The 166,543-nt window shown below is 38.9% G+C and carries 153 protein-coding genes, 2 tRNA genes, 1 pseudogene and 1 riboswitch; of the genes and pseudogenes, 56 read left to right on the forward strand and 100 right to left on the reverse strand.

The genetic code is table 11. The features are described from left to right. The first annotated feature begins 207 nt into the window (after positions 1-207). The 8 genes from H5117_RS08190 to H5117_RS08225 all read left to right on the forward strand — a co-directional run bounded on the left by H5117_RS08190 (position 208) and on the right by H5117_RS08225 (position 7,201). Positions 208-855 (forward strand): HNH endonuclease, encoded by a 648-nt coding sequence (locus H5117_RS08190; protein ID WP_182737126.1) that lies wholly within the window; start codon positions 208-210, stop codon positions 853-855. Then, positions 815-1,171, forward strand: a complete 357-nt coding sequence (locus tag H5117_RS08195; protein WP_182737130.1) for a nucleotide pyrophosphohydrolase — start codon at positions 815-817, stop codon at positions 1,169-1,171. Before H5117_RS08190 ends, H5117_RS08195 begins: the two co-directional genes overlap by 41 nt. 56 nt (positions 1,172-1,227) lie before the next feature. Beyond that, entirely contained in the window at positions 1,228-2,184 is a 957-nt protein-coding gene (locus tag H5117_RS08200; RefSeq protein ID WP_182737133.1) for a hypothetical protein, read from the forward strand. A gap of 105 nt (positions 2,185-2,289) precedes the next feature. Continuing rightward, positions 2,290-2,535: an AlpA family transcriptional regulator gene (locus H5117_RS08205; protein ID WP_008170945.1), complete on the forward strand. Its 246-nt coding sequence runs from the start codon at positions 2,290-2,292 to the stop codon at positions 2,533-2,535. Beyond that, on the forward strand, positions 2,528-2,821 hold the full coding sequence (locus H5117_RS08210) for a hypothetical protein (protein ID WP_182737135.1): 294 nt from the start codon (positions 2,528-2,530) through the stop codon (positions 2,819-2,821). The genes H5117_RS08205 and H5117_RS08210 overlap by 8 nt, the downstream gene beginning before the upstream one ends. A 3-nt stretch (positions 2,822-2,824) precedes the next feature. Next, a complete protein-coding gene (locus tag H5117_RS08215) occupies positions 2,825-4,591 on the forward strand; it encodes a replication endonuclease (RefSeq protein ID WP_182737137.1) in 1,767 nt (588 codons plus the stop codon). A 451-nt stretch (positions 4,592-5,042) separates the two neighbouring features. Further along, a complete protein-coding gene (locus H5117_RS08220; RefSeq protein ID WP_182737139.1) occupies positions 5,043-6,320 on the forward strand; it encodes an AAA family ATPase in 1,278 nt (425 codons plus the stop codon). Positions 6,321-6,355: 35 nt separating this feature from the next. Next, positions 6,356-7,201, forward strand: a complete 846-nt coding sequence (locus H5117_RS08225) for a DUF4435 domain-containing protein (protein WP_182737142.1) — start codon at positions 6,356-6,358, stop codon at positions 7,199-7,201. Between the two features lie 271 nt (positions 7,202-7,472). On the opposite strand, the gene H5117_RS08230 is transcribed toward H5117_RS08225, so the two are convergent. From H5117_RS08230 to rppH, 12 genes are all read right to left on the reverse strand, one after another. Continuing rightward, a tRNA-Arg gene (locus H5117_RS08230) sits at positions 7,473-7,547 on the reverse strand. Positions 7,548-7,619: 72 nt separating this feature from the next. Then, complete coding sequence (locus H5117_RS08235; protein ID WP_182693886.1) at positions 7,620-8,288, reverse strand: FlgO family outer membrane protein; 669 nt, start codon at positions 8,286-8,288, stop codon at positions 7,620-7,622. 7 nt (positions 8,289-8,295) lie between these two features. Next, entirely contained in the window at positions 8,296-8,988 is a 693-nt protein-coding gene (locus H5117_RS08240; protein WP_024589981.1) for a FlgO family outer membrane protein, read from the reverse strand. A gap of 13 nt (positions 8,989-9,001) precedes the next feature. Then, a complete protein-coding gene (locus tag H5117_RS08245) occupies positions 9,002-9,595 on the reverse strand; it encodes a FlgO family outer membrane protein (protein WP_182716107.1) in 594 nt (197 codons plus the stop codon). 48 nt (positions 9,596-9,643) lie between these two features. Then, positions 9,644-10,234: an SPOR domain-containing protein gene (locus H5117_RS08250; RefSeq protein ID WP_138488674.1), complete on the reverse strand. Its 591-nt coding sequence runs from the start codon at positions 10,232-10,234 to the stop codon at positions 9,644-9,646. 107 nt (positions 10,235-10,341) lie between these two features. Further along, positions 10,342-11,025 carry an SPOR domain-containing protein gene (locus tag H5117_RS08255; RefSeq protein ID WP_024594911.1) on the reverse strand — a complete coding sequence of 228 codons (684 nt, stop codon included), beginning with the start codon at positions 11,023-11,025 and terminating at the stop codon, positions 10,342-10,344. 700 nt (positions 11,026-11,725) lie between these two features. Next, positions 11,726-12,604: a UTP--glucose-1-phosphate uridylyltransferase GalU gene (gene galU / locus H5117_RS08260; protein ID WP_002958699.1), complete on the reverse strand. Its 879-nt coding sequence runs from the start codon at positions 12,602-12,604 to the stop codon at positions 11,726-11,728. Between the two features lie 23 nt (positions 12,605-12,627). Beyond that, positions 12,628-13,479: a thymidylate synthase gene (locus H5117_RS08265; RefSeq protein ID WP_024594909.1), complete on the reverse strand. Its 852-nt coding sequence runs from the start codon at positions 13,477-13,479 to the stop codon at positions 12,628-12,630. 13 nt (positions 13,480-13,492) lie between these two features. Further along, positions 13,493-14,296, reverse strand: a complete 804-nt coding sequence (gene lgt / locus H5117_RS08270) for a prolipoprotein diacylglyceryl transferase (RefSeq protein ID WP_002958701.1) — start codon at positions 14,294-14,296, stop codon at positions 13,493-13,495. Between the two features lie 13 nt (positions 14,297-14,309). Beyond that, on the reverse strand, positions 14,310-15,119 hold the full coding sequence (locus H5117_RS08275; protein WP_002958702.1) for a sulfite exporter TauE/SafE family protein: 810 nt from the start codon (positions 15,117-15,119) through the stop codon (positions 14,310-14,312). A gap of 90 nt (positions 15,120-15,209) precedes the next feature. Further along, positions 15,210-17,474: a phosphoenolpyruvate--protein phosphotransferase gene (gene ptsP, locus H5117_RS08280; RefSeq protein ID WP_002958703.1), complete on the reverse strand. Its 2,265-nt coding sequence runs from the start codon at positions 17,472-17,474 to the stop codon at positions 15,210-15,212. Positions 17,475-17,504: 30 nt separating this feature from the next. Continuing rightward, positions 17,505-18,023, reverse strand: a complete 519-nt coding sequence (gene rppH / locus H5117_RS08285) for an RNA pyrophosphohydrolase (protein ID WP_002958704.1) — start codon at positions 18,021-18,023, stop codon at positions 17,505-17,507. A gap of 530 nt (positions 18,024-18,553) precedes the next feature. On the opposite strand from rppH, the gene mutH reads away from it, so the two are divergent. Next, the gene (gene mutH / locus H5117_RS08290) at positions 18,554-19,225 is read left to right on the forward strand and encodes a DNA mismatch repair endonuclease MutH (RefSeq protein WP_182737146.1); all 672 of its coding nucleotides are present in this window, start codon (positions 18,554-18,556) and stop codon (positions 19,223-19,225) included. A gap of 193 nt (positions 19,226-19,418) precedes the next feature. Here the strand turns inward: mutH and eno are convergent, their stop codons facing one another. The 5 genes from eno to rlmD all read right to left on the reverse strand — a co-directional run bounded on the left by eno (position 19,419) and on the right by rlmD (position 26,917). Beyond that, the gene (gene eno / locus H5117_RS08295; protein WP_002958706.1) at positions 19,419-20,717 is read right to left on the reverse strand and encodes a phosphopyruvate hydratase; all 1,299 of its coding nucleotides are present in this window, start codon (positions 20,715-20,717) and stop codon (positions 19,419-19,421) included. A 112-nt stretch (positions 20,718-20,829) separates the two neighbouring features. Beyond that, positions 20,830-22,464, reverse strand: a complete 1,635-nt coding sequence (locus tag H5117_RS08300; RefSeq protein WP_033020682.1) for a CTP synthase — start codon at positions 22,462-22,464, stop codon at positions 20,830-20,832. Positions 22,465-22,626: 162 nt separating this feature from the next. Continuing rightward, positions 22,627-23,424 carry a nucleoside triphosphate pyrophosphohydrolase gene (gene mazG / locus H5117_RS08305; RefSeq protein ID WP_182737162.1) on the reverse strand — a complete coding sequence of 266 codons (798 nt, stop codon included), beginning with the start codon at positions 23,422-23,424 and terminating at the stop codon, positions 22,627-22,629. Positions 23,425-23,426: 2 nt separating this feature from the next. Beyond that, a complete protein-coding gene (gene relA / locus H5117_RS08310; protein WP_024594977.1) occupies positions 23,427-25,583 on the reverse strand; it encodes a GTP diphosphokinase in 2,157 nt (718 codons plus the stop codon). A gap of 8 nt (positions 25,584-25,591) precedes the next feature. After that, positions 25,592-26,917, reverse strand: coding sequence for a 23S rRNA (uracil(1939)-C(5))-methyltransferase RlmD (gene rlmD / locus H5117_RS08315; RefSeq protein ID WP_182737182.1), 1,326 nt, complete (start codon positions 26,915-26,917; stop codon positions 25,592-25,594). A gap of 109 nt (positions 26,918-27,026) precedes the next feature. Between rlmD and barA the strand changes: the two genes are divergently transcribed. Then, positions 27,027-29,801, forward strand: a complete 2,775-nt coding sequence (barA, locus tag H5117_RS08320) for a two-component sensor histidine kinase BarA (RefSeq protein ID WP_182737195.1) — start codon at positions 27,027-27,029, stop codon at positions 29,799-29,801. A gap of 81 nt (positions 29,802-29,882) precedes the next feature. Here the strand turns inward: barA and pdxJ are convergent, their stop codons facing one another. The 10 genes from pdxJ to rpoE all read right to left on the reverse strand — a co-directional run bounded on the left by pdxJ (position 29,883) and on the right by rpoE (position 38,592). Further along, positions 29,883-30,614: a pyridoxine 5'-phosphate synthase gene (gene pdxJ, locus H5117_RS08325; protein WP_002958712.1), complete on the reverse strand. Its 732-nt coding sequence runs from the start codon at positions 30,612-30,614 to the stop codon at positions 29,883-29,885. 22 nt (positions 30,615-30,636) lie between these two features. Continuing rightward, positions 30,637-31,329, reverse strand: coding sequence for a DNA repair protein RecO (gene recO, locus H5117_RS08330; RefSeq protein ID WP_182737199.1), 693 nt, complete (start codon positions 31,327-31,329; stop codon positions 30,637-30,639). A gap of 20 nt (positions 31,330-31,349) precedes the next feature. Next, positions 31,350-32,282 (reverse strand): GTPase Era, encoded by a 933-nt coding sequence (gene era / locus H5117_RS08335; protein ID WP_182737210.1) that lies wholly within the window; start codon positions 32,280-32,282, stop codon positions 31,350-31,352. Further along, positions 32,272-32,949, reverse strand: coding sequence for a ribonuclease III (gene rnc / locus H5117_RS08340; RefSeq protein ID WP_002958715.1), 678 nt, complete (start codon positions 32,947-32,949; stop codon positions 32,272-32,274). Before rnc ends, era begins: the two co-directional genes overlap by 11 nt. 2 nt (positions 32,950-32,951) lie before the next feature. Continuing rightward, positions 32,952-33,887 (reverse strand): signal peptidase I, encoded by a 936-nt coding sequence (gene lepB / locus H5117_RS08345; RefSeq protein ID WP_002958716.1) that lies wholly within the window; start codon positions 33,885-33,887, stop codon positions 32,952-32,954. A 16-nt stretch (positions 33,888-33,903) separates the two neighbouring features. Next, entirely contained in the window at positions 33,904-35,691 is a 1,788-nt protein-coding gene (gene lepA / locus H5117_RS08350) for a translation elongation factor 4 (protein WP_002958717.1), read from the reverse strand. A 275-nt stretch (positions 35,692-35,966) separates the two neighbouring features. Beyond that, the gene (locus H5117_RS08355; RefSeq protein ID WP_182737214.1) at positions 35,967-36,416 is read right to left on the reverse strand and encodes a SoxR reducing system RseC family protein; all 450 of its coding nucleotides are present in this window, start codon (positions 36,414-36,416) and stop codon (positions 35,967-35,969) included. Between the two features lie 20 nt (positions 36,417-36,436). Beyond that, on the reverse strand, positions 36,437-37,387 hold the full coding sequence (locus H5117_RS08360) for a MucB/RseB C-terminal domain-containing protein (protein WP_024594972.1): 951 nt from the start codon (positions 37,385-37,387) through the stop codon (positions 36,437-36,439). Between the two features lie 4 nt (positions 37,388-37,391). After that, a complete protein-coding gene (locus tag H5117_RS08365; protein WP_002958720.1) occupies positions 37,392-38,009 on the reverse strand; it encodes a sigma-E factor negative regulatory protein in 618 nt (205 codons plus the stop codon). A 1-nt stretch (position 38,010) separates the two neighbouring features. Beyond that, the gene (gene rpoE, locus H5117_RS08370) at positions 38,011-38,592 is read right to left on the reverse strand and encodes an RNA polymerase sigma factor RpoE (protein ID WP_002958721.1); all 582 of its coding nucleotides are present in this window, start codon (positions 38,590-38,592) and stop codon (positions 38,011-38,013) included. A gap of 245 nt (positions 38,593-38,837) precedes the next feature. On the opposite strand from rpoE, the gene nadB reads away from it, so the two are divergent. Next, positions 38,838-40,448, forward strand: coding sequence for an L-aspartate oxidase (gene nadB / locus H5117_RS08375; protein ID WP_154903488.1), 1,611 nt, complete (start codon positions 38,838-38,840; stop codon positions 40,446-40,448). Here the strand turns inward: nadB and H5117_RS20665 are convergent. Both H5117_RS20665 and H5117_RS08380 read right to left on the reverse strand, forming a co-directional pair. After that, entirely contained in the window at positions 40,423-40,779 is a 357-nt protein-coding gene (locus H5117_RS20665) for a hypothetical protein (protein WP_223231626.1), read from the reverse strand. The two genes, nadB and H5117_RS20665, sit on opposite strands and share 26 nt — an antisense overlap. Positions 40,780-40,834: 55 nt before the next feature. Further along, positions 40,835-41,086, reverse strand: coding sequence for a succinate dehydrogenase assembly factor 2 (locus tag H5117_RS08380; RefSeq protein WP_002958724.1), 252 nt, complete (start codon positions 41,084-41,086; stop codon positions 40,835-40,837). A 164-nt stretch (positions 41,087-41,250) separates the two neighbouring features. Here H5117_RS08380 and H5117_RS08385 point away from each other — a divergent pair, with 164 nt between their 5' ends. Continuing rightward, positions 41,251-42,162: a folate-binding protein YgfZ gene (locus H5117_RS08385; RefSeq protein WP_002958725.1), complete on the forward strand. Its 912-nt coding sequence runs from the start codon at positions 41,251-41,253 to the stop codon at positions 42,160-42,162. 12 nt (positions 42,163-42,174) lie between these two features. Continuing rightward, positions 42,175-42,660, forward strand: a complete 486-nt coding sequence (locus H5117_RS08390) for a peptidylprolyl isomerase (RefSeq protein ID WP_002958726.1) — start codon at positions 42,175-42,177, stop codon at positions 42,658-42,660. A gap of 42 nt (positions 42,661-42,702) precedes the next feature. Here H5117_RS08390 and H5117_RS08395 read toward each other — a convergent pair whose 3' ends face one another. Genes H5117_RS08395 through H5117_RS08405 form a run of 3 tightly spaced genes read right to left on the reverse strand, consistent with a single transcriptional unit; the run spans position 42,703 to position 44,386 of the window. Then, positions 42,703-43,185 carry a hypothetical protein gene (locus H5117_RS08395; protein ID WP_002958727.1) on the reverse strand — a complete coding sequence of 161 codons (483 nt, stop codon included), beginning with the start codon at positions 43,183-43,185 and terminating at the stop codon, positions 42,703-42,705. A 25-nt stretch (positions 43,186-43,210) separates the two neighbouring features. After that, positions 43,211-44,023, reverse strand: a complete 813-nt coding sequence (locus H5117_RS08400) for a DUF481 domain-containing protein (protein WP_024597159.1) — start codon at positions 44,021-44,023, stop codon at positions 43,211-43,213. A gap of 42 nt (positions 44,024-44,065) precedes the next feature. Next, positions 44,066-44,386: an HI1450 family dsDNA-mimic protein gene (locus H5117_RS08405; RefSeq protein ID WP_002958729.1), complete on the reverse strand. Its 321-nt coding sequence runs from the start codon at positions 44,384-44,386 to the stop codon at positions 44,066-44,068. Between the two features lie 367 nt (positions 44,387-44,753). On the opposite strand from H5117_RS08405, the gene H5117_RS08410 reads away from it, so the two are divergent. The 7 genes from H5117_RS08410 (at position 44,754) to H5117_RS08440 (ending at position 52,579) form a co-directional block, all read left to right on the forward strand. Further along, complete coding sequence (locus H5117_RS08410; RefSeq protein WP_182737218.1) at positions 44,754-45,545, forward strand: crotonase/enoyl-CoA hydratase family protein; 792 nt, start codon at positions 44,754-44,756, stop codon at positions 45,543-45,545. A 71-nt stretch (positions 45,546-45,616) separates the two neighbouring features. After that, positions 45,617-45,970, forward strand: a complete 354-nt coding sequence (locus H5117_RS08415; protein WP_182723985.1) for a CidA/LrgA family protein — start codon at positions 45,617-45,619, stop codon at positions 45,968-45,970. Then, the gene (locus tag H5117_RS08420) at positions 45,963-46,706 is read left to right on the forward strand and encodes an LrgB family protein (protein WP_182693411.1); all 744 of its coding nucleotides are present in this window, start codon (positions 45,963-45,965) and stop codon (positions 46,704-46,706) included. Before H5117_RS08415 ends, H5117_RS08420 begins: the two co-directional genes overlap by 8 nt. A gap of 38 nt (positions 46,707-46,744) precedes the next feature. Continuing rightward, positions 46,745-47,581 (forward strand): mechanosensitive ion channel family protein, encoded by an 837-nt coding sequence (locus H5117_RS08425; RefSeq protein WP_002958733.1) that lies wholly within the window; start codon positions 46,745-46,747, stop codon positions 47,579-47,581. A 168-nt stretch (positions 47,582-47,749) separates the two neighbouring features. Then, positions 47,750-51,004: a winged helix-turn-helix domain-containing protein gene (locus tag H5117_RS08430; RefSeq protein WP_182737224.1), complete on the forward strand. Its 3,255-nt coding sequence runs from the start codon at positions 47,750-47,752 to the stop codon at positions 51,002-51,004. Between the two features lie 20 nt (positions 51,005-51,024). After that, positions 51,025-51,405 (forward strand): DP-EP family protein, encoded by a 381-nt coding sequence (locus H5117_RS08435; RefSeq protein ID WP_165723569.1) that lies wholly within the window; start codon positions 51,025-51,027, stop codon positions 51,403-51,405. A gap of 184 nt (positions 51,406-51,589) precedes the next feature. Continuing rightward, on the forward strand, positions 51,590-52,579 hold the full coding sequence (locus tag H5117_RS08440; RefSeq protein WP_182696568.1) for a sensor domain-containing diguanylate cyclase: 990 nt from the start codon (positions 51,590-51,592) through the stop codon (positions 52,577-52,579). A gap of 80 nt (positions 52,580-52,659) precedes the next feature. Here H5117_RS08440 and H5117_RS08445 read toward each other — a convergent pair whose 3' ends face one another. Next, positions 52,660-53,142, reverse strand: a complete 483-nt coding sequence (locus H5117_RS08445) for a winged helix-turn-helix transcriptional regulator (RefSeq protein ID WP_024596882.1) — start codon at positions 53,140-53,142, stop codon at positions 52,660-52,662. A 168-nt stretch (positions 53,143-53,310) separates the two neighbouring features. Here H5117_RS08445 and putA point away from each other — a divergent pair, with 168 nt between their 5' ends. Both putA and H5117_RS08455 read left to right on the forward strand, forming a co-directional pair. Then, positions 53,311-57,114, forward strand: coding sequence for a bifunctional proline dehydrogenase/L-glutamate gamma-semialdehyde dehydrogenase PutA (putA, locus tag H5117_RS08450; protein ID WP_024596881.1), 3,804 nt, complete (start codon positions 53,311-53,313; stop codon positions 57,112-57,114). A gap of 118 nt (positions 57,115-57,232) precedes the next feature. Continuing rightward, complete coding sequence (locus H5117_RS08455; RefSeq protein WP_165723571.1) at positions 57,233-58,426, forward strand: HD-GYP domain-containing protein; 1,194 nt, start codon at positions 57,233-57,235, stop codon at positions 58,424-58,426. Between the two features lie 53 nt (positions 58,427-58,479). Here H5117_RS08455 and H5117_RS08460 read toward each other — a convergent pair whose 3' ends face one another. The 6 genes from H5117_RS08460 to H5117_RS08485 form a co-directional block, all read right to left on the reverse strand. Beyond that, positions 58,480-59,523: a general secretion pathway protein GspB gene (locus H5117_RS08460; RefSeq protein ID WP_182737227.1), complete on the reverse strand. Its 1,044-nt coding sequence runs from the start codon at positions 59,521-59,523 to the stop codon at positions 58,480-58,482. Between the two features lie 11 nt (positions 59,524-59,534). Then, entirely contained in the window at positions 59,535-60,452 is a 918-nt protein-coding gene (locus H5117_RS08465; protein WP_024596878.1) for an ExeA family protein, read from the reverse strand. 165 nt (positions 60,453-60,617) lie between these two features. Beyond that, positions 60,618-61,136, reverse strand: coding sequence for a DUF1566 domain-containing protein (locus H5117_RS08470; protein WP_024604441.1), 519 nt, complete (start codon positions 61,134-61,136; stop codon positions 60,618-60,620). A 9-nt stretch (positions 61,137-61,145) separates the two neighbouring features. After that, complete coding sequence (locus H5117_RS08475) at positions 61,146-62,795, reverse strand: DUF1566 domain-containing protein (protein ID WP_182737229.1); 1,650 nt, start codon at positions 62,793-62,795, stop codon at positions 61,146-61,148. Positions 62,796-62,864: 69 nt separating this feature from the next. Further along, complete coding sequence (locus tag H5117_RS08480; protein WP_182196456.1) at positions 62,865-63,197, reverse strand: hypothetical protein; 333 nt, start codon at positions 63,195-63,197, stop codon at positions 62,865-62,867. Between the two features lie 22 nt (positions 63,198-63,219). Continuing rightward, positions 63,220-63,924 (reverse strand): DUF2982 domain-containing protein, encoded by a 705-nt coding sequence (locus tag H5117_RS08485; protein WP_024596874.1) that lies wholly within the window; start codon positions 63,922-63,924, stop codon positions 63,220-63,222. A gap of 246 nt (positions 63,925-64,170) precedes the next feature. On the opposite strand from H5117_RS08485, the gene H5117_RS08490 reads away from it, so the two are divergent. The 3 genes from H5117_RS08490 (at position 64,171) to msrA (ending at position 68,947) form a co-directional block, all read left to right on the forward strand. Continuing rightward, positions 64,171-65,223 (forward strand): efflux RND transporter periplasmic adaptor subunit, encoded by a 1,053-nt coding sequence (locus H5117_RS08490; protein ID WP_002958748.1) that lies wholly within the window; start codon positions 64,171-64,173, stop codon positions 65,221-65,223. Between the two features lie 3 nt (positions 65,224-65,226). Further along, positions 65,227-68,325: an efflux RND transporter permease subunit gene (locus H5117_RS08495; protein WP_024603401.1), complete on the forward strand. Its 3,099-nt coding sequence runs from the start codon at positions 65,227-65,229 to the stop codon at positions 68,323-68,325. Positions 68,326-68,410: 85 nt separating this feature from the next. Continuing rightward, on the forward strand, positions 68,411-68,947 hold the full coding sequence (msrA, locus tag H5117_RS08500) for a peptide-methionine (S)-S-oxide reductase MsrA (protein WP_182737231.1): 537 nt from the start codon (positions 68,411-68,413) through the stop codon (positions 68,945-68,947). Positions 68,948-69,024: 77 nt separating this feature from the next. Here the strand turns inward: msrA and H5117_RS08505 are convergent, their stop codons facing one another. The 3 genes from H5117_RS08505 to H5117_RS08515 all read right to left on the reverse strand — a co-directional run bounded on the left by H5117_RS08505 (position 69,025) and on the right by H5117_RS08515 (position 72,592). Then, positions 69,025-70,851, reverse strand: a complete 1,827-nt coding sequence (locus H5117_RS08505) for a TonB-dependent receptor domain-containing protein (protein ID WP_182737233.1) — start codon at positions 70,849-70,851, stop codon at positions 69,025-69,027. Between the two features lie 36 nt (positions 70,852-70,887). Beyond that, a riboswitch (cobalamin riboswitch) is annotated at positions 70,888-71,072 on the reverse strand. A 54-nt stretch (positions 71,073-71,126) separates the two neighbouring features. After that, positions 71,127-71,921, reverse strand: a complete 795-nt coding sequence (locus H5117_RS08510; protein WP_024595949.1) for a hypothetical protein — start codon at positions 71,919-71,921, stop codon at positions 71,127-71,129. A 188-nt stretch (positions 71,922-72,109) separates the two neighbouring features. Continuing rightward, entirely contained in the window at positions 72,110-72,592 is a 483-nt protein-coding gene (locus H5117_RS08515) for a YajQ family cyclic di-GMP-binding protein (RefSeq protein WP_002958753.1), read from the reverse strand. Positions 72,593-72,744: 152 nt separating this feature from the next. On the opposite strand from H5117_RS08515, the gene H5117_RS08520 reads away from it, so the two are divergent. Further along, on the forward strand, positions 72,745-73,098 hold the full coding sequence (locus H5117_RS08520) for a VanZ family protein (protein WP_002958754.1): 354 nt from the start codon (positions 72,745-72,747) through the stop codon (positions 73,096-73,098). Beyond that, positions 73,091-73,993 (forward strand): ketopantoate reductase family protein, encoded by a 903-nt coding sequence (locus tag H5117_RS08525; RefSeq protein WP_182737235.1) that lies wholly within the window; start codon positions 73,091-73,093, stop codon positions 73,991-73,993. The genes H5117_RS08520 and H5117_RS08525 overlap by 8 nt, the downstream gene beginning before the upstream one ends. 25 nt (positions 73,994-74,018) lie before the next feature. On the opposite strand, the gene thiI is transcribed toward H5117_RS08525, so the two are convergent. Beyond that, positions 74,019-75,476, reverse strand: a complete 1,458-nt coding sequence (gene thiI, locus H5117_RS08530; RefSeq protein ID WP_149602230.1) for a tRNA uracil 4-sulfurtransferase ThiI — start codon at positions 75,474-75,476, stop codon at positions 74,019-74,021. Positions 75,477-75,851: 375 nt separating this feature from the next. Further along, positions 75,852-76,517 (reverse strand): TetR/AcrR family transcriptional regulator, encoded by a 666-nt coding sequence (locus tag H5117_RS08535; RefSeq protein ID WP_165744837.1) that lies wholly within the window; start codon positions 76,515-76,517, stop codon positions 75,852-75,854. Between the two features lie 198 nt (positions 76,518-76,715). On the opposite strand from H5117_RS08535, the gene coaD reads away from it, so the two are divergent. Then, positions 76,716-77,207, forward strand: a complete 492-nt coding sequence (gene coaD / locus H5117_RS08540) for a pantetheine-phosphate adenylyltransferase (RefSeq protein WP_024595945.1) — start codon at positions 76,716-76,718, stop codon at positions 77,205-77,207. A 35-nt stretch (positions 77,208-77,242) separates the two neighbouring features. Here the strand turns inward: coaD and H5117_RS08545 are convergent, their stop codons facing one another. The 9 genes from H5117_RS08545 to argC all read right to left on the reverse strand — a co-directional run bounded on the left by H5117_RS08545 (position 77,243) and on the right by argC (position 86,220). Then, the gene (locus H5117_RS08545) at positions 77,243-77,749 is read right to left on the reverse strand and encodes a hypothetical protein (RefSeq protein ID WP_182737237.1); all 507 of its coding nucleotides are present in this window, start codon (positions 77,747-77,749) and stop codon (positions 77,243-77,245) included. Between the two features lie 103 nt (positions 77,750-77,852). Then, positions 77,853-78,365, reverse strand: coding sequence for a hypothetical protein (locus tag H5117_RS08550; RefSeq protein ID WP_182737238.1), 513 nt, complete (start codon positions 78,363-78,365; stop codon positions 77,853-77,855). 1,005 nt (positions 78,366-79,370) lie between these two features. Next, a complete protein-coding gene (locus tag H5117_RS08555; RefSeq protein ID WP_024604428.1) occupies positions 79,371-79,904 on the reverse strand; it encodes a hypothetical protein in 534 nt (177 codons plus the stop codon). A gap of 15 nt (positions 79,905-79,919) precedes the next feature. After that, positions 79,920-80,126, reverse strand: a complete 207-nt coding sequence (locus H5117_RS08560; protein WP_024604427.1) for a hypothetical protein — start codon at positions 80,124-80,126, stop codon at positions 79,920-79,922. 259 nt (positions 80,127-80,385) lie between these two features. Then, complete coding sequence (gene argH / locus H5117_RS08565; RefSeq protein ID WP_182737239.1) at positions 80,386-82,251, reverse strand: argininosuccinate lyase; 1,866 nt, start codon at positions 82,249-82,251, stop codon at positions 80,386-80,388. Between the two features lie 51 nt (positions 82,252-82,302). Next, positions 82,303-83,505 (reverse strand): argininosuccinate synthase, encoded by a 1,203-nt coding sequence (locus H5117_RS08570; protein ID WP_182737240.1) that lies wholly within the window; start codon positions 83,503-83,505, stop codon positions 82,303-82,305. Next, complete coding sequence (locus tag H5117_RS08575) at positions 83,502-84,434, reverse strand: ornithine carbamoyltransferase (RefSeq protein WP_002958764.1); 933 nt, start codon at positions 84,432-84,434, stop codon at positions 83,502-83,504. The genes H5117_RS08570 and H5117_RS08575 overlap by 4 nt, the downstream gene beginning before the upstream one ends. Before the next feature lie 7 nt (positions 84,435-84,441). Continuing rightward, positions 84,442-85,209, reverse strand: a complete 768-nt coding sequence (gene argB, locus H5117_RS08580; protein ID WP_002958765.1) for an acetylglutamate kinase — start codon at positions 85,207-85,209, stop codon at positions 84,442-84,444. Continuing rightward, positions 85,210-86,220: an N-acetyl-gamma-glutamyl-phosphate reductase gene (gene argC, locus H5117_RS08585; RefSeq protein WP_182695712.1), complete on the reverse strand. Its 1,011-nt coding sequence runs from the start codon at positions 86,218-86,220 to the stop codon at positions 85,210-85,212. Between the two features lie 224 nt (positions 86,221-86,444). Here argC and argE point away from each other — a divergent pair, with 224 nt between their 5' ends. Then, positions 86,445-87,593: an acetylornithine deacetylase gene (gene argE, locus H5117_RS08590; protein ID WP_149602219.1), complete on the forward strand. Its 1,149-nt coding sequence runs from the start codon at positions 86,445-86,447 to the stop codon at positions 87,591-87,593. A 53-nt stretch (positions 87,594-87,646) separates the two neighbouring features. On the opposite strand, the gene H5117_RS08595 is transcribed toward argE, so the two are convergent. Beyond that, on the reverse strand, positions 87,647-88,579 hold the full coding sequence (locus H5117_RS08595; RefSeq protein WP_002958768.1) for a hypothetical protein: 933 nt from the start codon (positions 88,577-88,579) through the stop codon (positions 87,647-87,649). A 75-nt stretch (positions 88,580-88,654) separates the two neighbouring features. Further along, on the reverse strand, positions 88,655-90,040 hold the full coding sequence (gene radA / locus H5117_RS08600; RefSeq protein WP_002958769.1) for a DNA repair protein RadA: 1,386 nt from the start codon (positions 90,038-90,040) through the stop codon (positions 88,655-88,657). A gap of 364 nt (positions 90,041-90,404) precedes the next feature. Here radA and H5117_RS08605 point away from each other — a divergent pair, with 364 nt between their 5' ends. Continuing rightward, positions 90,405-92,882, forward strand: a complete 2,478-nt coding sequence (locus H5117_RS08605) for a PilZ domain-containing protein (RefSeq protein ID WP_024596075.1) — start codon at positions 90,405-90,407, stop codon at positions 92,880-92,882. Between the two features lie 20 nt (positions 92,883-92,902). On the opposite strand, the gene serB is transcribed toward H5117_RS08605, so the two are convergent. Beyond that, on the reverse strand, positions 92,903-93,931 hold the full coding sequence (gene serB, locus H5117_RS08610) for a phosphoserine phosphatase SerB (RefSeq protein WP_182695714.1): 1,029 nt from the start codon (positions 93,929-93,931) through the stop codon (positions 92,903-92,905). Positions 93,932-94,083: 152 nt separating this feature from the next. On the opposite strand from serB, the gene H5117_RS08615 reads away from it, so the two are divergent. Further along, positions 94,084-94,704 (forward strand): AhpA/YtjB family protein, encoded by a 621-nt coding sequence (locus H5117_RS08615; RefSeq protein WP_002958772.1) that lies wholly within the window; start codon positions 94,084-94,086, stop codon positions 94,702-94,704. Here H5117_RS08615 and H5117_RS08620 read toward each other — a convergent pair. The 5 genes from H5117_RS08620 to H5117_RS08640 form a co-directional block, all read right to left on the reverse strand. Further along, positions 94,671-95,438, reverse strand: coding sequence for a TatD family hydrolase (locus H5117_RS08620; protein WP_182737241.1), 768 nt, complete (start codon positions 95,436-95,438; stop codon positions 94,671-94,673). The two genes, H5117_RS08615 and H5117_RS08620, sit on opposite strands and share 34 nt — an antisense overlap. A gap of 21 nt (positions 95,439-95,459) precedes the next feature. Then, entirely contained in the window at positions 95,460-96,098 is a 639-nt protein-coding gene (gene pdxH / locus H5117_RS08625; RefSeq protein WP_002958774.1) for a pyridoxamine 5'-phosphate oxidase, read from the reverse strand. A 346-nt stretch (positions 96,099-96,444) separates the two neighbouring features. Beyond that, positions 96,445-98,187, reverse strand: coding sequence for an arginine--tRNA ligase (argS, locus tag H5117_RS08630; protein ID WP_002958775.1), 1,743 nt, complete (start codon positions 98,185-98,187; stop codon positions 96,445-96,447). 60 nt (positions 98,188-98,247) lie between these two features. Further along, complete coding sequence (gene prfC, locus H5117_RS08635) at positions 98,248-99,837, reverse strand: peptide chain release factor 3 (RefSeq protein WP_002958776.1); 1,590 nt, start codon at positions 99,835-99,837, stop codon at positions 98,248-98,250. 292 nt (positions 99,838-100,129) lie between these two features. Next, positions 100,130-100,333 carry a hypothetical protein gene (locus H5117_RS08640; protein ID WP_033020690.1) on the reverse strand — a complete coding sequence of 68 codons (204 nt, stop codon included), beginning with the start codon at positions 100,331-100,333 and terminating at the stop codon, positions 100,130-100,132. Between the two features lie 245 nt (positions 100,334-100,578). Between H5117_RS08640 and H5117_RS08645 the strand changes: the two genes are divergently transcribed. Then, positions 100,579-103,245: an ATP-binding protein gene (locus H5117_RS08645; protein WP_024596082.1), complete on the forward strand. Its 2,667-nt coding sequence runs from the start codon at positions 100,579-100,581 to the stop codon at positions 103,243-103,245. A gap of 73 nt (positions 103,246-103,318) precedes the next feature. On the opposite strand, the gene rimI is transcribed toward H5117_RS08645, so the two are convergent. The 5 genes from rimI to guaB all read right to left on the reverse strand — a co-directional run bounded on the left by rimI (position 103,319) and on the right by guaB (position 107,524). After that, the gene (gene rimI, locus H5117_RS08650) at positions 103,319-103,786 is read right to left on the reverse strand and encodes a ribosomal protein S18-alanine N-acetyltransferase (protein WP_182694287.1); all 468 of its coding nucleotides are present in this window, start codon (positions 103,784-103,786) and stop codon (positions 103,319-103,321) included. Continuing rightward, positions 103,773-104,078 (reverse strand): hypothetical protein, encoded by a 306-nt coding sequence (locus H5117_RS08655; protein WP_182694285.1) that lies wholly within the window; start codon positions 104,076-104,078, stop codon positions 103,773-103,775. Before H5117_RS08655 ends, rimI begins: the two co-directional genes overlap by 14 nt. 64 nt (positions 104,079-104,142) lie before the next feature. After that, positions 104,143-104,219 (reverse strand) — tRNA-Trp (locus H5117_RS08660). Between the two features lie 155 nt (positions 104,220-104,374). Continuing rightward, a complete protein-coding gene (guaA, locus tag H5117_RS08665) occupies positions 104,375-105,952 on the reverse strand; it encodes a glutamine-hydrolyzing GMP synthase (protein ID WP_002958782.1) in 1,578 nt (525 codons plus the stop codon). Positions 105,953-106,054: 102 nt separating this feature from the next. Further along, complete coding sequence (gene guaB, locus H5117_RS08670; RefSeq protein ID WP_002958783.1) at positions 106,055-107,524, reverse strand: IMP dehydrogenase; 1,470 nt, start codon at positions 107,522-107,524, stop codon at positions 106,055-106,057. A 401-nt stretch (positions 107,525-107,925) separates the two neighbouring features. On the opposite strand from guaB, the gene xseA reads away from it, so the two are divergent. Beyond that, positions 107,926-109,257: an exodeoxyribonuclease VII large subunit gene (gene xseA / locus H5117_RS08675; RefSeq protein WP_182737242.1), complete on the forward strand. Its 1,332-nt coding sequence runs from the start codon at positions 107,926-107,928 to the stop codon at positions 109,255-109,257. Here the strand turns inward: xseA and H5117_RS08680 are convergent. The 3 genes from H5117_RS08680 to H5117_RS08690 all read right to left on the reverse strand — a co-directional run bounded on the left by H5117_RS08680 (position 109,254) and on the right by H5117_RS08690 (position 113,868). Beyond that, positions 109,254-109,934: a hypothetical protein gene (locus H5117_RS08680; protein ID WP_182695720.1), complete on the reverse strand. Its 681-nt coding sequence runs from the start codon at positions 109,932-109,934 to the stop codon at positions 109,254-109,256. The genes xseA and H5117_RS08680 overlap by 4 nt on opposite strands. Before the next feature lie 35 nt (positions 109,935-109,969). Continuing rightward, complete coding sequence (cysE, locus tag H5117_RS08685) at positions 109,970-110,788, reverse strand: serine O-acetyltransferase (RefSeq protein ID WP_002958786.1); 819 nt, start codon at positions 110,786-110,788, stop codon at positions 109,970-109,972. 197 nt (positions 110,789-110,985) lie between these two features. Continuing rightward, positions 110,986-113,868, reverse strand: a complete 2,883-nt coding sequence (locus H5117_RS08690; protein ID WP_182737244.1) for a pitrilysin family protein — start codon at positions 113,866-113,868, stop codon at positions 110,986-110,988. Positions 113,869-114,118: 250 nt separating this feature from the next. Here H5117_RS08690 and H5117_RS08695 point away from each other — a divergent pair, with 250 nt between their 5' ends. After that, on the forward strand, positions 114,119-115,075 hold the full coding sequence (locus H5117_RS08695; protein ID WP_182737246.1) for a methylenetetrahydrofolate reductase: 957 nt from the start codon (positions 114,119-114,121) through the stop codon (positions 115,073-115,075). 126 nt (positions 115,076-115,201) lie between these two features. On the opposite strand, the gene H5117_RS08700 is transcribed toward H5117_RS08695, so the two are convergent. From H5117_RS08700 to H5117_RS08715, 4 genes are all read right to left on the reverse strand, one after another. Continuing rightward, the gene (locus H5117_RS08700; RefSeq protein WP_039484956.1) at positions 115,202-115,390 is read right to left on the reverse strand and encodes a hypothetical protein; all 189 of its coding nucleotides are present in this window, start codon (positions 115,388-115,390) and stop codon (positions 115,202-115,204) included. Positions 115,391-115,406: 16 nt separating this feature from the next. Beyond that, positions 115,407-116,387 carry a sensor domain-containing diguanylate cyclase gene (locus tag H5117_RS08705; protein ID WP_182737248.1) on the reverse strand — a complete coding sequence of 327 codons (981 nt, stop codon included), beginning with the start codon at positions 116,385-116,387 and terminating at the stop codon, positions 115,407-115,409. Between the two features lie 59 nt (positions 116,388-116,446). Next, a complete protein-coding gene (locus H5117_RS08710) occupies positions 116,447-117,694 on the reverse strand; it encodes a DEAD/DEAH box helicase (RefSeq protein ID WP_007581604.1) in 1,248 nt (415 codons plus the stop codon). 177 nt (positions 117,695-117,871) lie between these two features. After that, positions 117,872-118,573 carry a DUF3581 domain-containing protein gene (locus tag H5117_RS08715; protein ID WP_024597321.1) on the reverse strand — a complete coding sequence of 234 codons (702 nt, stop codon included), beginning with the start codon at positions 118,571-118,573 and terminating at the stop codon, positions 117,872-117,874. A gap of 112 nt (positions 118,574-118,685) precedes the next feature. Here H5117_RS08715 and H5117_RS08720 point away from each other — a divergent pair, with 112 nt between their 5' ends. Both H5117_RS08720 and H5117_RS08725 read left to right on the forward strand, forming a co-directional pair. Beyond that, complete coding sequence (locus tag H5117_RS08720) at positions 118,686-119,555, forward strand: CPBP family intramembrane glutamic endopeptidase (protein ID WP_182737250.1); 870 nt, start codon at positions 118,686-118,688, stop codon at positions 119,553-119,555. Positions 119,556-119,663: 108 nt separating this feature from the next. Next, positions 119,664-120,056, forward strand: coding sequence for a hypothetical protein (locus H5117_RS08725; protein WP_182737252.1), 393 nt, complete (start codon positions 119,664-119,666; stop codon positions 120,054-120,056). 16 nt (positions 120,057-120,072) lie between these two features. On the opposite strand, the gene H5117_RS08730 is transcribed toward H5117_RS08725, so the two are convergent. From H5117_RS08730 to proB, 5 genes are all read right to left on the reverse strand, one after another. Further along, positions 120,073-120,372 carry a hypothetical protein gene (locus H5117_RS08730; protein WP_002958795.1) on the reverse strand — a complete coding sequence of 100 codons (300 nt, stop codon included), beginning with the start codon at positions 120,370-120,372 and terminating at the stop codon, positions 120,073-120,075. 428 nt (positions 120,373-120,800) lie between these two features. Beyond that, positions 120,801-122,285: a glutamate--tRNA ligase gene (gltX, locus tag H5117_RS08735; protein WP_002961608.1), complete on the reverse strand. Its 1,485-nt coding sequence runs from the start codon at positions 122,283-122,285 to the stop codon at positions 120,801-120,803. Positions 122,286-122,324: 39 nt separating this feature from the next. Further along, positions 122,325-122,684, reverse strand: a complete 360-nt coding sequence (locus H5117_RS08740) for a glutaredoxin domain-containing protein (protein ID WP_002961611.1) — start codon at positions 122,682-122,684, stop codon at positions 122,325-122,327. Between the two features lie 56 nt (positions 122,685-122,740). Continuing rightward, on the reverse strand, positions 122,741-123,715 hold the full coding sequence (locus H5117_RS08745; RefSeq protein WP_182737254.1) for a GGDEF domain-containing protein: 975 nt from the start codon (positions 123,713-123,715) through the stop codon (positions 122,741-122,743). Between the two features lie 101 nt (positions 123,716-123,816). Further along, positions 123,817-124,920, reverse strand: a complete 1,104-nt coding sequence (gene proB, locus H5117_RS08750) for a glutamate 5-kinase (protein WP_182681788.1) — start codon at positions 124,918-124,920, stop codon at positions 123,817-123,819. A 119-nt stretch (positions 124,921-125,039) separates the two neighbouring features. Between proB and H5117_RS08755 the strand changes: the two genes are divergently transcribed. Beyond that, a complete protein-coding gene (locus H5117_RS08755; protein ID WP_024597327.1) occupies positions 125,040-125,999 on the forward strand; it encodes a DMT family transporter in 960 nt (319 codons plus the stop codon). On the opposite strand, the gene H5117_RS08760 is transcribed toward H5117_RS08755, so the two are convergent. The 3 genes from H5117_RS08760 to pdsO are packed head-to-tail and all read right to left on the reverse strand — an operon-like array spanning position 125,894 to position 129,292. Then, positions 125,894-126,499 (reverse strand): class GN sortase, encoded by a 606-nt coding sequence (locus H5117_RS08760; protein WP_182692556.1) that lies wholly within the window; start codon positions 126,497-126,499, stop codon positions 125,894-125,896. The genes H5117_RS08755 and H5117_RS08760 overlap by 106 nt on opposite strands. Continuing rightward, positions 126,496-128,514, reverse strand: coding sequence for a marine proteobacterial sortase target protein (locus tag H5117_RS08765; protein WP_182737256.1), 2,019 nt, complete (start codon positions 128,512-128,514; stop codon positions 126,496-126,498). Before H5117_RS08765 ends, H5117_RS08760 begins: the two co-directional genes overlap by 4 nt. A gap of 46 nt (positions 128,515-128,560) precedes the next feature. Then, positions 128,561-129,292: a sortase-associated OmpA-like protein PdsO gene (gene pdsO, locus H5117_RS08770; protein WP_182737258.1), complete on the reverse strand. Its 732-nt coding sequence runs from the start codon at positions 129,290-129,292 to the stop codon at positions 128,561-128,563. 204 nt (positions 129,293-129,496) lie between these two features. Here pdsO and pdsR point away from each other — a divergent pair, with 204 nt between their 5' ends. The 3 genes from pdsR to H5117_RS08785 all read left to right on the forward strand — a co-directional run bounded on the left by pdsR (position 129,497) and on the right by H5117_RS08785 (position 132,764). After that, positions 129,497-130,186, forward strand: coding sequence for a proteobacterial dedicated sortase system response regulator (gene pdsR, locus H5117_RS08775; protein WP_182716796.1), 690 nt, complete (start codon positions 129,497-129,499; stop codon positions 130,184-130,186). After that, positions 130,186-132,324 (forward strand): proteobacterial dedicated sortase system histidine kinase, encoded by a 2,139-nt coding sequence (gene pdsS / locus H5117_RS08780; protein WP_182737262.1) that lies wholly within the window; start codon positions 130,186-130,188, stop codon positions 132,322-132,324. The genes pdsR and pdsS overlap by 1 nt, the downstream gene beginning before the upstream one ends. A 275-nt stretch (positions 132,325-132,599) precedes the next feature. After that, on the forward strand, positions 132,600-132,764 hold the full coding sequence (locus H5117_RS08785) for a hypothetical protein (protein ID WP_182196201.1): 165 nt from the start codon (positions 132,600-132,602) through the stop codon (positions 132,762-132,764). Between the two features lie 5 nt (positions 132,765-132,769). Here H5117_RS08785 and H5117_RS08790 read toward each other — a convergent pair whose 3' ends face one another. Beyond that, positions 132,770-134,020: a multifunctional CCA addition/repair protein gene (locus H5117_RS08790; protein WP_024597602.1), complete on the reverse strand. Its 1,251-nt coding sequence runs from the start codon at positions 134,018-134,020 to the stop codon at positions 132,770-132,772. A 132-nt stretch (positions 134,021-134,152) separates the two neighbouring features. On the opposite strand from H5117_RS08790, the gene H5117_RS08795 reads away from it, so the two are divergent. Beyond that, a complete protein-coding gene (locus H5117_RS08795) occupies positions 134,153-134,380 on the forward strand; it encodes a hypothetical protein (protein WP_007581571.1) in 228 nt (75 codons plus the stop codon). A gap of 30 nt (positions 134,381-134,410) precedes the next feature. Here H5117_RS08795 and H5117_RS08800 read toward each other — a convergent pair whose 3' ends face one another. Genes H5117_RS08800 through H5117_RS08815 form a run of 4 tightly spaced genes read right to left on the reverse strand, consistent with a single transcriptional unit; the run spans position 134,411 to position 138,276 of the window. Beyond that, complete coding sequence (locus tag H5117_RS08800; RefSeq protein WP_002961636.1) at positions 134,411-134,911, reverse strand: DUF1543 domain-containing protein; 501 nt, start codon at positions 134,909-134,911, stop codon at positions 134,411-134,413. Positions 134,912-134,919: 8 nt separating this feature from the next. Then, positions 134,920-136,269: a sigma 54-interacting transcriptional regulator gene (locus tag H5117_RS08805; protein ID WP_182692549.1), complete on the reverse strand. Its 1,350-nt coding sequence runs from the start codon at positions 136,267-136,269 to the stop codon at positions 134,920-134,922. A 2-nt stretch (positions 136,270-136,271) separates the two neighbouring features. Continuing rightward, entirely contained in the window at positions 136,272-136,817 is a 546-nt protein-coding gene (locus H5117_RS08810; RefSeq protein ID WP_182737266.1) for a hypothetical protein, read from the reverse strand. Position 136,818: 1 nt separating this feature from the next. After that, complete coding sequence (locus tag H5117_RS08815) at positions 136,819-138,276, reverse strand: sensor histidine kinase KdpD (protein ID WP_182716792.1); 1,458 nt, start codon at positions 138,274-138,276, stop codon at positions 136,819-136,821. 330 nt (positions 138,277-138,606) lie between these two features. On the opposite strand from H5117_RS08815, the gene H5117_RS08820 reads away from it, so the two are divergent. From H5117_RS08820 to H5117_RS08835, 4 genes are all read left to right on the forward strand, one after another. Continuing rightward, positions 138,607-138,840 (forward strand): EF-hand domain-containing protein, encoded by a 234-nt coding sequence (locus H5117_RS08820; RefSeq protein ID WP_002961641.1) that lies wholly within the window; start codon positions 138,607-138,609, stop codon positions 138,838-138,840. Positions 138,841-138,864: 24 nt separating this feature from the next. After that, entirely contained in the window at positions 138,865-139,092 is a 228-nt protein-coding gene (locus H5117_RS08825) for a hypothetical protein (RefSeq protein WP_024597597.1), read from the forward strand. Between the two features lie 186 nt (positions 139,093-139,278). After that, positions 139,279-139,515 (forward strand): calcium dependent protein, encoded by a 237-nt coding sequence (locus tag H5117_RS08830; RefSeq protein ID WP_033021630.1) that lies wholly within the window; start codon positions 139,279-139,281, stop codon positions 139,513-139,515. 9 nt (positions 139,516-139,524) lie between these two features. Further along, positions 139,525-139,761, forward strand: a complete 237-nt coding sequence (locus H5117_RS08835) for a calcium-binding protein (protein ID WP_002961647.1) — start codon at positions 139,525-139,527, stop codon at positions 139,759-139,761. Positions 139,762-139,817: 56 nt separating this feature from the next. On the opposite strand, the gene H5117_RS20670 is transcribed toward H5117_RS08835, so the two are convergent. From H5117_RS20670 to H5117_RS08845, 3 genes are all read right to left on the reverse strand, one after another. Next, a complete protein-coding gene (locus H5117_RS20670) occupies positions 139,818-140,048 on the reverse strand; it encodes an energy transducer TonB (RefSeq protein ID WP_240915857.1) in 231 nt (76 codons plus the stop codon). Positions 140,049-140,066: 18 nt separating this feature from the next. Beyond that, positions 140,067-140,234 (reverse strand): hypothetical protein, encoded by a 168-nt coding sequence (locus H5117_RS20675; protein WP_259404298.1) that lies wholly within the window; start codon positions 140,232-140,234, stop codon positions 140,067-140,069. Positions 140,235-140,378: 144 nt separating this feature from the next. Beyond that, complete coding sequence (locus H5117_RS08845) at positions 140,379-140,861, reverse strand: energy transducer TonB (protein WP_024597594.1); 483 nt, start codon at positions 140,859-140,861, stop codon at positions 140,379-140,381. A 172-nt stretch (positions 140,862-141,033) separates the two neighbouring features. Between H5117_RS08845 and H5117_RS08850 the strand changes: the two genes are divergently transcribed. Next, a complete protein-coding gene (locus H5117_RS08850) occupies positions 141,034-142,716 on the forward strand; it encodes an amidohydrolase (RefSeq protein ID WP_024597593.1) in 1,683 nt (560 codons plus the stop codon). 55 nt (positions 142,717-142,771) lie between these two features. On the opposite strand, the gene H5117_RS08855 is transcribed toward H5117_RS08850, so the two are convergent. Beyond that, positions 142,772-143,611 (reverse strand): HDOD domain-containing protein, encoded by an 840-nt coding sequence (locus H5117_RS08855; RefSeq protein ID WP_039485043.1) that lies wholly within the window; start codon positions 143,609-143,611, stop codon positions 142,772-142,774. Between the two features lie 296 nt (positions 143,612-143,907). Between H5117_RS08855 and H5117_RS08860 the strand changes: the two genes are divergently transcribed. After that, positions 143,908-145,608 carry a dipeptidyl-peptidase 3 family protein gene (locus tag H5117_RS08860; RefSeq protein ID WP_039485046.1) on the forward strand — a complete coding sequence of 567 codons (1,701 nt, stop codon included), beginning with the start codon at positions 143,908-143,910 and terminating at the stop codon, positions 145,606-145,608. A 41-nt stretch (positions 145,609-145,649) separates the two neighbouring features. On the opposite strand, the gene H5117_RS08865 is transcribed toward H5117_RS08860, so the two are convergent. Continuing rightward, positions 145,650-146,054 carry an HIT domain-containing protein gene (locus H5117_RS08865; protein ID WP_024597591.1) on the reverse strand — a complete coding sequence of 135 codons (405 nt, stop codon included), beginning with the start codon at positions 146,052-146,054 and terminating at the stop codon, positions 145,650-145,652. A gap of 111 nt (positions 146,055-146,165) precedes the next feature. Between H5117_RS08865 and H5117_RS08870 the strand changes: the two genes are divergently transcribed. Then, complete coding sequence (locus H5117_RS08870) at positions 146,166-148,391, forward strand: S9 family peptidase (protein ID WP_182737277.1); 2,226 nt, start codon at positions 146,166-146,168, stop codon at positions 148,389-148,391. Between the two features lie 142 nt (positions 148,392-148,533). Continuing rightward, positions 148,534-150,171, forward strand: coding sequence for a methyl-accepting chemotaxis protein (locus H5117_RS08875; protein ID WP_182737280.1), 1,638 nt, complete (start codon positions 148,534-148,536; stop codon positions 150,169-150,171). Between the two features lie 71 nt (positions 150,172-150,242). On the opposite strand, the gene H5117_RS08880 is transcribed toward H5117_RS08875, so the two are convergent. Next, positions 150,243-151,763 carry a leucyl aminopeptidase family protein gene (locus tag H5117_RS08880; protein WP_182737281.1) on the reverse strand — a complete coding sequence of 507 codons (1,521 nt, stop codon included), beginning with the start codon at positions 151,761-151,763 and terminating at the stop codon, positions 150,243-150,245. Between the two features lie 129 nt (positions 151,764-151,892). After that, on the reverse strand, positions 151,893-152,945 hold the full coding sequence (gene dinB / locus H5117_RS08885; protein WP_182695735.1) for a DNA polymerase IV: 1,053 nt from the start codon (positions 152,943-152,945) through the stop codon (positions 151,893-151,895). A 681-nt stretch (positions 152,946-153,626) separates the two neighbouring features. On the opposite strand from dinB, the gene H5117_RS08890 reads away from it, so the two are divergent. The 3 genes from H5117_RS08890 to H5117_RS08900 all read left to right on the forward strand — a co-directional run bounded on the left by H5117_RS08890 (position 153,627) and on the right by H5117_RS08900 (position 156,167). After that, on the forward strand, positions 153,627-154,055 hold the full coding sequence (locus H5117_RS08890; protein WP_002958095.1) for a thioesterase family protein: 429 nt from the start codon (positions 153,627-153,629) through the stop codon (positions 154,053-154,055). An 18-nt stretch (positions 154,056-154,073) separates the two neighbouring features. After that, complete coding sequence (locus H5117_RS08895; protein ID WP_154903473.1) at positions 154,074-155,126, forward strand: aldo/keto reductase; 1,053 nt, start codon at positions 154,074-154,076, stop codon at positions 155,124-155,126. A 117-nt stretch (positions 155,127-155,243) separates the two neighbouring features. Continuing rightward, positions 155,244-156,167, forward strand: a complete 924-nt coding sequence (locus H5117_RS08900) for an ABC transporter substrate-binding protein (RefSeq protein WP_182737282.1) — start codon at positions 155,244-155,246, stop codon at positions 156,165-156,167. Here the strand turns inward: H5117_RS08900 and H5117_RS08905 are convergent. The 6 genes from H5117_RS08905 to H5117_RS08930 form a co-directional block, all read right to left on the reverse strand. Further along, complete coding sequence (locus tag H5117_RS08905) at positions 156,118-156,738, reverse strand: fumarylacetoacetate hydrolase family protein (RefSeq protein WP_149602190.1); 621 nt, start codon at positions 156,736-156,738, stop codon at positions 156,118-156,120. The two genes, H5117_RS08900 and H5117_RS08905, sit on opposite strands and share 50 nt — an antisense overlap. Before the next feature lie 332 nt (positions 156,739-157,070). Further along, positions 157,071-159,038, reverse strand: a complete 1,968-nt coding sequence (locus H5117_RS08910) for a hybrid sensor histidine kinase/response regulator (RefSeq protein WP_182737289.1) — start codon at positions 159,036-159,038, stop codon at positions 157,071-157,073. Positions 159,039-159,048: 10 nt separating this feature from the next. Continuing rightward, positions 159,049-159,510, reverse strand: a complete 462-nt coding sequence (locus H5117_RS08915) for a response regulator (RefSeq protein WP_039485075.1) — start codon at positions 159,508-159,510, stop codon at positions 159,049-159,051. Next, positions 159,511-160,995, reverse strand: coding sequence for an ATP-binding protein (locus H5117_RS08920; protein ID WP_154903470.1), 1,485 nt, complete (start codon positions 160,993-160,995; stop codon positions 159,511-159,513). A 38-nt stretch (positions 160,996-161,033) separates the two neighbouring features. After that, positions 161,034-161,243, reverse strand: a complete 210-nt coding sequence (locus H5117_RS08925; protein WP_039485081.1) for a histidine kinase — start codon at positions 161,241-161,243, stop codon at positions 161,034-161,036. A 14-nt stretch (positions 161,244-161,257) separates the two neighbouring features. Then, positions 161,258-162,598, reverse strand: a complete 1,341-nt coding sequence (locus H5117_RS08930) for a sigma-54 dependent transcriptional regulator (RefSeq protein ID WP_039485084.1) — start codon at positions 162,596-162,598, stop codon at positions 161,258-161,260. Between the two features lie 234 nt (positions 162,599-162,832). On the opposite strand from H5117_RS08930, the gene H5117_RS08935 reads away from it, so the two are divergent. Together H5117_RS08935 and H5117_RS08940 are read left to right on the forward strand one after the other, a co-directional pair. After that, entirely contained in the window at positions 162,833-163,348 is a 516-nt protein-coding gene (locus H5117_RS08935) for an NUDIX hydrolase (RefSeq protein WP_182737291.1), read from the forward strand. A gap of 216 nt (positions 163,349-163,564) precedes the next feature. Then, the gene (locus H5117_RS08940) at positions 163,565-164,941 is read left to right on the forward strand and encodes an NAD-dependent succinate-semialdehyde dehydrogenase (RefSeq protein WP_182732771.1); all 1,377 of its coding nucleotides are present in this window, start codon (positions 163,565-163,567) and stop codon (positions 164,939-164,941) included. Between the two features lie 158 nt (positions 164,942-165,099). Here the strand turns inward: H5117_RS08940 and H5117_RS08945 are convergent, their stop codons facing one another. Next, a complete protein-coding gene (locus tag H5117_RS08945; RefSeq protein ID WP_182737293.1) occupies positions 165,100-165,447 on the reverse strand; it encodes a hypothetical protein in 348 nt (115 codons plus the stop codon). A gap of 574 nt (positions 165,448-166,021) precedes the next feature. Here H5117_RS08945 and H5117_RS20840 point away from each other — a divergent pair. Together H5117_RS20840 and H5117_RS08950 are read left to right on the forward strand one after the other, a co-directional pair. Beyond that, a pseudogene (locus H5117_RS20840) lies at positions 166,022-166,090 on the forward strand (hypothetical protein); the annotation flags it as partial. Between the two features lie 27 nt (positions 166,091-166,117). Beyond that, the coding region (locus tag H5117_RS08950; protein ID WP_259404299.1) for a tyrosine-type recombinase/integrase at positions 166,118-166,543 on the forward strand (426 nt) is incomplete at its 3' end.

The following is a 166,543-nucleotide window of genomic DNA, read 5'->3' on the forward strand; positions in this document are numbered from 1 at the left end:
TTCTAATTTGATTGCTGCAGAATACGTTGCACGTTTTAATTTCGTCATTTTTTCACCCAAATTTGTATGCTTATCAGCATAACATTTCTTTCTTAATGGGTGGCCAAAATTAATTTACCACTACAAATGTCTTGGCCTAAAGATGGAGGTGAGAGACCGGGTTGGTTCCCAAAATTCTGCTCCGATGTTAACCAATTTAAATGTAACTTGGATGAGTTAGTTGTTACAGAAGTAACGAAAGAACCATATGAAGCAACTACCTATCACTGGCAAGATAAGCTATATCCCCACAGATTTAATTTTAAAATAATAGATAAACAAGAGAACATTAAAATCCGACCTGACACATTTGATGTTGGCTATTCTAATGCAATTATCCTTTCTATAGGTGCAAGTGGCAAAGTGGTACCTCTTGATACTAAATTAAAAGAGCCTAAAGATAAGGTAAAAATTAAAACAGAAAAAAACACCTTAAAAGAACAAGAAGAGCCTTATAGCACTGAAGGAAAAGTTTATTACAGTTTACACAAAAAAAGAGAGCGAGATTCGTTAGCCCCTCAAGAAAAGAAACGATTAACTTTTGAAAAAACAGGCGATTTATGCTGTGAAGTATGTGACTTTTCCTTTTCTGAAGCTTATGGTGAAAGAGGTTTTATGTATGCTGAATGTCATCATAAAAACCCTTTAGCTGATTTATCCAAAGACAGTGTAGTAAACACAAGCTTAGATGACCTTGCGATTGTATGTGCAAACTGCCACAGAATGATTCATAGAAACAGACCTTGGTTAACACTTAATGCTGTTAGAGAACTATATGAAAAGCAACGAAATAGAAAAGTTGATAAACAGGCTTAGAGATTTTTCACGAGAAAGAGATTGGGAGCAATTTCACTCTCCGAAAAATTTAGTTATGGCACTTTCTAGTGAAGCTGGGGAGTTAATTGAGCATTTCCAATGGCTATCTGAAAGTGAGTCATACCTAGAGAATAATGAAGAAACTTTAACATCTGTGAAAGAAGAGCTAGCTGATGTATTCCTTTACTTAATACAAATTAGTGACAAGTTGGGGATTGATATTCTTGAATGTGCAACTAAAAAAATTGACTTAAACGCTCAAAAATACCCTGTTTCCTTGAGTAAAGGTAAAGCCACAAAATACAATAAGCTATAGTTGTTTTAACTTGCCTTATATTTGAGTCAACGCAAAAGATTAAACGGAATTCATTAATGATTGAAAAAGAATATTACCGATTAGATGAACTAGAAAAACGGTTCGATTTATCTTTTAGTGATGTGCTTTATTTAGTTGAAAACTCAAAACTCGATTTAGCTTTTAGACTCACCGATAATAAATTCATTATCGGTGGTTGGATGAAGGGTAATGGCTTTATTGGATATGCCTCTGTCAAATATAGTGGTTTTGCAAGTATCACTCAGAAGGATCAGCTAACACTCCTCTCAAAGCATAAAACTAACTGTAAATACTTTTGGTTACTGAACAAAGATAAGATAGTTAGCGCAAATTATGACTATCCTTTTGAATCAAAAACACCTAATGCCTTTTTACATACATGGCAACCAAAGCAGCCTAGCGATATTAGTTGGGACAGAATTCCTGCAAAGCTGTTCCCAAAAGAGCAAGAACACACGCTCCATTCGTTTAAAAATGCGATGACTAATACTTTTAAAGCATTAGGTGCAGAACAATCTAAACCAAACGAATATGAAAAAGAATTTGATGCCAGAATACCGAAAGTACAATTTTATTCAGAGGGAATTAATTTTGAGTTAGCCGATATTTGTATTTTACATAGAGACTTATTAAAAGCTGGTATTGGTAAAACACAAGAAATTACACAAGCCGAAGTAACTAAAGCTATTTCACCAATCACAAAAGGTATGCAAACCACTGAAACCCGTACTGATGACTTTCATGAGTTGCTAGTTAGGCTAATAAGCGCAGAGCCAGCACTTACAGCTAAACTTTATTGGCGCAACCTTGAATATGAGCTTGATGATAATAAAGACTATAGAGTATTTGATAAATATAACTTACTAACAGAAATCACTGTTAGTCATATCAAATGGAAAGACAGAAGTGGAAAACCAAGATTGCCGATTAGCTATGATGCTTTTGCTAATAGAGTGTCAAAAGTAAAAAAGAAACTATTTATCAAAAAATAGTAACTAAAAATCATCGATAAGCTCATCCAACTCATCGATAAGCTCATTTAAAAAAATCTGCATTGTAAAACACCTCCTGAAACGTTAATAACTCAGGAGGCACTTATGCCAACCACCACAAACAAACGCGCACTATCAGAAATTGAAACAGCCGAGTATATCGGTATGAGTCGCTCTTTTTTACGTCAATCACGTATGGAAGGGAACCGCACTAATAGAACTCCTGCCCCGCCATTTATTAAAATTGGCCGCACTGTTCGGTATTTAAAAGATGATTTAGATAACTGGCTAAATAACTTTTGTCGCTTGGAGCATTTAGGCCAAAACCCTAATGGGGGTGATCATGCCTAAGTTAACTAAAGAGCAAACTCGACTACTAATTTGGTTATCGTTAGAAAATACTTATTTCGAAATTTGCCGTGAGATTGGTTATTCATATCGACAAATGAACGGACTACATACCTATGTTAGTAAGCATGGGCAACCGTTTAAATTTGATACGCGTACACTTGGTAAGTTGGTTAATGAAGAACTTGTAACAAGTAAAATAATTTATAACTTTGGCGTTAAATATGAACATTACTTTTTGACCAAAAAAGGTCGTGGTTTTGTGTTTGCTTACGCTAACCCCAAATAGCCAATGAGTACTTTTAGAGAAACATTAATTGCAAAAGCGATTAATGAACAAGACGATATTTTAACGCCGTATTTAGCATTAGTTGATAGGTATGATGCGGCGTTTTTAACTAAAAAATTAGCGCCATTCTCTAATAAGATTAAAAGCACAATTTTAACTGATGCTTTTAACAAACCGAACAGCTTTGAGCGCAATCGCCATGTTTTAGATACAACAAATAAGCTTTATAAACTCTTACCAAAAAAACTCGCTCACCTATTTTTTTGCTTTGATGATGACATTAACAACATAGCGAAAGAGTGTGCAAACTATTGCCGCCAGATTGCCATTAACCCCGAAAAAGTTAACTACCTTTACTACCAAGCTAAAAACAAACAGCGAAATGATAACGAACTAGAGCGAACCGTTTCGCATGAGTTTCGTAGTAGTAAAATCACTCACAGCGAAGTCAGTAGCGAAAATTCCGCTGTGTTTCGCTCGACCAGTACCGAAATTAATAGCGAATTCGCTAATGCCAAGCAAAAAGCCCTTTTTGATTTTTTATCAAACTACGCCATTAAGTTTGGTATTTCGCCTATAGAGCCTAAAAACAACATTAAAATATCAGGCTGTATAAAACGCTATATCGATAACCGTTGGTGGCTACGAAAGTTTCGTAAACTCATTACTCAAGCAAACGAAAAAGCTGCACTGCATTTAAATTTCGTAAACAGAAAAAGAGAAATTTATGCGAGTAATATAACAACTCAAAACCGCATTACTCAGCGCCAACGAAGTGACGAATTACTTAGCTCGACTTTTATAATTAACGAGCAAGGCCAGCGCTACTCGTTAAAAGAAATATCCGACCTAAATGTATCAAACCCTAAGATACGAAAAGATGAACTACTATGTAGAGCAAGAGGTTTTGAAGACCTAGCGAAAGAGCTAGGTCATGAAGCACTTTTTATTACGGTTACATGCCCTTCTAAATACCATCGTGCTTTTTCTAAATCAGGCGCTGCTAACCCTAAGTGGGAAGGTTTTATGCCTGATGAAGCCAATAGCTATTTAAACCACCAATGGCAAAAAGCCCGTGCAGAGTTTAAACGTCAAAATATTGCGCCTTATGGCTTTCGTGTAGCAGAACCACAACATGACGGCACACCGCATTGGCATATGCTGTTTTTTATTGAGAGCGAAAAGCTAGACGCATTAAAAGCAATTATTCGCCATTACGCGCTAGAAGTTGATGGTGACGAAAAAGGCGCAGCCGAAAACCGTTGTGACTTTAAACAAATAGACCCAAATAAAGGTTCCGCCACTGGTTATATTTTAAAATACATAGCAAAAAACATTGATGGTGAAGGTGTAGGCGAAGATAAGTTCGGTAACGATTCGCTGCTTGTAGCGCAACGTATTGACGCGTGGGCATCGTGTTGGTGTATTCGCCAGTTTCAACAAATTGGCGGTGCTAGCGTGTCTGTATGGCGCGAATTAAGACGTTTACGCTCAATGTTTAAGGATAAAAAAGATAGCCTATTAGAACAAGCTCGCTTTGCTGCTGATAATAGCGATTGGAAAGGCTACATACTCGCTATGGGCGGTTTACACATAAAGCTAAAAGATAGACCTATCAGATTACATTACGATTTAAACATCGCTGAAGAAACTGGCGAGTGCTTACAAAGCTATTATGATGGTGAACTCATACTCAAAGTAAAAGGCTTGTGGTTCGCTGGTAAAGCCATAATCACAAGGCACTACTCATGGAAGGTCGAAAAAGCATAACCTAAAGCTATAACTTATTAGCTAAAGCTCCCTATTATCTAAAAAGAGCTAAAGCTATCACTTTTATAGAAAATTGCAGTTAAATACAATCTTTCAAATAGCTAAAGCTCTTAACTAAGCTTTAGGCCATATCAAACACCAGTACAAAGCCAGAAATTACCTTTAACTTATCATTTGCCAGAATGGCAAAAAGGCTCTTACTTGGAGTTCTGTAAATAACTGTACTATATGATTTAGCATAAGTGGTAGTTAACATTTTGAATTTTTCCCTAGCTATATCATGAGGAAAGCAACTCGATTCATACCCTAGTTAATATAAATTTTGTAATACGTTTATAGGTAGTAATAAGTGAAATAGTTTGTTATTAATGTATTTCACTTGTGCATTTTTGAGTTTAATGAAATGTACATTTAAATAGTTATCGAAATTATCAAGGACACCGTACTTAAGATGAACTTTATTCAAAAGGTCACAATAAATGGATTTTGGGGAGACAGAGATCTTACTTTTAATTTTAATGAGGATGTTAATTTCCTTATTGGGATAAATGGCTCTGGTAAAACTACCGCAATTAATTTAATTGTAGCAGCCTTGAAAGCTGACTTTTCAGTCCTTGATAAAATTGACTTTGATTCGATATCAATAATTTTAAAAGAATCCAACGGTAGAAAAAAACCTGAAGTCATTGTTTTAAAAAAAGAGAATAATGGTGTTCCATTTCGAGAGATTGAGTACAGAATAAAAAATAGCGCTAGCGAAAAAGCAGAAATATACTCACTAGACGAGTACGAGGAACACATAAGATTTCGTGATTTCCCGAGACATGTTTTATCTAGAGAAATGCGAAATGTTTACGGCAAAACAATTATAGATCACCTAAATAGAATCACTTCCGTCAGCTGGTTATCAGTTCACAGGGCATCTCCCAGTGAAGAGCGTGATAGAAAATCTTTCGAGTCGACCGTTGATAGAAAGCTTGATGAATTATCCAACCGACTAGTGAGGTACTTTTCAATATTAGGAAGGCAGGGTTCTGGTTTATTAGAAAAGTTTCAAGAAGCAATTTTTCTTTCTATGCTCGTAGGAAAAACCCATCAGCGAAGTTTATTTAGAAGAGATACAGAATTAAATATTGAAAGTGAGAAAGAGGCTTTAAATGCTATCTTTTCTCAGTTCAAATTAGACGAGAAAAAATATACATCAAGAGTAGATAACCACTTTACAACTTTAACTAAGGCCTCTAAAAAAGTAAGTGAAGGTGATGGTTTATCTAATATAGATGTAGCTGCAATTATATTAAATGATAGAATTGATAGTATTATTGAAGACTGGAATATACTTGTTGAAAAACGAAAAGAAATATTTAAACCAAAAGAAACCTTCTTAAGTATAGTCAACGATTTAATGCAAAGAAAAGTATTTTCTATTGATGAAAGGAACGAACTAAAAATAACAACTCAATCAGGAAAAGACTTACCATTAAAACTACTTTCATCTGGTGAAAAGCAATTATTAATTGTTTTAGGAGAAGCGCTTCTACAACAAAATGAAGCTTGTGTATACATAGCCGATGAACCTGAATTATCTTTACATGTAAAATGGCAGGAAAGCCTTGTTGATAACCTATTGAATTTAAATCCTAAAGCCCAAATTATATTTGCTACGCACTCGCCAGATGTTGTTAGTAGGTTTGGTGATAGAGTATTTGATATGGAGAAATTATTTTAATGTCATTTACCAGAACTAACTCAGGGTTGTCCAACATGGCTCTCTTTCACGGAGTTGATATAATAGTTTTTACTGAAGGTGGAGAAATTTCATACCCGTTTATCGATATATTAAAAGGTAAGTTTAATGAAACGTCTGTAGATATAAAGTTTTGGTCAGGTATATTTAATGCTTATGGCTTCGACAAAGAAGTGGAGTTCAGAGCATTAGGTTCTAAAACAGCTACAAATAAAATTTGCGAACTACTCTCTGAAGGTAAGATTAGTAATATTGCTGTTGCTAGAGACTCTGATTTAGACGACTTTATTGGCAATAAGGTTCAATGCCCTCACATTTTATATACTAAAGGGTATAGCTGGGAAAATGACGTATATCAGAAAGAGTTGGTAGAAGAACAAATCAAATCAATGCTATTTACAAATAAAATAAAAAATGAGTACGTTGAAGCTATAGAAAAGTCATATGCCGAATTTTATAAACAAGCCTTCAGATTGTTAAAATTAGAAGTACTATTTAGATCTAGCGGAATAAAGTTGATAACCGATTGTAAAGGCGAAAGGTTTATAAGCGGAAAGTCATTACCTCTTATAAATATGGCGCAAATTCAGACAGTCTTGAATAAGAAGAAGCCATCATTACCAAGACCCGTTAGCTTACAAGGTATAGCTTTGGATAAGTGTCCAATTACTTTCTCTTATGGGAAATTAAAGGAAGCTTTAGCTCTCGCTAATGTAAATTATATTATTGGAAAATTGGAGGGAGTTAAATCTTTACCGAAGGATTTGATTGTATCCTCTATGATTGATAGGTATTTCAGGAAATCCGAACAAGTTAAAGACGATTATTATTCTGAAATAATTGGTAACCTAATAGCTGCGTAATCCGGCAATTTTCTTGGGAGTTTAATCAAATAGGCTTCCTTTGATTGAGCTCCGATAGTTGTGCTTTTTAGATGAATATTAAAAAACGAAGTAATATCAGTCTTAAAAAGTTACTTAGTTCTTTAATTGGTTGATGAATGAAGTATGAAAATAAGTTTTAAAATATTTTTCATTAACAAATTAACTGTCGTGAATTTAGTTTACAGCGCTACACATGTGCTACACAGAAAGTAAAAGGATAGACACAAAAAACGTAACCCATTGATTTAATTGGTAGCCCCTGCAGGAATCGAACCTACAACTGCCCCTTAGGAGGGGGCCGTTATATCCATTTAACTAAGAGGCCACAAATAAGCTGTGTGCTTAGAGGTCTGAATTATAACGGCATCTGGTTTTTTATATCAAGCGACAACTGAACTTAATTGCTTGATAAGTATATATCTTCTTTATTTAGTACATAAATTGGGATTAGTTTTCGACTACTCGCGACGATTTTTTTTGTATGCGCATTAATTACACGTGTATTTACAACAACAGCATCATGTCGATAAATTAATGTACCCGCTAATACATGGCTCGCCATTTGCTCTTCGCTAAGCTTTTCAATATCCCGCGAGAAAGCAAAATCACCACGGCTATTTACATCTATTGTTTGGGTTGTTTTAAAATCAACCACGCCATAACCAAACTTTTGTAACTGATGAATTAATGTTTCAGAAATTTGATTACCCAATTGATTACTTTTAGTAAGCGATGAATCAAGATCGACCAAAGTAGTAACGGCAATATTAATATTGGTGTCGGTATCACTTTCAAATTCAAGCGTATCAACCAAATCAAGTGCCATTTGCTCTACATAGTTAGCAAGTGTTTTATGGTGCTGAAGTGGTGTAAATTGATTGCCGTTAGCATCGTCTTGAGTTGATTTTTGCTCGGCTGTTTTAAGCATGCTTGCTAGGTCATAATTTACTTGTGTGGTTGAAGATGCATTCATTTCAGCACTTTCATTATTTTGAGTAAAGGCACAACCAGTTAAATTAGCTAAAGCAAAAAAAACGATAAAGCGGTTTAATAATTTACTATACATAATTATCTCACTTGCTTGCTTGTTTTAACATTATGCCATCAGTGCGATAGCTACTATTAAGTGCATCAACAACCGACTGTGGAATAAACCCTTGTGCAGAACCGACTACGGCCTTACTTTCTAGCCCAACAATACGTGCATTTACAAGTACACCACCTTGATGGTTTACAAGCGTACCGGCTAGTACGTACTTAAAGTTTTGATCTTGATTTAGCTCTAAATAGTCGCGACTAAATACAAAGTCGCCTGTTGAGGTAACACGCATATAATCAGTTGTTTTAAAATCAATAACGGGTACACCAAAGCTGTGTAATTCATGCATGAAGCTTTCTGCAATTTGGTTTCCTAGTAAGCTACCATCGTTGTAGTCTTCATCTAAAAAAATAAAACTCGAAACAGCTAATGGTGTTTGTTCACTTACGTACTGTAAGTTTTCAACCATGTCTTGCATTATGCCGCGCACATAATGGTTAATATTTTTACGCATTGGCGGTGTTGCTTTTGTGTAGTTATCTTGTGGAGCCATTCCTGACTGAAATAAGTTATCGTCAGAAACAGGCGCTGCAACGTCGCGTTGGTTACTCACCAGTTGATTGCTTTGCTCACTTTGTGGTGTTGCGGTGTCTGTATTCATTGTGCCTAGTATTTGAGAGCAACCAAAGCCCAGTGGTAAGCATAATGTAATTAATAGGTTTTTCATTTTGTGCTCCAAATTAGTATTCGCTTCGGTATAAAAGTCCGTCACGCTGCTGAATTTTCTCATTGCCCCACATTACATTAATTGGGATCTCGGTACTTCCCGCAGAGAGCACCTGTTTATTTTCTATATTCACAAGCCGTGCATTAACTATGTATGCATGCTGCTGGCGAGTCACTGTTCCTGTGATAACTAAGTCAATATTTTGGCGATTACGTAATTTACTTAAATCGCGACTTAAAATACTGTCTGAGTTTTCTAATAAAGAGAGGTTATTCCCAAGTCTGTACTCAACGGTGTGATAACCTAGTTGAGTAAATTGCGTAAGCAGACTTTCTTGGATCTGCTGACTTAAGCCTGAGGCCTGCCCTGTCACTAATTTTGTATCTAGTGCATCTGCATAAAAGAAGCTACTAACGCCAACACGTGCATTAGCATTTAACGCTCCATTTAGGTGGTTAAGTTGCGACGTTAAATTAACTACATAGTCATTAACCGTAAAAGGAGCCATGGCCGCTTTAGGTGCATTTGTAGGCACACTTGGTTCTGGTGGTGGCACCAAGTTACAAGCAGCTAAATTTAAAAATAATAAAGGCAGTAAAAGGCGCATAATTGCCATCCTCTTCAAAACATACTGAGGATAAAGCAATTTGTATGCCTATATCGTACTTCTGTAAGGTTGTTGAACATAATAGCTAACAAAACATGTTACTTGTTGCTTTATAAGGGCTAAACAATCACTTTTTGCGTCCGCTGAATTACTATAAGCACCTAACTTCAATCGATAAAAAGTTGTGTTATTAACACTTACGGTTTCTACATTTATCTCAGTGGGTGAGATAATATTTTGTGGTATTTTTTCTTGGAATTCGCTGAGCTTCTTATGCAATGCATTTTTATTTTTAAAAGCGGCAATTTGTAAAGCAAACAATGCCGAGTGGGTTTTTAATATACTTTCGTTATTGACTTCATCATTTACAAGACTATTTAGAGAATCAGAATCATTCAGTTGTTTTAGATTAGTAGCAAGCTGCGTTAATTTATTTTCTAACTTGAGTAGCTCCTCTACTTTTGGTTGAGAGCTTTCCCATTGTGCCGCAGAGATTTTGAGCTGCTCTAAATCAGACTTTTCAATAAGAATCGGTTGCGGGGTTGCTTGAGTCATTTTAACTTGTTGAGATGAGTTACATGCAGATAAAACAAGTACACCCATTAGCATCATGCATTCTAAACTCCATTTTAATAACATTTAACTTCCCTAAAATGACGTTGTTTAGGGGGTTATTTATCCCCTAAACGTATTTAATTATGAAGGGTGTATTTTATGGATAAACAATTTTTAAGCAAGTTTCTTAACTACAGCCTTACTGGCTTATCGGTGTAGTTACTTACTATGCAATCGAGTTTATACAGCTTGAATACGTCACAGTCTGCTTTTGCATTTTTAAAGTTTTGGTAAGAGCCAAGTTTTAGCCTGTAAAACATTTTGTCGTTTATTTTGGCGGTTTCTACGTTAGTCAATATTTTGTCTCTAAATAACGGTGCTGCTTTAGTATTTAGCTCTTGCCATGCTTTAGCCACACCTTGCTCTGAGTCAACCGAAGCTACCTGTAAAGCAAATACATGTTTTGGTTTATTTAATTTTACAGCTTGTTTTTTATTACTGTAGTTTTGTTTAACTTGTTGGCGTGACTTAACATTGCGTGTGTTTCGTGGTGAACGTACAGACTTGCTGCTATACCCTTGATTAGACTGCGCAATTGCTTTGCTGTTTATAATATCAATATGATTTACGAGATAAGTTATTTCTTTTTCTAACCTTAAAATTCGCTCTATGCCTTCACGAGCTTGTTGCCACTGCATTGCAGCATCTTTTAGCTGAGCAAGCTCCAAGGCTGTAATTGATACGTAGTCAGGCGAGTTACTTTGAGGCTGTTCATCAATAGTTTTTATTTCAGGCGTAACGCTGCATGCTGTGCCAAATAAAAGCATTAGCAAGCTAAGTAAAAGCCCAATGTTATTTTTTTTATATATAAACATGTATTTGCTGTCCTGAAAGCAGTGTTCTTACACTACATTTCAGTTAAACATTCTCACAAGAAAGCGTTTAACTTTATTTAAGCTGTAAGCTATAAAACTTAGCTCTTCGCATGCTTGTCAGTGTTTTGTAAAACACAACGTTGCATACTCCCACCCTTCCTTGAGAGCATTATTTAATACAAATTCAATGCCAGTTAACACAAACTTTACAACATAAATAACAATATGTCTGTAATGACCTAAAAATTTTATTTTTAGAGAGGCTCCTTTCCTATTTTATTCTAGGGCCTGTTGACCTTTCAGGATTAAAACTTGTTCAATCTAGGGGCTATTTAATCGCGGCGCGAAGTTTGTAACCTAGTGGGCTCGATAACTGCTCCTGCGTTATTCTACTGACTTACATCCCTGTAAGAATAAGTAAAAACCGAGTAAAGCTTCCGCGTCCTGCTCACGCCCCTTACCTACATCCATGTAGGCAACAAAGAGTAAATTGCCCCGAGGCAGAACCCTTCGGGCAGCGCATGTTTGGCATCTATACTACGTTATCACCTATTTATGGGGAATAACCACACTACATAGGCTCTGCCTTGCCTAAATACCAAACAGCCTGCTGCAAATTTAGCCTCGAAAGATAAACAGGCCTGATAAAACTCATAAAAAAGGCGCCGATATAGGCGCCTTTCATGATTTACATTAACTGTTAAATCAGTTTTTTAATAAATGACTTTAATTCATCAGCAAATTCATCGCGACGAAGTGCAAATTCAATAGTCGCTTTTAAATAACCAATTTTACTTCCACAATCGTGGCTACGGCCTTTTATAGCGTATGCATCTACTTTTTCGTGTTCCATTAACATCGCAATTGCGTCAGTTAATTGAATTTCATTGCCTGCTCCTTGCGGAGTTTTTGCAAGTAACGGCCATATGTTTTCGCTTAATACGTATCGACCCACTACAGCTAAGTTAGATGGCGCTTCGTCTACTGGCGGTTTTTCTACCATGTTAAAAATTGGCGAGCTTTCACCTTGTTTTAAGTCAACATCGCCTAAATCAACCACACCAAACTTATCTACTTCATCCATTGGTACTGGCTCAACCATTATTTGGCTATGCTTGTTTTGCTCAAAATTAGCGATCATTTCTGCTAAGTTATCTTTTTTAAGATCGCTCTCTACATCATCAATAATTACATCAGGTAGAATAACTACAAACGGTTCGTTACCAATAATAGGCGCAGCACAACTAATAGCATGGCCTAAGCCTTTTGCTTCACCTTGGCGTACGTGAATAATGGTTACGTCTTTAGGGCAGATTGCTTGCACTTCGGCAAGTAGTTGCCGCTTTACACGCTTTTCTAAAGTAGCTTCTAGTTCAAAGCTCGTATCGAAGTGATTTTCGATTGAATTTTTACTTGAGTGCGTTACTAACACTATTTCTTTAATGCCTGCAGCAACGGCTTCGTTTACTACATATTGAATTAAAGGACGGTCTACCACTGGCAGCATTTCTTTAGGAATTGCTTTAGTGGCTGGTAACATACGAGTACCAAGGCCTGCTACTGGGATGACTGCTTTCATTTTATGTTTTCCTTAATCTTTTATTATACTGAAAATGGATATTGAATCGCTTCGTGGCATTGATAGCCTGTTACTTCAAAGTCGTCTCGTGTTACCCACGTTTCTATGTCTTCTAATGATTTAATTTTTGGATTAATTTTTAACTGAGGTGATGCAAATGGCTCACGCGTTAACTGCACATCACGCATCAGCTCAAGTTGGTTTTCGTAAATATGTGCATTAGCAATTTTATGATACGCCTTACCCGCTTTGTGGCCGGTAATTTGAGCCACTAGCGCAAGCAACACAAAACACTGAATTTGATTAAAATTAAGGCCAAGTGGCACATCACAGCTTCGCTGGTATGACGTTAAATATAGCGTATCACCAAGTAAGGAGAAAGTGTGTGTATGCATACACGGGCGCAGGCAACCAAGCTCAAACTCACCTGGATTATAAAACGTGATTATTTCACCACGGTCATCAATGCCATTTTTTAAGTTATTAATAACTTTGGAAAGCTGATCAAGCGTTGAGCCATCTGGTCGTTGCCAACCACGACCTTGTACGCCGTAAACACGCCCCATGTCATCCTCACCTTTACGGTTAGGATTATTAAGCCATGCATTGTTATCGTTTGCGTTAGCATCCCACGTTTTACAGCCAATTTCACGAAATTGCGCAGCGCTGTCGTACCCGCGTAAATAGCCTAGCAATTCAGCAATCGCTGCTTTGTAGTAACTTTTGCGTGTAGTGATCATCGGAAACTGATTATTAGCCACATCGTATTCTAAATCAGCATTGATAACGGTTAAACAACGCGTACCTGTACGTTTATTTTCGACCCACTGCCCTTCGTCAACAATACGCTGACATAATTCTAAATATTGTTTCATGCGTTACTTCTTATTATGCTTTAGCTGTGGTTATTTGTTTAGGTTGTTTATATGCCCAAATTAATAAGCCTAAACCACCTACAATCATAGGTAACGAAAGTATTTGTCCCATTGATATAAAGTCGGCAAATAAACCTAATTGTGCATCGGGTTGGCGGAAATATTCAATACAGAATCTAAACACGCCATAACCTAATAAAAATACACCGGCTACGCTGCCTGCTGGACGTGGTTTTTTAATAAACCATTGCAGGATTAAAAACAGCACTAAGCCTTCAAAAAATGCTTCGTATAATTGCGATGGGTGACGCGCAAGCGGACCGCCCGTTGGAAATACCATTGCCCATGGCACGTCGGTAACACGCCCCCATAATTCACCGTTTATAAAGTTACCAATACGTCCAGCTAAAAGCCCTACAGGAACCAGTGGTGCAACAAAGTCGCCCACTTGAAGAAGCGACTTTTTACGCGTCCACGAAAAAATTGCGACGGCAGTTATAACGCCAAGTGTTCCACCATGAAACGACATACCGCCCTGGTCTATTCTAAATAAATACAGTGGGTTTTCTATAAAGTAACTAAACTGGTAAAACAATACGTAGCCAATACGCCCACCTAGTATTACCCCTAACATGCCGTAAAACAGTAAATCGCTTACTTGCTCTTTAGTCCAACCCGAATTTGGCTTTGATGCTTGACGATTTGCAAACCACATCGCAAATGCAAAACCTATTAAATACATCAAGCCATACCAACGTACGCTTAGCGGTCCAACAGAAAAAATAATTGGATCAATTTGAGGAAACTCAAGTGCCATAAAAAATAAACCTTTAGCTAAAAACCATTTTAATTGCGATAACTACAAGCAGCACCGCGAAAACTTTCTTAATTGTATTAACAGGTAAATAGTGAGTTGCTTTGGCGCCAATAGGCGCAACAAACCACGAGGTAATAACAATTCCAAATAATGCAGGTAAATAAACAAACCCAGCAAAACCATGCTCTAAATCGGTAACATGCCAGCCTGCGCTGATGTAACCAATAGAGCCAAATAATGCTATAACAATTCCGCACGCGGCTGCGCAGCCAATTGCTTTTTTTATATCAACCGAAAAATAATTAAGCATAGGTACTATTAAAGCACCACCACCAATACCAATTAAACCTGATAATCCGCCCATTATCGCAGAAAATCCACCTAAAATAGGACCTGCTGGTAACGGTTTATCTGACATCGGTTTATTACGCGCGGATAGCACCATTCTTGCTGCAATAAATACAACACTTATAGCAAACACTGTACGCAATATTTGTTCAGGGATTAAACTTGCTGCAAAGCCACTAATAAGTGCACCTAAAGCCACACCCGACATAACCCATGGGGCAATATCCCAAGGCACGTTATCATTTTTATGATGAGCCAGCGCTGAAGACGTTGAAGTAAATAAAATAGAAGCGAGTGAGGTTGCAATAGCAATTACTAATACATGATCAGCCGACGTTACATTAAATGACAGTAGCAGAGTGCTTAGAACTGGAACGATAATTAAACCGCCACCAATGCCTAGTAACCCAGCTAAAAACCCAACAATACAGCCTAGTAGTGCGCAGCTTGCGACTAACAAACCTAAGTCATACATAGTAATCTCAAATACCCTTTTAAGGTTTATATATTAAAGGATTATAAAACTAATAGCATCTGTGTATTGCAATTAATTAGGCGTATAAGCTTATTTGGGAGTGTAAAACAAATCACCTAATTTATGCTCTAGCATAAAGCTTCGCGTTAAACGTAGTACTTGTTTGGCTGTGGATTGCGCTAAGCATTCACTTAATAGTTGTTCCATGTCACTGACATTTAAACGCCTAAGTACCCATTTAACTTTATTAAGCGATGATAAATTCATACTAAGGCGCCTGTAACCCATGGCAATAAGCAAAATAGCCCCTTCAGGATCGCCGCCTAGTTCACCACACAAACTAAACGGCAGTTCATATTGCTCACATTCACGCGCTACTTTATTTAGTACCCTGAGTACGCCCGGGTGATAAGGGTTAAAAAGTTCGGCAACTCGTGCATTAGCCCTGTCTACTGCTAATAAATACTGTGTTAAATCGTTACTACCTACTGAGCAAAAATCGACTTTTTTTGACCACTCTGGAAGCATAAATACACTTGAAGGTACCTCTAGCATTATCCCTATGTCGGGTCTTTCTATGGTTTGCTCTGGGTATTTTTCACTTAACTCAAAATAAGCCTGTTCAAATAATGCAAGTGACTCATCAACTTCTTCAGTGCCGCTGATCATAGGGAGCATTATTTTTAGATTGCCTAAACCAATATTGGCTTTAAGCATCGCTTTTAGTTGATCTAAAAATAACTCTGGGTGATCAAGGCTAATACGAATGCCACGCCAACCTAAAAATGGGTTTTCTTCGGTAATGTTAAAGTAATCGAGTACCTTATCGCCCCCAATATCCAATGTACGCATAACCACAGGATTAGGATGATAGCTAGTTAGTACTTCTCGGTACCAATTTTCTTGCTCTGATTGCGAAGGAAACTGACCCTTTTGCATAAACCACGCTTCGGTACGGTAAAGCCCCACACCGTCACAAATATGCGCGCTACTTTGCTCGGTATTAAGCTCAAGGCCTGCGTTTAATAATAAGCTAACATGCTCACCGTCAAGCGTAATTGATTCAGAGTCTTGCTCTGCTAAAAAGCGGTTATTAAGTAGGTTATCTTGATGCTGTAACTCTGTGTATTCATCCATCAACATTTGCGAAGGCGATATATATAAACGCCCAGCAAATGCATCTAAAATCATCGGTTTGCCATTAAACTGCAGTAGAGGTAAATCTTCTATACCCCAAATGGCAGGGATCCCCATCGCACGCGTTAATATAGAAGCATGGCTATTTGCAGAGCCATTTACGCTTACAACGCCTGTTAAGTGACCTTTTGGCACCTCAGCTAGCATGGCGGGTGTTAAGGTATTAGCAATTAAAATAGTGTTGGCCGGATAATTTTTAACAGCGTGCTCGGTATTTACAAGATGGTGTAATACGCGAAGACCAATGTCCTTAACGTCAACAGCACGCTCTTTTATATAAGGGTCTTGCATGGCATTAAATTGAGATATTAAACGCTCTATTACAATTTTTAGGGCGCTTTTAGCACACCAGCCTTCTTGTAATTGCATTTCAACATTATGCCCTAAACTTTTAGCGTCAAGCAGTTGTTGATACACATCAAATACCGCAAGAGCTTCGTGCGGAATAGAATCGCTTAGCGTCATAGATAGGGTATTAAATTCTTTGCGCGTTGCAGCTACAGCTTGTGTAAACAAACGGCGCTGCTCAGTAACGTCACTGTCTTTTAAAAGCTCAATAGATTTAAAATCGAGTTTTGGTAATACAACAAATGCTTGCCCTATACCTATTCCAGGCGCGCTCGATACGCCTTTTAAAACAGACGTTTGATGAGATGACTCATCTTGGCGGAGTATTTCTTTAATTTCAGCATGCGCTAACTGTGAAGCAAGCTGGGCAGAAAGCGTTATTAAAAACGACTCTTCGTCTTGGCTAAATACACGTGCCATTTTTTGTTGAACTACAATAACACCCAGTACTTTTTTTTGATGAACAACGGGTACAGATAAAAAAGCGTTGTAGCCTTCTTCGTTTACTTCGGGGGAGAGCTTAAAACGAGGATGCGATTTAGCAAATGCAATATTAATAGGTTCTTCGCGTTGCGCTACTAGGCCAACTAAACCTTCGGTAAAACCAATTCTAAACTTACCTACCGCATCGGGGTTTAGCCCTTCGGTTGCCATAAGTACAAAATTGTCTTGGCTGTAATCTGCAAAATAAATGGAGCAGCACTGGGTTTTCATGGCATCTTTAACCATTTGCACAAAGCACACTAATGCGCTGTCTAAATTCGCTTGTCGCGATACAGACTCCGCAATAGATCTCAGTGTAGCCAGCATACCCTGCTCCTTTATAGTATCGAGAAATTACTACCTTTTACTTCGCCAATGATCTTTATGTTGTTCTCTCTTATTAAAAGGCATGGCGAAAGGAGCAAACTCTTTCATTACTCGTCGATAAACATCCCGTTTAAACGATACAACCTGTCGTACAGGATACCAATAACTTACCCAGCGCCAATCATCAAACTCTGGATGATGGGTTTTAAGTAAATTTACATCTTCGTCTTTACAGCGTAATTTTAGTAAAAACCATTTTTGTTTTTGCCCAATACACACCGGACTAGAGTCTCGGCGGATTAATCGTTTGGGTAATTTATAGCGTAACCAATGTTTTGAGCTTGCGACTATTTCTACATCTTCTGGTCGCAACCCTACTTCTTCGTGTAATTCACGGTACATGGTTTGTTCTGCAGTTTCGCCATCATCAACACCACCTTGGGGAAATTGCCAAGAGTGTTGACCATAACGTCTGGCCCAAAAAACCTGTCCCTGATTATTGCAAATCACAATTCCGACATTGGCACGAAAACCTTCGGCATCAATCACCTTAGTGCCTCATTTGTAAGTCGATTTTTAATGATTGTTCCACATTAGCCGCAATACGGCAAATACTATTATACCCAAGCCAATTAGTGAGCTAAGTTTGAGCTTTTAGTATGTTGATAAATTAATAGAGAATAGGTAAATATTTAGAAAATAACTCAGCAAAGCTATTGCGGTTCTTGTTTTCCTCTAGTTACTCACAGTTTGTGCATAACTTTTGTAAAACACGCTCATTTTGCAAACAAATCCACAATATTAGATCTTAAAACTTAGCTTCTCCACAGATTCTGTGGATAAACATGTTCATATAGTTGTATTTATCCTTACAACTTTTAAATGGCTTAATCAAAACTGAACGTGAACATTTAAAAAAACCTGAAGAGTCAGTAACTTAAAGTAAAGTAGCTTAATTTCAATATGTGCAAAATTAACACAAACAACAAGCGAGCAAAAAACGTACAACCCTAAAGATATCCACGGCTTAGCCTATTTGCTATCATGGCTATGGTATTTATACAACCGAAATTAAGAATATGCGACCTACAAAACCACACTCAATAAACGACTTAATGCAGCGCGTTAACAGTATTGCCGGATTAACGCTAGGACAACTTGCAAACCACTACCATTTTAAAACACCTGATGACTTACTACGTGAAAAAGGCTGGACTGGGCAACTCATTGAATACGTACTAGGCGCTACTGCAGGCTCAAAACCCCTCCCCGATTTTGAAGATTTAGGAATTGAGCTAAAAACACTGCCTATTTCTTATAAAGGTAGGCCACTGGAAACTACGTTTGTATCGGTTACACCTTTAATGAACGTAACGGGAATGACGTGGCATACCAGCTCTGTGCGTAAAAAACTAAATCATGTTTTATGGCTGCCAATTTTAAGCGAACGTGATATTGCGCCGTTTGACAGAACTATCGGCAGCGGCTTTTTGTGGCAGCCTTCACCTGAACAAGACGCTTTGTTACAACGCGACTGGGAAGAGCAAATGGAGCTAATTGCGCTAGGTAGAGTCGACGAAATATCAGGCCATTTAGGCGATGCTATGCAAATACGCCCCAAAGCTGCTCATAGTAAAATAGTCACTGATGCTATTGGCCCAAATGGGCAAATAATTAAAACCCTACCCCGTGGTTTTTATTTAAAAACCAGTTTTACAGGTTATATTTTAAAGCAGCAGTTTCAGCTATGAGTGCGTAAGAAGTTAAAGCATGAGTAAAGCGTTATACTTTTGTGCTCCACTCTTTAGTGCTGCGTACATCAACAAGCTTAAAGCATACAATTTATTTTCATCTCTTTGGAAAAAGTATCAGGCATAAAAAATCCCCGCATAGGCGAGGATTTTATCATCTAAAATTAAAAGTTATATTCTATGTAAAATAGAATTACTGACCTTTAACTTCTTTAAGACCGTTGTACGGTGCTTTATCACCTAATTGCTCTTCAATACGTAGCAATTGGTTGTACTTTGCAACACGGTCAGAACGGCTCAGTGAACCTGTTTTGATTTGACCTGCAGCAGTACCCACTGCTAAATCAGCAATTGTTGAATCTTCAGTTTCACCAGAACGGTGAGAAATAACAACAGTAAAACCAGCATCTTTAGCCATTTTGATTGCAGCTAAAGTTTCAGTTAAAGAACCGATTTGGTTAAACTTAATTAAGATTGAGTTAGCAATACCGTTGTCGATACCACGTTTTAAAATCTTCGTGTTAGTTACAAATAAATCATCACCTACTAATTGGATTTTATCACCCATTAGTTTAGTTTGGTGTGCAAAGCCATCCCAATCAGACTCATCAAGACCATCTTCAATAGAAACGATTGGGTACTGATTAGTAAGATCTTGTAAGAAGAAGTTAAATTCTTCAGAAGTGAATTTTTTACCTTCACCTTTAAGATCGTAGATGTTTGCTTCTTTGTCGTAAAACTCAGATGCAGCACAATCCATCGCTAAAGTAATATCTTTACCTAGCTCGTAACCTGCGTTTGCAACAGCTACTTTGATTGCAGCAAGAGCCGCTTCGTTAGATGCAAGGTTAGGTGCAAAACCACCTTCATCGCCAACCGCTGTTGAATGACCATCAGCTTTAAGCACTTTAGCAAGGCTGTGGAATACTTCAGCGCCCATACGTAGGCCTTCGCGGAAGTTTTTAGCGCCAACAGGTTGGATCATGAATTCTTGAATATCTACAGAGTTATCTGCGTGCTCACCACCATTGATGATGTTCATCATTGGAAGTGGCATAGAGTAAACACCTGGTGTGCCATTTAAGTCAGCAATATGTTCATAAAGCTCAACTTTTTTAGACTGTGCAGCTGCTTTCGCAGTTGCTAGTGATACAGCTAAGATTGCGTTTGCACCTAATTTTTCTTTATTTTCGGTACCATCTAAATCTAGCATCACTTTATCAACAGCGTTTTGATCTAATGCATTTTGACCAGCTAAAGCATCAGCAATTTCTTTATTAATATAACCAACTGCTTTTAATACGCCTTTACCTAAGTAACGTGATTTATCACCGTCGCGTAACTCTAATGCTTCACGAGTACCAGTAGATGCGCCTGAAGGTGCTGCTGCACGACCCCAAGAACCATCTGCTAAATGTACGTCTGCTTCAACAGTTGGGTTACCACGCGAGTCCATAATTTCGCGACCGATTACTTTTACGATTTCTGACATCTTGATTCCTCTATATTCCCAAAATGGTGAGTTCAACTAACTTTACTACGTTTTATATAGCTTAGTCAGCCCTTAAAACAAAAAAGCCGTGCAATATGCACGGCTTTTAAAATTACGAATTCGCTTTTTGGTGGATGTGTGCAGCTGCTACAAACCCTTCAAATAACGGATGACCATCACGTGGCGTTGACGTGAATTCCGGATGGAACTGCGCGGCAATAAACCATGGGTGATCTTTATTTTCGATAATTTCTACCAGTTTTTTATCTTCTGATAAACCAGTAAAGCTTAAGCCTGCTTTTTCAAGTATTTCTACGAAGTTATTATTTACTTCGTAGCGATGACGATGACGTTCAACAATTTCGTCGCTGCCATATACTCCATGTACTTTAGAACCAGGCGTTAAATGACATTTTTGTGCGCCTAAACGCATAGTGCCACCTAAATCAGATTTTTCGCTACGTGTTTCAACATTACCTTCAGCATCTAGCCATTCAGTAATTAAGCCAACTACAGGCGCTTCTGAATTTGCATTAAATTCTGTAGAGTTTGCATCCGTTAAACCTGCAACATTACGTGCATATTCAATTAATGCTACTTGCATTCCTAAACAAATACCTAAGTATGGTACTTTATTTTCACGTGCATATTTAGCTGCTAAAATTTTACCTTCAACACCACGTCCGCCAAATCCACCCGGTACTAAAATAGCATCTAAGTGTGAAAGTAATTCAACACCTTTGCTTTCTAAGTCTTGTGAATCTACGTATTCAATGTTGATTGTTAGGCGGTTTTTAAGACCCGCATGCTTTAATGCTTCGTTAACCGATTTGTACGCATCTGGTAATTCAATATATTTACCAACCATACCAATGGTCACTTCACCCGTTGGGTTAGACTCTTGATAAAGTACTTGTTCCCACTCAGCTAAATCAGCTTCTGGTGGATCTAAGTGAAAACGACGACATACAAAGTTATCTAATTCTTGTGTTTTTAATAACGCAGGAATTTTATAAATGCTGTCTACATCGGGTAGTGAAATAACCGCTTTTTCTTCTACGTTTGTGAATAATGAGATTTTTGCACGCTCATTATTAGGTAGTTTACGGTCTGAACGACAAATAAGAATATCTGGTTGAATACCTACTGAGCGTAACTCTTTAACAGAGTGCTGAGTTGGTTTCGTTTTAACTTCACCGGCAGGGCCTAAAAATGGCACTAGCGTTAAGTGAATAAATAGCGCGCGTTCGCGGCCAATTTCAGTTCCCATCTGACGAATTGCTTCAATAAACGGTTGTGATTCAATATCACCTACAGTGCCGCCAATTTCTACAATAGCAATATCATAACCTTCAGCACCGTCGTATACACGCTGCTTAATATCGTTAGTGATATGTGGAATAACCTGAATAGTAGCACCTAGGTATTCACCACGGCGCTCACGACGTAATACGTCTTCATATACACGGCCTTGTGTGAAGTTATTACGACTAGTCATTTTGGTACGGATAAAACGCTCGTAGTGACCTAAATCAAGGTCAGTTTCTGCGCCGTCTTCTGTAACGTAAACTTCACCGTGTTGAATTGGGCTCATTGTGCCTGGGTCAACGTTGATGTAAGGATCCAGCTTTAAAATGGTAACATTTAAACCACGGGCTTCTAAAATAGCGGCCAGTGAAGCTGCGGCAATACCTTTACCCAACGAAGAAACAACTCCGCCAGTAACGAAGATAAATTTTGTACTCATGCGAACCCTAGAATATCAGGAATTAAAAGGAATATAACACCCAAAGAAGAGCCTAAGGGTATATCATCAAGACGGGGCGAAATTGTACCAAAACACTGCTTATCAATCCAGCTAAAATTAGCTAATACGCGCACAAAAAATGTGCACTATTTAACATTAAGCCTATTTTACTTTTTTAATCGCATCCCACGCACTATCCATCTCTTCAAAGGTTGCTGTATCTAAGCTTTTACCTTGCGCATGCAAATAAGCGTTTACCTTTTCAAAACGCGCTGAAAACTTATCATTAGCGCTACGAAGCAGTTGTTCGGGATCTCGTTTAACATGGCGTATAACATTAACAGTGGCAAAAAGTAAGTCGCCGAGCTCTTCCGCTGTATGATCAGATAGCGGGTCTTGCTCAATCGCTTCTTTTACTTCAAGCACTTCTTCACTCACTTTATCTAGTGCACCATGATACGTTGGCCAATCAAAGCCAAGGGAAGCCACGCGTTGTTGAATTTTTTTGGCTTTACTTAAGCTTGGCATACTGCCAGGAATATCTTGCCAAAAAGAAGGGGGTTCGGTTTGCGCTCTAGCACTTCGCTCCTGTGCTTTGATTGCTTGCCACTGCTGCGATAATTGATCGTCTGTTAGCTCTTTTTTTTCACCAAACACATGCGGGTGACGACGGGTAAGCTTATCGTTTAATTGCTCTACTAGATCATTAAAATCAAATAGATTTTGCTCTTGTGCAAGTTGCGCATAAAAAACTATTTGAAATAGCAAATCACCCAATTCACCTTTAAGCTCATCTAAGTTGCCTGATTCAATACAGTCGGCAACTTCGTACGCTTCTTCTAGCGTATGCGGCACAATAGATTTAAAATTTTGCTTGAGATCCCACGGACAACCGCCCTTGGGATCTCGCAGTGTTTTCATTATGCTAAGAAGTTGTGTAAGCGCTGTATTATCATTCATGATTAATGACCACGCTTGGCATCATGTACACCTTCAATTTGGTGTAATTTAGAAAGAACACGGTTAGTACCCGATAAGTCATGTACTTCTATTTGCATTGTAAATATAGCTAACTGATTATCTTCAACCGTATTTACGTTCATGTTTAAAACATTTACTTTTTCATTAGCAAGTACTGAGCTTATATCGCGTATCAACCCTGAACGATCGGTGGCTTCTATTTTAATACTTAGTGCGTACGAGCCGTTAATATCATCTGACCAACTTACCGAAATAACACGCTCAGGATGCTGGTTTTTTAAGTTATTAAACGAATCACAGTCTTCCTTATGAACACCTATTCCTCGACCTTGGGTTATATAACCTATTATTTCATCGCCAGGTACTGGGCGACAGCACTTGGCTACATGGCTCATTAAGCTGCCAACACCATCAACCACAATGCCGTTTTTATCACCAGTTACTTTACTTGGTGCTTTAATGCGAATAACCGGCTCATCTTCTGTCCGATCACTTACAAAGTTAAGCATTTGATTGAGGCGAACATCGCCCGCACCAATCGCAACCATTAAGTCATCCAGCTCTTTAAAGTTAAAACGCTTAATGGCTGGCTCTAAATCTTTATATGTTAAATTGAGCTTTTGTAATTCACTGTCGAGAATTTCTTTCCCCGCACTTAAGTTTTTGTCGCGGTCGAGCTGTTTAAACCAGTGGTGGATTTTAGCTCTAGCACGGGATGACTTAATGTATCCTAATGACGGGTTTAACCAATCACGACTTGGATTTGGTTGTTTTTGGGTGAGTATTTCTACCTGATCCCCTGTTGTAAGTTGATGCGTAAACGGCACTATTTTGCCGAATATTTTTGCACCAATACAACGATGCCCCACATTTGAGTGGATGTAGTAAGCAAAATCAAGCGGTGTAGCGCCAAGTGGTAAATCGATAATATCGCCGCTTGGGGTAAATATGTATACGCGATCTTCTACTACTTGGTTTTTAAGCTCTTCTGCTAAATCGCCACCATCAACCACTTCTTCTTGCCATTGGAGTAGTTTACGCAACCAGCTAATTTTTTGCTCATAACCCGAGCCGCGCCCTGGTAATGCACCTTCTTTGTACATCCAATGTGCAGCCACCCCTAACTCAGCATCTTGATGCATGTCGCTGGTACGAATTTGTATCTCTACCGTTTTACCTTCAGGTCCAAATACCACGGTATGAATTGACTGATAGCCGTTTTGTTTTGGGGTTGCTACATAGTCGTCAAACTCTTTATTAAGATGACGCCAATTGGTGTGCACAATGCCCAGCGCACCGTAGCAGTCTTGCAATCGTTCAACGACGATACGCATTGCCCGAATATCAAAAAGCTGATCAAACTCGTAGTTTTTTTGCTGCATTTTTTTATAAATGCTGTAAATGTGCTTAGGACGGCCATAAACCTGGGCCTCTATGCCCGCTTCACTTAAACGATTTTTTACTTGCTCAACCATATCTTCCATGTAGGCTTCGCGTGTAAGACGTTTGTCGTCAAGTTGTTTGGCTATGCTTTTATAGGTGCCTGGGTGCAAATATCTAAACGATAAATCTTCCAGTTCCCATTTTAATTGCCCTATTCCTAATCTGTTTGCCAATGGTGCAAAAATATCAGCCGTTTCTTTAGCGGCAATGACGCGGTCTTCTTCATCCGCATTTTTTACATTGCGTAAATGACATACCTGCTCGGCAAGCTTAATGACCACGGCGCGCACATCTTCAACCATGGTTAATAACATTTTTCGAATATTATCAACTTGCATAGTGCCTTTACCTTGATGCGATAAAGTACTAATAGTGGCCATTTGTGCAACCCCAGTTAGCAGCATGGCAATGTTATTCCCAAGCTGCTCTTCGATGGTTTCAAGCGATATTAAGTCGTTTAAAAAATACGGGGTTAAATACGCAGTAGCTAACGATTCGGGGTCGAGATTTAGCTCAGCTAAAATTTCAACCATTTCGATTGCAGTAGTTTGCCTGCTTTCACTATCACATTTTACGCAGAGCGCTTGGGCTTTAGTAAGTAGCTCTGTTTTTTCTTCAGACAAGGCAAGAAATGAAAGCCGAGTGCTAAAATCTGTTGTCTCATCTTGTTGATGTGATTGTCGTGTAGCTACCATAATGCGTTCTACCTCCGTTGAAATAACGCCATAGTTTCAATATGCCCTGTATGAGGAAACATATTCATTAGCCCAATTTTATTAAGATCAAAGCCAGCTTGTGAAATAATTGCGCTGTCACGGGCTAAAGTAACAGGGTCACAAGAGACATATAAAATAGTTTTAAACTGCTTTAAAGGTAATTGCTCTAATACAGCCATAGCACCAGTCCTCGAAGGATCGAGTACAAGCACATCTAAGTTTTTGCTAAACCATGGGGCGCTCTGTATGCTTTGGGTTAAATCAAAGCAATGAAACTGCGCATTGGTAATAGAGTTAGTTTGCGCATTTTGAGCAGCCATTGCAACCGCTGAAGTCACACCTTCTACACCAATTACAGATTTTGCTTGTTTTGCTAACACTAATGAGAAATTACCAATCCCACAAAATAAATCCAATAAATTTTCATCACCTTTTAAATCAAGCCAATTTGCAGCTTGCTTTAACATAGCTTCGTTAACTTGCGCATTTACCTGAATAAAATTACCTAAACCAAATTCAAATTTTAGATCAAATTCTTTAAGATAATAAAATGGCATGGCTAAGTGTGAATGTTCTATTGCATCGCTCTCGCTTTGCCATACAATTTTAAACTGCTGGCTTTTTGTTATGTGCTCAACCAAAGCCTTTGTATCATCATTAATTGCTTTAGTGTGACGAATAACAACAAAGTTTTGTTTATCACTTTGGCATAACTGTAAATGGCTTATACTGTGCAGTGCTTTGTGTTGATTAATTAAATCATCAAAAAGTGTGAAAACATCTGTAAATACTTCATCAAGTACTGCACATTTATTAATACTCACAATATTTTTTGAGCCACTTGCTCTGTAACCCACGCGCATTTTTTTAGCTGCTTTATCAAACATAACAGCTATACGAGCGCTGCGCCTGTAATGCACAGACTTACTTAATAATGGAGCTTGCCAGTTTAAGCTGTTTAATTTAGCAAACTTACTAAATAACTGAGTAACTGCAGTTTGTTTTTCTACAACTTGTTGGCTTATTTCTAAATGCTGTAATTGGCAACCACCACACTGATTATAGTGCTCACAAAAAGCGTCTACTCTTGATTCACTCGCTTTAATAACTTTAATTACTTTTGCACTGCTGTATTTAGCTTTATCTTCAACGAGCGTCGCTTTAACTGTTTCATTTGGTAATGCACCGCTTACAAAACATACTTTATTATTATGCTTCGCAATACCACGCCCTTGATGATCCATTCCCGTTATATTTAATTCTAATGTTTGTTGCTTAAGCGGTTTTTTTTTCGCTTTAAAAATTTGCGCCATTAGGCATTACCTTCAGTTTATTTATGAAGCACCTATATTTAGATGCTTTAGAATGCGTGTTGAACCGTATATACTCAAGTCATACTAATAACGATAAAACGCTCCCATTATGACCAAATTAGGCTTACGCGATTCTGTTTTAACACTGACCCTGATCCCAACGGTGATCATAGGATTACTACTTGGTGGCTATTTTACAATAAATCGTTACATTGAGCTTGATGAAATTTTATATCAGCAAGGTACTACTATTTCTGAGCCCCTTGCTATTGCGCTTGAGCAGCCCATGCTCGAAAAAAACAAACAGCTATTGAATCGCCTTATAAGCTACACGCATAACAAGCACTCCCCTACAATTAAGTCGATTGCTATTTTTGATAAAAATAATGCGCTATTAATGACCAGTAATTATCATCGCTCATTTGAAAAGTTAATTAATCAAAAAACGCTCATAAATTTAAAAACGACCCGTGTGCAAAAGTCAGATGAGCTTGTTACATTCTTCACGCCCATTATTAACCATACAAGTCACGACTCTAAATGGGATCCATCGGCTTTTCAGTCATCTTTGGGCACCGTTATTATACAGCTAAACAAAGACCAAGCAGTTATAGGGCAGCAACGTGCTTTATTAATTAGCGGTATTGTAATTATTTTATCGTTGGTATTTGCAGCAATTTTAGCTTTAAGGTTAAGCCGCATGTTTATGACGCCGCTTAATAAGTTAGTACTTGCAACCGACAAGTTAGTCGAAGGTAAAAGAAGTACTGGCCTTAACGACAACATGATAGGTGAATTTGAGCTATTACGAGAAGGCTTAAACACCATTGCTCACACTATGGTGATGCAAAAAGATGAAATGCAAAAAAATATTGATCAAGCAACGAGTGACTACCGCGAAACACTAGAACAATACGAAACTTCAAATATAGAGCTCTCGTTTGCAAAAAAAGAAGCTCAAGATGCTAACCGGGTAAAATCAGACTTTTTAGCTAAAATGAGCCACGAACTCCGTACTCCGTTAAATGGTGTTATTGGATTTACACGCCAGCTTTATAAAACACCGCTGAATAAACATCAAAAAGATTATCTCGACACTATTATGCTATCAGCAAATAGTTTAATGACTATTATTAGCGACATTCTAGACTTCTCCAAACTAGAAGCGGGTGCAATGGAACTTGAGTCGATTCAGTTTCAACTTCGTGATGCTGTAAATGAAGTAATGACGCTACTCGCTCCTAGCGCACACGATAAGCAATTAGAGCTATCCATTTACATTAACCAACAAGTACCGGATGACTTAACGGGCGATCCCACTCGCTTTAAACAAGTCTTAATAAACCTGTTAAGTAATGCGATTAAATTTACCGAAAAAGGCTCTATTAAGGTCGACATAAGCCATCGGTTACTCGACGACGAACGCACTTCTTTACTTGTGTCAGTAACAGATACTGGCGTGGGTATACCTATGGATAAGCAAGACTCTTTATTCACTCCATTTGGGCAAGCAGACTCAAGCATTACACGTAAGTTTGGTGGTACAGGCCTTGGTCTTATTATTACCAAGCATATTGTTGAAGCAATGAGTGGTCGTATAACGTTAAATTCTGCGCCTGGTAACGGTACCTGCTTTACATTCAATAGTGTGTTTAGTTTGCCAAATCACGTATTTACAAATGACTTACCGACTAAATCGCTCATTGGTAAGCGTATCTTATATTTAGAGCCACATGAGCATACGCACCATGCCGTACTTTCGTTATTAACCCAGTGGGAATCAAACGTTACGGCATGCTTTAACGAAACTAGCTTTTTAGACGCTATAAAAAATACTGAACATAAATATGACGTTTGCTTAATTGGCCATATGGCATCAGTTGATGATATGCAGCAACTAAAAAGCTATGTAAAAGCCGTGCGTGAATCTACAGATTACTTATATTTAATGCTTAATACTGTATCGCACAATATGCGAGAAGCCTTTATAGGCAGCGGAGCTGATGCATGTTTAAGTAAGCCACTTAATCACCGTAAGTTATGTGAAGTACTTGCAGCACCTTACAGACTTGACCACCCGACTCATAATATTGAACAAAACGATCAAGCTCTACTGCCGTTAAAAGTATTGGTTGTTGATGATAACGATGCTAATTTAAAACTTCTCCATACTTTGTTAAGTGAACAGATTGAAGTAATAGAAACGGCTCATAATGGTTCACAGGCATACAGTTTAAGTAAAAGTCATAAATACGACATAATTTTTATGGATATACAAATGCCAATTATGGACGGTATAACCGCATGTAAGCTTATACAAGAATCATCACTTAATGAAGACACACCCATTATCGCTGTAACGGCACACGCCCTTCAAAGCGAAAAAGAGCAACTACTAAAAGATGGCTTTAAAGGCTATTTAACTAAGCCTATTGATGAAGATATGCTTAAACAAATTATTAGCGACCATAGTCCACAGACTCCTGTTAATCGTGACAAAGCTAAGACAGATACACCACAAAGTCCTGCACCATTTCAAAGTAGTAGAATTGATTGGGCACAAGCCCTGCAGCGTGCTGGCGGAAAGAGCGAGTTAGCGCTAGAGATGCTTAACATGCTACTTTTAAGTGTCCCTGAGACCCTTACATTACTTGCTAAAGCAATAGAGAGTAACGATTGCCAGCAAGTGTTAAGTATTGTCCATAAGTTTCATGGTGCATGTTGTTACACTGGTGTACCTAAACTTAAATCACTCGCAGAAACAATCGAAACATCGCTTAAAAATAAATGCTTGTTAGAGAATATTGAACCTGAATTATTTGAGTTACAAGATGAGCTTGAAAACCTACTTGCAGATGCAAGTGTGACCGAACTGCAAAGATAAGCTTTGAATTTTAGATACAAAAAAACGCGGTATTTACCGCGTTTTTTTATTAAGCTTTTTAAATGCTTATGTTTGCTTATCTTACATTCTTGCTTCAATCATTAATCGTTTCATGTCGCGTACGGCTTTATCAAGCCCATCTATAGCTGCACGAGCAATAATAGCGTGACCAATATTTAGCTCATAAATCTCAGGCATTGCAGCGATTGGTTTCACGTTATGATAATGAAGACCATGGCCAGCGTTAACAATCAAACCTAAGCTTGCTGCGTATTTAACACCTTCACGAATGTGCTCTAACTCTTTGTGTAAATCAGTATCATTTGTGGCATCAGCGTACGCGCCTGTGTGTATTTCTACATAAGGAGCACCACATTCTTTGGCTGCATCTAACTGTGCTTTATCTGCATCAATAAATAGCGATACTTTAATACCCGCTTCGGTAAGCGTTTTTGTTGCTGCTTTAATTTTATCTATATTACCGGCTACGTCTAAGCCACCTTCGGTTGTTAATTCTTCGCGCTTTTCAGGTACTAAACACACGTACTCAGGTTTTACTTCAAGCGCGATTTTTATCATTTCATCGGTAACAGCGGTTTCAAGATTCATACGAGTTTGAATGGTTTTAGCCATTACATAAACGTCGCGATCTTGAATATGGCGTCTGTCTTCACGTAAGTGAATCGTAATACCGTCTGCGCCTGCATGCTCTGCTACACTGGCTGCATGAGCAGGATCTGGATAGCTTGTTCCACGCGCTTGGCGAAGTGTTGCAATATGATCTACGTTTACACCCAAAAGAATATCTTTCATTTTCTTACCTGTAAAATTACGTTTATTGAGAGGCCATAAATAGCTCGCGGCTTTTTAATGGTTTACTACCTAATAAGGGTTTTAATAAATAGCGACTTAATTGCTTTGCCATATATAGCACATCATTTTGGCTAAAGTCATGATTTGCTATGGCGTTGAGTTGTTTGCCACTAAATCCAGAACGTGTATCTTCTTGTACTAAAAAACCAAGTTCGGGGAAATAACTATACGTCTGCTTTTCATCTATTGGTTCACCACTGGCGTCAAAACTAAAATCCACGCCATAACCGAGTAATTCCAATAGTTGAAACTCGTATGAGCGAAGCACCTCTTGTAAATTAGCCCCGCTGTTTAGGTTTGATAGATGAGTTTTATATAGCTCAAATACTTGTTCAATTGGCTCGTTAACAGGAACGATACGATTTGTAAGCTCATTTAAATAAAAACCACAATAAAGCTCATCACCTTTTAAAAAGTGCGAGTTCCCAAGCAGTTCAAACTTATTGATATATTTTAAATCGTACTTGCCACTGTAATTAACAAGCAGTGCCTGAAACGGCTGAAGTTGTGCTTTATGTTTAGTGGCCTGGCGACCACTAATTCGGGCCAGCATTCTTAACTGACCAACGCCTTCTACAAGCATATCTAACATTACTTGGGAGTCACTATAAGGACGCCGATGTAATAAATACGCGGTGTAGAAGTCGCTATCCATTCACTAAGCTACTGCTTGGTTTAGTCTTCACTGTAACCTAAGCTTCTTAGTGCACGTTCATCGTCAGCCCAACCCGACTTAACTTTAACCCAAAGCTCTAAGAATACTTTGTTATCAAGCATTTCTTCTATGTCTTTACGGGCTTCACGGCCAATGGTTTTTAGCTTTTCGCCTTTATTACCAATAACCATGCGTTTTTGTGTTTCGCGCTCAACAAGAATCAACCCGTTGATATGCCAAATACCGTTGTCTTGCCATTTAAACTGCTCAATTTCAACAGTTACAGAATACGGCAATTCTTCGCCCATAAAACGCATTAGTTTTTCACGAATTACTTCAGCTGCCATAAAGCGCATTGAACGGTCAGTTACATAATCTTCCGGAAAGTAAAATTCGCAAGGAGGTAAGCGTTTAGTTACTTCTGCTTTGATTAAATCAACATTTTTACTTTGCGTTGCCGATACTGGCATAATTCCAACAAAATCAAACTTGTCACTTAACCACTTCATATGAGGCAACACAAGGTCACGGTCTTTAACTTGGTCTATTTTATTAATAACCAATAATACCGGCTTACCACTTTGCGATACTTTATTAAGTACCATGTCGTCATCGGCATTCCAATGAGTGCCCTCAACTACAAAAATAATAAGCTCAACATCGCCGATAGAACTAGACGCGGCACGGTTCATTAAACGGTTAATCGCACGTTTTTCTTCAACGTGTAGACCTGGTGTATCTATGTATACCGCTTGGTGTTTACCTTCGGTATGAATACCCATAATACGATGACGCGTGGTTTGTGGTTTACGTGAGGTAATACTCACTTTTTGCTCAATAATTTCATTAAGCAAAGTCGACTTACCTACGTTCGGGCGCCCTACAATAGCAACCATTCCACAAAACGTATCTACATCACCTTCATGAGGCTGTATTAGGGTATCAAGGTTCATTTTTAAGTATCTTCAATGCTTTTTCAGCAGCTTTTTGTTCGGCTTTACGGCGCGAGCTACCTACAGAAATTATGCTATCCATTCCATCAACAATACATTCGACCGTGAATGTTTGATTGTGTGCTTGGCCTTTGGTATCAACCACAGTGTAACCCGGTAAAGATAATTTACGGGCTTGTAAATACTCTTGCAGCAGGGTCTTCGGATCTTTTTGGTTAAGCCCTGGTGAAATAGCATCTAATCGTGATTCGTACCATGACAATATAAGATCGCCACAGCTATCAATACCTGAATCTAAAAATGCAGCGCCAATAATAGCTTCTACTGCATCAGCAAGCGTTGACTCGCGACGGAATCCGCCACTTTTAAGCTCGCCCGGCCCTAAGCGTAAATAATCGCCTAGGCCAAATTCAAGACCAAACTCGGCAAGTGTTTGACCACGCACAAGCGTTGAGCGCATGCGGCTTAAATCGCCTTCACGCGCTTTAGGAAATTTGGCATAAAGTGCATTGGCAATCACAAAGCTTAAAATAGAGTCGCCTAAAAATTCTAGTCGCTCATTATGCTGGCCTTTGTGGCTGCGGTGCGTCATTGCTTGCTCAAGTAAACCTTGATCGGCAAATTCATAGCCAATTTTTTTATATAATTCTGTTACATTTTTTTTCATCGTTACTGAATATTACCTAGGCGCTCAAAGCGAACACCAGTTGGAACCCATCCTGGTAAAATATCATCAGGGCCATTCTCAAATTCAAAACTCATCCATATAAAGACAGCTTTACCCACCAAGTTTTCTTTTGGTACAAAGCCCCAAAAGCGACCATCTTGGCTGTTGTCGCGGTTATCACCCATCATAAAATAATGATCAGCAGGAACAGTCCATTCATCAGAAGGCGTGCCCGGTTGCTGGTAGTAACGCCCTTTTCTCTCAGGCGCTTGTGGGTTGATTAATATATCATGCGTAACTGTTGTTAAATTTTCATTTACACGAGCTAGAGGCATTGGGCCTTGTTTAAATTCGTTATCATTAATTAGTTTAAAATCAATTTTATTGAATTCATTACATAAAAGCTCACCCTGCTGGGTTTCGCCTTCTTTACAATTTGGCTGAATATATAAACGTTTATCGCGATAAACAATTTTATCGCCAGGTAAACCAATTGTACGTTTAATATAGTCAACATTTTCATCTAAAGGGTATTTAAAAACAACAATATCACCACGCTCAGGCTGCCCAATATCAACTAATTGAGTACGCCAAACAGGGTCTTTTATTCCATAAGAATACTTTTGTACTAAAATAAAATCACCTACTAATAATGTAGGCATCATTGAACCGGATGGAATTTGAAACGGTTCAAAGATAAATGATCTAAAAATAGTAATTGCTGCAATCATCGGGAAAATCGACTTTGCTGTTTCTGTTAGTACTGGTTCTGGTGCAATTAATGCCGCCGTTTCTTCATCTAACGGAGCTCCAGCAGACGTTTGCGCTATCGCTAAGCGCTCCTGTCTTTTAGGTGCATACATTAAGTGATCTATTAACCATATTAAGCCTGAGCCTAAAGTTAATAACACCAATAAAACTGAAAAATAACCAGCCATTTATAATCCTTTGTTTTTATTTGCCAACTTTTAAAATAGCTAAAAACGCTTCTTGAGGCACTTCAACATTACCTACTTGCTTCATACGTTTTTTACCATCTTTTTGCTTTTTAAGTAGCTTTTTCTTACGGCTCACATCACCACCGTAACACTTAGCAATTACGTTTTTACGTAATTGTTTTACCGTGGTACGGGCAATAACATGTTGTCCGATAGCAGCTTGAATCGCTATATCAAACATTTGACGTGGGATAAGCTCTTTTAACGCATCAGCTAACTGGCGACCACGAGACTGTGCACCATCTCTGTGAACAATTATCGCAAGTGCGTCAACGCGCTCACCATTGATTAAAATGTCAACACGCACCATATCTGATGTTTGAAAGTGTTTAAAGTTATAATCAAGCGACGCAAAACCACGGCTAGTTGATTTTAATTTATCAAAGAAATCCATCACCACTTCAGCCATAGGTAGCTCGTACGTTACAGCTACTTGCTTTCCGTGATAAGTCATTTTTGTTTGGCTACCACGTTTTTCAATACACAAAGTAATAACGTTACCTAGGTATTCTTGTGGTACCAAAATATTAGCTTCAACAATCGGCTCTCGAATCTCTACAATATCGTTTACTGCAGGCAAATCAGATGGATTATCAATCTGAAATGTACCTTCTTTAGTAACTATCTCATAGATTACCGTAGGTGCTGTTGTAATTAAATCAATATCGTATTCACGCTCTAAACGCTCTTGAATGATTTCCATGTGTAGCATACCTAAAAAGCCACAGCGGAAACCAAAACCTAGTGCAGTTGAATTCTCTGGTTCAAAGAATAACGACGCATCGTTTAAGCTTAATTTATTAAGTGCATCACGGAACGATTCATACTCATCGGATGCAATTGGGAACATACCCGCATAAACCTGAGGCTTAATTTTTTGAAAGCCAGGTAAGCGAAGTGGAGCTGCATTTTTTTGATGAGTAATAGTGTCACCTACTGGCGCACCATGTATCTCTTTAATACCAGCAATAACAAACCCTACTTCACCTGTTCTTAAAATACCGGTGTTGGTTTGCTTAGGTGTAAACACACCTACTTGGTCGGCAGTATGTATATGCTCGTTCGACATTATTTTTATTTTGTCGCCAGTGCGTAATTCACCGTGCTTAATACGCACTAGTGATACAACGCCTTGGTATGGGTCAAACCAAGAATCGATAATAAGTGCTTGTAAAGGTGCATCTTTGTCGCCTACTGGCGGCGGTACATCTTTAACAATCATTTCAAGAACTTCGGCAATACCTACACCTGTTTTAGCGCTACACTGCACTGCATCAAGGGCATCAATACCAATAATCTCTTCAATTTCTTCTGCAACACGTAAAGGATCCGCTTGCGGTAAATCGATTTTATTAAGTACTGGAATTACTTCTAATTCCATTTCAATAGCGGTGTAACAGTTAGCTAGTGTTTGTGCTTCAACGCCTTGGCCTGCATCAACAACAAGCAACGCGCCTTCACAAGCAGCTAAAGATCGTGAAACTTCATACGTAAAATCAACGTGTCCTGGAGTATCAATGAAATTAAGTTGGTAGGTTTCGCCGTCGTTCGCTTTGTAATTCAACGTTACACTTTGCGCTTTAATGGTAATACCACGTTCGCGCTCAATATCCATTGAATCCAAAACTTGTTTTTGCATTTCACGGTCGGTTAAACCGCCACAAACTTGGATCAAACGATCTGAAAGGGTCGATTTACCATGGTCAATATGGGCGATGATCGAAAAATTACGGATATGCTTCATAAACTGGATTCTATACTTCTATTTTAATGGACTAAATATGAATACCTAAGTGACTTGAAAATACTTGCTTTAGGATGCCATAAGCTAAATTTGTATATAACAAACTGTACTTACGCTTTTTAAGATGGGTTACAACCATTTTATGTATTGAATAACAATAAGTTATATTTACTTAACTTAAATAATTCAGCCAGATAAAATAATTTAAAAAACCACGATTCCCTGTATTTCCAAGTTACTTTGGTATAAAACGGCAATTTTACATTTAATTGGCGTCAATCACCATCTATTTGAGTTAAAGGGATACTAATTGGGTGAATTTTTATAACTTTTATATCGTGCTTTAGAGATTTCACGCGAGTTTTAGCTATAAAAAAGCCAGTAATACCACCTAAAGCAGCAGCTAAAATCTGCCAGCCTTCGGAAGCTATAAACAATTGCGCCGCAACAAATGCAAAAACAAGACTCAAAAGGAGCGGTAGCATGTAAACCGCAAAAGCATGCTTAACGACATGACTATCATCTAGTGACAAAGTGACCTTTTGCCCTATTTCTACTGAGGATTCAAATTTATAAGGAAAGGTTTTTTTTGCAGTGCCAAATAATTTACTAAACACTTGTGAGCCACAACGACCATTGCAGCCTTCACAAGCTTGTTTTTGCTGTGCTTCTAAATGAGCAATGTGGCCATCGAGGGCCACAACAGTGAGGGTTTGTTCAATCATAACAATCCTTACGGAATCGTCTATAGTGCGCGAGTAACTGACTCTGCAATCGCTTTTGCGGTCATACTCGGTACATTACCAACAACCGATACATCAAAATTACCGCCATTATGCACATATACTGTCGTTGCACCAGAAGTGAGTGCTCCACTCAAACGCTTACCTGGTAATGGGCGCTGAATAAATACAGAAACCTCAACAAAACCATCAGAGAACAAATAATAATCAGTTAATTCGTTATTTAAATCGAGCTTATGTCTATCTGATTTTAGCAACTCAAAGCCATCTGGTAACCAGCTGATTTTCCAGTTTGTGGCAGTACTATCTTCATTTATAAGTGCATTGTTTGGCAAAGGCGTCGGAAAGTTTCGATTGAGCACTTCAACTAGCATACCGGCTGGCTGCTCTGTCACACTAATATGTGTAAGCTGTAACTGCTCTAAGGCTTCACCTTCATGGTTAACGTACGCGGCTTTTAGTAACAACGACGATTCCATATCCAACCAAATCCAGTAATTATATTTATACTCGTCTTTAGATTCTATGCGAACAAGTTGCGCTGCGCGCCCTGCAATACGCCCTTTGCCGCCTAGTACAAAATCATAGTGCGCACTTAAGCGGTCTATATCTTTAAATAGTACTTCAGGGATTGGACCTGCTATTGAATCTGTTTTTAGAGAATATGGTTCAGACTGAGGTTCAAAATAAGTAACTTGATTATCGATACGGACCATTTCAAGCCCAGCACCGTTAAGTAAACTTAAATGCTCAAGTTCGGTGTCACCTTGTAAAGCATGCACCCATCGGTAGGGTTCCATTGTTTTACCTTTGACAACCACAAACGAGGCGTCAAAATTACGGGTGTGAACGGCATTAGCCATTTTGAGTAATAAATCTTTGGCAGGATTTGTGTCGTTGGCAAATGCATTAAAGCTTACTACCAACGACAGAACAAAAGTGATTACTTTCATTTAATTAGTTTTTTTCCTCAGACGCTTTGGTATTAGTTTGCGCTGTTTCTAAAGAATTCGCAACTCGTGCTTGGCGTTGATGCTCAAGAACTAACGCACCAATACGCTGTTGCTGTAGTTCACGTAAACCTTGCTCAGCATTTTCAAGCGCAGGCTCAGACGAATAACTTACTGGCGAGGCCATACCCGCTAGCGGTGTGGTTTGCAGTAATGGAATTTCACTTTGCTGCTCATTGTTACTTTGAGGAAGCGTATTAACGCCCACAATAGCAAACATCGCTACACTTGCTGCAATAGCTAATTGAGCAACTGGTTTGCGCCAATTAAAAGCGACTACTTTATTATCTTGTACTGTTTCAGTGATTGCTTGAGGCTGTGTTTTTGACTGACTAAAGTCAGCATAAACAGGCTCGCTTTCTAGTGCTAATGCAACGCGATCGCTAATATCAATATGTATGTCGTTATTATTTTTTTGAGCACGCATCGCATCACCAATTAACGCATAACGGCCAAACGTAGTTACATCTTGCTCTGCAATTTTTGCATCAGTTAGATGTTGCTCGCCATCAAGTAATGCCGATAACGCTTCGTTATCTAACTTGTTAAGGTGTGCTTTTGTCATACTAAGACTCGCCTATTAATGGGTTTAATTTGTTATCTATTGCTTCACGGGCACGAAATATACGCGAACGCACAGTCCCGACTGGGCAATCCATTACCACTGCTATTTCTTCATAGCTCATCCCTTCTATTTCTCTAAGGGTGATTGCGGTTTTAAGATCTTCAGGCAAACTATCAATCGTATTAAAAATAACAGCGCGTACTTCTTCGCTTAAAAGTAGGTTTTCAGGAGATGCATTCGATCGCATTGAATCTGCACAATCATAAAACTCGGCATCTTCAGCGTCTATATCATTTGCTGGCGGCTTACGCCCCTGGGCTACTAAGTAATTTTTAGCACAATTAACGGCAATACGGTATAACCACGTGTAAAAGGCGCTGTCACCTCTAAAGTTAGGAAGTGCACGGTAAGCTTTAATAAAAGCTTCTTGTGCTACATCAGCAATATCGCCTTGGTTAGATACATAACGTGAGATCAAACCTGCAATTTTGTTTTGATACTTCTTTACTAATAGGTTGAAGGCGTTTTTATCTCCTTGCTGGACCCTTTTTACTAGCACTAAATCTAATTCCTGCTCGCTCATTCGAGCCGGTACTCCTATGTCTGATTTTTGCTTGTTATTCATATTGTCGTCATTGTTCACAAATACTCTGACCTCTTTATGAATAAAAAGTTCTGCTTAATATTATTTTTTTATAAAATAGATGATAATAACGGCGCTAAGCCTTTAAAATCACTACGTAGTAGTATGACAAATATGATACAACTACAGATATTAAAAACAAATATTGCTCTATATGAGCATTGTAACCGCAAAGTACCTCTGACATGAACCAAAATAAACATCACATTGCAGATGTCGCTATTATAGGTAGCGGCGCAGCAGGCTTATCACTTGCATTATCTCTAGCTAATTATTGTAACGTTACCGTGATCAGTAAAGGAGCGCTTACCGAAGGTTCTACTTTGTATGCCCAAGGCGGTATAGCTGCTGTATTTGATAAACAAAACGACAGCATAGAATCTCATGTTGAAGATACACTCGATGCAGGCGGCGGTTTATGCGATAGAGACGCTGTTCATTATACCGCCAGCAATGCCCACGATTGCCTACAGTGGTTAATCGACCAAGGCGTACCCTTTGATATGGAGTTTGATAGCAAAGGAAAAGAGCGTTTTCACTTAACACGTGAAGGTGGTCACAGCCATCGTCGTATATTGCATGCAGCCGATGCAACAGGCAAAGCGGTGCAAACAACACTTATCAGCCAAGTTAAAATTCATAAAAATATAACGCTTTTAGAGCAATACAACGCCATTGATTTAATCACAGATAAAAGCGCCGGAAAAACAGGCTCACACATTGAAGGCATGTATGTGTGGAACAAAAAAGCTAAAAAGGTAGAAACCATCTCAGCTAAATTTGTTGCTCTTGCAACCGGTGGTGCAAGTAAAGTGTATTTATATACATCCAATCCAGACGTATCAAGTGGTGATGGTATTGCAATGGCTTGGCGTGCAGGTTGTAAAGTTGCCAACATGGAATTTAATCAATTTCATCCAACAAGCCTTTATCATCCAGAGCTACAAAACTTTTTAATTACCGAAGCCATGCGCGGTGAAGGGGCTTATTTAAAACGCCCAGATGGCACTCGGTTTATGAAAGACTTTGATAGCCGTGAAGAGCTTGCTCCACGCGATATAGTGGCACGCGCAATCGATTTTGAAATGAAGCGCTTAGGCGCCAATTGTGTTTATTTAGATATTAGCCACAAAGATAAAGACTTTATTATTGAGCACTTTCCTACTATTTACGCAAAATGCTTAAGTGTAGGCCTCGATATAACGAAAGAAGCAATCCCAGTTGTGCCTGCTGCGCATTACACCTGTGGTGGTGTAATGACTGACTTTAACGGCAAAACAGATCTCGATAACTTATATGCTGTAGGTGAAGTTGCTTACACAGGCTTACATGGTGCAAACCGTATGGCAAGTAATTCACTATTAGAGTGCATTGTATTTGCCCACGCTGCAGCTAAAGATATTTTAAGTAAAATTGAACATGCACCAGAGCCGATAGCGCTTCCTCATTGGGATGAGAGCCGTGTTAGTAACTCAGATGAAGAAATTGTTATTACCCATAACTGGCATGAACTACGTTTATTTATGTGGGATTATGTAGGTATTGTACGCTCTACTAAACGCTTAGAACGAGCACTGCATAGAGTTGAGTTGCTACAGCAAGAAATACACGATTACTATGCAAACTTTAGAGTAAGTAACAACTTACTTGAGCTTCGTAATTTAGTGCAAGTATCAGAGCTAATTATTAGAAGTGCTATGGAGCGAAAAGAAAGCAGAGGCTTGCATTACACTATTGATTACCCTGAACAAAGTGAAAACCCAACGCCGACTATTTTGACTCCAAAACGCAATTAATTGCGCCGACAGTGGCACGTTTTAGACGCGCATAACTTTGCTCATTAACGCCATTGGCTGAAATTATAAGCCAATGGTTGTTACTAAAACCTTTAATATGAAGCCATATATTATTACCATAAAATCGGCTTTTGTTACTTATTTCACCCTGAATTTTTAAGCTCTCGCCCTCAAATCTAAATAACTTTGGTTCTAATATTATAATGCCCTCATGTGGGTGAATTGCTAATACTTTGCGCCACATTATCAAGCCAGCTAGTGCATTTATTATTAAACAAAAAAGCATGGCTAATAGTGAATCTAAAAATAAACATAATATAAAACTAAGTATACAAAAAAAGACCACAATTGGTTTGTGGTCAGCTTTATTATTTGTAACCGTAAACCTATACACGAACTCGGTCTAAGATCAGCGAAACCATACCGTTTAACTGCTCGTCTTTACATTCTTCATGACCCATAAACCATGCAAATAAGTCAGGGTCTTCTTCTGTTAGCAAACGCTGAAAGATAGCCTGTTGCTCTGCGCTCAAAGAGTCGTATGCTTCTTCTACAAACGGCATAAACAAAACATCTAGCTCTAACATGCCACGACGACAAGCCCAACGAATACGTGCTTTACTATGAATTTCAACCATTTTAAACCTCATACTTAATTGACTCGAGTTTAACAAACACAAGCCTATTTAGCAGCTATTAATCTCTCATTAAATAATAAACCCACACCAATAAGCGCTTGTCTGTACCATACGTAACAACTGCGTTATTATGTCACTTCATTTATATTGCAAAGAAGGTTTTTATGTCGAGCGTTTATGCATGTCCGTTATCTCATCAACTTATTAGCCTCTGCGGTGCTGATAAATTATCTTATTTGCACGGACAAATCACTCAAGATCTAAATAAATTAACCAGCAGTAATTATTTGTGGGCTGGCCATTGCAGCGCCAAAGGTAAACTTTGGGGTGTATTTAAATTATTTTCTTACCAAGATAGCTACTACCTTGCGGGTAGCCAAGCTGAAGTTGAGAAATCATTAGCTGAACTTAAAAAATACGCTGTATTTGCAAAAGTTGATATTACTGAATGCTCAAAGCGTTTAATTGGTTTAATTGGTGATGATTTATCTGATGTACTGGCACAACTTGATATTAGCTTTGAAGGCGATGCAAGCGCGTGTGATTTTACGAATGGTAAAGCGCTAAAATTAGCTGATAACCGTGTTTTAATAATGGTTGATAACCAATTTAGCATGCCTGATAACGTATCCACACTTGATAACGAAGCCCCTTGGCAACAAGCAGCGATGCTTGCCGGTGAGCCTCAGCTAAGTGCAGATGCAATTGGCGAGTACGTTCCTCAAATGGTAAACCTACATGCTATTGGCGGTATAAGTTTCAAAAAAGGGTGTTATACAGGTCAAGAAACCGTAGCCCGTATGAAGTACCTTGGTAAAAATAAACGTGCAATGTATATCGTTTCGGGGCAAAGCGAAGGGATTCTTTCAGAGCCTGATTTAGAAACCCAATTAGGCGAAAATTGGCGCCGTGCAGGTAAACTTATTGCACAAAGTTTTGATGAGCAAACAAATAAATTAACAGGCCTCGTTGTGTTGCCAAACGATACTGATGTAACTCAGGTACTTCGTGCAAAACACACACCTCAGGTGGAGCTAAGCATTCTGCCTCTACCCTACTCTCTTGAAGATGAATAAATAGGAATGACTATGATCGTTGCGGCAAACAAAGTGGTAAAAATGCATTATTCAGTAATGGATAATGATGGCAATAGCATTGATAACTCGTTCGGTGGTGAGCCACTACACTTTATCATTGGCACAGGCTATTTAATTTCAGGCCTAGAAAATGCTTTGCTGGGCAAGCAACCAGGCGACACGCTTAGCGTAAAGGTTGAACCTGAAGAAGGTTACGGCGAGCGCCACGAAAACCTAATGCAAGCAGTACCTAAATCAATGTTTGAAGGTATGGAAATTGAAGTTGGCATGCAATTTCGTGCATCAACAGATGATGGTGACCAATCAGTAATGATCATCGATATTCAAGATGAAGAAGTGATTGTAGATGGTAATAACCCACTTGCAGGTATAACACTTAACTTTGATGTAGAAATACTAGAAGTACGTGATGCTACAGAAGATGAATTAACTCACGGCCACGTACATGGCGAAGGTGGGTGTGGCCACGACCACTAATGCACTGCTAAACAGATAAAAAAAGCGCCTTAGGCGCTTTTTTTATATCATATTGTTACGCTTAACCGTTTCAGCTTTTGGCTTACTAGGCAGCGCGATAGATACGTTTTTTTCTTTTAAAGCAGCTAGTAAACCTTTTTGATCGTTTGTACCAACTCTATACAAGGTGCCATCTTTGAGCGTTAACTGTATTGCACTAAAGCCAGATACTGTATATACCCAACCATCATGAGTAATTCGCATACCAATACCGTGCCTGTAAGAGTTTTGAACTGCTTTTGCTTCTGCTACTTCGCTAAGCTCAATACTTTGCCCAGCAACGCCTGGACCAAACGCCCAGCTAATATTTTTATCATCTACTTTTACTGTTAGGCCATGGAACAAAAAGCCCACCAGCACTAAAATCCCAGTAAATATTATTAAAGGTCCATCAGCGCCTAACAAGTTCCACGCAAGCGCCACAAAACCGCCAATCCACGCTAATACAAAAAAGATAAACACCGCATACTGTTTATGCTGATACATAATATTCTCTAAATTAAATAAATACTTAAAAGCTGTATACCAATGTAGCACTCAGCTCTGAGTCAAACTTGAGTTTATCATCTTCGGGTTTTGAATTATAACGATACATATAGGTAAATTTGAGTGATACCGCGCCAATCACTTGGCTTATCAGTGCGGTTTCCGATTTTAAGCGAGAATTAAGACCTGAAAGCGACTGCTCTATACTCACATCTTGATTAAAACGAGTACGCTTAGAGACCAAACGTTCCCACTGCATTGCAACACGTACTAAATAACCGGTTTTATCAATTTCATCTTCGCTCACATCCGAATCTTCATCGGCGACTGAACGGTATAAACCAGGTCCTATATCAATATCTACTTTGTTTTTAGAGCCTTGATATACACGCGCACCATAGCCTGTCGCCACCGTGCTTTTAAAATCAAGTCCACTAAACTCATCTTCTTCGTAATCACCGTAAATAAAAAATGAGGAGTTTTTAACACCTACTTTATAGTTACCTTGCGCTGATACAAAAATACGATTAGCAGTAACATCAGTGCCACCGCTTTCATCGTTTTCATCACGCTTATAAAGAGAGTCTATTTTAAATTGATTACGCCACTTTTCAAAATCTTGGTATAAATTACCTTTGAGCTTAAAACTGGTCGAATTGGTGTTACCTTTACTTAGAATAAAACCAAATTCAGTATCACCGTAAAGCATATCACCTTTGTGTAACTCATGAATTTCTTCATCAGAGAGCTTGCCATATTCATGAAAATCTTCAAATGGATCAACAGCCCAACTTGGGCAGCTAATTATTAAAAAAATTAAAAATAAATACTTACGCACAACACTCTCTCTGCACACAATTATAAAAATAAGCGGTATTGCTTATTCACTCTCTTTCCATAAAATATGACAAAACGGAGCATCTTTATCACGACTAATCAAAATTTTAGCAAACAAAACATCATCATTTTCAAATTCTAAACCAACTAGCACCTGAATAAAGTGCTCTGGCTCTATCTCAAGGGCAACAAAATCTTGCCACTGATCGTCTGGCTCGTCTTCTTCAATAAAGCCTAGGTCTTCTCTAAACTCATTAAAGTCTTCAACATCTTTATCACTCAAGTTATTTGGCGCTAGCTCTAAAAAAATATCATAAGCTTGGTGAGTAGCTTCTTCTACCGTATATAAACGTGGACCCGACATATGTGCTTAACCTTAAGCTTTTAAGTTGCGCTATATTATCAAATCTCATCATCATTTTGATAAAAAAAAGCGTAAAACACTGACTTTTTTGTAACTGAGTCATGCTTTATTCAGCATGCAGCTCAAACAATAAATAACAATTTAACTAACCCATTGAATATCAAGATTACTTTTTTAATTTAAGCTTAAAATAACAACGTAAAAAATTTTATTATCTCAAGTTCTAATTGTTTAGCTTTTTCTCATCTAAATCTAACCCTTTAAGACTACAGCTTTAGCAATAAATTCCATTTATTTAAAAAATACCGTCACTTTACTTAATTCTTATAACAACATAAGCTCAACTAACAGGTCAGAGGAGTGTGTAATGATAAAACTAGAAAAACAAAATGGCATTGCAACCGTCACGCTTAGCAGAGCAAAAAAACAAAACGCATTAAGCTTTGAAATGTTTGTAGAGCTAAACAAAGCCATTAAAAACATAAAAAGAGATCGCAGTATTCGTGCTGTAGTAATAAAAGGCGATGGCGAGCATTTTTGTGCAGGGCTTGATATATCAGCCGTAATGGCGGTACCACTGAATATTATAAAATTATTGCTTAAATGGTTACCTGGCAATCAAAATTTAGCGCAAAAAGTAGTATTAGGCTGGCAGTCACTGAGTGTGCCCGTTATTGCACAAATTGATGGCAACTGTTTAGGCGGAGGATTACAAATAGCACTGGGTGCCGATTACAGGATTGTTCATATTGATGCCAAGCTTGCCATTATGGAAGCGCGTTGGGGCTTGTGCCCCGATATGGGCGCCAATGTAATGATGAGCGGTTTAGTTAAGCGTGACCAAGCACTTTGGCTTGCCAGCCACGCAAACCCAATCACAGCACAACAAGCAAATGAGCTAGGTTTAGTTACTCAGCTTACCGATGATACTCAACAAGCCACGCAAAACATGCTCAATACATTACTTGAGCGCTCACCCGATACGCTTGCTGCTATTAAACGTGTTACACAACTTAGCTACAAACCAAACCAACGAAAAATACTCGCTAAAGAAACCTTCAGCCAAATTCGCTTATTGCTAAACCCAAACACTAAAAAAGCAATTGCTAAAGCAAAAGGAAAAGCGGATATAACCTACGTAAATACAAAGCATTGGTAGACTATTGCACAATGCATAAAAGAGTTTGATTTGTTAAAGTTAAGCTCTTATCTTTTCTGTGAGCCACTTTGATGAAATATCTGCTCAGTAGCGCTATTATTTTACTATGTTTAGCCAGCGCTAAACTCATTATGCACTTTATTGGTGGAAGCTTTCCTGCACCGTTACTCGCTATGGTTATTTTATTAGTTTTACTCTTATCGGGTATTGTAAAAGAGCAACATGTAAAACCATGCGCCTCCCCTATTTTAAATATTATGCCTATCTTTTTCATTCCAGCGGGTGTGGGATTTATTGAGCATCTCGGCCTTATAAAATCGCACTGGGCATTTTTAGCCTCAGTTGTGGTGCTTGTTCCTATAACTACCTTATTGCTTGTTAGCAGTGTAATTGCGTACTTTAAGGGAAAAGAAAATAATGACTAATCTTACTTTTTCCGCTATTTCAGAGCTACAACCTAATTTATGGTGGCTAAGTATTCCTTTTATTATTGTATTATTTTTAGCGCTAAGGGCCGTAAACCAAAGTATAAAAAGCAGCGTATTTAAATCGCTCACCAACCCCGTATTTTTAAGTATTAGTATTATTGCTTTATTACTCGTTAATCTAAATTTGCCTTATACGCAATTTGCCACGCACAGCAAATTACTAAGCTGGTTATTAGAGCCCGCAATTGTGGCTCTAGCGCTTCCTTTATATCAGCAGTTTACACACGTACGAAAAAATCTATTACTTATAGTCGCAACATGTAGCTTAGGCATTGTTAACGCAACCGTTGTGGCATTTTTGCTAAGCATATTATTTAATTCGCCAGCGCAGCTAAGTGCATCTGTTGCCGCACTCAGTGTGACGACCCCAATATCTTTAATTGTTACCGACTCGTTAGGAGGGATTAGCTCACTTGCCGCGGCTTTAGTTATTTTTATTGGTTTACTAGGCGCTTTATTTGGTTTTATGCTTTTTAAACTCATTAATATTTTTAATCACGAATCTCAAGGCGTTGCCATGGGCACAGCCTGCCATGCAATTGGGACAGCTGCTGCTATTGCTGAGCATCCAAAAGTAGGCGCTTACTCATCAGTTGCAATGGCACTAAGTGCTTTATTAACAGCGATTATAGTGCCGCTGTTATATCCATTTTTAGTCAACATTTTGCTATAGTTGGAAAAATACAACATAGCCCTAACATAGAGCGCTTTATGATCAGTTCTGAAATCGAACAGTTTGAAAAATATTACACCATGCTTACTGAGTATATGGTTACCTACAGTATGCAAATTGTTGGCGCTATTTTTATCGTCCTCATTGGTTTGTGGATAGCACAAAAGCTTGCCAAATTTGTAGCCGCGTTAATGACCCGCCATAACGTTGATATTACGCTCACAAACTTTGTCAGTAGCGTGGTAAAAGTACTGCTCATTGTAATGGTTATAATTATTGCACTTGGCAAAATAGGTATCAGCGTTACGCCATTTGTAGCAGCCATTGGTGCTGCATCTTTAGGTGCTGGTTTAGCGCTGCAAGGAATGCTTTCTAATTATGGTGCAGGCCTTGCCATTATAGCCACGCGACCTTTTGTTGTTGGTGATACTATTGAAGTTAAAAATGTAAGCGGCCAAGTTAAAACAATTGAGCTTGGCTACACTATTTTAATCAATGAAGAAAAAGTAGAAATCACCATTCCAAATAAGCACATAGTGGGTGAAATACTTCATAACTCATTTAGTTACTCATTGGTCAAAGGTGAAATAGATATAGCTTATAGTGCATGCTCTGATAACGCGATTAGCCTCATTGAAGACGTACTTAAAGCACATGAATTAGTCGCACAAAATCCGTTATCACAAGTGGGTATTGAACGCTTCGCCGATAGCGGTGTTACAATAAGCTACCGATATTGGGTGCCTACTACTAAAATTATCGAAACCAAACTGGCTATTAACGGTGGTGTTTATAAAGCAATTAATAACGCTGATATTGAAATTCCATTCCCTCAACGCGTCATTACAATTAACAAAGCCGACCTAGAAAGCTAATTTATTTTTATTTTGAGCTTGCATATCTGCAAGCTCATCCTTTACTACCCCCCTCTGCTCAGAATAAACTCAAATAGTTGTGTTATAGATTTATTTGCCATATAAATAGTGTTAATAAATATCAATACGCACTTAATTTTAATAATAAAAAAACAATAATGAGTAATGATGATGCGCAACCCCTTCTACCTAGGCGATTGGCAAGTAACACCTTCAACTAACTCAATTCAACTCACTGGTAAAGCCAAACAGTTAGAGCCCAAAGCGATGGAGGTTTTATTGCATTTGTGTCAACAAAATGGCGACATTGTAAGCAGCGATGAATTGCTCAATAAATGCTGGAAAAATACTGATATTGGCGATAATCCATTACATAAAACTATCACTCAGCTAAGAAAAGCGCTCGGTGATAAAGCCAATGAACCACATTATATTGAAACTATCCGTAAACGTGGCTACCGCATTATTGCAAAATTATCTTTTCCGTTAGCAGATCCTATCCCAAGCACTAAAAGTACATGGCAGGGAGGATCCCCTTTCTTAGGCCTGCGTGCATATAACCCAAATGATACCCACGTTTTTTTTGGCCGTACCCAATCTATAGCTACCCTGCTGGAAAGGATATCTAGCCAGGTAAATTACGGTCGTGCTTTTTGCTTAATACTTGGCCCTAGTGGTACAGGTAAATCCTCGCTTGTTAATGCTGGAATTTTACCAAAACTGCTAGATGAGCGAGGCTATAATGGCATCGGTGTTATTTCCTACACCCAGATCGACTTTGCAGATGTGCATAAAAATAGACTTTTTCTAGACTTAGCTTCTGCATTACTTGATTGGGATATAAACGACCAGCCTGTGTTTGAAGGATTAAGCGCGCAAACACTTGCAGAGCAACTAGAATTGGCAATAGATGGCGTAATTAACGCCATACAAGCTGCACTTAGTAAAGCCTCTACAAAACTTAAAACACCCCAGTTATTTTTATTTATTGACCGCTTAGAAGTACTGCTTTCTTCTCCTATATTTAGTAGCGAAACACGCAGCCATTTTTTATCGGTTATTGAACGCTTAGCAATCTCTAAAGCTGTGATTGTATTTAGTGCGTGTCGTAACGACTTTTATCCTTTAGTGGTTGAACAACCAAGTTTAATGGCAGGCAAAGCTCATGGCGCGCACTACGATTTAACACCGCCAAACCGCCAAGAACTCCAACAAATTATTCGCCTGCCAGCGTTAACCGCTAATTTAACGTTCTCCAATGACCCACAAACTCAAACACCACTGGATGAAATATTGTGCGCCGATACCGCCAATAACCCCGATGCATTGCCCATGCTGCAATATACATTGCAAGAGCTGTACTTACAGCGCAGTGATAATAACGAGCTACTGCACAGTGTTTACAAAAAACTCGGGGGTATTGAGGGCGCCATAGGCAAAAAAGCAGAAGATATATTTATTGACCTTAGTAATGAGCAACAGCAGCAACTAAAAAGCGTATTATCACAACTGATCACTTTAAACCCAGATGGTAAAACCATTACGAGCCGCGCTGCCCGCTGGCAAACATTAACCAACACAAGCCAAAAAGAGCTTGTGCAAGCCATGGTCGATAGCCGTTTATTTGTATCGCATTTACAAAACCAAGAAGCCTGTTTTAGCCTTGCTCACGAGGCATTATTGCGTCAATGGCCGCGCGCAAAACAATGGATTAATGACCATAAAGATGCCTTAGCAATAAAAAGTCGTTTACAACATCAAACACAAAATTGGGTAGATGAAGGTAAAAGTAGTGCTTACCTCCTAGCGCCAGGTAAACCACTTCAAGAAGCGCAGCTATTACTTAACGACAAACTGTTTAAATTAGATGATAACGAGCATGCTCTTATCAAAAGCTCTGTAAAAAAAATAAAAACAAAAATAAGAGCAAAACGAGTGACCGTTGCTTTATTGTGCTTACTTACATTTACCGCGTTATTAATGAGCTTCACTAGTTTTAAAGCCCAACAACATGCGCAAAAAAAACAGCTTGAGGCCGAAAGCTTACTGGGGTTTATGGTCGGCGACTTTGCCGATAAATTACGTAGCGTTGAACGTATGGACTTACTTGATGGTATTAGTAATAAAGCACTTGAGTATTTTACTGATCAAACTGACGATTCAAGTTCACTTTTTAGCTTTAGCGATAATAAAGCACAATTTAACAACCGTTTTCAGTACGCACAAACCCTCGAAGCAATGGGTGAAGTAGCTTATTCGCGCGGCAAAACCGATGAAGCCTTTACCGCCTTTGAAAACGCCCGCACCCGCCTTGAGGCATTATTAAAAATACAGCCTAACAACTTAGAGCTACTAACGCTTGCAGGTGCCAATGCCTTTTGGCTTGGTCAATTAGCTTATGATCAAAATGATCATCAAGCTACTGAGCAAATGTTTAAAAAATACCACGCTTACAGTAAAAAAATGTATGCGCTGGCAGCCAATGATTTTAACTCCATTATGGAATTATCGTATTCATCTAATTCTTTAGGTTCTTTATACATAGAAAAATCCAACTACAGCGCTGCAAAAAAGAACTTTGCAGAGTCACTTTTGCTTAAAAATAAAGCGCTTGAACTGAAACCCAATAACAAAGATTTACTTCGAGATAAATCCGATACGATTAGTTGGCTTGCAAAAACAGAAGAGAAGCTAAGTAACTTTAATGAAGCAGTTAATATATTGGAAGGTGCAGTTGGCGTAATCACAAAATTGATTGCTAACTACCCTAGTGATGCAAGCCTTTTTTACACGTCAGCAAACCTATATATGCAACAAAGTTATTTACTGAGCTATTTGAGTGATAAACGGATGGCCCATAAAAAAGCCAGCTTGGCTAATCAAGTTATCAATGAAGCTTTAGTACAAGATCCAAAAAACAATAAATTTCAGCTTATGTATTATCGCTCTTTAGCACATTCACTAATGCTATCTACTGATGAAGCTACTGACTCAACAATTGAAAAAATAATTAATTTTTTAAAATCTCAAAATTTTAAAAATACCAGCACTATTAATACACAAATTACACTGATTCAATATTTTATAAATAGACAATCACCACTCAAAGCGCAGGAGTTATTAACTGAGCTTGAGAATAATGAAAACTACAAACATCAATTAGCCAGCCTAACTAAAACTGGTGATTACTTAGTATATACAAGAATAAACTTAATCAAAGCAAACTTAGCTACAACTAATAAACAGCGAGAGCAATTTTGCTTAAGTGCTATCAAAGCAATTTCTGAAGCTGCAAAAATAAGTCAGAGCGTAAAAATAACATACCCACTAGTACAAGCTTATACCTGTTTAAACAGAGAAGACGAGATATCAGAAATAAAAACAAGCCTAGTTAAATTAGGCATTACGAACTTCCAACTATAATTACTCATAAAGGAAATGATATGAATAACACCCTAGAAAATGTCGACTTTCAAGTAAATATTGAACTTAACAACGGTGAAGCTATTTTTAGCTATACAAAAAATGGCGAACCCGCTACTGGCGGTGGTGTTGTAAGAACTGAAACCGCTGGCAACTACAATTTAGACGATGCCACAATTCAAAATGGTTTCGTATTTACTGGCGCTACTATCACCAATATCGACACACAAAAACCATGCGCCCAAGACTTCAGCTATAAAGTAAGTGACAACGGCCACACAATTATCATTACCGACACAGATGAAAATAATGGCTCTGTATGCTTAATCTTTAACGTTGAGTGCAATGGCAATAAATATGAAAGCGCTGATCCTCAAGTTAAGAATGAAAAAGAACTCTAATTAGTAATGCTTATTTTTAAATTGCACAGGCATATTAATTGCGGTGTAATTTATTTAAAAACGCCCCTTAAATAAACATAAATAACAACAACTTAAATCAGAAGGTTACCGAAAGGTTTAAAAACGATAAATTGAATAAACTGCTAGACATAAAGTTTCATTAACAATAAAAATGAGCAACACCATGTCTAACAATAATGAAAATAGCAAAGCAAACAACACCGACAGCGCTGTATCTGCATTAATCAGCAGCATTTCTAATACCGTTAACAATGAAAAAATAAGCGCAATTATTAATGTCACTAATGTCATGGCCGATGCTATTTTTATTGTTAATGCAGATGGGGTGTTTGAATCAGTAAATCCCGTAGCAGCACGTTTTTTCAATGTAACGTCTGATTCATTAATAGGTAAAAAATGGCAAGATTGTTTACAAGAACAGTATCGCGATGACTATAAATACATGTTTGAAAGTTGGAAAAACAACTATCAAACACCACTCAATCATGGTCCGAAAGAAGTTAAAATAAGAAAAAACAATGGTAACTGTTTAGATGTTGAGTTATCTATATCATGTTTACCCGAATCGGTAGTCGCAAGTACCCCACTTTTTATTTGTATAATGCATGATATTTCAAAGCACGTTAAAAAATACAAAGTACTGGAAAACGTAGCCAGACTTGATCATCTCACTGGTATTGCTAATCGCTGTACTTTAGAAAAAACCATCATTAAAAATTGGCAAGAGTGCATAGTTAACAAGCAGCCTCTTAGCTTTATACTTATTGATATTGATTACTTTAAATTATTTAACGATAACTTTGGCCATGTAAAAGGTGATAAGTGCCTTCAAAAAGTCGCTCGTACAATTGAAGAGTGCTTACCATCTAAAGACAGTTTAGTAGCACGCTATGGTGGTGAGGAGTTTGCTGTTGTGCTGCCTCGTTCGCACATTTCAAATGCACAAATGATTGCTAAGCGTATTCAAGAAAAAATACTCAACATTAATTTTAGAGATCTCGGTTTACCAGCGAATGTAAAAATAAGTGTAAGTCAGGGTTTAGCGTGTGAATACAATAATCAATACAGAACATCTGAGGCATTAATATGCGCGGCGGATACTGCCTTATACAGAGCGAAGTCGGAAGGTCGTAATAAATTATGTATAAGGTGATGTACTAACTATTTGGTATAGCATTTATCTACTAAAATAAAAAAACCGCAATTGCGGTTTTTTTATGACTTGAGAAAAGCTTAAATATCGATTAACAATCCTTCATCCTTTTTAATCTTTTCGATCACCATATAAGTATGATGAGTACCCACGCCGGGAATATCTACTAAGTCGCCAAGAACTTGTCTATATTCTTCCATATTAGAAACGCGAATTTTTAATAAGTAATCATAACCACCAGCAACCATGTCACATTCGACTACTTGTTCTATCCTTAATATGTGCTCTCTAAATACTTTAAATACAGCTGTATTTGAAGCAACAAGCGATACTTGAACATGCGCTACTAAGCTCTGATTAAGTTTAGCTTCGCTAAGCTTGGCATAATAGCCTTCAATATACCCTTCTTGCTCTAATCGTTTAACCCGATCTAGGCACGGGCTGGCACTCAAATTAACCTGTTTTGCGAGGTTAACATTAGAAATTCTGCCGTTCTTTTGAAGAACGTCTAGTATGGCTAAATCAATGCGATCTAGCATGCGTAATCTATTTGGAATTGTCATAACAGAATTTTATGCGGATAAGTTAAATTAATACCCTGTAAATTATCGTAAATCGCGAAATTTAACCAGCATATTCTGCTGAATTTTAATTAGAATGCACTCACAATATCACTGGTAATTTATTGGTAATTAATTTTACTTTAATTCTTAACATCCTGAGGGTTGCTTATGTTATTCAACGGCGATTTAACTACTACTTGTCCTATCAGACAAAGAATCCGTGACTTTTACCGCATAGATGAAAATGCAGTTATTGATCATATTTTACCGCTTGCAGAAGTAGGCGTAAAAGCACGAAGTCGTGCCTGGGAAAGAGCCCGCCAGATTGTTTTGAACATTCGTAAAGAGCAAGATGGGCAAGGCGGTGTTGATGCGCTTTTAAATGAATTTTCACTCTCTAGTGAAGAAGGCGTTGTATTAATGTGTTTGGCCGAAGCACTGCTTCGCGTACCAGATAAAGCAACTCAAGATGTACTTATTCGTGACAAATTAGCCAAAGGTGATTGGAGCTCTCATTTAGGAAGCAGCGATTCTTTATTTGTAAACGCATCTTCTTGGGGATTATTAGTTACCGGTAAAATGGTTAACTACACAGACAAAACTAAAGAACAACAGTTCGGCATGCTTAAAAAGACCATTGGTCGTTTAGGTGAGCCAGTTATTCGTAAGTCTGTAAACTTTGCTATGAAAATTATGGGCAAGCAATTCGTAATGGGTCGTACCATTGACGAAGCAATTGAACGTGCAGCCGAAACAGAGCAAAAAGGTTATGTGTATTCTTACGATATGCTAGGCGAAGGCGCGCGCACAATGAAAGATGCGAAGCGTTACTTTGACAGCTACATGAATGCTATACACTCAATTGGTAAAGCGGCTAATGGTCGTGGTCCAATTAAGAGCCCTGGCATTTCAGTTAAGCTTTCTGCTATTCATCCGCGCTATGAGTTCACTCATAAAGACCGTGTGATGGAAGAAATAGTCCCTAAGTTAAAAGAACTTGCTCTTGCCGCTAAAAAATACGATATCGGCTTTACCGTTGATGCAGAAGAAGCAGACCGTTTAGATATTTCATTAGATGTAATTGAAGCGGTATTCAGTGATGAAGATCTTGGTGATTGGCAAGGATTTGGCTTAGCGGTTCAAGCGTATCAAAAACGCGCTATTTTTGTAATTGAATGGCTAACTGACCTTGCAACCCGCGTTGGTCGCAAGATGATGGTACGTCTAGTTAAAGGCGCATACTGGGATACTGAAATCAAAACCACACAGCAAGATGGTTTAGATCACTACCCAGTATTTACCCGTAAAGCAACAACAGACGTTTCTTACAAAGCGTGTGCTATTAAAATGCTTGAAGCGCGCGATGTGCTTTATCCGCAATTTGCTACACATAACGCTTACACTGCCGCAACTATTTTAGAAGTAGCCAAAGGCGACAACACAGGTTTCGAATTTCAACGTTTGCACGGTATGGGTGAGTCATTATTCGACCAAATCGTTAACGAAGAAAAAATTCAATGCCGCGTGTATGCCCCAGTTGGTCAACACGAAGACCTCCTTGCGTACCTCGTTCGTCGTTTGTTAGAAAATGGTGCTAACTCATCATTTGTAAACGCCATTGTAGATACAACAAAACCTGTTGAATCACTACTACCAGACCCTGTAGAAACATTGCAAGGCTTGCGTAACAAGTACAATACGCAAATCAAAATGCCAATTGATTTATACGGTGAAGAACGTGCTAACTCTAAAGGCATGGATTTAACCGACATTAACGTTATTACCCCTTTTAAAGAGAATCTTGAAACATGGTTTAACGAGCACTTAATTGAGCAAAGCCAAGTACCTGAAGGCTCATTAGCTGTTAAAAACCCAGCAAATCACAAAGAAATCATTGGCCACGTTAAATTGCAAACTGGCGAAGAGATGAAAGTATTACTGGCTAACGCTGAAGCTGCACTTGAGTCATGGTCACAAACACCAGTAAGAGAGCGAGCTAACTTACTGCGTCGAGTTGCTGATATCTTAGAGCGTCATCACGACGAACTTGTTGCTATCTGTATTAAAGAAGCAGGTAAAGTAGCGCAAGATGGTATTGATGAAGTACGTGAAGCGGTTGATTTTTGCCGTTACTACGCGGCGCGCGCTGAGGAGCTATCGCAAGATGAGCGTTTTGAAGCCCGTGGCGTTATTTTATGTATTAGCCCGTGGAACTTCCCGCTTGCAATATTCTTAGGCCAAGTTGCCGCTGCGATTGTTACAGGTAACACTGTAATTGCAAAGCCTGCTGAGCAAACAAGTTTAATCGCCCTTCGTGCTATTGAACTAATGTTGTCTGTTGGTTTACCTGAGCATGTTGTTCAACCGGTTATTGCTCGTGGTTCAGAAGTAGGCAAAACAATTGTTCCTGATGAGCGCATTCAAGCGGTTATGTTTACAGGCTCTACTGAAACAGGCACATTAATTTCTCAAACACTTGCTGCACGTAACGATATTCAAGTACCGTTAATTGCAGAAACAGGTGGCCAAAACTGTATGATTGTTGACTCAACGGCGCTTCCTGAGCAAGTAGTTGACGATGTGATCAGTTCTGGTTTTCAAAGTGCTGGGCAACGTTGTTCTGCTCTTCGTGTTTTATTCATTCAAGATGACGTAGCAGATGGCATTATCGAAATGCTTAAAGGTGCGCTAGCTGAGTTACACATTGGCGATCCATCGTTACTATCAACTGATGTTGGTCCTGTAATTGATGAAAAAGCACTTAAAAACTTAAATGAGCACGTTGAGTACTTAAAAGGTAATTCTATACTTCATTACGAGTGTAAAATTCCGGATAACACGCAAAATGGCGCATACTTTTTTGCTCCTCGTTTATACGAAATCAAAGACTTATCAGTACTTAAGCGTGAAGTATTTGGCCCATGTGTTCATATTGTTCGCTTTAAATCGAGCGAACTTGATGATGTGATGGATCAAATTAACAACACAGGTTATGGCTTAACAATGGGTGTACATTCACGTATTGAAGAGCGCTGTGAGTACCTTGCTAAAATGTCACGTGCGGGTAATGTTTACATTAACCGAAACATGATTGGTGCTATTGTTGGTGTGCAACCATTTGGTGGCCGTGGTTTATCAGGTACTGGCCCTAAAGCCGGTGGCCCTAACTACCTTCAACGTTTAGTAAAAGAAAAAGCATCACCAGATAACGTGCAAATGACAAACCTGACGCCAGATGAGCTTGATTTACACCACTACAGCGGTGCAAATGAGCAAGTTAAAAAGCTAATGGCTAACTCAATGCGCGATGAAAAAATCTGGCGTGCAACACCACTAAACGACCGAGTTTCGGCTGTACGTCAGTTGCTTGCTAAAATCGCGACGGTAGAAATTATCGACGATTTAGCAGACGATTTAGCATTAACATTATCAGAAGCTCGTGCACAGCTTAACCGCCTTGAAAAGCACATGCGTAAATTTACTACCCTGCCAGGGCCAACGGGTGAGTCTAATACACTTCATCTAGAAGCGCGTGGTTGTGTAGTGTGTTATGCAGATAAGAGCACATCATTTAACTTCTGGGCATTGTCTATCATTACCGCTATTGCCGCAGGTAATACGGTAATTACTGTAGCGTCTGAGCTGTTTTACGATGAAGCTGTTGCCTTTAAAGATAAATTTATCTCTACAGGTGTTGCTGAAGGTGTTTTCCAAGTAGCTAAACCTAATCAGTTACAAGCTATCTTAGCTCACCCTCATTTAGCTGGTGCGGTAGTTGCCGCTCGCTCGTCTCGTTTAGGCTACTTCAGCCAACAGCTTGCACAGCGTAAAGGCGCAATTTTACCGGTAATTAGCTCTGAGTATTACGATACATTAATCAAACGTCTTATTACTGAAAAAACAATCAGTATTGATACAACAGCATCAGGTGGTAACACATCACTAATGACGCTTGTTGAAGATGATGAATAATTAAGCTAATAGTTTTTCACTAAAAAATAAAAAAAGGCACTGTAAAGTGCCTTTTTTATTTGGTCGTTACGTATAAGTTTGTTAGTTTAAAAGTAGATTAACAACTGAAGCCGTGAAATTGAAAACCATTCCTATTACTAAGTTAGTCCCAGGTATGTTTGTGCAAAGCGTTACCAAACAAACTGGCAGCATTAAAATTAAAAACCAAGGCTGGGTTAAAACTCAAGCTGGTATTAATAACCTGATAAAAGCAGGTATTTTAGAAGTAGAAATCGACCCAGATAAAACCCTCATTGATTCAGTCCCTGAAAAAGATCCTATCGCTACACCTACAACAAAAATAAAGCGTGATCCTTGGCAAAAAATAAACAGCGCTGAGCAAGAAATGGGAAAAGCAAAAAAGCTTTATGACGAAGCAAAAACACTGCAAATAAAAGCATTTAAAGATATAAAAGCTGGCCGTGATATAGATATAGGGCCGTTTAGAGAACTGGCAAGTGGCTTTATGGATTCTGTTTTTAGAAATCAAGATGCCCTAGCCTGCCTTACCCAAATGCGCCAAAAAGATGCCTACCTACTTGAGCACTCAATTAATGTATCAATATTAATGGGTATTTTTGCAAAACACTTAAATATAGAGAAAGATACTATTGTTGAGCTGACAACCGGCGCACTATTACACGACATTGGTAAAATAAAAATCCCTGATGAAGTGCTAAACAAACCTGGGCGCTTTACAGACGACGAATTTAAAATAATGAAAATGCATTCGCTTTTCAGTAAAGAGATATTAGAAGACTCTGGGTTAACAGGAATCGCGGTAGATATTGCAGGTATGCACCACGAAAGACTCGATGGTAAAGGCTACCCGTTTGGTAAAAAAGGTGACGAGATAAGTCAGTATGTGCGTATGGCGTCAATTGTAGATGTTTATGATGCACTTACCGCAGAACGTGTTTATAAAGCAGGCATGGAGCCAATAAAGGCGTTTAAAATATTAAAAGACGGGTGCCCTGATAGCTTTGATCCTGTGCTGCTTAATAAATTTATTCAATGTATTGGCATCCATCCGGTAGGAACGCTTGTAAGGTTATCGAGTCAAAGAGTGGGTTTGGTCACCGAGAGTAATCCGGGGGCACCACTAAAACCTGTCGTTAAAACATTTTACAGCGCTAAGCATAGCCGCTACACCGAAGTAAAAGATATTGATTTATCTAATAAAAAAACTGTAGACACTCTTGAGTCAGCGATTAAACCTAAAGAATATAACATTGATTTAGAACGCTTTTATAAAAATTCAATATTATCCTAAGCACTATTGAGAGCTCAATATTCTACCGAGCTCTCAACATGATAACTAAGCGCTTACTGCGGCCAGTCTTGCAAAGCTTTTAAGCTAAACTCATAACCATCAAAATCTAGCACACTTTGCTCAGGTGTAATTTCTGTGACTGTTAGAGCTCCTATGCTTTCTCCTTCGTGTAATTCTCGGCCATTCAGCTTGATCCAACGTTTATCAGCACTCGATGAATATATATGCGCTTGATATTTAATACTAGGTAACATTGATTGCAAACCATCAGGTAATAACTCAACAGGCTCAACACGTGATGACGTTTTTGACGCTTGAGTAACTTCATAATCTTGGTTTTTTTCGACATCTTGTATAGCTTGCGCAAATGCATTTTTAAGAGTTGTAGGCACAGCATCAAGCTCAGGGTCACTCGTCTGTTGAGATTGGGTGCTGCCATTAATTGGCTTACCCAATACTTTATATTTACTCATATCAAGTTGAGCCGATGCGGTATTTTGATTTAGCCCAAATACCGCAGTGTTTTGTGCATTATTTGGATTGTAATTACTTTGTGGGTTAAACGCTGGCTGATTATAATTTTGAACAGGCATTACTTGTTGCATGTTTTGCTGATTATAACCTGCTGCGCTCGTGACCTGGCTCGACGGCATAGGAATATACTGACCATTTGGGGTTAATAACATTTGCTGTACACCATTGGGGGTTTGCACATGCACAAGTTGCCCTTCAATCGTTGCAGTATTTGTTGGAGCTACTTTAGCAGGCTCCAACTTAGCTACTTGCTGTTTTTCAGCTTCAGCTTCAGCATCTTCCTCTTTAACGTCTTTGTTAGGCGATGATTTTTCGCTTTCCACCACCTTAATTACAGCGGGTTCCGCTGCGTTTAATAAAGTCGTACTTTTAAACCACTTTCCGGCGGTAAAGCCACCCGCTACCGCAATAAAAGCAGCTAAGCTTGTACCAAATACTAATGCTAATCGTCTATAACGCTTAAGTGCTTGCTGTTGCTTTAACTGCTCAGATTGTAAGTCGTACTGTTCAGCACTCATATCTGATTGCTGCGACTGCTTTAGCGCATCTAATAAATAAGACATAACTTACCTAACTATAAAATAAATGAAAGCCCAATGCCTACGGCAAATAAAGCAGCGAATGCAAGGCTATAGGGTACAAATGACGTTGCTTTGTTAGCTTCGTTAACCGGTGCGACAAAATCCATGGGTAATGACTCATGGGCTGATTTTTTTATTATATCGCTATCAACTATCAACTGCTGCTTTGCAAAAGTCCCAACTAAAGCACGCTCACATACCAAGTTCATTAATCGTGGCACACCGCCAGTTAATTGATGAACAGCTTGCATGGCATCCATCGAAAAGATTCCTTTATCACACCCTGCAATATGTAACCGATGCTTTATGTAAGCGACTGTTTGGCCTTGCGTAAGTGGTAATAAATGGTAACGAGCCGTTATCCTCTGGGCAAGTTGCCTTAATTCGTTGCGCTTCAAAAGTTCTTGCAGCTCTGGTTGACCAACCAATACTATTTGTAATAATTTTTTATGATCGGTTTCTATATTTGTCAGCAAACGTAATTGCTCAAGCACGTTAGGAGCAAGTAATTGTGCTTCGTCAATAATAAGTATAGTGTGCCCGCCCGATTTATTATTAGTCTCTAAATGCTTTTTTATAATATCGGTAAGACTTTTAAGCGTCGCATTATGAACATCGTAACTAATGTTGAGCTCATCACAAATACTGGCTAATAACTCCAGCTCTGAAAGCGCTGGATTATGGATCATCGCTACTTGAGTGTTTTCAGGAAGCTGCTCTAACATACTGCGGGTAATTGTAGTTTTACCTGTACCTACTTCACCTGTTAATAATACAAAACCACCGTCTTCACCTAATCCATAGGTAAGGTGTGCTAAGGCTTCTTTATGTCGTTCACTTAAAAATAAGTAATGAGGGTTGGGCGAGATCGAAAAAGGTTTTTCGTTCAGGCCAAAATAGCTTAAATACACCGTGATGTTCCTTCGTAATTAAATCACGGCCTATAATGGCAAAAAAATGCGCTGAGTGACAACGTTGTAAGCGCTTTATTATTGAAATAACGTAAATTTATGTAAAACAAAAAAGTGCAGCTGTTTTAAGGCTGCACTTTTGTCTGTCTAATCTTAGTATGCATTTTACTCTTCGTAGCGCACTAATCGTAAATACACATTACTGGTTTTAGCATGTAAGCTATTCAACCCGCTATCAAATTGATAAACCCACGCTGAGCTCATTGTGCTTACACCCGATGTATTTGACCAATAGTTTTGAAGCTTAGTGCCCAAAAATACGTCTTCATTAATACTCGGCTCTGTGCAACTGTGCTCTAAAATACTCGCCAATTCTTTAATGTTAGGCATTTGCCAATCATCGTAATCTGCGGTTGTATCATTTTTAGCACCACGAAGTGCTTCTTGCCAAGTAAGAGAAGGTGTTGAGCCCTCACAAAGTTGTGTCTCTGTATTGTAAGTTTGCCCATAACTACAGCGTTGCCACATAAGGCCTGTTTCGCTATCAGACACTGTGCCATCTGTATTTATAGTAAATCTATCTGTCGGTGTTGTGGTATCTGCACCGTCGTAGCACGTTTGCGCCGCTGCAATATTAAAGCTCAAGCTTATAGTTGCTAGTGCATAGAGTAATTTTAATTTCATTATTTTCTCCTAACGACTTCTAACTAAACGTACATAAGCAGTATTTTCTTTTGGATAAGCAAGGTCGTTACCATCACTCATATCAATGATATACGCTTGAGATAAACTGGTACCATCAGCTGCTGTCTGTGAGGTCCAGTAACGTAAATGGCTTAATGCACTTTCACTTGGCATATTAGGAAAAAATGCCTCATCAATTAATATACTTTGCCCTTGTTTACCGTAATCAATTAAGCTCAAAAGCTCTGTATAAGTAGGTAATCGCCAGTTTGTACCACCACAAAAATCTAAATCATTAACTTCGTTTATATAACTTTGTACTCCACAACTTGTATTGTCCGGACACGTTGAATTGGCTGTACTGGTATCGGTAAAAGTCGTATTCCCTACATCCCAAAAGTAATGATTTTGACCATCACGTAACGAAGTATTTGGTACCGTGCCAGATGCCACACTTTTCACCTCCCATACAAGCCCAGTAACATTATCGCGTATACAGGTAAAGTCACTACTATCATCACCAACTTCATCAGCAAACTCATTAAGTTTAGTGTAATCAAACGCTAAATTACCTTTGCCAACTTTATCTAAGCGGTTTGCATAGCTATCGCGTCCAAGCTCTGCATCTTGCGCTGGAAAGTCATCACTCTCACAATTAATACGTTGAGTATTGTTATAACACTCACCAACACCACTATCGTTGATGAGTCCAAGTGCTTTGGGTGATACATCAACAAATAAAGAGTCTGTATCGGTGCGTCCTTTTGAGTCGGTTACCGTGACTTCAAAGCTCAATGTAGACTCAGTATCAACATCTGAGGCAAAAAATGTCGTTGTACATTGGTCGCTATTGCTTAATGTTTCGCTATTACCGGTAAGTTGTTGCCATTTACACTTATAGGTATCGGTAACTGTTTCGCTATTTGTAGCATCAAGCGTTACTTGTTCAAACTCTTCAACATTTTGATCTGCGCCTGCATTTGCATCTACTAACTCATTTGTTTTGTTGAGTGTCATTGAATATTGAGTACTCGCCTCGCCACCCTCATCATCAGTGACAGTTAGCTGCCAAGATAAATTCACGTTGCTTTCAAGTAATGGATGAGAAAAGCTAAGAGTTGATTCATTAAAACTCTCAATATCTAAATCAGGACCCGATAGCAATTGCCACAAATAACTATCAATTTGACCATTATCATCAGGATCGCTCGACTCTAGGGCACTCAAAGTCACTGTATCTTTGTATACAGAGGGAAGTGTTTCAGGAGATGTTTGTGTAACAACAGCAAGAGGTAGTTGGTTATTAGAGCTCACTGAAATAGAAATGTCGTCACTAACAGCGCTACTACCTGTACTTTGATAGCTCACTCTTAATATTATTTCACTATCAGTTTTTACGTCAGGTGCAGTAAGTGTTTGCTCAGCGCCTTCAAGGGGGAAACCTTCTATGCTTGGACCACTAACTTGTTGCCATGAAAAAGTACCATCAGCGGGGGAACCTTGTGCTGTGATGGTAAATTCAGATTTTTCGATAATTTGTAAATCGGCTCCAGCATTAACAGACGTTTCAACAACTGTATTATCGATATCACCGCCACCGCCTCCACACGCACTCAGTAAACCACACGAAATGAGGGGGATTAAAGCAAACGCTTTCATACGCAGCACCTTATTATGTCAAATAATTACTATAGTGTAATCACTAGCAATAAAGATGCCATTAAAGTACTACATATATGTGTCTTGATGAATACGTACAAACAACTTCGTACCGATTTTACTGTAATCTATTTTGTATTCACGCCCGTCTAGAGCTTGGATAAACAGCAACTGCTTTTCTTCGCCAAATATATCAGCGCTACTTACATAAACCATTTCTAAATAACGCTCTTTTGCATCACGGCGGTTTTTAGGTAATTCTTCTTTAAATGGCTCCAGACCATGTTGCGTTACTTTAATTCGAGGATGAATTTCAGAGTTTACAATCACTAAATCATGCTTTTTATCTTTATGTATTATGGTGTTTCGACCACTTTTTAAAAAGGCTCTCTCTTGACTCATTTTTCTTTCCTACAGTCGTAGCTTAATTACTAAGCTGCGACGCTATAAACTGACTAGGCTCGCGCTTCCACTTATTTAAGTTAGCACTAAATGCCCAAATATCTCTATCTAACACGCTGGCAGGCAATAATAAATCGTAACCTGTTAGCTGCTGAAGGTGCTTAGTTCTATTAGCAAACATGGCTATAAGCCCAGTATAGCTTATCCCTTTATGGGATGTGTAATGTGTATCTTCTATTAACCATTCTGATGGGCAATTGCCATTTTTGCAATGTTTTTGAACAACTTGCATAAATAAATTACGCTGCTCTATTAATAATTTCCCTGCAATTCTAGGCGCTATGCTTGATAAAAAGTCGTCTATATCATTTACCTTAACGCCAACCGCATTTAATTCTAAATAGTCAAAGCCATCTTCTACTTTGGGTATTCCACTGTGATGAAAGTTACTATGAGGCATACACCAAGCTCCGTACTTGTGGCAATAAACGAGCTCAGATTCGCTTAATATAAGGCTATGGTATGGTTCTTGAGATTTTAAAAATCCAATAAAAATAGCCACAAGGCACAAGCTCACTAAAAATATTTCAAGTATGCTAATCTCACCCGGCCTCAGTAAATTAAATAACATAATAAAGACTAAGCCTATAGCACCTACAACAATCGCCTCAATTGCGTTTCGCGCGCCCTGTGCCCGAAACTTAATGACATTGTCAGATTTATCCATATCGGTAAAACACCATATAAAAAACAAACATAATAATGCCCCAAATTATGACCTTTCTTGTTGTTATACATAAGTTACAGCTAGTTTTAAATTTCATACATTACCGCTTTTTCCTCAACAAAATAGGAACAATGAATAAATCTTATTTACTTTTACGCTTAACGCACAAATTTATGAGATACATAACCGTCTTTTCACGGTCTTATTTCGTACAATACTTACAATTCATTTTCAGGTATGAAATCAATGTACTCAAGACAATCAGGTAAAGCACTTTTTCCATTTATTATTACGTTACTTCTAATATTTAGCGTTTATTTATATTTACCCGCTAGCCACGGCGAACAAGCCGATTCATCACAAATGTCTACCCAAGTAACGGCTCATACTGTTACTTCTGAGGAAAACGCAGTGATGATAGAGGCCATCGGTAGTGCACGTGCAAACCAAGCTATTTATATAAAAAGTGCGCAAAACGATTATGTCACAGATATATATTTTAAAGATGGCGACTTAGTCAGTAAAGGACAAAAATTAGTACAGTTACAAAGCCAACAAGAGCAACTTGCAGTTAAAGAACTCGGTATTAACTTACGTGAGGAAAAACGCCAGTTAGATCGCCTTACCGAACTTTCACGCTCGCAATCAACGGCAAAGTCATTACTTGAAGAACAATTATCTCGTGTTGATGCCACTGAAGCTCAACTAGAAAGCGCTAAAACAAAGTTAAATGAAATGACTATTACCGCGCCATTTTCAGGCCTGTTAGGTAAGCGTGAAATATCAGTTGGCGCCTACGTAAGCAACACAACAATAATCACCACACTTGATGATATTAGTATTATTAAAGTTGACTTCAAAGTACCTGAAAAATATTTAGCACAATTAAACATAGGTATGAAAGTACTTACCCAAAACGATGCCTACCCAGGGCAGACATTTAACGGCAAGGTAACGCATATTAGCTCGCGTATTGATTCGGTAACACGCAGTGTTGAAGTAACTGCAAGTTTTGCTAATAAATCAGGATTACTTCGCCCTGGTATGTTACTAAATACAGCACTTGAGCTAAGCAGTAACCAAGCTTTAATGGTGCCAGAAAAAGCGGTTATCCCTTTACAAGACAAACACTTTGTTTTTCAAATTCAAGACGGAGTAGCCAATAAGGTTGAAGTGCATGTTGCTGGCAGAAATAATGGCTGGGTTGCTATCGATGAAGGTTTAAATGATGGCGAGCAAATTGTTACTGAAGGGCTAATAAAAATTCGCTCTGGTAGTAAAGTAAGCGTAAAGGGGTAATACGTGAAAATTACTGATACTAGCGTTAAACGCCCCGTTTTTGCCATAGTAATTAATTTACTGCTTCTTACTTTTGGTCTGGTTGCATTTACTATGCTGCCACTTCGTGAGTACCCTGATATTGAAACGCCAATAGTAAATATCAGCACTGAATACACAGGTGCTTCTGCCGAAATTATAGAAACCAAAATAACGCAAATAATAGAAAATCGAATTTCCGGTATTGAAGGTATTAAAAGTATTAACTCTTCGAGCCGTAATGGGCGTTCAAACATTACCATTGAGTTTGATATTAACCGCGATATAGATGCCGCATCTAACGATGTACGCGAACGTGTAGCACGTGCACTTGATAGTTTACCCGATCAGGTACGCCCACCAGAAGTGTCTAAGTCAAATAGTGATGAAAGCCCAATCGCATGGTTTGTATTAAACAGCGAAACAATGGACTCGTTACAGCTCTCTGATTACGCACAGCGCTTTATCGTTGACCGTTTAGCCGTTGTAGATGGTGTATCTAACGTGCGTATTGGTGGTGAGCGCCAATACGCCATGAAAATTTGGCTAAACCGCCAAGCAATGGCTGCACGTGGCATTACCTCGAGCGATATTGAAAATACACTGCGTACAGAAAACGTTGAATTACCTGCCGGCGAAATAGAATCAATAGATCGCGACTTTACCGTGCGTACTGCACGTAGTTATAAAGATCAGCGCGATTTTAAAAACCTTGTTATTAAACGTGGTGAAGAAGGTTATTTAGTGCGTTTAGGTGAAGTTGCCGACGTAAAATTAGAAGCTGCCGATGACGAAAGCTTATTTCGTGGTAACGGGCGCAACATGATTGGCCTAGGAATTGTAAAACAAGCTAAAGCAAACACGCTTACCGTAGTAGATAACGCACGCAGTGAACTTGAAAAAATCAAACGTAACCTACCTGAAGGCACCACAATTCAAGACAGCTACGATTCGTCTGTATTTATTAAAGAATCAATTAGTGAAGTTTACAGCACACTTGCCATCTCTATGGGTTTAGTCGTACTCGTTATATTTTTGTTTTTAGGCAATATACGAGCAACGCTTATTCCTGCGGTTACCGTACCGGTCGCACTTGTTGGTAGCTTTATGTTTTTATTAGCAATGGGCTACTCAATCAACTTACTAACTTTACTTGCCTTAGTACTGGCTATTGGTTTAGTAGTAGATGATGCCATTGTAATGCTTGAAAACATTCACCGTCGTATTGAACTGGGTGAGCCGCCATTACTAGCTGCATATAGAGGTGCGCGTGAAGTTGGTTTTGCCATTGTCGCAACCACGCTTGTACTAATATCGGTGTTTGTGCCATTGGTGTTTATGGATGGCCGTATAGGGGCATTATTTACTGAGTTTGCAATGGCGGTAAGTGCTGCCGTATTTTTCTCAAGTGTTACAGCGCTGACTCTCGCACCAGCCTTGTGTTCTAAAGTACTTAAAGTATCAGACAAACCAAATAAATTTAGCCAATGGATGGACCGCCAGTTTACTAAAATTGAAGTAAGTTACCGTAATTCACTCTCCACCAACATAACCCGTAAATGGGGTTTAATGGTGAGCCTATTATTAGCGGGCTTTGTTAGTTACTCGTTGTTTTTACAAGTCCCCTCTGAGCTAACGCCAAAAGAAGACCGTGGCACGTTCTTTATTATGATGAGCGGCCCTGAGGGCGCAAGTTATGAAAATAATGCCGCTAATATGGCTAAAATTGAAGAACGCTTAATGCCTTACTCGCAAGCAGGTGAGCTAAGTCGCGTACTTGTTCGAGTACCTGGCTGGGGTGGCAGCGGCGGTGTTGCTATTGTTGGTATGGCCGATTGGGATAAACGCAAACGCTCAACATGGGAAGTAATGGACGAAATAAGCGGTAAAATGCAAGAAGTTACCGATGTTCGTGCATTTGCCATTATGCGCCGTGGTATTGGCGGTGGTGGTTCATCTCGCCCTATTGAGTTTGTATTGCAAGGTAATGATTATGCACAACTTGCCGATTGGCGTGACCGTATAATTAAGCGTGCCGAACAAAACCCAGGTTTAGTAAGAATCGATCATGATTATAAAGAAACCTTCCCGCAGTTTTTAGTCAGCATAGATAAAAACAAGGCCGCTGATTTAGGCGTTTCTGTATCTGATGTAGGCCGTACACTTGAAACAATGCTTGGCCAGCGCCGTGTTACAACCTTTATTGACCGTGGTGAAGAATACGATGTAATTTTAAAAGGGACTAAAGAAGACTTTACTAACCCTACTGACATTTCAAATATATATCTTAAATCACGAAGCGGTGAACTAGTCCCACTTGATAGCCTTATCAGCTTAAAAGAAGAAGCAACCGCATCGCGCTTAAACCGATACAACCGTATGCGCGCAATTACATTAAGCGCCAACTTAGCCGACGGTTATACGCTTGAGCAAGCGCTTAACTTTTTAAACGAAGTAGCCGCGCAAGAAAACGATATAGATGGCGCCGTAGATTACAAAGGCGAGTCGCAGCTTTATTACGAAGGCGCATCAGCGATGACCTACGTATTTATACTTGCACTCACTGTTACCTTTTTAGTACTGGCAGCACAGTTTGAAAGCTTTATGCATCCGTTCGTCATCATGCTTACCGTACCACTTGGTTTAATGGGCGCTATGTTCGGACTTTGGGCTACAGGACTTACCTTAAATATTTACAGCCAAATAGGTATTGTCATGCTCATAGGGCTAAGTGCTAAAAACGGTATTTTGATTGTAGAATTTACTAACCAACTACGCGATAAAGGCGTTGAATTTAGTGAAGCTATTTTGCAAGCAGCAACTCAGCGTTTGCGCCCTATTATTATGACCTCGCTGACTACGGTTATGAGTTCGGTACCTTTAGTACTTGCTTCAGGTCCGGGCGCTGAAAGCCGTATGGTGATAGGTGTAGTCGTGTTTACTGGGGTTATTGTATCGACCCTACTAACTCTTTTTGTTGTACCTGCTGCATATTATGCACTTGCACGTAACACTCAATCACCTGAATTTTTACAGCAAAAATTAGACAAACAAGCCGCTGAAAAACCTTTCGAAGAGATCTAGCCTCTTAATTGCGCCGTAACCTTGTTGTTGCGGCGCATACAATTTATGCTCGCCTTTAAACCCCATATACATTTTAGGAATACTTATGAGCTCAACAACGCAAGTAGCAACATTTGGTGGCGGCTGTTTTTGGTGTATAGATGCTGCATTTAGACGTGTAAATGGCGTACTAACCGTAAGCTCTGGCTACACCGGCGGTGAAACAAATAACCCAACATATGATTCTATATGCTCAGGCACAACCGGTCACGCTGAGGTTGTTAAAATTGAATTTGACGCGACTGTAGTTAGCTTTGAAACACTCTTAGCAATGTTTTTCACATTGCATGATGCAACACAATTGAATCGCCAAGGTAACGATATAGGCACACAATATAGAAGTGTGGTTTACTATCACGATGAAGCTCAACTTAAGCAAACCAACGAAATGATAGCTCAACTGCAAAGCCATGTCGCTGAGCCAATTGTGACAGAAGTCAGCCCTGCCACTACGTATTATCCAGCAGAGCATTATCATCAAGATTACTATAACGAAAACCCACAGCAGGGTTACTGTAGTATTTTAATAGCACCTAAGTTACACAAGTTTGAAACCGTATTTAAAGAGTTTTTAGCTGACTAGCTAATTTTAGTAGTTAAACTTAGCTACACATTAAAAAGCCCGACATAAGTCGGGCTTTTTAATATTAATAAATACCGTTAAAACTGGTAGCTTGCGCCTGCAAAAAAGCGACGCTCTGGCGTGTTGTAGTAATACACTTCACCCGTTGTAAAATCAGTGTTTGAATCAACAGCGTTATATTCTTTATCAAATAAGTTTTCTACACGAAGTGAAACTTCAATATGTTCATTTACTTGATAATTACCCGCTAGGTTCCAGAGTGTATAAGAGCCTAAGCGCGTCACAGCACCTTGTCGGTCGCTACGGTATTGCATGTCTAAGCTTGCATCAAAAGCACCAAACTGTTTTGCAAGTTCCCAGTTAAAAGTACGTTTAGCAACATTACGCAACTCTGCGCCCGTTTCTTCGTCTTCAGCGCTTAAGTAAGCAAAGTTAAGGTTGCTATCAAAACCAAAAAACTGCTGGGATAAGCTAAATTCAACCCCTTCGTAGCGTGCTTCATCGATATTAGCCAATGCAAAGTTTGCATCGTAATCAATCTTATCTTCTATATCGTTTCTAAATACTGCAATATCAACTTGCGCGATATCAAAATCTACACTCAAACCTAACTCACGGTTTACTGATTTTTCAGGTTGTAAATCAGGGTTACCATAAAGTGGATAATATAAATCGTTAAATGTAGGAGCTTTAAAGCCAGTACTTTGGCTTATACGAAATGTTGCATCTTCAGATAAATGATAACCTGCAGCGGCTGTATACGTTGTTTCGTCGCCAAATTGCTCATCATCATCTTGGCGAACAGTTAAATTAGCCAGTACTTTATCTGCATCATAGTAAGCACCTACAAACACAGCAAGTACATCGCGGCTGTCTTCAACAAATGGTTGCGAACTATGCGACACATCATCGTTGTACCAATTAATACCACCACTAATGTTAAGTTCATTAGATAACAGGTACTGCCCGTTATAATCAATTTGTGTGCGTTTAGTTATAAAGGTACTTGTTGTTGGCCCAACTGAAAAATCGACATATGTATTGTCTGAATCATCTGTTGAAAGCGCTAAATCAATACTATGCGTTTGGTTAGTGTAGTTTTTGCTCCAACCTGTAGAAAGTTGATAGTTTTTAAAGTCATCTCGTTCAATCGTACTATCTGCTGGGCTAAAGCTACTGTCGTAATCTGCATAACCTTCACTGTATTGGCCTAATAACTTAAAGTCGCCGTAATGTGCATCGGTGTAGTTTACTTTAAACCCAAGGTTTTTATTTTCATAGCCATCTTCATCAGGTGCTACGCCTTGCAATACATCAAAGTTATCTGTTTTTTCAAAGCCTGCGTTAAATGCTGTTGTTATATCATCTGATTTTACAGAGCCTGCAACTTGATAATTTTGATAAGAGTCAGAACCAAATGTAGCGCTTAGGGATAAGTTATCTGACTCACGCGTAATAATATTAATAACACCAGCGAGTGCATCAGAGCCATAAACAGCCGCGCGAGAGCCTTTAATAATTTCTATGCGTTCAATACTATTTAAAGGGACATTATTTAGTGCTTTTTGACCAAGTGTTGCTGAGCCTGTACGTACACCGTCAATTAAAATCAACGTATCGCCAGAGCCTGTACCACGAAGTGACACACCTGTATTTTGACCAAAACCACCGTTTGGATTAACTTGAAAACCCACTCGCGTGCTTAAAAGTGTAGGTAAATCGCGTACGTTACTAGCTTCTATTTCAGCACGTTCAATAACATTTACACTCACTAAAACGTCGTTAATTGATTGCTCAAACTTATTAGCTGTAACGGTTATTTTTTCAATTGATTGCTCTGCACCAGACACAGAAAATGAAAGCGCAGCAGAAATTGCAACGCCTAGAGTTGTTTTGTTTAACATGAGATCCCCTACCTTTGCCCACCGCAAAGATTTAAGTAAGTAAGATTGCATCAAGGCCGGTCTCCGGACTCAGTAAGCACATAAAAACATGCAATACTCTACCGTTGCGGGGGCAGTGTTGGGCTTGTAGTCATCATGAAAACGCACCAACTTCCCGATTATCCTGCTAAAAAAATCATTACATGAAGTGGCTAGCAAGCACCTTGAAAATATGCCGTCATTGTGAGCATTTTGTTTACAAATGTCAATGGACGTCTATATAGCTAAAAGCTATTTCAGTTCAGTGCTGTATTATTATAGCTTGAAGGAATACCGTACTTATCAAGTAGCTTCTGAAGTTGCATTTGTGTAGTAGGTAAATTTAATATTTCATCCATTTTGCGACTAGATATTTTATTTGATTGTGAGTTAATCAAAAAATGTGTTTCATACACTGCATCTGGTACGTCACTCTTAAATAGTAAATCCATATTTAAGATATTCTGCTTTTTAAAATACTGATAAGCAATACTGTTTAAAACCCCGACTTCAGCGCGCCTTAATAGCAGCATTTTAACTACATTGAATTCATCGATTGTAAGGCTTACCTGGTGCTCTTCTCTCAAGTATTCGGCATTTGTATTAAATCCTGCAAATTGATACGAATACCCTAAAACCCCAACTTTGGTTAATTTGTCCAGATTGTCAAAATAAGTTTGTTCTGATGCATTCTCTTTGAGTGTATAAAGCTCGTTTTTGGTGATGGTATAAAATTCAGTTTTTTCAATGTTTTTCTGCGTTGTTTTTGGCAGCCATTGCATTGCCATTAAAAATAAAACGTCGAAGTTATTTTTTTCAACAGACAAAGTAAGCCTTTTTACAGGTAAAGAAATAAGTATAAAGTTAAATTCCTCCTGTGCGTCGTTTAAAATATTAATAAACTCAGGAGCAAAGCCCTGCTTTTTTTGCGCGTTAATAATAATCGGAAAGTAGCCATCTTCGACCAATACATCAATATCAACTGGCTTTGATAAGCTTGGCTTGGTAAATATAAGCAAAACAAATAACAGAAATAATTGATGGGGTCTCATTTTAATACCTTCTAGAGTGAAATTTTTATTATATTCAATTAAATATAATAGCTTAAATATCAAAAGGTGGATTAATACATGCAGAACTACGAGAGGATAAGGTGGGAAAGTTGTAAAAAATTAAGTAGCTTTAATCTGTCTGCAAATATAGACAAATTAAAGCATTTTTATTAAAAACAGTTTATAAATTAGTCACGAAAGTTTTTAAACTGAAAAGGCTGACCTAAATCGGCACTGCGTACTACCTGCATTGCCTCTTGAAGATCGTCACGCTTTTTACCTGTCACACGCACTTCTTCGCCTTGAATAGCGGCTTGTACTTTAACTTTTGAATCTTTAATGGCTTTAACCACTTTTTTGGCCATGTCTTTTTCGATACCTTGCTTTAACCCAACGTTACGAAATACATTTTTTCCTGCACGGCTAATATCTTGAAGTTCTAAACTAGCTACATCCATACCGCGCTTTGAAATTTTTCCCGCTAAAATATCGAACAACTGCATAACTTGAGAGTCAGCTTCTGCTTTAAGCTTAATTGTTTTATCGTTTAGCTCAATAGATGCATCAACGCCTCTAAAATCAAAGCGAGTCTCTAGTTCACGGTTTGCGTTATCAACCGCATTTTTAGCTTCGTTCATTTCTACTTCAGATACAATATCAAATGAAGGCATTAGTATACTCCTAACTATTTAATCTTAATTTTATGTGGCAATTATAACGCTAAAATTATAAATCTTTACATTTTTCTGCATCTTGTTCAGGTGCGATACTAAATTAGTTTGATATACTTGCGCCTCTTTTTTAAGCGATTTTAGGATTTGTCGTGACAAGGCGTGTTTATCAAGCAGTTTTTTTAATCAGCATAGTGGCTTTCACCTTTTTATTTGCTAAAGAAATAAAAGGTGGCGTTGTAAATTTATTCCCTCATGTTGATAAAGTCGCCCATTTTGGGATTTTTTTTATATTAGCCATAATAATGGATAAGGCTTTTAAGCTTCCTTTATATGCTCAAATACTCTTATTAGCAGGCTATGGCGCCTCGATAGAAATAATGCAAGACGCACTTCCTTATAGGCAAGCATCACTTGGTGATTTTTTTGCTGATTTTGCAGGTGCTGCAAGCTACTTTTTACTTAGAGTAATTTTTACACCTCGAAAAAAGAACCCACATGGCTAATATTTTAATCGTTGGCGATGGCGCTATTGGCTTATTGCTGAGCCACTTTTTGAGCGCATCGCATAATGTCAGTGTTTTAACTCGTAAAAACCCAACAAACACCCGCTTTTACAGCAGAGCTAAGGGTGCATCAAAAAAAATTAACGCAAAATTTATTTCATTAAATCAGTTAGATAAAGCAACTGAATTTGATGTAATTTTATTTACCGTTAAAGCTTTTCAAGTGCTTGATGCGTTTTCTCAAATAAAGCCATTTTTACCAACACATTGCTCTGTTGTACTTTCGCATAATGGAATGGGCAACGTTGATGAGATAAATAACCAGCTAAACACCCATCAAGCACTCTACTTTTTAACGACAAGCATAGCGGGCTTTAAATCAAACCAATATATTGTGCAACACACAGGTGAAGGACAAAGCGTTATTGGTGGCTGTAATGAGCTTGCACTTCAAAATAGTGCGCCAATAGCTGATATTTTTAAAGTAATACCCAACCTAAAGTTTACTAATAACATTCAGCAGCTTCGTTTTGAAAAGCTACTCGTCAATATTGCCATTAATCCATTAAGCGCTTTAAGTAATGTAAAAAATGGCGAATTACGTGCACCTAAGTACAATACAATAATTTTTAATGCACTCACTGAAGCATGCAATATTGCAAAGGCTCAAGGGCTTAATATCCCATTAATTAAAGCTCTCAATACCGCTTATAAAATAATGGAGTTAACCGCAAATAATTACTCATCAATGCAGCAAGATATAGCTCACAATAGAGAAACTGAAATATCAGCTATATGTGGCTATATTAGCCAACAAGGTAAACTTCACAGTATTCCAACGCCTTACAACGATGAGTTGTTAGTCAAAATTCAGGCAAAAAAAAGCGTGGTATAAACCACGCTTATATAAGCTTTTAACTTTACGGGCGATAAACTTTTACAGTTTCGAAGCCCTGTTCGTGCAGCATAAGTGCCTGTAGTTGGCTCATTACGCCTCTGTCACAATATAAATAGTAGTCGGTGTCTTTTGGTAAATCACCAAACTTAGTAGCCAAACGGAAGAACGGCAAATGCACCACTTCAACACCATCGATTGCAAGCGGTGCAGCTTCTTCTTCTTCTGGTGAGCGAATATCAATTACTACAGAGCCTGCAGGTAAATCAGCAACCGACTCAGCCTCTTTTAGCTCTTGCTTGGCTTCTACGTCAATATCGCGTACATCCATTATGCGCGCGTTATTTACTACGGTATCTAGCACATCAAAATCGAACTTTTCTTCTTCGGCTTCTATTACTTCAATTTTGGCTTTAACTGTCGGTTTTTTAGAAATAACACCACAATATTCAGGCATCGTTTCAGCCATTTCAGCTGTACCAATTTGGCGAGCAAGATTAATAATTTCTTGTTTATCATTTTGAATTAGCGGGCGTAAAATAAGCGTTTCAGTAACGCGGTCAATCACGCTTAAGTTCGCTAATGTTTGACTAGATACTTGGCCAATACTTTCACCAGTGACAAGCGCCTGAATGTTTAACTTTTCAGCCACTACACTTCCTGCTCGCATCATCATACGTTTAAGTACAACACCCATTTGGCTGTTTTCAACGTTTTCTAGAATTTCAGCAACAACAGGTTCAAAATCAACTGTTATAAATTTAACTTTATGTGTTGAGCTGTATTTTTTCCATAAAAAATAGCTCGCTTGCTTAACACCAATCTCGTGCGCTGCGCCACCTAGATTAAAGAATAAAAAGTGCGTACGTGCGCCTTTACGAATCATTTGATAACTTGCTACGCCAGAGTCAAAACCACCCGACATAAGTGAAAGCACGTCTTCTTGCGTTGGTAGTGGAAAGCCCGCCATACCAAAATGCGTTTGCGAAACAATATAAGCTTTATCGTCTTTTACTTCTAAGCGTATTGTTACTTCTGGACGGCTAAGCTTAACGCTTGCGCCTTCAATATGTTGATTTAGCCCACCACCAACATAACGCTCTAAATCAGTCGAGGTAAAGTCGTGTTGGCCTATACGCTTAGCACGCACACAAAAAGTTTTACCCACAATTGTGTGACCCACTAACGCTATTGTTTTTTGATAGATATCATCGAGAGTTTCAAATTGCGTCTCAGTTACTTCAATAAACTGAACGATACCAGGTATGCGTTTAAGGCTGTCGATAAAATCAAGGCGAACTTGTGCATCTTCAAGCTTTGTAACAACTGAAATATTATCCCAGTTATTTCTTACTTGTACTTTTTCGTCAAGACGTCGCAATACAATCTTAATGTTATTTTCTAACACTTTAGTAAAGCGTTTACGGACCGAACGGCTTTTGATGGCTATTTCAGGATGTAGTTTGACGATAAATTTAAGCATAGTTCACTCTTAGACTGCGGGAATTCGCGCTCCCAGGCATTTGGCGCGCGATTATAGCAAAAAATTCAGCGTCTAGGAAACAACCAATAATTATCGACTAAGCAACCGCGAGGGCCTGTTTATCTTTCGAGGTTAAATTTGCAGCAGTGTGTTTGGTATTTTAGCAAGGCAGAGCCTATGTAGCGTGGTTATTCCCTATAAATAGGCGATAACGTAGCATAAATGCTAAACATACGCTGCTCGAAGGATTCTGCCTTAGGGCAATTAACTCTTTGTTGCCTACATAGATTTAGTCAGTAAGGTAACGCAGGAGCAGTTACCCTACTGGCTTACAAATCTCGCATCGCGATTTAATCGCTCCTAGGTTGAAAAATTTTAATCTTGAAGGGTCACAGCCCCTAAGGCTTGTTGGGCTAACTCGGTGTATTTTTCGCGTAGCAGGTTCATTTTATCGATACTTTTATCGGTACTGTACGCTCTAAATAATGTTAGTACTTTTAAAATACCGTGATATATATCTTGCTCAGCAAGGGTACCGCTTGGCCTACGAGCCTTAATATAAGGCGTCCAAAAGCTAACAGTTAACTTTAGTGTATGGGCTAAATCAATGACATCTTGCTCATCAATAGCAATCATTTCACTATCGCGAAGACCTAGAATAATTTTACGAACTTGCTCTAATAACTCTAACTGAAAATCAATGTAAGCTTGTTTTAGCTCAGTGTCTCTGGCGAGTATATCGCCAAGATTGTCGTAAAAAAAATGGTAACGCCACATCAATTCAAATAACGAATCTAAATAAGCCGTTAAATGATTAAATGCATCATCATCTTTATTAATAGGTTTAAAGTGAGTATTTAAATGATCGCGATACAACGCAAAAATATGACGGATAATGTCTTCTTTATTTTTAAAATGATAATAAAGATTACCCGGGCTCATCCCTAAGTTTGATGCAATATGATTTGTCGTTATTGCACGCTCACCATTTTCGTTAAACAACAAAATACTGGTGTGTATTATTTTATCCTTGGTATTCATATGCTAATACTCAAATTATCTATAGGCTACATTACACTCAAAAGAGGTAAACAGTATAAACAAATATGAATCATTAAAACACTCAAACCTTGGACTGACCTGTTCAAAGAAAGTAAGTGTTTATATGCTTTATTAGCTAGGCTGCTTTGTGGCATAAACACTGTTAAACTAGCGCTAAAATCATAAATAGTGAACATTATGAAAGTTATTGCAATTTACCCGGGCACCTTTGATCCACTAACCAATGGTCATACAGATCTTATTCAACGTGCAGCTAAAATGTTTGATACTGTATTAGTTGCGGTTGCGAACAACCCAAGTAAAAAACCCTGCTTTAACCTTGAAGAACGTGTTGAACTTGCAAACTCTATTTTAAGTCACTTAGATAATGTTAAGGTCATTGGTTTTTCTGGCTTATTGGCTGACCTTGCGCGCGATCACAATGCTAATGTGCTTATTCGTGGTATTAGAGCGGTATCTGATTTTGACTATGAATTTCAATTAGCTAACATGAACCGCCGCCTGAATCCTGATTTAGAAAGTGTATTTTTAACACCCGCAGAGCGAAATTCATTTATTTCATCAACGCTCGTTAAAGAAGTAGCACGTCACAATGGTGATGTAAGCGAGTTTGTAGATCCTGTAATTGTCAAAGCGCTAAAAACTAAATTGGGCTGTGGTGCCAGTTAATAATAAATAAGGCCTGTTAGCACTGAAATCCATTACTAATAGGCCCTTTTATTCAACACTTTATTTAGCTTTCCTTCTAACCAAGCAAGTTTTAAAACATCTTTACCTATAAAGAAAACTAAAACCATGGTCAAATCTGTAAAATTTATACCTACTATGTACACCCACCAGAACCACCAAAATTCATAATGGTGCATAACATCATTATCTATATACATTGCAAAAAATAGTAAGGTGTTTATACCTAAACCAAATAATAAATAAATGTATACACCGCTAATTTTTATAAAAAAACCAGATAAAATAATAACAAATAGAGTAATACTATCGAATAAGAAAAAATCGAAGTAAGTTATCGAATCCATATCAATAAAAATACTAGAAGAGTAAGAAAGTGCCATGATGAAAGATAGCCAAACAATGCTTTTATCTGCGTTATTTATAGAGCTTACTAAAGAATATAGAAAAGCCATCAAAAAGCCCCACTGTACAAAAGCACCTATATAAAAAGAGATATTTGTATTTAAAAGTAGCTCAATCATCTTACCCCAACACTATATAAACCGTTATTGTACCGCTTAACATATAACGGCAACATAAAAAAATGCACAAAATCACTCTTCTTTTAAGTTGAGCTTTACTGCCTCAGCGATCTAAACTTAACCTTCTAACATACCTTAAAAGCTTGTTTAAGCCTAAAACATCCTTATTGATGATTAATACCAATGCCATTGTAAAGTCGACAAAATACATCCCGAATGTGTAAATGGTCCAAAACCACCAATAGTAAAGAGTGCCAACGATTACAATGTCGTAATGCATACCCAGGAACAGACACGCATTAATAAATAGACCAACAATTACATAGAGAAAAGCAATGGGGACAGGATTTTTACATACAGCTCGCCAAAGTAATAAAGTACCTATGGTAGCAAAATCAAAATAAAAGTAATTTAAGTGAGGAGTCGAAGTTCGAGGATCCATAAAAAGACTTGAAGTATAAGAAACCAGCATAATGAATGATAACTGTAGCAGGCTTTTATCTGCCTTATTTATACTTGCTGATAGATTATATAAAAATGAAATTAAAAAGAACCAAGTAAATAATAGCCCTATATTATCGCCTAAATCGACAAGACTCCAGAGTAGGTCAGCCATCAACTGTCCTTTTCAAACTAGTAATCAAACCATTTCTAAATTTCATCAAGTATAAAAAATCTTTGTTTATAAAAAATATAGCTACCATTATAAAATCCGCAGCGTTGACCCCTATCGCGTAAGCATTCCAAAGCCACCAGTAGCTTGTATTATTTGATATATAGATGTCGTAATGCATGAGAAAGTGTAGAGCTGAGTTTATAGCTAAACCAGTAATAATATATAGATAGGTAATACCATCACGCCAGAGCCGCCTAAGGAAAATTATAACTAGGAGAGTTAAAATATCGGAAAACAAAAAATCGAGATAAGTTACCGTATCCATATTTGTAAATATACTAAACGAATATGAAACACTCATAATCAAAGACAAATACACTCTTTCTTTATTAGGCTTATTAATCGAATTAGCAAGGGAGTACAAAAAGGCCATAAGGAATCCCCATTGTACAAAGGCACCTATGTACAATGACACTGTTGGACTAACCAAAAGTTCACTCATTTTTACGACTTTTTTAAGTTTAATTTGAAGGCTTTTAAATGTAGCATCTGTATAATGTTCCTATTGAGTACTAATGAAAGTATCATTAGAGTATCTATAGAGTTAACCCCTATCGAATAAAAACTCCAATACCACCAAGGCTCAATATTATATAGAACGTATAGGTCATAATGCATTATGAGGGTGAGTACAGCGTTTGTTGTAAGCGAAATAATGATGAAATCAAAAGCTTTCGAACATTTGAGTACTTTAAGATATTTTAAAATAAACAGAGCTAAAATTGTAATAAAATCGTAGAGCGCCCAATTTAAATATAAACTTTCTAATAAGTTTATGTAACCACTAGAAATATATGAGCAGAGCATAAGCGCAGATAAATAGACAGGAGATTTATTCTCTTTATTTATACTGGATGCTAAGCAGTATAAGAAGGCCATTAAAAAGCCCCATTGAGAGAAAGCTTCTACATAATCCATTAGGGCTTCAGTAACGTACATTTTAAACTAGGTTACTTTATGGATATCGTTTGACTTGAAGTAGTTGAGAGTTTTATTTTTTAATTTATGAAGACCGAGAAAGTCTCTATCAACAATTAACGCGACAACCATTGTTAAGTCTATTACATTTACACTATAAAGATAAATATCCCATAGAATCCAAGGCTCTTGATTACCATAAATATAAACATCTAAATGCATAAATAACACAAGAATCATATTTATGGAAAGACCTGTAACTAAATATAAGAGAGAAGTACTAGAACGCTTTACTACACTATAAGCAATTATTAAACTAGCAATAGTAATAGCATCATGTATAGCCCAATCAAAATAAGTTGTATTGTAATATGATATCCAGGTATAAAGATAATCAGTTGCAGAATAAGAAACCATCATAATAAATGAGCTGATTAGTAAAGTCGTATTTCTTTTAACACCTAAACTATAAACAAAAATGTTAAAAAAGAATGCCATCAAAAAAGCCCACATAACCAAGGCTGATAGTGAAAAAAGACCAAACAGCTCAAATAAAAACATCGAATACCTATATAACTATTTTGGGCGAGAACCAGTCCCACCAGAAAGTAATGAACCACCACGCTGTAAATCAGTACTCGCAGCACTCATAGCCTCTTGAGAGATACTCACTGTATCAGATTGCAGGGTTTTAGGGCTAGCAGTTTGTTCCATTGCAGGCTTTAATTGTTGTGTTTTGTTGTATGCTTGCATTTGTAATTGGCTATTAGCTGAAACTTGCATGTGATTGATCCTTGTAAAAGTTTTAATTATATTTGGTGCAACTTTTAACCACATTATTATGTAGATAAATGCATTACCTGTTTTAAGCAGTGATAGCTATTTTGCTACCTATCTTATACATAGCAATCAATGTGCCAACTTTTTTTGACACATTAAAATTCACTCAAAAAATATAACCCAACCAAACAACTCCGACCAGTTTACTGCAAATATAAAAAAACGCACAGGGATAACCGTACGTTTTTTGTATCCAGGGAGTTTAAGCTACGTATTTACACGGGATCTCCGCACGTGTACTTAGCTTCAAAATATATTCCATTGCTACTTCGTCACAATTTTCTTTACGAAGGCAAAGTTCACAATCTTTCATTACTTTTTCAGGCAAAGAGTCTTTGCTACAAAAAGTAAAACGTTGTTGTTCAAAAAAATCGGGTACACGGGTCAATACAATAACTCGGTTAAGTGCCAATTTTTTGGCTTTAGCAAGTAGGTGCTCTACAAGCTGTCTACCCTGCCCCGTCACTTTACTTTTTGGGTCTATACCCAATGAGCGTATTTCAGCAAGGCCGGTATCGTAAATGTATAACGATGCACAGCCCGACACTTTTCCATTTATTTCAGTAACTGCAAACTCGTTAATAGAGTGCACCATATCGCTTTTTGCACGAGGTAGGTTTTCGCCTACCGTTGCCCAATGCTGTATAAGTGTGGCTATTGCCTCTACATCATCTAAATTTGCATCACGTACCGTTATTTGCTGTTTTTTTTTGGCTTCTTTAACAGCATTAGTTACTTGCTCAATAGACGTCCCACCAAGCGCTTGACGCGCTTTTATACACGCATCAATTTCAAGTACTGGGTAAACATCGTCTTCAAATACAGTGTTTACTGATTTGTACTGCTCAAGTGATAGCTCCTCAAGCGTTTTACCTTCGCTAATCGCAAGCTGTACAAGTACACCCACAATGTGATGCCCTTCTCTGAATGGCACACCTTTAGCAACTAAGTAATCAGCAAGCTCGGTGGCATTAGCGTGGCCGCCTTTTGCCGCTGCTAACGTTTTATCGCCATTTACTTTTACGCCTTTAATACATGCTTGCGCCATATGAATACATGCAAGCCATGTTGGCATAGCGTCAAACAGGCCTTCTTTGTCTTCTTGCATATCTTTATTGTATGCAAGTGGCAGTGCCTTTAATGTCATCATCATAGCGCTAAATGCACCAAATACACGTCCGGTTTTACCGCGAATAAGCTCGAGTGCATCAGGATTTTTTTTCTGAGGCATGAGCGATGAGCCTGATGTGACGTTATCAGCAAGCTCTATAAATCCGGCTTCACCCGAATTATAAAAAATCAGATCTTCAGACATACGAGATAAGTGAATCATCGAAATAGACGCACAACTTAAAAGATCTAACACGAAGTCACGATCAGATACGCCATCAAGGCTATTTTTTGTAGCCGCTGTAAAACCTAATCCGTGGGCTAATGCTTGGCGATCAATCGGATAAGCTGTACCAGCTAATGCACCACTGCCTAATGGGCAAAAATTCATGCGCGCTTTAGCATCTTGCAGGCGGCTTTCATCGCGCTCTAGCATTTCTACATACGCCATACACCAGTGGCTAAACAATACTGGTTGTGCGCGCTGTAAATGCGTGTAACCTGGTAATATTGTGCCAAGCTCTCGCTCTGCAAGCGCTACAAACTCGCTTTTTAGCTGTGCAATGGCATCTAGTAAATGATCGGCTGTATCACGGCACCATAGTCTAAAATCGGTGGCAACTTGGTCATTACGGCTTCGGCCTGTATGTAATTTTTTAGCTAAATCACCTACTTTTTCAATTAGAGCAGCTTCAACATGTGAATGAATGTCTTCTGCACCTGAAGTAGCAACTGATTGTGGATCAGCTTTAACTTCTTCAAGTAGCTCATTTAATGCAGCAACTAATTTTGTATGCTCATCACTTGAAAGTACATTTACCTGTTCAAGTGCACCAGCCCATGCCACAGAGCCAATAATATCTTGCTCTGCTAACTGGTAATCAAAGGGAAGAGAGTCGTTAAATTGCTTAAACGCCTCATCTGGACCCGTAGAAAAACGTCCGCCCCATAATGCCATGAAATCTCTCCAAACCCTGTAGTGCCCCTTTTATAAGGGGCTATAAATAATTTACTTTTTAGCCAATGCTGAAATTCTGCTTGAAAGCGAGAATAAACGAATAAAGCCTTCAGCGTGTGACTGGTCATATACATCATCTTCGCCAAATGTAGCAAATGCTTCGCTGTATAAGCTATTTGGTGATTGCTTTTGAACCGCAGTTACTTGACCTTTATATAGCTTAAGTACCACTTCACCTGTTGCCACTTTAGAAAGTGCTTCTGCACCGGCTAAAATAGAATCTTTAAGTGGTGTAAACCAACGTCCGTCGTACACTAAATGTGAAAATTCACCACCTAGTACTTCTTTCCATTTACGGCTTGCTTTATCAAGCACTAGCTCGTCAATGGCTTGAAGCGCAGCCATAATTACTGTGCCACCTGGTGTTTCATAACAACCGCGTGACTTCATACCTACTAAACGGTTTTCTACAATATCAACACGCCCAACGCCATGAGGTGATGCAATATCGTTTAATTTAACTAAACAGTCATATGGTTTAAGTTCTTCGCCATTTACAGCAACCACTTCGCCTTCAACAACTTTTAAAGTTACTAGTTCTGATTTATCTGGTGCTTGCTCTGGAGAGTTAGTCCAAGTCCATACTAGCTCAGTTGGTTGGCACCATGGATCTTCAAGCTCACCACCTTCGTGCGAAATATGCCAAGCGTTAGCATCACGGCTATAAATTTTTGTAGCAGATGCTGAACACGGAATGTCACGCTCTGCTAAGTAATCAAGTAATGATTCACGACTCGATAAGTCCCACTCACGCCATGGCGCAATTACTTTTAAATCTGGAGCAAGGGCTGCAAAACATGATTCAAAACGAACTTGGTCATTACCTTTACCAGTACAACCATGAGAAAGTGCATCAGCACCTACTTTACGTGCAATTTCAACTTGTGCTTTAGCAATAATAGGACGCGCCATAGACGTACCTAGTAAATAAGTACCTTCGTAAATCGAGCCCGTTTTAAGTGTTGGATAAATGTAATCACTTACCATTTCATCTTTTAAATCAACTACGTAACATTCTGAAGCACCTGAAGCGATTGCTTTAGCTTCTACGCCTTCAAGTTCTTCTGCGCCTTGACCTACATCCGCTACAAACGCAACAACTTCACAACCGTAGTTTTCTTTTAACCATGGCACGATAGCCGATGTATCAAGACCACCTGAATAGGCTAAAACGACTTTTTTAATTGAACTCATAGGTGTTCCTTAACAAAATTTGGATTTAGTAATGTAACTAGCAAAGCATTTTGCGCGTGCATGCGATTCTCTGCTTGTTGAATAATTTTCGATGCTGGACCATCCATTACCTCAGAGGTAATTTCAAATTCACGGTGTGCCGGTTGGCAATGTAATACCGTAGTTGCACCGGTTTGATCTAGCAATGCCTGATTTAATTGATAAGGCATATATTTTTCTTTAACTTGCTCAAGCGGTGTTGTATCACCCATTGATACCCATGTATCTGCATATACAACGTTTGCACCAACAGCCGCTTCAACACGGTCACTTACCATCACTGATGCGCCATTCATTGCCGCTATTTGCTCTGCCTTTTTAAGGATTTGCGAATCAGGCGAGCTGCCTTTTGGCGTTACAGCAACAAAATCAGTGCCAAGCGTTGCCGCTAAAAGCATTAATGAATGAGTTACATTGTTGCCCTCACCTAAGTAAGCCACTTTAAGCTCGCTCACATCGCCGTGAACTTCTTGAAGCGTTAAAAAATCAGCAAGCGCTTGGCATGGGTGGTATAAATCACACAAACTATTTACTACCGGTACTGATGCGTATTCACCTAATGTAGTTAATGTGCTGTGCTGATTTACGCGCGCAACAATACCATCGGCCCAAGTAGAAATATTAAGTGCGAAATCTTTAATTGATTCACGTGCACCCATAGCGCCATTTTGCTGATCTAAATAAACTGCATGGCCACCAAGGCGGTTAATACCTATATCAAACGATAAGCGAGTACGTAAACTTTGTTTTTCAAACAATGTTACGATTGATTTTCCCGCTAATACATTGCTGTATTTTTCTGGTTTTGCTTTTATATCTTGCGCTAACTTTAATAAATTAAGTGCGCCTTCTTGGTCTAACTCTAAACCCGTTAAAAAATTCTCAAACATAATAAACCTATGGTGTAATCTTAGTTCCGACATGCTCGCCTTGTAGCAGAGCAGTTAAATTTTCTGGCTTTTGCCAGCTGGAAATATACACACCGCGTCGTAAATGTTGGGCAGCGTGAAGGCTGGTCTTAACTTTGACCTCCATCCCGCCCACAATTACTCCATTTGTAATTAAAGTATCAATGTGTTTTGTGTCAAGTTGATGTAACGGCTGTTTATTTTCATCAAGCACTGCTTCAACATCCGTCATAAAAATAAGCTCAGCATTTAAGTTACTAGCAATAGCCGCTGCTGCTTCATCTGCATTTACGTTGTACCAAAGCCCTTGCTCATCAAAGCCTATAGAGCTAACAATCGGTAGGCGACCGATTTTAAGTAAATCATTAACAATAGAATCGTCGTTGCTTTTACATTTACCCACTAAGCAAAGCGCTTTTAGCTTTTGAGTGGCAGTAACACCTGCCTCAAAAAGACTTAAGCCGACAGGCTTGTGCCCAGCACTAATAGCTTGAGTCATTAATTGTTTATTAGCGCAACCTGCAAGCGCACCCACTATATAAGGCATTTGCTCTGCTGGGCTAATACGTAATCCTTGGTGTTTAGCACTGGCAAAACCCGCTTGTTTTAACCATGTATCAACTAAAGCGCCACCGCCATGTACAATGACAAATTCATCATTTGTTTGCTCATTTAATACATCAAACAACGCTTTTGCTGCATTTTCTGTATTAAGTACTGCACCACCTAGCTTAATTACCCACGTTTTTTTACTCATTTAAAACGCTCCTCTTAAACCAGTGGTATGATCTAAATTCATAGAAATATTAATACACTGCAAAGCTTGTCCAGCAGCGCCTTTTAATAAGTTATCAATAGCAGACATCACAATTAACTGCGTTCCTTGTTGCTGCCAGCCAATATCAACAAATGGCTGCTTAGCTACACCTTTAATTGAAGGTACTTTATCGCCTAATAAACGAATTAATGGCTCGCTCGAAAGTACTTGATAAGCCGATGCAACGTTTTCCTTGGTAACGCCTGGCTTAAGCTGTACATAAATAGTTTCTAAAATACCGCGCGGAAAATTACCTAGATGCGGTGTAAACAACACTTTGTGGCCAAGGTGTTGTTCAATTTCAGGGCCGTGGCGATGGTTAAACAAACCATAAGGTGCAAGCGACACTTCACAAAAATGCGTTCCTACACTGGCTTTACGCCCTGCGCCTGTAACGCCCGAAACCGCATTAATAATAATACTTTCGCTGCTTAATAAGCCTGCTTGCTTAAGCGGTTTTAGCGCATTAAGCGCTGCTGTTGGGTAACAGCCTGCAACAGCAATTAGCTTTGCATTAGCGATAGCATCATGGTTCCACTCAGCTAGACCGTAAGCCGCTTCATTTAAAAGCTCTGGATGTTGATGCTCAAAACCATAGTAAGTAACGTAGTCGTCATTGCTTGCTAAACGATAGCCACCAGATAAATCAAATACCTTTTTACCCATAGCTAAAAATTGCGGCGCTAGATCAACACTTACTTTGTGATCGGTACATAAGCATACGTAATCAGCATCACTTTGAATGTCATCAAAAGCTGATACGCTAAGAGGAAGTAAAGGGCAGTCTAGTAAGCCAAGGTGCTCTGGGTATAAATCACTTAGCAATTTATTTTTATCTAAGCTACCCTCAGATACATAACAGCCTGTTAAAGTTAAGTTTGGATGCTTAGCAACTAAACTTGCTAACTCTGCGCCGCTGTATCCGCTTGCGCCAATAATCACTACATTCATTTGTTACTCGTTATCTTAAAATTAATTACTACTTATCTATAATGTTCGCTTAAACTAGCTTAGACGCTAATTAAGTCTTTTTTATTAATGAATTTTGATTATCGTCGCATTATTTTCATGGCGTTACTTTTAATATATTTATGCTTAAAAAGTGAATTGATATTCATCATAAATACTTTTATATTGTTATGCAATTAAATTGAATAATAATTTTGGATTTTTTTATGCCTTTGCCTTCGTTTATTTCCATGTACCAACAATTGATTGCAGCCCCTTCTATTAGTGCTATTGAAGACAACCTGTGTATGAGCAATAAAAACGTAATTGAACTCCTAGCCAGTTGGTGCGAAACAATCGGTTTTACGTGTGAAATTATAGAATTAGAAGGAGGTAAAGGGCGCTATAATTTATTAGCAAAACGCGGAGAAGGTGATGGCGGATTAATGCTAGCTGGTCATACCGACACAGTACCTTTTGATGACAGTCGTTGGAATCATAATCCATTTAAACTTACCGAACTCGATAACAAATTGTATGGGCTAGGAAGTATTGATATGAAAGGCTTTTTTGCTTTTGTATTACAAGCGATTAGTGAACTTGATGAAAAGCAGCAAACTCAGCCTATTTTAATCCTTGCCACCGCCGACGAAGAAACAACGATGGCTGGTGCACAACAAATATGTAAGCACCCGAATTTAAAACCTGCGCGTTGTATAATAGGCGAACCTACTGATATGACGCCAGTATTTATGCACAAAGGCCATATGAGTACAGCAATAAGAGTGGTTGGTCGCTCTGGGCATAGCTCCGATCCCGAACGTGGTCTTAACGCCATTGAAGTAATGCATAAAGTGATTACAAAATTGATGATCTTAAAAGAACAATTAAAGCATAAGTATTCAATAAACCACTTCGAAATCCCTTATCCAACATTAAACTTAGGTAATATTCATGGCGGCGATAACGCGAATAGAATTTGTGGTTGCTGTGAAATGCATATAGATATGCGCCCATTACCAGGTTTAAGTGTACAAGAACTACAAGCATTAGTACTCGATGCAACGAAAGAGATAAATCAGCAATACCCAAATGCGGTGAGCGTTATTGATTTACATGAACCAATACCGGCATTTAGTGGGAGCACCGACAGTGCTTTAGTAAAAATGGCTGAAAAAATAGCGGGGCAAAAAGCGGTCGCAGTAAATTACTGCACTGAAGCGCCGTTTATCCAGCAACTCGGTTGTGAAACGATTGTAATGGGCCCAGGCTCAATTAACCAAGCACACCAGCCTGATGAATTTTTAGCGATGGAAAAAATAAAACCATCACAACAAATAATCACTGATCTTATAAAAGCAAATTGCTTTAGCTAATAAGATTACAATAAAGGCGCCAATTGGCGCCTTTATTAATACAGAACTAAGGCCTAATCACCTTTAACTTCTAAGTTAATAAACTTAACTAGCTCTTCAGGTTGCCCTACTAGCATCATAACTTGTTGGTTAATTTCCATCATAGTTTTACCTTCAGGTAGCTTTGCAGACACACTGAATGAATTTAAACCTTTCGCAAAGCTAGTTAAAGCCTCTGCAATATCTTCAGTTACAGGAGCTTGTTGTAACTGTTGCTCTAGCGTCATTTCCATTTGCTCAAGCGTCATACCTTGCTTTTCAAGCTCGCTTGAGAGTAAATCTTTTAATTTACCCTGGTTATTTAAGGCAAAGCTAACATTACGCGGCTCTAATTTACTCATTGCTTGCATAACAAGTGTTTGCTGCTGTAATTCTTGCTCATACGTCAGCGGTTGATCACCCGCTTCTTGCTGCGCCTTGCTAATAGCCAATGAAGCATCCATTAACGCTTTTGAATTAGCTAAACCCATATCCATATTAAAACTAACAATGTCTTTTGCATCAAGCTTAACTACTACATCACTATTGCCAGACTCTTCATCGTAATCAAGTGATGAATGTAAGTCGTAACTTGCCGACGCTAACATTTCGTTTGTATCAGCTGGTAATTTTGATACGAAGCTTTTATCAAACTGAAAGCTTTTTACATCAAATGATGTATGTGGTGATATTTTATCCGGCTCGTAGCCAGTTATTTCAATGCTTTGAATATTAGCAACATTGTCACCTTCAGGGCTTATTACTTCCATGTTTGTTATTTCTACACTCTTTGAAATAACACTTGCCGATAAACCAGCGTATTTAAATGTAGCGCCAGTTTGCTCGCTTACTAAAGCAAGTTGCTTATCTACTTCTGCACGCACTTCTTGAGTTGCTACGTAGTTTGCGTAACTAACACCACCCACGCCTGCGGCCACAAGAGCTGCAACTATAACTAATTTTTTCATGTCATTTCCTTATTTAATTCTTTCTATAAAGTGTCTCAACTTAAGAGTAACACTGAAGAACATCACCGATAAGTGTTAATTAATCAAACTAAGTAACTCATGTACGGTTTTTACAGGGGTAATTTTAGCGCCTAGCCCTTCCATCGATTTATGGTAATTGCGAAATGGAATATATATTTCTGTAAAACCATGTTGTGCAGCCTCTTTAACACGCGGTACACCACTGTCTATTGGGCGTACATCGCCGTTTAAGCTAAGTTCTCCCATAATACACGTGGTACGAGGTACAACAAATTCGTTTAAACTGCTAAGTAACGCGGTTACTAATGCTAAATCGATGCAGGTTTCTGTCTCATCAATTCTTAAACCACCCACAATATTAAAAAACGTATCGTGAAATATTTTAGTTTTAGTATGCTTACGTAATATACCGGTCAGCATTTTTATACGATTCATATTTAAACCAACACAAACACGCTGCGGAAATTCAGCTTCTGTTTCGGTAGTTAAACATTGAATCTCAAGCAATAAATTACGATTCCCTTTACGAATACAGGTAATAGTAGAGCCAGGTGAGTCGGTGGTTGAACCCGATAAAAATATTTCACTTGGATTATCAACGCTTAACATTCCACGTTCACACATTTTAAAAATGCCAACAGTATCAATATCACCAAAGCGGTTTTTATTTGCCCTAAGGGTTCGTATTTGCCCATCGTTGGTATCTATGTGTAAAAGCGCATCAACAATATGTACAAGTGTTTGAGGGCCTGCTATTTCGTTATTTTTATTTACGTGAGCAATAATGAACATGGTTACATCATTTTGCTTACAGTACTGAGTTAATGCTTGGGCGGCGCTTTTTACCTGCGAAGGCGAACCTGGGCTACCATTTGCCGTATCGGTTACAACAGCTTGAATAGAGTCAATAACAGCAAACTTAATTTTATTTTTCTCGAGCTCTTCGATGATGGTTTCAACGCTCGTTTCTGAAAGTAAATAAAGCTCGTCCGGGTTATAGTTTAACTTTAAACGATTTACCCTGTTTTTAAACTGCGATAAAGATTCTTCTGCCGTACAGTAAAGTGACGGCATCCGTTGTGACATTCTCGCCACTAGGTCAGATAGCAAAGTTGTCTTACCCGCCCCCGGATCGCCGGAAATTATATTAACAGAGCCAGTAGTCACCCCGCCGCTTAGTACGCGATCAAGCTCGCCGATTTCAGTTAGCTGCTTTTCAGCCTCTGATGTAGCAATATCATTGATTTTTTTAGAGCCACCACCAACACCACCAGCATAACCACCAACGTTTGCTCGTATTGATGCTTTTTTACTGTGCCCTGCTGAAGGCTTAAATTCCGCTAATGTGTTCCACGCACCGCAGCGACATTGACCCTGCCAACGTTGATAGTTCATGCCACATTCGGTACAAACAAATTCTACTTTTGCCGCTTTAGCCATTGATAACTTTACCTACTATTCTTTAATTAAAAAAAATTCTTACTATTAAGCGCTTATTTTGCCATTTCAGGCATTTACTTAGCAACAAACTCTTGCCTGCTTAAAAATCTATCGTCACAATCAATAAATACACATGGTGTTTCTTTTTAGCTATAATTTAGGGCATACTTTTTGCTTTGTAATAGTTTAAAGTAACTTGCCAATAAAATGGCAAATAACACATACATAACAAGAGCTAAACAGTAGTAACTCAAATAACTGTACCTATATTAATAACATAGCGCGATTTAACGTTTATTGAACTTCTAATAAATGGACTTAACAGTATACCTACTTTTTCAATTAGACGGTGATGGTTTTATAAATGGCTGATGACATAATGCTCAAACACGAAGACCTCGTGAATGAGTTAAAAACATATTTAGGCAACGCTAAATTTGATCTAATTTTCAAATCAAAAACCGCAGGGTTAACTAAACCTGAGCAATTTTTAATGAAAATGGAAATGTCGCGTTTATCTCAGCCAGTGGCACGTTTTGTTGATCTTCGTGGATTAGTGACAGGCCAAGTAAAACCATATGAGCATAACGGCAAGCAACACTTTATGGATGACACAGCCATTGAAGTGTTTGAAAAAGCGCTTAAACAACATGGTGAATACACCTTAGCTGTTTACGAAGCCGTAATGAATACAGAAAATAACCACCGCGTATTACAAAAACAAGCAGCCGAAAAATCAGAGTTACAAGAGTTAGAAAATAACTTAAACACTGAAGTAATTAAGTTTGCCTCTTACGAGAGCCGCCGTGAAGAACGGATGAATTACTCAATAAAAGTAACGATTGATTACAAAGATAAAAAGAACATTGCTGCTAGCACCTCAGATATATCTTTAAGCGGTTGTAAAGTTAAGCTTGCAACGCGCTACTCTATAAAAAAAGGCGAACTCATCGCAATGCGCTTAGTAGGCCTTGAGCAAGACTTTGAACTTGGCCTAAAAAACGGTATTCAATACGAAGTTGTTGCAGTAGAAAATATCTCTCGTGAATTTAATCACATCCGCTTAAAGCGCACTTATATAGAAAACAACGATGCCTTTAATGACTTTTTAGAAAGTTTTATTCATGGTAATAAGCGTCGTTATAAAGTAAATCTAGATAATACGCTCGATGCTGTAGTATCAAAGGGGTATGAGCAGTACTACATTCCTCGCGTAACGTCTTTATATGTGTTTTTAAGTAAAAAAGATGAGCAATATTACCCAAGCCTTAGCCTTACCACTGAAAATAATATTTTTATTCAGCGCTACTTTACCGATGAAAGAAAAATACCGTGTTTGTACAATATACTTAATCATCAGCGTATTACACAATTACTAACTCAAATTACCGCAGTAAAAGAAGATTACCTCTATACATTTACACATATATCATCAGGTAAAATTTATTACTACTCAGCGACGCGTACAGAGTTAAATAACAACCCTAAATTACGTGATCTATTTTTAGGTTTTGGTAGCCAAAAAGAGAGCTGGCAGTGCTTTAAAATACAAGTAATGCCAAGTCATCCAGATGATTCTTTTATACCGCTTTCACTACCTAATAGTGCCGGTGAAAATATAGAAAAATTAAATAAGCCGCCTTCACCTCGTGTAAAAGGCCTTATAAAAGATGTTAAGTATATTGTTGTACTTACAAATATTGGCAATAAAGCTGAACAAGCAAATTATAAACAACTTACTTTTGATAAAGCATTAGTAAATCAGCTCAAGCACTTTGGCCACGCAAAACACAAAACACCACCCTACTTAGATATTGTGCCACTTGAATACGTAAATTTACGCTCGCATAAGCGCTACCTTTATAAAACACCTGTTAGTGTCACTATTAATGATGAGGTATTTAACGGCTATACACGTGACTTTTCGGTAATGGGTTTGCAGTTAGAGTGCGAACAACCTGCCACATTTAAAAAAGGCGATATAGTACTTTTAGCATTCCCTGAACTTCAAAAAATAACTAAAAAGCATAAGCTTAGTGAACTAAAGTACGAAGTAATGGCCATCAGTAAGTCATTTACTACTATTAACCTAAAAGCAAATCGTATTGCTGATTTACCCCATGCTGGCGTGACCTTTTTCACTCAGCTAATAGAAGGTAATAAAGACAAACTTAAAGTATCTGAAGAAGCACCTAAAGTAGAAGGCTTATCTACCGCACTTAGAAATATGGTTACAAAAAGCGTTTGCCAATTTCCGCTATATTTACACAAAGAAGCTGCACACTTTAAAACCGGCGCAATTGGATATGGGTTATACGCCAGCCCTATGCACGTGATTTTGCAAAACTTTGGTTTATTAAGTAACAAAACTGACTTTTCGAGCATTCTGACCGAAGAGCAAATTATTAATGTAATAACACCAAATATTAAAGATCGCAGCCGCCAAGATGCACCGCTTGCTTTTACACTTGCTATTAACTTCGATCCTCGAAAAGGCAGTATTGAAGAGGCTATTGTTAGCCAATGCGCTTTAGGTGAAGACTACTCAAGCTTTTATAAACAAATTAGTAAAGGTATTACATCGCAACTTATATTCGTAATGCGTTTGTATATATCGCGCACAGGTCGCCCCGATACTGATTATCTTTCTAATGAGCTAAAATACGTAAGTCAGTACGCAATGCACAAAGCTAAAGATTTAGAAGAAGCCTTATGGGCCGTAGCTGGTGTAGGTGATGTAGTAGATATAACTGAAGAAGCGCTAAGCCATTTAGAACTAAAAAAAGAGCAAGTAGCACAAATGAGCCGCCGTAAGCTAATTTGGTTAAACCGCTTACGTTAAGCGGTTTAACTTAATTTATTTTAAAGTGTTGGTTGTTTTTCTAACGGAATAGCCAACATATACAACAATTGCAATAATGACCCATCACAAATAGCCGCCTGTGCTTGCTCAACCACTTTTGGCTTACCATGTACGGCCACACCTAGGCCTGCTTTTGCCATCATGACTAGATCATTTGCGCCATCTCCAATAGCTACAGTTTGTGCTTTTTTAAGCCCTAGCTTTTGCTGAAGCACCTCTAAAACGACCGCTTTTTGCTGTGCATCGACAATCGTACCCAGTACTTTACCTGTTAGCTTGTCGTCTTTAAATTCGAGCTCATTAGCGTGCACTTCATCTAAATTAATCAGCTCTTGTACACGCTCTGCAAAAGGCACAAAACCACCTGAGGCAATCGCCAAATACCACTTATGTTGCTTTAAAATTTGGCACAGTATTTTAATACCAGGCATCAATGGTAATGTACTTTTCAGCTCTTCAATTAAGCTTTTTTCAATACCTTCAAGCTTAGCTACACGCTGATGTAAACTCTCACTAAAATCAAGTTTACCCGCCATTGCAAGTGCAGTTACAGAGGCAACTTCATCGTATACGTTCGCAAGGCGTGCTATTTCGTCTATGCACTCAATAGTTATTGCAGTTGAGTCCATATCCATAACCAATAAACCTGGCTCATATAAATTAGGCGGCGTATCAACTTGCACTAATTGACAATCAAGCGTGTTTGAAAATTCTTGTAGTACTAACGGGTTTATAGTTTTATCTGCATTTTGCGCGTAAAAACACAGTGCTGGTGCAAGCCCTAAATCAGGTTGGTATTGGCATATAGCGGTGACTTTTTGGTTATGTGTCGCTAAAAAGTCAACAATACTGGCAATGTGTTTTTCTTCAAAATCACCTGCAAATGCGATGCTAAATAACCCTAATGCTTTGTTTGGAATATAATCGAGAGGTGTAGATACACCACCACTATAGCTAAACCATTTATTTAGAGTTAAGTGTTGTAATGGTTGCTCAGCAGCTTGCTGTGCCATGTTGATTTGCGACATGGGATCTCCGTGTTTATTTTTATTTTCCTGATAGTTGGCATCTCAAAACTGCTATTCTCAACACTAAATTCGCCATCAGGTGGGGTTTAAGGTTATAGTTAGTGTAGTTGTAACATCAAATCAAAATGCTGTCAGTAGCATAAACGGTGACTATGAAAAATAACCATATTAAAAACCCTATAAGCGCATCCCAAAGAAAGCGACTCGTTCGCTTAATTCTTGCGGCTGGCTGTTTTGTATTACTAAGCTGGGTGGGTGTTAATAGTAGTTTTCAGAGCCACCAGTTACTTTACGATAGCGCCGACAGCACCGCCAAAAGCCTCACTCAGTTTATGGCTTTAAATGTTAAAACACCTTTAATCGAAAAAAATAAACCCCAGCTCAATGCAATTTGTAACGATATAAGTAAAGATGAGTTCGTGCTTTCGGCCACTATTTACGATCAACAGGGTATTTTATTAGCCAGTAGCGACAATTGGCAGTCGCATCATGTTTATGGTCAACTTTCCGATTCTACCCCCGGAATAAGTAAGTTAAAAACACCTTTTATGGAACCTGTTATAAGCGATGATGACCGCCCTATAGGTTTTGTATCTATTACTTATTTAACTCGCGCTGCAATATCCGACAGCCATAATCATTTTCATGACTTAGGCAGGCAGGTTTTACTAATGCTAGTGATTGCTTGTATTTTTACGTGGCAGTTAGGCCGTGGATTAAAGCGCTGGCAGGTAAATCGTTATATGCAAAAAACATCTGAACAAGAATCATAAAGTTGCTTTGCAAGCGTCTCTTTTTCGCTGTGTGGCTTTAAATCACATAGTGCGCCAAACACATCAGGTAGATGCAATGGCGTGTTAACCTCCCCTTGGTAGCCACTTAAAGGCATTGAAGGTGAATCTGTTTCAAGCACTAAGTGCTCGGGCTCAATAGCGGCAATAACAGCACGGGTTTTAACTGCACGTTGATAGGTAATAACACCGCCTACGCCAAGCTTAAAGCCCTGTTTGATATAATACTTCGCTTGTTGGATTGAACCTGAAAATGCATGAATCACTCCCCCATTTTTTGGCTTACAACGTTTAAACGCTTGCGCAATTAAATCATGGCTTTGCCTATGATGTACAATGAGCGGTAAGCTTAGCTCATTAGAAAGCCCTATTTGCTGTTCAAATAAATAAGTTTGTTTAGAGAGGTTTTCAATGCTTCTATCAAGCCCACACTCACCAATGGCCACTAACTGATGCTTATTTGTAGTTGCAAACTCGAATAATGCTTCTATGTGCGATTCTTCATGCTGTTTTAAAAAATAAGGGTGCAGCCCTGCCGCTATTTTTATACTTGGATAGGTTGCTTTGAGCTCTATAAGAGTATGCGATTGAGCAAGCGTAATACCCGGTACAACAAACTGATTAACTCCCTTTGCGACGCACTCGTTTATCAGCGATTCACGACTTGAATCAAACTCACTAAAATCGAGGTGGCAATGAGAGTCAATAAATTGCACGGTTACTTACTCATCTATTTATTAAGGGTTTAAGCGTGTAATTTGCCAGCTGTTATCTGCTTGGCGCTGATACATAAAACGATCATGTAAACGATGCGCCCCACCTTGCCAAAACTCAATTTTAGTGGGCACTACACAATAACCGCCCCAAAAATCAGGTAATGGAATTTCACCTTTAGCAAACTTATTTTTCATATTAGCAAAGGTTTCCATTAGTACTTTACGTGATGACACCGGACGGCTTTGCGCTGATGCCCACGCTGCTAATTGGCTTTCTTTAGGACGAGATAAAAAGTACTTTGCCACAGCAGAAGTTGGTAATGGTTTAGCCTCGCCATAAACAATAACTTGGCGTTCCATGTGATGCCAAGGAAAGTGCAAGGAAATTTTGTTATTGCCTTTAAGCTCCTGCGCTTTACGCGAACCTGTATTGGTAAAAAATACAAAGCCGTTATCATCCAGGTGCTTTAAAAGCACTATACGCTGTGAAGGCTGACCGGTTTCATCAACAGTTGCTACAACCATCGCTGTTGGATCGGGTAATTGGCTTGCTACAGCATGCTCAAGCCATGTTTCAAACTGCTTGAATGGGTCATCTTGCAAGTTATCTTCGCTTAACGCGTCTTGCAGGTATTCACGGCGGATATCTTCGAGTTTCATAACAAATCCTTTAAATAAAGACTTAGAAAAGAGCTTAGAGTAGCGAGCTTAAAACAATAGATATTGAGTAGTAACAAATATTAAGATTCAGGTATATGTGATAGCAATAACACCGAGTCTCGGGTGTATTCCATAGCAGTAAACATAGAGTCTCAGGTGTATCGTTGGGTTTCGTTTCACTCAACCCAACCTACAACGCAAACTACACAGCTCAGATATCTGCAAGTGTAGGAGTGCTAGCAAGGCGGTAAAACTATTTATGCCAAGGAGCATACGGTTTGTATGTGACTTAGGCTAAATAGTTTTACCAACGCAGCTAAAGCGAACTACACGCAGCAGAAGGTGATTACATTTGCTCCATGACTTCAATGCCGAGTAAGTCTAATCCCGTTTCTAATGTTCTTGAAACCAAATTACACAACACTAAACGGCTATCGCGCACGCTTGGCTCTACGCCTTCTTTAAGTACTGGGCAGGCTTCGTAAAATGTCATGTATAAGCTTGCAAGCTCGTATAAGTAACCACATAGTACGTGCGGTGTTGCTTCGCTGATCATTAAATCAAGTACTTCTTCGAGCTGTAGTAGCTTAAGTGCAAGTGCTTTTTCTTGAGGCTCAACAATTGCAACGTCTGAATTTAATGTAGCAGCATCAACGCCTGACTTACGGAAAATACTGCGTACGCGTGTATAAGCATATTGTAAGTAAGGAGCGGTTGCGCCTTCAAAACTTAGCATGCTGTCCCAGTTAAAAATGTAATCACTGGTACGGTGCTTAGAAAGGTCGGCATATTTAACTGCGCCAATACCTACTTTACGGGCAATTTCGCTGCGATCGCTATCACTTAAATCAGACTCACGTTCAGCTAATTTTGCTGCTGCGCGGTTAATTGACTCTTCTAATAAATCAGCAAGTTTTACTGTGCCGCCAGTACGTGTTTTAAATGGTTTATTATCGGCGCCCATCATGGTGCCAAACGGGCAAAACTCGTAGCTTGTTTCGTCTCTTAATAAACCAGCTTTACGCGCTGTTAGCTCTACTTGGTTAAAGTGTAGATTTTGACGTGCATCTACAAAAATTAAGATGCGATCAGCACCTAATTTATTTGAACGGTAGTCACATGCCGCTAAGTCTGTTGTTGCATATAAAAAACCACCGCCAGATTTTTGTACGATAAAGGCTGATGGCTCGCCATCTTTATTAGCTAGCTCATCTAAAAACACCACTTGCGCGCCTTGCGACTCTACGGCAATGTTTTTATCTTTAAGTAGGCTAATAATATCGTTAAGCTCTGCATTGTATGCGCTTTCAGCCATAATATCGGCTTGGGTAAGCGTTACATTTAAACGCTTGTATACTTCTTCAGAGTGTTTAACTGAGGTGGCTATAAATAGTTTCCAAAGTTTTTCACAATGCGCATCGCCGCCTTGTAATTTAACAACGTAGTCACGTGCTTTATCTGCAAAGCCTTCTTCGTCGTCAAAGCGTTTTTTAGCATCGCGGTAAAAAGTTTCTAAATCAGCAAGCGCAACAGTATCTAAGTCAACGCCTTGGCTAATTTGATCTTCTAAATGCGCGATTAACATACCAAATTGCGTACCCCAATCACCCATGTGATTTTGACGTACAACCGTATCGCCTCTAAATTCAAGCGCACGTACAATTGAGTCACCAATAATAGTTGAACGTAAATGACCTACGTGCATTTCTTTAGCTAGGTTTGGTGATGAATAATCAACAACAACTTTTTGTGGCTTAGCGTGCTCGTTTACAGCTAGTTTAGCATCATTGTTAGCCGCTTTAACGCTTTGCGCTAAAAACTCAGGCTTTAAATGGATATTAATAAAACCAGGACCCGCAATTTCAGTCTTTTGTGCAATATCGCTTACATCAAGGTTATCAATAATTTTTTGTGCAAGCTCACGTGGATTGCTTTTCATTTTTTTAGCTGCGCCCATGGCTGCATTAATTTGGTAATCACCAAATTGTGGACGCGTGCTTTGCGTTACTGCCGGGTTTGTATCTTCAGGTAAGCCTGCACCGACCATAGCTGCAATGGCTTTTTCAATTAAAATAGTACGAATATTCATATTTTTTTACCTTTATAAACCCGCCAAAGCAGGTTTTCTTTTAATTCTTGTAAATGAGCTCTAGTTTTCGCGTGTATGGCTAAACGTTACTTCTGGGTAACGCTCGACCGATAAGTTAAGGTTTACACGGCTCGGCGCAATGTAAGTTAAGTTATCACCGCCATCGAGTGCTAAATTGCTTTCGCATTTACGTTTAAATTCTTCAAACTTTTTAACGTCATCACTGCTTACCCAGCGTGCCGTATTCACGTTTACGCCTTCATAAATAGCATCAACGTTATATTCTGCTTTTAAACGTGCTACAACCACATCAAACTGAAGTACGCCTACCGCGCCTACTATTAAGTCGTTATTAATAAGTGGTCTAAATACCTGTACAGCCCCTTCTTCAGAAAGCTGTACTAAGCCTTTTAATAATTGCTTTTGCTTAAGCGGATCGCGAAGGCGAATACGACGAAATAGTTCAGGGGCGAAGTTAGGAATACCACTAAATTTAAGTTTTTCGCCTTGCGTGAACGTATCACCAATTTGAATTGTACCGTGGTTATGCAAGCCAATAATGTCGCCAGCGAAAGCATCTGCGGCACGTTCACGATCGCCCGCCATAAAGGTTACCGCATCAGAAATGCTCACTTGCTTGCCAATTCGCACGTGATTCATTTTCATGCCTTGGCTGTACTTACCCGATACAATACGCATAAATGCAATACGGTCACGGTGTTTAGGGTCCATGTTGGCCTGAATTTTAAATACAAACCCGGTAAAGTTTTCTTCAGTTGCAACAATTAGTCTATCTTCGGTTTCACGTGGTAATGGCGTTGGCGCCCACTTAGTTAAACCATCTAACACGTGATCAACACCAAAGTTACCAAGTGCGGTACCGTAATAAACTGGCGAAAGCTCACCGGCTAAAAACAAATCTAAATCAAATTCGTTTGATGCACCAATAACAAGCTCAAGCTCATCACGTAACTGCGCAGCTAAGTCTTCACCAATGGCAATATCTAACTCTGGATTATCAAGGCCTTTAATTGTGCGAACATCTTGAATTTTATGACCTTGGCCCGTTTTATATAAAACAGCTTCATCATTATGAATGTGATAAACACCTTTGAATTCTTTACCACAACCAATTGGCCAAGTAATGGGTGCACAGGCAATATTTAGCTCTGTTTCAACTTCGTCCAGCACTTCCATTGGGTCGCGAATATCACGGTCACATTTGTTCATAAACGTAACAATAGGTGTGGTACGCAGGCGTGTAACTTCCATTAGCTTACGGGTACGGTCTTCTACACCTTTAGCCGCATCAATAACCATTAAGCACGAATCTACTGCTGTTAATGTACGGTACGTATCTTCAGAGAAATCTTCGTGTCCTGGCGTATCAAGTAAATTAACAAGTGCGTCGTTATATGGAAATTGCATTACAGACGTAGTAACTGATATACCACGCTCTTTTTCCATTTCCATCCAGTCAGATTTAGCATGCTGGTTAGAGCCGCGACCTTTTACAGTACCAGCTCTTTGAATAGCTTGTCCGAATAACAATACTTTTTCGGTAATCGTTGTTTTACCAGCATCCGGGTGAGAGATGATAGCAAAGGTCCTTCGCTTGCTGATTTCATTGATAATAGTCTGGTCTGCCATTGATAAATTCTTTTAGTTTATATGCGGGGTTGAATGCATTTTAATAAGCGTCTGCGAGTAAACCCGTTATGTTGATCGTAATTAACTACTATTCTCGCTGATTTTCACGTTGCAAACAGCTGATAATAAAGCGTCAATAGTTGATTTTTTAATAATGGCAATTGTAACAGGAGTCGGTATAAAAGTGTGCTATCTACTTAAAAATATCTTAGCTTTAAAATAAATGTGTACAGCAAGCGATATTTAAACGACCTACAATTTGCTCGTAGATCGTTTAAATAAAAATGAGTAGTTACTTAACAACATCAATAGTAGGTACAACCGACATTCCAACACGTAGTTGACTAAGTAAAGGCTGCTTAGCATCTAAACTAATCTTTACCGGTAGGCGCTGCGCTATTTTAGTAAAGTTGCCTGTCGCATTATGCGCACCAATAGTGGAGTAACTTACACCACTTGCTGGACTTAGACTGTCAACGTGTCCTTTTAATGTCACGCTTGGCAATGCATCAACTTTAATTAGTAACTTTAAAAGATGTAAAACTATGTAAGTTTTTTAAACAGCGAATTAATATTATATCCATGTAACTTGTTAAATTTAAATAACTTAAACATAAAAAAAAGAGCTAAAGATCATGCAACCAATGATTGTAATTTAGCCACCAAGACCGCTATAAGCTTGTGTAATCAGGTCGTAACGCATATTATTGGCAGATTGCATGGAGGATAAGTCGTTTGGTCATGAAAACCAGTAAGTTAAGTATAAGATTATTATGGTATATAACACCTCTTGTTATTCTGCCACTGCTATTTTTAGGTGGCTTTACGCTCACCAATGTCACTAATTCAACACAAAAACAAGCTGATTTAATAATGAGCCGTTTTGTTGAGCAACAACAGCAAAAAATATTCAACTATATCGACTCTTTTCACTCTACTGCAAAACTACTCTCAAATTCGCCAGTACTTAGTGACTTTTTAGCAAACGATATTAGCGCCAACGGTAATTACACCCGAAAACTTGGCGCGCTTATGGATGTATTTGCCAGTTACAGCGAAGCTTATCCAGATATAATTAGCATTAATTTAGTTTCAGCAAGTGGGAAAAGTGATGCCTACTACTCTAATAACCTAACAACAGCGCCTAAAAGCTATCCATTTTTTAATCGAGTATTGCAAAGTAATTTAAGTACACAGCAATTTATGATTCAAAAGGACGATGGCACCACGAGCTTATATTTCATTCAACGAATTGACAGCGTTGATTACTACTTGAAACGTCCACAGCAGCTTGGTTTTATTGTAATACATATAGAGCCTTCAATACTCAACTCCAGTATTTTAGAAGCGCCATATAACAACACACTTAATTTAATGTTGACCAAAGACGGGAAAATTTTATTTAGCTCCGACTACAACATGCGCGGCCAATACATAAGCGAATATGAACTTAACCAAGTACATGATCTTGCCGATATAGGCATGCTTTCTACCATTGAACTCTCAAGCATAGATAAAATAGAGCGAATGATTTTTGCCGTACAAATGCCCGGTGGATATTATTACGTTTCAACCATTCCCAAAGGTGTGCTTTATCAATCTGGTAAAGCCATAAGCCTAATAACAGGCTTAATTGTTATTATTTCGATAATCACCCTGCCAATATTAATTTTTATAGTGGTACGTAATTTACTACTTAATCCAATTGAATTACTAGGTGCTGCAAGCCACCGTGTTGGTGATGGCGATTTGTCGGTGCACTTACCAGCTCATACAAATGACGAAGTGGGTGTTTTGTTTAACGACTTTAACCACATGGTTAATCAAATTAGACACTACCAGCAGCAGCTTGAAGAATATAAACACCACCTTGAAGATAAAGTAGAAAGTCGTACTAAAGCACTTGAAGCCATGAACAGCCAACTAGAGCTTGCAATTGGCCAAGCCGAGCAAGCTAATCAGCTTAAAAGTCGTTTTTTAGCTAATATGAGTCACGAAATACGAACGCCACTTACGGCTATTATGGGCTTTACAGAGCAATTACTCCACAACGACAAAGTAGCCAACGACAAACAACATCTAAGCACTATTTTACGTAATTCAAAACACTTACTAGAGTTAATAAATAACATACTCGACTTATCTAAAATTGAAGCTGAAAAGCTAGCTGTCGATTTGTCTGCGTTAAACGTAGTGCAGCTTGTGCATGACATTGAATCGATTATTCAACCACTGGCACAAGAAAAACAATTAACCCTTAATATTGATTACCAACTGCCGCTACCTCGCACCATTTATAGTGATGTGACCCGCTTAAAACAAATACTTATAAATATTGCAAATAACGCTGTTAAATTTACCGAAAATGGCAGTGTGTCTATTTGCGTGCATTATTTACAAGCAAGTCAAAAGCTAGAATTTGTAATTAAAGATACCGGCATTGGGATGTCTGAGCATCAAATAGAGCGTGTGTTTAAACCGTTTGAGCAAGCCGATGCCACAACCACACGTCGTTTTGGTGGTACAGGCCTTGGGTTGTGTATTTCTAAAAATTTAGCACTGTTACTTGGTGGCGATGTAACGCTTGAAAGTGAAGTTGGCGTTGGTAGCCGCTTTACAATTAGGGTGTCGTGTCAGTTATCTGATGATCAACCAATGCTTGAGTTTTTAACGCAAGAAAGCCAGTTAATACCAGAGAAAGACCCTCTCTTATCGTTTGCGACCAATAACTTTGAGGCTAATATTTTAGTCGCTGAGGATAACCCTGATAACCAACTATTAATTAAATTATTACTGCAAACTTGGGGCCTTGAACCCGATATTGCTAGTAATGGCGCACAAGCTGTAGAAATGGCACTCGTTAATGACTATCAGCTTATTATAATGGATATGCAAATGCCTGTAATGGGCGGATTAGAAGCGACTAAAATGCTTCGTCATGCAGCATACGATGGCCCCATTATTGCCCTTACTGCTAATGTAATGAACCACGATATAGGCACTTACCTAGAAGCTGGCTGCAACAAAGCACTCGCTAAACCCATTGATAAAGATGCTCTGGAAAATGTACTCGTAAGCTACCTACATCTTGAAAAGGATAATCAAAATAAGTGGGACAGCTTATTAAAAAGCGAAAAGTTTCAGCAAATTACTGATAACTATTTAGCCAACTTACCTACTTATTTAGAAGAAGTTAAAACTCTGCAACATTGTAATGACTGGGAAGCATTAAGAAGTATAGCGCACAGTATTAAAGGTAGTTCTGGATGCTTTAATTTTGATGAGATTTACCACAGCGCTGCGGCACTTGAAGAAAATTTAAAAAGTAACAATAAAGTGCCAAGAGACGAGCTAGTAAATAAATTAATAGCAGCCATTGAGCAAGCAATTAGTGGCAAAGTAACCTAAAAGAAAACTTACAAAATAGTACAAGTTCGGTGCGTTAGTGCTCTATGCTTAAAACGCTAACCACCGACTTTAATTATGAAAAGTTTAAACCTAATGCCATGCCCATTAAAATAGCGTCTTCAAAGCCATTTTTGGCCGGATTATCACTTGGATAGTAGTTTTTACGCACTGACATCTCTGTAAAGCCAGCGTTCTCGTATAGCGCAATAGCCCGCGTATTAGATTCGCGTACTTCTAAAAAGAGGTTTTCAGCATTTTGCTGTTCACCATATTCAATAAACTGGGCTAACAACTGCCTTGCAATCCCCTTACCCTGGTGGCTTGGTGTTACACAAATATCCATAAGCGTAAAATCAGGCCCTGCTTTTTCACCAATATAAAAACCAATCATGCTCACCTCATCAAATGCGGCAACATTAAAATAGCGCCCGCCTATACATGAACTCATTGTATTTAAAGTCCACGGATGGCTATGACATGCTGTTTCGATAGTCATTAATTGAGGTATTGCAGTTTCATCTACTGATTTAAAGTTTATCAAGGTGTTCACTCATTAAAGCCCATAAAGCACGCTTCTCAGAGGCGTTGAGCTGTGGGGTTGGCAATGTAAGCTGATTGTCGTTTAATTGCATCTCACTACCCTGTACAACGCTATTTATAATAATAGCCCCTGCACTGAGCTTAATGTCTGCAAATAGTTGCTCATTTATCGTTAAAGAACTAGCTGTCGTGCTTTGCGATAAAGTATCTGCTTGGTCATTTGTTTGAGAACAATAATGCTGATTGAGTTCAAGATTTTCTATATCAAAAATAGCTGCGTAACGTGGATGCATAACAACTCAGTAGATTAGACATTTGAACAATATAAGAAGTAATAAAAACGATGTAAAGAAGAAATGGCAGGGGCGGAGAGATTCGAACTCCCAACCATCGGTTTTGGAGACCGCTGTTCTACCAATTGGAACTACGCCCCTGCAATGACGACGAATTATAGAGAAGTTTCGCCAAAGGTAAAGAGAAAAATCACTCTTTTAGTTCAACTGCTTTTTAAATAAACAAAACGGCGAATTAGCATGCTAATTCGCCGTTTTTTAATCACTTAAAATTAGTTAATTAAAACTAAAATTAATTATTCCCATTCGATAGTTGCAGGTGGTTTACCTGAAATATCGTAAACAACACGAGAAATACCATCAATTTCGTTAATGATACGGTTTGAAACCACACCTAAAAACTCATATGGTAAATGTGACCAGCGTGCTGTCATAAAGTCGATTGTTTCTACACAACGAAGTGATACAACCCAATCGTACTTACGTGCATCGCCCATAACCCCTACCGATTTAACTGGTAAGAATACAGTAAACGCTTGGCTTACTTTATGATAAAGCTCAGCTTTGTGTAGCTCTTCGATGAAAATCGCATCTGCGCGGCGTAGTAAATCACAGTACTCTTTTTTGATTTCGCCAAGTACACGTACACCTAAGCCTGGTCCAGGGAAAGGATGACGGTAAAGCATGTCGTACGGTAAACCAAGTTCTAGACCAATTTTACGCACTTCATCTTTGAATAATTCACGCAATGGCTCAACAAGGCCCATTTTCATGTCATCTGGTAATCCGCCCACATTGTGGTGAGATTTAATAACATGCGCTTTACCTGTGGCAGATGCCGCAGATTCAATAACGTCAGGATAAATTGTACCTTGCGCTAACCATTTCGCATTTTTAAGCTTTTTGGCTTGCTCATCAAATACATTAATAAACGTGTGACCAATGGCTTTACGTTTATCTTCTGGGTCTGACTTACCAGCTAAATCATTTAAAAACTGCTCTTCAGCTTCAACTTTAACAATGTTTAAGCCAAATTTATTACCAAACATGTCCATAACTTGCTGACCTTCGTTTAAACGAAGTAAACCATTATCAACAAATACACATGTTAGCTTTGCGCCAATTGCACGGTGAATAAGCATAGCCACAACTGATGAATCAACACCACCAGATAGACCTAAAATGACTTCGTCATCACCTACAGTTTCTTTAATACGCTCAATAGCATCATCGATGATTTTTGCAGGAGTCCATAATTTTTCACAGCCACAAATATCAATAGCGAAACGCTCAAGCAAACGTAACCCTTGATGAGTATGCGTTACTTCTGGGTGAAATTGTACGCCGTAAAAACGCTTTTCTTCGTTAGACATTGCAGCATGTGGACAAGTAGATGTTTTAGCTGTTGTTGTAAAATCAGCTGGAATGTCCATTACTTTATCGCCATGACTCATCCATACGTCAAGTATGCCGTTGCCGCCATCAGTAATATGGTCTTCAATTGCATCAAATAATGCACAGCTGCCTACTTTTTCAACTTGTGCGTAGCCAAACTCTTTTTTATCAGAGCTGTGTACACTTCCGCCAAGTTGAGCTGCCATTGTTTGCATGCCGTAGCAAATACCTAGCACAGGCACGCCTGCATTAAATACATACTCAGGAGCGCGCGGGCTGTTTTCAAGTGTTGTTGATTCTGGACCACCAGAAAGAATAATACCTTGTGGGTTGAACTCGCGGATTTGCTCTTCAGTCACATCCCATGCCCAAAGTTCACAGTAAACACCAATTTCACGCACACGACGGGCGATTAATTGAGTGTATTGTGAACCAAAGTCTAAAATGAGAATTCGTGAATCGTGAATATCTTTGCTCATGGAGTATCTCGTAAAGTCTGATGCTAAATGCCGTTTGTTAATGTAAACGACTAAAAAGAGGGCTTGCAAAGCAAGCCCAGTATATTAAATTAATTACGCTGCTTAACCTAAGCGGTAATTTGGTGCTTCTTTAGTGATTTGCACATCATGAACATGCGACTCACCCATACCTGCTGAAGTAACACGTACAAATTGTGGTTTTGTATTTAGCTCTTCAATTGTTGCACAACCCGTTAAGCCCATAGCACTACGTAAGCCGCCCACTTGCTGATGAATAATCGTTGCAATAGGACCTTTATAAGCTACGCGACCTTCAATACCTTCAGGTACTAACTTGTCTGCTTCGTTTGATTTTTGGAAGTAACGATCTGATGAACCTTCTTTTTGATCCATCGCGCCCAATGAGCCCATACCACGGTAAGATTTGTAATAACGGCCTTGGTATAACTCAACTTCACCTGGTGCTTCTTCAGTACCAGCAAGAAGAGAACCCACCATTACACACGATGCACCAGCAACAAGTGCTTTAACAATATCACCAGAAAAACGAATGCCACCATCAGCAATAACAGGAATATCGCGACCTTTTAAGCCTTCAACAGCATCTGAAATAGCGGTAATTTGTGGAACGCCACAACCGGTAACAATACGTGTAGTACAGATAGAACCAGGGCCGATACCTACTTTAACTGCATCCGCTCCGGCATCAGCTAGTGCAATCGCACCTTCAGCTGTTGCAATGTTACCTGCAATAATTTGTAAGTCTGGATACTCTTTGCGAGTTTTAGTAACACGGTCAATAACGCCTTGAGAGTGACCATGCGATGTATCGATAAGTAAAACATCAATACCCGCTTCTACTAATGCAGCAATACGCTCATCAGTACCTGCGCCAACACTTACAGCAGCACCTACACGTAAACGACCTTGGTCATCTTTACATGCGTCAGGTTTGTCTTGGGCTTTTTGGTAATCTTTTACTGTGATCATGCCTTTGAGTTTAAATTCATCATCAACAACAAGGATTTTTTCAATGCGGTGTTCGTGCATTAAGCCTAAAATTTCTTCGCGTGCTGCGCCCTCTTTAACGGTAACAAGCTTTTCTTTTTTAGTCATAACGGTAGAAACAGGCTGTTCAAGCTTAGTTTCAAAACGCATATCACGACTTGTAACAATGCCTACAAGCACATTGTTGCTGTCGGTAACCGGAAAGCCTGAAAAACCTTTTTCGTGCGAAAGCTCAATTGCATCTGCAATTGTTAAATCGGCAGTAACCGTTACAGGGTATGAAACAATACCTGCTTCGTAGGTTTTAACTTTACGTACGTTTTTCGCTTGTTCTTCAATAGTCATGTTTTTATGAATAAAACCAAGACCACCTTCTTGCGCAAGGGCAATAGCTAAACGAGCTTCTGTAACAGTATCCATAGATGCTGAAATAAGCGGCAAGTTAAGTTTGATACCACGCGTTAAGCGAGTTGAAATATTTGCCGTGTGTGGCAAAACAGTAGAATGACCAGGTACTAAAAGTACGTCATCAAAGGTAAGAGCTTCTTTAGCGATTCTAAGCATTTTGGCAACTTCTCACATGTGGATCTAAGATAAGGAATTGCGGCCAAATTTTAACAGCGTTGTTGGCATGAGTAAATAATATTTCGCAAATATTTATGATAATATAGGGTCTATTAGCCTTTCAAGGTTAAATTTGCAGCAGTTTGTTAGGTATTTAGGCAAGGCAGAGCCTATGCAGTGTGGTTATTCCCCATAAATAGGCGATAACGTAGCATCAATTCCAAACAAGCGCTGCCCAAAGGGTTCAGCCTAGGGGCGATTAACTCTTTGTTACTCGGTTTTTACTTAGCCCACTAGGTTACAAACCTCGCGCCGCGATTAAATCGCCCCTAGTTTGAACAAATTTTAATCTACAAAGGTCAATAGACCCTTGCTTTATAAATAGTTTTAGGTTGTTTTTTATGTTTTCGAAGCCTTCGCAGGCGGTTTACACCGTTTCACGCCTTAATAGAGAAATTCGCACAATCCTTGAGCAAGGTTTTGCATCTTTAGTGCTCACGGGCGAAATTTCTAACTTTATTACCCCTGCATCTGGACATTGGTACTTTTCGTTAAAAGACGATAAAGCACAAATTAAAGCTGCTATGTGGCGTGGGAATAATCGCAACCAAAGCTATCGCCCTGCAAATGGCGCGCAAGTTACAGTAAAAGCGCGTGTATCACTTTATGAACCTCGCGGTGACTACCAGCTTATTGTTGAGCATATGGAACCGGCCGGCGAAGGTCAGCTAAAACAAGAATTCGATGCACTTAAAATGCGTTTGGCCGCCGAAGGATTATTTAGCTCTGCGTATAAAAAACCACTTCCGCAAAACATTAATCGTATTGGTGTTATTACCTCAGCAACCGGCGCTGCTATAAAAGATATTTTAACGGTACTTAAACGCCGTGCGCCGCAGTTAGAAGTAATCATTTACCCTGCTATGGTACAAGGCAAAGAAGCACACCTACATTTAATTAATCAAATTGAATTAGCTAATGCTCGTGATGAAGTAGACGTACTTATTTTAGGACGAGGCGGCGGATCACTTGAAGATTTATGGTGCTTTAATCACGAACAGCTCGCACGGGCTATTTTTGAAAGTGAATTACCGATAGTAAGTGCAGTAGGCCATGAAATAGATACAACCATTAGCGATTACGTTGCTGATGTTCGTGCAGCAACTCCATCAGCCGCAGCTGAGCTTGTAAGCCCAAATACGCAAGAGTTACACAACAAAGTAACGCAATTGGTTAATCGTTTATCTAACGCGTTTAAGCACGACATTGCCGATAAACGCGCTCTAGCAACGCAGTTACAACACCGCCTTAATTTGTGTCATCCGCGTAGTCAGATTAGTCAAAAATCACAACGTTTGGATGAGCTAAGCATTGCGCTGCAACAAGCTATGCGTAATCGTTTATATCAGCAAGAACGCACACTCAATAACTTAACGCCTCGTTTGATGCGCCAATCACCTGATAAAAAACTCGCTTCAGCAAGCCATCAACTCTCGCAATTACAAGCTAGGCTAAACCAAGCTATACAGCATCAGTTACAACAAGCGAATAATAGCTTAGCACTGCAAGCAAGCAGGTTAGACTCGGTAAGTCCGCTTAATGTTTTAGCGCGCGGTTATAGCATCACTAAAACACAGCAAGGAAAAGTAGTTAAATCTGTGGGGCAAATTAAAACAGGCGATGTTTTAGTTACAGAGTTAGTCGATGGCTCTATAGAATCACAAATTATTTAAAGCTCTGTACTTAGCAACATTTTAAGTTCGCTATCGCTCGATGTGGAGGTAGTGCTTTTAAATTGTTGCCAAAACTCTTGTTCCATCAACTTATCGTTTAGCTCTCGCCATTGAGCATTACCAAATGTGTCGTTATCAATGGGGGCGGCAAGTTCAAATTCACATACTGTTTTTTTACATTTTGCACTAACAACGTCAGGAATAATTGATAAATCAGCTGTTAATAAAAAATCTTGTAATGCCATTTCAGTACGATAGGCCCATTCTTCATCGCGCGTTTGATTTTCAAATTTATCACGTAAAATCTGCTCAAAATCTGAAGGGCCCCTCATTTTCTTTAAAACACTTTTGAGCGCCGCTTTCTGTTCGGCGAGTTGCTGCTTAAGCTGAGTTACTTGCTCTTCTAAAGGTAGTTCATCAAGCATTTGGGTTTCTGAATTGGTTGTAGGCGTGTCTTCAGCGGGCTCTATACTAGCGACTTGCTCAGGTACTGCAGAGTCTGCATTACTCAATACCTCATTACTTTGTTGTTCAGTATGAAGCTTTTTCTGTTTTTCATAACTTGGCTGCGACTTAACAGATTCCGGATAACTTGAAGCTGCATTAAAGTAGCTCCAAGTTAAACCTACACCCGCAATAAACCCAATCCCTAGAGCCAATAAACTATTCTTGTTCATGTTAATTCCTTTTAAGTTTTATTATTTTTAGTTACTTATAACATTGCACTCGTGTGCGATTCGTTTTCAGGCTCAGGATTTGCTAAAAAGTTTTGGTTCATACTTTGCGCCGGACACTCACAATCCGGTCGACCAATAATTTTAGCGGGTACGCCAACAGCGGTTGTGTGTGGTGGAACATTGCTAAGTACAACTGAGCCCGCACCAATTCGTGCGCCCTCACCTACTTCAATATTACCCAGTACTTTAGCACCCGCGCCAATTAATACGCCTGCTCTAATTTTAGGATGACGATCGCCCTGCTCATTGCCTGTACCGCCAAGCGTTACAGATTGCAAAATTGATACGTTATCTTCAATTACCGCTGTTTCACCAATAACAATACCGGTTGCGTGGTCAAACATAATGCCTTTACCCACTTTACATGCTGGGTGAATATCGACCCCAAACACTTCAGAATTACGGCTTTGAATAAAGCGCGCTAGCTCTTTGCGATTTTGTTGCCACAAACAATTAGCCAAACGGTGCGCCTGAATAGCATGAAAACCTTTTAGATTTAATATAACCGTAAGATAGGTTTCTGATGCAGGGTCGCGGTCTTTTACCGCTTTAATATCCTCAGCAACAAAAGATAGCATACGGTCACATTTTACAAATGCTTGGTCAAACAGCTCTCGGATAGTGAATGCAGATACCACCGCATCAGCCAACTTATTAGCAACAATAAAGCTCAATGCCGAACCTAAACAATCATGATTTAAAACACATGAATAAACATGACTTGCTAATAATGGTTCACGTTTTACTACATCGTTAGCTTCGTCGCGAAGCTGTTGCCAAATTGCATGACGCATAATACTGCACTGCCTTAAGTTGATATAAAATAGCCTTTTCCCAAGTCTAACGGATTTAACCACTAAGGTGTTAATCCCTTAGTTATTTGTTCTGGTTATTAGGTATAACTGTTTATTAAGTTTCATTATTAAATAATAAAAATGCCTCGATGCTTATAGCACCGAGGCATTATTTTAACGCTTAAAAAAGACTTAAATTATTGAAATACTTTATCGACTTTCATCACTTCAATATTTTTTGCAGGAATTGCTAATTTATAATCAGCAATCACTTTATCTTCAGCCACTAATTCAGCAGGTTTATTAGTGTTATAAATCATTGGTGATGTTTGCTGCGATGCTAAACGTTTTTGCATATCAGCGCCGTCACCAGTAATAAATACATAGTGAACATTGTCTGTTTGCAAGTTTTCTTTAATAACGCGATTAACATCAGCAAGCGTTAGCGTTTTAAGTTTATTAGTTACGTAACTTACAAAGTTATCAGTGTTGTAAAATTCGCTATCAAGCGCGTAACCTAATTGGCGATTTTGACTTGCAACCATTTGCGGCACAAAGTTAATTAAAAAGTTACGCGTAGCTTCAAAATCACCTTCGCTCATACCATTTTTAATTAGCTTATCTAGCTCAAACAAGGCGGTACGTGTTGCAAAGTGCGCATCGTTATTAGAGCGAAGTGGGCGTAACCACACTTGAAATATTTGCTCTGAGCGCCCTAGGTTTGCATCTGGCTTGGTTTGAAACATACCACGTGGAAAGTATTCAATGTATGCGTAATCGCCATAGTTCATGCCGCGAGTTTCACGAATGCGCTCATATAAAAAGCTGTTAGAACTACGGTGCTCACCAAAGTACGAACGCACAAGCCAAAGGGCTGTCCAGTCTTCGCTACTTCTTATTGTATCAATAGGAAAACCAAACGATACAGCAGTCGATTGTGCCGATTTTTCTACAATAGTTGCATGATGACCTTTAAGCACTGGCGCATCAGGAATACTTAAACGGCTTTGCTCACCTTTTGGTAGCGTTGCAAAATCGCTCATCATTTTAGCTTTAAGGTTTGCAGGCACAGCCCCAATTAAGCCAACCGTGAGTTTAGATTGCGTAAGCTCGCTGTTATAAAACGCTTTAACATCATCTAGCGTCAACGCTTCTAAATCCGAAATATCACCGTAGTTGTAACTTTCGTAAGGGTGATTGTTGTAAAGTGCACTGTATAGCACTTCTTTGCCTAGCTCTTCATCGTTAGATGCTTTTAAGCCTGATTTAATACCATCGATCATTTCTTTTTTAAGGCGTTTAAAGTCATCGTCTCTAAAGCCTGGGTTTAATAATTGATCGCTCACAAGTGAATACCACTGCGCTGCATTGTCTTTATGAATGCGCCCTTGAAACGACAGCATTTCTTTATCTATTTGATAACCAAAGCTACCTGCAAGCGGATAAAGTGCTTTTTGAATATCTTTATAGCTTGTCGCCTCTGAGCCACCTTGTGCAAGCATTGCCGCAGTGAGCGCTGCAACACCTTTTTTGCCTTGAGGGTCGGCAGCCGCGCCGGTATTGAATAAAAAGTTAACATCGATTAATGGCGAGCTATTGGTTTTATCAAGTACTTTAAATGCAGGCTTCGCAGGTGCTTGTTCAAGCTTTGCAGTAAGCGCATTTAAATTAACTTCTTGCTCAAAATCTGGGGCTTTATCAAGTGCCGACATTGTTAATGTGGTACGTGCGTTATCAGTAAAGTATTTATTAGCAACGGCTTTAATATCTGCGCTGGTGATGTTATCTGCCGATTTATACAGCTGGTTTATAACCTCAGGATCGCGCTCAAAATGCATGTAGCTGGCAAGGGTTGATGCAATCGCTTGCGACGAATCTAAGCCATTAATAAAGCTGTATTTAAGATTCGATTTTAAATCACTGAGCTTTTGCTCATCAACAAGCTCAGTGCGTGCTTTTGCATAAGTTCGATTAATGGCATCGCGCGCAGTGGCTAAATCGTCTGCGTTTTCTACTTTAACAAATACGTGTAATAAACCCGGATCTTTAGTCTCTGGGTTATAGGTAAACATTTGGCTGGCAATTTGTTTGTCGACCACTAGCTCTTGATATAAATCTGAATTACTTGAAAAATAAAGCTGTGAGATTAAATCTAGTGCCGCTCTGTCTTTTTTAGCAGGCTCCCACGCAGCGCCTTTGTACGATACGAGTAACCAATGCCCTGGTAGCGCTTCATCTTGCTGGTGTAAATATTTTGGTGCTTGTTGAACAGGTTCTGCTTTAATGTCAGCAACATAGTTACCCTTTTTCCAGCTGCCCCAATGCTTTTTAACCATTGCCATTGTTGCTTGTGGGTCTACATCGCCCACTATGACAAGTGACACATATTCAGGCTTATAAAACTTAGCAAAAAACTCTTTCCCGTACGCCATTTGATCTGGCATGGCTTCTATGTCTTTAAAAAAGCCCATAGTGGTGTGTTTATACGTGTGCTTATCAAACGCTTCTTCGCGTACAGCGCTTAATAATTTACGAATTGGGCTCGCGTTGTTTTTTAAGTACTCACCTTTTACCGTTTGTGCTTCGGTTCTAAATTGCTCTTCGGTGTAGGTTAAGTTTTGAAAAATATCAGCTTCAAGCTCAAGTACTTTATCAAGGTGCTGCTTTGAAAAGTTTAAATGGTAATTTGTGTAATCGTTTGTTGTATATGCGCGGTTATCAACACCTGAATTTTTTAATATGTCTGAATACACATCTTCAGGGTATTTTTGTGAGCCTTTAAACATCATGTGTTCAAAAAAGTGAGCAAAGCCTGTTTTGCCCTCTTCAACTTCGTTACGCGATCCAACCGATACCGGAATTTGCAGCGACACTACATCAGGGTAATCGGTTTTAACAACCATGACACGTAAGCCGTTTTCTAGCTCTTCAATTAAGTAATCTTGCGAAAAAACACGGTCATCAGCTTTATTTACTTGTTCTTGTTGTGCTGTTGTTTGCGTGCTTTGATTTTGTTGCATGGTGCAACCTGTTAAAGCCAGCGATACCGCTAAGCTGGTTGCTAATAATTTAAATTTCATTGTTGTCCCTTTTTAAATTGAGCAAATTTGTTGTCAGATTTAACTCTTTAATTATGCCCCAAAGCCAATAAATATAAGAGTCCCAAGGGGATTTATTATGTAAACAACTGTGTCAATTATAAATTATGGGAACAAGCACTATGAATAAACATCATGTTAATTGAAAAACTTTCATTAAATAAATCTATCTAGACGTCTAAATGGCTGCTATATTAAATCCATCAAAACGCACTTGGCTGGAATGAGGATTATGGCTTTATCATTAAAAGAGAAAATAGAGGACACCAACCAAGGTGTTTATCTTATTGGTACTACCCCGCCTAAAATAGGCACCGATAAAGCGCAATTAAAAACTATTGCAGAAAAGCTATTAGGTCGCTTACACGAAATTGAATACGACGGCGTAATAATTTACGACATTCAAGACGAAAGCAGTCGAACTAATCAAGCGCGCCCGTTTGCGTTTAAACAAACCGTTGATCCGCGTGAATACAGCCATTTACTTCGTAATTTATCTGCACAAGATGTAATTACTTATAAAAGTGTGGCGCAGCGTGGCGTAGGCGAATTTAAAGATTGGCTAAGTGAAACTAAAAACGACTACGATTTACAAAATGTAGTTTTAGTAGGTAGCCCGTCATCGGTAGGCGATATAAAGCTAAGCCTGCCAGATGCGTATAAAGCATTAGCTGAGCAATCAGATGATTTCTTTTTAGGGGGCGTTACGATTGCCGAGCGCCATTCAAGTAAACGAAATGAGCACGAACGCTTAATAGAAAAAACAGCACAAGGTTGTCAGTTTTTTATATCGCAAGCTGTTTACGACGCACAAGCGACTATAGAGCTAATTACTAGCTACGCGCGTACATGTAAAGCACAAGGGATTACACCACAACGTATTATATTAACGTTTACCCCGTGCGGCGGCGAAAAAACCTTAGAATTTATGCAATGGTTGGGTATCTCAGTGCCAGAGGCAACTAAATGGCGCATGCTTGATGCAGACAATACACTAAGCGAATCGGTCCGTATTTGCCGCGAAAACCTCGACTTAATACTTAAAAGTTGTGCGCATTTAGATGTACCGCTGGGCTTAAATATTGAAAGCTTAACAAACCGTAAAGAAGAAATTGATGCATCAATTAACTTATACCGTTTATTAAAAGCTATTATGGAATTAAACCTTGCTGAAAAGCTAATAGCTTAAAGGCTAGGTAAGAGCTAATTAACACCCTTCTTGGCAAGCCTCATGGCTTGCTTTTTTATGTCCGTACTTTGAAAAACAAATTAATAAGTACAAGTAAAAATTTGCAGCTTAAGCTATTCATTGAAGCTATTTTTGGTTATTACTCTCAAGCCTTTTTAAGGCAAACCCCATAGAGGAGCACATAACACCAAAAATAATTCCCTCATCAGATATAAATCTAATGCTAGGAAGCGCTTCAAATAAGCTTATTATTGCTAATGAAAAAATAAAACCTATCGCAGAAAAAACCAGCCAAGTTTTTGTGGCATGAGTCATGACGAACTTCCTTTTATTATTGTGCTTTTTTAGCGAGCCTATACGCTTGTTTATTTTTATACATTGCGTGGTCTGCATCATTTAATAGCGCTTCAAAGGGCTGCTTTTGTTTATTAGTAAAACTATAACCAATACTAAGCGATAAATCGCACACGTTCTCTTTGAGTAATGCTTTTGAATACTCAGAAGATATTTTATCCATAATGTAGTTAATTTTACTTTTATCGCTTACTTGCATTACTGCAACAAACTCATCGCCACCTAAACGCCCTACTATATCGGCATCTCTTAAATGCGTTTTTAGCGTATCTGCCAATATAATCAATGCTTTGTCGCCCACTTCATGTCCGCAAGTGTCGTTTAACTTTTTAAAGTCGTTTATATCAATAAACAAACAACACACGTCAAAACCTAAACGCAGTGCTAAATTAAGCTTTTGTTGGGCTAATAAGTTAAGTGCTCGGCGATTATAAATATTAGTTAATGAGTCTAACATGGCTATTTCACGCATTTGCTCATAGCTATACACAAGCGCTAAGTCGTCTTCAATCAAATCGCGTAATTGCTCTATGAGTTCAAAGTATTCATCAGTGTAGCTGGTTATTTTAGTGTCTTTTAAACATAACGTGCCAAACACTTCGCCTTCAGGCCAATGAATAGGTAAGCCTAGGTAGGATTCAACACCGTCCTCAACTACTTCTGGGAGGGTGTTCCATGCATCGTTATTGCTTGCATCATTAACATATAAAATATTATTAGTTTCAGCGACGTGCCGACAAAAAAGAGGAGTTTGAGGGGGAAGTATCGGGTTGGTTTCAAAGCTTGAGCCACCTTCGTTATTTCTAATAACAACGCGATAGCCTTTGCTTGTTGCCTGAACTATATAACCAGACGGGGCTGAAAAAAGCCCCGTGATAAGGTCCATTGTTTTTTGCCATTTATGCAAAGATATTTGGCCATCAACACCAGAGAATGCCCATTTATCAGTTTCAAACATTAACTTTACCTCGGCTATTTAATAGCTCCAGTATAGGCAAAAAAACAACGTAAAAGCTATTATTTACGACGTCTGCTTGGCTCTCTTTTACCAGTGATGCGTTTTTTATCGCGATCTTTTCGCGACTTGTTAGTATTTTTACGATTATCTTTTGGCTTTTTATTAGGATCTGGCTCGTAACCTTCTAACCACTGCGGCGTTAAACGCGTATCGAGTAGTACTTCAATTTCTTCTAGCAGCCATTGCTCATCAAGACTTACCAGCGACATAGCAAGTCCTTGTTCACCAGCACGACCTGTACGGCCAATACGGTGCACGTAATCCTCGGCAATGTAAGGTAGTTCAAAGTTAATTACGTATCTAAGTGTAGAAATATCTAAACCACGCGCAGCTACATCGGTTGCAACAAGTACGCGTGTAATACCTTCTTTAAAGTTTTGCAATGCACGGTCGCGTGCGCCTTGCGATTTGTCGCCATGGATTGATTCGGTTTTTAAACCATCTTTACACATTTCTTTAGCAAGCTGATCAGCCATTTGTTTTGTACGAGTAAAAATAAGCACTTGGCGCCAGTTTTTCATGCCAATCATGTGCGATACAAGTTCGCGCTTACGGTCTTCATCTACAGCGTAAATAACTTGCTCTACTTCAACCGCGGCTGAGTTACGTTTATCAACTTCAATTAGTTCTGGGTTTTTAAGTAACTTTTTACTGAGTTCAAACACGCTGTCATCAAACGTAGCTGAAAATAGTAAAGTTTGGCGATCGCCCGGGATATGTCGCAATATACGTCTAATTTCATCAATAAAGCCCATATCAAGCATGCGGTCAGCTTCGTCAAACACTAAGGAGTCTACGCTTGAAAGTACCACACTGCCTTTAACTATATGATCAAGCAAACGCCCAGGTGTTGCCACTATAACTTGCGCTGTTTTAAGTGCTTTTATTTGAGGGCCAATACTTACGCCACCATAGGCTAAAGCGCCATTGATATTAGTGCCTTGTGCGTACTTTTCAAAGCTTGCAAATACTTGCTGAGCAAGCTCACGGGTTGGCGTTAAAATTACAACGCGGGCAAGGCCTTGCTCATCTTTTTTAGGGGTATTTAAAAGCTTATGTAATAAAGGTAAAACAAAGGCGGCGGTTTTACCCGTACCTGTTTGCGCGCTGCCCATTACATCACTTCCGGCTAAAATAGGCGGAATAGTTTTAATCTGAATTGCGGTAGGTTGAGTGTAATTATTTTGCTCAATCGCTGTTAATAATAACGGGTCGAGATTAAGTGATGAGAACGTAGTGGCAGACATAGGCTTAGCTTTAAAATAACAAAGAGCGCTATTGTACGCATATTACTGTACTGCGTAAATTAACCAGTCCAGGAAAGTATTTAATCGTGGTTGCTCACTTTCACTTTAGCGCTAAAAACAATAAAAAAGGCGCTAAATAACAGTTGTATTTAGCGCCTTTTATAATTTTATGTAGCTTTAAGCTGGCTTTAGTGTTGCTTTACGTTCGTTGTAAAACGCAATTAAATCATCAACTGTTGCTTGGCAGTATTCGCGAATACCCGAAACCACCATGTGCTTTTCACCACTGCCCACTTTAACGCCGTTTTCTAACAGGTTAAAACGTAGTGTAATTTTTCCGCGCTTACCAGTGTACTCAAAGCTTGGCTCTGCAAATTCAAGTATTGGCGCTGTTATATCAAGGTTATCAAGATTAATAAGCATTGATTCGTAAATTATCATCGGACGAGCAGGGTTTATCATTACCTCTTGCTTGCCCATTAATGGGATAATTACATGCGGAAAGGTAGTACCAGAAAACTCAACATAATTTTTTATTAGACTATTAGTTAGTGCTGGGCATTGGCTGGTTTTACCGCTGCGCTTTACCTTTAAAATGACTTTTTCGCCATTGGTTACATCAAACTCATCGGCTCCCTCAGGGAAATGAAGTTTGGTGTTTTCATCAACCATACCGGCAAAAGTAAATTCCATTTGTTCACTAATACCGTAGCGGTCTAGTACCAATGAAAAAAGTAAGTCTCCTGGCGCGCAAAACTTTTTGGCATCTTTGTCATGAAGTGGATTGTAATCGTCAGCAACGCATTTAGCGAAGCGACAACCCTGCTCACGAGAGATAGAAACATAATCAGCATGCTGCTGAAAAAAAGGACTTAACATAGTTTGTTCACTGCTTAAACTGCTTATAACCTATCTATATTACCAGAAAAAAAATATTGAGAGGTCGAATCTGTTAGATTAATGGTTAAATAAAACAGAGTAATAAAAAACAATGACCTTTTATTTATTAGCACTATCAATTATATGTGTTTTTCCGTACTGCAAAATATCAATAATGCGGCAACCCCTTTGGCACTACTTAATGGCTTTAAGTGTAGTAAGTGGGTATTTTCAAGGTTATATAAATTTGTATGCTCTGCTCAGCACTGGGCTTTACGTTGTTTTATACTACTGTGTGCTAAATGCAAGGTGGGCAATAATACGCGCTATTTTAAGTACTGTTTTTATAATTTCCTCACTGGCATTAGCACTTCATTGGGTGCCTGGTTTTAATAACCTCCCTATTGTTATAGATGAGCGTATTACAAGCGATGCGATTGCTTTTACCCTTTATGCTAATTTTGATAAAGCTATGGCTGGGTTATTCCTTTGTGCTTACTTTTATTCGAATAAAAAAGCTTTAAAAGCAGACTCTAATAAAGCAGGCCCATTAAACGTTAAACAACCTATTTTTATAATTATTGCTACTGTTTTAGCTTCGCTCACTGCGGCTTTAACACTTGGACTTGTAAGCTTTAACCCAAAAGTGCCCAACTTTTGGTTAGCCTTTATTGCTATTAATCTTTTATTTACCTGTGTAGCTGAGGAAGCTTTGTTTAGAGGTTTATTACAAACCAAACTTAGCCAAATAATCACATCTACTCGCCCAGCGCTACTTGCTCCAATAATGACAGCAGCAGTGTTTGCTTTGGCACATTTTGCAGGAGGATTTAACTATGTATTGGTTTCATTTATTGCAGGCTTAGGATATGGCTATATTTTTTATAAAACGCAGCGCTTAGAGTGGGCCATTATGTGCCATTGGTTAGTTAATGTTTGCCACTTCTTTTTGTTTACTTACCCTATGCTCAGTAAAATCTAAATACATTTACAAATGCTAACAATTTACCCGTTGGCAAACATTGCCCGCATTTGATTTTGTTAGTAATTTATTACTTAATTTAAATAATAAATTAAGGGACTAATAAATATGCTACGTTTTATAATGGCAATAACAGTGCTGGCCACAATAACGGGTTGTTCAGGAATGACTTATCATACAGATATAGACAACGGTGTTTTATCTCAAGAAATTGGCACCTACGTTAATAAAAGAGATTTACAGCAGTTTTATAGCGACCAAGAAGCACACGAAAGTGGCGCTACCCTCCTAGGCCGAATAGAAGGTGAAAGCTGTGATGGCGACGGTATGGGTAACAATAATGTAAGCTATAACCGCTCTAAATCAAACGCAATTGATTTACTTAAAGCTGATGCTATGCGCAGAGGCGGAAATGCTTTTACTATTAATTCTTGTAGTGAAACGTCTGTATCGTATTGCGACCTATCTGTTTTATGCACCGGACAGGCCTACGACTATTAATAAGTAAAAGTGCAAATTATATATTAAGCGCAAAGCTCAGTAGCACACGCTTTCCAGACTCGATTTTAGATACGCTGTGTTCGTACTTATCGGGTCTGAACAAATACACGCGATTAAATAAATTTATAATGCATTTAGAGCATTTAAATACCCCACCCGCTTTAGGTTTCTCTAATACAAAATTAAGCTTGTAATAGCGCCCTTGCTGCACAGGGTCAATATGGTTCATTACGCTATGATTGGTTGGGTAAGTAACAAGGTTTATCGAAAATGTGTTACTGCTAAAAATGGCTTTGTTTTTTACAGGTGCAATCATACTGCCTCCTATGAGTTTATATTCCCTATTGTATCATTGGGCTAAGTACTAGGGTCTGTTGATCTTTCAAGGTTAAATTTGCAGCAGTCTGTTTGGTATTTAGGCAAGGCAAAGCCTATGTAGTGTGGTTACTCCCCATAAATGGGCGATAACGTAGCATTAATGCCAAACAGGCGCTGCCCAAAGGGTTCTTTCTAGGGGCTATTTACTCTTTGTTGCTCGGTTTTTACTTAGCTCAGTAGGTTACAAACCTCGCGCCGCGATTAAATAGCCCCTAGTTTGAACAAATTTTAATCCGAAAAGATCAACAGACCCTAATACTTTAGTTAAACAATATCAAAATACGATGTCATATAGCTAAACAGCCTGAAACAAAAAAAGCCGAACTTATTTTACTAAGCTCGGCTTTTATAAGTGCATTTTAGTAATTATGCACTTGGGTATTCGCGGTACGCACGCTCTATATTTTTAGCCTGCTTTTTAGAAATACCTAAATGAGCAAGCGCTACACGTAAACGAGCACGTGATAAGTCAGAGCCTAATATTTCCATTGCATCAAGCACCGACGTACTTGATGTTTTGCCTGTAATTGCGACAAAAATTGGCTCTAAAAAGTCTTTGATTTTAAGCTCGTGGAATGTAGCCACTTCTTTTGCAATTGCAAAAATAGCGGGCTTATCAAAGCTACGCAATCCTTCTAGCTGCCATACAAAAAATTGTAGTGCTTGGCGTATTACGTTTTCGTCTGCTTTACCAGCTGTTAATAGCGCAGGATCGTAAGTTGGAATACCACCTACAAAATGTCCAGCAAGCTCAACCATATCCGAAAGGGTATTAATACGCGTTTTAGCCTCAGGTAATACTTTAGCTAACATCTCACCGTTAAACTTCCAATCAACAAAGCGCTGAATTAACTGCTCGTCGGTTAGGTTTTCGCGGATCCACATGCCGTTTAACCAGCTTAATTTATCCACGTCGAATACTGGGCCACCAAGCGATACGCGCTTCATGTCAAAGTTTTCAATCATTTCATTAAGTGTGAACTTTTCACGCTCATCTGGCATTGACCAACCCATACGACCTAAGTAGTTAAGCACGGCTTCTGGTAGGTAACCCATTTCTTTATAGTAGTTAATAGACGTTGGATTTTTACGCTTAGACAGCTTTGATTTATCTGGGTTACGTAGTAATGGTAAATGACCAAGTACCGGCGCTTCCCAACCAAAATCTTCATAAAGTTTTAATAACTTAGGTGCTGAGTTAATCCACTCTTCGCCACGGAAAATATGACTAATTTGCATATGGTGGTCATCAACTACGTTCGCTAAAAAGTACGTTGGGAAACCATCCGCTTTTAAAAGCACTTGCATGTCTACGTTTTCCCACGGGATCTCAATTTCATCTCGTAGGTAGTCGTTAAACTTAAATGTGCCTTCGCTTGGGATTTTCATACGTATAACGTAAGGTTTGCCTGCCGCTAAGTTTGCTTTAATTTCTTCATCTGTATGGTTTAAACCACGACCGTCGTATTTAGGGCGCAAGCCTTCTGCCATTTGCTCTTCACGCATTTGATCAAGCTCTTCGCTTGTTGCAAAGCAGTAAAACGCTTTCCCATCGTCAACTAACTGATGCGCGTATTTTTTATATAAATCGCTACGCTCAGATTGACGGTAAGGACCAAATTCGCCACCCACATCAGGACCATGATCCCACTCAAGCCCTAACCAGCGTAAGCTATCCATAATCGCAAGTTCAGACTCTGGCGTGCTACGTACTTGGTCTGTATCTTCTATACGAAGTACAAATTCACCGCCTTGTTGTTTAGCAAAACAGTAGTTAAATAAGGCGATATAAGCGGTGCCAAGATGCGGGTCACCAGTTGGCGACGGGGCAACACGGGTGCGAATTGTCATGGTAAATTCTCTTTAAATAAGTGAGATAATAAAAGTGGTTTATGCAGCTACTTTGTTTAAGTAAGCAATAATATCGTTTGATTCATACAGCCATTGTACTTGGCCATTTTTCTCTATACGCAGGCAAGGCACTTTAACTTTGCCGCCTTGCTCAAGAAGCTCTTGACGATATTGCTCATTATTTTTTGCATCACGCGTTTCTATGTTTAAGCCTTCGCGCTTAATAGCGCGGCGTACTTTTACACAAAACGGGCATGCTTTAAATTGGTACAGTTTAAATTGTGAGGTTTGCTGATCAAGCTGTGCTTGCTCGTCGCTTGCACGCTTTTTACTGCGAGGAGTAAATACAAAATTAAAGAATAAGATTATACAACCTAAAAACCAACGAACTAATTTCATGTTCTGTGCTCTGCTTACAACAATTTAAGGAGCCAGATTTTAGCACAAATTTACAATCAAAAAAGCTCAATACTATTATCTATCTTTGGTTCGTTATTAACTTCTAATTCACTGTAGGAGGTAACTCTATTACGGCCAGTATTTTTAGAGTAGTAAAGCGCTAAATCAGCCTGATTTACAATACTCGATACAGTATCAATACTCACTAACTCTAAAAAACCAATGCTAATGGTTAATTGGCCAATTTGTGGAAAAGGGTATTGGGCAACATTAAGGCGTAACCGGTTAAGTGCAACATGTGCATCAGTCTCTGTTTTTGCTTGAAATAACATTGCAAATTCTTCACCACCATACCTAAATACATAGTCTTCAATTCTAAAATTATTTTTTAGTAGCCGTGCAACAAGTAAAATAACCTCATCGCCAATTACATGCCCGTAGTTATCATTAATATTTTTAAAGTTGTCGATATCGGCAATAGCTAAATACCAACGTCGCTTTTTATTGTTATCATTTCTTGGTAACAAAAAACCGTTACCCGATACAATCTCAATTACTTTTTTATCAAATGTTTGCCTATTTAAAAGCTCTGTAAGTGGATCTAACCGCGACTTATATAATAGCCCAAGCTGATTAGCATAAATATTTAAAATATGTACAGCTAACATAGTTGTTCGTTCTGGTAATTCTTGCTCGGTTTCTATTAATAAAGTGCCGACTACTTTTCCAAAATGATAAATAGGCACGTAACTTGTTGTGCTACTAAAGGCATAGCTCACCCTAATTTTATTTTGAGTGACCTTTTGTAATAACAATGATGCTTCATCTGGGCTTAATTGCTCTAAATTACTGTTTGAATTAATAAGAGTTGGGGGTATGGGGGCTGAAAAATTTTTATTGACATAAATGGCAAAATTATCAACTTCGAGCAAGTCGCTAATTATTTGTATTAATGCGCTATCTAAATCACTTTCTTCCTCTTGCTGGGTAAGCTTAATAATCCATTCGTGCCCACACTTATTTGCCTTCATTACACTGCCTAAACTAATTAAACTTTTATTAGTCTAGACAATACTCATGAATTTACTAAGTTATGAGGTAATACTTATTAACTAATCCTTTAGAACAGGTATTAAAGTAATACTAAGTCGTCGCGATGCAATACTTCTGCACCACTATCGTATTCAAGTAACTCACCTATTTGATTTGAATGTGCGCCTTTGATTTTATTTACCTCGGTACTGCTAAAACGCGTTAAGCCACGTGCAATCACTTGATTTTTAGTATCTATTAAATCAATTAAATCGCCTCTTTCAAAACGTCCAAATGCATTAGTAACGCCTTTAGCAAGTAAGCTTGCACCTTTATTTTGAAGGGCACTAATAGCACCTGTATCTATAACAATTTGGCCGGTACTTTTAGGCCCAGCTAGTAGCCATTTTTTACGGCCATCTTTTGGGGCGGTGAGTTTTAAAAAGCGTGTACCAGGTAACTCGTCACTCATACATTTTAAAATAACGTTTTTACCTGCGCCTTTAGCAATAATAACTTCAACACCTGCGCGCCTTGCGATGTCGGCTGCTTGTAATTTGGTTGCCATGCCGCCAGTACCTAAGTTTGTACCACTGCCACCAGCAAGTTGGCGCAGCTCATCGTTTATATGTGTTACTTCGCCAATGAGGGTAGCATCGGCATTGGTACGAGGATCGCTGGTAAATAACCCTTCTTGATCGGTAAGTAGCAATAATTTATTAGCATTAGCCAAAATAGCAACAAGTGCCGATAAATTATCGTTGTCGCCTACTTTTATTTCACTGGTAGCGACTGCGTCATTTTCGTTAATGATGGGCACAACGTCGTAATTTAATAACGCATTGAGTGTATCGCGGGCATTAAGGTAGCGCTCTCTGTCGTCTACATCAGCGCGGGTAAGCAGCATTTGCCCTACATTTACCCCATATAAAGCAAACAAGCTCTGCCAAATATGAATAAGTTGACCTTGTCCAATTGCAGCAAGCATTTGTTTATCAATTAAGCTTCTGCCACAGGGTTTTAATAGTTGTTCGCGCCCAGCAGCTACCGCGCCGCTCGACACTAAAATAACCTGATGCCCCTGCTTTTTAAGCTCGCAGCATTGGCGTACTAATTCAACCATATGTGCTTTGTCTAGCTTATCGGTGCCGCCAGTTAGTACGCTTGTACCAAGCTTTACAACTATTACCTGTTCCCTTTGCATGTGCTTTTTACTATTGATTAATTAAAGATGAATTAATTTATACCAGCTCGGTATTTTTGAACAAGTTAAAAATTTTCATGCTAGGATCTGATTTTATTAAATTAAGTAAATTACTCTCTATGCCTGCCAGTTTATGTTTAATTATTGCCACCTTTTTATGGGGCAGCTCTTTTATTGCGCTCAAATACGCCATTGCTATTTACGACCCTGCATTGGTGATATTTTTACGCATGCTCACCACGTTAGTTTTGTCGCTTTGTTTATGGCGCTACGTTATTCGGTTTGAGTACTTAAAAGGTGACTGGAAGTATTTAGTGGGTATGTCGCTTGCTGAGCCTTGCTTATACTTTTTATTTGAAGGCCATGCAATGGAATACACATCAGCCTCGCAGGCTGGTGTTATTGTCTCTTGCTTGCCTATTATTATTGCGTTGCTTGCCTTTGTATTACTTAAAGAGCATATAAGCAAAGCCATTGTTGTCGGTTTTACGCTGTGTATAGGCGGCAGTATTTTACTTACGCTTCTTTCACCAAGTACCGACCAAGCACCTAATCCGTTACTAGGTAACTTTTTAGAGCTTATGGCGATGGTGTGCGCTGCATTTTATACCGTAAGTATTAAACATTTAGCTAATCGCTACTCGCCCCTAACTTTAATTGCTTTGCAAGGTATTAGCGGCAGCTTGTTTTTTGCGCCATTTTTATTTTTTATCGACCTACCAAGCGAAAACCAGCACGACTTAACTGCGCTCATGAGCATTTTGTATTTAGGTTCGTGTGTAACCCTTGGCGGCTACGGCATGTACAACTATGCAATTAGCAAAGTATCAGTATTAACCGCTGCTGCGTACTCTAATTTAATTCCTATTTTTACACTTATTTTGTCAGCTATTATTTTGGGCGAAGTGCTCAACGTTTGGCAATGGCTGAGCATATTTGTGGTATTTATTGGCGTAATGGTAAGCCAGCGCCATCAAGAACTCGTGGTTGATATACCGCTTAGCGAATCAGGCGAAGACATTTGCGCAGATACAAGCAACCTTAAATCAGTACCCGAGGCAAGTGAATCAAAAGGGTAACAGGTAAGCAAATACAGCCCAGGTGTTTGTAAAAATGAGTTTTGGGATTGATGAATAACCTCAATCCCCGTTACCTTATAATTTTGAATCACCCCACTTTGCAGTTGCAAAGTAAACGCCTCTCCCACTTTGGCGTGTTGTAAAAATGCAAAGTGGGTGTCGTTATGCCCTGCTATTAGCGCGCCTTTTTCGTTTCCAAACTCTTTTCCGCCCAGCTCCCCTGCGGGTAAAAATTGGCTAGGCGCAAACGCTAAGTTACGCCCGCTTGCTCCTGCCAATACACTTAATGTTTTATTATGGCTTGGCCAATCAAGCTTTGCAGTCACGTAGCTGTCGGCGTAATACCACGGTTTTACTTTAATGCCGGGTGATTTAAGCGCCTCTTGCCATGCTTGCTCAATTAATACTTGAGCAAGCCACGCTTTTGCCTGCATATAAGCGCCGTGACCAAATAATCCAAGCCCAGCTATTAGTAAACCCGCGCTTAGCCACTTTTTCATTTACGTGCCCTGCTTAATTTAAATGATCGGTTTATTTTAAGGGCGCCAAATCCCAATAATAAAATACAACCTAGCAATATATGTAACCTGCTTTGCCCATCAGTTTGCGGTAAGCGCATTGCCATACCTTGCGGTACTGCATTAGTAGCTTGCGCCGTTTGCTCTGCCACTTCTTTTATTTGAGTTTGTTCAATCGCTATAAAAGCAGTAAACGGGCTAAGTAATTGATGAGTAAGCGCAAGCTCCTGTACTTCATCTTTAACTACACTTTGCTCGTTGTATAAAAGTAATGACTTGATTTTTTGGCGCGCCCACAGTTTTGCTATACCTTGAGCGCTTGAGCTATTTTGTGTACTTAATTTAATACTTAAAGGCCCTTGTGCTGTTTGCCCAGCAAGTACCACATTTTTAGCATTATTAAGTTTTATAGCGACCATGATAGGCTCGCCAAAATATAAATCAGGAAGTGGTGATGGCCAAAAATCTAAGCTATTACCGCTTTCATCGCTTAGCGCCAAGCTAGTAATAGCCGGATGTGCAAGCTTATCAAACAACTGCTGCATTTTAGGTTGCACCTCGCTTGTGCTGCCTATAAACGTAAATGAGCCTTTGCCTATATCTGCCGCTCGGCGCATAAAAAAGCTATTCGGTGCGCTGCCAATACCCACTGTAAATAAGCGGCTATCACCTAACTTACTTTGAATATTTTTAAACAATGCGTCCTCGTTGCTTACGCTGCCATCAGTTAAAAATACAACTTGGCGTACAAAACCATCAAACTCGCTACCATCAAGTACGGCATTAAGCGCACCTTGTATTTCAGTGCCGCCGTCGGCTTCTAGGCTATAAATAAATCGCTCTGCACGGCGTAAATTAAAGTCGCTGGCTATAAGTGGCTTATCGCTCATTGGAGTTACTATGTTGTCAAAACCAATAATGTTAAAGCTGTCGTCGCTATCGAGTAATGACAGCGCATAAAACAAGGCTTTTTTAGCTTGCTCCATAGATTGCCCGTGCATAGAGCCTGACGTATCAACTACAAATACCATTTCACGAGGTAAGCGTTGAGTTTGTGTAAAGTGATCCCCTGGTGGCATTAGCATAGCAAGCCCGTATCGGTCACCATTTTCAAACTGCTGAGTAAAAAATGCAGCTTGAGCTTGCTCTTTTTGCAGCGGTTTAAACTCAAGTACAAAGTCGCGATTAACTGCATTTGTCTCATTTAACGCTATTTTATATTGTCCAAACGCGGTGTTTTGCACATCAACATTGTGAAATTTAGAATTGATATCCACCAGCTCTAAGCCTACGTCTATATCTATGTTTAAGCTAAATTGGCTGCTTGGTACGTTATCATTTTGATTACTGCTTTTAATACTGTAAACAGGGCTTAACCATCCCGTTGGGAGTGAGTTAACGTGCGTTTGGTTCTGAGTACTCACCTCAACCTCACCACTAATCGCGTGATAACGCGGTGTAATGGTAGTAGGAAATCTAATAGCAAATGTGCCGCTGCTGTAATCAATTATTTCTTGATACTCAAGCTCAATAATTACTTGCTCACCAGGGCCAATATTTGCCACATTCGTAATAAACATATTGGCGCGTTGCTGGCGTACAAGGGCCGCTTGCTTACCTGCTTTTTTAGCCTCCTCGTATTTTTTTTCGGCCTCTACCTTTTTATCAATTTGGCCTTTAATGACTCGCTCACCTATACGCATAGTCATGGCATGTACGGCGCTTTCATCAGGCAATGGAAAAACGTAGCGCGCATTAACCGCAAACGGGTTTTCGTTTTGATAGGTTTGCGTGACTACAACATGATTAATCAGGCCAGTTAAGGTCATATTGGCGTCGCTTTTTAATATTATTGCTGGTCCTGCTGGCACACCATTGCTATCAAAAAGTTCTAACTTGGGTGATTGCGCTTGGCTTTTAAAGCTCGCTAACAGCACAATCGCTATGAATATAAAAATGCTTACTTTAGTAAGCATTTTGGTTGGTTTACTCAACATAAAATCACTCCATCGAACGCTTTGTTTTACTTAGATTCAGTTAGTTTTAGTTACTCGCCGTTTGGCCATTTACAGAGTTCATTGAGCGAGTGGTAAGCGTTACGCGTCTATCAAAAAAGTTATCTTCCACCGTGTTGCTATTAGCCAATGTTTGCTGCTCGCCAAATGCCTGCGTGCTTAAGCGTTTATGGCTCACGCCGTGTTTTATTAAATAGCTTTGCACGGCATTTACACGCGCTTTAGAAAGTAAAAGGTTAGCTTGCTCATCGCCGCGCTGATCGGCAAAGCCACTTAAATCAAGGGCGAGTTGTGGTTGGTTGTTTAACAAGTTAACGAGTTGGTCTAACTGCAGCGCAAAATGCGGGGCAATAACACTTGAACCTGTTTTAAATTGCACCGTCATCGCCAATAAGTTATTAATTTGAACTTGAGTTAACTGCTCATTTTGATTGGCAAGCACTTCTAGCTGTTGCTCTAACATATTATTGTGGTTAAGCACGTGTTGGTAATCGCTGGTTTTTTCTTTCATAACCTTAATTGCACGCTCCTGCTCTGCAATTTTGTTATCTGCTACTTTTGAATCACCTATTAAACCACCGGCAAATGCCCCAATAAACGCACCTATTGGCCCGCCTACTACGCCGCCAATAATAGCGCCTGCACCTAAACCAATAGCCGTTTCTTTATGGGCTTCTTTTGATGGCGTGTTAGATGTTGAGGCAATTGCTGGAGTACAAAAAATAGCAACGAGTGTTAACGCAATTAATGTCTTCTTCATGATTTGATCCTTAAACTTACTTTTTAATTTGTGATGTTTTGTTTTGATGGACCTATTAAAACAAGCTCAAGTGGCAACAAAGGGGATCAAAAATGGCAAACTGCTGAGCAATTGTGGCAAAAAAATGGCAATTGCCTTTTTAAGCGTACTTAGCTTAAAAACTTCGATATAGTGCACAACAGAGCCGATAGGATAATGATTAAGATGAAAAAAATAGCCATTGTTGAAGATGAACCCGCAATCCGCGAAAACTACATAGAAATGTTGAGTGCACAGGGCTACCAAGTAAGTGGCTTTGCCGATCGCGCTAGCGCTGAAGCTGAATTTAAAAATGCCCTGCCCGATTTAGCCATTGTTGATATTGGCCTAGGCCATGAAATAGATGGTGGTTTTTTACTGTGCCAAACATTGCGATCGCTTTCTAAAACACTGCCTATTATTTTTTTAACCGCCCGCGATAGCGAAATAGATACCGTATGCGGCCTACGCATGGGCGCCGACGACTACCTAACAAAAGACATAAGCTTGGCCCACTTGGCTGCACGTATTGGTGCGCTATTTCGCCGCATGGAAGCACTTGAACAACCCGCTGATGCAAATGCACTCATAACACGCGGGCAGTTAACGCTCGACACGCAACGTATGCAGGTATTTTGGCAGCAACAATTAGTTGATTTAACCGTAACCGAATTTTGGATGCTGCATTCACTTGCCCAGCGACCAGGCCATGTTAAAAGCCGTAACGATTTAATGAGCGATGCAAAAATTTATGTAGACGACAGCACTATTACTTCGCACGTAAAACGTATTCGTAAAAAATTTATAGCAATCGATAGCACCTTTGATTGCATAGATACCGTGTATGGTATGGGCTACCGTTGGGAACAACACTAATGCTACGATTTGGTCTGCGCAGTAAATTTATATTACTTTCATGTTTTTTGTTTTTGCTACCGTGGCTTGGCTACGAGTACGTATGGGAAATGGAAAAGTTTTTACGCCAAGGCCAAGAAAAAACCCTCGTAGGCACCACTCGTGCACTTGCTACTGCATTACATGAGCGCCCTGCATTATTTGACGAGCAAACCAACTTTTTAGACCAAGTAGTAAAAGGCCGCGATTTATACGCTTATAATCTTAAAAACCCTATTCAGCTCGACGGTAAACTTAACGATTGGGACAGCTATCAACCGCTATTTTGGCATTACGACAAGCGCTACTTACAAAAAACAGATAACAAACATCAAGCCAGTGACTTATCGTTTGATCATATGGTTGGCAAGTTTGATAACTACTTATACGCCGCATTTAAAGTCACCGACAATACCCTTATTTATCGCGCTAAAAATAGTTTAAGCATTACCAATAACGATTATTTACAAATTGGCTTAAAAACACCTGACGGCCAATTTAATACCTATATAATTGCGCCACGCCAAGATGGCTGGGTTAATGCGTTTGATGCAAATACCAAAGCCCCTTTTACAAAAATTCAGGGCTATTTTGAAAGTACCGAATCAGGTTATAACGTAGAGCTGCGCTTTCCTATTAGCATGCTGGGCAACAAACTTGGCTTTGCTATTGTTGACATTGATAGTAAAGAGGCATTGCTAGAGCCTAAAATAATGTCGACCTCAAACTTAAATAACCCAAACGATTTAGGCTCGGTATTAGTCCCTTCCCCAGAAATTAGCCGTATTTTAAAAGGTATGGGCCACAGTGGTAGCCGCATTTGGGTGGTTGATAACCATCATCGTGTACTTGCGCAATCGGGTACTATTCAAAATGCAGATGGCGTATGGGCTGATGGACTTGCTAACAAAGCACCTGAAACTTGGTGGCAGCGCTTTGAGCAAAATTACTTACACCCAATTTACTATAAAATATTAACGCGCCCCGAAAATGAGTTTTTAGATACCCTGCACGATGTAGCTTCTATGCAGGGCACACATTTAGCGAAAGCATTAAAAGGACAACCTGCATCGTCTTGGCGATTAACACCCGACAGTAAAGCCGTTATTTTATCGGCCGCTTACCCTATTTGGATTCAAGACCAAGTAATTGGCGCGGTAATAGCAGAGGAAACCACAAACGGCGTACGTACGCTGCGTAACAAATCGCTCGAAAAACTCTTTAACGTTATTTTAGCTGTGATGCTAATTGGTACTGTCACCTTGTTCTTTTTTGCCTCACGTATATCGAACCGAATTAGGCGACTGCGCGATACAGCTGAACAAGCAATTGATGCACAAGGACGTGTTACAGGGAGTATTAATTACAGCGATGCTAACGATGAAATTGGCGACCTGTCTCGTAGTTTTTCAAACATTGTGAGCCGACTTGGTGGCTATACCGATTACTTAGAAAACATGTCGTCGCGGTTATCACATGAGCTGCGCACGCCGGTTGCCGTAGTGCGCTCGTCACTCGAGAACTTACAAAGCTTGCCACAAAACGAGCTGAGTCAAAAATACCTCAACCGCGCCAGTGAAGGCGTTGAACGCTTAGGTAAAATAATAACCACCATGAGTGAAGCAACTCGCCTTGAGCAGAGTATTCAAAGCAACGAGTCTGAGCCTTTTGATTTACAAAAAGTAATAAATGGCTGTATGCAAGGCTATCAGCTTACTTACCCAAACCAGTTATTTACGCTTGATGTATGCCAAAGAAAATTACCTATGCAAGGTGCACCGGAGTTTATAGCTCAGCTGCTTGATAAACTTATTAGTAACGCGCTGGAGTTCAGCAAAGCCAATACGGCTATTAATGTAAGCCTTAAGCAGAGCGAAAATAAAGCAACATTAACAGTGAGTAATACTGGTCCCGCGTTACCCGAAGGGTTAACTGAGCATATTTTTGATTCAATGGTGTCGGTACGTAGCCAGCAAATGCAGCAACAGCCACATCTGGGATTAGGGCTTTATATTGTAAGGCTGGTGTGCGACTACCATAAAGGCAGTGTAACCGCGCAAAACAACGAACAAGGTGATGGTGTAGTATTTACCGTAACACTGCCGTTAGCTAATAGTTAGGGCTGTATTTATACCGTTATATCTGTACCGTTATATTTATAGCCACAGCATTATATGCAAATAGTAAGTACGTAATAAATTAAGCTGTATATTTTTAGTTAAAAAGAGTTACTTTAATTTATCTTAACTCTATATAAATTAACAAACAACCCCTCTCATCCCTTAAAAGCTGCCGGTTACAATTTAGTACAACTTCAAATGTAACTATTCACTTTTTATTCAGTCGAATGACCATACCCTACATCATATTAAAGTATTAAATTGAAGGAATACTCATGAAACCATCACTAGAGCGTGAAGAACTAGACTTTATTTTTGACTTATACAGGCCCTCTAAAAAGCCCAAGTCCGAAGAGGTAAAACCAAAAAACACCAATTACAAAGAGCTAAGAAAGCACGACGCGACTAAAAACCAAGGTGTATCGCACTACTTAGTCTAATTTTATTACGCTTGGGACTTCTCATGTTCTAAAAATGCTTTAATGCAGTTTATTTCTGCAAGTTTTACTTCTTCGCCTATTTCAGGGCCTTTTTTGCCATTTTTAAGTGCATCTTGCACTACTTGTTTCTTATCCATTTTTTGCAGTTCAGTATGAATTGCTCGCAGCTTAGCTGCTTGCGGGTATGGCTTATCGACCAGTGTTTCACCACGCCCTTGTGCATCACATTGGCATGCTTGGGTAAACGCTATAAAACGTTCTGGGTGTACCAACGCATTTAAGTTAGTCACTATTAGCTTGTGAATGGTTTGCGGCCTTAACTGATCAATTGTATGGCAAAGGGTGTGATTATCACTGGTGAGTACGCCAACATCACGAAAACGGTTAGGCACTTTTAAGCGCTCACAAAACGCCTCAATAACTGCAACACCTTCGCGTTCGTGCCCACGTAGGTTTCCATGCTTTTTAAAACTAAGCGCTTTACCAAAATCATGGGTAAGTGCAGCAAAACGTGCTTCTAAGTTAAAATTTAAATCAGCTGCACGCCTAAGTACCAACATAGTATGAACAAATACATCCCCTTCAGGATGATGGTTTGCCGGTTGCGGTACATTAACCATGCGCTCAAGTTCTGGAAAAATACCTAAACCTTGCAGTGCTTCAAAATAAAGCTCAGGGTGCTTTTCACCCAGTGCTTTTTCAGTTTCAAGCCACACGCGCTCAGATACTAAATGATTTAGCTCACCTTTATTTTTAAGCTCGCGCATTAATGCATAGGTACTTGGGTGAATACGCCAATCACTGCCATAGCGCGCTAAAAAACGGGCAATACGCAGTACTCGAACAGGGTCTTCTACAAATGCCTCAGTGGTGTGGCGCAGTGTTTTATTTTGTAAGTCAGTTTGGCCATTAAACGGGTCAATAATATTACCGTGTTCATCAAGCGCCATTGAATTTATGGTCAAATCACGCCTTGCTAAATCTTCTTCTAGCGTAACGGTTGGGCTGGCATCAACCACAAAGCCTGTATAGCCTTTGCCACTTTTACGCTCTGTGCGCCCTAGTGCATATTCTTCTTTTGTTTTTGGGTGTAAGTAAACCGGAAAGTCACTACCTATTGGCACAAAACCAAGCGATTCCATCGTTTTTGGTGTTTCCCCAATCACTACATAGTCGTTATCTTTTGATTTTATATTTAGCAGTTTGTCGCGCACTGCACCGCCAACGAGGTAAACTTGTTTTAAGTTACTTTTCACTTTATTCCCAATAACACTTGCCCAATTATTTGACGCTAATCATATCATTAATTAAAAAATTCTGCGGTATTTGCCAAGCTTAAGTAAGCTCATTACAATGGCGCATTATTTTTAGCTATAGCCTCACAATTAATGAAAAACCATTCATCAAAAAAAGAACTCATGTTACTACCCATTTTATTAGTGGTTATTTTAATGTGTGTGGCGGGTCACTTTTTACTACAAGCAAATTTTCAAGACAGTAATGTGGTTGAATACATGTTGGCAGCACTGCCGTTTGCTATGTTTGGGTTGGTTATTGTGGCGTTTAAAATGGCGGCTAAAAGCGAAAAAGATGAGCAAAACGAGCAGGACTCTTAATCCTACTCTGTTTTAGCTACTTATTATAATTTAAAGTATGTGATAGCCAAACCAGTCTGGCTTTATCGGCTGCGATATACCGCTGGGCGTGAGCTTAATGTTTAGCTGGCTGTCGAGTAAATCAATGGCAAAGCAATCGTCCACATCATGTAAATCATCTTTATGAATATGACTAAGCCCTGCGAGCAAATCGTTTTTAGCGCGCTCTTTAGCTTCATGGCTACTGCTTGCAACATACAGTGCAAAGTCATGTTGCTCAGCCATGGAATCACTTCTGTAAGCGCCTAAATTTACAAAATAGAGTTGTTTATTTTGCTCCACATAGCTATCAACAACTTCTACTTTAAAGCCATCAATATGATTAATTGCCATGTAGCTATCCATGTGAACACTACTTCTGTCTCCTACCCACTGGCTTTTTAACTTTGAGTAGGTTTGCTCTATATTCTCCCCTACTACAAAACGAATATCATGCATTTCAATATGGCAACCTTGAATCCGGCCACCTAAATACACCATAAATAACTGCATGCTTTTCCTTAACCTAAATTATCAACATCAATATTATGCTTTTTAATCAACTTATAAAAATCTGAGCGATTGCGCTTGGCAAGCTTAGCGCCTTCAGCTACGTTACCACCTGCCATTTTTAAAGTGTTAATTACATAGTCGCGCTCAAACTCTTTTTTAGCGTCGTTTAGTGATAATGGTTCTACGTTTGTTTCGTTACTATTTAGCGCAGCTAACACTAAATGCTCTGAAATAACATCGCTTGGCGTTAATGCTACAACCTGCTCTACTACGTTTTGTAATTGGCGGATATTACCTGGCCAGTCGTAACGTACAAGCGCATGCATAGCATCGCTTGCAAAGTGTTTTTCAGTTTGGTTCATGCGCTTAGCAATGCTTGCACTAAAGTGCTGTGCTAATAAGCTTATATCTTCGCGGCGCTCACACAGTGGCGGTAATTTTAAATTAACTACGTTTAAGCGATAGTATAAATCTTCTCTAAATTGCTGGTTTAAAATAGCTTCAGGAAGATTTTTATGTGTTGCCGACACTATGCGTACATCAATTGCTACCTCTTCTTGAAAACCTACTGGGCGAATTGTTTTTTCTTGTAATACGCGCAGTAACTTAACCTGTAAGTTAAGCGGCATATCGCCTATTTCGTCTAAAAATAACGTGCCACCCTGTGCTTGTTGAAACAAACCTTGGTGATCTTTAATTGCACCCGTAAACGAGCCTTTTTTATGACCAAATAATTCGGACTCTAAAAGCTCCCCTGGTACAGCACCGCAGTTAATTGCAACAAAAGGGCCACCGCTTACATGGCTATGCTGATGAATCGCCTGTGCGAGTAATTCTTTACCAGTACCACTAGCCCCCGAAATAAGTACATTAACTTGCGTTGGCCCAAGTAGTTTTACTTGCTCTAACAAGTGCAGCATTGCACCACTGCGCGTAACTATATTACTTTTAGGTGCAGCTTCATCGGCGTTAACACCATGAATTTCTATCGCTTTAGCAAGGCTGTCAAATAGCTCATCTTTATCCACTGGTTTAGTTATAAATGCAAAAATGCCCTGCTTAGTTGCCTCTACTGCATCAGGAATTGAGCCGTGCGCTGTCATCATAATGACAGGTAATGCAGGGTAACGGCTTTGCAGCTGACGATGCAGTGCCATACCATCCATTTCATCCATACGTAAGTCGGTTATTACGGCGTCAAACACTTGGCTTTTAAGTATTTGCAGTGCGGTTAAGCCGCTTTCGCAGGTTGTTACTTCGTATCCTTTTGATTCAATACGAATAGCGAGCAGTTTTAATAAGCTAGCGTCGTCGTCTACGAGTAATACTTTTGCACCTTGTACTTTAGTTGCGGCCATCGTTACTGCTCCTTCGTTTCTTCTCGTAGTAAAAGTTGCTGCTCAATCGTTGCTAACGATGAGAGGGTTTCTTGCATTTTATTATTAAGTGCTTGCTGCTCTTTTTTAGCATTTATTTGCATAGTTACTTGCTGCTTTTGAAGCCATAAATATTGCTTTATGTCATCAGGCCAAAAGAAAGCAAGATCGAGCTTTAGCAACTTAGTCATTACCGTATTTGGATCACCATTTATGTTTAAGCACATGAACTTAAAAAAGCGTTTAAGCTCGTTTTCGCCTGTAAAAACATCTTTGCTAGGTATCAATTTAAATCCACCACACTGATTAGCGTGCCATGCAATAACTTGCTCTGCAGGAGGATAGCTTGGTTCAATTTTTGGTCTAGGTTTTGGACTAGGATTACTGTTTTTGTCGGTCGTTTTTTTTGTATCGACCACAGGTGCAGGTGTAATTGACACACGCTCTTCTTGCCCATTATTAATTTCACAACCTGATATAACCATGCTGCTACTGAGCACACATAAAATAGCGATTAAACGCAAGCGCATGTTAATTAACTCCTAGATTTTTTGTTATGGGAATTTTAATTGAAAACCGGCAACCATGTGGCTCGTTATGCTCAACACTAAGTGTACCTCTTAGCTGTTCAACAGACTCTTTTACAATAGTTAAACCCAGTCCACTGCCTTGCAGCGTAACATTTTTACTGTGTTTACCTTGATAAAATGCGCTGAAAATTTGAGTTTTTTCTTGCTCTTTAATACCGCACCCTTTATCAAGTACAACGATACAAAGCTGGTTTTGCTCAAGCGCTAAATTAATAGTAACGCTTTGCTTATCCTCTGAAAATTTTAAGCCATTTGAAATAAGCTGAATTAAAATCATCTCAATAAGCTCACTAGGTAAAGCAAGCGGTTTGTTAGGTAAAGTATTTTGCCACTGCAGAGCTTGCTCACGCGCAGTTAAGCGATGCTCAAAATGGCTATTAATTTTATTAATAAGAAGACTAAATTCAACTTCGCTTAAGCTGTCTTTACTGGTGCGAATCGCATTATAACTCAGCAAACTGTCAATCATTGTGCGAAGGCGCACCATAGATTGGCTAATAAGCTCAAGCACTGCTTTTTGCTCAGCGGTAATTGGGCCTACTATTTCATCAGTTAATAAGTCAGTGCCTTCAACCATTGAAGCAAGCGGCGTTTTTAGCTCATGAGTTACATGGCGTAAAAAAGTATCTTTTTGCTGCTCAAGCATATGAAGCTGTTCTTGTACCCATTGGAGCTTTTCTCCTAGCTCAACAAGCTCAGCTGAACCTTTAACAGATATTTTTTGCTGCCAATGCCCCTGCCCAAGCTTATCAATAACCGTAGTTAACCCTTTTAGTCGCCCACTTATACGCCATAAAAAGCCTCCCCCAACAATTAAAGTCAGTGGAATAAGTGCCACCAGCCAGTTTATAAATGAAGCTTGCAGGCTTGTAAGCTCATTTTGGTTATTGGTAATTTGCGCTTCGTTTTTATCACGTAACCATAAAGTAAGTTCAGCAATTAAATCGCTCACTGGCACAAATAGCTCAGCTTGTTGTTGTTTTTGCTCAACGAGTTTTACATGCGCGGTTTGTAAGGTGGTATATAAGCGTTGCCATTGGTGGATATACTCTTTATTCGTGTTTACAAATTTGAGTTCATCAATGCTTTGTAGGGATGATTGCCATTTATCGACAATGAGCTTATCAAGCGATTCACTTTTTAATACCCAGTTTTGCCTAGTGGCGCGTTCAAGACTGTTGAGTTCTTGCTTTAAAGTGTTAAACGATTTGGTAACTTGGTAGTTGTTACTCACAATACTTTGAGTAACCGCTAATTGCTTGTTAAGCGCATTTAAAAATACAATCACCACTATAGAAAGCGGGAGTAGTGAAAGCAGCATACTCATTGCAAATTGCCCAATTAAATTAGGCCGCCAGTTAAGCATTGCTTGGTATTTTTTAGCTATGGTTGCTGGCATTTCGTTTAGTCCTTTTAAGTTAAGCGTTCTATTATTAAGTGCTTACCTTATACACTAGCTGAACCAGCAATTATATTTAATACGATTAACAGCCAGCACTACAAAACAATGTGTCGCCAAATAGAGACAACGTAACTCGTTGATTTTAATAAACTCCCTTTTAACCCCATTAAATAGTGTTGCAAAAGGCGCACAAAAATTACAATAAACCCAGTAAAAACTTCTCACTGGCTTAAAGCTAAAACAATAACCAATTGAAAAATAACAACAATTATTATTGGCACCATTTTTGTAATAGGAGTAATAACTTTAATCAATAAGGAAATAATTATGAACAAACGCATTTTAGTAATTTCATCATTACTGGCTTTAGGCTTTTTAGGCGCTAATGCACACGCAATGGACGTTCACGCGACTTTTAACGAACTTGATAAAGACAGTAACGGCACATTAAGTGAAGCCGAAGCAGGTGAAGATGCTGTGTTACACGAGAATTTTTCTCAAATTGATACTAATCAAGATGGGCAATTGTCGCTAGATGAATTCAAAAAATTTATTCAATAAACTCATTTAATAAGGAACGTGATTATGAAACAACTTATAGCCGCTTTTTCATTAATGTTTTTAGCAATTAGTGCCACCGTAATTGCATCGCCAACAAATGTGCGTTTTGCCCACTTAGATAAAGACATGGACGGACAAATATCAATTGCAGAAGCAAAGGAAGATAAGGAAGTAATGAGACAATTTGCCGACTTAGATGAAGACGGTGATGAAAAGGTCTCAAAAAAAGAATTTGAAAGCTTTAAACCTTAATGAGTAATTACTGATTAAGCTTTACTTAAGCTTGTTATAGGTAAACTGGAATTAAAAGCATTTGCCATAATCCCTGAGGGAGTGTGTAAAAGGATTTAATGTTGGGAGTTAAATTACGGCAAGTGCTTTTTCCTTTTCACTTTATTTTAGCCACAAACTTTAAATACATCTTTTGGAAGGAACACCATGAAGATACTTCCCCTTATTATAAGCATCTTAATGCTATTAAGCTTTGATGCCGCTGCACTTGATGTAAAGCAACGCTTTGATCACCTCGATAGCGACAAAAGTGGCTATTTAACGCATGACGAACTTGATCCCCAACCACAACTATTAAACACATTTGTAAAATGGGACAAAAACCAAGATAACCAAATTTCGTTAATCGAATTTAAAAATTACCTTACCAATAACCTCTACTGAGTATTTTTCATGAAAAAAACAAGCTATATAGCGCTTTTTGCGTTTAGTATTTTTAGCACATTAGGCTTTGCTGCAAGCAACAATGTTGCAGAGCAATTTGAAAAACTTGATAGAAACCAGGATGGTTTTTTAACACGTTCAGAAACCGCTGTAGACCCCGCTTTGTGGTCTCGATTTTCAAGCTATGATCAAGACAAAGACGGCAAGCTAACGCTAAGTGAATACAGTTTATATGCAAGTAAGTAGTCTTATAGCTAGGTACACAAACACCTAGCTTATTATATTTATACTATTAATTACGTTCAGACTTTATTTTTAGAACAATGCGCTAAGTACTCTGCATCAGTAGGTTTTGGGCTCACCATAAAATCCATTTTGAGATAAGTTAGAATCGGTTGCTTACTCGTATTTTCAACTGTCGGTTTCCAGCGCCATAAACCCACAGCAGCTGCCGCATCAATATCAAACACGCCCTCAGGGTAAGACGAGACAACCTTATACCCTTGGACTTCACCTTGTGAATTAATTAACATAGCAAACTCAACACAGCCTTAAATACTTTTCTTTGCAGCTTCTATCTGACATCGCGGCTCAACTCTTTTAGCAACATCCCAGTATTCACCTACCTTACTTCGCAGTTCAGGACTTGATAAATCAATAAAACTCGGCATTTCATCGTTTACTTGTTTATCAGACATTGAGCTACAGGCTGTCAGCATCATGCTCAAGGGAGTAATAAATAGAGAGCTTTCATAGCATTCCCTTATTAATTCGTTATAAATAATTTTTTAAGTAGTTGCATCAATTACCTGTTATGCAAACGCACCACCAAAGTGAGATATATAAATACTCCACTTAAAATCTTATGACTTTCTTCTTTCTCCCGTTATTTGAAATGCTTCGCCAGCCGGACAATTCTTTAAATATTTTTCACCTACTGGTTTTGAGTCAATAGTGAAATCAATTCTAATATGAGTAAGAACAGGCTGTTTAGCTACATTTACGTTAGTAGGCAACCAGGCCCATGTACTTAAAGATTGAGCTGCGGCTTCATCAAATAACCCTTTAGGATATGAGGAGGTTACTTTATATCCTTGCGCCCTACCCTCAGAATTAATGATAGTCATGAGTTCTACACAACCTGCAAGACCTTTTTTTGCAGCAGCTATTGGATATTGTGGTTCTGTTCTTGTTAAAATATTCCAATAGTCTTTCACCCTATCGCGCAGCTCAACACTTGATAAATCTATATAATCTAGCTTTTCAACAGTTTCCTCTGTCGTAGGTGTTGCTCCACATGCCGCAAGTAATGAAGTTAATGGGAGTAATAAATAGAGGGCTTTCATAGCGTTTCCTTGTGCTTTATTGATTGTTTTACATACTAAATAATCACATCAATTACCTATTTTGTAAACAGTTAGTAAAGAGAAAAACCTTATAATGAGGCCTATCAATTCATTGGTATTATAAAATCAAGTTTGTTAATGTAAGTAAATTAACAATAAAAATTAAGTAACCATGTCGCTCAAAAAAATAATCAAACCACTCATACTAGCCAGCCTTTGCGCTAGTTCTAGTTACACTATTGCACAAACAAAAGTAATTTATAACGCCAATGGTTATACCCCTTTATACCAAGGTGAAGTACAGCAGTTTACTACCCTCGTTATTAAAAATGGCAAGGTAGTAAAACTAGGTAGCGATACACTTAAAGATAGCTACCCAGATGCCAAGCTAATTGACGCGCACGGTAATACCTTATTACCAGGCTTAATTGATGCTCATGGGCACGTTATTGGCCTTGGCGATAATTTATCGCAACTTGATGTACGCGGTGCAGAATCGGTTGATGAAGCAACGAATAAACTAAAAGTATTTGCCGATAACAAACAAGGTTGGATTATAGGGCGAGGTTGGAACCAAGAGCTTTGGGCTGATACACGCTTTCCTACTGCTAAAGATTTAGACAAAGTAGTTAACGATCGACCTGTGGTGCTTTCTCGAGTTGATAGCCACGCCATTTGGGTTAATTCAAAAGCGCTCGAACTTGCAGGTATTACCGCCCAAACAAAAGCACCTGAAGGCGGTGAGATAATTAAAGACGAATTTGGCAATCCTACGGGTATTTTTGTAGACAAAGCAGAATCGCTAATTACCCAGCATATGCCAGCCCCTTCAAAACAAGATATAAGTGACTCACTTGATGCAGCAGGTAAACATTTATTAAGTTTAGGCATTACCTCTACTCACGATGCAGGTATTGATAAAACCACATGGGAGGTTTATAAAGAGCGCGGCGACCTTGGTAATTTACCGCTACGTATTGTGGCAATGTTAAGTGGTGCAAGCCCTGATTTAGACACAATGTTAAAGGCAGGCCGATACCACGACAAAAATGACTTTATGGAAATTCGCAGTGTTAAAGTTTACGCCGATGGCGCATTGGGCTCTCGTGGTGCAGCACTTATTGAAGAATATGCAGACAGACCTGGTCACCATGGTTTAATGCTTGAAACACAAGAGAAACTCGAAGCACTCTTTACACAAAGCTTTAAAAGCGGCTTTAGCGCAAATACTCACGCCATTGGCGACAAAGCAAATAAAGTAGTACTTGATGCCTATCAAAATGTATTTAAAAAAACGGGCGGTATATTACTACGAAACCGAATAGAGCACGCCCAAATTGTAACCCCTGATGATATCCCTCGCTTTAAAGCGTTAAAAATAATCCCTTCAATGCAGCCAGTGCATGCCACTTCAGATATGCATATGGCAGAGCAGCGTTTAACTGAAAAACAACTAAGCGGCGCCTACGCGTGGCAAACATTTTTACAGCAAGGTTCGGTTGTTGCTGCGGGCTCTGATTACCCTGTAGAGCTTGCAAATCCATTTGATGGTTTGTATTCAGCAATTACACGCATGGACCATAACAAACTACCGGAAAACGGCTGGCGCGCAAGTGAAGTACTAAGCCGCGAAGATGCATTACGTGCATTTACGCTTGGTGGCGCCTATGCAGCTCATCAAGAATTTAAGGTGGGTAGTTTAGAAAAAGGTAAATGGGCCGACTTTATTTTAATTGATAAAGACTACTTTAAAGTGCCTGTTGACGAGATATACAAAACAAACGTACTGCAAACGTGGGTAGCAGGAATAAAGCGATACGAAAAAACTAAGACAGAAAATACCACCGAAAAATAAAACTAAAAAAGGGTTAACGCAAGTTAACCCTTTTTGGTTGTGTAGGAAGGCACTTTTAGCTAAACATGTTTTTCACATCTTTTAGCATGTCGTTGTACTCATCACTTGTGAATAGCTGCATAGACGGTATAACGCCTTTGTCTATATACGTTTGCAGCGCTGCAGACTTATCAGAAACCTGTAACGTGCCCTCTAAAATAGCCCCTACTCGAATAAAATCCACGTAACTTACTTTTTCAGGTTTGTAACTTGGGTCAGCCCAGCTCTGAGCTACATCAACAAACTCTTTAGGGAATTCCCACGCTTGCATAATAGATGAGCCAACCTTTCCGCTAAGCTTTTGAATTGCATGAGCCAAAAAGCTTGGATTAGCAAATACCTCTGGGTGGCGCTCAGCTTCAGTTAAAATTGGTAATACACCAATATTATAAACAAGTGCGGCGAGTGTAATAGAATCGCGGTTAAGTGACGTGTGCTTACTATTTTTTAAATAAAACTCCATAAGTGATATTGAATGGCTAGCAACGGTTAATGTTTTTTGCCATGCCTTACCCATGTAGCCTTTAATTAGCTCATTATTTGATACAAATAATTGTTCCATAGCCATAGCTGTAGCAATGTTTTTAATTTGACGTAATCCAATACGAGTCACTGCTTGTTGTAAATTAGATACTTTTACAGAACGTCCCATAATCGCACTATTAGCTACTTTTATCATACGAGCTGAAAGCGCTGGATCTTGTGAGATTACATCTGACATTTGGATTAAATTCACATCTGGGTTATCTGCAGCTTGGCGAACCTTAATCGCTACTTCAGGTAGCGTTGGTAAAACCAACGTATCGTTATTTATTCTATCGACTAGAATCGTTAATAAAGCGTTTTCTGTAGACATAAAGCTGCCATCCTTTTGTGTTCAGCCTGTAAAGTAACTGCAAACTCAGGCAGTTAATTTTCGTATTAGTAATATAATTAGTATTGTCTAACTTACCGATAAAGTTAAGAAAATTATAGAAGTTTATTTTTATTTATAATGCTTTACCGCTCATGCTTGCCTTACAACGCCAAATACTTGCTATTTACCATTTAGTTTTGCTTTAATGCACTCACAATAAGGAAGCGTTTGTACATACTTAATATTTTAACTAAAGCAGTACAAATTATTAAACTTACTTTTTAACAGGCAATATAATGATCTTAAATAAAATTAGCCAAGCAATTATGCTCTCTGGTGTTGTTTTTCTTAGCGCATGTTCTGAACAAGCGCCGTCTTCTACCGACAACACAGCCGTAGAGCTTGCTCAAAAAAGCAGTGCACAGTCAGGCCCTAAGCTTATTAATGCAGATAAACAACGTTTAGATATTTACACCGACTTTAGCTTACAAAGTGATTTATCGCACTTAAGCGATAATCAACGAGCAATGGTTGCAAAGCTTATTGACGCTTCAAAAATAATGGATGAGTTATTTTGGAAGCAAGCATTTGGTGAAAATAAAGATGCTTTTTTAGCAAAACTAAACGATGAAAAAGTACGTAAATTTGCTGATATTAACTATGGTCCATGGGATCGTTTAAATGGTGATGAAGCATTTTTATCCAGCTATAAAGAAAAACCTCTTGGCGCACAGTTTTACCCTGCTGATATAACCAAAGAAGAGTTAAACAATGCAGACGTTGAAGATAAAACAGGGCTTTATTCTGTAATTAAGCGTGATGAGCAAGGTAAGCTTTACAGCGTGCCTTATTCAAAAGAATACGCTGATGAGCTTGCAAAAGCCGCTGATATTTTACGTGAAGCAAGCAAACTTGCTGACGATAAAGAATTTGCTAACTATCTAAACTTGCGTGCCGATGCTCTACAAAAAGATGACTTTCAAGTATCTGACTTTGCTTGGATGGATATGAAAAATAACCCAGTAGATGTGGTTATTGGTCCAATTGAAACTTATGAAGATCAATTATTTGGTTACCGCGCAGCTTATGAATCTTACGTACTTATTAAAGATTTAAAATGGAGCGAACGCTTAGCTAAGTTTGCAGCATTTTTACCTGAACTTCAAAAAGGCTTACCTGTAGATGCTAAGTACAAACAAGAAGTACCAGGCTCTGACGCCGACCTAAATGCATATGATGTTGTTTACTACGCTGGGCATTCAAACGCGGGTAGTAAAACAATAGCAATTAACTTACCAAACGATGAGCAAGTACAGCTAGAAAAAGGAACTCGTCGTCTGCAACTTAAAAACGCAATGCGTGCTAAATTTGATAAAATTTTAGTGCCAATTTCAGAGCAGTTAATTGTACCAGAGCAGCGTAAACACATTACTTTTGACGCATTTTTTGCCAATACGATGTTCCATGAAGTGGCTCACGGTTTAGGTATTAAAAATACAATCACAGGTAAAGGTACTGTTCGTCAATCACTACAAGAACACGCAAGTGCACTTGAAGAAGGTAAAGCCGATATTTTAGGTCTATACATGATTGAACAGTTACTTAAAAAAGGCGAAATTACTGAAGGCACTATTGAAGATTATTACACCACCTTCATGGCAGGTATATTCCGCTCAGTTCGTTTTGGCGCATCAAGCGCGCATGGTAAAGCAAATATGATCCGCTTTAACTTTTTTGCTCAAGAAGGTGCTTTTTCTAAAAATGAAGAAGGCTTATACCGCGTTAATATGGAAAAAATGAGCATTGCAATGGCCAAGCTTTCTCGCTTAATTTTAACCTTACAAGGTGATGGCGATTACGAAAAAGTAGATCAACTAATTGCAACGCATGGCGACATTAAAGAAGAACTTGCTAAAGACTTAGAAAAACTAAGCAAAGCTAATATCCCTGTAGATGTAACATTTAAGCAAGGTAAGGAAGTACTAGGGCTTAAATAAGTTTAGTTAAACTTAGTTAAACCCTAAAAAAGCGTTGCAGCTTAAAACTGCAGCGCTTTTTTTAGCTCTGTGATTTGTAGATCTGTATAAGGCACTGCTGGGTGTTTACCCCATATTGGCGCAGGCCATGCAGCATCACTCGTAAAACGCGCAATATGATGAATATGTAATTGCGGCACCATATTACCTAAAGCCGCTATGTTTAATTTATCAGGTTTAAATACATCCATTAATAATTTACTTAGCTTGGCTGACTCTTTTAAATAAACAATTTGATCATCCTCAGATAAATCAATTATCTCTTTTAAGTTAGCCTGCCTAGGCACTAATACAAACCACGGATACAAGCTGTCGTTCAATAAAAGTACTTTACACAACGGCCAATCGGCAAGTTCTATACAGTCGCGTTTAAGTTCTGGCGCTAGTTTAAATTCAGGGTGAGTCATTGCTATGTCCTACTTTGTCTTTGATAATCGCCACTTTATAGCATTTAGTTGCAGTTGCACACGCTTGGCTTTACCATCAAAGCAATATTTATAATAAGCTAAGGCAACCTTGTGCTAAAAAAAATAAAACACCTCTCACTAGCTATACCGTTAATGGTTGGCGCTATTAGTGTTCAAGCAAAACCTTTATCGCTGGAGCGAATTTTTGACGATCCGAGCCTTTCTGGTAAATCACCTGTACAACTTAAATTTTCGCCTGACGGCAGCCGTGTAACTTACCTACAAGGCAAAAGCGATGACTACAACCGCTACGATTTATGGGAATACAATCTAAAAGATAACACCAACCGTGTGCTAGTTGATTCAGCAAAGTTATTTTCAGGCCCAGAAAACCTATCAGATGAAGAAAAAGCACGCCGCGAACGCCAACGTATTTTTGGTAAAGGCATACTTGAATACAAATGGTCTAAAGATGGCAAAGCACTTTTATTCCCACTCAATGGTGACCTTTATTATTACGATTTAGCCTCAGATAAAAGTAAAAAACTAACCGACACTGAAGCATTTGAAACCGATGCACGCTTTTCACCTAAAGGTAACTACGTATCGTTTATTCGAGAGCAAAACCTTTATGCTTTAGAGCTTGAGTCTGGTAAAGAGATTCAGCTTAGTAAAGATGGCGGCGGCGTAATTAAAAACGGCATGGCCGAATTTGTTGCTCAAGAAGAAATGAGCCGTATGACAGGTTACTGGTGGTCAGGTGATGAAACTAAAATTGCCTATACCCGCGTTGACGAAACCCCTGTAAAAGAAGCTATCCGTAACGAAATTTACGCTGATGAAGTTAAATTATTTAACCAGCGCTACCCGTTTACAGGTACCGATAATGTTAAAATTCAACTTGGTGTGGTTAAGCTAAACGACCAAAAAGTAGATTGGATTGATTTAGGTAAAGATGAAGACATTTACATTGCACGCGCTAAATGGCTAAAAGACGGCAATACACTGTCGTACCAATGGCAAAATCGCTCGCAACATAAATTAGAACTGCGTTTTTATAACAGCGAAACTAAAGCCCAAAAAGTAGCGCTGACCGAAAATAGCGAAACGTGGATAAACCTACATTTTGATCTTGAGTTTTTAAAAGACAAAAAACACTTTGTATGGGCATCTGAGCGCGACGGCTTTAAACATTTATATCTGTATCGTACAAACGGTCAACTTGTTCGCCAAATTACCTCAGGTGACTGGGCTGTTGATAGCTTAAAAGGTATTGATGAGAAAAAAGGCATTGTTTACTTTGCCGGTCGAAAAGATACACCGCTTGAAAGCCATTTATACAGCGCGCCTTTATTTAAAAAAGGCGATGCCAAACGTATTACCGAAAAAGGTCAGTACCACAATGTTGTGCTAGCAAAGGACAGCAAAACCTTTATCGATAATAGCTCTTCTGATAATAAACCAAACTCAGCAGCACTTCGTAAAGTAAACGGTGAATTTATTACCTGGCTTGAAGAAAATAAGCTTGATAGTAGCCACCCCCTTACTCCTTATTTAAGCGACTTAACAAAACCAGAATACGGCACAATTAAAGCCGATGATGGTCAAGTTATGCATTACCGTTTATTTAAGCCTAGCGCCATTGCTGATGGCAAAAAGCACCCTGTTATTGTTAACGTATACGGCGGCCCGCATGCTCAACGAGTGACGAATAGCTGGCGCAGTAAAAACTTGTACTTTCAGTACATGGCGCAACAAGGTTATGTAATTTTTCAACTGGATAACCGTGGTTCGTACAACCGTGGTAAAAAGTTTGAAGATGCTATTTATAAACATTTAGGTGTGGTTGAAGTTGCCGATCAAATTAAAGGCGTAGAGTTTTTACGTACACTTGATTACGTTGATCCACAACGCATCGGTGTTTATGGCCACAGCTACGGCGGCTACATGGCGCTTATGACTATGTTTAAAGCGGGCGATTACTTTCAAGCCGGCGTATCAGGTGCTCCAGTAACCGATTGGGCTCTATACGATACACATTACACAGAGCGTTATTTAGGTCACCCCGATACAAATGCTAAAGGCTATGAAGACAGCGCAGTATTTCCATATGCTGATGGCTTAAAAGGCCCATTAATGATTTACCATGGAATGGCTGATGACAACGTATTGTTTACGCATTCAACTAAGTTGTTTAAACAACTGCAAGATAACGAAAAGCAGTTTGAAATGATGACCTACCCAGGCTCTAAGCACAGCCTACGCGGTAAACAAGTGCAAACACACTTACATCAAACAATTACAAACTTCTTTAATCGCCATTTTGACGTTAAATAAGCAAGTAAAGTAATAACAGACTAAAGGCTGATTGATAAATCAGCCTTTTTTTTGCATTAATAGGCGTTAAGCCTAGATTAAACTCTTTTTTTAGCTACGCTTATTCTATGCGCTAAAGCGCACACTTTTTGAGGATAAATGTATGCCTAATCTACGAAGTTTTAGTATATCCCAGCGTTTTTCACTGTTAATAGCCATCGTTGTATTTGGACTAATAATACTTAGTATATCGAGCCTAACTCATCAATATAGTTCGCTAGAAGACGAGCAATACATAAAAACACAAAATGTAGTAGAAACGGCGTACAGTATAATCGAGCACTATTATGCGCTTGAACAAGATAACACTCTCACTCAACAACAAGCTCAATCACAAGCACTTAATGCAATAAAAGCACTGCGCTACGACAAAACCAATTACTTTTGGATTAACAATTACCAGCCAACAATGGTTATGCACCCTATAAAACCTGCGCTTGATGGAAAAGATTTAACTAATAACAAGGACCCTGACGGCAAAGCATTGTTTGTTGATATGGTAAATATAGTTAAACGCTCTGGCGAGGGATTTATCCCTTATAAATGGCCAAAACCAGGTAAAGATAAACCGGTTGAAAAAATCGCATTTGTTAAAGGTTTTAATCAATGGCAGTGGATTATTGGCTCGGGTGTTTACCTTGATTCAATTGACGAAGCATTTAGCGAGCAACGTAACCTTATAGTCATCAGTGCAATAATTATGATTATTGCTGTTATTTTACTTAGTTACTTTATAGGTAAGAGTATTTTAATACCGACTCGCTTAGCAGCCGATATGATGAAAGACATTTCTCAAGGCGAAGGCGATTTAACCCGTAAATTAAATGAATCCGGTAATGATGAAATATCTGAACTATCACGTTCATTTAATTTATTTGCTCTAAAAATGCGAGAGTCACTTGTTCATGTAGCACAAAGTGCAAACGATGTAAGCGAACATGCGCATACAGTTGACGACTCAAGTAGAACAAGCCACTCATTTATTGAGCTTCAAAACGATAGTTCAACCCAAGTTGCAGCTGCCATGGAGCAAATGACTCACCAAATACACGATGTGAGCCGTAACGCTGAAGCTGCAGAGCAAGCAGCTAAGGATGCAGCACAAAATGCATCAACGGGTAAAAATGTGGTTGCGCAAACAATTACAGCAATAGAAACGCTCTCAAGCAACATTGAAACAGTAAGCCGTGTAACAGAAGATTTAGCCAACGAGAGCCATAATATAGGCTCTGTGCTTGATGTAATAAGAAGTATATCGGAGCAGACAAACTTACTGGCATTAAACGCTGCCATTGAGGCTGCTCGCGCAGGAGAGCATGGTCGAGGATTTGCTGTTGTTGCAGATGAAGTAAGAACACTGGCCAGTCGTACAGGGCAAAGTACTGACGAAATTCAAACCATGATCACTAAACTACAAGAAGGTGCAAAAGCAGCAGTAGAAGCAGTTAAATCAAGCCAAGCACTTTCAGTTTCTACCGTAGAGCAGGCGTCATCAGCCAATACTTCACTTAATGAAATAGAACGACTTGTTTCAATTATTACCGAAATGAACAGCCAAATAGCACGTGCCACAGAACAACAAACGCAAGCTGCCGACGAGGTTAATTTGCGTATAAATGAGCTATCTCAATCAACTGAGCAATCATTAAATAATACTAAGCAGCTTACCGATGCCAGTGATAATCTCAAACAAAGTAGCGAAGGTCTTTCGAGCGTAGTTAATCGTTTTAAATTAGATTAATCGATAGCGTTCTCATAAAATGCAAAAGCCCTGAATTAACAGGGCTTTTTAATTACATGTAAGTTTTTAGCTTACAAACAATAACGTGCAAACAAGCTCGTTACTGATGCAGCTGTTGGCTTACCATGCTGCCAATCACCGCCTTCAACACCGCTACCTGCTATATCCATATGAACATAAGGTAGAGGCTGTGCAGAGTCATTACCGTGCTTATCAAGCCCACCAACAATAGCCATAAACGCCATAGGGAACTGATGTCCACGAGCAGTAACGGCAGATGCTGCGTTATTGCTAGATAAAACATCGTCAGCTAGCGTACGTGGTTTAATAAAGTCGTAGTCTTCACGGCGTGAACGCGATACTTCAGCGCCATCGGCCCACAAATCTCCAAGGTCAGCTATTTGACGTGAAACACCAGCACTACGAGCTGGACCATTTTCAACATACGCACCGTAAGGACCCATTGCGCGAGCTGCATGACCCGTTAATGTAGCTACAGTAAATAACGTTGGATTAACCTCACCTTTAGCTAAATCTTTCATTTCGCTAAGCAGGTCGCCCATTGCTAAACGCCCTTCTGCATCGGTATTACCAATACGTACACGAACACCTTCACGGCTAGTAATAATTTCATCTGGCACAAAACAATCTGAGCCAATAGAGTTGCGAACAACAGCTAAGTACGATACCACTTTAACGCCTTTAGGCTGATAATCAGCAACGGCTTTCATAAAGCCCGCAACAGAAGCTGCGCCGCCTTTATCACGGCTCATGCCTGCCATATGGCCGCCTACTTTTAAATCTGCACCGCCTGTATCGTATACAAGGCCCTTACCTACAAACATAAGTGTGCGAGTAATTTCGCCCTCTGGTATATATTCAAGCTTAACAACACGGGGGTGATGGCGCTCAACTGCATACGATGCGCGAGCAACTGTACTTAGCATTGGGTAGTTTTTATCAATAGCTGCAATATCATCAATTACGTCAACTGCAATGTTTGAGTCTTTAAACAATTCAACACAGTAATCAGCAAAACGTGGGGGAGCCATACGCTCAGGTTCAGTGCCACACAGGTCACGCGCTGCATATTGGCCTGCTGCAATTGCATTAACAGCTTTAATAGTTTGCTCGCTTGCGCCAACTAAACCAATCTGTGTAATAGGTTCAATGCTTTCACCGTGATATTCACGCGCTTCTAATGGCTGCCATAAGGCTTGGCAAGCGCCTAAATAAGCAACTTCTAAAGCATGCTGATAACGGCTATCGCCATTTAAATTTGTTAAAAATAATGCAGGGTTAACACTGCCCGACGCTTTTGCTTCGTTAATTGCTAATTTAGCAGCATCAAAATAACGACGCACGTCGTCGTAATCTCTATTTAACGGACCGGTTGGCGCAAGTACAACGCGCTTGTTTTCAATTACTAATAAAGTAACTTGCTTACCGATGCGAGAATCTACGTTTGCTTGAGCTAAAATAGCATCACGTAATGAGTTATTTGGTAACTGAGAAAAGTCATTACTAATAATAATAAGCGCATCATGAGATGTGCATTCAAGGCTTGCACTAACCGCTTGAGGGTATGCCATAAATAAGGTCCTGTTAGAAAACATAAGCCCCTATTATCGTCGATTTAAATATTGAAGACCAGCAAGGAGCGATGAGCTAATCACATAACCTATCAATAAATGGCAACTTGGAGTTACAGGCTTTACAGCTTAATCGAGAATACTAAGTTGGAAGTTTTGCTCTGGCTCGTTTTTAATGCCAACGCCTATGCCAAGTAATCTTACAGGCTGTTGTAGCCCACGCTGGTAGGCCTTAGTAAGTAGTTGAACAAATATTTCTGTATTTAGCTCGTGGTATACCTGATCGGCAGAGGTCACTACAAAATTTGCAAACTTCACCTTAACACTCAATTTATTAATACGGTTTCGTAACTGCTGTTTATTAAGCCTTAAAACTAATTCGTCTAACAACCTTGGCAGCTCATCTAAGCACTCTTGCAAACTTGTTTTGTTGTACTCGTAGGTATGTTCAACACTCAGCGATTTTCTTATACGATCTGTGGATACTTTACCAACATACTCACCTGCACATTTTTGATAAAGCGACACACCAAAATTACCCACATGTTGCTGCATCCAGTTAACGCCTTTTTCACGTACATCCTTGCCGGTATATAAGCCTTTTAAATTTAGCTTTTCGAGCGTTACTTTGCCCACTCCTGGAATTTTCCCAAGCGGTAATTGCGCTAAAAAGTCATCGACCTCATCAGGCAAAACGACAAATTGACCATTCGGTTTATTTTCGTCACTGGCTATTTTGGCAATAAATTTAATCGGTGCAATACCAGCTGATGCAGTGAGCCCTGTAGCATTGTAAATATCGGCTCTTATTTGCTGTGCAATAAGTGTGGCACTGCCTTTACAAGCGGTGCTGTCTGTTACATCTAGGTAGGCTTCGTCTAAAGAAAGGGGTTCAATTAAGTTTGTATAGCGGCTAAATACTTCACGTATTTGGTTTGAAGCTTCTTTATATACAGCCATGCGCCCTGGGACAATAACTAAATCGGGGCATAATTGTTTAGCATGATAGTTCGACATAGCCGATCGCACGCCATACTCTCTAGCTATATAGTTAGCGGTTGAGAGCACGCCTCGTCGGCTATTGCCTCCAATAGCAAGCGGTACACATGCAAGTTTTGGATTATCTCGCATTTCTACTGCTGCATAAAAGCAATCCATGTCTATGTGAATAAACTTCTTCATCACCACAATAATAACTGGTTATTTATACAGTCATTATTATAGAATAAAATGTGATATGCAAGCCTAGGGCCTGTTTATCTTTCGAGGTTAAATTTGCAGCAGTATGTTTGGTATTTAGGCAAGGCAGAGCCTATGTAGTGTGGTTATTCCCCATAAATAGGCGATAACGTAGCACAAATGCCAAACATATGCTGCCCGAAGGGTTCTGCCTAGGGGCAATTTACTCTTTGTTGCTCGGTTTTTACTTAGCCCACTAGGTCACAAACCTCGCGCCGCGATTAAATAGCCCCTAGATTGAACAAATTTTAATCCTGAAAGGTCAACAGGCCCTAGTTAACGATTAAAAAAAGTGTTTATTGTCCTCCGATCTCTTATAACCACGTAGCCAATACACAACCTCAAATAAAAATCCTGCCAACATTAAAATGATAGCGCCAGATTCATTCCCCATCGCGTAACAGGTAAAAGAGGCTATAAAAACCAAACAAGCTAAGGACCAATTAATTATATTCTGCATATTATTACCTTTGTGTGTGTTTTTGTGTGTCTGTGTAATTTAACTGTAGACCTAAAATTAAACAGGTACAATCATCTTATAAAAAAAACATGCCATTAATTACCTTGAGCTCGTAACACCATGTTGATAATCTAAGTACTTTAAAAATCAAGGGCCAATAAATAATGCAAACGTTTAAAGATCAGCACCCTATTCATACCGATATCACCGTAGCATGGGCTGATATGGATGCGCTACAACACGTAAATAATGTAGTGTATTTACGTTACTTTGAAATAGCCCGAATCGACTTTTTAAATAAAATAAATTTGTTCGACACAATAAGCCCAAACGGTGTGGGCCCAGTAATAAGCGAAAATAACGTTCGCTATAAACGCCCAGTAACTTTTCCCGACACACTCACTGTAGGCGTTACAATTACAGATCTTAAAACAGATCGCTTTACCATGAACTACACAGTTTACAGCCATGCACAAAAAGCAATAACGACTACGGGTGCATCTAAAGTTGTAATGTTTGATTTTACTACAGGGCAAAAAGCCCCAATCTCCGAGCCTCTTTTATCGGCTTTAATCAGCCATGCTCAAAACTAATTTAGTTAAGGAATTTTTATGCAATACAACCCACTAGGTAGCAGTGGCGTAAACGTATCTCGAGTGTGCCTAGGGAGTATGACTTGGGGTAAACAAAATACTCAAAGCGACGCTGATGAACAAATAGCCTACGCGCTAGAGCAAGGCGTAAACTTTATTGATACAGCCGAAATGTATGCTGTACCTCCTTCGCCAGAGACCTATGGTAAAACCGAGGAAATTATTGGCAATTGGCTATCGCGTAATCAGCAAAAGCGCAGCGATGTGGTACTAGCTACAAAAATTGCAGGCAATGGATTATCGTGGGTACGTGATGGCGGCAATATTACTCGCCAAACAGTAATAGAAGCCGTGGATGATTCACTTAAGCGACTTCAAACAGACTACATTGATTTATATCAACTACATTGGCCAAACCGCTCTACCCCTCACTTTGGCAGACAATGGCCCGGCACTCTTAAATTTACCGACGTAAATACACAAGAGCAGCAAGCTAGTATGCTTGATATTCTAGAAGGCCTTAATGAATGTGTTAAAGCAGGTAAAATTAAGCACTGCGGTTTATCTGACGATACGCCATGGGGTATAAGCCAGTTTTTAAGTTTGGCCAAAGAGCATAACTTACCGCGTATGGTATCTATTCAAAATGAGTTTAGCTTAGCGCACGCTAAAGACTGGCCGTATTTAATAGAACAATGTGTACACGAAGATATTGCCTACTTACCGTGGTCGCCTTTAGCAGCCGGTTTATTAACGGGTAAATATCTAAATGGAGCTCGCCCTGAAGGCTCTCGTTGGACCTTCATGCAGCGTAACGGTATTTTTAGAGATACACCCAATGCAGAGCAAGCAACTAAGCAGTATGTTGAGCTGGCTCATGCAAACAATATTACTCCAGCACAACTAGCCTTAGCATGGTGTAACCAAGTAGATGGCGTAACTTCTTCAATTATTGGGGCAACATCTATAGCTCAACTAAAGGAAGATATAGACGCATTTAGCATAACGCTAAACGACGAAATTCTTAGTGAGATTAACACCATATTTAGAAACCATCCGATGCCTTATTAAGCATGTATGAGTTAAAAGCAGCCTTGAATGAGGTTGCTTTTTAACTAAAATATTTGACCCTACTACAACCAACACTATACTTTTATTAGGTTTTCTTAATTCAACGAACACTTATCAATGCTGAAAAACGGATACTATGCATTTTGCTTATTAATTGTATTCAACGCGCACGCCGTTGAGCAAAAAGCACAACCTCTAGAAGAGATTATTTGGCTGCAAAGTTACACGCCCCCTTTTCATATAGCTAAAAGTGAAAGCGCACCACAAGGCGGAATTTGCGACAACCTAACCGAGCAACTCATCAGAACCATAACTGATGTAAAACATACTCGCTTAATTGTTCCTCAGCAGCGTATAAATAAATATTTAAATGAAGGGAAAAATGTATGTTTTCCGTGTGTTATTTATAAAAAAAATAATAACCAACAACTTAACTACTCAAATCCAACAACGGTATATCCCCCATTTTCAATTATCACGACTAAAGAGCTAAAGCCGCAATTAGAAGAAAAGCACGGCTCGCCTATTCACCTTATTAATTTATTAACCGACCCGCAATATGTATACGGGCAAGCGGCTGCACGTAAATTTACAACTAAAATTAATACAATTATTGAAAATACAAAACGAGATAAAGAGTCTTCGTTAAGTTGGAGTAGCGAAAATGAAAGTCAGGCTGTTATAGCACGCTTGAGTCACGGCTTTTTAGACTACTCAATTGATTACCCGTTTATGGCTGATTACTTTAATAAACAAGGGGAGTATACGAATATAGAAAGTGTGCCAATTGCAGAAAATGACATTCAATTTATAAGAGGAGCAATAGGCTGTGCGGCTAAAGCACCTAATAATTTTGCAGAGCAAGCCCTTAAAAAAATTAACCGCGCATTAAAAAATAATGTACTTCAATCGCCTGAGTATCAACAAAGTCAGCATAATTGGCTTAAAACCACCTTTACTGACTTTGATAAACACTACCAACAGCAAGTCATTAATTTTTACTTACTTGCCACTGATGCTCAAGCAAACACTGATCATTAGCATAAAGCGCCACTGCAAAAATACTTTTAGCTGTTACCTCACCTACGCCCGACGGTGTACCTGTCATTATTACATCACCGTCTTCTAAGCTCATAAATTCACTAATTTCTTGTAAAATTGAGTCAGGGTTGTGCAGCATAAAATGAGTATCACCTCGCTGAATCACTTCATTATTAATTTTAAGTTCAAAGGTAAAGTGCTTCATTGCATCAGTTAGCGCTACAAAATCAGTTAAAATTACAGAGCCGTCGAACGCTTTAGCGCGCTCCCATGGAAGCCCTTTATTTTTTAATTTACTTTGCACAGTACGCTTAGTTAAATCAAGGCCGAGTCCAACACCTGCAAATTTTTTATCTTTAACTACAAAACATAGCTCGGTTTCATAATGCAGCGTATCGCCGTTGTGAGCTGCAAATAACGTATTAGTAATTGCGCTATTTGGCTTATTAAATAAAACCATTTGATCTGGCGTTTCGTTATTTAGCTCTGCAATGTGTGCGGTATAATTACGACCAACACACACTACTTTTGATGGTGTTAATTCTTCAGATACTAACTTTATTGAATGCATATAAATAATTTCTCAGTTATTGGACCTGTTGACCTTTCAGGATTAAAATTTGTTCAATCTAGGGGCTATTTAATCGCGGCGCGAGGTTTGTAACCTAGTGGGCTCGATAACTGATCCTGCGTTATTCTACTGACTTACATCCCTGTACGAATAAGTAAAAACCGAGCAACAAAGAGTAAATAGCCCCTGGGCAGAACCCTTCGGGCAGCGCATGTTTGGCATTTGTGCTACGTTATCGCCTATTTATGAGGAATAACCACACTACATAGACTCTGCCTTGCCTAAATACCAAATAAACTGCTGCAAATTTAACCTAGAAAGATAAACAGGCCCTAGCTAATAAGCGTTTCAAGTAAGCTCAAATTAATAGGTTTAAGTAAAACTCGGTCAATATTTAAATCTTTTATTTCTCTTGGATCTGGCTCTGCGCCACTTACAATCACTAAACGTAATTCAGGGTATCGTTCATTAATTTGCTGGCCTAAGTCAACGCCACGACCATCAGGTAAATGCATATCTAACAATATCTTATTAAATTGCTGATCGTGATTAAGTATTTGCAAACATTGTGCGCAGCTAGACGCAATGACGGTTTCAACGCCTAAACTTTCTAAAAGTAGTTGCGTAATTTGCGCTGCATCATGATCGTCTTCCACAAGTAAAAAGCGCTGCTTTTTCTCGGTTAAGCCATTACTACAATTTATATCTTTAGCTTGCGGTGCATGCTCTGGCGCTACCAAGTAATCTTGCAAACATTGATATAAAGCCGCGCTATCAACAGGCTTTGGTATTACATCGTTAAAACCAAGTGCAGCAAGCTCCTCATGTATGCCTTTCATCGTAGCGGCAGTGAGCGCAATTATTGGGCCTTTGTAGCCCATTTTTCTAAGCTCTATGGTGGCTTCCTTGCCGCCCATTACAGGCATATGAATATCAATAAAAATAATATCGTAAGGCGCTTTATACGCATCTGCTATGCGTACTTTTTCAAGTGCTTGCTGGCCATGTTCGGCATAATCTACGCGCGCACCACAGGTACTGATCATATGACCAACTAGCATGCGTAAATCACGTAAATCATCAACCACTAACACTCGCCCATGCACTTTGCATGGAGCCGATTTACTTTGTAATTGTGGGGCACTACTAAAATTAAGTACTTGTCGTTCTACTTCGCTAATATCACCTGGATATACCGAAATCGTAAATGTAGAACCTTTGCCTATTTCAGAGTGCAAACTAATATCACCGTGCATACGCGCTAACAATTCAGCACATATTGCCAAACCTAAGCCTGCGCCACCTACAGAGCGTGATTCTACATCGGCTATTTGTTCAAATGGCTTAAATATAAGTTCTTGTTTTTCAGGGGCAATGCCCATACCTGAATCTTTAATGCTAAAAAATAGCATTTCGCGATCATCAACCCATTGCGTCCACGCATTAACAACAATTTCGCCTTTATCGGTAAATTTAACCGCATTGTTTATTAGATTTATTAAAATTTGACGAACTCTTGTTGCATCCAGTCGTGCAACCAAAGGTAATGGCTGATGTGATTCAAAGCGCAGCGTAAGGCCCTTATCAAGCACCGATACGCGCATTAGCGTGTATACATCGGCAAGCATGCTATCAAGGTTAACTTCGCTTAGGGTAAGTTCCAGTTTATCGGCAGCTATTTTAGATAAGTCGAGCACGTCGTTTAACAAGCTCAATAAGTGTTTACCATTTCGATAAATAACACCCAATTCATTTTCAGCTTGCTGACTAAAATCGCTCTGCATTAACAGTTCGGTGTAGCCTAAAATAGACGATAGAGGAGTACGTAACTCATGGCTCAAATGAGCTAAAAATCGATCTTTTGAACGGTTTTCGGCTTCAGCTTTTAAGCGTTCTACTCTCTCGCCTTCAACATCTTTACGTGCCAAAGCATAACGAATAGCACGCGCAAAGCGGCTCGAACTCATTTCTGTTTTAATTAAGTAATCTACTGCACCGGCATCAAGCGCCGCCGAGTCTAACTCGTCGTTTGACTGCCCGGTAAGCATAATAATGGGACCGCTAAAGCCATTGGCAATTGCTTCTTTTAATACATCTAAACCATTCGATGCACCCAAGCGGTAATCAAGCAGGCAAATGTCGTGCTCATTTTTACTAAGCGTTGCAATTGCCTGCTCTGGAGAGCTTATCCATTGAATGTTAAACGTGTGTGAATCCAATTGGTCCAGATAGTCGCAGGTGAGTATGTAATCATCTTCATCGTCTTCTACAAGCAGCAACTGAGTCACTTTATCTAACATACAATCTCCATTAATCGTTAAATGTTGTCGGTAGCTCTACAAATTCTACCCAGTATTTTCCTAGCGTTTTCATCAAATCAACCAAACCATCAAACGTTACTGGTTTTGTAATGTAAGATGCAGCACCTAAGTTATACCCTTTAACCATGTCTTCTTCTTGTTTAGACGTAGTTAATATAACAACCGGAATTCCCTTTAAGTTAGGGTTTCCTTTTATAGCTTCAAGCGCTTCACGGCCATCCATTCTAGGCATATTTAAATCAAGTAATATAAGTCCAGGACGCGGCGAAACTGCTTTGTCTTCAAACTTACCTTTACGCTCTAAATACTCAAGCAACTCAACGCCATCTTCAACAAAATGAAGCTCGTTAAGTACACGACTTTCAGCAAGGGCATCTTGTGTTAACAAACGATCATCTTCATCGTCGTCTGCCATTAAAATAGTAATCGGTTTTACTTTTGAATAGGGCATTTAAGCCTCTCCTTGCAATGTGAAAAGCTCAGCTTCCACAGGTAGTTTTATAATAAAGGTTGCACCTTCACCGTCTTTACTTTGGGCTGTAATTGTTCCGCCGTGGCGCTCCACAATACGCCTACATACAGAAAGGCCAATACCCGTGCCTTTATATTGTGAGCGTCCATGTAAGCGCTGAAACGGTACAAATATTTTATCGGCATATTCTTGTGAAAAACCAATACCGTTATCTTCTATGGTAATAACTTGAAAACTTAAATGAGTATTATGATCAGAGCTGAAAATATCTTCATCTTGATAACTGATTTTTATGTGTGGGTTTACGTCGGGACGCCTAAATTTAACAGCGTTCGACAGCAAGTTTAAAAACAGCTGCTGCATTTGGCTTTTATCGGCCTGAATAACTGGTAAATCATCTACATCAATTTGTGCTTCAGACTCTTTTATCGCAATCTCTAAATCACTTAATATATCAGCTACAACTTCATTTAAATTCGTGTCATCAAAATCTTTACCACGCGTTGTAATTCGCGAAAACTCTAATAAGTCGTTAATCAAGTTAGACATACGCTGCGCTGCATTTTTCATGCGCCCAATGTAATCCATCCCCTTTTCACCCAATTCATCTTTAAACATGGTTTCAAGACGGTCGCTAAAGGCTTGGATTTTTCTAAGAGGTTCTTGTAAATCATGGCTTGCTACAAAAGCAAACTCTTCAAGCTCTCGGTTACTACGGCTCAATTCATCTGAATATAATGTTAGCTCTTGTGTCCGCTCAGAAACCTTCATTGCTAATGTTTCGTTTTGTTTTTCAAGCTCAAAACGATATTGTGCTGCATTTCTTAAATTAAGGCGCGTCATAATAAACATACCAATAATCAGTAACGCACTCGTTATTGCTGTTATAGCGAATGTAATTTTAGCTTCATTTTTAATCTGTGCTAATTTAGAAAAATGGCTTACTTTAAAGAGTAATTCACGGTCTTGAATTTCATTAACATACTCTCTAATTTGCTTATAAAGCTTTCTTCCTTTATGCGTATTTAATACATACAACGCACGTCTTTCTTTGTCATCTAGCGCAAGGTTTACAGTTTGTTTTAATTCTTTAATTTTACTATCTACAAGAACTAACAACTGGGCTATACGCTCAGCTTGACCGTCAATCTCAGAGTGAAGCGACTTGACATGATCTGTTTGCGCTTCAATTTGGCCTACAGCATCGTAGTACGGCGTTAAATAGTCAGTCTCTTCTGTCAATAAATAACCACGCTGCCCAGACTCAGCCTGCACTATGGATAGATGCAGCTTCTCAATTGCAGTGGTTAGCATGCTAGTGTTGTCTAAACTTTTTTGGGTTTGTGTTAAGCCTTGAATCGTATTCAATGCTAAAAATGCGTTGCCCACAATAATACCTAGCACAACCACCATAAATGTTGCCCAAGTGATATTCGCTTTACCTTGCTGTTTTTTCTTGCTCATTTAGCTTCCCGAATTAAAGTTTATACAACACTTAATATTTATTGAGAGTCTGATATTTTTTGCAAACTTTCGCTGCACTGTTGGCAATTATTGATAATTTTATCAAGTGCATCTAACGCTTTTTCTTTTGGCATATCGTTTTCAAGTACCAATTTAATCAGCTCAGCATTCATCGAAATACGATTTAGCGGCCCTCTTGCATCGTGTACTAATTTATTGAGTTGCTCTGTTTGGTTATCGGATGTCATGCCCTTCCTCAAATCTATTTATATTCGCCAATACCGCCATATGCATTAAGGCGGTTATAAAGTGTTTTAGTACTAATACCAAGCATTTGTGCAGCAAGCGTTTTATTACCTTGCACCTTATCAAGCGTTGCATGAATAAGTTCTTTTTCAACTTCTTCAATTGTTTGCCCTGCTGATACAGGCTTTTCGGCAGCTTGATTATTAACGCGCGAAAAGGGTGACTCTAAGTTATCAGGTAAAATAATGTCGCTGGTTTGTGGGTCGCTCATAATAAATGCACGGTGTATAGCATGGCGGAGCTCTCGCACATTACCCGGCCATTCATAGCTTTGCAGCTCTTTGAGCTGTGCGGCAGTCCAACTAAAGGCAGTGCCGTTTTCGTCATTAAGTTGATCTAAAAAGGCTTTTGCTAATAAAGGTACATCTTCTTTTCTATCGCGAAGTGGCGGTATATCAATAGGAAAAACAGCCAACCTAAAGTAAATATCTTCACGAATAACATTATTTTGTGCCAAATCGGTAAGCGAGCGGTTAGTAGCTGAAATAACACGGCAATTGGTTGGTATTTCTCTGTTACCACCTACGCGTGTTACCTTTTTAGTTTCAAGCACTCGCAGTAAATTTGGCTGCATATCAATTGGCATTTCAGTTACTTCATCTAAAAACAAAGTACCGTTATTTGATTGCTCAAATACACCTTCTTTACGTGCAATTGCGCCTGTAAATGCGCCTTTTTCGTGGCCAAATAACTCACTACCAATTAACTCTTTTGAAAGTGCGCCACAGTTGCTAGCAACTAATGGCCCTTCGCACTGGCTTGCGTTATGAATAGCTTGAGCCACTACTTCTTTACCTGCACCACTTTCACCCATAAGCATCACGTTAGCATTTGTTTTAGCTACGCGTTCAATCATGTTGTAAAGCTTTTGCATTGGCTCAGATTCACCAATTAAACCGCCAAAGTGGCGTACAATACCGCTCGACTTTGCTTTTTTAACTGCTTTTTTAGGGCCATTTAAAACGAGTTCTAAATCTTCACGTTGTAATGGTTTTAATAAATGCCCTACATTTGGCTCACACATATCAGCTAAAATACCTTTAACTGAAGGATGGCCCGAAATAAGTGTAATTTTTGGAGATTGCCCAATCGTTTTTAAGTGATCAAGTAAGTGCAAACCGCTACCATCAGGCAGCATAAAATCAAGCAGCACATGATCAAAGGCATTATTTTCAAACCATTGATGTGCTTCTTTTAAACTGGTAGCTGTGCTTATATTGTGGCCGAGGAATTCGACTATGTGGCAAACAACGTCACTAAATTCAACGTCGTCATCTACTAAAAGTATGTCTAACATGATAAATCCCTATGCTTTTTCCTTATTCTACGCAACCTAGATATTAATTTAAAGGTGCGCCCAGAATCTAATTTTTAAAATAAACTTAAGCGATTAAATGCTATTAATGTTACCAACCTAATATTTACGTATGCTGAAAAAAATCGATCATAAATTATGATTAATAATTAAAATCGTTTCTATTTATAGAATGGTAGCAACTATTATTATTAAAAACCTAAAAAAGGAGACGAAATGCAGCAATTAAAAACCTTAATACATTCAGGTATTAATATTGACCAAGGTACTCAATTTACACGCTTAACAGCTCGCGCTATTGTAATTAAAAATAATAAAATACTTTTAATGTATACAAACCGTTATGAAGACTACAGCCTGCCCGGCGGTGGAGTAGATGACGGCGAAAGTATTGAGCAAGGTTTAATTCGCGAACTAAGCGAGGAAACCGGTGCACAACAAATAAGTGTAGTTGAAGCTTTTGGACTCTATGAAGAGTATCGCCCTTGGTATAAGGACGATTTTGATATTATTCATATTAAATCGTATTGCTTTGTATGCAGTATTGCCGACAAGTTTGGCAAAGCGCAATTAGAGCATTACGAGCAGCAAAATGGCATGACAGCCAAATGGGTTGATATTAACGACGCAATTGCACATAACGAGCGCACCATTGCTAACAGTGAAAAACAAGGGCTTTCTATTTTACGAGAAACTTACTTATTAAAGCGCATTGCAAAGGAGCTAATATAAAGCTCTGTGTTTGCCCCAGAGGGTGTTGTAAATTTTGCAACGCCCAGAATATTTTACTGCCTCGAGCACCTCAATTTTTATATTTAAAAAATCCTCCTTCAGCAAAAATATAAATTTAATTAATAAAATCAGATGGATAAAAACAAAATCAACTTTTTATAAAAACTGGCTCTAGCCTTGCACCTTTTAAATAACTAAATTTGTAAGGAGATAGAAATGAGTAACACAGTTAAAACGATTAATCCCGCAACTGAGCAAACCATTGAAACCTATACACTACTTTCTCAAAAGGAAGCAGAACAGGTAATCGAAAAATCTCACGAAACATATTTAAAATGGCGATTAACGTCATTCACTGAACGTGCAAAATACCTTAATAAGTTAGCCTCACTCTTTGAAGATCAAAAAGAAGCTATTGCAAAACTCATGACCGAAGAAATGGGTAAAGTTTATGAGCAAGGCTTTCAAGAAGTTGAACTATGTGCAGGAATTTGTCGTTATACAGCCGAACAAGGCCCACAAGTACTTGCTGACGAAGAACGTGATATGGACGGCGGCCGCGCAATTATCAGCTACCAACCAACAGGTGTACTATTAGGCATTCAACCATGGAACTTTCCGCTTTATCAGGTAATTCGCTACAGTGCTGCTAACATCATGGCGGGTAACACAACCGTATTAAAGCATGCTGGTAATGTATTTGGCATGGCTGAAAAAATAGAAGAGCTATTTAAACAAGCTGGTTTCCCAGAGTATTGCTTTAACAATCTACTTATCGACGGCAAAACAGCCAGTTCTTTAATTTCGCACAAAGCAATTAGCGGCGTAACCTTTACCGGTAGTGATGCGACAGGTAAAAAAGTAGCAGAAGAAGCAGGTAAATACGTTAAGAAAACAGTGTTAGAGCTTGGTAGTAACGACGCTTACTTGGTACTTGATGACGCAGACCTAGAGCTTGCAGTTAAAACCTGTGTAACCGGGCGCATGATCAATAACGGTGAAACGTGTGTTTCAGCTAAACGTTTCGTTGTTGTAGAGTCACTTTACGATGACTTTAAAGCGCAAATTAAAGAGCAATTTGAAGCCATGAAAATGGGCGACCCAATGGCAGACGACACAGACTTAGGTCCAATGGCACGTGAAGACTTACGCGACGGGATTCACGACCAAGTAATGGAATCAGTTAAAGCAGGTGCAAACATAGTAACGGGCGGCGAAATACCTTCGCAAACGGGCTACTACTACCCACCTACTCTACTAGATAACTTAGCCCCTGGTATGCCAGCCTATGACGACGAATTATTTGGCCCAGTAGCTTCGCTTATTAAAGCCAAAGACAACGACGATGCAATGCGCATCGCTAACGACTCTCGCTACGGTTTAGGCGGCGGTATTTTCTCTAAAGATGAGAAAAAAGCCATTGAACTAGCTAAAAAGTACTTTGACACAGGCATGATCAATATTAACGGCTACGGTTTAGCACAACCTAACCTACCGTTTGGTGGTGTTAAAGAAAGTGGCTACGGCCGAGAGCACGGCGGCTTTGGTATGCGCGAATTTGTGAATATCAAATGTATTATGATCAATAGCTAATTTAGCTTTAAATACTAATACATTAGAAAACCTAAAAGTGGGTAACCGCTTTTAGGTTTTTTTAACTTTAGAATTAGATTACAGAAGAGCTTAGTCTCTACTAAGTTCAAACCGCAAAGTAACTACACAGTAATAACTGTAAATGAGCAGTTTGCTTTTTAATCATTATCAACATAAAAGAATAATATAATAAATTCAGAGGCACTAATTGCAGCTAGCTGCATTATCAGCAAAAACATAATACCAATCCCAGCTTGAGGGTCAGGTTCAATACCAAAGACAAGTACTGCCGCCAAAGTAATAGTAAATAATGCAGCTATAATTCTAATAAAAATGAGCCGTTTATTTTTATAGTTTTTAGCGTTAGCTAAAAAATATAGAAGCAAATAAGGCAACAGCATAAACGCAAAGCCAATTTCAGTTGGCATCCAGTACTTAATAGCAACAGCAACTAAAGATAAAACAGCAAGCGCCTTAACTGGGTAGTACATTTTTTTATAATTCACATGCTTTCCTTTGCACGCAGTGCTTTATTAGCACCAAATAAAATATTGCCGAACAATATAAAAACTTTAACTATGCAATGCAATGCAATCTATTTCACTAGACTTAACCTGACAGGCAACAATGAGCGATAAGCGGTCATTGAGATTGGCCAAATATCGTCGTGAATTGATTGGTAAGGCTGCTCTTTGCGCATATATTCATGAAAATGAGCGCTGAGCGCATATTGTTCTATTTATCTTTTCTTTAAAGTTTCAGAAACTTAGTAATAGTAATACCTTAAACTATTTGTTAAAACTATATCATTCAGAAAAATGAGCGTGACGTCGGCAGAAATATGCGCGATGAGCGCACTATTAAATTGTTGAACTAAGCCGCTACGCGGAGATCCTATTCTGACCATTTGAGCCACACTTACCTTGGAGTTATCCCATATTTGGAGGTAAGTCATGAATACACTCATTGAACAAGTCAAAACTGAAATAGCCTATCGTGGTTATTCACAAAGTACCTGTAAAAGCTACTGCGAACATTTACTAAAACTCAGTCCATTATTTTAATAAACCGCTCGATTCGATTACTGATGAGGAACTTAACGCCTTTTTTAACGATCCTGCGATTCGTAAACTTTCTAGAGCAAGCCAAAAAATACAAATAAACAGTATCTGGTTTTTGTTTAAGAATATTTTACACCGCCCACTGAACTTAGACATAGCCTTGCCTAAAGCAAAACCTCGGGCACCTACTTATTTATCGCGTGATGATATTCGACGACTTATAGAAAGTTGCACCGATATGCGCTTAAAAACATTGATAGTGGTGTGTTATGGATGTGGTTTGCGTATTGGCGAACTGCTGCGTATCAAAGTGCAAGACATCGATGGACAGCGTAAAACCATTTTAATTGAACATGGTAAAGGAGATAAGTCACGCTATGTTGTTGTATCAGATAGCGTGCTAAATCAATTACGTCGCTATTGGAAAATGTATCACCCAACAGGCTGGATGTTTTATTCACGATGGTTAATGGATAAACCCATGTCACCCTCAAGCTTCAGAAAGGCATTGAAAAAACATGCACAAATGTGTGGTTTAAAG

Source organism: Pseudoalteromonas sp. SG45-1, from assembly GCF_014164135.1.
Lineage (GTDB): Bacteria > Pseudomonadota > Gammaproteobacteria > Enterobacterales > Alteromonadaceae > Pseudoalteromonas > Pseudoalteromonas distincta.

Bases quoted from the DNA above. Each gene is read 5' to 3' on its own strand.
- lepA (WP_002958717.1), bottom strand. From the start codon at position 35,691: ATGAAGCATATCCGTAATTTTTCGATCATCGCCCATATTGACCATGGT.
- H5117_RS08740 (WP_002961611.1), bottom strand. From the start codon at position 122,684: ATGAAATTAGTTCGTTGGTTTTTAGGTTGTATAATCTTATTCTTTAAT.
- H5117_RS08860 (WP_039485046.1), top strand. From the start codon at position 143,908: ATGATCTTAAATAAAATTAGCCAAGCAATTATGCTCTCTGGTGTTGTT.
- H5117_RS08410 (WP_182737218.1), top strand. From the start codon at position 44,754: ATGATAAAACTAGAAAAACAAAATGGCATTGCAACCGTCACGCTTAGC.
- lepB (WP_002958716.1), bottom strand. From the start codon at position 33,887: ATGGCTGGTTATTTTTCAGTTTTATTGGTGTTATTAACTTTAGGCTCA.
- argC (WP_182695712.1), bottom strand. From the start codon at position 86,220: ATGAATGTAGTGATTATTGGCGCAAGCGGATACAGCGGCGCAGAGTTA.
- H5117_RS08225 (WP_182737142.1), top strand. From the start codon at position 6,356: ATGGCTCTCTTTCACGGAGTTGATATAATAGTTTTTACTGAAGGTGGA.
- H5117_RS08395 (WP_002958727.1), bottom strand. From the start codon at position 43,185: ATGTATCAGCATAAACAGTATGCGGTGTTTATCTTTTTTGTATTAGCG.
- H5117_RS08510 (WP_024595949.1), bottom strand. From the start codon at position 71,921: ATGAGACCCCATCAATTATTTCTGTTATTTGTTTTGCTTATATTTACC.
- H5117_RS08715 (WP_024597321.1), bottom strand. From the start codon at position 118,573: ATGTTAAGTCCTTTTTTTCAGCAGCATGCTGATTATGTTTCTATCTCT.
- H5117_RS08815 (WP_182716792.1), bottom strand. From the start codon at position 138,276: ATGCCAGCAACCATAGCTAAAAAATACCAAGCAATGCTTAACTGGCGG.
- H5117_RS08460 (WP_182737227.1), bottom strand. From the start codon at position 59,523: ATGTCTTATTTATTAGATGCGCTAAAGCAGTCGCAGCAATCAGATATG.
- H5117_RS08235 (WP_182693886.1), bottom strand. From the start codon at position 8,288: ATGTATAGTAAATTATTAAACCGCTTTATCGTTTTTTTTGCTTTAGCT.
- H5117_RS08390 (WP_002958726.1), top strand. From the start codon at position 42,175: ATGATCGTTGCGGCAAACAAAGTGGTAAAAATGCATTATTCAGTAATG.
- dinB (WP_182695735.1), bottom strand. From the start codon at position 152,945: ATGAAGAAGTTTATTCACATAGACATGGATTGCTTTTATGCAGCAGTA.
- argB (WP_002958765.1), bottom strand. From the start codon at position 85,209: ATGAGTAAAAAAACGTGGGTAATTAAGCTAGGTGGTGCAGTACTTAAT.
- galU (WP_002958699.1), bottom strand. From the start codon at position 12,604: ATGAAAGCAGTCATCCCAGTAGCAGGCCTTGGTACTCGTATGTTACCA.
- H5117_RS08380 (WP_002958724.1), bottom strand. From the start codon at position 41,086: ATGGTTGAAATTCATAGTAAAGCACGTATTCGTTGGGCTTGTCGTCGT.
- H5117_RS08570 (WP_182737240.1), bottom strand. From the start codon at position 83,505: ATGAGTTCAATTAAAAAAGTCGTTTTAGCCTATTCAGGTGGTCTTGAT.
- H5117_RS08655 (WP_182694285.1), bottom strand. From the start codon at position 104,078: ATGCATCCACGTTACGCAGCTATTTTTGATATAGAAAATCTTGAACTC.
- rnc (WP_002958715.1), bottom strand. From the start codon at position 32,949: ATGAAAAAAAATGTAACAGAATTATATAAAAAAATTGGCTATGAATTT.
- H5117_RS08645 (WP_024596082.1), top strand. From the start codon at position 100,579: ATGAAAACCAGTAAGTTAAGTATAAGATTATTATGGTATATAACACCT.
- H5117_RS20675 (WP_259404298.1), bottom strand. From the start codon at position 140,234: ATGCTGACAGCCTGTAGCTCAATGTCTGATAAACAAGTAAACGATGAA.
- H5117_RS08215 (WP_182737137.1), top strand. From the start codon at position 2,825: ATGAGTACTTTTAGAGAAACATTAATTGCAAAAGCGATTAATGAACAA.
- guaB (WP_002958783.1), bottom strand. From the start codon at position 107,524: ATGCTTAGAATCGCTAAAGAAGCTCTTACCTTTGATGACGTACTTTTA.
- H5117_RS08915 (WP_039485075.1), bottom strand. From the start codon at position 159,510: ATGCCCTATTCAAAAGTAAAACCGATTACTATTTTAATGGCAGACGAC.
- serB (WP_182695714.1), bottom strand. From the start codon at position 93,931: ATGTCGCAAATCAACATGGCACAGCAAGCTGCTGAGCAACCATTACAA.
- H5117_RS08930 (WP_039485084.1), bottom strand. From the start codon at position 162,598: ATGTTAGACATACTTTTAGTAGATGACGACGTTGAATTTAGTGACGTT.
- prfC (WP_002958776.1), bottom strand. From the start codon at position 99,837: ATGGCAGACCAGACTATTATCAATGAAATCAGCAAGCGAAGGACCTTT.
- H5117_RS08725 (WP_182737252.1), top strand. From the start codon at position 119,664: ATGCTACGTTTTATAATGGCAATAACAGTGCTGGCCACAATAACGGGT.
- coaD (WP_024595945.1), top strand. From the start codon at position 76,716: ATGAAAGTTATTGCAATTTACCCGGGCACCTTTGATCCACTAACCAAT.
- H5117_RS08745 (WP_182737254.1), bottom strand. From the start codon at position 123,715: ATGAAGGCAAATAAGTGTGGGCACGAATGGATTATTAAGCTTACCCAG.
- pdxH (WP_002958774.1), bottom strand. From the start codon at position 96,098: ATGAAACTCGAAGATATCCGCCGTGAATACCTGCAAGACGCGTTAAGC.
- H5117_RS08605 (WP_024596075.1), top strand. From the start codon at position 90,405: ATGGCTGATGACATAATGCTCAAACACGAAGACCTCGTGAATGAGTTA.
- H5117_RS08240 (WP_024589981.1), bottom strand. From the start codon at position 8,988: ATGAAAAACCTATTAATTACATTATGCTTACCACTGGGCTTTGGTTGC.
- H5117_RS08920 (WP_154903470.1), bottom strand. From the start codon at position 160,995: ATGAGCAAGAAAAAACAGCAAGGTAAAGCGAATATCACTTGGGCAACA.
- rpoE (WP_002958721.1), bottom strand. From the start codon at position 38,592: ATGAGCGAGCAGGAATTAGATTTAGTGCTAGTAAAAAGGGTCCAGCAA.
- relA (WP_024594977.1), bottom strand. From the start codon at position 25,583: ATGGTAGCTACACGACAATCACATCAACAAGATGAGACAACAGATTTT.
- H5117_RS08405 (WP_002958729.1), bottom strand. From the start codon at position 44,386: ATGTCGGGTCCACGTTTATATACGGTAGAAGAAGCTACTCACCAAGCT.
- H5117_RS08800 (WP_002961636.1), bottom strand. From the start codon at position 134,911: ATGCAGTTATTTATGGTGTATTTAGGTGGCCGGATTCAAGGTTGCCAT.
- H5117_RS08355 (WP_182737214.1), bottom strand. From the start codon at position 36,416: ATGATTGAACAAACCCTCACTGTTGTGGCCCTCGATGGCCACATTGCT.
- rlmD (WP_182737182.1), bottom strand. From the start codon at position 26,917: ATGGCGCAAATTTTTAAAGCGAAAAAAAAACCGCTTAAGCAACAAACA.
- H5117_RS08595 (WP_002958768.1), bottom strand. From the start codon at position 88,579: ATGAAAAAATTAGTTATAGTTGCAGCTCTTGTGGCCGCAGGCGTGGGT.
- H5117_RS08880 (WP_182737281.1), bottom strand. From the start codon at position 151,763: ATGGCATACCCTCAAGCGGTTAGTGCAAGCCTTGAATGCACATCTCAT.
- barA (WP_182737195.1), top strand. From the start codon at position 27,027: ATGACCAAATTAGGCTTACGCGATTCTGTTTTAACACTGACCCTGATC.
- H5117_RS08710 (WP_007581604.1), bottom strand. From the start codon at position 117,694: ATGTCTGCCACTACGTTCTCATCACTTAATCTCGACCCGTTATTATTA.
- H5117_RS08940 (WP_182732771.1), top strand. From the start codon at position 163,565: ATGAGTAACACAGTTAAAACGATTAATCCCGCAACTGAGCAAACCATT.
- H5117_RS08820 (WP_002961641.1), top strand. From the start codon at position 138,607: ATGAACAAACGCATTTTAGTAATTTCATCATTACTGGCTTTAGGCTTT.
- H5117_RS08430 (WP_182737224.1), top strand. From the start codon at position 47,750: ATGATGCGCAACCCCTTCTACCTAGGCGATTGGCAAGTAACACCTTCA.
- H5117_RS08545 (WP_182737237.1), bottom strand. From the start codon at position 77,749: ATGATTGAGCTACTTTTAAATACAAATATCTCTTTTTATATAGGTGCT.
- H5117_RS08550 (WP_182737238.1), bottom strand. From the start codon at position 78,365: ATGGCTGACCTACTCTGGAGTCTTGTCGATTTAGGCGATAATATAGGG.
- cysE (WP_002958786.1), bottom strand. From the start codon at position 110,788: ATGCGTCATGCAATTTGGCAACAGCTTCGCGACGAAGCTAACGATGTA.
- H5117_RS08805 (WP_182692549.1), bottom strand. From the start codon at position 136,269: ATGGCCGCAACTAAAGTACAAGGTGCAAAAGTATTACTCGTAGACGAC.
- H5117_RS08845 (WP_024597594.1), bottom strand. From the start codon at position 140,861: ATGAAAGCCCTCTATTTATTACTCCCATTAACTTCATTACTTGCGGCA.
- H5117_RS08365 (WP_002958720.1), bottom strand. From the start codon at position 38,009: ATGACAAAAGCACACCTTAACAAGTTAGATAACGAAGCGTTATCGGCA.
- gltX (WP_002961608.1), bottom strand. From the start codon at position 122,285: ATGACAATTCGCACCCGTGTTGCCCCGTCGCCAACTGGTGACCCGCAT.
- xseA (WP_182737242.1), top strand. From the start codon at position 107,926: ATGTTTTCGAAGCCTTCGCAGGCGGTTTACACCGTTTCACGCCTTAAT.
- H5117_RS08895 (WP_154903473.1), top strand. From the start codon at position 154,074: ATGCAATACAACCCACTAGGTAGCAGTGGCGTAAACGTATCTCGAGTG.
- H5117_RS08690 (WP_182737244.1), bottom strand. From the start codon at position 113,868: ATGAAATTTAAATTATTAGCAACCAGCTTAGCGGTATCGCTGGCTTTA.
- H5117_RS08525 (WP_182737235.1), top strand. From the start codon at position 73,091: ATGGCTAATATTTTAATCGTTGGCGATGGCGCTATTGGCTTATTGCTG.
- H5117_RS08700 (WP_039484956.1), bottom strand. From the start codon at position 115,390: ATGACTCATGCCACAAAAACTTGGCTGGTTTTTTCTGCGATAGGTTTT.
- H5117_RS08680 (WP_182695720.1), bottom strand. From the start codon at position 109,934: ATGAACAAGAATAGTTTATTGGCTCTAGGGATTGGGTTTATTGCGGGT.
- H5117_RS08385 (WP_002958725.1), top strand. From the start codon at position 41,251: ATGTCGAGCGTTTATGCATGTCCGTTATCTCATCAACTTATTAGCCTC.
- thiI (WP_149602230.1), bottom strand. From the start codon at position 75,476: ATGCTTAAATTTATCGTCAAACTACATCCTGAAATAGCCATCAAAAGC.
- H5117_RS08855 (WP_039485043.1), bottom strand. From the start codon at position 143,611: ATGTCTACAGAAAACGCTTTATTAACGATTCTAGTCGATAGAATAAAT.
- H5117_RS08865 (WP_024597591.1), bottom strand. From the start codon at position 146,054: ATGACTCACCCTGAATTTAAACTAGCGCCAGAACTTAAACGCGACTGT.
- H5117_RS08905 (WP_149602190.1), bottom strand. From the start codon at position 156,738: ATGCATTCAATAAAGTTAGTATCTGAAGAATTAACACCATCAAAAGTA.
- H5117_RS08265 (WP_024594909.1), bottom strand. From the start codon at position 13,479: ATGAAACAATATTTAGAATTATGTCAGCGTATTGTTGACGAAGGGCAG.
- H5117_RS20670 (WP_240915857.1), bottom strand. From the start codon at position 140,048: ATGTTAATTAATTCACAAGGTGAAGTCCAAGGGTATAAGGTTGTCTCG.
- pdsR (WP_182716796.1), top strand. From the start codon at position 129,497: ATGAAAAAAATAGCCATTGTTGAAGATGAACCCGCAATCCGCGAAAAC.
- H5117_RS08875 (WP_182737280.1), top strand. From the start codon at position 148,534: ATGCCTAATCTACGAAGTTTTAGTATATCCCAGCGTTTTTCACTGTTA.
- H5117_RS08535 (WP_165744837.1), bottom strand. From the start codon at position 76,517: ATGAATACCAAGGATAAAATAATACACACCAGTATTTTGTTGTTTAAC.
- H5117_RS08420 (WP_182693411.1), top strand. From the start codon at position 45,963: ATGACTAATCTTACTTTTTCCGCTATTTCAGAGCTACAACCTAATTTA.
- H5117_RS08445 (WP_024596882.1), bottom strand. From the start codon at position 53,142: ATGACAATTCCAAATAGATTACGCATGCTAGATCGCATTGATTTAGCC.
- pdxJ (WP_002958712.1), bottom strand. From the start codon at position 30,614: ATGAAAGATATTCTTTTGGGTGTAAACGTAGATCATATTGCAACACTT.
- lgt (WP_002958701.1), bottom strand. From the start codon at position 14,296: ATGGCACTTGAGTTTCCTCAAATTGATCCAATTATTTTTTCTGTTGGA.
- mazG (WP_182737162.1), bottom strand. From the start codon at position 23,424: ATGAATGATAATACAGCGCTTACACAACTTCTTAGCATAATGAAAACA.
- H5117_RS08925 (WP_039485081.1), bottom strand. From the start codon at position 161,243: ATGACATCCGATAACCAAACAGAGCAACTCAATAAATTAGTACACGAT.
- H5117_RS08835 (WP_002961647.1), top strand. From the start codon at position 139,525: ATGAAAAAAACAAGCTATATAGCGCTTTTTGCGTTTAGTATTTTTAGC.
- H5117_RS08220 (WP_182737139.1), top strand. From the start codon at position 5,043: ATGAACTTTATTCAAAAGGTCACAATAAATGGATTTTGGGGAGACAGA.
- argH (WP_182737239.1), bottom strand. From the start codon at position 82,251: ATGGCATTATGGGGCGGACGTTTTTCTACGGGTCCAGATGAGGCGTTT.
- H5117_RS08825 (WP_024597597.1), top strand. From the start codon at position 138,865: ATGAAACAACTTATAGCCGCTTTTTCATTAATGTTTTTAGCAATTAGT.
- H5117_RS08255 (WP_024594911.1), bottom strand. From the start codon at position 11,025: ATGTTTATATATAAAAAAAATAACATTGGGCTTTTACTTAGCTTGCTA.
- mutH (WP_182737146.1), top strand. From the start codon at position 18,554: ATGCGACCTACAAAACCACACTCAATAAACGACTTAATGCAGCGCGTT.
- H5117_RS08760 (WP_182692556.1), bottom strand. From the start codon at position 126,499: ATGAAAAAGTGGCTAAGCGCGGGTTTACTAATAGCTGGGCTTGGATTA.
- H5117_RS08900 (WP_182737282.1), top strand. From the start codon at position 155,244: ATGCTGAAAAACGGATACTATGCATTTTGCTTATTAATTGTATTCAAC.
- argE (WP_149602219.1), top strand. From the start codon at position 86,445: ATGCCTTTGCCTTCGTTTATTTCCATGTACCAACAATTGATTGCAGCC.
- H5117_RS08245 (WP_182716107.1), bottom strand. From the start codon at position 9,595: ATGCGCCTTTTACTGCCTTTATTATTTTTAAATTTAGCTGCTTGTAAC.
- putA (WP_024596881.1), top strand. From the start codon at position 53,311: ATGTTATTCAACGGCGATTTAACTACTACTTGTCCTATCAGACAAAGA.
- H5117_RS08560 (WP_024604427.1), bottom strand. From the start codon at position 80,126: ATGCAAGTTTCAGCTAATAGCCAATTACAAATGCAAGCATACAACAAA.
- pdsO (WP_182737258.1), bottom strand. From the start codon at position 129,292: ATGAAGAAGACATTAATTGCGTTAACACTCGTTGCTATTTTTTGTACT.
- H5117_RS08755 (WP_024597327.1), top strand. From the start codon at position 125,040: ATGCCTGCCAGTTTATGTTTAATTATTGCCACCTTTTTATGGGGCAGC.
- ptsP (WP_002958703.1), bottom strand. From the start codon at position 17,474: ATGCTGGCTACACTGAGATCTATTGCGGAGTCTGTATCGCGACAAGCG.
- H5117_RS08440 (WP_182696568.1), top strand. From the start codon at position 51,590: ATGTCTAACAATAATGAAAATAGCAAAGCAAACAACACCGACAGCGCT.
- H5117_RS08515 (WP_002958753.1), bottom strand. From the start codon at position 72,592: ATGCCTTCATTTGATATTGTATCTGAAGTAGAAATGAACGAAGCTAAA.
- msrA (WP_182737231.1), top strand. From the start codon at position 68,411: ATGAGCTCAACAACGCAAGTAGCAACATTTGGTGGCGGCTGTTTTTGG.
- H5117_RS08575 (WP_002958764.1), bottom strand. From the start codon at position 84,434: ATGTTTGAGAATTTTTTAACGGGTTTAGAGTTAGACCAAGAAGGCGCA.
- H5117_RS08785 (WP_182196201.1), top strand. From the start codon at position 132,600: ATGAAACCATCACTAGAGCGTGAAGAACTAGACTTTATTTTTGACTTA.
- H5117_RS08475 (WP_182737229.1), bottom strand. From the start codon at position 62,795: ATGAAAGCGTTTGCTTTAATCCCCCTCATTTCGTGTGGTTTACTGAGT.
- H5117_RS08795 (WP_007581571.1), top strand. From the start codon at position 134,153: ATGAAAAACCATTCATCAAAAAAAGAACTCATGTTACTACCCATTTTA.
- H5117_RS08435 (WP_165723569.1), top strand. From the start codon at position 51,025: ATGAATAACACCCTAGAAAATGTCGACTTTCAAGTAAATATTGAACTT.
- argS (WP_002958775.1), bottom strand. From the start codon at position 98,187: ATGAATATTCGTACTATTTTAATTGAAAAAGCCATTGCAGCTATGGTC.
- H5117_RS08850 (WP_024597593.1), top strand. From the start codon at position 141,034: ATGTCGCTCAAAAAAATAATCAAACCACTCATACTAGCCAGCCTTTGC.
- H5117_RS08250 (WP_138488674.1), bottom strand. From the start codon at position 10,234: ATGTTATTAAAATGGAGTTTAGAATGCATGATGCTAATGGGTGTACTT.
- H5117_RS08195 (WP_182737130.1), top strand. From the start codon at position 815: ATGAAAAGCAACGAAATAGAAAAGTTGATAAACAGGCTTAGAGATTTT.
- H5117_RS08205 (WP_008170945.1), top strand. From the start codon at position 2,290: ATGCCAACCACCACAAACAAACGCGCACTATCAGAAATTGAAACAGCC.
- H5117_RS08935 (WP_182737291.1), top strand. From the start codon at position 162,833: ATGCAGCAATTAAAAACCTTAATACATTCAGGTATTAATATTGACCAA.
- proB (WP_182681788.1), bottom strand. From the start codon at position 124,920: ATGCAAAGGGAACAGGTAATAGTTGTAAAGCTTGGTACAAGCGTACTA.
- H5117_RS08275 (WP_002958702.1), bottom strand. From the start codon at position 15,119: ATGTATGACTTAGGTTTGTTAGTCGCAAGCTGCGCACTACTAGGCTGT.
- H5117_RS08470 (WP_024604441.1), bottom strand. From the start codon at position 61,136: ATGAAATTAAAATTACTCTATGCACTAGCAACTATAAGCTTGAGCTTT.
- H5117_RS08830 (WP_033021630.1), top strand. From the start codon at position 139,279: ATGAAGATACTTCCCCTTATTATAAGCATCTTAATGCTATTAAGCTTT.
- recO (WP_182737199.1), bottom strand. From the start codon at position 31,329: ATGGATAGCGACTTCTACACCGCGTATTTATTACATCGGCGTCCTTAT.
- guaA (WP_002958782.1), bottom strand. From the start codon at position 105,952: ATGAGCAAAGATATTCACGATTCACGAATTCTCATTTTAGACTTTGGT.
- H5117_RS08425 (WP_002958733.1), top strand. From the start codon at position 46,745: ATGATCAGTTCTGAAATCGAACAGTTTGAAAAATATTACACCATGCTT.
- H5117_RS08810 (WP_182737266.1), bottom strand. From the start codon at position 136,817: ATGCGCTTGCGTTTAATCGCTATTTTATGTGTGCTCAGTAGCAGCATG.
- H5117_RS08765 (WP_182737256.1), bottom strand. From the start codon at position 128,514: ATGTTGAGTAAACCAACCAAAATGCTTACTAAAGTAAGCATTTTTATA.
- H5117_RS08910 (WP_182737289.1), bottom strand. From the start codon at position 159,038: ATGTTAGATAAAGTGACTCAGTTGCTGCTTGTAGAAGACGATGAAGAT.
- radA (WP_002958769.1), bottom strand. From the start codon at position 90,040: ATGGCTAAAGCGGCAAAAGTAGAATTTGTTTGTACCGAATGTGGCATG.
- H5117_RS08720 (WP_182737250.1), top strand. From the start codon at position 118,686: ATGACCTTTTATTTATTAGCACTATCAATTATATGTGTTTTTCCGTAC.
- H5117_RS08615 (WP_002958772.1), top strand. From the start codon at position 94,084: ATGAAAAATAACCATATTAAAAACCCTATAAGCGCATCCCAAAGAAAG.
- H5117_RS08200 (WP_182737133.1), top strand. From the start codon at position 1,228: ATGATTGAAAAAGAATATTACCGATTAGATGAACTAGAAAAACGGTTC.
- H5117_RS08490 (WP_002958748.1), top strand. From the start codon at position 64,171: ATGTACTCAAGACAATCAGGTAAAGCACTTTTTCCATTTATTATTACG.
- H5117_RS08695 (WP_182737246.1), top strand. From the start codon at position 114,119: ATGGCTTTATCATTAAAAGAGAAAATAGAGGACACCAACCAAGGTGTT.
- eno (WP_002958706.1), bottom strand. From the start codon at position 20,717: ATGTCAGAAATCGTAAAAGTAATCGGTCGCGAAATTATGGACTCGCGT.
- era (WP_182737210.1), bottom strand. From the start codon at position 32,282: ATGAACCTTGATACCCTAATACAGCCTCATGAAGGTGATGTAGATACG.
- H5117_RS08360 (WP_024594972.1), bottom strand. From the start codon at position 37,387: ATGAAAGTAATCACTTTTGTTCTGTCGTTGGTAGTAAGCTTTAATGCA.
- nadB (WP_154903488.1), top strand. From the start codon at position 38,838: ATGAACCAAAATAAACATCACATTGCAGATGTCGCTATTATAGGTAGC.
- pdsS (WP_182737262.1), top strand. From the start codon at position 130,186: ATGCTACGATTTGGTCTGCGCAGTAAATTTATATTACTTTCATGTTTT.
- H5117_RS08705 (WP_182737248.1), bottom strand. From the start codon at position 116,387: ATGTTTGAAACTGATAAATGGGCATTCTCTGGTGTTGATGGCCAAATA.
- H5117_RS08415 (WP_182723985.1), top strand. From the start codon at position 45,617: ATGAAATATCTGCTCAGTAGCGCTATTATTTTACTATGTTTAGCCAGC.
- H5117_RS08300 (WP_033020682.1), bottom strand. From the start codon at position 22,464: ATGAGTACAAAATTTATCTTCGTTACTGGCGGAGTTGTTTCTTCGTTG.
- H5117_RS08555 (WP_024604428.1), bottom strand. From the start codon at position 79,904: ATGTTTTTATTTGAGCTGTTTGGTCTTTTTTCACTATCAGCCTTGGTT.
- H5117_RS08730 (WP_002958795.1), bottom strand. From the start codon at position 120,372: ATGATTGCACCTGTAAAAAACAAAGCCATTTTTAGCAGTAACACATTT.
- H5117_RS08505 (WP_182737233.1), bottom strand. From the start codon at position 70,851: ATGTTAAACAAAACAACTCTAGGCGTTGCAATTTCTGCTGCGCTTTCA.
- H5117_RS08480 (WP_182196456.1), bottom strand. From the start codon at position 63,197: ATGAGTCAAGAGAGAGCCTTTTTAAAAAGTGGTCGAAACACCATAATA.
- H5117_RS08210 (WP_182737135.1), top strand. From the start codon at position 2,528: ATGCCTAAGTTAACTAAAGAGCAAACTCGACTACTAATTTGGTTATCG.
- H5117_RS08890 (WP_002958095.1), top strand. From the start codon at position 153,627: ATGCAAACGTTTAAAGATCAGCACCCTATTCATACCGATATCACCGTA.
- H5117_RS08485 (WP_024596874.1), bottom strand. From the start codon at position 63,924: ATGGATAAATCTGACAATGTCATTAAGTTTCGGGCACAGGGCGCGCGA.